The following is a 230,686-nucleotide window of genomic DNA, read 5'->3' on the forward strand; positions in this document are numbered from 1 at the left end:
ACCGCACGGGGCAACCGCGACTTCATGCACCGCGCTGTGCGCACCGTCGTGGCCGAGCACGGCATCCGGCAGATCATCGACATCGGCACCGGCATCCCCGCCTCGCCCAACACCCACGAGGTCGCCCGCGACGTCCGTTCCGACGTACGGGTGGTCTACGCGGACAACGACCCGATCGTCGCGACCTACGCCGACGCGAAGCTGACGCACTCCGGCGACGCCGGTTTCGTCCTGGCGGACATCCGCGACCCCAAGGGCATCCTGGACCATCCCGTCACCCGGCAGCTCATCGACTTCGACCAACCGGTCGCGCTGATGCTCCTCGCCGTCCTGCACTTCCTCAGGGACGACGAGAACCCCGCCGGCATCGTCGCGTCGCTGACCGAGTCGCTGCCCGCCGGCAGCTGTCTGATCCTCAGCCATGGCTCCCCGGACTTCGGAGGCGGCTCGGCCGTCAACAAGGCCACCGGCGTGTACGACAGCGAGTCGACGGTCAGTGCCCGCATCCGCAGCTACGAGGAAGTGCTCCCCTTCTTCGCGGGCTTCGACCTGCTCGACCCGGGGCTGGTACAGGTACCGCTGTGGCGCCCGGACGGTGCCTTGCCGGGCGCCGACGCGCTGCCCCGGTACATGGCCTACGCGGGCGTCGGCCTCAAGTGACAGCCCGCACAGCGGCCACGGTCAGCTCTCTCCCGTCGCGCTCACCTCACGGAAGGTGAAGGAGAACCTCGCGGGCGCCACCGTCAGCTGATGCTGGGCGAGCACCCCGGGCCCGCACGACTGGGACCCGATGCCGTGCATCGCGTGGTCGAGGTTGACCCACACGGTCTGCCCGGGGACGAGGTCCGTGGTGTGCTGTGCGGCGTCCAGGTGCTCGCTCGTCCAGCGGCGCGCCGTGAACCAGCACGTGCCGCCGTCCGCCTCGACGCGCAGTCCGCCTCCGGTCGGGCCGCGCCGGAGTTCGGCCCAGCGGACGTACGGACGCGCGCCGTTCTCCTGCGGGCGTACGTAGGGCGTCTGCAGTCCGTCCACGGTGCTGCTCCACCGGCCGACACGGGCGGCAGCCGACGTGTCCGGATACCCCTCTCCAGGGCCGCCACCGAACCAGGTAGCGCAGCCGTAGGTCGCCGGAAGCCCCAGGCGTAGGCCCAGCCGGGGCAGCGGGCAGTCCCACGGGCCCTCCGGCGTGACCGTCACGGTGAGTTGCAGCCGGTCGAGCGTGCCCGTCCAGCGGTAGACGGTGCGCAGGCCGAGCGAGGAGGCGGCGGGGGCGACCCGTGAACGGACGACGAGAGCCTCGTGAGTGAGCTCCACGGCCTCCGTGCGGTGCCGCATGCGGTGCAAGCCGTGGCGGCGCCACACGGGCGCCACACGGGCGTCCGTGAGGAAGTCGGCCCCGTCGTCGTTGTCCGTGGTCGCCCGCCACACGTCCAGCCGCGGGCCGGTCAGCGGGATGCCGCCCAAGCGCAGCAGGGCGCCGTTGTCGGAAGCGAAGATTCCAGGCCCTTGCCGGACGCGTCCGGCAGGGGGCTGCGTGGGCGGGTCCGCGGACTCCTCCAGCCTGCGGGGGACCGCGGGAACGGAGGGAACGTCCCCGGCCGTGGCCCTGCGCGCCGCGGCGGCGGGCACCTGTCCCCAGGCGACGGGGTGGCCGCGTGGCGCCCAGGTGGTCCCCTGGGCCAGGACGGCGCGTACGGTCCACCAGGCCTCGCCGGCCCGCCCGGTCTCCGGGGCGGCGGGCAGGGGGAGCTCCGCCGAGCCCCCGGGAGGAACCGGCCTTCCTGGCTGCGGCAGCATACCTCCGCTGATCTGCTCCCCCTCGATCTCGTAGCTCCACGCGAAGGCGAGGTGGGCGAGGTCCGCGAAGTCGTGGAGGTTCGTGATCAGCACGCTTCCGGGTGCCGACCCGGCGCGGATCCGCACGGGCTCGATGACCTTCTTGTACTCGGCCAGCCCCGGTGACGGCATTCGGTCGGGGAAGACCAGGCCGTCGCAGACGAAGTTGCCGTCGTGCACTTCCTCGCCGAAGTCACCTCCGTAGGCGAAGCATGGGCGGCCGTCTGCCGTGCGGTGGGCGAGTCCGTGGTCGATCCACTCCCACACGAAACCGCCCTGACAGCGTTCGTAGGTCTCGAAGAGACGCTGGTACTCGCTCAGCCCGCCCGGCCCGTTCCCCATGGCGTGCGCGTACTCGCACAGGAGGAACGGAAGGGTGCGACGACGCGCGTCCTGCCGCGCCGAGCCGGTGGACGGCGTCTCGCCCCGTCCGGCGAGTTCGACCTCCGCGTGGGAGGCGTACATCCGGGAGTGGAAGTCGCTGTCGGGGTAGGTGTGGTCGCCCTCGTAGTGCAGTGGACGCGAGGGGTCCCGCTGCCGGATCCAACGGGCCATCGCCGCCAGCCCGGCGCCGCTCCCGCACTCGTTGCCCAGGGACCAGACGACCACACAGGGGTGGTTCTTGTCCCGTTCCACCATTCTGGCCGCCCTGTCGAGCAGTGCGGGCGTCCAGCGTTCGTCGTCCACCGGGTTGCGTACATCCGGGAGGGCGAGAAAGCCGTGCGTCTCCAGGTCGCACTCGTCCACCACCCACATGCCCAGTTCGTCGCACAGGTCGAGGAAGGCGGGGTGCGGAGGGTAGTGACTGGTGCGGACGGCGTTGATGTTGTGCTGTTTCATCAGCTCCAGGTCGTGCCGCGCCGTCTCCAGATCGAGCGCGCGGCCTGTTGTGGGGTGGAACTCGTGCCGATTGACGCCGCGCAGCAAAACCCTGCGTCCGTTGACCTTGAAGAGCCCGTCCTCGACGGCGACGGTGCGAAAACCGATCCGCAGGGCGATCCGTTCCTCGCCGACGGCGAGCTCTGCGTCGTAGAGGCGCGGTGTCTCGGCCGTCCACGGCTCGACCCGCGCGCTTCCGCTCCGGTCCGAGGGCAGGTCCAGGCCGAGTTCCGGCACGGTGACCCTGCCGGGCGGATCGGAGAGCACGCGCAGAGTGCCGCGCCCCGTGGTGTGGTCGTAGTCCGCGTGCACGGTGTGGTCCACCAGACCGCCGGCCGGACGGTGTACCAGGCTCACGTCGCGGAAGATGCCGGGCAGCCACCACATGTCCTGGTCCTCCAGGTAGCTTCCAGCGGACCACTGGTGCACCCGCACGGCCAGCAGGTTGTTCCGCGGCCGCAGCACGTGTCCCACGGCGAACTCGTGCGGCAGCCGTGAGCCCTGGAAGCTGCCGAGTTCGTGCCCGTTCAGCCACACCCGCGCACAGGATTCGACGCCCTCGAAACGCAACAGGGTCTCACCGGCGGAGTGTGCGGCTGGTTCCGCCGTGTCATCCGTGCCGTCGCCCTGGCGGGAGGGCAGCGGCCATGTGTCCGGCAGGTCGAAGAGGTGCCGGTGGTCTCCTGTGGGGTTCTCGTCGGGCACGTGCGGCGGGTCGACGGGGAAGGGGTAGCGGACGTTCGTGTACGCAGGTGAGCCGTGTCCGTGCAGCACCCAATGGGAGGGCACGGGCAGCTCGCTCCAAGCGGTGTCGTCGAAGCCGGGGGCGGCGAAGGCTTCGGTGTGTTGCGCAGCGGTGGGGGACAGGCGGAACTTCCATTCCCCTCCCGTCAGCGTCATCTGGCGCGCCGTGGAATCCGGCACCCACGCGCGCGGTGGCAGACACCCGGTCGAAGGGGAGACATCTTCGTAGTAGGGCACGGGCGCAGGGACGGACGGATCGCGTGGACCGGACGACCAGGAAGTGCTCATGCGTCTCCTCGGTTTCGGATAAACCCTGTCCTTCTCTCTCCCACCCGGCACGGTCGTGGCATGCCTGTCGGCTCATCAGATCGCCCACGGTGAGCACCGCATGACAGAGTGCGTGTCATGACGATGCCGCCGCCACCGAGCCAGCCGCCGTCGGGCGGCCCGCCGCATCCCGTGCAGCCGCCGTCCGGCTTCGGTCCGCCCGGCTCCGGTGGTTTCGGCCCGCCCGCCCCGGGCGGCTGGCCGCCTCCGCCTCCTCCTCCGGGGCACAACAGGGGACGAGCCGTCGCCGCGATCGTCGCGGTGGCCGTCGTGGCGCTCGCGCTCATCACGGCTTCCGTCATCTACCTGACGGGCGGCGACTCGGACAAGAGCGAGGCGGTCGACGGCAAGCCCTCCGCTTCGCAGCCGCCCTCGCCCTCGGAGCCAGAGACGCAGGATCCGACCGAGATCCCGAACGACGGCGACGCCACCGACTTCCCGGAACCGGGCGAAGGGGACGAGCCGTCCGAGGAGCCGGACGAAGGGGCCGACGACGTGCCGCTGCCGTCCTTCCTGCTTCAGGAAGGTGACTGCTACGACCGCTCCGAGGAGCGTGAGGGAGCGGTCGAGACCAAGGACTGCGACAGCCCTCACGACGCGGAGGTCGTCAGTCGCAAAAAGATCACCGGTGACTACGGCACCGACAGTGCGGTGCGGCAGAAAGCCGACTCGCTCTGCCGTTCCTCCCTGCGGGACAAGGCGGCCGAGCAGCCGAGCGGCACCGTGGGCGGCACGCTCATCTCGTACCCGAAGGCGGAGAACGTGGGCAACGGATTCGACTACGTGACGTGCAGTCTGACGGCGGGTAAGGATCAAAAGCTCGACAAGCCACTGGTGTGAAAGGGGTGCGGTGCGCCGCCTCGCGCACCAACGCGACTGCTGCGCAGAGCAGTTGGAGTTCCATATGTGGCATGGACGCGTCTGACGCGGGGTAAAACCGCTGCGTCTGATGTGACAGCTGTTCCTTCCGTGCCATCCATGAGAGGTCCCATGAAGCTGCGCAGATGGGCGTCCACGGCCACCGCCGTCGCCGTCTTCCTAGGATTGTCGTCCCTTACCGGTGCGGCCTCCGCATCGGCCGAAGAGAGCGCCGCCACCGGTTATGTGGCCCTCGGTGACTCCTACTCCGCGGGAGTGGGCGCCGGGGACTACGACGGGAGCGACTGCAAGCGGAGCGCCAACGCCTACCCCGAACTCTGGCGCTCCGCCAACTCCCCCTCCTCCTTCGACTTCACGGCCTGTTCGGGTGCGGTCACCGACGACGTGCTCGCCGGTCAGCTCGCGCCCCTCAACGCCTCCACCGGCCTGGTGAGCATCAGCGTCGGCGGCAACGACGCGGGCTTCGCCGACGCCATGACCACCTGCGTCACCCAGGGCGAGAGCGCCTGTCTGACCCGCGTGCAGCAGGCCCGCGACTACATCGCCGGCACGCTCCCCGGCAAGCTTGACGCCGTCTACGACGCCATCAGCGACAAGGCGCCGTCGGCCAAGGTCGTGGTACTGGGGTACCCGCACATGTACAAGCTCGACGGCGAGTGCAGCGTGGGGATCAGCGAGAAGTCCCGTGCTGCCGTCAACGCGGCGTCCGACGACCTGAACGACGTCACAGCCAAGCGCGCCGCCGACCACGGCTACAGCTTCGGTGACGTGCGGCCGGCCTTCACGGGCCACGAGATCTGCTCGGGCGACGAGTGGCTGCACAGCGTCACGCTGCCCGTGGACGAGTCCTACCACCCCACCGCGGCCGGGCAGTCCGGCGGATACCTCCCGGTGCTGGAAGGGCTGGCCTGAGACACTCCCCAACGTATGTGCCGCCGTCTCGCGACGACGAGGCGGCGGCACATGCGTGTTCAGATCCCGTTCGCGGCCGCTTCTCCCTCCTGCGCCAGCGCCGTTGTCAGCGCTTCGGCCGGGTTCCTTTCCGGCCCTCCTGCGGGCCACCACCGTCCCCGCCGCCTGCGGTAGGGCCACCACCGGCCGTCCGGCCCGAAACGCAGCTGCGCGTCCGCCCCCTCGGCGCTCCAGTGTGCTCCCGTGGACCGCAGCGCGCAGGGCAGCTCTCCCTCGGCCCGCACGGCGTCCAGTTGCTGCTGCGCACGCATGAGCACCGCCGCCGCCGGAGACCACTCCTCGTCCAGGACGGTCAGGGCATCCGCGCCCCCGAACGACCAGGCTGCCGCGGCCCTCGCCAGCTCCTCCTCACGGCGTCCGCACCCCGCGGCGAGGCGAGCGGTGACCTCCTGGCCCGGGCGGGAGGCAGCCAGCCGTGCCGCGTCCTCCCACTGCGTGAGCGGACGCGGGAGCGGGCTGTCGGCGTACCCCTGGGACCGTGCCTTGGCGAGCATCCGGCGGGCTCTCGCCCCCGCGTCCGAGACGAGGAAACCGAGCGCGTCGAGATCCAGTCCAGGAGCCTCGGAAGAGCCGTCCGTCAAGGGGGCGACATGCACGGCATCGAAGACCGGCGCAGCCCCCGTCGGCAGCGGCGGCAGTACGGCTCCGAGGGCGAACGCCTCGGCCGCGTCGACCCCTTCGAGGTCGGCTGCACGGCCGCTCGCTTCCGCCTTGCTGGACTCCGCCGCGGCCCGGGTGGAACTGCGGGTCTGCAGCGCGTCCAACAGCTCCCGCTCTCCCCGTCCGCGCAGCAGCAACAGGGCGAAGGGATCCTCGTCCAGAAGACGCGCCACCTGGTAACTGAGCGCCGCGGTGTGCGGACAGTGGTCCCAGGCGTCGCATGAGCACTCCGGGTCCAGGTCGCCGATACCGGGCAGCAGTTCGAGGCCGGCGTCGGCGGCGTCCTCCACCAGCCGAGGAGGCATGTCCCGGTCCAGCAGAGCAGCGATGTGCCCCGCCTGTTCGACGATCACGTCCAACAGGCGATCCCATTCGGACTCGTCCAGCTCGCGCAACAGGACATCCGCCCGGCACGGCGTCCGGTCGGCGCCGCGCACGACCGCAGTGATGCGGCCAGGGCGTACGGAGACGGCGCCCACTGCGCCCTGGCGGGCGAGCCGGCGTCCCTTTTTGAGCTGCTGACCGTCGAGGGCGGTGTCCTCCAGCGCCTTCAGCCAGGTCTGTCCCCACCAGGTGCGGGCGAAGCCACGGCCCTGTGCGGGGGGCAGCGGAGAGAAAACGCGCTCCCTCCCCGCGGCCCGGCCGTCCTCCTGGCCGGGGCCGTGCCCGCGTGCGGACGCGTCTTGCCCGTACCCGGACCCGTCGGACAGGTTTTCCCCCCACATGTGCTTCTCCTCGGACTCGCGGTCGTCGTTGTTCAACGCGCCCCCTTCCGCAGTTCAACCAGGTCGGCGAGCTCGGCATCCGTCAGCTCGGTCAGCGCGGCCTCTGAGGAACCGAGCACCGCGTCGGCCAGAGCCTGTTTGCGGCGCAGCATCTCGGCGATGCGGTCCTCGATGGTGCCTTCGGTGACGAGCCGGTGTACCTGAACGGGCTGGGTCTGCCCGATGCGGTACGCGCGGTCGGTCGCCTGCGCCTCGACCGCCGGGTTCCACCAGCGGTCGTAATGGATCACATGGCTGGCCCTGGTCAGATTGAGTCCCGTTCCCGCGGCCTTCAGTGAGAGCAGAAAAACCGGTGCGGCGCCGTCCTGGAAGCGGCGCACCATTTCCTCGCGCCGCGCCACGGGCGTGCCACCGTGCAGACACTGGGTGGCCACTCCGCGGGAGGCCAGGTGTCGCTCCAACAGACGGGCCATGCGCACGTACTGCGTGAAGACCAGCACGCTCGCCCCCTCCGCGAGCAGCGTATCGAGCAGTTCGTCCAGCAGCTCCAGCTTCCCCGAGCGCCCCGGCAGTCCGCCGTCCGGCTCCTTGAGGTACTGCACGGGGTGGTTGCAGATCTGTTTGAGCGAGGTCAGCAGTTTGACCACGAGCCCGCGGCGCTCGAAGCCGTCGGTGCCGCGCAGCGACTCGAGGCTCTCTCGGACCACGGCTTCGTAGAGCCCGGCCTGCTCGGTGGTCAGCGCGACCGCCCGGTCGGTCTCCGTCTTGGCGGGCAGTTCCGGAGCGATGCCCGGATCGGTCTTGTGCCGCCGCAGCAGAAACGGCCGCACGAGGCGTGCCAGACGTTCGGCCGCCACCGGATCACCCCCTTCGGCGGCGTCCGCGTAGCGTTTGCGGAAGGTCCCCAGGCGGCCCAGGAGTCCCGGAGTGGTCCAGTCGAGCACCGACCACAGCTCCGAGAGGTTGTTCTCGACCGGGGTGCCCGTCAGTGCCACCCTGGCTCGTGCGGGCAGCGTCCGCAGCGCCTTGGCCGTGGCGGCGAACGGATTCTTCACGTGCTGGGCCTCGTCCACCGCGACCATCCCCCACGCCTGGCCCTCGCCGGGAGTCAGCGCAGCGGCGTCCAGACGCATGGTGCCGTACGTGGTGAGCACGAACTCGTCCCCGGCCAGGCCCTCCAGACAGCGCCCCTGCCCGTGGTAGCGGCGCACCGGGGTGGCCGGAGCGAACCGTTCGATCTCCCGCTGCCAGTTACCCAGCAGAGAGGCCGGGCAGACCACGAGTGTCGGTCCCGCCGTCTGCTCGCACTCCTGGCGGCGCAAGTGGAGCGCGATCAGGGTGAGTGTTTTGCCCAGTCCCATGTCGTCGGCCAGACACCCGCCGAGGCCGTAAGAGGTCATCCTGTGCAGCCAGTCCAGCCCGCGCAGTTGGTAGTCCCGCAGGGTCGCGTGCAACCGTGCGGGAGGTGGCAGGGGCGGTTCCTCGCGCCGTTCGGGGTCGGACAGCCGCTCCCGCAGTGTCTCCAGCCACCCCGTGGCCTCCACCTCGAGCTGCTGCCCGTCGTGTTCCGTCGCGCCCGTGAGGACGGCGTCGAGCGCCTCCAAGGTGCCGACCTTGCGATCCTCATGTTGCCGCGCCGCGCGTACCTGCTCCGGATCGATGAGGACCCACTGGTCGCGCAACCGGACCAAGGGACGGCCGCTTTCGGCGAGCTGGTCGAGCTCGTCCCGGGTGACTTCCTGGTCGCCGACGGCGAAACGCCAGTCGAAGCGGAGCAGCGCGTCGGGAGACAGCGTGGAGGGAAGCTGGGAACTCTCGCGCCGCTGTCCGCCTGCGGCTCGCCCGCCCGGCTCGTCACCGGGACCGATCACCGCGCGGGACGTCAAGGAGCGGGCGATGTCGCGCGGCCAGTGCACCCGCATGCCGGCTGCCGCCAGGGCCCCTGGTACCCGGGCGCCCAGTAGCTCGGCGACATCGTCCTCGGCCAGCTCGATCGTGTCCGGCACCGCCGCCGACAGCAGGGGAGAGAGCGCTTCCCAGGCCGCCGCCGCGCGGCGCAGCGTGAGGAGCACCTGGGCAGGCGCCTCGGGTCCGAATCGCCGTGCTGTCCGCGAGGTGCCCGCCCACAGCTCGGCCGCGTCCGCGACGACGGCGCTGTCGGCCGGGGAACGCACCTGGAGCACTCCGCGGAAGGAGGGCCGTTCGCTGGATGCGGTCGTCCCTGAGGAGGTGGGAAGACCGTTGACCTCGATCCGCAGGGAGAGCCTGACGACGGCATCGATGCCCGCGGTCATCTCCGCGGCCCACGCGCGCAGCTCGGGAACGGTGGACGGTACGTCCCCGGTGAAGACGAGCGTCCCCGCGGCCAGCGGTGCCGCCGGGGTACGGAGAAGACCGTCGGCCACGGCGTCGAGGAACGCCCGCACCAGGGGCTCGGGGGCGGGCATCCGGGCAGGTCCGTCTCCGGGCAGCGGAACGGCATGGGCGGACGGTGGCATGGCGGCCACGAGCTCCGGGACGGCGGACGCGTCGTCGGAGCCGAGGGGGCAGAGCCGCCAGGCGTCGTACCCCGCGGGACTCAGCCCCGGCAGTACGCGCCCTCGGGCGACCAGCGCAAGAGCGTGCAGCGCGGCGGCGCCCCAGAATGCCGCGGCGCCGTCGACGCCGTCCTCCTGACGTGCGGCGTAGGCACGCGTGAGGACGGGGAGGGCCTCGTGCGCAGGCAGGAAGAGCGCGGGCACGGTCTGTGTGGTGACATCGGGACCCTCCGCGACCAGCACGGTCAGGCTCGCGGGCTCCCGGGGGTTCGAAGCGCCGTCTTGCCCAGCGGCCGGACCGCGCGGCGGGACGCCGTCCGGATGCCAGAAGGCCACACGGGAGTGGCGGGGTGGGTCGGCCGGCAAGAACACGGCCACGCAGTGGGTGAGCCGAGGAGGTGAGGACGGGCTTGCCAGGGTCTCTGCCACAGCGCTGATGCACTCCTCAAGTTTGACTAGCGAAGGGGGCGGCTGAGGGTACCCCACTCGGAGCCGGACCGTGAAGCGGCTGCTCCGAGGGCGGCTGTGGCGGCGAGCCCCGAGGCGGCTGTGGCGAGGAGAGGGAACCTGTTCGGCCCGAATGGCGTTCAATGGGGTGAGAGGCGGCATCGTGCGCACGACCGAGCTGTAGCGCCGCCGGTGCGGAGGAGGGATCGCAATGACCAACCGAGCCAAGATCGCCGTGGGCGGAGTGGCCGTAGGGCTGTTCCTGTGGTGGCTCACGTCGTTCTGGATCGCGCTGTTGGTGATCGTCGGCGTACCTGCCGTCGCCTACCTGGCGCTGGACCCCTCCCAGCGACGCAGGCTGCGCAGAGTCAGCCGTAAGGAACTGGGACGGTAGTCCGCGCGGCCGAGGGGCGGCCCACCGCGCGGCGTCCGCCTCTCAGCGACGGCGCGCTCGCGTCCTCAGCACCAGCGCGTCCGCGTCTGCCGCGACGCACGGGGCCCACGCCTGGCGGTCGGCGTCTGTCTGGCTAGGCGGCGGGCCGCACGGCGATACCGTCGAGGGCGGACAGCAGGTTCGGCAGTTCCTCACCGCGGCCGACCGGACGCACTTCCCCGGGCGCCTCGTCCAGCAGCACGAAAGCGATGTCGTCCGTGCGTGCTACGACGCTCCACCCCGGCCCGTCGGCGCGGAGTGTGCGCGCCTCGCCCGAGGCGAACGCCGACCGGATTCGACCGGGCGGCGGTGGCGTGACCACGTAGGCGCGCACCTCCTCCAGAACGCGCCGCACCTGGGGATCCGGACCCGCTCCCGTCTCCACGAATTCGACGTCCTCTTCCACCTGAGCGCGCCACTGCGCCCACTGGAGCGCGATCTCGTCCGCCCCGAGCCGGCGCTGAGCGGGGCCCCACTCGGAGGTGTCGGGCGGACAGAGAACCGCTCGGTTCTCCTCCACCGCCGGCCCTTGGCTCGGGTCGTGGGGTTCCGGCACGCCAGGCGCTGAGACGGACAGTGCCAGCGGCCACCCCGGCAGTACGCCCACGACGTACCGCTCGTCGGGGGAGAGGTCGAACTCCATACCGCAGTCCCACGCGGCTACGGCGCAGGCCACCTGCGTGACGTCCTCGGACACCACCGTCCAGCGTGCGCCCGCCCCGTCCTGGCCCAGGACGAGCCCGTACCCCTCGGCGAACGGCTTCAGCCCCAGCCTTTCGCAGGCGGCGGGGTAGTCGTCACCCAGCACGCTCGGAAACTGGGCCGGCGTCAACAGCACGGCAGTCAGTACGTAGAGTGAATCCTCGTCTTCAGCCACCGACGGCCTCCCCTTCCTACCGCGTCCCGGTGACCATAGCTTTCGGAGGGCGTCCGCAACAGACTCGGCCTTGCCCGGACGGACGCCACGATCGCCAGAGAGGGGCACGCCGTGCGGCGTTACGACCGACTCAGGTACATTCTCCGGCTCGACCCGGAGCACGACGCACACGAGATCTACCGGCTGATCGCAGCCTACGAGTTCCCCTGGGACATGACGCGCGCTCTCGAACTCGCGCTGTACCGTACCTACGCGGTGCCCAGCATCGGCAGCCTGCTGGCCAGGACGGGGGAGCTGGCCGGCCGGCCCCAGAAGCGCTACGACGACACGGCGCTGCTGCTGGACGCGGTGGTCGAGCACGGTTTCGACAGCGTCCGCGGGCGCGGCGCCATCCGGCGGATCAACCAGATGCACCGTGCCTACGACATCTCCAACGACGACATGCGCTACGTGCTGTGCACCTTCGTGGTGATGCCCAAACGCTGGCTCGACCGCTTCGGCTGGCGGCACCTGACCGCACATGAACTGCGGGCGATCGCCCAGCACTACCGGACGCTGGGACGCCACATGGGCATCAAGGACGTGCCGCGCACCTACGCGCAGTTCGAGCGATGCCTGGACGAGTACGAGAACGCCCACTTCGGCTGGAGCGAGGGAGGGCGCAAGGTCTCCGACGCCACGCTCGGCCTGATGGCCTCCTGGTACCCGCGGCCACTCGGTCCCCTGGTGCGAAACGCGAGCCGGGCCCTGCTGGACGACTCCCTGCTCCGGGTCTTCCGTTACTCGCGACCGGGCCCGGCCACCCGCGGCCTGGTGCGCGGCGCCCTACGCCTGCGCGCGCGCAGCGTGCGACTGCTGCCGCCACGCCGCCGTCCTCACTACGCGCGGCAGAATCCGAAGATCAAGAGTTACCCCGGCTATCCCGAGGGCTACCGGACAGCCGACCTCGGTACCTTCCCGGTGAAAGCCGGAGCGGGCCCGGTCGTGTGCCCTGTCCCGCACGTTCACGGTGAACCCCCGGGCTGAGGCCCTGGCCTTGTCAGCGCCGGAGGAGCCCCCGGCGTCCTGTGCGCCGTTGCGCCGAAGAGCCGTCGCGCCGTTGCGCCGAAGCGGTGCGGGAGTGCGGGGCCGCCACGGATCACACCGGCTCTCTTTCCGCCAGCGCGAGATACCGTTCGTCCTCGTCCACGTACGAGAGAAGCCGCCAGCCGGTGGCCGCCAGCAGGGGACGCAGGCGCGGTTCGGCCCGGATGTCCTGTGGGGTGATCTGCCGTCCCTGCCGGGCTGCCAGCGCCGCGCGCCCCAAGGGATGGAAGAGTGCCAGGCGCCCCTGCGGACGTACGACGCGGGCCAGTTCGCTGAGTCCGCTGTCGGGGCCCGGGAGATGCGAGATGAGGCCGGCGCCGAACACCGCGTCGAGGCAACCGTCTCGCAGGGGCAACCGGGCCACGTCCGCGAGCAGCAGGGTGGTGGCCGCCGACTGCCGACCTGCGTGCACCACTTCGTCCAGCATCGCCGGGGTGAGGTCGGCACCGACTACCGTTCCCGACGCCCCTACCCGGGAACGGAGTTCCGGAAGTGCCCTTCCGGTGCCGCATCCCGCGTCGAGGACGGCATCGCCCGGTCGCAGCCCCATCTCGGCGACGGCCGCGGCGTAGGCGGGGCCGTCGTCCGGGAACCGGGTGTCCCAGCGTGCGGCGCGTTCGGTGAAGAACTCCCGAACCGCGGCACGGTCGTCAGCCGAGTCGTGTCTCATCCCCACATCTTCGCGTCTCGTCCTCGACTCCAGGCCGCGCGGGCCCTGCGCGCCGTGCTGAAGGGAAAAGACAGCGAAGCGCGCCCTGATCGGTGATACCTGTGTGGCAGGAGCGACAGGGGTGTAACTGTGCGCGACGAAACAGAACCTCATGGTTGCTGACGGTGCTCTCATGGGTAAGGGTGGCACGGCGGATGCCGAGGAAAAGGGGGCGACGGGGTGGCACTGAACACGGGACTTGACTGGTTGCTGGACGACCTGACGAAGCGGATCTCCTCGGTCCGGCACGCGCTGGTTCTCTCCACGGACGGGCTCGTGACGGGCAGCAGCCAGGAACTCGACCGGGAGGATGCCGAGCATCTGGCCGCGGTCTCCTCCGGGTTGCACAGCCTGGCCAAGGGAAGCGGCCAGCACTTCAAGGCGGGGCGGGTGCGCCAGACGATGATCGAGTTCGACGAGGGCGTGCTGTTCGTGACGGCCGCGGGCGACGGCAGTTGTCTGTGTGTCCTCGCCGGCGCCGAGGCGGACGTCGGCCAGGTCGCCTACGAGATGACGCTGTTGGTCAACCGCGTCGGCGAACATCTCGGGCTCGCGATCCGTAATAGCCATTGACCTGCGGTTTCACAAAGTTATCCACAGGCCGGGCGGCCAGGGCGCGGACGGGCTATCGTCGTTTTCACGCAGGAAACGTGAGCAACGACGGGGGATGACGCATGCGAGACAAGTCCGACGTACGCCGTTCGGCGACGCCGTTTCCACCCACGGCCGGCGCGGCGCGGAAAAGGGACGGGGGGAGGCCACCCGCGGGTGAGGTGGCGGCACGCACGGCCGCCCAGGAGCTGGGTCTGCGGTTGAGGGAGTTCGAACTCGCTGTGCAGATCGAGGAAGTCCGCACCGTGCCGGGTCCGCCCGGCCGGGCACGCAGGGTGCCGCGGGAGGAGCTGGAACGCGTCAAAGGAGCTCCGGACTTCCCCAGCGGGCTGCGGGAGAGGCTACGTGTCATGGGGGCGCACGAGGCCTCGGAGCTGTTGGACATCAGTGCCTCGCGCTTCGCTCGCCTCGCCAGGGCAGGCCGTTTCAGGCCGGTCGACCTCTACGTGAATCGCTACCGAGCAGTGGTCTGGCTCTATCGAGCGGACGAGTTGCGGGATTTCGCGGAGAACAACCCGTCACTGCTGGCGGGGCGTCTGCCGGCGGGCATGCGGGCGGCGCTGGCCGCCGGGACCGACCACCGTGCTCCCGGCTGGCGAGCGCGGCGGGTGGCGCAGCTGTCCAGGCAGGCGGACACCCCGTGGGAGCGTGCCGCCGCCAAGTCGAGCGTGCTCGGTGAGGACGCCCTCGCCGAAGCCGTGCCCGACCCCCGCGAGCGGGAAGAACTCGCGCGATTGCGGCCCGGCCTGCTGAAGGTGCGTAGTGAGTCAGTGGCCACGCAGGCCTTGCTGGAGAAGCTCTGCCTGGCCGAAGAGGAGTCAGAGGTGCGCTGGCACCGACTGATGCTGGAGGCGGAACTGGAGAGTGCCAGGGCGATCGCACCTTTCCCCGCAGGTATCCCGGAGTTTCACGAAACCCCTGCCGGTCTGTCCGGGCGGGCGGAGCCTACTGCCTTCCTCCCGGCCCCGGGCGGGGACCGACGGGCCGATCCGGTCACGCCGCGGCCACTGACGCCGACGCCCGAGGCGTCCGCGCCTCCGCCCCGAAAGCGCTGGTCTCTGCTGAGGCGGCGTAAACCGAAGCCCTCCGTCCGTCCGGCTCACTGACCCACGACAGGCCGGGAGCGGACATGCCAGGCCAGAGACGCGCGAGCCGGGGCGTCAGAAGCGGTAACGCGCCGGAAGAGGGCTACGAGCTGCCCCGGCCAGGGGCGGCTTCGTCCGAGTCGGTGCGGTGCGGGCGGAACAGCCCCTCCTGCATGACGGAGACGATCAACTTGCCCTGGCGATCGTAGATCTGGCCTCGGGCAAGCCCTCGTGCTCCCGTCGCGATGGGGGACTCCTGCTCATAGAGGAACCACTCGTCGGCGCGGAACGGCCGGTGGAACCACATGGCGTGGTCGAGAGACGCCGTGTCGAAGTTCCGGGCGCCCCACAGCGGCTCGACGGGCAGCCGCACGGCGTCCAGAAGTGTCATGTCGCTGGCGTAGGTCAGCGCGCACGTGTGCACGAGAGGGTCGTCCCCCAGCGACCCGATCGCCCGCATCCATACGGCACTACGCGGCTCGACGTCCTGCAACTCGGACGGCGTCCAGCGCAGCCGTTCCACATAGCGCAGGTCGAACGCCTGACGGCGCGCCATGCGCTCCAGCGGCACGGGAAGTGAGCCGAGGTGCGCCTGGATCTCGTCCGCGAGCCTCGGCAGGCTCTCAGGATCCGGCACGTCGGGCATCGGCAGTTGATGCTCGAATCCGGGCTCCCGCACATGAAAGGAGGCGGTGAGATTGAAGATCGTGCGTCCCCGCTGCACGGCGACCACTCGACGGGTGGTGAACGAGCGCCCGTCCCGCACCCGCTCCACCTGGTACACGATGGGCACGCCCGGAATGCCGGGCCGCAGGAAGTACGCGTGGAGCGAGTGCACGGGCCGCTCGTCGCCCACCGTGCGCCCGGCTGCCACCAACGCCTGCCCGGCCACCTGCCCGCCGAAAACCCGCTGGAGGGACTCGTGGGGGCTCTGTCCCCGGAAGATGTTGAGGTCGATCTCCTCCAGGTTGAGCAGGTCGACAAGGCGTTCCGCTGGGCTCGGCCCGGTCATCTCGTGCGTTCCCTTCTCGCGTCCAAGGATGCCGTCTCGATCGGCTCAGTGCGCGCCGTGCTCACATCGGGCCGACATCGGTCACCTTGACCACCGCACGCCCCTCCTCGTCGGAGGCGACGAGGTCGACCTCGGCCGAGACACCCCAGTCGTGATCCCCGCGGGGGTCGGCGAACGTCTGCCGCACGCGCCACAACCGGTCCTCGGGCACTTCCTCGATCCGCAGCAGCCGCGGTCCCCGGGCGTCGGGCCCCGTGCCCAGCTCGTCGTACTCGGCCCAGTAGGCGTCCATCGCCTCCGCCCAGGCGTCCTCGTCCCAGCCGGCGTCCGCGTCCATCTCGCCCAGTTCGGCGCACTTGTCGAGCGCCGCCAGCTCCACCCTGCGGAACATCGCGTTGCGCACCAGGACGCGGAAGGCCCGGGGGTTCGCCGTGACGGGCTTGACCTGGTCGGCCCGTTCCTGCGCCTCCTCCGCCGTTTCGTCCTCCGGGTTGGCCAGCTGCTCCCACTCGTCCAGCAGGCTGGAGTCGACCTGTCGCACCATCTCCCCGAGCCATTCGATGATGTCCTGGAAATCCTCCGACTTGAGGTCGTCAGGGACGGTGTGCTCAAGGGCCTTGTAAGCGCTCGCCAGGTAGCGCAGCACAATCCCCTCGGTGCGGGCGAGTTCGTAGAAGGAGACGAACTCGCTGAAGGTCATCGCGCGCTCGTACATGTCGCGGATGACCGACTTGGGGGAGAGCGGATGGTCGCCGACCCAGGGGTGGGACTTGCGGTAGAGGCCGTAGGCGTGGAAGAGCAGTTCTTCCAGCGGCTGCGGGTAGCCGATCTCCATCAGCCGCTCCATCCGCTCCTCGTACTCGATCCCGTCGGCCTTCATCTGCGCCACCGCCTCGCCCTTCGCCTTGTTCATCTGGGCGGCGAGGATCTGGCGGGGATCATCCAGCGTCGACTCCACGACGGAGACCATGTCCAGCGCGTAGGAGGGCGACTCGGGGTCGAGCAGCTCGAAGGCCGCGAGTGCGAAGGTGGACAGTGGCTGGTTGAGGGCGAAGTCCTGCTGGAGGTCGACGGTCAGCCGGATGGTCCTGCCTTCCGCGTCCGGCTCGTCCAGCCGTTCGACGATCCCGCCGTCCAGCAGCGAACGGTAGATGGCGATGGCCCGCCGGATGTGCCGCAGCTGGGAGCGGCGGTCCTCGTGGTTGTCCTCCAGAAGCCGGCGCATCTGCGTGAAGGCGTCGCCGGGACGCGCGATCACCGACAGCAACATCGCATGCGTCACTCGGAAGCGGGAGTTGAGAGGCTCGGGATCGGACGCGATCAGCTTCTCGAAGGTCTGCTGACTCCAGTTGACGAAGCCCTCCGGGGCCTTCTTGCGGACGACCTTGCGACGCTTCTTCGGATCGTCGCCTGCCTTCGCCAGCGCCTTCTCGTTCTCGATCACGTACTCAGGGGCCTGCGCGACGACATAGCCCGAGGTGTCGAAACCGGCGCGCCCGGCCCGGCCGGCGATCTGGTGGAACTCACGGGCGCGCAGCGTGCGCACCCGGCTGCCGTCGTACTTGCTGAGCGCGGTGAACAGCACCGTCCTGATCGGCACGTTGACGCCGACCCCGAGGGTGTCCGTTCCGCAGATCACCTTCAGCAGCCCGGCCTGCGCCAGCCGCTCCACCAGCCTGCGGTACTTGGGCAGCATTCCGGCGTGGTGCACGCCGATGCCGTGCCGCACGTAGCGGGACAGGTTGCGGCCGAACTTCGTGGTGAAGCGGAAATTGCCGATGACCTTGGCGATCTCGTCCTTCTCCGCCCGGGTCGACATGTTGATACTCATCAGCGCCTGCGCCCGCTCCACCGCCTGCGCCTGAGTGAAGTGCACGATGTAGACGGGCGCCTGACGCGTCTCGAGCAGCTCGGTGAGCGTCTCCGTCAGGGACGTGGTGCGGTAGTCGTAGCTCAGCGGTACCGGCCGGGTGGCGGACCGCACCACAGCGGTCGGGCGGCCTGTGCGGCGGGTGAGATCCTTCTCGAACCGTGTGACATCCCCCAGCGTGGCCGACATCAGGACGAACTGGGCCTGTGGCAGCTCCAGCAACGGAATCTGCCAGGCCCACCCCCGGTCGGGCTCCGCGTAGAAGTGGAACTCGTCCATCACGACCTGGCCGATGTCGGCGTCCGCGCCGTCGCGCAGGGCGATGGAGGCGAGCACCTCGGCCGTGCAGCAGATCACCGGGGCGTCGGCGTTGACCGAGGCGTCGCCGGTGAGCATGCCGACGTTCTCGGTACCGAAGAGCTTGCACAGGTCGAAGAACTTCTCCGAGACCAGCGCCTTGATCGGTGCGGTGTAGAACGTCACCTTGTCGTGCGCGAGCGCCGCGAAGTGAGCCCCCGCCGCGACCAGGCTCTTGCCGGACCCGGTCGGCGTCGACAGGATCACGTTCGCCCCGGAGACCACCTCGATCAGCGCTTCTTCCTGGGCGGGATAGAGCGAGATGCCCCGCTCTTCCGCCCACCCGGAGAAGGACTCGAAGAGGGCATCGGGGTCGGCGTCGCTCGGCATCTGGTCGATAAGGGTGGCTGTCACGCCCCCCATACTGCCCCCTGCCCCGGCCGATCAGGGAACCGGTGGGTTCCAGGTGATCATCGAGCGCTACGCTGTGTGGCCGACCGGACGTCAGACCGGCAGACCGGCCGGGCACCAGGCCCGGAGGAGAACAGCGCGGGGGCGCGGGGCCCAGTCCCGGCCGCGGGGCCGCGAGGGACGCGACGCACAGAACAGGGCGGGGATACGCATGATGGGACCGGCGCACTCGCTGTCGGGAGCAACTGCCTGGCTGGGGGTGGGAGCCGCTGCTGCCGCACTCGACCACCCGATGCCCTGGCTGGTGGTGGTCGTCGGCACCCTGTTGTGCGCTGGGGCTGCGCTGGCGCCGGACCTCGACCAGAAGTCCGCGACCATCTCCCGGGCCTTCGGACCCATCTCCCATCTTCTGTGCGGAGTGATCGACAAGCTGTCCACGGCCGTCTACAACGGCACCCGCTCCCGTGGGGAGCGTCACCGTGCAGGAGGACATCGCACCCTCACTCACACGTGGCCGTGGGCGCTGTTCATAGGCGCCGGCTTCTCAGCGGCAGCTGCCCTGTGGGGCCGCTGGGCCGTCCTGGTCATCCTTTTCATCCACGTGGTGCTCGCCGTCGAAGGCCTGCTGTGGCGGATGGCGCGGGTCTCCAGCGACGTGCTGGTGTGGCTCCTGGGAGCCGCCTGCGCCTGGATACTGGCGGGCCTGCTGGAGGAGCCGGGGAACGGAGCCGACTGGCTGTTCACCGGCGACGGCCAGGAATACCTGTGGATGGGCGTGCCGATCGCGCTCGGTGCGCTGGTGCACAACATCGGCGATGCTCTGACGGTCTCCGGCTGCCCGGTCCTGTGGCCGATCCCGATAGCGGGCAAGAGGTGGTACCCGCTGGGCACCCCCCGGTTCATGCGTTTCCGCGCCGGAGCCTGGATCGAGAACGCCGTACTCATGCCGGCGTTCATGGTGCTCGGGGGAGCGGGCAGTCTGGTAGCCCTCGGTTTCGTAGGTACCTGAACCGACCCGCCGCGGGGTGGCGCCGGACCAGCCCGTCCGCGCCGCGAGCGTCCCGGTCGGCCTCCGACCCGCGCCTGGCCCTGCCTGCCGGGCCGCGAGCGCCCCGGCCCGCTGTGGTTCCGCGCCCGGTGAGGTCGCCCGTGCCGCGGGCTTCCCGATCTTTCACGGGCCCGCCCCCGGCGAGGTCGGCTGTGCCGCGTGCACCCCGATCCACCACGGCCCCGAGTGTGACGAGGTCATGCGCCCCACGAGCGGCCCGGCCGGTCACGGGGTCGCGCCAGACAGCGGCCCGCCTGGCGCGAGTGCCCGCATCATCCGTACCGAACCCGTGCCGGGCCACGTCACCCGTGCCACGAGCGCCAGAGCGCCGCGTAGGGGCCGTCGGCCGCCACGAGGGCGTCGTGGCTGCCCAGTTCGCTGACGCGGCCGTCCTCGACCACCGCGATGACGTCGGCGTCGTGGGCGGTGTGCAGGCGGTGGGCGATCGCCACCACCGTGCGTCCCTCGAGGACCTGCCCCAACGAACGTTCCAGGTGTCGTGCGGCACGGGGATCGAGCAGGGAGGTCGCCTCGTCGAGCACCAGGGTGTGCGGGTCGGCCAGTACCAGGCGGGCCAGCGCGATCTGCTGGGCCTGCGCCGGAGTGATCGTCATGCCCCCGGACCCCACCTCACTGTCGAGCCCGTCCGCCAACGCGGTGGCCCAGCCGTCCGCCCCCACGGCGGCCAGCGCGGACCACAACTCGGGATCAGCGGCCTTTGGGGAGGCCAACAGCAGATTGTCGCGCAGCGTGCCGACGAAGACATGGTGCTCCTGGTTGACGAGCGCCACATGGCGACGCACGTCCTCCGCGCGCATGTCGCTCAGCCGCTCGCCGCCCAGCGTGACCTCTCCGAGACGTGGCCCGTAGATGCCCGCGAGCAGCCTTCCGAGTGTGGACTTGCCCGCTCCGGAAGGCCCGACGAGCGCCACCCGGCTGCCGGGGGTCACCTCGAGCGTGATGCCGTGCAGCACGTCCACGTCGGCCAGATAGCCGAACCGCACCTGACGCGCACACACGTCCTTCCCCCGGGGCGCGAGGCCGCCCACGCCGCTGTCCGGCTCGATCTCCCGGACTCCGACGAGCCGTGCCAGCGAGACCTGGGCGACCTGGAGCTCGTCGTACCAGCGCAGGATCATGTTCACCGGCTCGATCAGTATCTGTGCCAGCAGCGCGCCGGTCGTCAGCTCGCCCACGCTGATCCAGCCCTCCATCACGAAGGCCCCGCCGAGCAACAGCACGCCGCCGAGGATCAGCATGTTGCTGAGATTGACGACGGGGAAGAGGACGGTGCGCAGCCACATGGTCCGGCGTTCCCAGGCCGTCCACTGACCGACCCGCCGCTCGGAGAGGGCCACCCGACGCGCCCCCAGCCTGTGCGCCTCCACGGTGCGTCCCGCGTCCACGGTCTCGGCCAGCGCCGCCGCGACGGCCGCGTAACCCGCGGCCTCGGCCCGGTAGGCGTGTGGCGCCCTGCGGAAGTACCACCGGCAGCCGACCACCAGCACGGGCAGCGCGATGAGTACTGCCAGAGCCAGCGGTGGCGCCGTCAGGCACAGGGCGCCGACCAGCAGGACCGTCCATACCAGCCCCACGGCAAGTTGCGGTACGGCCTTGCGCATGGCGTCGGCCAGCCGGTCGATGTCGGTGGTGATCCGGGACAGGAGGTCGCCCGTCCCGGCCCGCTCCAGGACGCTGGGCGGCAGCGCCACCGAGCGTACGAGGAAGTCCTCTCGCAGGTCCGCCAGCATCTCCTCGCCCAGCATTGCCCCTCGCAGCCGTACCTGCTGGGTGAAGACGGTCTGTACCACGAGCGCGAGGGCGAACAGGAGGGTGACGCGCACCAGGTGCATTTCGCGCTCATCGGCGGCCACGTCATCGACCACTCCGCCGAGCAGCTGCGGCCCGGCCATCGAGGCGATGACGGCGATGCTGTTCACCGTGACGAGCAGGACGAAGGCGCGGCGGTGACGCCGCAGCAGTGCGCGCACATAGGACCGCACTGTCGAGGGAGACCCGACAGGCAGGATGGTGACGTCCTCGGGCGCCGACGGGTCGTACGCGGGTGCGGGCACACCGAACCGTCGACTGTGCGGCGAGGCGGAGGCCGGCTCGGCTGCCCCTTCCGTCGCGGTGCTCCGGACGCTCACGCGGACTCGACCTCCTCGGTGTGGGCGCGCCCCGCTGATGCGCTACTTCTCGTTGACGCGCTGTTCCCCGCCGATGCGGTGCTTGGGGGTGGTGTGCCGTCCTCGGTCGTTTCGCTGCTGCGCGGCGAAACGCCGTTCGCCGCCGGAGTGCCCGCCCCGAGGAGCTCGGGGCCCTCGCCGCCGGGAGCATCAGGTTCGCGGCTGACGACGGCTCGGTAAGCGGCGTGGGTGCGCAGAAGGTCGCGGTGCGTTCCGCTCGCGGCGGATTTGTCTTCGTGCAGGAAGACGACGCGGTCGGCGCGGTCGAGCAGCAGCGGGCTGGAGGAGAGGACCACGGTCGTCCGGCCGGACCTCAGCCGCCCGAGCTCCCGGGCGATCCGCGCCTCGGTGTGCGAGTCGACAGCCGACGTGGGTTCGTCGAGAACCAGCACGCGAGGGTCGGTCAGCAGCGAACGGGCGAGGGCGAGCCGCTGCCGCTGTCCGCCCGACAGCGAACGCCCTCGCTCGGTGATCCGGGCCCGCATCGCGTCGCCCTCCGCGTCCGGGCTGCCCTGGATCAGGGCATCCAGCACGTCCCCGCACTGGGCGGCTGCCAGGGCCCTGGCGGAAGTCACCGCACCCGAGGAAGGGACGTCGAAGAGGTCGGTGAGAGTCCCCGAGAGCAGGACCGGGTCCTTGTCCTGGACGAGTACGGCGGTGCGCGCCTGCTCCAGCGTCATGCGGTCCAGCGGAGCACCGTCGAGCAGGACGGAGTCGAGAGGGACTGAGCCGAGCGGAACGGAGGTGCCGGCGGGCTGCTGTTTCCCCTCGTTCCCGTCGCTGCCGCTGCCGCTGCCGCTGCCGCTGCCGCTGCCGCTGCCGCTGTCGCTGCCGGCCGCGGACGCCGGGTGCCCGCCCAGCCGCTCCGCGAGGTGTCCGGCCGCGTCCGGGTCGCCGCAGACCACGGCGGTGAGCATCCCGAGCGGCGCGTGCAGCCCGGTGACCGGGTCGTACAACCCCTCCGAGCCGTCCGTGCCGTCCGTTCCGTCGACCCGGAGTGCAGAGCTTGCGTACTCGCCGCTCGGGTGGCGGCGGCGCTCGTCCCGGTGGCTCTCGGAGCTGTCCTCGTGGCCCTCGTGGTCCTCGTGCTCCCGGTGGTCCGAGCGCCGCAGTGCCAGGACGCGTGCCGCGCGGGCGGCCGAGGGGCGTGAGAAGGAGTACGACATCGCGAACTCGCCGAAGAGCTGGAGCGGCATGAGCAGGAAGCTGATGGCTCCGTACACCATGACCAGCTCGCCTACCGCGATACGACCGTCCACCGCCAGCCCGGCGCCGTACCACACCACCGCGATCAGCAGCAGTCCCGGCAGGGCGACTTGGAGCGCTTCGATGAACGACCACATGCGTGCTGTTCGCACGGCGGCCTGCCGCACCTCTTGGGAGGCTCGGCGGTAGCGCGCGAGGAAGAGTTCCTCACCGCCGATGCCGCGCAGGACGCGCAGGCCGGCGACGGTGTCGGCGGCGAGTTCGGTCGCGCGTCCGGCCTTCTCGCGCTGCGCGTCGGCCCGCCGGGTCGCCCGCGGGAGGAGCGGCAGCACCGTCAGCGCCAGGGCGACCATGCCGGCGCAGGCGAGGAGGCCCAGTTGTGGCTGGTAGGCCACCAGGGCGGCGCAGACTCCCAGCGTGGTCAGCAGGGCGGCGCTGAAGCGGGAGACCGCCTCGACGCACCAGCCGATGCGCTCGATGTCCCCGGTCGAGACCGCGACCACTTCGCCGGCCGCGACGCGGCGGGTGAGCGTGGCGCCGAGAGCGGCGGTGCGGCGGGCGAGCAGCTGCTGGATGCGGGCGGCGGCGGTGATCCAGTTGGTGACGGCGACCCGGTGCAGCATCGTGTCGCCGACTGTCACGGCCAGCGTGAGGGCCAGCATCGCCGCGCCGGCCCGGGTGAGCCCGGAGCCTGAGCGGTCCACGACGGCGTTCACGGCCAGGCCGGCGACGGCGGGGAAGGACGCGATCGAGGCGAGGTGCAGCACGCCCCAGCCCAACGCCTTGAGCTGGCCGCCGAGCTGGCGGCGGCCCAGCCACAGGAGCAGCCGGAAGCCCGACCTGACGTCCGGGTCGCCGGGGTCGGAGTAAGGGAGGTCGCGAATCTGCATGACGTTCCAAACGGTTGCGCAAGCGTGGTCGACCGGGTGGGGGAGACGAGGCGCGCTGCGACGTGTCGGGGTCCGGGGAGCCGGGTCAGGAGGGGCCGTGGTCGGCCCGCGTTCAGACGTGCGGAGCGAATGCGGCGAGCGGGCATGCGGGAGGCACCCGTGCGGGCCGGGCGACGGGAGCCCGGTGGGTGTTCGCTGATCTCATCCGGTCACTCGCGCGATGGCAACGGGTTTTCCCGGGCGGCGGCACGGTTCAGGCCAATGCGAGGATGGAGAACATGCGCATACGTGGGGCAGGACGGACAAGCGGCGGGGCAGCGGCGCGCGGGGCCACCACGGGCCGCGCCCGGGACGTGTCGGCTGCCAGGGCGAGGGTACGAGCCAAGGCCAGGGCCGCCGCGGTGGCGGCAGCGGGTGGCACGGTACTGGCGGTGCTTCTCGCGGGCTGCGCTTCCGACGACGGCGGGCAGCAGGGTTCGGGCAGCACGAAGGCCGAGAAGGACTCCGGGGCGTCGCCGAAGGCCGAGCTGGCGAAGAACCCCACGGAAATCCCTCGTGTGGGTGACCGCCTCCAGGCGAAGATCCCTGACAACAGCACCCAGGTCGTGGCTGTCGAGGGCAGGGGCAAGGACTCGGCGGACGCGACGGTCCGTCTCTACACCCGGCACGGCAAAGCGTGGCACGAGGAGCACAGCTGGCAGGCGCACAACGGCAAGAAGGGCTGGACGAGCGACCACCATCAGGGGGACAAGCGCAGCCCGGTCGGTGTCTTCTCGCTCTCGGACGCGGGCGGGGTGCTGCCCGAACCCGACGCCAGGCTGCCGTATGCCCACACGTCAGCGTTCACTCCGCCCTCGTACTGGCCGAAGAAGACCCGGCACGACTTCGATCACGTGATCGCCATCGACTACAACCGCGTCAAGGGCGCCTCCCCCCTCGACCCGACCCGGCCGCAGGGCCAGGCCAAGGGGGGCAGCATCTGGTTGCACATGGACCACGGCAGCGGCACATCGGGTTGCGTGAGCCTGTCGAAGGCCGGCATGGAGACGCTGTTGCGGACGTTGGATCCGAAGAAGCACCCCGTGGTCGTGATGGGGGACAAGGCCTCGCTCAACAGCTGAGCGGGGGAGCGAGCCGGGTCTGGGTGAGCGAGCGGGTGCCGGGCTCACGGACCGGGGCCCGGACGCCCGTCACTTCTCCCTGGCGAGGCCCGTCACTCCGTGAGAGGCGAGGTTCGTCCCCCTCACGTCTCGTTTCACTCTTCGGGCTTCTCGGAGTCGACGCCCGGCCGTTCCTTCCTCCAGAGGCCGCGGGTGAAGTCCGGGATCTCCTGCGGCAGGCCGTTGGCCTTGATGGAGGCGTGGCTGAGCGGTACGGGTGCGGTCCAGGTGGCCGCGTCGTACACGTCGAAGTCGGGTACCAGCCCCAGCCTCATGCACTGCGTCAGGCGGAACAGCATGATGTAGTCCATGCCGCCGTGCCCGCCGGGGGGATTGGCGTGTTCCTTCCACAGCCAGTGGTCGTGTTCCTTGTAGCCGTCGAAGTCTCCCCACTCGTCACCGGACATGTCCGGCTCGAGGTAGATGCGGGGCGGGTAGTCCTCGAAGACGCCCTTGGTGCCGCCGAGGATGTTGAGCCGGGAGTAGGGGTGGGGGTTGGAGACGTCCTGCTCCAGACGGATGACCCGGCCCTTGGCGGTCTGGATGAGGCTGATCGCCATGTCGCTCTTGACGTAGGTCTCCTTCCAGCTCTCGTCGCCCTTCGGTGCGTGTTCCTTGCGGTAGGCGGCCAGTCCGAGGGAGGGGGATCCGAAGGTGCTGATGCGGACCGCGCGGTCGCCGCGGTTGACGTCCATGTAGTTGGCGACGGGTCCGAAGCCGTGGTTCGGATAGAGGTCGCCCTTGAGCCGGGTGTGCCACTTGCGGCGCCAGGGGCCCTCGTAATAGTCGGGGTCGAACATCAGGCCGCGCAGGTCGTGGAGGTAGGCGCCCGCGCCGTGCAGCAGGTCACCGAAGAGCCCTTCGTGGGCCATGCGCAGGACCCGCATCTCGTTCTGCCCGTAGGCGCAGTTCTCCAGCTGCATGCAGTGCTTGCGGGTCTTCTCCGAGAGGTCGACCAGCTCCCACAGTTGCTTGAGCTCCAGTGCGATCGGACACTCGACGCCGACGTGCTTGCCGCCCTTCATAGCGGCCTTCGCCATCTCGAAGTGCCACTCCCAGGGGGTGGCGACGTAGACGAAGTCGAGATCCCCGCGTCTGCACAGCTTCTCGAAGTCGTGGTCGCCCTTGGCGTAGAGGGCGGGCGCCGGCTGCCCGGCGTCGGTGACCTTCTTGGCGGCGCGTTCGGTCTTCTCCCGCACCGGGTCGCACAGCGCGACCACGCGCACGCCCTCCAGGGCCAGGAACAGGTCGATCATGCTGCCGCCGCGCTGCCCCAGGCCGATGATGCCGACCCGGACGGTGCGGCGCTCGTCGAACGGTACGCCGATCATGGTGCGGCCCCGCCGGGGCGGTGTCGCGGCCTCGCTCTGTGTGGCCGCGGCGGCCGCAGCGGTGCCGGGCGCCGCAGCCGCGGCCGCCGGGGTGCCCACTGCCCCGATGCCCAGCCCTGCTCCGGCGGCTGAGGCGGTCCGCAGTACGGAGCGGCGGCTGAATCCTTGGTCGTCACTCATCGGGTCTCCCGCAGTCTTCGCATGTCGTCCAGGTGGGTGAACTCGGCTATGGACCCTGCTGGTTGAGACCAGTGGTGCGCAAGAGTGCGGACTTGGACTCTCGTTGTTCGTGGATGGACTTCCGCGCGCGGGGACGGGACTCCGGGCTTGCAATTTCTTGCTGCAACGAGACGGAAAATGTTGCACACCCTCTTGACGTGCTCACGACCTGGCGGCAGGCTCCCGGTCAACCTCGTGGACACGCGGGCTCGCTCGAACCCGCGTATCCACGTCCCCCACGGCGGCCCAGGCGCCTGGCTGCCTTCAGGGCACCTGCGTGCCCGCACACAGAAGGAGCCGCATCATGAGAAAACGTCTGCTCAGCGCTAGCACGGCAGGAGTACTGGCGGCCGGCGGTCTGCTCGCGACGGCGCCCTGGCACGCGCAGGCGGACCCCTCCGCAACTGCGACGCAGGCCTCCCCTCCCGGCGAGAAAACCGTCACCGCCACGCTGTTCGAGCGCCCCTTCGCGTCCGTCGCCCAGGAGTGCACCGACACGCTCGGCCCCGCCGGCTACGGCTATGTCGAGGTCTCGCCCGCCAGCGAACACATTCAGGGGGACGCCTGGTGGACGTCGTACCAGCCGGTCAGCTACAAGATCGCGGGCAGGCTCGGCAGCCGTGCCGACTTCGCGAACATGGTGCAGGCGTGTGAGTCGGCGGGCGTCAAGGTGATCGCCGACGCCGTCGTCAACCACATGACCTCGGGGTCGGGCACGGGAACAGGTGGCACCCCGTACTCCAAGTACGGCTACGAGGGCACCTACGAGGACGCCGACTTCCACACCTGCCGTCGCGACATCGCGGACTACACCAGCCGTGACGACGTGCAGAACTGCGAACTGGTGGGCCTGGCCGACCTCGACACCGGCAGCGACAAGGTGCGCGGCGCCATCGCCGGCTACCTCGACGACCTGCGGTCCCTGGGAGTGGCCGGGTTCCGGATCGACGCGGCCAAGCACATGGCGGCGGCCGACGTGGCCGCCATCAAGGCGAAGATGACCGAGGACCCCGGCTTCTGGGTCAGCGAGGTGATACACGGCGACGGCGAGGCGGTGCAGCCGGAGGAGTACACGGAAGTGGGGGACGTCGACGAGTTCCGCTACGGCCGTGCGCTCAAGGGGGCGTTCCAGGGCGGAGACCTCGGCGCGCTCCAGAACCTGGGCGACGGCATGCTGGATGGCGGCTTCGCACGCACGTTCGTCGACAACTGGGACACCGAGCGCAACGGCTCGACGCTGACGTACCAGGACGGCGCGGCTTACACGCTCGCCAACGTCTTCCTGCTCGCCCACCCCTACGGTTCGCCGAACGTCTACTCGGGCTACGAGTTCAGCGACGCCGACGCCGGGCCGCCCAGCGGCGGAACCGGCTGGACCGGCAACCACGCCAAGCCGGAGATCACCGGGATGGTCGGCTTCCGCAACGCGGTCGGAGGGGCGGAGCTCACCGACTGGTGGTCCGAGGGGCAGGCCCTCGCCTTCAACCGCGGCGACAAGGGCTTCGTCGCGCTCAACAACGGCGACAGCGAGCTCAGCAGGGCCTTTACGACCTCGCTGCCCGCCGGCACCTACTGCAACGTGGCCTCCGAGCAGGGCGGCTGCGGACAGAAGGTGGAGGTCGGCTCCGACGGCACCGCGCAGGTGACGCTGCCGGCCCGCAGCGCCGTCGCCCTGCACGTCGACGCGGCGGAGTGACGCACGGGGCGGGCCGCACAGTGGCCCGCCCCACCCCTGCCCCGGTCGCCGTCACCGAGGGCGGGTGGCGCGCTCCAGTTCCTGGATCACCGAATGGTATCCGCGGTCGCCTGTGGCGTGGTCCATACCGATCTCGCAGGTCCGGTTCGCCGACAGATACGCGTCGTACGAGCGCCGGCCCACCTCCGCCGCCTCGCGGGCCGTAGCGGAGGCCGTCAGCTCCTCGTGCAGCAGCCCGCGGTCGCCCGCGAAGGCGCAGCACCCGGCGTCCAGTGGCACCACGACCTCGTGGGCGCACGCCTGCGCCACCTGGCGCAGTTCCGCCTCGTCGCCCAGGTGCCGCATGGAGCAGGTGGGGTGGAGGACGGCCGAGGCGACGCGGCTCTCGACGGTGAGCCGGGGAAGCAGCTCCTGGGCGGCCCAGACCAGGGAATCGACGATCGTCAGCCCTTCGTGGAGTTTGCGGTTGGCCGGGGTGAGGTAGGGCACGACCTCCTCGGCCATCCCCAGGGTGCAGGAGGAGGCGTCCACGACGAGCGGGAGTTCACCGCCGTCCGTCCACCGCCAGGCGGCCTCCACCATGCGGTTGGCCATCAGGGTGTTGCCCGCCTCGTAGCCCTTGGAGTGCCAGATGGTGGCGCAGCAGGTACCCGTCACGTCCTCCGGTATCCAGACCGGACGTCCCGCGCGCGCTGAGACGGTCACCATGGCCTCGGGGAGCGACGCTCCCTGGTACCCGTCCGGGTCACCGAAGATGCGGTTGACACAGGCCGGGTAGTACACCGCGGAGGCGAGCTGCCTGCTGGTCGCCGGAAGGCGGCCGGCGGCCGGAGCCGGGATCTCGGGCAGCCACTCGGGCACCAGATCCGGGCGCACCGCCTTGCGCGCCGCGCCGGTCACCGCCTTGAGCATCCGGTCACCCAGCGCGCCGTCCCGTCCGCGCAGCCGCCTGCGCAGCTGGTCGGCGGCCGCGACGGCCAGCCGGGCCGAGCGTTCCACGCGGGCGAAGTGCTGCGCCGTGCGTGCGGCGGTGCGCTCCTCACGAGGGGAGTGCCGCGCGTGTCGGAAGGACTTCATCATCGCGCCCGTGTCGATGCCGACCGGGCAGTCGAGTGCGCAGGTGGAGTCGCCCGCGCAGGTGTCCACGGCGTCGTACCCGTAGCTGGCGAGCAGGTTCTCGCCCACCAGGGAACCGGGGCGCTGCCGCAGCATCTCGCGGCGGAGCACGATGCGCTGACGTGGTGTGGTGGTCAAATCCTCGCTCGGGCAGGTCGGTTCACAGAAGCCGCACTCGATGCACGGGTCGGCGATGGCTTCCACGCTGGGGATGGACTTCAGGCCCCGCAGGTGCGCTCGCGGGTCGCGGTCCAGCAGGACGCCGGGCGCCAGCACCCCTGCCGGGTCCAGGAGCCGCTTCGTGCGCCACATCAGCTCGGTGGCCTCGGGCCCCCACTCCAGCTCCAGGAACGGGGCGATGTTGCGGCCGGTGGCGTGCTCGGCCTTGAGGGAGCCGTCGAAGCGCTCGACGGTCATGTGGCAGAAGTCGTCCATGAACGCGGCGTAGCGGGCCACATCCTCGGGGTTCGCCGCATCGAAGGCCAGCAGGAAGTGCAGGTTGCCGTGCGCCGCGTGCCCGGCCACAGCGGCGTCGAAACCGTGGCGTTCCTGGAGCTCGAGCAGCGCCTCGCACGCCTCGGCCAGCCGGGAGGGCGGCACCGCGAAGTCCTCGGTGATCAACGTGGTGCCAGAGGGGCGCGAGCCTCCCACGGCCGTGACGAACGCCTTGCGCGCCTTCCAGTACGAGGCGATCGTCCCCGGATCGCGTGTCAGCTCGTTGGTGACCGAGGGGACAGGGGCCACCAGGTCCAGGTCGGCCAGCACCGCGCGTGCCGCTTGCTCGCGCTCCTCGCGTACGGCGTCGTCGGGGGAGCGGAACTCCACCAGCAGGGCCGTGGTCTCCTTGGGCAGGTCCGCCCAGTCCTGCGGCACTCCCGAGACGCTCACCGAGGCCCGGAGGGTGTTGCCGTCCATCAGCTCCACCGACATGGCCCCGGCCTCGTTGAAGCGGGGCACCGCGGCGGCCGCGGCCGACAGCGAGGGGAAGAAGAACAGCCCCGTCGAGGTGCGGCGGTGCAGCGGCAGGGTGTCGAAGACGAACTCGGCGAGGAAGCCGAGAGTGCCCTGGGAGCCGACCATCAGCCCGCGCAGGATCTCGACCGGCGTGGTGCCGTCCAGAAAGGCGTCGAGACGGTAGCCGTTGGTGTTCTTCAGCTCGTACTTGGCACGGATGCGGGCGACGAGTCGCGTGTCGGCCTCGATCTCCGCCTTGAGTGCCATCAGGCCCTCGCACAGCCCAGGCTCGCTCCGCGCCAGCTTCTCGTCCGCCGCCGGATCGGCCGTGTCCACGACCGTGCCGCTCGCCAGGACGCAGGTGAGCGAGGCGACGGTGCGGTAGGAGTTGCGGGTGGTGCCCGCCGTCATCCCCGAGGCGTTGTTGGCGACCACTCCGCCGACGGTGCAGGCGATGGCGCTGGCCGGGTCGGGGCCCAGCGTCCGTCCGTGCGGCGCCAGCGCGGCGTTCGTCCGGAAGACGGTGGTGCCGGGCCTGATCCGTGCCTGCCTGCCCTCTTCCAGCACCTCGACGCCCGCCCAGTGGCGGCGCACGTCGATGAGGATGTCCTCACCCTGGGCCTGGCCGTTCAGTGATGTGCCGGCGGCCCGGAAGACGACATCGCGGCCGTGTTCGTGTGCGTAGGAGAGCACCGCGGCGACGTCCGTCGCGTCCTCCGCGAGCACCACCACCTGGGGGATGAAGCGGTACGGGCTCGCGTCGGAGGCGTAGCGCACCAGGTCGGAGACCTTCGCCAGCACCTTCTCCGCTCCCAGCAGCTGCTCCAGGTCGCCCCGGAGCGGCTGCGGGGTACCGTGCGCCCGCTCCTGCGGCACCCGGTCGGCGGCGGGGGTGTGATCGGCGCCGGTGCGCGGGCGCAGTGCTCCAGGCTTCGGTTCGAGCAGCGGCATGGCATCTCCTGGGCACGCGAGGGGACGAGGTGGCTCGGGTGAGGGCAGGGCTGGAATGTGCGTCTCATGCTAGAGCGACCCTCCGACACCGGCCGTGGGGGTCGTACCGGCCGGACAACGCTCGTGCTGCCCCGGCTACGCCGAACTGTGGCCCTGCCCGTCCAGCAACGCCAGCAGGCTGCTGAGCTCGTCGCGCTGCGCGGAGGTCAGCGGGGCCAGCAGCTCCTGCGCCGCCGCCCGGCGGGCCTGCCTGAGCTCCTCCAGCGCGCGGGAGCCGCCCTGTGTCAGCTCGATCCGGGTCACCCGGCGGTTCGCGGCGTCGGGGGAGCGGCGCACCAGGCCGCGCTCCTCCAGGGCGTCGATGAGGCTCGTCACCTGCCGGGGCACGACGCCCAGCCGCTCGGCGAGGTCCGCCATCCGGGGTGGCCGGGGACTGTGCGAGACGGTCCGCAGCATCCGGGCCTGCGCGGGTGTGACTCCCACCGGGGCGAAGTTCTGCCGGTGGGCGTGGTTGATCCGCTTGGTCAGGCGCAGGAGCTGGTCAGCCAGGTCGGAAGCGTGTTCGTCGGCGGAGTGCTGGGGCATGAGCGCAAGCTATCAGGACGATGCTCATTGTGAGTATAGGTAACAATGAACTATGCTCCGGAATTCCGGCGGCGACCGGCACACGGATGTGCCGGGTGGACGGCACACGGATGTGCCGCACTCGTCGCACTCTGGCCCCGCACCACCGGCACCACCGACACCACCGACTTCGAGGAGCCCCTTGCGCCATGCAGAGCCCGGCTGGACGCCGGAACCGAAGGACCCTTCGACGCCCGAGCAGCCCGCGCAGGTGCGCCGTATCCTGCGCCTCTTCCGCCCCTACCGGGGCCGACTGACCCTGGTCGGTCTCCTGGTGGCCGCCTCCTCGCTGGTCTCCGTGGCGTCCCCGTTCCTGCTGCGCGAGATCCTGGACGTCGCCATTCCCGAGCAGCGCACCGGCCTGCTGTCGCTGCTGGCCCTCGGCATGATTCTCACCGCCGTCATGACCAGCGTCTTCGGCGTGCTCCAGACGCTGATCAGCACCACCGTGGGCCAGCGCGTCATGCACGATCTGCGCACGGGTGTCTACGCCAAGCTCCAGCGGATGCCGCTCGCCTTCTTCACGCGCACACGGACGGGTGAGGTCCAGTCCCGCATCGCCAACGACATCGGTGGTATGCAGGCGACGGTCACCTCGACCGCCACCTCGCTCGTCTCCAACCTGACCAGCGTGGTCGCCACCATCGTCGCCATGCTCGCCCTCGACTGGCGGCTCACCCTCGCCTCCCTCGCGCTGCTGCCCTTCTTCGTGTGGGTGAGCCGGCGCGTGGGGCGGGAACGCAAGCGCATCGCCACCGACAGGCAAAAGCAGATGGCCGTGCTCTCCGCGCTGGTCACCGAGTCACTGTCGGTCAGCGGCATTCTGCTCGGACGCACCATGGGCAGGTCCGACTCGCTCACCCGCGGCTTCGCGGACGAGTCCGAGCGCCTCGTCGGCCTGGAGGTGCGCTCCAACATGGCGGGGCGCTGGCGCATGGCCACCATCGGCATCGTCATGGCCGCCATCCCCGCCCTGCTCTACTGGACGGCCGGCATGCTCACCCACTTCGGCGGCCCGGCGTTCTCCATCGGCACCCTCGTCGCTTTCGTCACCCTCCAGCAGGGGCTGCTGCGGCCGACCGTCTCGCTGCTGACCACGGGCGTGGAGATGCAGACCTCGCTGGCCCTCTTCCAGCGCATCTTCGAATACCTCGACCTGCCCGTCACCATCACCGAGCCCGAGCACCCTGTCGTCCTCCCCTCGGTGCGGGGTGAAGTGCGCTTCGAGAGTGTCGACTTCTCCTACGACGATGACGCTTCCCCTGGCACCGACATGCCCGCGCGCACCGGCACTGCCGACAGCACCGTCGACGCGCAGGCCCGCACCCTGAACGGCGTCGATCTGACCGTCCCTCCGGGCAGCAGCCTCGCCATCGTGGGAGCCACCGGGTCGGGCAAGAGCACCCTGAGCTACCTGGTGCCACGGCTCTACGACGTGAGCGCGGGCCGCGTCACTCTCGACGGCGTAGACGTCCGCGACCTCGGTTTCGCCACGCTCTCCGAGGCGGTGGGTGTCGTGTCCCAGGAGACGTACCTCTTCCACGCCACCGTCGCGGAGAACCTGCGGTTCGCCAAACCGGCGGCCTCCGATGAGGAACTGCGCGCCGCCGCCAGGGCCGCACAGATCCACGACCAGATCGCCGCCCTGCCGGACGGCTACGACACCCTCGTCGGAGAGCGCGGCTACCGCTTCTCCGGCGGCGAGAAACAGCGACTCGCGCTCGCGCGCACCATTCTCAGGGACCCGCCCGTGCTGATCCTCGACGAGGCCACCAGCGCGCTCGACACCCGTACCGAACGCGCCGTGCAGGAGGCCATCGACGCGCTGTCGGCGGGGCGTACCACCCTCACCATCGCGCACCGTCTGTCGACCATCCGCGGCGCCGACCAGATCGTCGTCCTGGACGGCGGCCGCATCGCGGAGCGGGGCTCCCATGAGGAGCTTCTCGCGGCGAACGGCAAGTACGCGGCCCTGGTGCGCCGTGACGGGGAGACGACCGGTGCGGACGGGGCGCCGGACGACCGCGAGCCGGCCGACGTGGTAGCCGGCTGACAGCGTCCCGGACGGTCGGCCGGCGGCCCACTGGCAGGAGCGGGCCGCCGGTCGCGGGGCGCCTCACCGGTAGAGCAGGTAACGCCGCCTGGTCCGCTCGAAGTCGCGGACCTCACGGCGCCAGGCTCCGGTGACCTCGTCCTGGGACGCGCCCGCGTCGAGCATCTCCCGCAGCCGCGGAGAGCCCGACAGCTTGTCGATCCAGTACGGCCGCTCCGTGTCGGGATCCTTGCGCCAGGCGAAGTCGTCGTACCGCATGGCCTCCCGCAGCATGGCGACAGCGGTCGGCACCGCCTCGTACCGTTGCGGGTCGGTCACCAGGAGCTGGACACCCGCGCAGGTCGTGCCCTCGTGCTTGCTGAAGGTGGGCACGAAATAGCCCTCGCGGAAACGCACACCCGGCAGGCGCAGGGCATTGAGGCGGTCGCTGTAGTGGTAGTCCAGATAGGGTGCTCCGACGAACTGGAACGGCTGGGTGGTGCCGCGCCCCTCGGACAGGTTCGTTCCCTCGAAGTAGCCGGTGCCCGCGTAGGCGGTGGCTGTGTCGGGCGTCGGCATGTTCGGGGACGGCGGCACCCAGGGCAGCCCCGTGTGCTGCGCCGTCGTACGGGGAGACCAGCCGCGCACCTCGACGACCTCCAGCTCGACCGCGCCGCCGTCGCCCTCAACGGGCAGCAGTTCGCCGTTGAAGTAGCGAGCCAGCTCGCCCACGGACATGCCGTGCTGCTGGATGATCGGCTTGAGCCCGACACCGGAGGAGAACTCCGGTGTCAGCAGCGGGCCGTCGGCTCTGCGCCCGATCGGGTTCGGCCGGTCCAGGACGACGAAGGCCGCTCCGATGTCCCGGGCAGCGACCATCGCGTGGTACATCGTCCAGATGTAGGTGTAGAAGCGCACTCCCACGTCCTGGATGTCGAAGACGACCGTGTCGACTCCGGCCTTGCGGAAGAGAGCGGCCATCTTCGCCGCGTCCGCGCCGTACGCGTCGTACACCGTCAGACCGGTGCGGGGGTCTTCGAACTCCGGTTCGGAATCGCCCGCCTGCGCGCTGCCCCGGAAGCCGTGTTCGGGGCCGAAGACACCGACGATGTGCAGCTCGTCCCTTTCGGCCATCGAGTCGACCACGTGCCGGGCGTCCCTCAGCACTCCCGTCGGATTGCTGACGACACCGACCTTCCGTCCCCGCAGTACGCGCCACCCTTCGGCCGCCGCCACGTCGGCGCCCGGCGTCACCCGCCGCCCAGCGTGTGCGTCCCCCGACCGGTCCGGCGGTGCCGCGATAGCCGCGTGCCCCAGCAGCGGGGTGGCGAGGGCGGCGGCCGTGCCGCCGGCCATCAGGGAACGACGAGAGGGAGTACGGGTCATGAGGAACCGTCCTTCCAGGGGAGAAGGGTGCAGCGAAGCGGTGAGCGGGCCAAGAAGCGGTGGGGCAAGCTAATACGAACGCGCGCACGCCCACCAGGGGGCGCGCAGCGGACAACCCGTGTGCGTCCCGCCGCCCGCCGCGCCAGGATGGTGCACATGCCGACGAACATCACCCTCGTGCGGGGCGACATCACCGAGCAGGACGCCGACGCCGTCGTCAACGCCGCCAACTCCTCGCTGCTGGGCGGGGGAGGCGTGGACGGGGCGATCCACCGCAAGGGCGGTCCCGCCATTCTCGCCGAGTGCCGCAGGCTGCGCGCGGGACACTACGGGCGCGGCCTTCCCACGGGCCAGGCCGTCGCTACGACTGCGGGACGGCTCGCGGCCCGCTGGGTCATTCACACGGTCGGCCCGGTGTACCGGGACTCCGGCAGCGATCCCGCGCTGCTCTCCTCCTGCTTTGTGGAGTGTCTGCGCGTCGCGGACGGACTCGGTGCGCGGACGGTCGCGTTTCCCGCCATCTCCACCGGGGCTTATGGCTGGCCGGTGGCGGACGCCGCGCGGCTCGCGGTGGAGGCGGTGCGCGGGACGGACACGGCGGTCGAGGAGGTCAGGTTCGTGCTCTTCGACGAGGGGGCATACGCGGCCTTCGCGGCCCAGATCGGCTGACACGGACGGTACCGGTCCTCCGCCGTCTCCCCAGTGGGGGCGCTGTCGGGGCTCCCTGGTGGGAGTGAGGGACGTCTCGGGTAGCGCGCTGCCCGAAGGACGTACGAAAGCGCCGCGCGGCTCCTGTCGGTAGCAGGCGCGGGCCGCGGAGGGAAGCGGTACGACGTATGTCGATCTTGCAGTGGGTTCGCACGGTTTCCTGTGAGAGCACTTGATTGTCCGTCAAGGCGGCCGGCTCCACGCTGGGAGTGCGGCGCTCAAGCGCGTCCCCTCTCCGTCTCGACGGACGGGTCCGGCGCGTGGGGCTCGCTTGGGCGCACGCACCGACCCGACCGGCTCCGCAACCGGTGCGGCGCCGGTCGGCCCTGTCATCCCGTCACCGCCGTGGCGTGGTGGCGCGGCGGTCACGACGGCGCCGGAGACGGGGCAACGTCCTCCGGGTCCCGGACGGTTCACGAGGAGTGCCATGCGAACACGAACCACGGATCCTCTGCTCCAGCCCTTCACGCTCAAGAACCTCACCCTGCGCAACAGGGTGGTCAGCACCTCGCACGAACCGGCATTCGGTCAGGACGGGCTGCCACGGGACCGTTACCGCAGATACCACGTGGAAAAGGCCCGGGGCGGGGTCGGTCTGACGATGATCGGCGGCTCGGCCGTCGTGTCGCCCGACAGCCCGCCCTCCTTCGGCAATCTGCTGCTCTATCGCGACGAAGTGGTCCCCTGGCTGCGCCGGCTGGCCGACGACGTCCACGCCGAGGGCGCCGCTGTGATGTGCCAGGTCACTCACCTGGGGCGGCGTACCAGCAATTACGCGGGCGACTGGTTGCCCGTCCTTTCCGCCTCGCCCCTGCGTGAACCCGCGCACCGTGCCTTTCCCAAGGAGGCCGAGCCGTGGGACCTGGACCGCGTCGTGCGGGACTACGCCGACGCGGCCGCGCGCTGCCGGGAGGGCGGCCTGGACGGCATAGAGATCCAGTCGTACGGCCATTTCCTGGACGGTTTCCTGTCGCCTACGACGAATCAGCGCAGCGACGAACTCGGCGGCAGTCTGACCCGGCGCATGGCATTCCCCCGTCGGGTGATCCGCGCGATCCGGTCCGCGGTCGGCCCCGATTTCGTCGTCGGTATCCGCATGATGATGGAGGAGGACAGGCCGGACGGGCTCATGCTGGAGGAGGCGCTGGAGGCGGCCGGGGCGTACATCGCGGACGGTATCGACTTCCTCAGCACCATCAGGGGCTCGATCGAGAGCGACGCCACCCTGGCGCGGGCGATCCCGTCCATGGGCACGCCCTCGGCGCCGTTCCTGGAGTTCACCGCTCAGGTCAGGCACCGGCTCGACGTCCCGGTGATGCACGCGGGACGTATCGCCGATGTCGCCACCGCGCGGCACGCCGTGCGGGAGGGCATGCTCGACCTGGTCGGCATGACCAGGGCCCAGATCGCGGACCCGCACCTGGTGGCCAAGGTGGCCGCCGGGGCCGAGGACCGTATCCGGCCCTGTGTGGGCGCGAGTTACTGTCTGGACGCGATCTACGACTCCGGCGACACCAAGTGCGTCCACAACCCCGCCACAGGACGGGAGCTCCAACTGCCGCACACGGTGACGCGTGCGGCCGAGCGGAAGAAGGCCGTGATCGTCGGCGGCGGGCCCGCCGGGCTCGAAGCGGCCCGTGTGCTGGGCGAACGCGGACACGACGTCGTGCTCTTCGAGGCGGGCGCGCTGCCCGGCGGGCAGGTCCGCATCGCCGCCGCCAACCCGCGCAGGCGAGAGCTCCTCGGCATCGTCGACTGGCGCGTCGGCGAGTGCGCCCTGCTGGGCGTCGACCTCAGGCTCGGAGTTCTGGCGGAAGCGGAGGACGTGCTCACCGAGCGCCCCGACATCGTCCTCATCGCCACGGGCGGCCTGCCCAACACGACGTTCCTGACGCAGGGCGCCGACACCGTGGCCGACACCTGGGACGTGCTCGGCGGCTCCCTCCGCCCCCGGGGCCGCGTGCTGGTCTACGACGACAACGGGGCCTACCCGGCGCTGGACGCCGTGGAGGTGCTGGCCCGGCAGGGTGTGCCGCTCGAATACGTGACACCCGAGCGTACGCTCGCCCCCGACGTCGGCAGCATGAACGCACCCGCGTATCTGCAAGCGTTCGCCGAGCACGCGGTGACCACCACGCTGGCGCACCGGCTGCTGTCGGTACGGCGAGCGGAGGACGGGTGCCTCGTCGCGACCCTGCGCAGCGAGTACGCGGCACGGCAGGTCGAGCGGACGGTGGAGCACGTGGTGGTCGAGCACGGCACGCTGCCCCACACGGACCTCTACCGCGAACTGCTGCCCGCGTCGAGCAACCTCGGCCGGATCGGCCACCGCGAACTGCTGGCAGGCGAACCGCAGCACGACGTCGCGAACCCCGAGGGCCGCTACCAGCTGTTCCGGATCGGCGACGCCGTCACCAGCCGCAACATCCACGCCGCGGTCCTGGACGCGCTGCGGCTGTGTCTGCCGATGTGAAGCCCGGATCCGCCCTCCGCCTCCCTCTCCGTGAACAGACGGCGCTCAAAGACCCGACGTGCGCCCCCTGACACCGCACCAAGGCCCGGCATGTGCGGACCGGCAGCCCGGAGGGCGCTACCACTCGAACAGCACCGAGAGGAGCACAGCGTGACACCACTGGCAGGCACCATGGAACCCGAGAAAAACCGACTCTTGGACGCGGTGGCGCGGCGGGTCGCCGGCCACAGCCTGGAAGGGCCGTACTACACCGACCGCGCCTTCTTCGACCTCGACATCGCGGCGATCTTCACCCGCCAGTGGCTCTTCGTCGCCGTGGACGCCGAGGTGCCCGAGCCCGGCGACTGCACCACGGTGGAGATCGGCCCCTACTCGGTCATCGTCCTGCGCGACGACGAGGGCGGCCTCCGGGCGTTCCACAACGTCTGTAGGCACCGCGGCGCCCGCCTGCTGGACGAGGGGCGCGGATCGGTCGGCAACCTCGTGTGCGGCTACCACAAGTGGACCTATGGAACCGACGGCGCGCTCCGGCACGCCCCCGCCCAGCCACCGGACTTCGACCGCGACTGCTTCGCCTTGAAAACCGTGCACGTGCGCAGCGTCGGCGGACTCGTGTTCGTCTGCCTCGCCGACGAGCCACCCGCCGACTTCCCCGAGGTCGCGGCCCGCGTCGAGCCCTACCTCGCGCCCCACGAGCTACGCCGCGCGAAGGTGGCGGCGCGCTGCGACCTCGTCGAGAACGGCAACTGGAAACTCGTGATGGAGAATAACCGGGAGTGCTACCACTGCGACGGCCACCCCGAACTGCTGCGCACCTTCTTCCCCACGTACGGCTACACGCGCGACAGCGTCCCCGCGAACCTGCGCCAGGCGCACGAACGCTACCTGCGAGCCGACACCGAGATGCGTGCCACGTACGAGAGGCTCGGCCTGCCGTACGCGCTCATCGAGGAACTTCACGAGCGCACCACCGGGTTCCGGATCCAGCGCGACGCGCTCGACCTCGCCGGCGAGTCCTTCACCCCGGACGGGACAGCGGCGTGCCGCCGCCTGCTGGGCGACCTGCCCACGCCGCGCCTCGGACACCTGGCCCTGCACCTGCAACCCAACTCCTGGTTCCACGTCCTGGGCGACCACGCGGTCACCTTCAGCGTCCTTCCGCTCGCCCCGGACAAGACCCTGCTGCGCACCACCTGGCTCGTCCACCCGGAAGCCGTGGAGGGTGAGGACTACGACCCGGGCACGCTGACGAAGGTGTGGACTGCGACGAACGAGCAGGACGCACGCCTCGTCGCCCGCGCCCAGCAGGGGGTCGCGAACCCGGCCTACGAGCCCGGCCCCTACGCACCGACGGAGTACCAGGTCGAGGCGTTCTGTACCTGGTACCTCGCCCGCCTGCGAGAGGAACTGCGGCCATGAACGACCTGCTGGCTCCGCCCGGCGCGGAGCGCTCCGGGACAAGGGTCCCGTACCGCGAGGGTTACGGTACTCAGGACCACCGGCTGGTGTGCACGCACATCCAGACCGTCACCGCCGAGATGAAGACGTTCGTCTTCGAGCCGGCCGCGCCGGGACTCTTCCGGTACGAGCCGGGACAGTACCTCGCGTTCACCTTCGGGATCGACGGCCGGGAGGTCGATCGGTGCTACACGCTCTCCTCCGCGCCGACTCGCCCGCACGCCGTCGCGATCACCGTGAAGAGGGTTCCCGGAGGGCTGGTGTCGAACTGGCTGCACGATCGGCTCGCCCCGGGCGACCTCGTGCGGGCCCGCGGGCCCCTCGGGCACTTCTCGACGGCCCGGTACCCGGCTCCCTCCTACCTCTTCCTCTCCGGCGGCAGCGGGATCACGCCCCTGATGTCCATGACCAGGACCCTCTACGACCTCGCCTCCCCTGCCGACGTGGTTTTCGTGCACAGCGCCCGCACCCCCAAGGACGTTCCCTTCCGGCAGGAACTGGAGCTGATCGCCCGGACCGCACCGCAGGTGCGCGTCGTCCACGTGTGCGAGGACGACGGGCCGGCACCACCACCGTGGCACGGCCACCGCGGTCGCCTCACGCCCGACATGTTGCGGCGGATCGCGCCCGACTTCCCCGAACGCGAGGTGTTCACCTGCGGACCCCCCGGCTACATGCGTGCTGTGCGTCGGATGCTCTCGGAAGCGGGCCTCCCGAAGGAGCACTACCACCAGGAGAGCTTCGATGCCGCACAGGAGGGCTCCGGGCGGGCACAGGAGGGCTTTTGGACCGCACAGGAGCGCTTCGAGGCCACCAGGGAGCGGACGAGCGGGGCCGACTCGGCGGCGGCGCCCGCGGACGCCGCGACGTTCACCGTGAAGCTCGCCCGCAGCGGGACGACCCTGGAATGCGGCGCGGGAACCCCCGTACTGGAAGCCACGGCACGGGCGGGCATCACACTTCCGTCCTCGTGCGGAGAGGGCGTCTGCGGCTCCTGTATGACCACGCTGGAGAAGGGATCCGTCGACATGCGCCACAACGGCGGCATCCGCCCTCGCGACACAGCGCGCAACAAGATACTGCTGTGCTGCTCGACACCCCTGGAGGACCTCGTGATAGACGCCTGACCGGAGGGAAGCCGCTGCACGGGACGGGCGGGAACGCTGCCCGGGCGCCCGCCCAGCACGACCGCGACGTCGGGCACCGTCGCGCGTCCCGGCAGTGGCCTCAGAAAGGGGCGAACGGAGGCGAACGATCGCCTGGCCGATCGTGCAACCTGTTCACATGATTGACCCCCGGCTCCGCATCCTGCAGATGGTCGCCGAGCACGGTACGGTGACCGCCGCCGCACAGGCACTGCACTACACACCCTCTGCCGTCTCCTACCAACTGCGGCAGCTCGCCGGCGAGGTCGGGGTGGAACTGGTGGTCCAGCAGGGCCGCGGTATCCGCCTGACGAACGCGGCCCGCGTCCTGCTGCGCCACACGGAACGCCTCAAGGAGCAGTGGGAACTCGCCCGCGCCGAACTGGCCTCCGTCGGGACGGAGCCCACGGGACAGGTCACGCTGTGCGGCTTCTCCACCGCCGCCAGCCGTCTGCTGCCCCCGGCCGCCGCCGGCCTGCGCGACGCTTACCCCCACCTGACCGTCCGCATCATCGAGGCCGAACCCGACCGCTGCTTCGACCTTCTGCTCTCCGAAGAGGCCGACCTCGCGCTGCTGGTCGTCACCGCGGACTCGCCACCCATGACGGACCACCGCTTCGACCAGCGGCCGCTTCTGGACGACCCGCTGGACCTGGTCGTCCCGCAGGGCCATCCGCTGGCCCAGCGGCAACGGGTCACGCTCGCCGACGCGGCGAGGGAGGCGTGGATCGTGGGCAACCCGGGAACGACCTACCAGCGGTTGGTACTCGCCGCCTGCATGAGCGCCGGATTCACACCCCACATCGCCCACTACGCGGACGAGTGGGACACCGGTACCGCGCTGGTCGCCCACGGTTTCGGAGTGATCCTCGTACCGCGTCTGGCACGGCTGCGCGAGGACTCGCCGGTGGAACGCATCTCGCTGCACGGAGAACCGGCACCGGCCCGCCGCATCGTGGCCGTCACCCGCCTCGGTGCCCGGGAGATCCCCACACTCACCCACGCCGTGGCCACCATCACCGCGACAGCGGCCCAACTGCTCCCGCAGCCTTGAGGGGGAGCCTGTGACCGCGCCGTGCGGACGTGGAATCACCGTGGTCGGCGGGCGGGTTCGATCAGCTCGGTCGTCCGCAGCACGGCGGCCACCGCGAGCGGGTCGTCGCCGTTCCGCCGCGCGGCGACGTCGAGTGCGGTGTCCGCGAACTTGATGGCGTGCTCGTCCCCGTGTGCGGCCGCCTCGGCGAACGCCTCCCGCGGGGTGAGTCCGCCGCCCGCGGAAACGGGCATGCCCTGCGAGGGCCCGTAGACGGCGGTGACGGCCGCGCTCGCCGCCCAGGCGGCGTCGACACTCACGGACCACAGCGCGCGGGGCAGCGCGGGCAGGACGCGCAGTACGGCGTTGGGGGCTGTCGCCGCGTGCACCAGCATGACGGGTGAGCCGTGCGCGTGGGTGGCGTACCGGTGGGTCGCGGCGCGCACGATCTCCTCCAGGTCGGCGCGGGCGCCCTCCGGATCGGTGCTCCCTCCGTGCGGACCGGCCTTCCCTCCTTCTCGCTCCGCCTGGTGTGCGGCTTCTCTCGTACGCGGCCGCTGGGGGAGTGCGGCGATCCGGGCGAGCCGTTCACGGATGCCGCCGCTCTGGTCGGCGAGCAGCGGTACGGCCTCGTAGCCCTCGTCCGCGGACCTCGCGCCGGGAAGCGGTTCGGTCTCTGCCAGAGTGCTGTGCCGTGCCGCCCAGTAACCGAGCGCGTGAGCGAGCTCCGTACGGCGCGGTGCGGTGTCGCCGTCCCCGGCGAGCAGCGTGCGCACCGCGTGGCCCGTCCTGATCACCGGGTGGGTGGCGCCTCCGGCGATACCGGGCAGCAGCAGCGGCCACCAGTGGGCGAGGACGTCGCGCCAGGGCCGCTCTTCCATCGTGTGGGTGAAGAAACGTGTCCAGTCCGTGAGGCGTGTCGAGTCGCCCAGCGCCGCACGCCAGTTGGCGTCCGTGACGGGCGCCCGACTCTCCGGCGGGTCCTCCAGCTTCTCCGCGTAACCGTCGAGCCAGCGGTGCACCGTGCGGGTCTCTCCGTGCCGCACCAGTGCCTCGACCGCCATGGGAGCGTGATTGCTGAGCCAGCCCTCGAACTCGGGGCCGGTGGAGTGGAGGCGTTCGAGGGCTTCGTCCAGCGTTCCTGTGGGGTCGCCGTGTCCGCCGCGTGTCGTCGTGGAGTCCATGCGGGGACGCTACGGCGGGCCACGCCGCGCCGGAACGGGCCCGGGACCGAACGCGGTCTGCCTCGGGTCCTAGGACCGACTCGGGGCCTGGGACCGACTCCCGGACCAGGAACCGACCGGCGGAGCCGACTCGGGGGCCGGGACGGCCTGTTCGCACCCGCCGCAGCTGTCGGGGACGGAGCCCGAGCGGCCCCGGAGCGGCCCTCTCAGCCGCGGTGTCCCGAGCGTGCCAGCCACCGGCCGTCCTGGTGAGTGACGTCGATGGGGCGGCCGAAGCACCGGGTCATCAGCTCTCCGGTCAGCACGTCGCCGACAGGGCCGCACGCGCCGACCCGGCCCTCGCGCAGCAGCAGCGCGTGGCTGGTCGTGGGCGGCAGCTCCTCCAGGTGGTGGGTGACGGTGACCGTCGCCAGAGCCGGACGGTCCGCGGCCAGCCGGCGCAGCGCGTCGATCAGGTCCTCGCGAGAGGGCAGGTCCAAGGCGTTGAACGGTTCGTCCAGCAGCAGCAGGGACGGCGCGGGCATCAGCGCCCTGGCGATCAGGATGCGGGCCCGCTGCCCGCCGGAGCACACCCCGAAGGGCCGGTCCGCGAGTTCCTTGCACTCCAGCTCGGACAGCAGGTCGTGGGCCAGCTGGCGGGTCTCGTCGTCGTACTTGCGCCACAGCGGCTGCACGGTGCCCGTCGCGCCGGTGAGCACGACGGTGTGCGCCGTCGCGTCCTGGGGGACGCGCTGGGAGGTGGACACGTGCCCGATGTGGGCGCGCAGCTCCCGCACGTCCACCCGGCCGAGGCGATTGCCCAGCACCTCGACGGTGCCGGAGGTGGGGTGCATGACGGCGCCGATCAGCTTGAGCAGCGTCGTCTTGCCCGCCCCGTTGGCTCCCAGGAGTGCCCAGTGCTCACCGGCTCGCACCGACCAGTCGATCCCGTCGAGGATGACCTGGTCCGAGGTCACACGGCGGACACCGACCCCCTCGATCGAGGCGACCTGGCGGGACGCGGGCTGGTTCATGGCGGGCCTCCGGTGAGTTCGGGCGGTCGCGGCACCCGGAAGGCTCGGTTCCGGCTGCCGTGCGGACGACCAGACTAGCTGTACGCTGCAGCAGCCTGCTCGACTGTCTCACCGCCGGTACGCGTCGGCGGAGCGCCGTGTCCGAAACAGGCGTCCCCATCGCCCGGGCACCCAGGCCGCCCCTCGTCCGCGGCGCCGGGCGAGCCTGTGGCGGAAGCAGGAGCTGCCGGAGAGGTCAGGACCGGCTGCGGGCCTTGGCGTACCGTCCCACCGGCGGCAACCAGCACAGCACTACGGTGACCACGGCCAGCACTGGGGCGGCGAGGCCGGCCACGTAGAGCCCCGTCGGCGGGGCGTCCCGCAACACCAGAACGTGCGGGAAGGCGCCTCCCAGCAGCACCGCGACGCTGAGGGTCGCACGGGACCACAGAGAGGCGTTGCGGGCCAGCAGCGCACACACCAGGACCAGCACGGCCAGTGCGACGGCGAACGCCGCGCGTGCGGACATGGTGTCCTGCCAGTGGGTGACGACGTCGTCCCAGGCCGTCGGAGACATCCGCTGCAGATCGGCGGACCGGGTGTCCGCCGGGAGGCCGACGGCGGCAGGGTCGGCGTCGACCGCGTTGCGGACGTTCTGGTCGGCAAGGTCCTTGCCTCCCAGGTACACCATCGACGCGCTCAGCATGCCGGAGAGGGCTGACAGCGCGGCGGCGGAGAGCATGGCGACCATCAGCAGCGGTCTGTTGACCGGCGCGTCGGGTCTGAGGCCGGGTTCCGTGGGCCCGGCCGGCGTCACGAAGTGGGGAGCGGAGATGGGGGAGTGGCTCACGTGCGCGTGTCTCCTTGTGGGAAGCGCTGGGGGAAGGTGATCGCGTCGAACTTTTGCACGCACACGCGCCCCGAACCACCGGTTCCGGTAAGTAACTTGAAGAACATCTTCCACTGGCGCCCCCGTGAGCCACACAAGTCGGGGTGCCGAGCGGTCAGAACATCGCGGAATCCTCAGCGACGAGTACGACATCGAGGGTGCGCGGCCCGTGTACGCCCTCCACCCGGTTCAGCTCGATGTCGCTGGTGGCCGAGGGCCCGGAGATCCACGTCTGGGGACGGACGGGATCCAACCGCTCCAGCGCCTGCGGAACCGAGCCGACGACCTGATCGGGTACCCGTACCACGCAGACGTGGTGGTCGGGTACGAGCGTGATGCTCCGCCGTCCCTGGTCCCGCGAGGCGTCCAGCACCAGCGTGCCCGTCTCGGCCACGGCGACGGCGCAGCCGGTCACCACACTGCCCACCGCGTCCAGATCGTGCGCAGTCAACGTCGGGGAGTCCGCGACGTGCTCGACGTCCCGCGGCAGCCATGCCTCCGGGACCCCCGCGGGAGTCACCACACTGTGCGACCCCTGTCGTGACAGCAGCTCGGCTACCACCTCCGGCAGCCCGGCGGGGGAGCAGTGGTGCACCCGGGCCCGGTAGTCGGTCAGGTGCTCCGACAGCAGCCGGACGGTCTCCCGCGGGCTGCGCTCCCCATGTACCCGCAGATAGTCGCGGCCGACCGGCGCCTCGTCGGGCCGCTCTCCGCGCGGCACGTCGGCCAGGGCGCGCCGCACCCGGCCCAGCACGGTCTCACGGCTGCTCATCGGACCCCTCCTGTCGGTCCTTCCCTCCGGGCGCTTCCGGCCGTCCCTCCTGGCGGACGTTCTCCCGCCCGTCTCCCCGCGCGGGTGTGCGTGTGCGTCGCCACCAGTCGCGGAAGGACTCGGGCGGTACCCGGGGCGTGTCCCTGGTGTCCGTCCAGGCGCTGCCCGGTCCCGGCAGCCTGTTCGGCACCAGCCGGCGGGCTCGCGCGGCGAGGCGCTCCCCCGCGCGCAGAGCGCGCGGGTGAGCGAAGGTCCAGGAGGCCGTCCGCATGGCGGCTCGTTCGGCCGCGTGCCCCTTGGCGGGCCGCACAGTCGTACGCTGCCCGCGGACCGTGACCGTCCCGCCCTGCACGACGCGCTCCCTCAGGTGCACCAGCACCTCGGGGATGTCGATGGCCACGGGGCACACCTCGTAGCAGGCACCGCAGAGCGACGAGGCGTAGGGCAAAGAGGCGTCCAGACCGGTCTCCACGCTGTCGAGCTGCGGGGTGAGGATCGCGCCGATGGGCCCCGGGTAGGGAGATCCGTAGGCGTGCCCGCCCGCACGTTCGTAGACCGGACAGACGTTGAGACATGCCGAGCAGCGGATGCACCGCAGCGTCTGCCGGCCCACCTGGTCGGCCAGTGTGTCCGTACGGCCGTTGTCCAGCAGCACGAGATGGAAGCCACGGGGGCCGTCGCCGTCGGTGCTGCCCGTCCAGGTCGAGGTGTAGGGGTTCATCCGCTCGGCCGTCGAGGAACGCGGCAGCAGTTGGAGGAAGACCTCCAGGTCCTGCCACGTGGGGACGACCTTCTCGATACCGACCACCGAGATCAGCGTCTCGGGAAGAGTAAGACACATCCGGCCGTTGCCCTCGGACTCGACGACGACGAGCGTCCCGCTCTCCGCGACCATGAAGTTCGCCCCTGAGATGCCCACCTTGGCGTTCAGGAACTTCTCCCGCAGATGCAGCCGTGCGGCCTCAGCCAACTGAGCGGGGCTGTCGCCGAGCCCGTCCGGCGCTGGCCGCCCCCAGCGGCCCATCTTCTCGGCGAAGATGTCGCGGATCTCGCCGCGGTTGCGGTGGATGGCGGGCACCAGAATGTGCGAGGGCCGGTCGTCCCCGAGCTGCACGATCAGCTCCGCCAGGTCGGTCTCGTAGGCCGCGATCCCGGCGTCCTCCAGCGCCTCGTTGAGGCCGATCTCCTGGGTCGCCATCGACTTGACCTTGACGACCTCGCGCTCGCCGGTCTCCCGTACGAGCCGGGTGACGATCTCGTTCGCCTCCGCCGCGTCCACCGCCCAGTGCACGGTGCCGCCGGCCGCGGTGACGGCGGCCTCCAGCTGCTCCAGGTAGGTGTCCAGATGGCGCAGCGTGCGGTCCTTGATCTGCGCACCGGCCGTGCGAAGCGCCGCCCAGTCAGGCAGCTCGGCCACCGCGCCCGCCCGCTTGTCGCGGATCGTGTGGGTGGCGTGCCGCAGGTTGCCGCGCAGCCGGGTGTCCCGGGTGGAGTCCTGCGCCGCCTGCGGGAAGGGCGGCATGCCCAGATAGGTGACGCTCACCGTGCCTCCCTGCTCGTCACGCTCGCCTCGGGGTTTCCTGTCCCCCGCTGAGGCCTCACAGCGGTGCCTCCCTGGTGCTCGCCAGGATCTCCGCCAGGTGCAGGGGGCGTACCCGCGAACCCGAGCGGGAGAGGACGCCGCCGATGTGCATCAGACAGGAGTTGTCCACCGCGCAGACCGACCCCGCGCCGCTCGCCTCGATGTGGCGCGCCTTGTCCGCGCCCATCGCGGAGGAGACGGCCGCGTTCTTCACGGCGAACGTTCCTCCGAAACCACAGCACTCCTCCGCGCCCTCCAGCTCCCTCAGCCGGAGTCCCTCCACCTGCTCCAGCAGCTGCCTGGGACGCTCGCCGAGAGTGAGCATGCGCAGTCCGTGGCAGGTCGGGTGATAGGTGACGGTGTGCGGGTAGTACGCCCCCACGTCCGTGACGCCCAGCACGTCGACCAGAAACTCCGTGAGCTCGTAGGTGCGGGGCACCACGCGCTCCGCCGCCGCGGACAGCACCCGTCCCCGTCCCTCGGCAGCCGCTTTCGCTCCGATGCGCGGGTAGTTGTCCCGCACCATCGCCGCGCACGACCCGGACGGCACCACGATGTGGTCGTACCCCTCGAAGGCGTCGGCATAGCGCTCCACCAACGGCTCGGTCGCGTGCCGGTAGCCGGTGTTGAACTGCGGCTGCCCACAGCACGACTGCGCTTCGGGGAAGTCCACCTCCACACCGAGCCGCTCCAGCAGCGTCACCACGGCCTGCCCCGTGCGCGGATAGAGCGCGTCGTTGATGCAGGTGACGAAGAGCGCTACGCGCACGACGCCTCCTTCCGTCCTCACCTGTCAGCCTTCGTGCCGACTCGCACCGGTTTCACGCCTGCCCGAGCCTGCGACCCACCGGCTACCGCCCTGCGGCGGCAGACCGTACGGATGATCACCGTCGGGGCCTACTGTCGCAGCAGTACCCCACCACGCACCAGATCCGGACCACGGACGGCGCGCACGACCCGGCCGTTCACCTGCATGAGTCGACAGGGAGCCCAAAGGCGTCCCTCAGGGCACCACCGTCCGCGTCACTGGGACGACGGCTCAGGCGGCCGCCGGAGCCGCCGACGCGTCGCTGTCCGAGGTGCCGGCAGCCGTCGTCAGCAAGTCCCGTACGTCCCGTACGGCGGCTCTCCCCGCACGGTTGGCGCCGATGGTGCTGGCCGACGGTCCGTAACCGACCAGGTGGACGCGCGGGTCGCGGGCAGCCCGCGTGCCGTCCAGCCGGATGCCGCCGCCGGACTCGCGCAGCCGCAGCGGTGCCAGATGGTCGATGGCGGGGCGGAACCCCGTCGCCCACAGGATCGTGTCGGCGGCTGCCCGGCTCCCGTCAGCCCACTGGACCCCCTCGGCGGTCACCGAGGAGAACATCGGCCGCCGCTCCAGAATCCCTCGCTCCCGGGCGTGCCGCAGCTCCTCCGTCATGGGCAGTCCTGTCACCGATACCACGCTCTGCGGAGGCAGCCCCCGGCGCACCCGCTCCTCCACCAGCGCCACGGCCGCACGGCCCTCCTGCGGCCCGAACCCGCCCGTGCGGAAGAGCGGCAGCCGCCGCGTCACCCACACGGTCTCCCGCGCGACCTCGGCGATCTCCATCAGGTGCTGCACTGCTGAGGTGCCGCCACCGACGACCACCACCCGCCTGTCCACGAAGGCGTCCGCGGAGGGACCCGGGTACTGCGCGGTGTGCAGTTGCCGGCCCCGGAAGAGCTCCTGCCCCGGTACGCGCGGCCAGAACGGACGGTCCCACGTCCCCGTCGCGTTGATCACTGTCCGTGTCGCCCAGTCACCTTCCGAGGTCCGCACCAGAAGGCGACCACCGTGGCCGGCCTCCCGGACCTCCCGTACGTCAACGGGCCGCCGGACCCGCAGGTCGAAGGCGTGCTCGTACGTGCTGAAGTACTCGCCGATCACCTCCGCCGAGGGGCGTCCGGGATCGGCTCCGGTCAGCTCCATGCCGGGCAGCGCGTGCATACCGTGGACCCGGCCGTAGGTCAGGGTCGGCCACCGGAACTGCCACGCACCGCCGGGTGCGGGGGAGTGATCCAGGACGACGAAGTCCGTACCGGGCACAAGACCCGTACGCCGCAGGTGGTAGGCGCTGGACAGCCCCGCCTGCCCGGCACCGATGACCACGACCTCCACAGTCTCCATGCCTGCGCCAACCACACACGGCCCCGGAACCTTCCCGCGACCCCGGCAGCACCCGGCCCCAGAATGGGAGCATGACCGACGCACTCCGCACCCACGTCCTGCGAGTCTCCACCGGCTCGTCCGAGACCGTCCACGACCTCACCCGCGACTGCGAGGCCTTCCTCGCCGAGGCCGCACGTGGCCGCGACGGTCTGCTCAACGTGTTCGTGCCGCACGCCACCGCGGGCATCGCCATCCTGGAGACCGGCGCAGGCAGCGACGACGACCTGCTCGCCGCGCTGCGGGATCTGCTGCCGCCGGACGACCGCTGGCGCCACCGGCACGGCAGCCCCGGCCACGGCCGTGACCACGTCCTCCCCGCCCTCGTCCCTCCCCACGCCACCCTCCCCGTCCTCGGCGGCTCCCTGGAACTGGGCACGTGGCAGTCGATCTGCCTGGTCGACACGAACGGGGATAATCCAGAGCGGAAGGTACGGCTCAGCTTCCTGGGAGGCTAGGCACGCGACCAAGGAGGGCTCCGGGCCCTGTGTTGTTCCAGCGGAGGCCGGCGGGTACGAACGCCGGCGACCCGGTGCTTTTGATGCGGCCCCGTGGGGCGCGGACACGGGGCGCTTAGCAGCGTGAAGGGCTGGGCAGCGAGCATGCAGACGTTTCTCCCTTATCCGGATTTCGCCGCCAGCGCCGCCGTGCTGGACATGCGCAGGCTGGGCAAGCAGCGGGTGGAGACGCTCCAGGTGCTGCGCGGTCTGACCGTGCCGGGCTACGGCTGGCGGAACCACCCCGCCGTACGGATGTGGGCCGGTTACGAGGAGGCCCTGGTCCGGTACGGCCTTGAGATGTGCCACGTGTGGACCGACAGCGGCAGGGCGGACACCTGTGCGGGAACCATGATGCAGGACTTCGCGGCGCTTGAGGACTTCGCTGACCCGCCCCGTGCTTACCGGGAACTTGCGGCCGCCGACGAACTGCCCAACTGGCTGGGCGATCCCGCCTTCCACCGCAGCCATCAGTCAGCCCTGGTCACCAAGGATCCTGCTTTCTACCGTACGCACTTCCCCGACGTCCCCGAGAAGCTTCCCTACGTCTGGCCGGCATCGGACCGCACGCGCGACGGGTGACGGACGCGTCCGTCCATGACGGGTCGCCGGACGGGAATCGGGGCGAGGCAGGGCGGGGCGTGGGCGACCATGCGTCCCTTCGACCACGGCGTGCCCTCGCACACGTTGCCGAGCACGTCCTCCGGGCGTTGCTCGTCGCCTGGATAAACCCGGCGCGGCACGAGATCACTGCATCGGAGTAACTCCACCCGGCTCGTGGGACGAGCCGGGCAGGCCGGACGTTAACTGGTTCTCGGGGAGCTGAGCGGATTTCCCGATGTTCACCGCTCTTCCGTCCTTGCCCGGTTGCCGCCGCGTACGCCGATCACCACCGTCGCGAAGGAGTTACGGATGCCCGATCCTGGGTCTTCCCCTCAGCAGTCGAGCACGCCTGCGGCTGCGGCCCGGGCCCCCGCCGCCCCCGCTGAGGAGGCCGGAACCGGGCAAGACGCTCTGCTCACTCTGCCGGGACCACCTGCGTTCCCCTTCCCTTTTCCTGCCGTAGGGGAGGCCCTCCCCGAGGTGCGCGAGTCCGCACCCGTGGCCGAGTCCGCGCCTGTGCATGTGCCCGAGCCCGAGCCCGTTTCGGAGGCCGATTCGGAGGCCGTGTCCGAGCCCACGCCCGGGTGCGACGACGGCACGGTTGGTGAGCCGAACTCCCGGTGCGCGGAGGAGAGCGCTGCCGCCGCGGGGCAGGCGGGGCAGGCGAGTTCGGCCCTGGAACGGATCCTGTGCGGTCCCAGCGGGCCGGGCACGTCGAGCCTGCGCCCTGGCGGGCGCGGCCTCGTCTCTCCGGCACCCCCGGCCTCCCAGGCGTCCCCATCATCCGAGACGTCCCAGCCGCCGGCGCAGGGGGAGCCGATCCCCGGGCTCTACCACCACCCGGTGCCCGAGCCCGACCCGGCGCGGGTCGGGGAGGTCAGCCGCAGGATCAAGAGGTGGGCGGTGGACGAGGTCCAGGCCTACCCGCCGGAGTGGGAGGAGGAGTTCGACGGCTTCTCCGTCGGCCGCTACATGGTCGCCTGTCATCCGGACGCTCCCACCATCGAACATCTGATGGTGGCCACGCGGCTGATGGTCGCGGAGAACGCGGTCGACGACTGCTACTGCGAGGACCACGGCGGCTCGCCCGTCGGCCTCGGCAGCCGCCTCCTGCTCGCGCACACGGCTCTCGACCCGCTGCACACGACGGGGGAGTACGAGCCGGCGTGGGTGGAGTCGCTCCAGTCTGATGCTCCTCGGCGCGCCTACCGCTCCGCGATGGAGTACTTCCTGCGGAAGGCGTCTGACTCCCAGGCCGACAGGTACCGGCACGACATGTCCCGTCTGCACCTGGGGTATCTCGCGGAGGCCGCATGGGCGCAGACGGAACACATGCCCGAGGTGTGGGAATACCTGGCAATGCGCCAGTTCAACAACTTCCGCCCGTGCCCCACGATCACCGACACCGTCGGCGGCTACGAGCTCCCTGCCGATCTGCACGCCAGGCCCGCCATGCAGCGGGTCATCGCGCTCGCCGGCAACGCCACCACTCTCGTCAACGACCTTTACTCGTACACCAAAGAACTCAAGAGCCCGGGCACGCATCTCAATCTGCCTGTCGTGATCGCCGAACGTGAGGGCCTCTCCGAAAGGGACGCCTATCTGAAGGCGGTCGAGGTCCACAACGACCTCATGCACACCTTCGAAACCGAGGCCGCCGCCCTGGCCGCCGCCTGCCCCGTCCCGAGCGTGCTGCGCTTCCTGCGGGGCGTGGCCGCCTGGGTGGACGGCAACCACTACTGGCATCAGACCAACACCTACCGGTACAGCCTGCCCGATTTTTGGTAAGGACGGACTTTTCTGTGACCAGCACCGAGCTCACCACCGCACAGGGTGCCCGCGCTTTCGTGCCCGCCCCGGCGTCGCCCTACCAGGGGGACATCGCCCGCTACTGGGACCAGGAGGCCAGGCCCGTGAACCTGCGCCTCGGCGAGGTCGACGGGCTCTACCACCACCATTACGGCATCGGCGACGTCGACCACGCCGCCCTCGGCGACACCGGCGACAGCGAGTACGAGAAGCGGTTGATCGCCGAACTCCACCGTCTGGAGTCGGCCCAGGCCGAGGTCCTCCTGGACCACCTCGGCCGCGTCGGGCGTGACGACATGCTCGTGGACGCCGGCTGCGGCCGGGGCGGTTCGATGGTCCTGGCCCATCAGCGCTTCGGATGCGAGGTCCGTGGCGTCACGCTGTCGGCCAAGCAGGCCGACTTCGCCAACCAGCGCGCCCGTGAACTCGGCATCGAGGAGCACGTGCGCGCCCGCGTGTGCAACATGCTGGAGACGCCCTTCGACACGGGGCAGGCCGCGGCCTCGTGGAACAACGAGTCGAGCATGTACGTCGACCTGCACGACCTCTTCGCCGAGCACGCCCGCATCCTCGCGGTCGGCGGCCGCTACGTGACCATCACCGGCTGCTGGAACCCGCGTTACGGCCAGCCCTCGAAGTGGGTCTCGCAGATCAACGCGCATTTCGAGTGCAACATCCATTCCCGCCGCGAGTATCTGCGTGCCATGGCCGACAACCGTCTCGTGCCGCACGCCGTCATCGACCTGACGGCCGCGACCTTGCCGTACTGGGAGCTGCGGGCCACGTCCTCCCTCGTCACCGGCATCGAGGAGGCGTTCATCAACTCTTACAAGGACGGTTCCTTTCAGTATCTTCTGATCGCTGCCGACCGCGTCTGAGCCACAGTCGGCCGGAAGTCCCGGGCCCGTCGCCCACCCGACCGGCCCGGGGCTTCCGGAAGGCCGCGATGTCGGGAGCGTTCCGGAACGCCGGGGCTTCCGGAACTCGGCGCTTCCGGAACCCGGGGGTTCCGGAACGCCGGGGGTCCGGGCTCCTGGCAGCGTCGGTCGCCCGTGTGGCCGTGGCGTGGCGGGTCGTCCGCCACTCACTCACACCGCCGGGGGAGGCGGCCCGATGTCCACCACTCGCGCCCACGCCGGTGGCGTGTCGGGGACGTAGTCGGGATCGTCCTCGTTCCAGGACCGGCTCTCATACCGGCGGGGGAAGAGGCCCACCACGGTCCGGCAGGGCGGCCGCGTGTCGGGCCAGGGCGTCTGCCCGTCGGTCAGGATGACGAGGACGTCCGGCTGAGGTCGCGAGCGGAGTGCCATGGCGAACCCCGTGCGCAGGTCGGTACCTCCACCGCCGAGCAGCGGTATGCCCTCGGCCTGACAGAGCGGATGCACGACCCGGGCGGCCGTATCGCACGGCAGGACGGAGACCAGATCCCGACGCCCGCCGAGGGCCCGGGAGATCGCGGCGACCTCGAGCAGCGCGCTGCCCAGTTCGGCGTCGCTGACGGAGCCGGAGGTGTCGATGACCACGGAAACCCGGGGCGGCCTGCGCCGGAGGCTCGGGAGGACGGCGCCGGGCACGCCGGCCGAGCGCCGCGACGGTCGGCCGTAGGCGTAGTCCTCGCTCGCGCCGGAGCCGGGAGCAGCAGAGCGGACCGCCGCTCCCAGCAACTCCCGCCACGGCTGCGGCGGGTGGACCACCTCTTCCGCCCACCGCCGCCAGCCCCGGGAGGTCCTGCCCGGACGGGCGGTGATGCCCTGCGCCACGCGGAACCTGACCGCTTCGCGTTCCTGTGCGGTGAGACCGTGCGCACCGTCGGGCCCCAGGTCCCACTCCCGTTCCAGCCCGTCGGCACCGCTGCCACAGTCCAGCCAGGCCATGCTCTGGGTACGCGGCCCCAGCCGGAACTGGCGCAGGTAGTCCTCCATGAGCTCCCCGTCCGGCAGCCCCAGCGTCCCTGGTCCGACGGCGCCTTGCGGCCGGGCCAACCCGTCGCCGAAGGCGTCGTCGTTGATCTCGCAGTCGGCGGCGATGTTCATACGCAGGCGTTCCGCGGGACCGGTCGACCCGTGCTCCCGTGCGTAGCGGTCACTGCGCCCGTGGTGATCGCGCAACAAGTGGGACACCTCGTGCACCCACACGCCGCCCAGTTCCTCCACCGGCGTCCGGTCCACGAACGCCGGTGACGCGTAGCAGCGCCAGTGCCGGTCGACGGCCATCGTCGGAACCTGCCGGGACTCAACGGTGTGCAGTGCGAACAGCGCTGTCGCCAGGTAAGGCCGGCTCCGTGCGGCGTGCAGTCGGGCGGCGAAGAGCTTGTCGAGGTCGAGCGCCCCCGGAGCGTCGGCGGTCATCGTCCCGGCCTCGCGGCGACGCCGGCGCACCGTTCGGCCGCTCGCTTCGCGGCGCGGTCCGCGCGCTGGGAGAGGGTGACCGCTCCCGCGAGCCTGTCGATGGATTCCGGCACGTCCCAGTCGTCGCGGCGCAGTGCGGCCAGGGTGTTGGCGGGCACGACCACCAGATCCGGTGCGCCCGTCTCCACCGCCCGGACGAGCAGGGTCCACGCGGCGTCCCAGCGCGACTTCTCGGGGCGGTTGCGCACGGCCTGCACCACGCCGTCGAGCACGGCCTGGCGCAGATCTCCCCGCTCCGGCAGGACAGCTCCCGACGGGTCGGCGAGCAGTGTTTCGGGGTCAGGGAGGTCCATGCGGTCCAGGCTCGCCATCAGCTCCAGTCCCGGGCCGTCGCCCACCGCGCCTCTGACCAGCAAGGAGAGCACCTCCCTTGAGGAGCCGGCAGCGGTGGCGAAGGCGACCATGCACACGGCCGTCTCCCAGCTGCGGGGCGAGGGCCAGGCGCCGCCGCGGCGGGTCTCGTTGCCGGGAAGCCGGTGCACGAGGCCAGGGCGGGCGGACAGGAGCCCGCACACCGCGCGGCGAGCGAAGTCCACGGCCTGGGGCAGCTTTTTCCCGTCGAGCCGCGGCAGCGTCGCTCGGGGCCACGTTCCCCCGAGTCCTCGCACCACGGTCTCGGGATCGTGGGTCCAGTTGAGATGGACGAACCGGTTGGCCAGGGGCGCGCTCAGCTCCCAGCCGTCGGCCGCCGAGGAGCGCGGATTCGCGGCAGCGACGATCCGGACCCCGGGTGGCAATCGCAGGGCACCGATTCTCCGTTCGAGTACGAGGCGCAGCAGGGCGGCCTGGACGGCGGGCGGCGCGGTGGACAGTTCGTCCAGGAACAGCAGTCCGCGGCCGGCCCGTACCAGCCGCACGGCCCAGTCCGGCGGTGCCATCGGAATGCCCTCTTCCGCCGGGTCCGCTCCGACGACGGGCAGTCCGGAGAAGTCGGACGGTTCGTGCACGCTGGCGATCACTGTGGTCAGGGGAAGATCGAGGGACCTGGCGAGCTGGGTCAGGGCCGCGGTCTTGCCGATCCCCGGCTCGCCCCACAGGAGGACGGGCAGGTCGGCGGCCACGGCCAGTGTCAGGGCCTCCAGCTGCGTGTCGCTGCGCGGTTCGCTCGTGCGGTCGCGCAGCAGAGTCAGCAGCTCGCCGGCGACGTCGAGTTGGGAGGCGCCGGCCGGGTCGGAGGGGGCCGGGGCCGCGTGGGACGGGGCGCATGGGGGCAAAGAGATCACCTTCGGTTGCGTCGTGAGGTTGGTGGCAGATGCCGGGCGGAGGCAGCGCGGCAACGGGACCGGCGAGAGGCGCCGCGCTTGCGGGTGTGCGGGTGTGCGGGTGAGGGAGGCGAGCGGGCGAGGCTCGGATCAGTGAGGGGCCGCGTCGCGCGGGTGTGAGCGGTGGTCGGGCGAGCGGCGACGCTTCGGGTGGTCGCGGCCGGGACCGGCTCCGACCAGGCCCTCCCGGAACAAGTGGTAGGTGACGCGTCGCTGCGCGGCCGCCTCCAACTCGTTTCGCAGGGCGCCGCTCCGCAACACCGCCTTCGTGCCCAGCAGGCTCTCGACAGCGGCCAGCGCACCGGCGTTGTCGCCATGGGCGAGCCGCTCGCGGACTCCCGCGAAACACTCCGGCCTGCGCTGGGCCCGGTCGACGGCCTGGAGGCAGGGGAGGGGAGTCCCGCTCAGCGCGGCCAGCAACTCCTCCCGCCGGATCTCGGACGGGTCGTGGTCCAGTGGAGTCAGCACCCCGTCGGCGAGGCCGATCCGGTGCCGGGCGCCCCGGCACTCGACGATCTGGGGCCCTCCGGGATGCTCTGTGACCACGGGCGAGTCCGTCGGTGAGCGCTCGGGCGCCAGCGCCGAGGCGACCAGTGGGTGCAGCTGGCCGGCTTCGAGGAGACCGGCACGGAGCAGCGCGAGGTCGGGCAGTGTCCAGGTGGCGGCCTCAGGCAGGACCGGCAGACGCGAGACGCTGCCGTCTGTGGCCGCCGCGCCGCGCAACCTGGCGGGTCGTCCGCTTCCGTCGTCGTCCGAGAGGAGGTCCAGGAACAGCCGGTGCCGCACTCCAAGCCGTACGATGACGGCGCCTGCGGACCGCCCTTCGCTGCGCAGGAGGATGTCCGCCTCGGCCGCCCAGCGGTCGATCGGGCAGTGCTGCCCCCACGGCCGCGCCCCGGGCAGCTCCGGGCTGTTGTCGCCATCGTGTTCGGTCGGTGGCCGGTCGGCGCCTGACCGGGTCAGCAGCTCGTCGGCGCTTCGCACGTCCCACAGGTGGCGGTGCAGATCGAGCCGGAAGCGCCGGTGGGGCCGGGGGTGCGGATGGTGGCGGATGCCGACCGGCGCGTCTGGGCCGGACCGGGACGCGTCCCACAGCGCGAGGCTGAAGCGCTGGCCGGCGTCCGCCCAGGCCGGTGGGGTCCGCGCCACCAGGTGCACGGGGCCCGCACCGCCGGGCCCCACGGTGTCGTAACGGGCCAGCGAGAGCGTCAGTCCTGGCCGTAGCAGTCCGTCGGGAGCGATCCTCGGCATGTGCCAGCGCAACAGGTCCGGCGCCAGGTGGCGCAGGTCGTTCCTGATGCGGGCGGCGAGCTCCCGGCCCCGGGTACGGGCCACGGAACGCAGGTCGAGGTCGACGTCGAGGTGCGCGGCGGCGCATGCCCCCGCCCAGTCCCCGGACAGGCGGCGGGCGGTGGCAGTAGCGATCATGGAGGGCGGCACGGCGAACTCGCGCACGCGCAGCCAGAAGGAAAGCCGGGGGTCTCGTTCCGCGGTAGGAGTGCCCATCAGCACTCACCTTGCGCGGAGCGGACCTCCCATCCGTCAGACAGTCCGTTGAAAGAATGCGAAGTCATCGCCGTGACCGTACTGCTCCGCTCGGCGCCGCGCCACGCATTTTCTCCCTTCCCGCGGCACGGCCTCTCGGCCGGTGACGGGACCGACGCGCCCCGTGTGGTCAGGGTGAGGGCCGGCCGGTGATCCAGTCGTAGGCCTCCTGCGCGTCGAACGCGCGCTGTCCGCCCGCGAACAGCAGACCCGCCTTCGCGAAGGCGGGATCGTCCGCCGTCGCGGGCACGTAGGGAATGGCGATGCACCGCATGCCGGCACGGTGCGCCGCCTCGGCCCCTGGCGTGGCATCCTCCAGGACGACGCAGTCGGCAGGCTGGACGCCCAGCCTGCGCGCGGCCTCCAGGAACACGTCCGGCTCCGGCTTGCCGTGCGCCACCTCCTCGGCCGAGACGCGCAGCGGCAGCAGCGCGTCGAGGCTCGTCGCACCGAGGACGGCGTCGATGGCGGCGCGCGACGACCCGGAGGCGACAACCAGCGGGACGCCGGCGGAGTGCAGCCGCTCGACCAGTTTCCGCATCTCAGGGAACACCTGCGTGCCCGAGCGCGCCAGTTGCAGATAGAGGCGGTTCTTCTCCGCCAGCAACGCGTCGACCGGAGTCGTCAGCCCGTGTCGGCGGCGCAGGGTCTCCAGGGTCTCCCGGGTGCCGATCCCGATGAACTGTGAGTGCTCTTCCCAGGTGAAGTGGGGGACACCGTGCGCGGCCAGGAGTTGCCTGCCCGCCTCGTAGTAGTGCGGCTCGCTGTCGACGAGTGTGCCGTCGAGGTCGAAGACGACCGCCGGGCGGGCAGAGGGGCTGCTCATGTGTTCCAGCATGCCAAATGCGAGGTCAGGTGCTCAGGGCCGGTCTCATCCGAGGCGGGCGGATCAGGAGGCTGTTCGGGCACACGCGGCTGGGAAGCGGGAGGGTCCTCCATGTGGTGCCCTGCCGCGGCCAGTCCCTCCGACACGGCCTCGGTGAAGGCGGCGATGGTCTCGTTGTGGCGGCTCGGGACCCAGACGACCGAGGTGAGCCAGGCCAGCGGCGTCCCCTCCAGCCGCCGCCAGACCAACCCGTGGGGCAGGGGCGTGCCGGGGGCCTCGTTCAGATGGACGCCCCGCCCGGCCAGCACGAGCCCCTGCACGAAGTTCGGGTTGCGGGCGTGCCGGATGGAGCCGGGGAGGAAGCCCTCGTCCCGGCAGATGGTGAGCATGTGGTCGTAGAGCCGGGGCGCCATGGCGCGGGGGAAGATGACCAGCGGCGCGCCGTTGAGATCCCGCATGCGCACCGTACGGGATGCGGTGCCCGTGCCGGCCGCCAGCGGGTGGTCCGCCGGCAGGACGACGCCCAGCTCACGCCGCGCCACCGGACCGGACTCCAGACCGATCGTGTCCGAGGGATGGCGGACGACGCCCGCGTCCAGCTCGCCCTCCCGCAGCCGGGAGAGCTGCTCGTCCGTGGTCAGCTCGTGCAGGTCGATCAGGACGTCCGGCACCCGGCGGGCGAGGCTCGCGGTCAGCGTCGGCAACACCACCGGGGTGGTGTCGGGCGGTACGCCCACCCGCAGGACCCCCGCCTCGCCGGGCCGGATCCGGCGCATCGCCTCGCGGGCGCTGTCCACCCCGACGAGTACCGGCCTGACGTACTCCAGCAGCAGCGCACCCGCCTCGGTGAGCTGGACGCGGTGCCGGGTGCGGTCGAACAGCCGCACCCCCATCTCGCGCTCCAGGTCGCGGATGCGCTGTGACAGCGGCGGCTGAGCCATGTGCAACCGCTCCGCGGCTCTGCCGAAGTGGAGTTCCTCGGCCAGCACGGCGAAATAGCGCAGGTGACGGAGTTCCATGGCTTGACCATATCGCTGCGATATCACCGAGGGTCCGGATTGGTGTTGGCCGGGGCCCGAGCCGCGCTGCTTGCATGACTGCTCACGGGACGCCCGTCCACGGGCGATGCGCCCCCACCCCGATCCACCGTGCGCTGTGGCGCCTTTGTCGCCGCGTGCGCACACCCGGAGAAAGGCACCCTCTTCCATGACCGAGACGAGCAGCATCGTCATCGTCGACGAGCACCCGGTACAGGGCGCGTCCGCACCAGCCTTCGTCGCGGAGGTGACGCTCAACCGCCCGGAGAAACTCAACGCCTGGACCGGCCGGATGCGCGAGGAGCTGGTCGCCGCACTCGAAGCGCTGGGCGCCGACGAGAAGTGCCGCGCGGTGGTCCTCACCGGCGCGGGCCGGGCCTTCTGCGCCGGTCAGGACCTCGCGGAGACGGCCGCCATCGACCCGGACGACCATGCCGCGGCCGAAGCGTGGATCGACGACTTCGGCCGCCTCTTCCGCGTGCTGCGGGGGCTGGAGAAGCCGACCGTCGCCGCCGTCAACGGGGTGGCCGCGGGATCGGGGTTCCAGTTCGCACTCCTGGCCGATCTGCGCATCGGGCACGCCGAGGTGAAGATGGGCCAGCCGGAAGTGCTCTCCGGAATTCCCAGCATCACCGGCATCTGGGCCATGTGGGGCATTCTCGGGCGGGCGAAGACCACGGAGTTCGCGCTCACGGGACGGCTCGTGGACGGCACCGAGGCCCAGCGGCTCGGACTGCTCAGCCGGCTCGTCGCCGCGGACGAGGTCAGGGCGGATGCACTGGCCGAGGCCGCCCGGCTCGCGGAGCTGCCGCCCGGTGCGGTCGCTCTCACCAAGGGCCGGATCCGCGAGCTGGACGACGCGGGGCTCGACGAGGCGATCGCCGCGGCCAAGAAGGTGCACACGGCCGCCTACGCGACCGGCGAGCCGCAGCGCGAGATGGCCCGCTTCCTGGCAGGCCGCCGCCGCTGACCGTGCTCGCCGCACCGGTTGCCGTACCGGTCGCAGCCATCGACGCGACCGGTCGCACCCATCCGTACGAGAGGAACCCCCGCCCCATGAGTACCAGCCTCACCCCCTCCACCGGGGAGGCCGCCTACTGCAGGCTCGTCGAGGAACACCGGTGGAGCGTGCCCGAGCGCTACAACATGGCGGCCGACGTCGCCGACAGGCATCCGGGAGACAAGCTCGCGCTGATCTTCGAGGACCACACCGGCTACCGCGAGGAGGTGACCTGGCAGCGAGTCCAGGACCGCTCGCGGCAGATCGCCGCCGCACTGCACAGGATCGGCGTCCGCAAGGGCGACCGGGTGGCGGTGCTGCTGCCGCAGCGCACCGACACCCCCGCCACCTACCTCGGCGTGCTGCGCACGGGAGCCGTCCTGGTGACGATGTCCCTGCTGTGGGCCGACGAACCCATCCGGTACAGGCTGGCCGACTCGGGCGCCACCGTCCTGGTGACCGAGACCGCCGCACTGGAGCGGGCCGGCGCCTTCTCCGGCCCTGTCGTCAACGTCGACGATCCCGCCATCGGCGCGCTGCCGCCTGAGTTCGACACCGTGGACACCGCGCCCGACGACCCGGCGCTGATCTTCTACACCTCCGGTACCACCGGCGCCGCCAAGGGCATCGTGCACGCCCACCGCACCCTGCTCGGGCACAACGAGTTCCGCTGCTGCCACGACCTGCGGCCCGGCGACGTGTTCTACGGCGCCGGTGACTGGGCCTGGTCCATGGCCAAGTTGATGGGGCCGTTGCGTGCCGGCGCCGTCCACCTCGTCCACCGGCCGGCGGGTGGCTTCGACCCGGAGGGGCTGCTGGCGGCGATGTCCCGTAACCGGGTCACGACAGCCCTGGTCAACCCGACCTTCCTGCGTAAGATGATGCAGGCCGTCCCGGACGCCGGCAGTCGCTACCCGCAGGTGCTGCGCGTGGTGTGCTGCTCCAACGAGCCGCTCACCCCGGAGCTCATCGAGTGGTTCCGTGCCCAGTTCGGCGTGACCCCGCTGGACTACTACGGCTCCACCGAGTCCTACCCACTGCTCGGAAACTTCCCCGGCGTTCCGGTCAAACCGGGCTCGATGGGCCGGCCTCTGCCCGGCTGGGACGTCGCGCTGCTGGACGCGGACGACCGCGAGGTGCCCGTCGGGGAACCCGGTGAGATCTGCCTGCGCGCCGGGTCGAACCCGCAGTACCCGCTGGGCTACTGGAACCGGCCCGAGGCCGCCGCCGAGACCTTCGGCGGCACCTGGTACCGGACCAAGGACCAGGCCGTCATGGACGAGGACGGCTACTTCTGGTTCCTCGGCCGCACCGACGACGTCATCAAGACGTCCGGATACCGCGTCGGTCCCTACGAGGTGGAGGCCGTACTGCGCGGCCATCCCGCGGTCGCCGAGGCGGGCGTCGTCGGCGTGCCGGACCCGGTGCGCGGCCAGGCCGTCAAGGCGTGGATCGAGCTGAGCCCCGGATACGAGCCGAGCGAGGCGCTCGCCCGGGAGATCTCGGACTTCGCACGCGCCGCGCACTCCCGGTTCGCCTACCCGCGGCAGGTCGAGTTCGCCGACGCACTGCCGCGTTCGGCAACCGGAAAGATCCAGCGGAGCGCGCTGCGCGCACGCGACACCAGCCCTGCCAACCCCGACGCCGCGTAGCCGACCAGGAGGACGACGGACATGACGACGGACCGCTGGATTCCGGCACCGCAGGAAGCGCCCGCCCAACAGACGGCCGGCCCCGCCGAGGAGAGCGGGGTGCGGCGCAAGGTCACCGCGGCCACCGCCGTCGGCAACTTCGTCGAGTGGTTCGACTCCGGCGCGTACGCGATCATGTCCGCCACCCTCGCCGGGCTCTTCTTCCCGCAGTACGACGCGACGGCCGCCCTCCTGGCCACCTGGGCGGTCTTCGCCGGCGGCTTCATCGCCCGCCCGCTGGGTGCCGCCTTCTTCGGCCGCTACGGCGACCGGATCGGCCGCAACCGCATGCTCGCGCTGAGCGTGCTGTGCATGAGCGGCTCGACGTTCCTGATCGGGCTGCTGCCCGGCTACGCCACACTCGGCATCACCGCGCCTGTGCTGCTGTTCGTGCTCCGCACGGTGCAGGGCTTCTCCACCGGAGGCGAGTACACCGGTGCGGCGGCCTTCATCATGGAGTACGCCCCCGAGGGCCGCCGCGCCCGCTACGCCAGCGTCGTCCCGCTCACGGTCGGCCTGGCCTCGGTGGCGGGCGCCATGACGGGCCTGGCCCTCACCTCCTCCCTCGACGAGGCGGCGCTGAACAGCTGGGGCTGGCGCATTCCGTTCCTGCTGGCGGGACCGCTCGGCCTGATCGGCCTCTACCTGCGCAGCCGGATCCAGGACACCCCGGTCTTCCGGGCGATGGAGAAGCGCGACGCGGTGCACAAGGCGCCGCTGCGGGACGCGTGGCGGGTGTGCCGCAGGCAGGTGCTGACGCTGTTCGGCTACAGCATCACCAACGCGATCGGCTACTACCTGATGAGCAGCTACATGATCGCCTACATGTCGGAGGAGGTCGGCTACAGCAAGGCGGAGGCGATGCTCACCAGCGTGGTCGCGATGCTCGCCTACAGCGCGGCGTGCCCGCTGATGGCGGCGGCCAGCGACCGTTTCGGACGCAAACCCATGCTGCTGGTGGCCTGCGGAGGCTTCGCGGTGGCGACTCTTCCGGCCTTCTGGCTGATCGGCACCGGGCTGCCCGGAGCCGTCGTGGGCGCCACGGTGCTGGCCGTCCTCGTCGCGGTCATCGGCACCTCCAACGTACCGGCGATGGTCGAGATGTTCCCCGGGCAGCTGCGGGCGAGCGGTTCGGCCATCGGATACACCGCCGCCTACGTGCTCTTCGGCGGCACCGCGCCGTTCGTGGCCACGGGCGTCGTCTCGCTCGCCGGGAGCCCCCTCGCACCCGGGTTCTATCTGATGATCGTGGCGGCCGTCTCGGCGCTCGTGGTGCTCTTCTCCTTCCGGGAGACCGTGCACCTGCCGCTCACCCGCACAACCGTGCTGGAGAAGTAAGCGGTTCAGCACCGGAGGGACGAGGAACGGAACGCGCCCCTCGTCCCTCCCGGATGCGTTCCCCACCGCGTGGTGGTGTCGCCGCCACGCCGGGCGGCCGTGCGACGGCAGGGTGCGTGCGGTTCGCCGTGGGCGGGCCCGGGCCCTCGGCGTCGTGGTGCGGCTGACAGGCACGCCGGCGGCTCCGTGAGGTGTCTTGGACGGGTCTGGACGGGAAGCGACGGGTCCGGCCGGGCCTGGCAGGCTGAGACGATCACGATCCCGGTCCTGGTCCCACCCGGGCCGCGGGCGCGGACGGTGGCTGACCGTATGGCGAGGAGGACGACCGTGACGACCGAGGAACCGACTGAGGGACCGGACGGTGAGCGGGCCGAGGGACCGGCTGGTGAGGGGGCCGACGGGCCGGTCGGTGAGGGGGCCGACGGGCCGGTCGGTGAGCGGGCCGACGGGCCGGCCGAGCTGACCGCCGCCGAGCTGTCTCATCTGCGCAGAGCCGTGGAGCTGGCCGCCGAGGCCCTCGCGGCCGGGGACGAGCCCTTCGGCTCGGTGCTGGTCGGCGCCGACGGCCGGTCGCTGACGGAGGACCGGAACCGTGTGCACAGCCTCGACGACCGCACTCGCCACCCGGAGTTCGCGCTGGCGCGATGGGCCGTCGACCACCTGAGCGAACGCGAGCGGGCGGCCGCCACGGTGTTCACCTCAGGCGAGCACTGCCCGATGTGCTCCGCCGCGCACGGCTGGGCCGGGCTCGGCCGTATCGTCTACGCGCACTCCACCGCTCAGCTCACCGAGTGGCTCACCGCTTGGGACGTTCCCGCCTCTCCCGTCCGCCCGCTGGCGATCGAAGAGGTGCTGTTCGACGTGCCGGTGCACGGTCCGGTGCCCGACCTGACGGACGAACTCCGCGAGCTGCACCGCCGCTTCCACCAGCGCCGGCCCCGGAGTTGAGGTGGCGTAGGGGGTACGCGGGCCCGAGCGCTGACGTGACGTACGGGGGTACGCGGACGCGTGGCCTCAGCCGGTGTCGAGGCCGTCGATCAGGCGGTTGAGGAACCGGGTGAAGGTGGCGTCGGGTGCGAGAGGGCGCCGGGGGGCGGAAAGGGCCTCGGCGAGTTCCGGGTGGCTGCCGTCGCCAGCGACAGCGGCGAGATAGCGGCCCTCGGCCGCGGTCCGCTCCGGCGAGCGCGAGACCGCGGCCTGCGCGATCTCGTGAGAAACGTGGCCCGTCACGAATGCGGTGAGCTGGGCGAAGACCTCCAGCTTCGCCGCACCGTCCAGCCGGGTGGGCCGCAGGACGGCGAGCACGTGTTCCAGAAAGGCCAGCGTGTTGGGGCCCGGAACGCGGTGGGTGAGCAAGGCGGCGGGCAGCCAGGGGTGGCGCAGCATGTGGGCGCGCTGCAGGCGGGCCACGGCCTTCAGATCGGCCCGCCAGTCGCCGCTGGGTGGGTCCGTGACCGCGAGCTCGCCGGTGACGTGGTCGACCATCAGCTCCAGCAGTGTGTCCTTGTCGGGGGCGTAGCTGTAGAGCGACATGACGCCCGCGCCGACCTCGGCGGCCACCCGTCGCATGGTGACCACCTCGAGCCCGTGGGCGTCCGCGAGGGCGACAGCGGCCGCGGTGATCGCCTCCCGGCTGAAGGAAGGCCTGCGGCCCCTGCGCGGCTCGCCGGGACGCAACCAGAGCTCTTGGGGGTCCACGCCCTCTGCACCTGACCGCCCGTCACGGGACACGGTTTCGCTCTCCTCTCCCTGCTGCCGCGGATTCCGGCTGCTGCGCGGTACCGGCTGTCGAACGCTTCCGACTGTCGATTCTGCTGGGCTGCCGAGCGACGGCTCTTGCGAGGACCATCCAAGCATCCTCTATTCTCGTACTTAGTACGGGAATGAAGGAGGGGACGATGTCATCACGCACGCATGAAGCCGTCGCGGAGCAGGCCTGGGCGCCACCCGCCGGGAAGCCCCCACTGTCCTCACGGCTGATGAGGGCGACCTGGCGCGGACTGCCGGCGAAACAGCACGAGGCGGGATGGGAACCGGGGCTGGTGGTGCCGGGGGGCGACGGCAGCCCGTTGCTCACTGACCACTACTTTCCGCGCGCCCACGGCGACTTCCCCACCCTCCTCGTCCGTTCGCCGTACGGCCGAGGTCTGCCGTGGTCACCGCAGTACGGCCTGCTCTTCGCCGAACAGGGCTTCCACGTTCTCCTGCAGAGCTGCCGCGGTACCGGCGGTTCGGGCGGCGTGTTCGACCTGTGGCGCAACGAGGCCGCCGATGGCCGGGCCACCGTGTCCTGGCTGCGCGCACAACCGTGGTTCAACGGAACGCTGGGAACCGTCGGGCCCAGTTACCTGGGCTACGTGCAAGGGGCGCTGGCCTCGGACCCACCGCCGGAACTGAAGGCGATGGTGGTGCAGGTAGGGCTGCACGATCCCTATGCCCTGTTCTACGCGGACGGTGCGCTCCGTCTGGAGAACACCCTCGCCGTGGCCGTCGGCATGCACTACCAGCACCAGGGCGTGGCGCCGTTCCTCAGGGCGACACTGCGTCTCCGGCGCCGCCTGCGCCACGTCACCACCGCGCAGCCGCTGCGTGCGGCGTACGTGTCCGCCCTCGGGGGCGAACTGCCGTGGCTGGAGGAGGTGCTGAGCCATCCGGATGCCGAGGACGCCTACTGGCGCGGCGCGTCGTTGCTGGAGTCCGGGGAGTCGGGGAAGTCGCGGAAGCCTGGGAAGTCGAGGGAGCCGAGGGAGCCGGGGGAGTCGACGGAACGGCTTCGCGTGCCCACAGCTTTGATCACCGGGTGGTACGACGCGCTGGCCGACCAGACGCTCGAGCAGTACGACCGACTGCGCAGGGCCGGATGTGAGACCACCCTGCTCGTCGGCCCCTGGACGCACACGTCCGCTCTACAGCGCGGATGGCCGCAGGTTTTCGCCGAGAGCCTCGCCTGGCTGCGTGCCCACCTGTGCGCCGATCCCTCCGGCCTGCGGCCCACAGCGGTGCGCGTGCACCTCGGCGGCGACACCTCCTGGCGGGACCTCGACCACTGGCCGCCGGTCACCGCTGCCACCCCCTGGTATCCCCTCGCCGGCGGGCTTCTGACCCGGCGGGCCCCGACGGGCTCCGCACCGGTGACAGCGCTGCGCTACGACCCCGCCGACCCCACCCCCTCCCTCGGTGGCCCGACTCTGTCCGGCACCGCAGGGCCCCGGGACAACCGCGCCCTGGAGGCCCGGGACGACGTCCTGACCTTCACCGGCCCACCGCTGACCGAGCCCCTCGACATCCTCGGCCCCGTCTCCGCACGGCTGGCCATCTCCACGGACACCGGATACGCCGATGTCTTCACCCGCCTGTGCGACGTGGACCCACGGGGCCGCTCCGTCAACATCTGCGACGGATTCCGCCGACTACCGACGGCTGAAGGGGCGTCGTCCTCGCAGGTCACCGTCCCGATGAGCTCCACCGCCCACCGCTTCCCTGCCGGCCACCGCATACGCTGGCAGATCAGCGCAGGAGCCCACCCGCGCTACACCCGCAATCCCGGCACCGGCGATTCGCCGCTGGACGCCACCACCTCCATGCCGGTGCACCTCATGCTCCACACGGACTCGGCACTGGTACTCCCGACCAGTTCCGAGCCGACGTAACGCGTCAGCCCTCCAGGAAGGCGCAGTCGACGGCCGACGATTGGCCCAGACCACAGCACGTGTACCTGTTACCGTCGTTGCCCCCAGACGGAGCGGCGAAGGGCAGCGCGATGGCCGAGGGCACACAGCGCCGGACACGGGCCTACATCGGATCGTTCACCTCCGCGGGAGGCCGCGGTATCACCACGGCGGCCCTCGACACCGCCACGGGGGCCCTCACCCCGCTGCATCACACGGAAGGCGCCGTCACGGATCCCTCGTTCCTGGCGCTGGCCCCCGCCGGAGGAACCCTCTACGCGGTCAGCGAGAGCGATCAGGGCGGCGCTGCGGCGTTCTCCCTGCGCCACGCGGAGCCCCCCGAGCTCCTGGGGAGCACCGTTTCCGTGGACGCCGCGGGCCCCACGCATCTGAGCGTCGCGGATGGCCGTCTGTTCACGGCGAACTACACCTCGGGCAGCGTCACCGCCCTGCCCCTGGGCGCCGACGGAGGCCTGGAACCCGCTCCCGTCACTCATCAGCACCACGGGAGCGGGCCCGTCGCGGACAGGCAGGAGGGGCCGCACGCCCACGCCGTCGTACCTGGCCCTTCGGGGCAGTGGCTGCTCGTCACCGATCTGGGCACCGACTCGGTGTGGATCTACGACCTGCGGGGCACGTCCTTCGGCCTCCGCCTTCACCGCGAGGTGCCGCTCCGCGCCGGGACCGGCCCGCGGCATCTGGCGTTCGCCGCTGAGGCGCGCGGCCGGACAGCGGAATCGCCGGAAGCCGAGCGGGTGTACGTCGTCAACGAACTGGACTCGACGGTGACGACATGCCGTTGGCACAGCAGGACAGGCGAGCTGGAGCCCCTGGGGGAGACCCGGGTCGTGCCGTCCGGACGCACGGGTCCGGCCAACTATCCCTCCGCGCTGGTCCTCTCGCCCGACGGACGCTTCGCCTGGGTCGCGAACAGGGGAGACGACAGCATCGCCGTTCTCGACCTGACGGCGGATGAGCTGCCCGTCCTCACCGCCACCGTTCCGTGCGGCGGCCACTGGCCGCGCGATCTCGCCGCGCCCCCGGCGGGCGGGCGGCTGTACGCGGCCAACGAACGGTCCGGTGATGTCACCTGGTTCGACGTGGACCCTGAGACCGGCATGCCGCACCGAGAAGGCTCCCTGCCGGCTCCTGCCGCATCCTGCGTCGTTTTCGACGTCCCTCTCGACTGACCGGTTCGTCTCTCTTTGCTGACCGGTTCGACGGTCCCTTCGGGCGGACCCGCCGTACCTGCGCCGAGGGAAGCTCATGTCCGGGCGGACGGAATCGCCGTACCCGCGCGGAGGGGTCTCCGCGCGGATACGGCGATTCCGCGACACACGGCACACGGCACACGGTGCACGGCGCGCGTCCGCCGCGTCGCTTGGACTCGGTCCGCCCGCCTCCGACCGCCCGCTCCGCCGCGCGCGACCGGGCCGACGGCTCAGTGCACCGGCATGCCCTGCTGCTGGGCCGCCTCAGGCTGGGCGATCCCGGCCTTGGCCGCGAACGTGGACGCCACGAGCTTGCCCAGCGCGGGGTAGGCACCCAGTGGTTCCGCCGTCGAGCAGCCCGCTTCCTGGGCGGCGGCCTCCAGCAGCCCGTCAGCGATCTCCGGGCCGATCAGGCACGGCGCGACGGCCAGGTTCTGCGAACCGGAGCCGCGCAGCTGTTCGGCCGTGTGCTGGATGGCGCCCTCGTCGTCGAGTGCCGCGGCGAGCACCGGCACCGCCAGCCGGGCCGCCAGCAGCATGCCGGTGATACCGGCCGCCTGCACAGCTTCCTCCCCGCCGACGGTGGCCAGGATGATGCCGTCCGCCGCCGTCGCCACGGTGAAGAGCCGGGCCCGGTCGGCACGTGCCAGGCCCGCCTCGGAGAGCCGCACGTGAACGGCCTCGGCGAGCAGCGGGTGCGGCCCCAGAACGTCGGTCAGCTCGGCTCCGGAGGCGCTGCCCAGCACCTCCTGACGGATACGCCGCAGCTGGGCGGCGTCCGGTCCGGCCAGCAGCGGGACGACGACGGCGGGCAGGCCGGCGTCCTCCTCGGGGGCCGGGGCGGCGACGGGGGCCTCGGGCTCCTCCGAGGCCGCTCCGTCCGCAGTCGCGGCCGACGTCTCGCGGGCCTCCCGCGCGTACCGTATCCGGGTCGCACGGTCGCTCACCGCCGAGGTGAGGGCGGCGCGGATGGTGGGGAACTCCTCGTCGTCACCGTCGGTGAAACCGATCCGCGCGTCCAGACCGGGCAGCTCCGAGCGCGCGATGCTCAGCGTCTCCTCCGCGAGGCTGCGCGTGGCGCTGGAAGGGGTGCCGGGGACGGCCAAAACCAGGGCCGGCGCGCCCTCGGGGGCGACGACGGGCTCCGGGCGGCGGTGCCGTCCGGGCCGGCGGGGACGTGGCATTCGTACGGGCAGGCCATTGTCCGGTCCTGTGGGGGAGCTCATGCGCCCGCATGCTAATGCCTTGCTGAGGTCGGCTGTTCGGCCGGGGGAGGCAGGTGGGCGTATGTCCCGATTCGTCCAGGTCGAAGAGCGCTGTTTTCTGACTGTTCCTGCCTCCGCGTGCTCCCTCTCCGACCGGATGTGTCCGTCGGGCCACGCGAGAGGTGGCAGGCGAGCTGGGCAGGACAGGCCTGCGCGCACAGGAGGCGCGGGCGGGGGCGGGCGGGGCTCTGCCTCAGGCGGTCCCAGGGGCGTCCGTAAGGCGCAGCAGAGCCGGGTCGGGCGGCAGTGCGACGCCGCCCGTGGTCAGACGCCCCGCGAGCAGCAGCGCGCCGTCCAGCGGGCCTCCCGTGGCCTCGACCACCCGCGCCTGCGGCAGCTGCTCGGCCAACTCGGTGCGCAGCGGTCCGAGGAGGGGCTCACCCATGGCGAACAGGCCACCGGTGAAGGCGACGCGCACGGGCGCTCTCCCGTGCGCTTCCCGCGGTCCCTCGCCCGGCACCTCGCCGCCGCTGGAAGGGCACACGGTCCCCTCGCTGGTGGAAGGGCGCGCCGCAGCGCCGGAAGGGCACACGGCCACGGCGCTGGCCGCGATCTCGCGGGCGGCCGCTCGCAGGATGCCCGCCGCCACATGGTCCCGCTCCGCGCACCGTGCCACCTCGGGCGCGAACGAGGCGAGCACGGCGGGACGGTCGGTGCGCGGATACAGCCGTCCCGGCAGCCCGCTGAGGGGCGTCCCGAAGACGGTCTCCGCCCTGTCCCGCAGCGCTGTCGAGCCACCCGCTCGCCCATCGTGTGCGCGCATGGCCGCCTCCAGGCCTGCCCGGCCGATCCACGCGCCGCTGCCGCAGTCGCCCAGCAGGTGGCCCCAGCCGTCGGCGCGTCGCCAGGTGGCCAGATCGGTGCCCAAGGCGATCATCCCGGTGCCCGCCGCCACCACCGCGCCCGGCTGCTCGCCGAGCGCCCCCGCGTACGCCGTCACGGCGTCGGCGGCGAGCGCCAGCCGGCGCACCCGGAACTCCCGTGCCAGCAGACCGGGCAGCTCGGCACGCAGCCCGTCGCCGAGCGTGGCCATCCCCGCTGCGCCGACGCAGGCCGCCGCGATCCGCGGCCCTGGGCCTCGCCTGGCGCCCGCCGCGGACGGCATCCCGGAACCGGACTCGGGCCCGGCCCCCGCCTCGGCCAGCAACGTCCGCACGGCTGGCACCAACTGCTCCGCCATGTGCGCCGGATCGATGCCGGAGGCGTTCGTGCGGACCGGCTCCGCACAGGTGACGCTCCCCGCCGGCCGGGGGCTCGCCCCCACGTCCGCTTGCTGCCACCCCAGGGCGATCCGGAGCCCCGATCCTCCCGAGTCCACTCCGAGCACCCATGTGCCCTCGCCGGCCGCCCCGGTGCTCACGGCAGGCGCCAGTCCACGGGCTCGGCCCCCTGCTGGGCCAGCAGTTGGTTGACGCGGCTGAACGGGCGCGAACCGAAGAAACCCCGGTCCGCGGACATGGGCGAGGGGTGCGAGGACTCCACCGAGGGCAGGCCGCCCAGCAGGGGGCGCAGGTTGCGTGCGTCCCTGCCCCACAGCACCGACACCAGTGGACGCTCCCGTGCGACCAGCGCTCGGATGGCCTGTTCGGTGACCTCCTCCCACCCCTTGCCGCGGTGGGCGGCGGGCTTGCGCGGGGCCGTGGTCAGCGCCCTGTTGAGCAGCAGCACCCCCTGTCGCGTCCAGGGCGTCAGATCGCCGTTCGAAGGGCGGGGGAGGCCCAGGTCACTGTTCATCTCCCGGAAGATGTTCTCCAGGCTGCCCGGCAACGGCCGCACGTCGGGGGCGACGGAGAAGGAGAGACCGACCGCGTGCCCCGGCGTGGGGTAAGGGTCCTGGCCGACGATGAGGACGCGCACCTCGTCGAACGGCTGTTGGAAGGCTCTGAGCACGTCGGCTCCCGAGGGGAGGTAGGTTCTCCCCTCCGCGATCTCCGCGCGCAGGAAGTCGCCCATGGAGGCGACTCGTTCGGCGACCGGCTCCAGGGCCTTGGCCCAGCCCGGTTCGACAATCTCGTTCAACGGTCGTGCAGCCACGAGCCGTCACTCTACTGGCACATTCGGACTGGCTCATCCGGCCCGGTCGGGCCGCCACCCGGACGGGACCGCTCCGCCCACGTGCCTCCGCGCTTCAGTCGATCACCGCCGCCCGTACGCACAGCACGTCCGGCAGGTGCCGGGCCAGCTGCCGCCAGCTCTCGCCTTCGTCCGCGCTGGCGTACACCTCACCGTTGCGGTTGCCGAAGTAGAGGCCGGCCGGGTCGGCGTCGTCCGTGCACAGCGCGTCCCGCAGCACCGGGCCGTAGTGCGCCGCCCGTGGCAGACCGGCGCTCAGCGCCTCCCAGCTGCCGCCGGCGTCCTGCGTACGGTGAACCCGGCAGCGGTGCTCGGCGGGGACCCGGTCGGTGTCCGCGTTGAGCGGGAAGAGGTAGGCCACGCCGCCCCGGCGCGGATGGGCGGCCACGGGGAAGCCGAAGTCCGAGGGGAGGCCCTCGCCGATCGACTGCCAGGTGTCGGCGCCGTCGTCGCTGCGGAAGACCCCCCAGTGATTCTGCAGATAGAACCTGTCGGGGGCCTCCGCGTCGCGTGCGACCTTGTGCACACACTGCCCGTACTCCGGGTAGCGCTGCCCCTCGGGGAGGAAGACGGCCGACACGCCGCGGTTGCACGGCTCCCAACTCGCTCCGCCGTCCGCTGTCCGGTAGGCGCCCCCCGTCGAGACGGCCACCGTCACCCGCCGGGAGTCGCGCGGGTCCACCAGGATGGTGTGCAGCCCCAGCCCGCCGCCGCCCGGCACCCAGTCGCGCCGCGTCGGATGCTCCCACAGCGGGCGGACCAGCTCGAAGGACTCGCCGCCGTCCTGCGAGCGGAACAGGCCGCCCGGCTCCGTCCCGGCGTAGACCACACCCGGCTCGTCCGCGCCGCCCGGCTGCAGCTGCCACACCCGCTCCAGGGACGCTTCGGTGTCCTTCGGGTACGTGAGGGCCGGACGGGCGGGCTCCTTCCACGTCGTGCCCAGGTCGTCGGAGTGGAAGACCGAGGGGCCCCAGTGGGCGCTGTCCCCTCCCGCCAGCAGCCGAGGCCCTCCCGGGCCACGCCGGTCGATGCTGAGGGAGTACACGGCCTGCGCGTTGAAGTGCGGGCCGGCGAACTCCCAGCTGCCCGTACCGCGCTGCCCCGTTTTCTGCCGGGCGAGGAACAGACCCTTTCTCGTACCTACCGCGAGCAGCACGTCCGTCATGCCGGCACCACCTTGGAGACGTCGTTGTCCTGAGGTACCGCACAGTCTGCACCGGCTCACTGACACTCCGGTCCTGCGGCGGAGGAACGCGCGGTCGGGCGGGCGCCGGGGCCCCCATACGGCGGCACGGGTGCGCCGTTCGGGCTGCCGGCGGCTCCGTCGATCGGGGTGCCGGCGGAGCACCCGTGCGTGCCGGGACACCCCGCCGGGCTTCCGTGACTACGGTGCCGCGACGTGTCGGACAGACCCCCATACTCCCGCTGCTCACCGGACCACTCCTCCTGTGACCACTCCTTGCGTGACCACCCGTGCGAACCGTCCGGCTGCCCGCCGGACACCGGGCCATCGGGCAGTGAGCCGGCCGGGCCGCCCCGTCCGGCGTGGCAGCTGCTGGGCCACGGCACCGGCGCGTGCCCCGCACCGTACGACGCGAGCGGGCAGGCGCCCTGGTACGCCGTCGGTCTCACCCTGTCCGACGGCGTTCAGGTGGAGGTACTCGCCGCTGTGGTGGACGACGCGATCCGCGTCGAGGAGGTGCGGGCCGATCCGCCGCTCACACCACGTGCGCTGACGGAACTCACGCCGTGGCTGGAGGGGCCGTTGGCGGACGCGTGCCCGGACGCGCTCCGGCCCCCGCAGAAAGCTCCCACCGTGTGGGTGACGGGAGCGTGCGTGCTGCCCGCGGCGCCGCCGCCCGCGCCGGTGAGAGGCCGGGGACGTCCTCCCGGGCCTCGCGGGCAGGCGGCGCGGCGCGCGGTGGCCGAGGCGTACACCGCTGCCCGGCAGCAGGGCGCCGACCCGGTCCTGGCCGTCATGCGGCTCACCGGGCACAGTCGCCGCAAGTCCCTCCGCGTCATCGCGGACGCCCGGGACGACGGCCTGCTGCCGCCCCGCCACGCACGCCGCTGAACGCGAGCGCCGTACCCGGCGTCGGCCCGCCGTCCGGCCCGGCGCGGCTTCCGCGCGGGCGGGTGCGGCCGCCAGGGCCCGGCCGCGGCCCCCGCCGGGCTGCAACGGGGCTTCCGCACGAGCTCAGCCCGGCCCCGAACGAGACCGAGCGTGAGCACAAACGCGAGCGCGGTCCCTGCCGGCTCTCGTGCCGTGCCGTCCGAACCAGCGCCTACCCCTGATCCGCGGTTCCCCGCGGCCGGGAGACCGGCTCCTCGCCGCATGGTGTGACACGGCCCAACTGACGGATGAGAGCCGCGGAGGAGGCGCTGTCCGTCCGCTCACCGGGGCTCTCGGGCGGCGTGCCGCGGTCCCAGGCCAGTCCGTACCGGGTGAACAGCTCTCCCCGCAGTCTCTCCAGCGGCATCGGGGCGCCCGGCAGAAGCGCCGCGACGACGGACCCCATGAGATTCGCGCGCAGCAGTGGGTAGTCCCTGTCCGGGTCGGGGGATCCGTAGCGGGCCACCGCCGTGCGCAGCAGGGCCGCGAGGCGGCGCTGTTCGTCGCACTGGACGAACCCCTCCTGCTGGAGGATGCCCGCCATGTGGGCGCGCATGAGCACCGGGTGGTCACGTGCCAGCCCCATGATGGCGTCGATGGCGCGGGCCAGCGCCTCCTCGCCGCTGCCCGGCTCCTCGGGCAGCGGCGCGCGCTCCAGGGCCTCGGCCAGCGTCAGGTGCATCAGCCGGTGCACGGCGGACTGGAACAACTGGCGCTTGCCCGGGAAATAGTACGAAATCAGGCCGCGTGCCGAACCCGCGCGGTCGGCGATCGCCCCCAGTGTCGTCGCCTCGTAACCGTGTTCGGCGACGAGCTCGACGGTCGCCTGCAGCAGGCGTTCGCGCGAACGTCGGCGCAACTCCTCATTGACCGATGCGCTCCGAGGGGACATCCTGTAACTCCTGCGTTGGCTGGCTGGCAGCCAATATACTCAGTGAGTCTTCGGATGTCCGCGCCCCTCGTGCGGGGAGGTCCGGTGCAGCAGTCGATATCGGGGCGACGCGGGGGATCGCCCCGATATCGACGTCAACCAGCCGAAACAGGACGCCGCTTCTCCGCGCGGCACTCGAACTCCCGGGCAGGGGTACGTTAGTGCGCACACAGCGTCAGCGCATGCGCGGAGAGCAGGGGAGAGCGATGGCGGACCGCCTGGGGCCCGACTCGGAAGAGATCGACGACACGCTGCCGCATTCGGCGCGGATCTGGAACTACTGGCTCGGCGGCAAGGACCACTACGACATCGACCGCCAGGTCGGTGACGAGATCGCCCGCAGCAACCCCGGGATCGTGACCACCGCACGGGCGCAGCGCGCCTTCCTGTGCCGCGCGGTCAGGCATCTGGCGGGCGACGTCGGCATCCGGCAGTTCCTCGACGTCGGCACCGGGCTGCCCACGGTCGACAACACCCACGAGGTCGCCCAGCGTGTCGCGCCCGAGGCGCGGATCGTCTACGTCGACCACGACCCTCTGGTCCTCACCCACGCCCGTGCCCTGCTGACCAGCACGCCCGAGGGCGTCACCCACTACATCGACGCGGACCTGCGCGAGCCCGACGCGATTCTGAGCGGAGCCGCCGCCACCCTCGACTTCGAGCGGCCCGTCGCCCTGATACTGCTCGGTGTCGCCGCCCACATCACCGACGAGAGTGCCTACGAGGTGGTCGCCCGCCTGCTGGACGCCCTGCCGTCCGGAAGTCACCTGGTCTTCAGCGACTCGGCCGAGGTCGTCAACCCCGAAGCGGTCCGGGCGATGGTGCGCGAGTGGAACCGCACCAGCGACAACCCCCGCGTCAACCGCAGCCGGGACCAGATCCGCCGCTTCTTCGACGGGCTCGACATCCTCGAACCCGGACTCGTCTCCGTCACCCGGTGGCGTCCCGAGGCCCTCCCGTTCGGCGAACCCGACGAGGTCGACAACGTCGGAGGCGTCGCCAGGAAGCCCTGACGTCCCGTTCCACCGCTCCCGCGGTGCGCGCCGTGTGCCATCCGCTCCCGTGGTGCGCTACCGGCGGAGGGGGCGGCGGGCGGCCTCTGGCCGGCTTCCTCCGGCGCGCAGGGCCGCCCACGCGGCCGCGGAGCCCAGCCCCAGCGCCGTACCGAGCAGGACGCCCACGAGAGTGTCCGTCAGCCAGTGCACGCCCAGCCACACACGGGTGAACGCCACCCCGACGACGGACACGCACCCGATCACCGCCGCGGAACGCCACCACACTCCGCCGCCGGGCAGCCCCCGTTCGCGCCAGAGCCACAGCAGCACCACGCACACCAGCGCGGCGGTCATCGCGTGCCCTGACGGCATGGCGGCGTAGTGCGCGGAGTCGACCGGCTCGCGCCACTGGGGCCTCTCCCTCGCCAGCGCCGCCTTCAGGCCCTGCTGGAGCCCGGAACCGACCAGCACGGTGCCGGCCAGCCACCAGCCCAACGCGCGCTCTCCGCGCCACAGCAGCCACACCACCACGACGGCCACCAGCAGCCGGAAGGCCCACGGATCCCACACCCAGTCGGTCAGCACCCGGTTGGCACGGGTGAGCCCCGGGTTGCCGAGCGCCGCCGTGTGCAGCGTGGAGGCCACATCCGTGTCGAGGGCGGCAAGCGGCTGCCACGGCAGCAGAGCCAGGACGGTCAGCAGGACGGCGGCGGCTCCCAGCGCGGCCGCCACTGCGGCCTGCCAGGCGCCGGGAGGGCTTCGTCGGATCGGACCACGCATGCGCCGATCATCGCCCCTGTCACCGGCCGCGTAGCAAGTCCCCGGCGCGTCCCTCGTCTTGCAGCCGCGGACCGGCCCGCCAGCGGCCCCAGCCAGGGGGCGAGCCACGGAGGACCCGGAGGGAGACGGGGATCAGCGCAGCGCCGAGAGGCCGGGGACGAAGGCGACGAGCAGCGGGACGACAGGCACGAGGGAGGCCACGGCGGTCATCCGCACCCTGCGGCTGACCGGCAGCCGGGGAGCGGGCGTCAGCAGCCGGTGAACCCGCTGCGGCACCATGGCGACCGGTGTCGGACAGGGACCGAAGACTCCCCGGCCCTCGTTGAGCTCCACGAGCGCCAGCGCGATGGTCAGTCGGCCGTACCGGCGAGAGGCGGCGTCGTCGGCGGCCAGTTCCACCAGGCGGTGCACCTGATCGCGGAAAGAGGCGAAGACCGGTACCCGGGAGAACCCGGTGGCCAGCGCGGACGAGCAGTGCAGAAGCCAGTCGTGGCGGGCCCGCGCGTGCCCCTGCTCGTGTTCGAGCACGGCGTCCAACTGCCGCCCCTTGAGCCGCCGCAGCGCCGCGGTGGTGATGACCAGCTGCGGTGTGGCACCCGGCAGCCACCACGCGTCCGGCCTCTCCTCCTCCAGCACGACCAGCCGTTCGCTGGAGGTCGCGGACTCACCCGGCAGCCGCGGCACGCGCTCGCGCAGCTCCGCGCGGCGCTTGCGGCGCCTCGTCCGCGCGTCCCTGATCTCCCGCAGCAGCATGGCACCGGTCCACGCGCCCCCGCAGGCGAGCAACAGGCACAGCGCTCCCGCCCACGGCGCGTACGCACTGGACGTGTACACCCGCACCACCCCGTCGGGGGCCCCGGCGAAGACGTGGCTGCGCACCACCGCGAAGGCGGCGGCACCCGAGAGCGCCATCGCCAGCCCGCAGCACAACAGCACCGCACCCACCAGGCACTGCCACGCCCACAGGGCGAGCACGGGCTCACGGTCGGGCCAGGAGGAGCGGGTCAGTACGCGCGGCGCCAGGCCCGCGGCGAGCAGGGCGAGCACCATCAACGCGAGCGGGACCGTCATGCCGCTCAGCCTAAGAGGCCGTTACGAGACAGTGATACGCCCGACGGTGCAGAAGTGACGCGGCTCACTGTGCGGCCGCGTTTCACTCGTCACAGCGTGATCAGCATGGCGAACATCCCCGTCGCCATCGCCAGCCTGCACCCCGCGGCGATCCCCGCCTGCCGCATCAGAGGAGCGGCGGTCGCGCCCACGGCGGCGCCCGTGCTTGCGCCGGCCACCCCCGCGGCCATCCGGTCCGCCGCGACAGGCATCAGCCGCGCGGCCGTCCAGAGCGCGTACACCGCGAAGTAGCCCAGCAGCAGCCCCGTGACGACGGGCACACCTCCGGGCGCGGAGTGGGTGGAGTGAGCGGCCGCATGGGCGGTGCCCGACGCGCCCGCCGTGCCGAGGGCCATGGCCAGCGACATGTACAACATCGCCGCTCCGCCGACCAGATGGTGCACGTGCCGGCGCGGACCGTCGTGCGGGAACCAGGCCCCGCCCCGGTCCGCCGCTCCCTCTCGCCGCCGGGGCTTCTTCCCGTGGCGGGCCCTGTCCCCGCGCCCGCCGGACGTCGCCAGCCACGCGCCGTGCGCCAGCAGCGCGCCGAAGACCGCGGTGAACCCCCACGCCAGAAGGGCGCTCACCGTGGGTGTCGCGCTCCACAGCAGGGGAACAGCCATGACCGCCATGCCGAAGCCCATCGCTGCCTCGCCGCCCGCGTCGGCACGTTGCCGATGGCCGGCTCCGCGTGCGCGCAGCACGCAGGAGACAGCCGTCACCGCGCAGAGAGCCGCCAGTAACCAAGCGACCGTGGCCGAACCGTGCATCGCTCACCCCCTCGCTCGCGGGGATGCCGCCCTTCGCCCGCGGGGGCGCTCCCCGTTCCTCGCTCGTCGCGGAGAAACTTCCCGCCGACGTCCCCGCACACGGGAGCACACGGGAGCGCACGGGCGCAGTGGGGCGCAGGGGTGGAGGAGAGCGTCCCGAAGGAGCGGGCAGCCGGGGCGCCGCGGCTCAGCGCGGTCGCGGGGAGGCGTGTCCCATCATCTCGGTGGCCTCCACGAACGGAATGCCCAGGTCCTGGTGGAGGATGCGGGTCTCGTTGGTGTGGTCGGGCAGGAGCGAGCGGCCGGCCCCGTGTGCCGTCGGGCGCGCTGCTTCCCCTCCCGCCTCGTCGGCTGTCTCCTCGAGGGCGCTGATGTGCCGGTTGAGCAGACGCCAGGCATAGGCGTTGGTGTGCGGGCTGCGCAGCGCCTGGTCCCACTGCTCCGCCAGCTGGGCGAACGCCGCACGCACCGCGATGTCCGCTGTTGGCTGGTCCGCCAGGCGGCTGTGCGCGTACTGCAGATACCGGGTCCGGTACAGCGCGCAGAAAGCGGCGAACTCGACCGGCACGCCGCAACCGTCCTCCGGCCGGGTCTCCGGGCCGTTCCACTGCCGGGCGGATTGCGTGTTCGCGCACTTACCGGCAGCGGATTCCGCTGAGCCGCGTTGTTCGCACGGCGAGGGCATCCGAACGCTCAACGTTCTCTTCCCCTCCCATCCCCTCCGTCGCGGTCCCCCTTCCGCCGGAAGCTACAGGTCCGGGTCGGTCGTCCGCCATGAGTGGATGCCGTGTGCAAATTCATCGGCAATTGCACGGGGCGTCTGCGCGTCCCGGCCACAGTGGGGCAACGCGTCAGTGCGGTGAAATGGTTCCCCCTTCTTTTCGGATGTGAGCGTAGGAGGTGAACAAGGGAGAGAATCTGATCGTACCGAGTAGCCTTCCTTTCGTTGCTCGTGATTCTTCGTCGCCGTAGCCCGGAGAGCTGTCCGGGCGGGCTTCCCGGCGGAATTCACCCGATGGGGTGGCGAACCGGTGCGGCGTCCGAATCCACTCCGGCGGTCGTGCCCGGCCCTGTCCGCGGCGGCCCCCGGTCGGTCCGCGGGGACGTCCGGATCGCCCACGCGCAGCGCGTCGTGTTGAATTGGAGTCCGTTGCCGAAGGTTTGGAGGTTGCTGTCGGCAAGGTCCGGGGCCCCGCCGTCCGTCGGTGTCGTCGGCTGCTAACTGTCCGTGTTCTATAGGTTTTTGGTGTGTGGGGGGTTTTGGTGTCGGTACCGGGTGTGGGCTCCGAGGCCGCGGGTGACGGCGTGCTGGTGGTGGCGGGCGTCGGCGGAGGGCTGATGGACGTCGGCGTGGTGGTGGCCGGCCTGGGCGGTGTCTCGTGGGGCGGAGTCCTGGCGGGTGCGGCCGGACACGGCGGCGGCGCCGCACGGGGCGGCGTGGACGTCGTCGAGCTGGTCGGCCCGGTGGACCCGCAGATGGTGCTGGCCCGTGTCCGCCTGGTCGCGGGGGTTTCGGGCCGGCTGCTGGTGCTGATCGTGGGCGAGCTGCGCAAGGACCCCCGCAAGGGCGGACTGCATATCGGTCTGGGAGCCCCCGGCCAAGGGTCGGCGGCTGTGCGCTACAGCGGGCTGCCGTGGGAGTGGCTGATAGGGGAGTTGGCGATACGCCCCGCTGGATCGACGACGGTGCTGCTGGACGTGGCGGCAGAAGCCGACGCGTGGGAGACCGTCAGGGCCGGCGGGCTGCCGGACGCTCCCGGCGTCGGTGTGTTCGGGCGCGTCGTGCGGCAGGGCCGCGAGTCGAAGTGGCGGCGGCTGAGGGGCGGCACCGTTCCGACGGAGCCCACCTACCTCCAGGAGTGCGTACGCATGTGGCGGGCGGGTGGCCGCATGCCCTTCGCCGAGCTGCACGAACGGGCCGCTTCCGCCTCCCATGCGACGGAGGAACTCCAGGCCGTCTTCGTGGCCTCGGCGACCACCGAGCCGGCCGCCCCCACGGGGAGCCCGGCCGCCCCCGCGGGGAGTGTGGAGAACGGGCATCAGTCCTGGCAGCCCTCCGCGCAGAACGGCTGGGCTCCGCACGCGCACGAGGGCCTTCCGCCGTGGACGCCCGGCGCCGCGCCCGTGCCGACCGGGGCCACCCCACCGCAGCAGGCGAACGGTGCGCAGCCGCCGCCGCGTGCGGCACAGGTCGCACAACAGCTCACTGACGTATCGCGACCGACGGACGCACAACAGCCCGCGGACGCCCCGCTGCCCACGGACGCACAGCAGTCCCCGGGCTCTCAGCCGTTTGCGCCGTCTGCAGTGGATTCGCCTGCCTTCGCGTCGAACGCCGAGACTCCGCCCTTCCTCCCGGAAGAGAGGGAAGAAGCCTCTCCGCCCACCGCGCCGGAGGCGGGCACCGCCTCCGGCGCACCACCCGAGGCGGTGCACCCGCACGCACCGGTCGCGGTACCTCTCCCCGTGGAGGCTGCCGCCGCACCCCCGGCCCAGGGCAGGGAGGACCCGCACGAAGCGATCATGACCGCCGCGCGGGCAGGCCGCCACGAGGAGGCCGAAGGGATCGCCGTGGCCTGGCAGCGGAGCGCCGAGCAGACCGAAGGCCCCGGCTCCGAGGGTGTCTTGCACTGGGTCGAGGTCCGCGCCGACCTGGCACGCTTGGCCGGGGCTCCGGCGCGCAGCTGCGAGTTGTGGATGTGGGTGGCTCGCGGGCGGCTGGAGCAGGGGGAGTCGGACGACTCGACCGAGGTGGAGGGCGCTGTCGACAGGGCGCACCACCAGTGGGAGCGCCTGCGCGGGGAGGACGTGGAGGCCGCTCGTGAGCTGGTGCCGGAGCTCGTCGTCCTCCGGCGCCGGGTCCCGGGCCGCCAGCCCGGTGCGGTGCGGCTCCTGGAGGAGCGGATGGAACACCTGCTGGGAGGCGTCGACCACTGAGTGTCGTCCCCTCGGGTCCCCGTCGGGGCGGCCGCAAGGGTGGCGTGGGTGGTCCGTTCGCAGGAGCCCGGGCCAGCCGTCCCCGCGCACGTGGCTGCCGCACCAAGGGTGGGAAGCGCACCCGTTCGTCACGTACCGCAGGAGTGTGCATGTTCCGTCGCCCGGCCCTCACCCTGGCCATCCTGTTCACGGCGACCGTCCTCGCCGCCGGGTCCGCAGCGGCCGCTGACGCGCCGCGGGACCAGCCCGATGAGCTGACCCCGCGCGAGCAGGCGACATTGCAGGTCGCCGGTACGGTGCTGGACAAGCTGCTGGGTGGCGTCGTCGGCTCAGGCGGCGGACGCTGACGCCTGGGGCCGCGGGGGCGGGGCCGCGAAGTGCCCCACCCCGCGCGGCCCCGTGAGCCGCTACCGTCCGCCGCTCACGGTGACTCACCGCCGACCGTCTCCGGCGGTCGGCGAGGACCGCCGTTGTTCTCGGCGGCGTGCTGCCGCCGGGCGCGGGCCAAGGCGGCGTCGAAGTCCCGTTGCGTGTCGTCGCACCAGTGCAGCAGGTCGGCCAGGACGCGGCCCAGCGTCTGGCCGGGGCTGTTCCGCCACCCCTCGGTCAGGGTGTGCGTCTGCAGGGCGGCGTTCGCACGGTCCACGGCGGCCTGGTGCGGGTCGGGGCTCCGTGGTGTCTCGTGCGGTGTCATGGTGCCCCCCTTCGGGTCCCCGGCCGGCGGTGTGCGCGGGCGCCTCGGCCAGTTCACCCTCCCCGAAAAGTGAACTGGACGCCAGTTTTGCATCAGTGCACTTTCTCGTCCCCTGAGTGACCGCCTCCGTCCCGGCCGTGTTCGAAGTGGCGACGCGCCCTTGCGTGCGCCTCCAGCGGTGCTCCCAGGGCGTCGAGGCCGAGGAGCGCCGCGCCCAGGACGGGGCGGGCGTGCACGACGCGGGGGACGGCGCGCGGGGCGTGCCTGGCGAGCAGCTCGCCGATCCGGTCGTTGAGGAGGGGGTGAGCGGCGGCCAGCACCCCTCCACCCAGCAGCACGGGCACGTCCGCGTCCAGCAGGTCCAGTCGGCGCAGTGCCACCGTCGCCATCGTGACGACCTCCTCCGCCATACGTGCCACCAGGGAAGAGGCCACGGCGTCTCCGCCGTCGGCCGCCTCGAACAGCACCGGCGTGAGCTCGAGTCGCCGTGCGTACGGGATGTGTCCCAGGTGCAGGGCCTCGATCAGTGCGTACATGGAGGCCAGCTGGAAGTGCGCGGGCAGGGCGGTCGCCAGCACGGTGGCCGCGCCGCGGCCGTCCTCGGCGCGGGCGGCGTGCCACAGCGCCTCGTCGGCGAGTCCGCCCCCGCCGCCCCAGTCGCCCGAGAGCCGGCCGAGCGCGGGGAAGCGCGCGGTGCGGCCGTCCGGCAGCATCCCGGCACAGTTGATCCCCGCGCCGCACACGACGGCCACACCGCACGGTGCGGCGTCACCGTGCTGCGCGTCGAGCCCGGCGCGCAGCACGGCGAAGGTGTCGTTGTGCACGGTGACGTCCTTGCCCCAGCCGCGTTCGGCGAGCGCGGCCGCCAACTGCTCCTCCTCGACGGGCAGGTCCGCGTTGGCCAGGCAGGCCATCACCTGCTCCACGGCGGGCAGCGGGTGGGGGCCGGCGGCCTGCCGTGCCCGCGACACCGCGTCGGCCAGCACGTCGACGGCGGTGCGCACGCCGACGGCCGAGGGGCGGAAGCCGCCGCCGCGTGCCGTGCCCAGGACGCTGCCGTCGGCGCCGAGGAGAGCCGCGTCGGTCTTGCTGTTGCCCGCGTCGATGGCCAGGACGGCCGGGGCCGGCCCCTCGGCCCGCGGGCGCGACGAGGTGGCCTCGGGCCCGAGTGCGGTCTGCGGTTGGCTCAGGCCCACGCCAGGTGCTCCTTGTTGTGCGCGAGGAGCTGGTCGGTCAGCTGCTCGGCGTACTCGATCTGGCCGATGAGGGGGTGGGCGAGCAGCGCCTTGAAGACGCGGTCGCGGCCGCCGTGCAGCGCCGCGCCGAGGGCGAGGTCCTCGTACGCGGTGACGTGCGCGATCAGGCCGGTGAACTGCGGGTCGAGGGCGGGTACCGGCAGCGGGTGTGCGCCGTCCCGGTCGATGCGGGCCTGGGTCTCGATGACCGCGTCGTCGGGGAGGAAGGGCAGGGTGCCGTTGTTGAGGGTGTTGACCGCCTGGTGGGCGCTGCCGCCCTCGCGCAGCAGCGAGGCGGCCAGGTCGACGGCGGCCTCGGAGTAGTAGGCGCCGCCGCGGCGGGAGAGCAGTTCGGGTTTGGTGTCGAGCGCCGGATCTGCGTACATCTCGAGCAGCTGCTTCTCCAGCGCCGCGACCTCGGCCGCCCGGGTGGGCTTCTGGCGCTGGGCGCGCACCACCTCGTCGTGCGCGTAGTAGTAGCGCAGGTAGTAGGACGGGACGACGCCGAGGCGGTCGACGAGGGTGCGGGGCATGTGCAGGTCGTCGGCGACGGCGTCGCCGTGCTCGGACAGCAGCTTCGGCAGCGCGTCCGTGCCGTCGGGGCCTCCGAGCCGCACGCCCAGCTCCCAGGTGAGGTGGTTGAGGCCGACGTGGTCGAGGTGGACCTCGCCGGGGGAGACCTCGAGCAGCTTGGCGAACTTGCGCTGGAAGCCGATCGCCACGTTGCACAGGCCGACGGCCTTGTGTCCGGCGGTGAGCAACGCGCGGGTGACGATGCCGACGGGGTTGGTGAAGTCGATGATCCAGGCGTCCGGGTTGCTGCGGCGGACCCGCTCGGCGATGTCGAGGACGACGGGCACGGTGCGCAGCGCCTTGGCGAGGCCGCCTGCGCCGGTGGTCTCCTGGCCGACGCAGCCGCACTCCAGCGGCCAGGTCTCGTCCCGGTCGCGGGCCGCCTGTCCGCCGACGCGCAGCTGGAGCAGCACGGCGTCCGCGCCGTCCACGCCGGCGTCCAGGTCGGCCGTGGTGGTGACGGTGCCGGGGTGGCCCTGCTTGGCGAAGATGCGCCGGGCCAGGCCGCCGACCAGCTCCAGCCGGTCGGCGGCCGGGTCGATCAGGACGAGCTCGTCGATGGGGAGCACGTCGCGCAACCGCGCGAAGCCGTCGATGAGTTCGGGGGTGTAGGTCGAGCCTCCGCCGACCACTGCGAGCTTCATGTGTGTCTCAGCCCTTTACTCCGGTGAGGGTGACGCCTTCGACGAAGGCCTTCTGTGCGAAGAAGAAGACGATGATGACCGGCGCCATGACCAGCAAGGTGGCCGCCATCGTCAGGTTCCAGTCCACACTGTGCGCGGACTTGAACGATTCGAGCCCGTAACTGAGCGTCCAGGCGCCCGGGTTCTGGGCCGCGTAGATCTGGGGGCCGAAGTAGTCGTTCCAGCAGTAGAAGAACTGGAACAGCGCGACGGCGGCGATGCCGGGCTTCGCCATCGGGACGACGACGCGCAGGAGGGTGCGCACCTCGCCGCAGCCGTCGATCCGGGCCGACTCCATGTACTCCTTGGGGATCGTCAGCAGGAACTGCCGCAGCAGGAAGATCGAGTACGCGTCGCCGAACGCCATGGGGATGATCAACGGCCACAGCGATCCCGACAGGTGGAACTGCTGCGCCCACACCAGGTACATCGGTACGACGATCACCTGCGGCGGCAGCATCATCGTGGAGATCACCAGCAGCATGGCCGTCCGCCGGCCGCGGAAGCGGAACTTCGCCAGCGCGTAGGCCACGGGGAGGGACGAGCACACGGTGAACAGCGTCCCCAGCAGCGCGTACATCAGCGAGTTGCGCCACCAGTCGAGGAAGCCGGGGGTGCGGAAGACCTTCGCGTAGTTCTCCCAGTGCCACGAGGTGGGCCACAGCTCGCCGCTCATGGCCTGCCCGTCGCCCATCACCGAGGTCAGCAGGACGAAGACGAACGGCAGCACGAAGGCCAGCGCGAGCGCGACGGCGACACAGTGCACGGCGATCCAGTGCAGTACGCGCTTGCGGCGTGCCCTGCGGCTCGCCGCTGTGGGGCCGGGGGAGGGGGTGCGGGCCGCCCGCGAGGGCTGGGCCGCAGCGGACGGCAGCGTGGCCGCCGGAGTGGTCGGGGTCGTCATCTGATCAGTCCTCCGCCGACAGCAGGCCGCTCTTGCGGCGCATGAGCAGCATGGTCACGGCCATCGCGATGGCGAACAGCACCAGGGAGAGCACGCAGGCGGCCCCGGTGTTGAAGTTCTGGAAGCCCAGCTGGTACACGAGCTGCGGCACGGTGATCGTCGAGTGGTCGGGGTAGCCGGGCTGGATGACCGTGCCGGGGCCGATGGTGACGCCGGAGGCCAGTTTTCCCGCCACGAGCGCCTGCGTGTAGTACTGCATCGTCTGCACGACACCGGTCACGACCGCGAACATCACGATCGGCGTGATGTTCGGCCAGGTGACGAAGCGGAACTTCGTCAGTGCTCCCGCGCCGTCCAGCTCGGCCGCCTCGTACTGTTCCTTGGGCACGTCCAGCAGCGCGGCCATGAAGATCACCATGAGGTCGCCGATGCCCCACAGCGAGAGCATCACCAGCGACGGTTTGGCCCAGTTCGGATCGTTGAACCAGTTCGGCCCGTCGATGCCGACCGCCGCCAGGATCTCGTTGACGGGTCCGGTCGCCGGGTTGAGCAGGAAGACGAAGGCCACGGTCGCGGCCACGGGCGGAGCCAGGTAGGGCACGTAGAAGGCGGTACGGAAGAAGCCCACACCGCTCTTGAGCTTGGTCACCAGCAGCCCGATGCCGACGCCGAAGACCACCCGCAGCGCGACCATCACCACGACCAGCCACAGCGTGTTCCACAGCGCCGGGCCGAACAGCGGCATCTGCGTGAAGACGTACGACCAGTTGCGCAGACCCACGAACTCGGGCTGCTTGATCTGGTTGTAGTGCATGAAGGAGAAGTAGACGGTGGCGGCCAGCGGATAGCCGAAGAAGACCGAGAACCCCACGAGCCAGGGTGACAGGAAGCCGATCGTGCGGAGCCTGTCGCGCCTCTTCTTGCGGCGCAGCCACGCGTCGGGGGCCGGGGCGGCGGTGCCGGGCGTGTCCGGCCTGGTGCCGGAGGAGAGGGAGAGTGCCATGGCCGCGCTCCTAGTTCTTGGCCTGGAGGGTGTCGGCGTCGATCTGCCGGTCGAGTTCGCGCAGCCCCGCGTCCACGTCGTCGACCTTTCCCGCCTCCACCGAGTAGGAGAAGTCCTTGAAGGCCGTCACGTACATGCCGCCGGTCGTCGAGGGCGGCAGCGCCTGGCTGTGCGGGTTCTTCGCGATCCGCAGGAACGTGCGGAAGGCCGGGTCGGCGTCGAGCTTCGGGGAGGCGAGGGCCGCCTTGGTGGAGGGCACGTTGTGGATCGCGTTGGCGAAGGACACCACCTGTTCGGTGTCGGTGGTCAGGAACTTCAGCAGTTCCCACGCCGCGTTCTGGTGCGTGCTGCTGTGGGCGATCCCGGCGACCGTGCCGGTCAGGTAGCCGCGTCCGTAGGTGTCGGCCTGGTCGTCGGGCACCGGCAGCGGCGCCACGCCCCAGTCGAAGTCGGGCTTGTCCTCCTTGAGCATCAGGCCGCGCCACTCGCCGTCCAGGTGCATCGCCAGCTTGCCGGTCATGAACCCGCTCTGCCGGGACATCTCGTCGCCGAAGCTCTGTCGCAGCCGCTCCAGTGCCGGGTAACCGCCCTGCGCGTCGGAGAGCTTCTTCATCGTGCGGTAGAACTGCCGCGTGAGCGGTTCCTTCGCGAGGCGGGCTTTGCCGTCCGCGTCGAAGTAGCGAGGGCCCCACTGGGCGAACATCCGGTCCGGGCTGTTCTGGTACAGGCGGAAGTTGGGCATGAAGCCGGCCCGCTCGACCCGGTCGCCGTCGCGCTCGGTGAGCTTGGCCGCGGTTTCGGCGAACTCCGACATGGTCCGCGGCGGACGGTCGATACCGGCCTTCGCGAAGGCGTCCTTGTTGTAGTAGAGCCCGAAGGCGTCGGCCAGCAGCGGCAGCGCGCACTGGGTGCCCTCGTACTGCGTGTAGTCCAGCAGCGTGGAGGGGAAGACCTTCTTCTTGTCGACACCGCTCTTCTTCAAGAAGGGGTCGAGGTCGACCCACATCCCCGAGTCGCAGTACTGGCCGACGTTGTTGGTGGTGAAGGAGGACACCACGTCCGGTGCCTTGTCGCCGCCGGCCCGCAGCGCCTGGTTGACGGTGGCGTCGCTGACGTTGCCCGTGGTCTCGACGTGGATGTTGGGGTGCAGCTTCTCGAAGCGCCGGATGCTCTTGTCGATCGCCTTGACCTCGCCGGGTTCGGACCAGCCGTGCCAGAACTTGAGCGTGACGGGCGCGTGCGGATCGTCGTCGGCGCTGCCGACGCTGGGGTTGGCGCAGCCGGACAGCAGCAGCCCGGTGGCGAGCAGCACGGCCGGCCAGGCGCGCGGACGCGGAGGCGGCATGAGAACTCCTTCAGGGCAGGGTGGGGTGGGGCCTGGGTGGGGAAGCGGGAACGCACCGGCGGGAGGGCGTGCGTGGTGGGTGGCCGCAGGGCGTGAGCGGAGGGGCGCGGTGACCGCCGTCAGGCGGTGTCGAACACCTGCTCGCGCGCCTGTGCCAGGGCGGACAGCAGCGCGCCGGTGAGAATCGGGTCGCCGTCCAGATCGCTCATCCGCAGCAGCGGGCGGGGCAGCGCGAGCCCGGTCAGCTCCTGCTCGACCAGCGCGCGCAGTTCTTCGCCGCCCGTCTGCGGTACCGCTCCCGACAAGACGACGAGTTCGGGATCGACGACGGCGACCACGGCGGCGATCCCGGCCGCCAGCCGACGTGCGGTCTCCTCGCGCACGGACGGGTCGGCCAGCGCGTCGGCGAGCGGCCTGTCCCCCGCGAGTTCGCGGACGGCCGAGACGGAGACGAGGCTCTGGAAGCCGCCGCCCGCCCGCGCTGTCGCGTACTCGCCGGGGCCGCCCCGGGCCAGCGGCGCCCCGGGCAGCGGCATGTAGCCGATCTCGCCCGCGCCGCCCGTCGCACCGCGCAACAGCGTCCCGTCCACGACGATGGCCGCGCCCGTACCGTTGTCCACCCAGACCAGCGCGAAGTTGTCGTGGTCCTGGGCGGCACCCTCGTGCTGTTCGGCCATGGCAGCGAGGTTGACGTCGTTCTCGATCGTGACGGGGGCGCCGAGCACCTCGGCCAGTTCGGACCGCAGGGTCCTGGAGTGCCAGCCGGGCAGGTGCGGCGCGTAGCGCAGCTCACCGGAGTGCGGGTCGATGGCGCCGGGTGTGCCGATGACCGTGGTGTGCGGCTCCCGGGTTCCGGGGCCCGCGTCCGCCAGCGCGCCGTCGACGGCCTCCTTGACCAACTGCGCCGTGCGGTGGCGTACGTGGTCGGCCACCGAGTCGGCCTCGACGCGCGCGCGGCCGACGACCGTGCCCGTGATGTCGGCGACCACGGCCGAGATGCCCCAGGGGTCGGCCGACAGCGCGGCGACGTGTGCGGCGGCGGGATCGATCTCGTACAGCAGCGCGTTGGGACCGGGTTTGCCGCGCTCCTTGTTCCTGGTCCGCACGAGCCCCGTCTCCGTGAGCCGGCTCAGGAGCTGGGAGGCGGTCGGTTTCGACAGGCCGGTCAGTTCGCTGATCCGGGTGCGGGTCAGTGCCCCGTGGGCGACGAGCAGGTCGAGTGCGGCCCGGTCGTTCATCGCCCGCAGCACGCGTGGCGTTCCCGGGGTCCCGGGCGCTGCCGGGGTGCCGGGTATGCCGCTGGAGTCGGCGTGTGTGGTGGCCAAGGTGGAGCCCCGTCCGTCCGGGCCGCCCGGGCGGCGGTGCACGGGCGGCGGATTCGTTAGGAAAGTTTCCTATCGATGGCGGGAACCTAGAACTTCACCGGTGGCCAGGTCAATGGGCGAGGACCGAAGCAATCGATCCGTGATCTGCGCCGGACGGGCGCTCAGCTGTCATCGGCCGCCCCGGGTGCCCCGCCGGCCCCTTCGGGTGCGAGGTACTGCGCCACGCCGTTCCCCAACGACCAGTCGGCGCAGGCGTTCTCGGTCACGGTGACGAAGACGTTGTGCGGCTCGGTACCGGCGTATGCGTGCGCCAACTCGGCGATGCGCCGGTACAGCGCCTGTTTGCTCTCCGGTGTGCGCCCGGCGCGCATGGTGACGGCGACGTAGACGATGCCGTCGTCCCGCTGGATCCCCCCGTAGGTGCCGTGGCGCAGGGTGCCGGTGGAGCCGTCGTGGCTGACGAGCACCTGGAATCTGTCGTCGGGCGGGATGCCGAGCGTCTCCACCAGGGCCTCGTGGACGGCGCGGCCGAGTGCGTCGAGCCGGTCGGCGTCGGCCCGCAGGGCATCGATCCGGACGAAGGGCACGGCGTGTCCTCTCTGCTGACTGTACATACCAGTAGGTACAGTAACAGTGCGTGTCGCCCACCGCACCGGTGCCCGAGAAGGCGCACCCACGCGAGGTGCGTCGCCCGCTGCCCGGGAGGCGCGTCCGCGAAAACGCGTGCAAAGGGCGGTAGACCATGCTCTATGGCGCGGGAGTGGCGAAGACGGCTGAAGCGGTGGCGCGGGTGGCGACGGGCCCCCGAGTCAGGGGAGCGCGGAGCACGGTTCGCGGGACGCAGCGTCGCGGCGCAGGTGTTCGCGCTGCAACTGGCGATCGTCCTGCTGCTGGTGCTGGCGGGCGCCGCCCTCCTCGCCTGGCAGGCCCGCGCCGCCGACGTGCGCAGCGCCCGCGACCGGTCACTGGCGTGCGCCGGCACCTTGGCGGCCGCACCCTCCACCGCCGCGGCCCTGCGTTCCGCCCGGCCGACGGCCGCACTGCAACCCGTGAGCCTGCGGGCCCGCGACGCGTGCGGTATCGACTTCGTGGCGGTGCTCGACGACGACGGCGTGCGCCTCTCCGATCCCCTCACCGAGCTGATCGGCAGGCGCGCGGCGGGAGACTTCGGCCGGGCACTGGCCGGGGAGACCTACCTCGAACACTTCCGCGGCGAGCCCACGGACTCCGTGCGGGCGGTCGCGCCCGTACGGAACGCGGACCGCAAGGTGGTCGGCCTCGTCACCGCGGGCGTCGACCTGGCCACCGTCTCCGACCGGCTCGATGCGGAACTGCCCTGGGTCGGCGTCGGCGCCGTCGGCGCGCTCCTGCCGGCCGCCGCGGGCGCGGGCCTGATCAGCAGGCGGCTCAAACGGCAGACACGCGGCCTCGGCCCTACCGAGGTGACCCGGATGTACGAGCACCACGACGCGGTCCTGCACGCGGTCCGCGAGGGCGTCCTCGTGCTCGACGCCGACCGGCGGCTGCTCCTGGCCAACGACGAGGCACACCGGCTCCTGGGACTGCCCGCAGGCGCGCAGGGGCAGCGCATCGGCGCGCTGCGCCTGCCGTCCGGTGTCGGAGCGCTGCTGGTCTCGGGCCGTACGGCCACCGACGAGGTGCACCCCGTCGGCGAACGGCTGCTGGCCGTCAACCAGCGCCCCACCGGCGGGGACGGCGACCCGAGCGGCACCGTCACCACCCTGCGGGACACCACCGAGCTGCGGGACGTGGCAGGGCAGGCCGAAGTCGCCGCCCAGCGTCTCGAACTGCTCTACACGGCGGGGCTGCACGTCGGCACGACCCTCGACGTGGAGCGCACCGCCGAGGAACTGGCCGAGGTCGCCGTGGACCGGTTCGCCGACGTGGTGAGCGTCGACCTGCTCGACCCGGTCATCGAGGGAGAGGAGCCGTTGCCCGACCCCACCACCGCCACCGTGCGGCGCGTCGCACTGCGCTCGGCCGTCGGCGACCACCCGTTGCAGCCTCTGGGCAGCAGGCCGCGCATCCCGCCGGTGGCCTTCCGCACGAGGGGAGGCACGGTCGAGGTCGCACCCGTCTTCGAGCCCGACCTGGCCGCCGCCACCGAGTGGCGCGGGGTCGACCCCGAAGGCGCCGCGGACATCCTCTCCGCGGGCTTCCACTCGCGGATCACCGTGCCGCTGCGAGCCAGGGGCACCGTTCTCGGACTGGCCAGCTTCTGGCGCCGCGACCAGCAGCCCTACCAGCCCGAGGATCTCGCCTCCGCACAGGAACTGGTCGCCCGCACGGCGGTCTGCGTCGACAACGCACGGCGCTACGCCCGCGAACACGGCATGGCCGTCACCCTGCAGCGCAGCCTGCTGCCGGGCGGGCTGCCTGACCAGAACGCGGTCGACGCCGCCTACCGCTACGTGCCCGCGCAGGCCGGGGTCGGCGGCGACTGGTTCGACGTCCTCCCGCTGCCCGGCGCCCGCGTGGCACTGGTCGTCGGCGACGTCGTCGGACACGGGCTGCACGCGGCCGCCACCATGGGACGGCTGCGCACGGCCGTGCACAACTTCTCCTCGCTCGACCTGCCGCCCGACGAACTCCTCGCCCACCTGGACGAGCTGGTGGTCCGCATCGACCAGGACCCCACCCGCCACCCGGAGACCGAGACGGTCACCGGCGCCACCGTCCTCTACGTGCTGTACGAGCCGGCCACCGGCCAGTGCCACCTCGCCGGAGCCGGCCACCCGCCGCCCGCGCTGGCCCGGCCCGACGGGACGACGGCGCTCCTGGACGTGCCGGCCAACCTCCCTCTCGGGCTGGGCACCTCACCGTTCGAGACGCGCACCCTGACGGTCCCCGAAGGCAGCCGGCTGGTCCTCTACACCGACGGCCTGATCCGCTCGCGCGGCCGCGACCTCGACGAGCGGCTGGAGACGCTGCTGGAGGCGGTCACCCGCGCGGGCCGCGACCCGGACGAGACCTGCGGTGCCCTCCTGGAGGCGCTGCTGCCCGGCAGGTCGCACACCGACAGGGACGACATCGCGCTGCTCGTCGCCGCCACCCGCAGGCTGCCGCCCGACCGGGTCGCCGAGTGGGAGGTGCCCAGCGACCCCGAGGCGGTCGGCCGGGTGCGGGCGGCCTGCATGGACCAGATGACCGCATGGGGGCTTCAGGAGACCGCCTTCACCGCGGAACTCGTCCTCAGTGAGCTGATCACCAACGCCGTCCGCTACGGAGCGCCTCCCGTCACCGTGCGACTGCTCTGCGACCGTTACCTGACCTGCGAAGTGTCCGACAGCAGCAGTACCGCACCCCATCTGCGCCGTGCCGCCACGGTGGACGAGGGCGGCCGCGGCCTGTTCCTGATCGCCCAGCTCGCCCAGCACTGGGGGACCCGCTACGGGCCGCACGGCAAGACGATCTGGGCCGAGATGCCGCTGACGGACAGCGCCGAGCACGAGGCCGACTGGACGTGACGAGCGGGCCCGCCCGGGGCGCTCGCCTCGGGCGGGCCCGCTTCACGGCGCCGGGAACGCGAGACTCAGCGCGAAACGGCTCCGGGTGTCGGTCCACATCCGCTCCAGGCGCCAGCCGCTGCCCGCGAGTTCGGCCCGCAGCCCCTCGGGACGGAACTTGGCCGACACCTCGGTGCGCAGCTCCTCACCCGCACGGAAGTCGAAGCTCGCGTCGAGCGCCGGCACCTTCACGCTCAGCGCCGCACGGGCACGCAACCGCATCTCGATCCACTCGCGCTCCGCGTCCCACACCGCGACATGGTCGAAATCGGCCGGATCGCAGTCCGCGTCCAGCTCGCGGGCCAGCACCCGCAGGACGTTCCTGTTGAACTCGGCGGTCACGCCCCGCGCGTCGTCGTAGGCGGCCACCAGCACCGCGGGTTCCTTGACCAGATCGGTGCCCAGCAACAGCGCGTCGCCAGGGGCGAGCGAGGTGCGCAGCCAGGTGAGGAAACGGGCGCGTTCGGCCGGCAGGAGGTTGCCGACGGTGCCGCCCAGGAAGGCCACCAGACGGGGGGAGGGCGAGGCCGGCAGCGGGAGCCCGGCCAGGAAATCGGCGACCATGGCGTGCACCCTCAGCGCCGGGCGCTCGGCCAGCAGCGCGCGCCCGGCCGCTTCAAGCGCCGAGGAGCTGACGTCCACCGGCACGTACACCAGCCGCTCGGGCAGCGCGTCCAGCAGCAGCCGCGTCTTGGCCGACGAGCCCGATCCCAGTTCCACCAGGGCGCCCGCCCCGGACAGGCCGGCGATGTCCCCGGCGTGCCGCGTGAGGATCTCCTGTTCGGCCCGGGTCGGGTAGTACTCGGGCAGGCCGGTGATCTCCTCGAACAGTTCGCTGCCCCGCGCGTCGTAGAACCACCGCGGCGGCAGCTCCTTGGGCACGCGCGACAGGCCCCGGGCCACATCGGCCGCCAGCGCCGCCGAGGTGGCTCCGGGCGGCAGACTGCGGGTGAGGGAGAAACGGGGGGTGTTCACGAATCCTCCAAGCCAAGAAATTCGACGTGTGCGGCGTCCCCTGCGGCGACGCACCCCTCGGGCACCTGCTGCCAGTCCTGATCCGTGTCGTGCGGCTCCGAGGCCACTGTCAGGGACTCTCCCGGCCGCGCCAGCACCCACAGCGACTCGCCCACCGCCGTCCCTGCCACGGCGCGCCCGTCGGTGAGCAGGAAGTTCAGCCGCGATCCGGGTGCTGCCCGTGCGAGCGCGGCCGCCACCTGTGCCACGGCCGCGACGAGCGAGGCGCCGGAGCGCAACCGGTGCAGTACCAGCGCCCAGGCCAGTGCGGCGTCGGTGCGCGCCTCCACGTCGAGCAGCTCCCGCGTGCTCAGCGTGCGGGCGGCCACGTCGGCGACCGAGGCGGGCCAGCCGGTGACCGCGCCGTTGTGGCTGAACAGCCAGCTGCCCGCGCCGAACGGGGCGACGGCCGCCTCCCCGCCGGCGCAGCCGTCCGTGGCGTCCCGCACCGCTGCCAGCACGCCGTCGGAGCGCACCACGCGGCACAGATCGCTGAACGAGCCGTCGGCCCACACGGGGCCGGTGCGGCGGTACCGCGCCGGGACGGGGTCGCCCTCGGCGTACCAGCCGACTCCGAAGCCGTCCGCGTTCACCGTTCCGTGGCCCTGGCGGCGCGGCTCCCACGACTGGCGCACCAGGGAGAACTCGGGCCGCACCAGGAGATCGCCCAGGGCGCGCACGGGCCCCACGTAGGCGAGGTGGCGGCACATCAGCCGCCCTCCCGGCAGGGCGATGAGCAGGCGGTGCGGAACCCGGAGAAGATCTGCCGGCGCACCGGGTGGTCCCAGTTGCGGAACGTCGCCCGCGCCACCACGGCGCCCACCCCGAAACCGCCGCCCCGCAGCACCTTGTACGCGGGCCCGAAGAACACCTCGGAGTACTCCCGGTAGGGGTACGCGGCGAAGCCCGGGTAGGGGCCGAAGTCGCTCGACGTCCACTCCCACACGTCGCCCAGCAGCTGCCGCGCCCCCGTCGCGGAGGCCCCCTCGGGGTAGCTGCCGACCGGGGCCGGCCGAAGGTGGCGCTGGCCCAGATTGGCGTGGTGCGGGCCCGGCGGTTGTGCGCCCCACGGGAAGCGGCGGCTGCCCGAGGTGGCCGGGTCGAAACGGGCCGCCTTCTCCCACTCGGCCTCCGTCGGCAGCCGCCGCCCCGCCCACCTGGCGTACGCGTCGGCCTCGTACCAGCTGACGTGGAGTACCGGTTCGTCCGGCGGCACCGGCTCCGACACCCCGAAGCGGCGCCGCCACCATCCGCCGGCACCGTCCCTGCGCCAGAACAGCGGAGCCTGCCATCCGTGGCGGCACACCTGCTCCCAGCCCGCCGGATGCCACCAGCGCTCCTGTTGGTAGCCGCCGTCCTCGACGAAACGCAGGTAGGCGCCGTTGCTCACCGGCAGCGTGTCGAGGTGGAAGGCCCCCACCTCGCGGCGGTGGGCCGGGCGCTCGTTGTCCAGCGCCCACGGCTCGTCGTCGGTGCCCATGGTGAACGGGCCGCCGGGTATCGCCACCTGCGACGGCAGCGACGCCACGTCGGACGGCGCGGGCCCGGGAGAGGGAGCGCTCAGGGCGGCGGGGCCGCGCCGCAGTTGGTGGGTGATCAGCATCGTCTCGGCGTGCTGCTGCTCGTGCTGGGCGATCATCCCGAAGGCGAAACCACCGTGCAGCAGCCGGCCCGCCCCGCTGAAGCGCGCCTGGTCCAGCACGTCGAGGGCGCGACCGCGCACCTGGGTCAGATAGCCGCGCGCCTCGCCGGGCGGCAGCAGCGGAAGCGCCGGACGGTCGGCGCGTGGGTGCTCGAAGGCGTCGTAGAGGGAGTCGATCTCGGGGCGGAGCGCGTCCAGGCCGCCGGCGGCACGCAGCAGCCACTGCTCCTCCTGGTTGGCGATGTGCGCCATGTCCCACACCAGTGGCGACATCAGCGGCGAGTGCTGTGCCGTCAGCTCTCCGTCCTCGACGCAGTCGGCGAGGCCGAGGGTGCGCCGGCGCGCCGCGTCCAGGGCGTCGAGCGCCCGCGCGCGCAGCCCGGCTCCGTCTTGCGTGATGCCGGCGGTCATCGGGACCTCTCCTTTCCCGCGTCGCCCCCGGGACGGGACGGCGCGGCGGGCGGGGGAGCGGCGGCGGGGGTCACGCTGCCGCACGCGTCGAGGGTGTCGTCGGCGGGGCAGCGGCCCCGGGTCACGTAGCGGGCGGTGAAGTCGCCGACGGCCGCGACGACGCTCCGGTCCGCGCCCATCCGCGGCAGCGCTTCCAGGGCGGCGGCGAAGCAGGCGGCCGCGGCACGGTGCAGCCCTGGGTCGCTCAGCCCGTCCCTGGCCGCACGCTCCCACAGGGCGTTGCGCGGCGCCGGCGCGCCGGCGCACAGGTGGGTCAGCGGCCGCACGGCCCGGAAGGCGGCCTGCGCGGCGACGGCGTCGTCGAACAGGGCGGTCGTCACGGCCAGCGGAACGATCCAGCCGTCGTCACCCGACTGGGCGTCGATCATGCGCAGTTCCAGGTGGCCGCAGGGCCGCACCGGAGGGAAGAGCGTGGTCAGGTGGTAGTCGAGGTCGGATCGACCCGGCGGCCGGAGAGCGGCACCGTCAGGGCCCGGGGACGAGCCGTGCCGCCGGCCGCGGCCCGACCAGTGGCCGATCCACTGGCGGAAGGTCATGCCGTCCCCGGGCACGGTCCACGGGCCCTCACGCGACCGCACGCACAGCACCGGCGCGTCCAGCGCGTGCCGGGCCCACAGCGAACGCGGGTTCTCCCGGCTCACCGGAGCAGGGGAGAGGTTGCGGTAGCCGTCCAGGGCCGCCCACACGGCCTGGCGCCCCGACCGCCAGCCCGCCCAGTCGCCCTCCAGCACCGGAGAGTTCGCGAACGCGGCCGTCAGCACGGCCCCCAGCACGTGAGCGAGGAACCAGCGCCGCCGGAGCCCGAAGGGTCCGCGCCCCGCGACGCCCGCGTCCACACACACCTGCACGGACGCCGAGGAGCGCATCATGGTCCGCCCGGCCGGTCCTGTGCGGTCGAAGAAGGCCTCCATCGCGCGATAGCGCGGGGCGTCCAGCAGCCGGAGGCCGCGCCGCTCGTCCAGCCCCCTGCCCACCAGCCGCATGCCGTGGCGGGCCAGCCGCTCCCGGGCAGCGGCCAGGTCGGCGCCGACCGCCTCGATGCACGCGGGGAGGGAATCCGACGGGCGAGAGCTGAACTCGATCTGTCCGCCGGGCTCCAGGGACACCACCGACGACAGCGACAGGTCCCGCAACTCGGACACCGCCGCTTCCAGCGCGGCCGCGCCGACGTGCTCACGTCCGGGGGCCGCCTGCCGCACACTGCCCGTCCGCGGTGCCGGTGGGAAACCGTCGACGGGGTGGACCAGCCATTCGAGTTCGACGCCGACCCGGCGCGGCGGGCCGGTCTTGAAGCAGATGCCGTGCACCCGCGCGAGCGCCGCCTCCTCCGTGAGCAGTTCCCGCACTTCCCCTGACGCGATGACGGTCATGCCCGCCCCCTCGGTCCACGTGGTGGTGGCGTACCGGACGTGAGCTGCTCACCACACTGAAACCGCTACCGGGCGCACCCCACAAGACCGCGCAGGACGACCGGGCCCCGTGGCGGCGCTTCTCGGCCAACGGGCCGATTGCCGGGGGCATGCGCCCGCCGCCGGTTGCCCGGCGGGGGGTTTTGCCGGGGAGGCGGGGAAGCCTCAGTCGGCGGGCCCTTCGGGGCCCGGTCCCGCGTCGCCGTGGAACTCGGGATCGATGGCGTTGGCCGCGCCGAGCGCGGTCAGCAGCCAGGCGTCGTCGCGGGTGCGCAGACGGGCCGCTTCGCGGTGGGCGAGCGCCGCTTCCAGCTCGTCCAGCGCGTCGGCCAGCCGGTCGCTGTCGGGCCCGTCGGCGGAGGCGTCGAGCACGTGCCGCCGCGCCTCGGCGACGCCCGCTTTCGCGTCCTCGTAGAGAAGGTCGAATTCAGCCTTGTCCGGGTCAGCAGTCATGGGGGATTTCGCGGAGCTCCTCGGGAATCGTGGGCGTGAGACCGACGCAACCGTACCCCTGGCGGCACGGTGTACGCCTTCGAGTGTCCAGACTACGAAACGCTCACATCGATCGATGCGGGACACCCGAGTGCGCTGCCGGGGAAGCGTACACAACGCCCCCGTCCGCGCCGTTGTTCCCCGGACGTGTCCCACCGCGCCCCAGGCCCGTCCCGAGCGCGGCCCTGACGCGGTCGCCGACGCCTACGCGGGCGGTGCGGCGGGGGCCGGGCCGAGGGTGGTGACGCCCCGGGTCATGCGCGGTCCGAGGCCGGTGCGGTAGGCGTCCATGGCCGCCTCCGTCCTGCCCGCGCGGCGCAGGAGGTCACCCAGCAGGCGGCACACGTCGGCCAGGTCGCCGGCGGCTCCGGCCCGCTCCAGCAGCGACAGCGCCGACACGTAGTGCTCCTCCGCCTCCTCCAGCTCCCCGGCCCCCTGGGCGATCAGCCCCAGCAGCCGGTGCGCCGCCCCGGCGTGCACGGCCGCTCGCTCCTGGCCCGCCGTGGCCAGTACGCCGCGCAGAAGCTCTTTCGCCTCGTCCGTCCTGCCCCGGCGCCGTACGACGTCGGCCAGCTCCACCTCGACCTGTTCCGCGTAGAGCGTCGCCCGCTTGGCGGCGAGCATCTCGCGCGCGGTCCGCATCTCCCGTTCGGCCGCTTCCAGACCGCCGCTCTGCGCGTGCACGTAACCACGCATCCAGTGGCAGTGGGCCAGCTCCGTGCGCAGACGCAGCCCGCGGTACAGCTCGGCGGCCTTGGCGAGGGAGGCGTCGGCCTCGGCGATCCGGTTCTCCGCCAGGAGCGTGCGGGCCACCGAACGGTGCATGGCGGCGACACGCGCGCTGTCGGTGGCCGACGGCGCCAGGGACAGCGCCTGCTCCGCCGCGTGCGCCGCCCGCGCGTGCGCGCCCATGTCGAGGTACGGGGCGATGGCCGCCGTGTAGAGCAGGAGCAGCGCGTCCGGATCGTGGTGTCCCGAGTTGTTCAGCTCGTCCAGGGCGTTCTCCAGCAGGTAGCAGGAGTAGCGCAGTTCGCCGGCCAGCAGGTGGGCGACGGCCCGTCCGCGCACCGCGGGGGCGCGCCGGGCCGGTGCCGCGTCGGAGAGGAGCCGTTCGGCCGCCTCGAAGCACGTGTGCGCCTGCGCGAGGTCACCGGACTCCAGGGCGCACTCGCCGAGCCCGAGCTGGGCGGCGGCGCTCTCCTCTGTCAGCTCGTACTCCTCGGCCTCGGCCAGCAGCCCGGCGAACGCGCGGGCCGCCTCGGCGGTGTCTCCGGTGGCGAGGGTGTGCTGGGCGCCGGTGAGCCCGAGCCGCAGGCCGGTGGCCAGGTGAGCGGGCTGTCCTGTGAGCAGTTCCCGGCTGTCCACGCCCAGCCGGTCGGCCAGATGGTGCAGCGCCTTCTGAGAGGGGCGGACCTTGCCCGCCTCCACGGTGGAGACGTAGGCGGCGGTGTAGGCCGGGGCCGCCACCTGGCGCTGCGTCATGCCCCGCTGGGTGCGCAGCCGGTACACGCGCTCGCCCACCGTCTCGGACCGTTCGGCCACGGTATGTCCCCACTCCTCGCCGGGCCCCGCCCGTTCCGGGACGCGGTCCGGGCACGGAGTCTTGTCGGGCACTGCCCAACGTCCTATGTTGAGCGGCCAGTTAAGCACGTTTACCAAGCGGCTTATCAACTCTGCCGCGCAGCCCCCCACTTCCTGGAGCAGCCATGCCCAGACGCGTACGACCCGCCGCGCGCACCCGCATACGCCGGTTCGCCGCCCTGGCCGCCGCAACCGCCGTGCTGTCCGCCGCGGCGGTGACCACGAGCGCCCACGCCGAGCCGTCTTCCCCGCAGACCCGGGGAACGGCGCGGCCCGCCCACGTCGCCGACAGCCAGACGGTGGAGTCCTTCCGGCCCTCAGGACCCACAGGACACCGGACCGGCGTGCCCACCGCCACGCCCAAGGACGCCGTCGCCCCGCACACCGCCCTCGGCGCCGAGGAGAGCGCGGCCGACGGACGCGTCTCCGCGCTGCGGCGGACCGGGCCCAGCGCGGAACGGCTCGACCTGGTTCTCGTCGGTGACGGCTACACCGCCGACCAGCTCGCCGACTTCCACGCGGACGCCGAGGCCCAGTGGGCCGAGGTCACCGCCGTGGAGCCGTACGGCAGCAACACCGACAAGATGAACGTGTGGACCGTGGACGCCGTCTCGAACGAGTCCGGCGTCTCCGGCGACCCCTCCCAGGACGTGCGGCGGGACACCGCCCTCAGCTCGTACTTCTGGTGCGACGGGTTGGAGCGGCTGCTGTGCGCGGACCTGGACAAGGTCAACGCGTACGCCGCCCAGGCACCCGCGGCCGACATCGTCGTGGTCGTCGCCAACTCCACGAAGTACGGCGGCGCCGGGTACAACAGGCTGACCGGCTATCCCTTCGACGGGGTCTCCACCCTCTCCTCGGACAACTCCGCCTCCGGCCTCATCGCCGTCCACGAGATGGCGCACTCCATCGGCAGGCTCGCCGACGAGTACGGCTACGGCGAGTCCGGCACCTACCAGGGGCCCGAGCCGGAGGACGTCAACATCAGCACCTACAGCGCGCAGGAGATGGCGCAGCGGCAGACCAAGTGGCACACCTGGCTCGGAAAAGACGACCCGGCGGGCGGGCAGACCGGCACGTTCGAAGGCGCCGGCTACTACGAGAAGGGCCTCTACCGGCCCACCGAGACGTCGCTGATGCGGGACTTCTCCGTACGCGAGTTCAACAACCCCAGCCGTCAGGGACTCATCGACGGCTTCGCGCGCTACACGAACGGCGGCTGACCGGCGTTCCCGCGCTCCGTCCCGGCGCCTTCCCCGCCGGGATGGAGCGCGCCGGGACGGAGCGCGTCGGGGAACGCGCACCTTGTGCAGCAGAGGCTGTGCCGACACGCCGGGGCGGACGTATCAGCCCGTCCCAGGGCGCACGTGGCGGGATGCTGGACCACCCGCGCCCCGCACCGGGGCGGCCGCACCTCGGGCCGCCCCCCCCGGCGCCGTCACCGATGCTGGAGCAGCCCCATGACCGCCGCCGTCGCGCTCTTCACCCGTGACCTACGGCTCCGCGACAACCCACCGCTCCGCGCCGCCGCCAAGGCGGCCGACAGCGTCGTTCCGCTCTTCGTCCGCGACACCGGCATCGACGCCGCGGGCTACGCCGCACCCAACAGGATGGCGTTCCTCGCCGACTGCCTCACCGACCTCGACCACGGGCTGCGGGAGCGCGGGGCGCGGCTGATCGTGCGTACCGGGGAGGTCGTCGAACAGGTCTGCCGGGTCGCCCACGAGGCCGACGCCGCCGAGGTCCACGTCGCCGCGGACGTCAGCGGCTTCGCCGCACGCCGCGAGGAGCGGCTCCGTGCGGCGCTGGAGTCCGCCGGGCGGCGGCTGTGCGTGCACGACCGGGTCGTCACGGCCGTCGCCCCCGGCGAGATCACCCCGGCGGGCAAGGACCACATGGCCGTCTTCACCCCCTACTTCCGCCGCTGGGAGGACACCCATCGGCGCGACCCGCTGGCAGCGCCCCGGCGAATCCGCGCCGTCGAGGGCATCACGTCCGAGAAGGTGCCCTCGCGCACGCGGACGAAGGGGGTTTCGCCCGGGGTGCCGGAGGGCGGGGAGAGCGCGGGCCGCAAGCACTTCGCGCACTGGCTCCGCTCCGGCATCGACGCCTACGAGGACCGCCACGACGACCTGGCCGCCGACGCCACCTCGCGCCTCTCGCCCTACCTGCACTTCGGCACCCTCTCACCGGCCGAACTGGTGGCCCGCGCCCGCCGGCAGGGCGGGCCCGGTGCCGAGGCCTTCGTACGGCAGCTTGCCTGGCGGGACTTCCACCACCAAGTCCTCGCGGCACGGCCGCGCACCTCGCGGGCCGACTACCGTACGCACCACGACCGCTGGCGCACCGGCGAGCAGGCACGCGCCGAGACCGAGGCGTGGCGCCAGGGGCGCACCGGCTACCCCGTGGTCGACGCCGCCATGAGGCAGCTGCGGCACGAGGGCTGGATGCACAACCGGGGGCGTCTCCTCGTCGGCAGCTTCCTGGCCAAGACCCTGTACGTGGACTGGCGCGTGGGAGCCCGCCACTTCCTCGACCACCTGGTGGACGGTGACATCGCCAACAACCAGATGAACTGGCAGTGGATGGCCGGCACCGGTACCGACACCCGCCCCAACCGGGTGCTCAACCCGACCACCCAGGGGAAGAAGTACGACCCCGAGGGCGGCTACGTACGGCGGTGGGTGCCCGAACTGGCCGACGTGCCCAAGCGGTACGTGCACGAGCCGTGGAAGCTCGGCGAGGAGGAGTTCGCCGCCCTGGGCTACCCCGACCGCCTCGTCGACCTCGGTGACGGCCTGGACCGCTTCCGCCACGCACGCGGCAAGTGACGCCCGCCCGGCGGGGCACACGCACCGGGCCAGGACAGCCAGACCGCTTCACTCCCCGTGCTGTCCGCTCTGTCCGTACAGTTCGCGCTCGCGCAGCAGTTCCGCGGCCTTCGTCAGCGCGGTCGACAACCGGCGCCTGTAGGTGCTGAACGAGAGGGCCGCACGGCTGGCGGCGGCCTGCTGACTGCGGGGACCGCTGAGGTAGGTGAGGTCGAGAACGGTGCCCAACTGCTGCTGGCCCGGGCTGGAGCGCAGCCGCGCGACCGTCTCGGTCAGCACCTCGCGAAGTGCCGAGGCGCCGCTCCCGGGCGGGACCAGCCGGGTGTCCAGCAGTGCGTTCTCGGCCAGCCGCCGGGTGTCCCGCATGCTGCGGTACGCCTGCTTGACGGCGTCCGCGAAGTCCGGCCACGGCATCAGCGGTCCGGCCGCGGCGGCGGGAGCCCGAGCGGCCGGCGGCTCGTCCGTCAGCAGCCTCGTCGGCAGGGTGTGGCTCCACCGGCCCGAACGGAACGAGACGCCAGTCGTGCACGAACGGGGTCACCCGCCGTCCGTCGACGTCGAGGACGGCGTCGGCCGGCTGGTGTCCGTACAGCGCGAGGACGGACGGCAGGGGCGCCGGTTCTCCGACGGTGGCGGTCCAGCTGACCGCGAGACCCGGCGTGGTCGCCCACAGTGCCGTCAGACCGAAGGCGACGGCGGGCGAGGCGCCGTGCGCACCGGTGCTCCAGCGGGTCAGGAGCAGCCGTTCGCAGCGGCGCAGCGGCGCCCAGGCGGTGACCTGCTCCAGGGCCGCCAGTGCGACCGGATCGTCGGGCATCGCGGCGGTACCGGTCTCCAGGCAGGGGGCGATCAGCCAGTCCACGACCTCCCGCCGGGCGTCTTCGAAGACGGCGAAGGCGGACGGCTGATGGGTCCACCACTGCTCGGCGAGGAGCGCCGCCTGATTGCCGTGCTCCTCCGCGACGCCGGCCAGGACGGTCTTCAGGTCGTCCTGGCGTGCGGGGCGCGGCACCAGACGGTGCGCGTCCCGCCAGTCGAAGGCGTCGCGCAGGACGCGGTTGTGCCGTCCCACGTACGCCAGGTCGGCACCGTTCGCCCAGCGGTCGCCCGTCCGCTGGGACAGCCGGTGTGCGAGGCGCCGGTGCAACTGTCCCAGCAGCCGCTCGTACTTCTCGGTGCCCCGCCAGCGCAGGTCGGCCAGCAGCGCGTCGCGCGCCAACTCGTGGGGGACGAGCCCTTCCGCGGTGCTCCGCACGAAGGAGAGCCCCCGCAGCCAGGCGCACAGCTGCCGCGCCTCCTGGGCCGACGTCTCCAGCCCGTGCCGCACCAGTTCCTCCGTGGTGATCCTGGCCAGCGCGAGGACGTAGAGCGCGTCCGTCTGCGCCAGCGAGGGCGTCTCGCGCAGGAGCAGGCGCAGCAGTTCGCGGACCAGGTCGGGGGAGTGGCGCAGCTCCCAGTGCGGGTGCGGTTCCTCGGTCGCGGTGCCGCGGGCCCTCGCGTCGGCGATCAGCGTCAGGGCGAGCGGCAGCCCGTGCGCGGCACGCACGGCGACGGGTATGTCCGCCTCCGCCACCTGCCTCTTGCGCAGCATCACGGCGGCCTCACGGTCGTCCAGGCCCGGCAGGTGCAGACTGCGCAGCGCGTGCCACCACTGTGCGTCGGTACGCCACTCGGCGGCGGGCGGAGTACGGCCGGCGAGGACGAGCAGCGCGTCCGCGGGCATGCTCGGCAAGAAGACCTGGCGCAGCCACTGTTCGAGCGGACCCAGCAGTTCGGCAGAGTCCACCAACAGCACCCCCGTGCCGCCTGGCGGGCCCTGCGCCTCGAGCGCCGCCGAGAACGCCTCGGGGGTGGGCTCGGTGGAGCGCATGTCGACCGTGCGGCAGGTGCGGCCGTGCCCTCGGGCCTCGTCCGCGAAGCGCTGGAGCAGCGCGGTCTTTCCGACGCCCGCCGTGCCGTGCAGCCACACCACGAAGCAGCCGCGCCGGTCGTCGAGCATGAGAGCGCGCAAGACGCGCAGCTCGGCCTCCCGGCCGGTGAAGAGAGTTCTCCGCAACGCCGCCAGTTGCTCCCCGCGCGAGTCGACCGGCCTGGACGTGGGAGACAGCTGCATCTTCGTTCCGCGGTCCTTTACTTGACGACTGACGCCCCGGATGCCCGGCGAGGCCGGTCCGCCCCCTGCGCGAACCGTGGGCAGCACTGCCGGGTCGGGGCGCGCACTGCGGCTTCACGGTGTGTACGAAAGGGACGCACCGTGCGGAGGACACCGATCGTACGGAACATCGATCGCTGTGTGATCGGACAGGTGGGGGAACGGTCGCGGGCCAACACGGTGCGGGCGGGAACGGGCACCGGCACGCCACCGAAACCTCAGCAGCCGCCCTCGCGCCCCGCTTCGGACATCGATTCGGTCATCACCACGGCCCGATCGGGCACACGGGGGGCGCACCCGTGGCTGCCGCCGCCCGGCCCGTGCGACCCGCACAGTGCGCCACCGTCAGGCGCTGGGCGAGGGCCGGGTCTGTGGGCTGTCGGGGCCGACGAGGGCGGCGATACGGTCGCTCACGGCCCGCCGACCGGCCTCGAAGGCCGCTTCGAGCAGGGCGCCGTCCGTCGCCAGGCGGCTGACGGCGGGGGCCGCCGCGTCCGGCCTGACGGAGAGGACGGCGGGCCCCCCGCCCGGGTCGGCGGCGCCTTTGTCGTAGGCGGCGAGTGCCCGGTCGTCGTCGGCCAGGCGCGCGGTCCTTCCCAGGTAGGCGGCCCTGAGTTGCGGCGTCTGCCGGCGGAACGCGAGCCCCGCGACGAGCCTGGACCCCAGCGACGGGCCCACCCGTGCCGCGGCGCCACCAGGCAGCGGCCGGGAGCGCAGGACCAGCACGTGGGTCGCCCCGTCCCGCAGGGCCTGGCGGTAGGGGACCGACTCGGCCAGCCCGGCGTCGTAGAAGTGCCGCGCCCCCACGGACACCGGACCGCCGGCCAGCAGCGGGAGGGCGGCGCTGGCCCGCAGGGCGAGCCGCAGGGCGGTCACGTCCGTCAGTTCGCCGTGCAGGTCCACCGGCTCACCGGTGCGCAGGTCCGTCGCCAGCGGGTGCAGCTCGACGGGGGCGTCCAGCACCGAGGGGTAGTCGAGCGGGAACTCGTGGATGTAGACCTCTTCGATCAGCCGTTCCACGTCGACCATGGGGCGTCCGAGCAGCAGGTTCCGCTTGCGGATCAGGGCTCTGGCGAAGCGCGGGTCCGCCCAGCCGCGCAGCCCGTCAGGGCGCGAACTGACCAGCCACGCCGCCGAGATCGCCCCGGCCGAGGCACCGTAGACGGCGTCGAGGCCCGTCAGCAGACCCCGTTCCTGCACCCAGTGCGCCATGCCGGCGGAGACGGTCCCGCGCATTCCGCCGCCCTCGATGGCCAGCGCCACCCGGTACCCGTCCCGCCGGGCCCCCGGGCGGCTGTTCGCCGCCGCTCGCTCGGCCAGTACGGCCGCGACGGGGTGGGGGTGGGGAAGGGGTGGCAGGGGCGGCAGGGCCTGCTGGGACACCTCGGGTTCTCCTTTCAGGCGGGCTGGCGGGGCGCTGCGCCGGGTGGGGCGCCGTCAGGGCTCAGGGGCCGTCGGTCCCGGGGCGGGGCCAGGGGCGGCCCTCGATGCGTTCGATGTCGCTGTTGAAACGCCTGAGGTAGGAGGCGAAGTGGGCGATGTCGTCGTCCGACCAGTCGGCCATCACCTTGTCGAGGGCCTGCACGAAGTAGTCCCGCTTCTCGTCGAGCATGCGGGCGCCCTTGTCGGTGATCTGGAACTTGCGTGCCATGCCGCCCGCCGGGTCGGGGATCCGCTCGACCAGTCCTGAGCGCATCGCCGCTGCCGTCTGGCGGTTGAGCGTGGAGGTGTCGAGACCGAAGGCGTCGCTGAGTTCGCCGATGGACATCGGGCCCTGGACGCGGATCCGGCTGAGCAGGATGTAGGCGCTCCGCTCCATGGGCCCGTCCTTGCCGCGGCCGCCCTTGTGCTGCCACAGCCCGTGGCGGCTCAGCAGCATCTGTTCGTACTCGACTTCGTGGCTGCGGTTGCTCATGTGCCGTGCTGCCTCCTGCTTTCCCTGCGAGCCATGGGCGCCCGGCGGCGTCGGCTGCCCGACGGCATTCTCTCACAGCTGTGTATGGGGCACAGGGGATGCATGGGCCACATTGCATGTACGATGCATACCAATGTTCGGTCAGACATCGAGGAGTTCCGGCATGGAGGCCACCAAGCCCTCAGCCCGCGCGGGCGGCGTGGTTGCCACGCTCGCGTTCGCGGGCATCACGGCAGCGATCATGCAGACGCTGGTCACCCCGCTGATCGCGGAGCTGCCGAAGATTCTCGACACCAGCGCGTCGAACGCCGCCTGGGTGATCACGGCCACGCTGGTGGTGGGTGCCGTCTGCGTGCCCGTCTTCGGCCGCCTCGGTGACATGGTCGGCAAGCGCCGCATGCTGCTGGTGTGTGCCGTGCCGCTGATGGCCGGCTCCGTGGTGTGCGCCCTGTCGTCGACGGTGGTGCCGATGATCGTCGGCCGGTGCCTCCAGGGGATGGGCATGGGCATGGTGCCGCTGGGTATCGCCCTGCTGCGCGACGTGGTTCCCCAGGAGAAGCTCAGCTCCTCCATCGCCCTGGTCAGCGCCTCCATGGGGATCGGCGGCGGTCTGGGCCTGCCGATCGCCGCCGCGATCGCGCAGTACGCCGACTGGCGCGTCCTGTTCTGGGGCGCCGCTGGCATGGCGGCGCTCGTCGGCGTCCTGCTCTGGTTCTTCATCCCCGAGGTGCCCGCCGCCGCCAGGGGGCAGCGGTTCGACGGCCCCGGGGCGCTGGGGCTCGCCGTCGGCCTCGTCTGCCTGCTGCTGGCCGTCTCCAAGGGCGGCGACTGGGGCTGGACCTCCGGCACCACGCTGGGGCTGTTCGCCGCCGCGGCCGTGGTCCTCGTCGGCTGGGGCGTCTGGGAGGTGCGCACGCACGACCCGCTGATCGACCTGCGCACCACCGCCCGCCCGCGCGTGCTGTTCACCAACGTCGCCTCGATCTTCGTCGGCTTCGGCATGTACGCGAGCATGCTGGTCATCCCCCAGCTGCTGCAGTTCCCCGAGGCCACCGGGTACGGGCTGGGTCAGTCGATGCTCGCCGCCGGTCTGTGGATGGCGCCAGGCGGCATCATGATGATGCTCGTCTCGCCGCTCGGCGGCATGCTCACCAACGCCCGCGGCCCCAAGACGACGCTGATCAGCGGCGTCCTGGTCATCGCCCTCGGCTACGGACTCTCGCTCCCGCTGATGGGCACGGCCTGGGGGCTGATGGTCGTCATGATCGTGGTCAACAGCGGGGTCGGGCTGGCGTACGGATCGATGCCGGCCCTGATCATGGGCTCGGTCCCGCAGTCCGAGACGGCGGCCGCCAACGGGTTCAACACCCTCATGCGCTCTCTCGGTACGTCGATCGGCGCCGCCGTGGTCGGCGTCGTCCTCGCCCAGATGACCCTCACCAAGGGCGGCTACACCTTCACCTCGGAGAGCGGGTTCCGCACCGGGCTGCTGATCGGGTGCGGTGTCGCGCTGGTCGCCGCGGCCGTCGCCGCCGCGATCCCGGCCGCCCGTCGCAGCGGGTCCGGCGTCTCGCCGACCCCCGCCACCGCCGAACCCGCGGCTGTCGACGCCTGAGCGCACCGGGCGGTGGAGCCGGGACGCGCCGACCGCGCCCCGTGCGACCACCGCCCCGAAGCGGCCGTTCCGGGCCCCGCACGGTGGGGGCCCGGAACGGCCGCTTCGGGCCCCACCACGGGTCGGCGCCCGTAGCGGCGGGCGGTGCCGGAAGGTCAGTTGGTGACGCCGCCGGAGTTCAGGGCGGTGGCGACCTTCACGACGCGCTCGGCCTGGATGCGGGCGGCGGTGCGGGTGGTGTCGTCGACCGGGTTGTTGCCCTGCGCGTCGACGTGGGAGGTGCCGTAGGGGTTGCCGTCACCGAACTTGGCCGGGTCCGTGTAACCGGGGGCGACGAGGATGCCGCCGAAGTGGTGCACCGTGTTGTAGAGGGCCAGCAGGGTGGACTCCTGGCCGCCGTGGCTGGTGGCGGACGAGGTGAAGCCGCTGTAGACCTTGTCGGCCAGCTTGCCCTCGGCCCACAGGCCGCCGAGCGTGTCGATGAACTGCTTCAGCTGCGAGGCGACGTTGCCGTAGCGGGTCGGCGTGCCGAAGATCACGGCGTCGGCCCACACCATGTCGTCCGGGGTGGCGAGAGGTGTGCCGGCGGTGGCGGCGGCGTTCGCGGCCCACGCCGGGTTGGAGTCGATGGCCTCCTGCGGGGCGAGCTCGGCGGCTCGGCGCAGCCGGACCTCGGCGCCGGCCTGCTCTGCCGTGCGCGCGATCTCCTTGGCGATCTCGGCGATGGTGCCGGTGGCCGAGTAGTAGATGACGGCGAGCTTCGTCGGGGTGCTCACGGTGGTGTCTCCCATTCCCTCGGTGTCGTCCGTACGGCCGCCGCGGAGCCGGCGCCCGGGGCGTCGGGTGGGCTGCGGCGACACTGGTTGAAGGTTAAACCATAACGGTGAACGGGGGGTATGCCGTGACGGGCACCGGGCACGGGGCGCCGGGCACCGGGCGCCCGTGAGCGGCGCCGGGCCCGGGCGCCGCACTGTGCCCGGGCCCCGCGGCCGTCACCCGGCCGGTTGTGCCGTCTCCTGCCGGTCGGCCGACTCCGGTGCGGGAACGGCCAGAATGGTGCGCTCCGGTATGTGGCCGGTGTCCTTGCGGGTCACCAGCCAGTAGAGGACGGCGGGGACGGCCAGGCCGACGAGCCAGGAGATGTCGGCGCCGCCGAGCGGTTCCACCAGCGGCCCGGTGTAGAAGTGGGTGGCGAGGAAGGGGAACTGCGCGACGAGCCCGACGGCGTAGACGGTCAGGGCCTTCCACCGCCAGGCGCCGTAGCGGCCGTGCGGATCGCTGAGCGCGGGCAGGTCGTAGCGCTCCTTGGCGATCACGTAGTAGTCGACGAGGTTGATGGCCGACCAGGGCGTGAACGCGGTGAGCAGGAAGAGCAGGAAGTCCTTGAACGACGTCAGGAAGCTGTCCTTCCCGATCAGCGCCACCGCCGTGCCCGCGATCATGATTCCGGCGATGTAGCAGGCCCGGGCGCGCGGCCCCAGCCGCTGTTGGCCGCGGAAACCGCTGACGCCCGTCACCACGGACATGAAGCCGCCGTAGGTGTTGAGGACGTTGATGGTCAGCTTGCCCAGCGCGATGACGAAGTACAGGAACGAGACGATCAGGCCGGTCCCGCCCAGCCCCACCACGTAGCCCACCTCGTTGCCGACGAAGCCGGACCCGGCCGCCGCCGCGGCCAGCGCCCCGAACGTCATGGACCACTGCGACCCCAGCGCCGAACCGCCGAGCGTCCACCAGAACGTGGCCCGCGCCGAGGTGGAACGCGGCAGGTAGCGCGAGTAGTCGGCGACGTACGGGCCGAAGGCCAGCTGCCAGGAGGCCGCCAGGGAGACGGCCAGCAGGAAGAGCGGGAACGAGAAGGTGCGATCGGCCAGCAGGTCGGTCAGCTCGGCGCGCTGGAGCAGCCGTATGCCCAGGTAGACGAAGGTGATCGCGCACACCAGGCCCGCGATCCTGCCGAGCGCGTGGATCACCCGGTACCCGACGGCGGCGGCCACGGCGGTGATGACCGCGAACAGGACGATGCCGGGGGTCTCCCCGAGGTGCGTCAGCTCGCCGACCGCCTGGCCTGCCAGGACGCTGCCGCTGGCGAAGAAGCCGATGTACATCACGATGACGAGCGCGAGGGGCACCGCCGCGCCCCGGACTCCGAACTGGGCGCGGCTGGAGATCATCTGCGGCAGTCCCAGACGCGGCCCCTGCGCGGAGTGCAGAGCCATCACCGCGCCGCCCAGCAGGTTGCCGATCAGCAGGCCGAGTATCGCCCAGAACGCCTGTGCGCCGAAGACGACGGCGAGGGCGCCCGTCACGACCGCGGTGATCTGGAGGTTGGCGCCCAGCCAGAGCGTGAACTGACTGAAGGCCGTGCCGTACCGCTCCGCATCCGGGACGACATCGATCGAGCGCCGCTCCACCACACCGGCCATTGCGTCGCACCTTCCCTTCGCCGGACTGCATGAATGTATTCATGCTGAGGGCCCAGTGAATGGACGTCAATACATTGGTGTGACTTCTGTGTGAGGAGTGATGCCTGTGGCCCCCGTGGCTGCTGTGGTCTCTGTGGCTTCTGGGGTGCCGTGGGGGTGACATGCCCGCGCAGTGTCCTCCTGTGTCCAGGGCATGGCCGGGTTGTGTCCAAGGGATGCTCACCGCCACGGAGGACCCGTAGGGTGTGAAGAGCCGTCCCGGCAGCTTCCCCCGTGGCTGCCGGGACGGCTTTTTCACGCCCCGGACACGTCATCCGGGAACGCCGAAGAGGGCGCACCCGCCCGGGTGCGCCCTCTCCGTCTGCTGGCAGGCCTCGCCGGGCCCGCCCCGCGTCAGCCGTTGAGTTCGGCGTGCGGCGAGAACGCCGTCACCTGGAGGCGGCCGTTGTCCACCCACGCCGGGAGCTGAAGCGTCTTGTGGGCGGTGTTGGCGGGCGGTGTGACCTGGAGGTAGGAGGCGTGACGGGCCTCGGAGGTGCCGGTGTTGGCGTGCGTCCACGACACGACGGCCTCCGCGCTCTCGCCGTCGTCGAGCGTGAGCGTCTCCTTACCGGGGTCCTGCGCGTACCAGGTGTTGCCCCACTCCGCGGTGGAACTCAGCGTCCGGTGCTCGGAGTCCTCCAGGCCCAGCCCGGCGTATCCGCGCAGCGCGCAGTCGTGACCGCTGGTGTTCGTCAGCTTGAGAACCACCCCCTCGTGGTTCATCCCGCCACCCAGCTTCTGCCCGAACGAGGCGGTCAGCCCCGAGGTGGTGCAGGTCGGTGTGGTGCTCCGCGCCTCCGCCGCCTGTGCCGATCCGGCCCCGGCGATCCCGACACCCGCGGTCGCGAGGAGTGCCAGGCCCGCCCCCGCGACGCGCCTGGCCACGCGCCCCCGTGCGGTGCTGGTGCTGTGCTCAGTCATGCGGTCCGTCCCATCTCTGTTCTGTGCAGGGCGCTTCTTGCGTCGTTCACAGAGTTGGATGTGCGCACGGAGTGAAAAGTTCACCGCAAAGGTCCCTCATTTCCCTCGCCTGCATCTGATCCTTCGCCCCTGTCCGGCCGGGACCGGTGCGGCGACTTCGGCGCCACAGCGCGGACGGAGCCGCCGGCGCCGGCGCCGCCGGTGCGGGGGCCGCCGGTGCCGGATCCGCCGCTGCCGGATCCGCCGCTGCCGGATCCGGCGGTGTCGGATGCGCCGGTGTCGGGCTGCGGCTGGAGGGGAGGCACCGGATCGGGAGCCGGGCCGGGTTCGGGCCCGGGAGTGGGCGGTTGCGGATGCGGCGGTACCGGGTCGGGGCCCGGCGGCGGTGGCTTCGGCGGTACCGGGTCCGGCCCCGGCGGAGGCGCGGGCCCCGGGGCGGGGCCCGGTTCCGGGGCGGGCGGGCCAGGACCTGGACCCGGGTTGGGCGGCGTGGGGTCCGGATGCGACGGCCGTACGGGGTCGTGCGGTTCGCGCGGCCCGTAGGGTTCCTGCGGTTCCTGCGGGGGTTCGTGTGGCTCAGGCATGACGCGAGGACCATCCGTCGGGAGTGGGTCACGCCGCGGTCCTGGCCGGGTCCGCGGCGTTGTGGCCTGGCCGAAGCTGATGCTTACGGCTCGGCACTCACACGGCATGTACGGGTCCTCGGGTATCCGGGGGCTTGAGCCGCGAAACGCCTGGTCCCGAGGCGTTGGGGGGGCGGCCCGGGGCCCTGTGCGGAGGCCGGCGACGCGCCGGGTGTCCCGCCTGTCGGACGCCGCCCCGAGGGGCGGCCAACGCTCCGGGCGGCGGCTAACGCTCCGCGTAGGCGGCGAGGTTCGACAGGGATGAGGCGAGCCCAGCGGCGTGGTCCTCGGCGGAGACGCCGTCGGGAACGTCCTGTGCCACGACATCCACGCGCGTCCCGGCATCGACCGCGGTGACCTCCCAGGTCATCGTCATGGTGCCGGCGTGGGCGGGGTCGTCCGAGACGAAGTCCACCGCCTGCACGACCCGCCGTCCGGGAACGATGTCGACGAAGCGAGCCTCGACGACATCGGAGTCCGCGGTGGCCTTGCCGGGCGCGCCGGACGCGTCGGTATAGGTCAGCACCATCCGGTAGGACCCGCCAGGCCGGGCGTCGAAGCGCTCGAATCTGCCGACCATTCCGGCTGGAGGGAGCCAGGCCGTCAGCGCGTCGGGGTCCACCAGAGCGGCCCAGACGTGTCCAACTGGCGCCCGCATCACCCGTGATGCCCTGTCCGTCCGTGGCATCTGGCGACACTAGCACCGTCGTCACCGGCCCGGGATCGTCGATCGCGCGCCAGCTGCGGCGCTACAGGTCAGGGCATGCTGCCTGTCACCTTCGATACCGCCGGGCCACCGCCGCGAAGGCCTCCTTGGGTTCCCACTCCATGTCGGGGTAGGTGTGGCCCCGGCGTCCTTCGAGGGGTTTGACGATGCCCAGACTTGCCCGGTCCAGATCGTCCCTGGGGTCGCCGTCGGGGCGGTGCGGGTAGTCGGCGAGGGCGAACAGGAACACGAAGGAGCTGTCCACGCCCTCGGTGTCGAAGATCTCCAGCAGCTCGCTCAGGTAGGCGGCCTGGCCGGCCTCGTCGCGCTCGTACACGTCGTTGAGCCGTACCGGGACCCTGGTGTCCGGGTCGTACTCGACCACCTCCAGCACCCGCCCGCCCCTGTCTCCCGCGCCGCGGTAGGCCGCTGTGCCGAAGCCGGTGAGGGCGAGCGGTTTCGGGCCGCCGGCCAGGGTGCGCACCGCGTCGCGGAAGCCGTCGGCGATCTCGGCGGAGCGGATCAGCTCGTACGTCGTGAAATCGAAGGGAGTCCAGTCGACCTGCTCGAACTGGATGGCGGCGTAGGTCAGTCCGCCACCGAAACGCTCGCGCACCGTGGCGGCGGCGTCGCGGAGGAAGGCGTTCATGCGCACGCCCAGTTCGCGCAGGGCTTCGGGCCGCCGCTCGGGTCGTCGCATGAGCTGCCCGACCCGGTCCTCCGGGCTCTCGCCGGGCAGGAACCCGCGGTTCATCACGCTCAGCTCCACCCCCGCGACGAACACGACCGTGGCGCCCTTGAGCCGGAGCCGTTCCGCCCGCTCGGCGCAGTCGCTGAAGAGCGTGAGGATGCGGTCGGGATCCAGCTCCAGTGGGTAGGGCGAGAACCAGACCTCCAGGCCGAGCTCGGCGGCGGCGTCGGCAGCCAGCTCGAGCCGGTCCGGATCGCCGCCGATGATCTGGACCGCGTCGCAATGCAGATCGTCGCGGATGACGGCGAGTTCACGCCGGACGACCTCCGGCTCGAAGCGCTCGCGGGACAGCTGGCCGTGCACGACGAGTCCGGTGTCGTACGTCATTCCTCTTGCTCGCATCTGCTGTTCTCTCCTGTCGCTTCCGGGCGGGGCGAGGTCGCCGCCGCCCGGGGGTGGTCGAGGCTGCCGCCGTCGCTCCCCGGGCGAGGCTGCCGCTCCTGAGTGCGTCGAGCCTGACAAGAAAATTGCGGGCACGCAAGTTTGCGCCTACGCAGGTTCGCGTGTGCGCAAGTTTGCGGGCACGCATCTGCATGTGGAACGCTGACGCCTGTGACGACACCACCCCCAGGCCTGCGGGAGAGGAAGAAGCGAGCCACGCGGGAAGCGCTGCGGGAGGCGGCTCTGCGCCTGGCCGTGGAGCACGGGCCCGACCGAGTGCGGGTCGAGGACATCGCGGAAGCGGCCGGGGTCTCACCCCGCACCTACAACAACTACTTCGCCAGCCGCGAGCAGGCGATCGTCGCCGCCGTCACCGCGGACCGGGAGACGCGGATCGCGGCGGCGGTCGCGGCGCGGCCCGCCGGGACGCGTCTGGCCGACGCCGTCAGCGAGGCGGTGATCGAGCAGTACACGAACCCAGGTGAGCGCGAGCGCGAGGCGCTGTTGCCGATCGCCACCGGGACCGCGCTGCGCGACGCGTTCCTCGACGCCGCCGCAGAGATCGAGCCCCCTCTCACGGTGGTGGTCGCCGAACGTCTCACTGACGCCGGAGCACAGACGGCTCGCGTCCTCGCGGCGAGCGTCGCCGCGGCGGTGCGCATCGCGCTGGAGGGCTGGCTCAGGTCGTCGGCGGGGGCCCCGGGGGCGAGTGGAGCCGACGGGGCCGCTGGGGCTGCCGGGGCCGGCGGGCCCGCGGAGAGCCTCGGGGCCAAAGGTCTGGTCGTACCCTCCGGCTCGCTGCCCGATCTGCTGCGCGCGGCGATGGCTCCCCTGGCACCCGCGTTCGACGCGGCGGAAGGCCGCGGCCGGCCGTGAAGCCGACCCGGCCCCGGCACCTCGCGGACTGCGCGAGGACGCTCCCACGGGACGGCCCCACGGGCTGGTCCCCGCGTTCTACTCCCAGGTCGCGGTGTCCGGGTCGATGCCGTGGGCACGCGCGTCGGCGTCGATGAGCCGACGGAACCACCCGGCGAGGCCGCTGCGGATGCCGTCGTAGTGGGCGGCGAACCCCGGATCGGACTCGTACATGCGGCCGAGACAGACCTGCATCTGCCTGGTCAGCGGAAAGTAGGAGGCGAAAACCTCCCGGTGCCGCTCGACGAGGTGATGCGCCTCCGGGCTGCCGGGTGTGACGCTGGCGTCCATCGCTTCCCCGAGGGCGCGGTCGAGGCCGGCGACGTCGTCGGCGACGGCCTGCCATTCCGCCGGGCCACGGGACGCCGAGCGTTCGGCGTACTGCCGCCACTGGGCCGTGTCTCCGTAGCGCTCACGGGCTTGGGCAGGCCAGTCCGGGTCCCACCGCGGGCCGAAGATCGCGGCCTGCTCCTCGGCGGTGAGCAGCAGGCCGCGCTCGTGGGCGTCGATCATCCGCTCCAGTCCGGCGCTGAGCCGCTGGAGGCGTTCGATCCGTTCGGCGACCTGGGCGCGCTGCGCGCGCAGCGCACCGGGCACGTCCGCCGAGTCCTCCAGCACGGCCCGGATCCGGTCCAGGCCGAGACCGATCTCGCGGTAGACGACGATGCGGTGGAGGCGTTCCAGGTCGGCGGTCGTGTAGAGCCGGTACCCGGCGGCCGTGCGCAGCGAGGGCCGTGCCAGGCCGATCTCGTCCCAGTGGTGCAGCGCGCGGACCGTCACGCCCAGGCGCGCCGAGACCTGACCGACGGTCAGGCCGTCGACGTCAGTGGTATCAGGCATGCCTGTCATTGTCGCCGCGACCGGTGCCCGGTGGCTTGATCCCGACGGTTGCGAGATTGCGGGCCTCCTGGCTGGACGGGTCGAAGGGCTTCGCCGCGGTGAAGACGATCCGTGCGTTCTCCGGTGTGGTCACCACGATGTCGCGGGTGTTCCAGGGGGTGTCCCGCGGGCCTTCCACCGAGCCCTGGCGCAACGCACGGCAGGCCTCGACGACGGAATCGACCTGGTCGAGCACGCACGCGAAACTCAGGCTCAATCCCGCCGGCTGTTCCGGGACGCCCGTCGCCGGGACGAGGAGGACATCCTGGAACGCCCACCGGCGCAGATGCACGACCTCCCCGGGGATGCTGAACAGATCGACGAAGCCGAGCCCACGGGTCCAGAAGTCCGTCGACGCCGCCAAGTCGTCCGTGGGGATGGTCGCGAAGGCGGGCATGCCGTAGATGCCGCGGAACGGCTCCGGAGGAACGGCCTCCGGTCCTGGAGTGGGTACGGGGCTCATCTCGAACGCGTCGTAGTGGTCGCTCATGGACCTCACTCTTCGGCCTCACGCGGCGTGAGGGTCAAGCCGAATCCGACTCCGAGCCCGAACCCCTGTCCGTGACCCCGTCCGAGAAGCCGCGGCCGCGCCGGGGCGAGACGGCCTGGCCCTTCGGTGCCGCGGTGCTCTCCCGTACCAGCAGTTCGGGCAGCGGCACCCCGACGGTGCGGGAGGGCGAGCCGTCCAGGAGACGGGTCAGTTCCTGCGCGGCGCCGCGCCCGAAGGCGACCGGGTCGCGGGCCAGCGCGGTCAGCCACGGGTGCACCATGCGGCAGAGCACCGAGTCCTCCCAGGAGACGATGGACAGGTCACCCGGGACCGACAGACCCCGCTCGGCCGCGGCGGCCACGCCCGCGGCGGCCATCACGTCGTTGTCGTAGATGACGGCGGTCGGCGGCGCGTCCTCGTCGAGCAGCCGCCGGGTCATCGCCGCGCCCTCGGCATCCGAGTAGTCGGTCGTCAGGGACCTGGCACGCGGCAGGCCACGCCGTCCGGCCTCGGCCCGCAACGAGGCGATCCGGCGTTCGGTGTGCGCCAGGGCGGCAAGCCCCGCGACGTGGACGATGTCGCGGTGTCCCAACTCGTACAGGTGGGAGACGACCGACGTCATGGCTCCCGCGTCGTCTGCGGAGACGGCGGAGAGCCGGGGCCTGGTCTCGGTGCCTCCGATGGCGACGGCGGGCAGCCCCAGCGACTCCAGGATCCCGGGCCGCGGATCCGCCGAGCGCGGGTCGACCAACAGCACACCGTCGACGCGGTGCTCGGCCCACCAGTGGCGGTACATCGCGCACTCGGCCGTCACGTCCTCCACGACCTGGAAGAGCAGGCCGAGCCTGCGCTGTGCGAGTACCTGCTGGACGCCGGAGATGAGCTGGAGGAAGAACGACTCGACCCCGAGCATGCGCGCGGGGCGTGCCAGCACCAGGCCGATGGTGGCCGCGCCCTCTCCGGACAGCGCCCGGGCGGCGGTGCTGGGCCGCCAACCGACCTGCTCGGCCACCCGGCGCACCCGTGCACGCGTGGTTTCCGACACACCCGGGCGGCCGTTGAGGGCGAACGAGACGGCGCTCTCGGACACGCCGGACCGCCGGGCGATGTCCTTGATGGTCGGACGACGCCGCTGCGCCGGCACCTCCAAGGCGCCGCCCGCTCCCGTCGTTCCCGCGGCTCCCGTAGCTTCCGTGTCTCCCGTCACTTCCGGCGCTTCGCCCGTGCTACTCGGCCCGGCCCCGCTCGGGCCGCTCTCGCTCGGCCCGCTCTCGCTCGGCCCGCTTTCGGGTTCGGCCTCCCGCGTACGGTTCGCCGCTGCCGCCGTCTCGTCCGCGCTCTCCGCCTCGACGGCTCCTTCCGAGTGCACCGCGTCCACGGAATCCACGTCAGCCCGCCCCTCGTCTCGCCTCGTCCCGGTTCTCCGGCCGCCCCGGTCGTCCCGGCAGCCTTCCTGCGACGGCGTCCGCGGTCCCGGCGGCTTGCGGTGGCAATCCTGGCAGCAATCGCCCACTGCCCGCAGCTCGCCGCCGACGCCCTGCTGTTCGCGGCCCGACCGCCACCGGGGTCCGGCCGCTGCGCAACACGGGCTGGAGCCCTGGGCCGACCGCTGCCCTGCGCGGGCCGCCGGCCGGGCCCACCGCACGCCCGGTCCCGCCACGCACCCGGGGGCCGGCCCCCTTCCCGGCGGACGGCACCCGAGGTCACAGCTAAACCGCTTGAGCCGTCACAAACTAAAGCGCATTAGCTCTCGGGCGCAAGAGCCGCCCAGAGCCCTGGTACGGACCGCGGTAAGACGAAGGACGCCTTTACGGGGAGCTATTGACTTTCCCGTCGCGGCAATGCAGCTTATTCCCCGGCGCCGACGCCTGACATCGATGTCAGCGCCGTCTCGCCGGGAGTCCCCTGTCCGCTCGTCTGCCGGACGGCGGCCGCTCCGCGGCGTGTTCCCGTCCTGCTCGAAGGAGAGCTGTTCGTCGTGCGCAAGTCCCGCGAAGCCGTGCGCAGTTCCCGCGCAGCCGCCCTCGCCCTCGTGGGGGCCCTCGCCCTCTCCGCGTGCACCGTGGGGACACAGAACGTGGACACCACGAGCGCCGAGGGCGAGGTGCGCGGGACGATCACTTTCCAGACCTGGAGCCTGCGGGCCGCCTACCGGGGCTACTTCGAGAAACTGATCGACAAGTTCGAGCAGAAGTATCCGGGCACGCACGTGAAGTGGGTCGACCAGCCCGCGGAGGGCTACGCGGACAAGATCAGCGCGGATGCCGCCGGCGGCACCCTGCCCGACGTCGTAAACGTCTCACCCGATCTCGCCGCCCCGCTGGCGAAGGCCCACCTGGCGCTCGACCTCGACAGCGCGGCCCCGCGGTACCGGGACGAGTACCTGCCGGCCGCGTGGAAGAGCACGAAGATACCGGGTATGAAGGGCACCTACGCCTTCCCCTGGTACCTCAACACCGGGCCGCTCTTCTACAACAAGCGCCTCTTCGCCAAGGCAGGCCTCGACCCGGACGATCCGCCGCGGACCTACGACGAACTCTTCGACGCCGCGCTGACCATGGCCGAGCGCAGCGGCGGGAAGATCGCGACGTTGGCCAACGTACCCACCATCGAGGACTTCGGACGCTACGGCGTGCGGGTGATGAACTCCTCGGGCACCGCCTTCACCTTCGACGAGCCCAAGGGCGTCGAACTGCTGAAGCGCTACAGAAAGCTCTACCGGGCCGGTGCCCTGGACTCGCAGGCGTTCACCTCCACGCCCGAGCAGGCCGGGCGGAAGTTCATGCAGCAGTCCGTGGCGATGAACCCCGGCAGCGCCCTGGACCTGGACAAGTTCAAGAAGGACGCACCGAGTCTCTACAAGCACATCGGTATCACCGACGCGCCGAACAACACCGGGCACCCCAACATGTACGTGCAGGGCCTGATGGTCAACGCGGCGGGTGACAACAAGGCCACGTCCGTCGCCTTCGCGCACTTCGTGACCAACGCCGAGAACCAGATGGCGTTCGCCCACGAGACCACCGTCTTCCCCAGCACCAAGGGCGCGCTGGACGAGGAGTTCTTCACCGAGCAGGACGGCACGGACAAGACGCGGGTGCGTGTCGCCTCCGCCAAGTCGCTGGAGAAGGCCGTCAACTACACCCCGGTGCTGTTGAGCGACGACATGAAGACGGTCCTGCAGAACGCCGTCACCCGGGCGCTGCGCGGTGACGAGTCGCCCGAGAAGGCGCTGCGCCGCGCCGCCGAGGAATGCAACCGCCTGCTGCAACTCGGCTGAGGCGCGGGGCCCGGCCGCACGGCGGCCGGGCGTGGAACCGCGCCGCCGCCGCGGCGCACAGGCGTGGACCGGGGCGCGACGCGTTGAGCCGAGCCGATCGAAGGACCAGGAAAAGGACCAGGAACCGGAATGACGTCAGCCACCACCGCACCCCCGGGGACAGCGCCCAAGGCGGCGCCCCGGCGCGTGCGCAGACACCTGCCCGCCAGCCCGTGGCTGTTCCTCGCGCCCGGTCTGCTGGCCGTCACCGCCTTCAGCCTCGCCCCCTTCCTCCTGACCGTGGGCAACTCCTTCACGGACAACCGGACGCTGGTGCCGGGCTCCTTCGTCGGGCTCGCCAACTTCCGCCGGCTCCTGCACGACGAGATGTTCTGGACGGGGCTCGGCAACAGCTGCCTGTACGTGCTGGTGACCGTGCCGCTGCTGGTGCTGCTGCCGCTGCTGCTCGCGATGCTCGTGAGGCGGCACATCCCCGGTATCGCCTTCTTCCGCGCGGCTTTCTACACACCCGTCGTCGCCTCCGTGGTGGTCGTGGGCCTGATCTGGTCCTGGATGCTGGACGACCGCGGGCTGGTCAACGGCATCCTCGAAGCGCTGGGCGCGAGCCCGGTGGGCTTCCTCAGCGATTCGACGCTGATCCTGCTGAGCGCGATGCTGCTGACGGTCTGGAAGGGCCTCGGCTACTACATGATCATTTACCTGGCGGTGCTGAACAACGTGCCCAGGGAGCTCCACGAGGCCGCCGCCGTCGACGGCGCGGGGCCCGTACGCCGCTTCCTCAGCGTCACCGTCCCCGCCCTGCGCAGCACCATGGTGCTGGTCGGCGCGCTCTCCTCGGTCAGCGCCTTCAAGGTCTTCTCCGAGGTCTACCTCCTCGCGGGGGAGAACGGCGGCCCCGCGGGCGAGGACACCACGCTGGTGCAGCTCGTCCAGCAGGTCGGTACCGGACTCAACGGACGCGTGGGGTACGCCTCGGCGCTCTCCGTCGTCGTCTTCGTCATCACGCTCGGCCTGATGCTGCTGGTGCTGCGGGCCAACCGGAAGGAGGACGCGTAATGGGAGCCGTCACCGCGCATCCGGCGCCGCGCACCGGAGTGGACACCGAGCAGGCGGGCCGCGAAGGAGGGCGCCGCTCAGGCAGCCCCGGCCCCCGCCGGCTCCGCGGGCCGGCGGGGGAGGACGGCAGACGGCCCCCCGGGTGGCAGACCGCGCTGCGCTACCTGCTGCTGCTGGTCGTGTTCGCCGTCATGGTCGGCCCCTTCCTGTGGCAGCTGTCCACCTCGCTCAAGGGGCCGGGCGAGGACATCTACAGCTACCCGCCCAAGCTGCTGCCCTCCGACGCCACCCTCGACAACTACGCGGGCGTCGCCGAGATCATCCCGGTGTGGGACTACGCGCTCAACTCGCTCGCGGTGGCCGTCGGCAGCGTGGCGACCAACCTCGTCGGCGCGTCCCTGGCGGGCTACGCGCTCGCCCGGCTCCGCTTCCGCGGACGCGGGGTCGCCGTGGTCGTCTTCGTGATGGCGATGCTCGTCCCGCTCGAGAGCATCATCATCGCCCAGTTCACCATGGCGCGGGCGCTCCACCTCAACAACACCCTGCTCGGGGTGCTGCTGCCCGGCGCCGTAGGTGCCATGAACGTGCTGCTGATGCGCAACGCGTTCTCCCACCTGCCGTTCGAGGTGGAGGAAGCCGCCCTCGTGGACGGCGCCAACGTCTGGCAGCGGTTCGTGCGGATCGCGCTGCCCTCCGTCAAGGGCACGCTGGCCGTCGTGGCGATCTTCGCCTTCATGGCCGCGTGGGACGACTTCCTGTGGCCCCTGATCGTGCTCAGCGACCCCGCCAACTTCACCCTCACCGTGGGCCTCAACTATCTGCACGGCACCTTCGCCGACGACCAGCGGCTCGTGGCGGCCGGCACCATCATCGCCGTACTGCCGCTGATCGTCATGTTCGCCTGTCTCCAGCGCTACTTCTTCCGCGGCGTCGGTGAGGGCGCCGTCAAGGGCTGAGACACCCGCACCGCGACAATGCCGCCCCCTACCTCCGGGAACACCACCACACGATGACGCACACGTCCGCCCCCACGCCCTCGGCCGCTCCGCGCTTCGGAGTCAACTACACCCCCTCCCGCGACTGGTTCCACCACTGGCTCGACTTCGACCTGGACGCGGTGCGCACCGACCTCGACTCCATCGCCTCCCTCGGCCTCGACCACATCCGCGTCTTCCCCCTGTGGCCGCTCTTCCAGCCCAACCGCACCCTCGTGCGGCCCCGCGCCGTCGAGCAGTTGGTGCGGCTCGTCGACGCCGCCGGCGAGCGCGGCCTCGACGTCAACGTGGACGGGCTGCAGGGCCACCTGTCCAGCTTCGACTTCCTGCCCGCGTGGACCGGGACCTGGCACCGCCGCAACCTCTTCACCGACCCGGACGTCGTCGAGGGCGAGGCCACCTACCTGCGCACCCTCGCCGCCGCCCTCGCCGACCGGCCCCACTTCCTCGGCATGACGGTGGGCAACGAGATCAACCAGTTCTCCGGAGACCCGCACCCCGACCCCGACCGCATCAGCCAGGACCAGGCCGAACACTGGCTGCGGCGCATGCTGGAGGCCTGCCGCGAGGGCGCACCCGACAAGTGGCACCTGCACGCCGAGTACGACGCGGCCTGGTACCTGGACGGGCACCCCTTCACCCCGGCGCACGCGGCCCGCCTCGGCGCCGCGACCGCCGTCCACTCCTGGGTCTTCAACGGCACCGCGCAGCGGCACGGCCACGCGGGGACCGCCACCGAACACCACGCCGCCTACCTGATCGAGCTGTCCAAGGCGTGGGCCGAAGAGCCGCGCAGGGCCGTCTGGCTCCAGGAGGTGGGCGCACCCGCACCGCACGTCCCCGCCGAGCACGCCGCCGCCTTCACCCGCGCCACCGTCGACGCGGCACTCGACTGCCAAGACGTGTGGGGGGTCACCTGGTGGTGCTCCCACGACGTCCCCCGCGGCCTCGCCGACTTCCCCGAACTCGAGTACTCCCTCGGCCTGTTCACCGAGGACCAGCAGCCCAAGCCCGCGGCGCGCGCGCTGGCCGACGCCGTACGGGAGTACCGGGCGGCCCCGCGTCCGCCCGCACCGCGCACCACAGCCCTCGTGCTCGACGCGCATCCCGAAGGTCTAGAGGGGAAGCATCCCGAAGGGCCGCAAGGGAGCGGCGACGGGGACGGTGCCCGGCCCGGCAGGTCCGTGTGCGCACCCGGCGGCCCCTTCTTCGAGGCGTTCGCCCGGCTGACCGCCGCGGGGGTGCGCCCCGCCGTGGTGCTGGCCGAACGGTCCCGCGACACCGCACACCTGACCGCCCGGGGCATCACCGACCTGGTCACCGTCGAGCAGGCCGCCGCACAAACCATCGAGGAGCAGACATGAGGCGCCGCACCGTCCTCGGCTCGGCCACCACGGCCGCCGCCGCCCTCCTCGGCCCGCTCACCGTGCCCGCCTCAGGACGCGCCCCCTCCGCCCGTGCCTCCGGCGCGGGCAGCGGAGCCGGACAGGCAGGACAGCCCCACGCCTCCTACTGGTTCCCCGACGCGCTCCCCTCGGGCTCACCCGGCGAGGGCGTCGTGTGGCGGAGCCTGAAGGACTGGCGCCCCGAGGAGGACGCGGACCTGCCCTTCAACAGGGCTTCCGTCCCCCTGGCCCGGCGCTTCACGCCCGTCGCCGCCAACACCTCGGCGAGGTCGGGGCAGGCCCGCATCAGCGCGCTGGTCGCCTTCGACCACACAGCGGGCAACCCGGCGCAGGGCGGCGGCAGCGCCGACTACTACGCCCTCACCCAGTGGGCGTACCTGGACGAGCTGGTCTTCTGGGGAGGCTCGGCGGGGGAGGGGCTGATCCTCGCGCCCAACGCCCCGGTCGTGGACGCCGCGCACCGCAACGGAGTGCCCGTCCTCGGCACCGTCTTCCTGCCGCCCGTCGGACACGGCGGAACGCTGCGCTGGACCCGCGACCTCGTGCAGCGGGACGCCTCGGGCGGCTACCCGCTGGCGGACCGGCTGGCCCAGGTGGCCGTGGCCCACGGTTTCGACGGCTGGTTCGTCAACGCCGAGACCGAGGGGGGCGACGCCGCACTCGCCGGACACATGCACGGCTTCCTGCGCCGGATGCGAGCCCTCTGCGACCGCCACGGCCTGCGTCTCACCTGGTACGACGCGCTCACCCGCGAGGGCGAGGTGGGCTGGCAGGGCGCGCTGAACGAGGCCAACCGCGACTTCTTCCACGACGCGCGGGGCAAGGTCAGCGACGCGATGTTCCTCGACTTCAGGTGGACCCCGGACAGCCTCGCCTCCTCCGGCCGGTTCGCCGAAGACCTCGGCCGCGACCGCTACGCGCTCCAGGCGGGCGTCGACGTCGAGCAGGACGGCTGGAACACCGACGTCGACTGGGACGCCCTCGTCCCCACCGGCAAGCCCCACACCGTCAGCTACGGCTTCTACCGGCCCGAGTGGACCCTCACCCACCTCGGGGAGAAGGAACGTACCCCCGAGCGCTTCCACGCCGCCGACGACAGGTTCTGGACCGGCACGTCACTCGACCCCGCACTGCCGGGTCGCCCGGGCGGTGGCTGGCGGGCACCGGCGGCCGTGGTCGCCGACCGCTCCACCATCGACGCCGTTCCCTTCGCCACCACCTTCAACACCGGTCACGGACTGCGGTGGTACGAGGAGGGCCGGGCGACCTCCGACGCGCAGTGGAACCACCTCGGGCTCCAGGACCGGCTGCCCGCCCGGCGCTGGGCGCTGACCACCACAGGCACCCGGCCGGAGGTCTCCTTCGACTTCGCCGACGCCTGGCACGGCGGCAGCAGCCTGCTGGCCGCGGGCCGGCTCGACGCACCGGTGACGATCGAGCTGTACTCCACCCGGCTGCCCGTCGGCCCGCACACCACCGTCTCGCTCACCCACCGCGCCGCGGAAGGTTCGGCGGACGTCAGCGTCGAACTGGCCGTCGCCCTCGCGGAACCCGACCGCCCGGGCGCTCCGGTGCCCTTCACCTACCTGCCCGCGGGCACCGCCAGGCCCGATGGCGCAGGCTGGGTCACCGCGACCGTACGCCTCGGCCCCCACCTGCCCGCACCCGGCAAACACACCGTCAGGACGCTGGGCGTACGCATCACCCCCGTCGACGGACCAACCGGCGCTCCCGCTCCCGCGACCAGCTGGCGGCTGGGCGCCCTCGCCGTGCGCGACGGGCACCAGGCGCCTGACGCACCGCCCCGCGCGCTGCGCGTCACCGACGCGGCACCGGACGGCGACGGCACCAGCGCGCTGCGCCTGGCCTGGCAGCCCGCCCCGGGCCGGGTACGCCACTACGCGCTGCACCGCGTGCTGCCCGACGGCACCCGGCGCTTCCTCGGCGCCACCTGCCAGCACGCCTTCTTCGTACCAGGGCTGAGCCCCGAACAGGGTGAGAAGGCCGCCCGCTTCACCCTGCACACCGTCGGGGAGCTGTACACCCACTCGTCCTCCTCCGCCTCCACCAGCCACCTTTGGTAAGCCCGACCGGAAACCCCTACGGAGAGCAGCACTCATGCACGACGACCGCGCACTGACCGAAGGCCGCCTCAAGCGGGTCCTCGACGAACGCATCCGCCCCGCCGTCCACTCCTCCTGTGTCCCGCTCCAGGTGACGGTCTGGCACGCGCCGGGCGAGCCGGTCCCGGTCGCCGAGGGGCTGGCGGCGCCGCACTCCCCGGTCGCCGTGGGGGACAGGTGGGGCGCGCCCTGGGGCACCAGCTGGTTCCGGGTGACCGGCAGCGTGCCGGCCGACTGGGCGGGCCGCACCGTCGAGGCCGTCCTCGACCTGGGCTTCGACGAGAACATGCCGGGCTTCCAGTGCGAGGGACTGGTCTACCGCCCCGACGGCTCGCCGGTGAAGGGGCTCAACCCGCGCAACCAGTGGGTGCGCGTCGCCGAGAGCGCGGCGGGCGGCGAGCCGGTCGACCTGCACATCGAGGCCGCCTCCAACCCGGTGATCCTCGACTACCACCCCTTCCTGCCCACCGACCTGGGTGACAAGGACACCGCGGGCAGCGAGCCCCAGTACCGGCTGGCCCGCATGGACCTGGCCGTCTTCGAGGAAGACGTCTGGAACCTGGTGATGGACCTGGAGGTGCTGGACGAGCTGATGCGGGAGCTGCCCGCCGACGGCGCCCGGCGCTGGGAGATCCTGCGCGCGCTCGACCGCGCGCTGGACGCCCTCGACCTGCAGGACGTCCCGGGCTCCGCCGCCGCGGCACGCGCCTGCCTCACCGACGTCCTCAGCGCCCCCGCCCGCGCCTCGGCGCACCGCATCACCGCCGTCGGCCACGCGCACATCGACTCGGCCTGGCTGTGGCCGCTGCGCGAGACGGTGCGCAAGGTGGCGCGTACCACCTCCAACATGACGGCACTGCTGGAGGACGAGCCGGACTTCGTCTACGCCATGTCGCAGGCTCAGCAGTACGCCTGGATCAAGGAACACAGGCCCGAGGTCTACGCGAAGGTCAAGGAGGCCGTCGCCGAGGGCCGCTTCGTCCCGGCCGGCGGCATGTGGGTCGAGTCCGACACCAACATGCCCGGCTCCGAGGCGATGGCCCGCCAGTTCGTGCACGGGAAGCGGTTCTTCCTGGACGAGTTCGGCGTCGAGAACAACGAGGCGTGGCTGCCCGACACCTTCGGATTCGCCGCGGGTCTTCCGCAGATCATCAAGGCGGCGGGCGCCAAGTGGCTGCTCACCCAGAAGATCTCCTGGAGCCAGATCAACTCCTTCCCGCACCACACGTTCAACTGGGAGGGTATCGACGGCACCCGGATCTTCACCCACTTCCCGCCCGTGGACACCTACAACTGCTCCATGAAGGGCTCGGAGATCGCTCACGCGGCCCGCAACTTCAAGGACAAGGGGCGCGCCACCCGCTCGCTGGCACCCACGGGCTGGGGCGACGGCGGTGGCGGTACCACCCGCGAGATGGTCGCCAAGGCCGCGCGGATGCGGAACCTGGAGGGCTCGGCCACCGTCGAGTGGGAGAGCCCCGCCGCCTTCTTCGCCAAGGCCGAGGCCGAGTACCCCGACCCGCCGGTGTGGGCGGGCGAGCTGTACCTGGAGCTGCACCGGGCCACCCTCACCAGCCAGGCCGGTACCAAGCAGGGCAACCGCCGCAGCGAACACCTGCTGCGCGAGGCCGAGCTGTGGGCGGCCACCGCCGCCGTGCGCGCGGGACACCCCTACCCGTACGACCAGCTCGACCGGCTGTGGAAGACGGTGCTGCTGCACCAGTTCCACGACATCCTGCCGGGCTCCTCCATCGCCTGGGTGCACCGCGAGGCGGAGGAGACCTACGCGCGGGTCGCCGCGGAACTGACCGACCTCATCGACGCCGCACAGCGTGCCCTCACGCAAGGCGGCGCGGGCCAGGGCACCCGTGTCGCCTTCAACGCCTCCCCGCACGCCCGCGGCGGCGTGCCCGCAGGCGGCGCGGCCCCGCTCACCGTCCCCGAGGGCACCGTGGCCGCCACCGCCCGCGAGGGCGGCGGCTTCACCCTCGACAACGGGCTGCTGCGGGTGGAGATCGACGAGCGCGGACTCGTCGTCTCCGCCTACGACCTGGCCGCCCGCAGGGAAGCCGTCGCCCCCGGGCAGGCAGCCAACCTCCTCCAGCTCCACCCCGACTTCCCGAACATGTGGGACGCCTGGGACGTGGACGCGTTCTACCGCAACACCGTCACCGACCTCACCGACGCCGACGAGGTCGCGCTGACCGAGGAGCCGGCGCGCGCCGGGCGGCCCGCCACGGCCTCGGTCCGGGTCACCCGCTCCTTCGGTGCCTCGTCCGCCACGCAGGTACTCACCCTGGCCGCCGGGGCCAAGCGGCTCGACGTGGACACCGAGGTCGACTGGCACGAGACGGAGAAGTTCCTCAAGGCGGCCTTCCCCCTCGACCTGCACACCGACCGGTACGCCTCCGAGACCCAGTTCGGCCACTTCTACCGGCCCACCCACACCAACACCAGCTGGGACGCCGCCAAGTTCGAGGCCTGCAACCACCGATTCCTCCACCTGGAGGAGCCGGGCTGGGGCGCCGCGCTGGTGACCGACTCCACCTACGGGCACGACGTCACCCGCGGCGCGCGCGCCACCCGCGAGGACACCTCGGCGGCGGGCGGCACGACCACGACCGTGCGCCTTTCGCTGCTGCGCGCGCCCCGGTTCCCCGACCCGCACACCGACCAGGGGGTGCACCGCTTCCGCTACGCCCTGCTTCCCGGCGCCGGGATCGGGGACGCGGTACGCGAGGGCTGGCACATCAACCTGCCCGTGCGGGAGACCGAGGGCACGGCGGGGGTGGCCCCGCTGGTGGCCGTGGACAACGAGGCCGTGGTCCTCAGCGCGGTCAAGCTCGCCGACGACGCGAGCGGCGACGTGGTGGTGCGCTTCCACGAGGCGCACGGCGGGCGCGCACCGCTGAGCCTGACGCCCGGATTCGCCTTCGCGCGGGTGACGGCCTGCGATCTGCTGGAGCGGCCCCTGTCCGCCGGGCGCACGGGGGTGACCACCACCGAGGACGGCTCGGTGGAACTGGCGCTCGGCCCCTTCGAGCTGGTGACCCTGCGCTTCTCCCAGGCGTAGTGGCAGCACCTCGCCCGGCATAAGGAAATCCCCAGTCGCAGAATTGCGACTGGGGATTTCCTGCGCTATGTTGGTTGTTTCTGTGTGCCCACAGAAAAGGCCCCGGATCAGGGCCATCAGTAGAGTAAGCATAACGGGCAGGGAGCCGATTTGTCAAACCGGGAAAGCGTCGCATTGCGGAGCGAGCAGGAATACGTCGACCACCTTTACGCGCGTGTCGACACACTGCGCCGGTGGGCGGAGTCCGCCCTCGCCCAGGCACAGGTGCCGGACGGCAACACCAAGCAGGGGCGCGTCGAACGCGACGTGCGCCTGGCGGAGCGCACGAGGTCGCTGACGGCGCTGAACTCCGTCGACGGCTCGCTGTGCTTCGGCCGTATCGACCTGGCGGACGGCACCACGCACCACATCGGCCGCATCGGCCTGCGCGAGGACGCGGAGGAGGATCCCGAGCGCACCCCGATCCTCATCGACTGGCGCGCGCCCGCGGCCCGCCCCTTCTACCTGGCCACCGGGCACACCCCCATGGGCCTGCGCCGCAGGCGCCACCTCACCACGCGGGGCCGCACCGTCACCGAGCTGCACGACGAGATCCTCGACCTGGGCGACACCGCACGCACCGGGCACGAGGACCCCAGCGGCGACACCGTCCTCCTCGCGTCCCTGAACGCCGCCCGCACAGGCCGCATGAGCGACATCGTGCGCACCATCCAGGCCGAGCAGGACCGCATCATCCGCGCACCGCACCGCGGCGTCCTCGTGGTGGAGGGCGGTCCCGGCACCGGAAAGACGGCCGTGGCGCTGCACCGGGCCGCCTTCCTGCTCTACGAGCACCGCGAACTCCTCGCCAGGCGTGCTGTGCTGGTCGTCGGCCCGAACCCGGCGTTCCTCGCCTACATCGGCGAGGTGCTGCCGTCGCTCGGCGAGACGGGCGTGCTGCTGGCGACGCTCGGTGAGCTCTTCCCCGGCATCGAGGCACGGGGCACGGACAGTGTGCACGCCGCCGAGGTCAAGGGCCGCGCCGAGATGGCGGAGATCCTGCGGCTGGCCGTCCGCGACCGGCAGCAGGTGCCCGAGCCGGGCGAGCCGATGATCATTCCGAACGACGACGGCGACCTCGTCCTCGACTGGCACATCGCAGACGAGGCCCGCGAGGCCGCGCGCGCCACCTCGCTCCCGCACAACCTGGCCCGGCCGCACTTCGCCTTCCGCGTCGTCGACGCGCTCACGGCACAGCTCGTCGAGCGCATCGGGACCGACCCCTACGGCGGCCCGAACCTGCTGGGCCCCGACGACATCGCCCAACTGGGCAAGACCATCGCCGCCAACCCCGACGTGCACGCGGCGATCGCCCAGCTGTGGCCCGACATCAGCCCCGAAGAGTTCGTCGCCGACTACCTGTCGGAACCCACCCGCCTGTCCGAGGAGGACGCCGCCGCCGTCCGCAGGCCCCACACCTCGCCCGCCGACTGGACACCGGCGGACACACCGCTGCTGGACGAGGCCGCCGAACTCCTCGGCGAGGACGACAGCGCCAGGCAGGCCGCCGCGGAGGCCGAACGCCAGGAGCGCGTCGCGTACGCGCAGGGCGTCCTGGAGGTCGCCCGCGGCTCCGAGTCGTTCGAGTTCGAGGACACCGAATCGGAGGTCCTCGCCGCGCACGACATCATCGACGCCGAGCGCATGGCCGAGCGCCACGAGGAGGCCGACCACCGCACGGCGGCCGAACGCGCCGCCGCCGACCGCACCTGGGCCTTCGGACACGTCATCGTCGACGAGGCGCAGGAGCTCTCCCCGATGGCGTGGCGGCTGCTGATGCGGCGCTGCCCCTCGCGCTCCATGACCCTCGTCGGCGACCCCGCGCAGACCTCCGAGGAGGCCGGTGTCGGCTCCTGGGAGGACATCCTCGACCCCTACGTCGGTGACCGCTGGGAGCACACCCGGCTCGACGTCAACTACCGCACACCCACCGAGGTGATGGAGCTCGCCGCCGCCGTCGTGGCCGCCGAGCGGCCCGGCTTCGCGCCGCCCTCCTCGGTCCGCTCCGAAGGCGCCCTGCCGTGGATCAGGCAGGTGTCCGGCGACCTGGCGGCGGCCGCTGCCGAGGCAGCGGCCGCCGAGACCCCGCAGGAGGGACGCCTCGCGGTCATCGCGCCCCGGCGACTGCACGATGATCTGGCCGCCCTCCTTCCGGGGGTTGTCGCGGGCGCCGATCCGGACCTGACCCGGCACCTCGTCCTGCTCGCTCCGCGCCAGGCCAAGGGCCTCGAGTTCGACCGGGTCCTGGTCGTCGAGCCCGCCGAGTTCGCCACGAGCGACCTCTACGTCGCTCTGACCCGCGCCACCAGGACACTCGGCATTCTGCACCGGTCCCCGCTGCCGGTGGGGTTGTCGGACGCAGTCGCGGCGGGCAGCGCGGAACGCCCCGACTGACGTGCTCAGGCCGGCGGCGCGGGTACGCCGCCGGCCCCGTCCGAAATCCCGGACGGGTCGGCCTCATTACGGCTGCCGGCCGCGTTCGGTTCAATCCGGGGCGAGATCACAGCGAATGTGGGTCTGCCTCTTGACGATGGTCCATACCTTCGGACACGGTGCTTTTCCGTGACGTGAGAGCGCTCATCACCCCCCACCGAAGAGGAGCGCATGTCATGACGACGGCCACACGTGTGCCCACCGACGGGGCACCGGCTCCGGGGCGCCCGGGAGCGGCGGCACGGTCCGCGAACCCGCGGTCCGCGAGCGCGCGACGTCACGCCGACCTGCCTGGCCGCGACGTGGACGGCACCCGCCGGTGCGGCCCGGCCCGGCAGGCAACCCGCACCCACACCATGTCCGCCGGGTTACCGCCCGCCGGCCGGGTGACCGTCGCGAACACCGGAGGTTCGATCCCGTGTCCCCCTTCAGCCGACGCGTGCTGCTGCGCAGCGCCGCAGCGACCGCACTCGCCGTCCCCGCAGGAGCGCTCATAGCCCAGCAGGCGAGCGCCGGCAGCCCCTCACAGCCCAAGGCGGCCGGCCTGCCGCTGAAAATCGTCAACAACAGCGGTGCCTACGACAACGCGTCGATTTACCTCTACATCGTGGGCAACGACGGCACCAACCAGTGCTACGTCACGCCCGAGGGCGAGCTGCGGCAGGTTCAGCTCTCCGACAACGGCCCTGACGGCTACACCGACTACGCCATCTCGCTGTCCGGCACCGAGACGACCGTGCAGCTGCCCGAGATGTCCGGCCGGATCTACGTCTCCTGCGGCGAGAAGCTGAAGTTCAAGGCCGTCGGCTCGGAGCAGGGCGCGGCCCTGGCCTACCCCGCGGCCTGGGTCGAGTCCGACCCGAACTACCCGATCGTGCACGACTGCGCCGAGTTCACCTACAAGGGCGGCGCCATGTACTGCAACACCACCATGGTCGACATGTTCAGCGTTCCGCTGGCCATCGGGCTCAAGGGGGCCTCGGACCAGACGACCGGCACGCTCAAGCCCGGCGCGCGGGCCGGCATCTTCGACCAGGTCAAGGGCGTGGAGGCGTTCTCCCAGCTCGTCATCGACGACAAGCGCGTCATCGCGCCAGGACACGGCCTGGGCTCCGGCCTGTTCGCCGAGGACTACTTCGCGTCCTACATCGACGAGGTCTGGTCCGCCTACCAGGGCAAGGACCTGAAGGTGACCACCAACGCAGGCGACTTCACCGGCCGCGTGACGGGCGAGACGCTGTCCTTCACGGGCCCGGCCTCCGTCTCGTTCTCCAAGCCGTCCACCAAGGACGTCCTCTTCTGCGACGGCGCCCTGGCCGCGCCCAACGACGGCACCACCGGGCCGGTGGCCGCCATCCTCGGCGCCGCCTTCAACCGCACCACCCTGCTGTCGACGGCCGAGCAGCCCACCACCGACCCGGCCGCCTTCTACCAGGGTGACCTCACCCACCACTACGCCAAGGCCATGCACGCCGCCACCGAGGACGGCAAGGCGTACGGCTTCGCCTTCGACGACGTGGGCGGCTTCGCCTCCTACATCGAGGACGGCGGGGCGACGGAGATGACGCTCACTCTGACGCCCTTCGGGTGACCCGTCCCCTCTTCGGGCCGGCCGTCCTCCGGGGCACGGGCACGGGCACGGGTGCGCACCGCACAGGCGCATGCCCGTGCCCCGGAGCGGTCGTTCAGAGGACGCCGCGTGCCATGGCCATCAGGCGGTCCAGGACGGCCGGGTCGGTGCGGACGCCGTCGTGGGCATGCGTGTTGGTGATCCACGGCCGCAGCCCGCGCACCAGCGACGCCGTCTCGAGTGCCTGCTCCCGGTCGACGAACATGTCGTCGTAGTAGACGGCCGCCGCGACCGGCACCTCGTTGGCCGCCAGCCGGTCCAGGTCGTACAGGGCTGGCCAGTCGGTGCGCTGGGCCAGCACCTCGGCGGTCTCGCGCAGCGGTGCGAGAGCGGGGTCCTCCTCGAACTGCCAGGGGTAGATCATCTCGCCGGTGAAGCGGAGCGGCCCTGCGCCGCCGTCCGCGATCCCCGTGGCGTCGAAGGCGGGGAACTCCTCGCGGATCCGGTGTGCCGACCATGCCGTCGGCCCGCCGCCCTGGCCGTAGATCGGCTCGTGCAGCAGCGCGTAGAGGGGCCGTTCGGCGAAGGAGAGCACCGCGTCCGCGCCGCGCAGGAAGACATCCGACAGCTCGGGCCCCCGCGGGCCCGGTACGAACGCGGTCTCCAGCAGGTAGTGCAGGCTGTCGAACTTCGCGGCGGTGCCGAAGGTGATGCCCAGCGTCTGGAAGCGGCGCACGCTCAGCCGTTCGCCCGAGGGCAGCGGGACGTCGTTGCGCTCCAGGTGAGCTGCGACGGCGTCGGCCAGGGCCTGGTCGCCCGGGTAGCGGGCGAAGTACCGCTCGTTGTGCGCGAGGGTGCGGGCGTAGGCGGCGCGGTAGACGTCGTCGGCGTGCCCGGTGAGGGTGGGCAGGCCTCCGGTGACGAACACCTGGGCCAGGCCCTCAGGAGCGAGGCTGAGGTAGCTCAGGGCGCAGAAGCCGCCGAAGCTCTGCCCGAGCACTGTCCAGGGCGGCGCGCCCAGCGGGTCAGCGCTGCCGTGGAGGTGGGCGCGCAGCGCTTCGGCGTCGCGGACGAGGGAGTCCGCGCGGAAGTGCGCCAGGTAGGCGGCGGTCGCCTCGGCGTCGGGGAAGGCGGCGAGGGTGCGCCGGTCCGCGGGGGTGCTGCGTCCTGTGCCCCGCTGGTCCATGAGTACGACCCGGTAGTCCTGGAGCGCGCGCCGCAGCCACGCCCCGGCGGCGTTGGGGCGCTCGGCGCGTCCGCCGGGCCCGCCCTGGAGCCACAGCAGCCGCGGCAGGTCGTCGTGTTCGCGGCCGGCCGCGGTGACCTCGCGGGCGAAGAGCGCCAGCGTCGGGCCGCCGGGGTCGGTGTGGTCCAGGGGAACGTCGAGGGTGTGGTCGGTGCACACGAGGCCGTCGTGGCGGTAGGTGACCGGCGCGTGAGCGCGCGGGCCGGCAGGAGAGTTCATCGGGCGACTCCTGGGGAGGTGGGACGCACGGGGAGGGAACAGTGCCCCTCCCCGTGCGGAACGAGGGCGGTTCGCGGTGGTCAGTACCCCGCGACGCCGAGTTCGGCGCAGATACGGACCAGCTCCGGGTGCACGTAGCGGCCGTCCTTCTCGATGGCTTCGCCGTCCAGGTAGATGGAGGGGCCCAGCACGCTGCCGTCGGTGTGCGCGGCCGCGACCCACGGCTCGCCGCCGATCCAGGCGCCCTTGGTGCCGATGCCCAGCTCCACGCAGCCGAAGACCCGCTCGTCCTCGACGATACGGCCGGTGGGCGCCGGCACCCCGGGGTTGAAGCCCAGCGACCAGTGCGCGACGCGGAACATGTTCGGGTCGTCCCACGACTCCATCCAGCGGCGGAACGTCTCGGCGTCCTGTCCGCCCTCGATGGCCGTGACGACGCCGTTCTCGACGGTGCAGCGGACCGGGGAGCGCAGCAGCCCCAGCTCGTCCGGCGGCCACAGCGCGCCGTCGAAGACCAGGGTGCCGTTCTGCGTCTCCTCCAGGGGGTTCCAGGAGATCTGCCCGGAGAGCATGACGGTTTCGCCCGGCTTCTCGGCGGGCTTCCCGCGCAGGTTGATCGGCCGCGTCCCGTTGCGTCCTGTGATGTCGGTGCCGTTCGCGGAGGTGATGCGCACCTCGTCGGCCTCCTCCAGCAGCTTCACCAGCGCCTTGCCGAGCCGTATCACGCCGTCGAAGTCCGGACGGCCCACGGTGGCGACGAGCATCTGCACGTCCATGGCGGTCAGGTTGGTGTAGCGGCAGCCGTTCTTCATGGCGGCGCGGAAGGCGTCGGAGTGCATGAGGTAGGAGACGGCGAACTCGATCCACACGTCCGCGTCCGCGATGGCTCCGGCGACCGGCCGCGGCGGCTCCATGGAAGAGCCCGGCAGCGTCTCGTACCAGACGATGACGGGGTGCGCCCCGGCGGCGGCGACCGCGTGGGCTGTGGCGTCGACGACCCGCCGGTCGCTGCTGGTGTCGCCGGTCAGCACCACGTGCTCGCCCGGCTTGACCAGCATGACCTGCTCGACCAGCTTGCGGGCGGCGAGGGCGAGTTCGAAGCCGAGGTACTCGGCGCGGGGTTCGAGACGGCTGTGCATTTCCATGGGTTCTCCTCGTACTGCGTGCGTCGTGCGTCGGACCGCGGTGCGCGGCTTGTCCACGGCAAAGGGGGCGGCCGGGCGCGCGGGGCGCACCGCGGCGTGCGGGAGGGCGTCACGCCAGGAGTCACCCGGCCTTGATGATCTGCGCCGAGTCCCCGAGGGAACTGCCGGCGATGAGCCCGGCGCCGACGAGGTTGAGCTCCGAGTCGGCCTGGTCACCGCGCAGCCGCCGGTAGACCACGCGCACCGCCAGTCCGGCCAGAACCAGCACACAGGCGTGCGGGGTGAGGATGAGCAGACCCGTCGCCAGCATGACGCCCATCTGCCGTCGCGTACCGCCCAGCAGTTGGATCAGCGCGCCGGGAATCGCCCACAGCAGCATGGTGCGCAGCGCGTCGCCGTCGCTGAGACCCTGCCGGACGGTGTCGGCGTAGACCTTCGCGACGGGCGGGATCAGCCCCTGCCGGAAGTACGACTGCCACAGCACCGCCACCACGGCCAGGGCCACGGCGAAGCCGACCAGTGCGGCACGGAACTGCTCGCGCCTGCCCGCCCGCTCCCACGGGTCCCAGGGGCGGTGGTCGCGGCGCAGCAGCCACCCCGCCTTCAGGTCGTACCCCATGTCGGCGAAGGCGGGCCCGGTGGCCGAGACGTAGCCGACCAGCAGCGCGAGCGGTACGGAGGGAATGCCGATGACCAGCCCCAGGATGAGGAAGATCAGGGTGACGGCGAAGGATGGGAACCAGCCCGACTGCATCGCGGCCAGCCCCACGATCAGCTCGTGCACCAGCGCGGCCAGCGCCGCGAACAGCACCCAGCCGACCAGCCCGGGCACGCTCATCTCGCCCAGGAGCCCACCGGCCAGCGCGAGCAGCACCGCGCCCGCCGTGAACAGCCCGTACCCGCGCAGCAGAGCGCGCCGCAGCGCCGCCTCGTCCACCACGGGCGAGGTGGGCCCCGGGCCCTGTCCTGATACGGACGGCCGTGTGACCGCCGCGCCGGGCGCCGGGGCGCTCGCCCGCTTGTTTCTGCGCCGCGTCAGGACAGCCACCGCCTGGCCCAGCGCGACGAGTCCGGCGCCGACCATCACCCCGTGCGGTACGTAACCCGCTCCCAGGTCGGTGCCGAACAGCTGGGGCCCGAACTCGCGCAGCCCCAGTCCGACGCCGAACATCAGCAACGCCCAGATGTTCCCGAGGAAGGCGACGCCGGCGGCCGAGAGCGGCAGCTGGAAGAGGGTGCCGACCAGCCCGACGACCGTTCCGCCCGCGAGCACCGCGGCGCGCTTGCCTCCCTTGTCACCCGCCTCGATGGTCTCGGCGGCGGCGACCCCCGGAGGCCAGGGGCCCTCGGCGGGCAGCAGCCGGGAGCCGAAGGAGCGGTAGAGGACCCAGGCGTCGATGAGCAGTCCGACGAACGAGCCCGCCAGCATCGGCCAGACCAGGTCCTTGCGCCCGAACACGTACGGCACGGCCGCCGACGTCAGCAACGCGTTCGCGGCGGCGAACGTGGCGGCCGAGATGGCGCTCTGGGCCAGGTTCTGGCGGTGCACGGAACGCATCCGGCGCAGCATCGTCAGCGGGATACGCCCGATCAGCATGGCGATGAGGGCGCCGACGACCGCCGTGTTCGCGGAGATGCCGAGCTTGGCGACGAGGTCGATCCCGACGACGGCGCCGACCGCCGACAACACGACCAGCACGAGGAGCAGGAACGGTTCGGTCGCTCTCGGATGAGAGGGGGGCGCCCCGCCCGGCGGCGGGGCGGTGGTGTCCGTGTCCGGTGAGACGGAAGAAGGCATGGCGGACCTCGCGAGGGCAGGGCAGGGCGGAGCCGGCCGCGGCGCGCGGCGCGCCGCCCGGCGGGCTGTGACGGGGAAGAGCCGTTACCGGGGGTGGAGAGGGGAGGGGAGGAGTGCGGCGGAGGACGGCTGTGACGGATGAGGAGTCGGATGTACGGGGGCGCCAGGAGCGGCAGGCGACGGGTGAGCGGCGGCGAGCCGGACCGTACGGAGGCGGTCGGCCCCCGAAGGCAACGGCCGGATGAAATCGGATGAAAGCTGACGAAAGGGGTGGTCAGTCGCCGAAGGCGTCGGTCGCCTCGGCCGCTCCGGCGAGCAGCGCTTCGACGATGCCGTCGGCCGCGTGACGGACCCGGTGGCTCGGGCCGATGACGGTGAGGGACGCCGCGATGGTTCCCGCCTGGAAGACAGGGGCCGAGACGGCCGTGACCGCCTCGTCGTACTCGCCGTGGCTGATGCCCCAGCCCTGGTCGCGGAGCACCGCGTACCTCTCCAGCAGGGCGTCGACCGTGGTGAGCGTGGTGTCGGTGAACCGCTGGAGCGCGGTGGCCCCGAAGATCTGCCGGATCTCGGCCTCTGGGTAGTAGGCGAAGAGGGCGTGCCCTGACGCCCCGGCGTGCCCGGGCATCAGGGCGCCGACCAGGGCGGTATAGCGGATCGGCCCGGTACCGTCCACGGCGGCGGCGCACCGGTAGCCGCCTCCGTTCGGCACGTTGAGCACCACGCTCTCCCCGGTCTCGCGCAGCAGCCTGGCCAGCACAGGTCTGACCAGTGACGGGAGGACCCCGCTGTGTTCGCCGGCCCGGGCCAGTCGTGAGACGGCGGGACCGAGCCGGTAGCGGCGGGTGGTGCTGTCGCACAACAGGAAGCCACGGGCGGTGAGCGTGGTCAGCAGCCGCTGGGCCACGGCCTTGTCCCAGCCGTGATGCCGGGCGATCTCGCTGACCCCCCACTCCGGCCGCTGCTCGGTGAAGGACAGCAGCGCCACCAGGGCGCGATCCGCGGACTGCAGGGTGCCCGCGGCGCGCTCCCGGGGAGCGGTGGCCCGCCTGGCGGAGTCCGCGGCTTGTGAGCCCGGCGTCCCTTCGACCGTGTCGGAACGCTTCGCCGCCCGCGGCGAACGGTCGGTCACCCCGGCCATACGCCCACCTCCTGTCGTGCCGTACTACCCAGCTCGGTGCGCTCAGCGCAACGCTGTTGCGCTGTGAGGGGAGCACTATGGAGGGGCCGTGCGGAGGTGTCAAGGGTTCGGCCACCGGTCCGCCGGTGCCCGACGGTCGGCATCGCCGCGGACGGCGTGGGCTGCCGATGGGGCCGCGGTCACTCGTTCCGGTAACGGCGGCCCGTCCGCGCGGCCGCGCGTCGTAGAGTTCCGCGCGAAGGGCGCCCAGGCCTGAAGTCGTACACGAGCCGCCGGGCGCCCTTCACCGAGCCGTGCCGCGCCCTGCCGCCGGGGCGCGCCCCGGCGGCAGGGCGCGGCACGGGGACGGCCACGCTCATCGTTCCGGGTCGGCGTCCTGCGTGCGGAGCCACGCCACCCGCTCCGCGGGCCAGGTCGGCCGGAACCGGAGGATCTCGGCGGTGGCGGCACCACTGGTGACGAACGGATCGGAGGCGACGGCCGCTTCGATCGCGGCACGCTCGCCGTCCGCGATCACCACGCCTCCGGTGCGGGGCTCCAGTGGGCCGGCGAGCTGTGCCAGCCCCTGGGCGAACACTCCGTCGGGGTGGGTGTAATGGGCGTTTTTGAGCGCGTCGATGGTCTCCAGCGGCGCGCGGTACCGCAGCACGATGACGAACATGGCTCCAGCCAAGCCCCCGAGCCGGTGCCCGCGCCAAGACCCGTTTCCCCCGCCGCTATAGGCTGACACCTATGGGGGCTGCTCAGAGGGTGGAGGACATGGACCCGCTGTCCGGCGTGGAACTGCGCCACCTGCGGTACTTCGCCGCCGTGGCCGAGTCCGGCACCGTCACCGCCGCAGCCGAGCGACTGCACATCGCGCAGCCGAGCCTCAGCCAGCAGATACGGCTGCTGGAGCGACGCGTGGGGACCCCACTGTTTCTGCGCGGCTCCGCAGGGATGGAGCTGACCGAGGGGGGAGAGCTGCTGCTGCGAGGGGTCAGCAAGTGCCTCGCGGAACTGCGCGCCTCGGTCGCCGCCGCGCGTGGCGCGCAGCCCACGGTGACGCTGGGCGTGTGCAGGGGGGTGCCGCAGCCCGTCCTCAGCCGCGCGGAAGAGCTCGTCGCCCGTGCCCGCGGGGCGCGGGTGGTCTGCCGGCAGGTCGACTCCGAGCGGCAGATCGCGGCCCTGCGTGCGGGCACGCTGGCGTTCGGTCTTCTGCGCACCCCCACGGACACCACGGGGCTGTCGCTGCGCGTCCTCAGCGACGAGCCGCTGGGCGCCGTCATGCACAGCGGACACCCGCTCGCGGACAGGTCGCGGCTGACCTGGCCCGAGCTGTCCGGGCAGCGTCTGCTGTGGTTTCCCGCCGAGCGTGCGCCCGGCTACGCGGCTGCCGTGCTGGCGTCCCTGCGCGCCCACGGCTGGCGTCCCGAGACCCTGGCGGAGGACGACGGAGGCCATACCCTCTTCCGCCACCGCCTTCTCGGTCGCGACGACCTGATCGCCCTGCGGCCGCACAGCGGTGTCTTTCCTGACCCCGATCTGCTGTGGCGCCCGCTCGGCCCCGAGCCGCCTCACGAACGGCTCGTCCTCGCCGTGCCTGCCGCCCCGGGGAAGTGACGACGACGCGCGTCGCCCTCACCCCGCACGGGGTGCCGGAGCGCGGCCGTCGGACGGGCGTACCGCTGCTGTGCCGGAGATCCCGTGAGCACGGTCACGGTGTCGGACGGCGGCAGGGGCATACCCGTACTCTTCGGACTCTGGACAGATCACCGACAGAAGGGTGCGACCGCATGCCTCACGGCGACTTCGACGGCGAGACGATGCAGGCGATGACGTACGACAGGTTCGGCGGTACGGAGGTGCTGTCGGCGACGCGGCAGCCGCGGCCCAAGGTGGGCCCCGGCGAGGTTCTCGTCCGGGTGCGCGGCGCGGCGGTCAACCCCGTCGACTGGAAGATCATGGCGGGTGGGCTGAAGGACCTCATGGACACGGTCTTTCCCGTCGTCCCTGGCTGGGACGTCGCGGGAGTCGTCGAGACGACCGGGATCGACGTGCCCGAGTTCTCCCCCGGGGACGAGGTGATCGCCTACGCCCGCAAGGACTACGTGCACGGAGGGACGTTCGCCGAGTTCGTCACCGTGCCCGTACGGCTCCTGGCGCGGCGGCCTTCCGCCTTCTCCTGGGAGCAGGCCGCCGGGCTGCCCCTGGCCGGCCTGACGGCGTACCAGACGCTCGCCCGCCTGGGCACGCGCGAGGGCGAGACGGTGCTGATCCACAACGCGGCGGGCGGAGTGGGGTCGCTCGGCGTGCAGATCGCCCGCTCGCTCGGCGCCCGCGTCATCGGCACCGCCTCCCCGGCCAACCACGACCGGCTGCGCGAGCTGGGCGCCGAACCCGTCGCCTACGGCGAGGGGCTGGCCGAACGGGTGCGTGAAATGGCCCCGCACGGCGTCGAGGTCGTCGCGGACTTCGTCGGCGGAGTCCTCGACACCACCTCGGCCGTCCTGGCGGAGGGGGGCCGGCACGCCTCCATCGCGGACGACACGGTGACACGGGCGGGCGGTCAGTGGATGTGGGTGCGTCCCGACGGGAACGACCTGGGCGCACTGGCCGATCTCGCCGACGCGGGCAAGCTGACGGTGCGGGTGGCGGAGACCTTCCCCCTCACCCGGCTGGCCGACGCCTTTGAGCTGAGCCAGGCGGGCCACGTCCACGGAAAGATCGTCGTCACACCGTGAACCCGCACCGGGGCTGAGCCGGTGGCCCGGTATGTCAGCTCCTTGGGCGCCCTGACCCCGAGGGCCGGCCGGGCCGTGCCCCGGGCGGCTCTCGGCGGCCGGAGCGGCGGCGCAGCCACAGCGGCAGCCCGTACCAGCACACCGCGAACCAGAGCATGACGGAGCCGACCAGGACCTCGGCCAGCAGCCCCGGCACCACCACGCGGAGTATCAGCAGCAGCGTCCCGCTGATGGTGAGGGCGAGCAGCACCATGCCGCACACCATGAGCCGGCTCGCGGTGTTGACCAGGTCGTCCTTCATGCGCTGCCCGGACAGGAAGCGGTGGATGGAGACGGGGGCGATCAGAGCGGCCGTGGCCGAGGCACCGAGCACCACCGTGACCGTGTACACGACGCGGTCGAAGGCGTCCAGATCACGGAAGAGCGGCGTGAACGCGACGCTGAGCAGGAAGCCGAACAGGATCTGCACCCCGGTCTGGGCGACGCGGGTCTCCTGCAGGGTCTCGATCCATCTTCGGTTGACGCGTTCACGGGCCGACTCCGGCGGCTCCTCCTCGCCGTGCGCGGCCCCGGCGACGCCGCCATGCCCCACGGGCTCCCGTGTGGAATCCGTCCGGCCGGTCGACTCGTGCATGAGGGCCATGGCGTCCTCCCAGCTCGTAGGAGTCCCAAGTGCCCCTCTCGTGCGCATGTATGCGGTGGCGTGCGGAGGAGGTGTGCCGCCGGCGGCCGGGCCAACACCCCTGTGACGTGCTTCCGTTCGAGTGAAGCCGGATAACCGCACGCCCTCCACGGGTGTTCGCCATGGTGATCGACGGTGATCAACGCGACCGGATGAGAAGGAGTACGCGATGAAGAGGATGTGGGCGACGGTCACGGCCACGGCGTCACTGGTGGGCGTGTCGGCCGCCGCGGCACCCCAGGCCATGGCCATCGGAGACGACCGGGGGACCACCACGGTCAACGGGAACGGTTCCGAGCAGACCTACGGGAACGCCGCCACCCACGGGAACGGGAGCCCCCAGTTCGACCTCGTCCAGGGGACGTTGAACAAGCTGTGCGTGGGCCTGCCCGCCGACGTCAACGCGGGGTCGATCGTCGGCATCATCGCCAACGTGGCCGTCCAGGACGTCAACGTCCTCTCGAACCCGCAGAACCAGCAGTGCGCGGACAACTCGTCCCAGGACAAGGGCGACGAGCCGCTCTCCCACCTGGTCTCCGACGTGCCCGTACTGGCGGGCAACGGCGCGGACAACGGCTGACCGGGCCCCCAACCGGGCGAGTGCGGCGCACGGTTGGGGGTGCGGTCCCATCGCGACCGGCTCCGCGGCCACCACGGCAGCGGCCACGGAGCCGGTCACGGCCGGCCGGCCGTGCGTACACCGCCGGTCTGCCGTGCGTACACCGCCGGATTCCGGCGAGGGGCCGGTGGCCTCAGGCCCGGGGGTCGAAGGGGATGCCGTCGGGTTTCGCGCCGGCGAGATGGTCGGCGAACGTGTCGTCCCTGATGCCCAGTGTGGCGCTGCCGAAGTCGGCCCCGGTCAACTTGTCGCGCAGCCCGGCGGCGTAGCCGTCCCAGCCGACGAGCGCGGGGTACTGCCAGGCGCCCTGGTGGTTCTCGGGCGGCTCGTCACCGCCGTCGCTCTTGGCGGCGCGGAAGCAGTGCGTGCTCACGCCGTCCTTGTGGTAGACGACTTCCGGATGCGTGCCCTCGAAGGGCAGCGCGTCCTTGGCGTGGACGGTGAACCCTCCGTGGTTCGAGGTCGAGACGTACTCCACCTGGTCGTCGTGGACCCAGACCACGACGTGCTCCCAGTCGTGCCGGTGGCCCGCGCTGCCGCCGCCCAGCGCCGCCTGGTCCTTCTCGAAGTAGGAGGCATAGACGAGGGCGCACCAGCCGTTGTCGCACTTGCTGCGGGAGTAGGTGTTCGTGTTCGCCAGGTCGGTCGCGTCGCGGCAGTTGCCGTTCATGTCGCCGCCGATCTTCAGCCCCGGTGCGAGCGTGCCGTCGGGACCGATGGCGGGCGTGGCGTAACAGCCGTCCGTGTCGTAGTCGTACGCGGGCTGGAACCTCTTTTCCATCTCGCCCGCGTTCGCGGGCAGCGCCTGCGGCGGATCGGCCAGTGCCGTGCCCGGCAGGGCGATGACCAGTGCGAAGGCCCCGGCCACCACGGCCGGGGCCTTCGTGCGCCATCTCGCGGACCGGGCGGGCCGCGCGGCGGGGGTTTCCCCGGCCGCCTGTGAGGGGTGCGTCATCCGCATGCGTTCACTCCGAAGTGGGGGGACTGAGTGCGCCGTTCACAGTGCCGGGCGCCCGCGCACCTGCCAAGAGGGCGTCGGACCGCAGCCCTGTCAGGGAGGCCGCCCGTCGTGGAGGACACACCGGCGCCGGGGCGCGATCCCAGGCGCGGTCCCCGGCGTTGTCAGTGGTCGCGGATATGTTCTTCGTATCCCCGCCGCAGTGGCGAGGAAGCCCAACTGGCGCGAAGGAGAGCGTGCGTTGACAGACTGGGAGAAGGCGAGCGCGGCGCGGGTGATACCGCCCGCTCGGCCGCGCAAGCTGGCCAAGGTCCCGTTCGTCGAGCTGGCCGACGGGCGGATGCAGGGCGTGGTCTCCAGCGGCTCGGACATCGAGCGCGTCTACGTCTCGTCGGTCGCGGCCGGCACCTACGCGTTCGCCTGCAGCACCAACAACAACCGCCCGTGCGGTGGCGCCCGCGGCTCGTTCTGCAACCACATCAACGCGCTCATCAGTGAGGCCGTGCTCCAGTACGGTGCCGAGCGCGTCGCCCGCTACCTGAGGGTCGAGGCCGCGGACGAGGAGCCGAGCGCGCACTCGATCACCGCCGGCATGAGCGCCGCCCGCCCGCTCCAGGGGGAGACCACGGCGGCCGCCTCCGTCTTCAGCCGCTTCCTGCGCCACCTCGCCTACCTCGAACTGGCTCCGAGCACCGGCCCGCTGCCGGAGATGCAGTGGTTCCCGCCGACCCGGGCGGTGGCCTGATGCGTGCCGATCCGCTCACCGAGCCCGTCGAGGGTCTCGACGAGGCGCTGGCCGCCGTCGACGCGTTCGACGAAGTGCTCGTCGCCGGGCTCCTGCGGCCCCGCCCGTCGCAGGCGGCAGGGCTGACGCGGCTCGCCGACGCCGTCGCGGGTACGCCCCTGGCCGCCAGGGCCGCCGAAGCGGCGGAGAAGGCAGCCGCGGGGAGCGCGGGCGAGGAACACCTGGTCGCCCTCGCCGCCGCGCGCGCCGCGCTGCTGGGTTCCGTCCACGACGCCCTCGCAGCGCGCGTCCAGGAGGCCACAGGCCGCTCCCTCGCCGAGGAGGCCTCCCCGCAGCGCAGCGGGCGGCAGGGAGCCAACCTGCTCGCCGCCGCCCGCACCTGGCTGTCCGACCTGGCGCGCTGCGGCTGGCAGGGCCTCGACCACGAGGTGGTCTCCTCCGCGGCGCAGGTCGTCTCCGCGATGCTTCCCGATCCCGCGCTGCGCCGCCTCGCGATGCTCCTGGACGGGTTCTCGGCCGAGCTCGCCGCCTCCTGCCCCGGAGCGTTGCTGGAGCGGGTTCCGGCGCGCCGCTGGGCCGACCTGTGGTCCCGCGCGATGCTGCTGACGGTGCCGGGAGCGATCGAGGCACCGAGCGCCGGCACGGTCGGCGGCCGTCTGCTGGCCCTCGGCGTGGACGTGCAAGAGCACGCGACGGCCGTCCAGGCGCAGGTGCACGCGGTGCTGGAGCCCGGCGACGGAGCGCCGCCGAGGCTGGTACGTGCCGCGGTGTCGGCGCCGAAGCCCGACACGGTGGTCGGAGCCGGTCTGTGGCAGCTGCTCCGTCCGCACATGGCGCTGCTGACGGCACTCGGCGAGGGCCGGGCCATGCAGCTGACCGACATGCCGATCACCGCGGAGGGCGATCTGCTCTGGAGCGACGAGCACGCCGGGATGGACGATGCCGCTGACGCCTTCGCCACGGCGCGAGTCGTCCTGCCCACCGCCGTCGACGCGCCGTCGGCACCGCTGGAGCGCCATCCGGCGGCGATCGCGGTGCCCGTCTTCTGGGAGGGCTACGCAGCGGAGAAGGACGGTGAAGGACTGACGTTCGATGTCGCGGGGCATGTGCTCGCCGTCGACACCGACCGCGTTCCGGCCGCCGGGCCGCTCACGCCCGAGGCCGTCGCGGCGTCGAGCGCCTGCATCGGGTTGCTCCGTTGGGACGCCGGAGCGTTCGCCCTCCAGCCGCTGGCCGTCGAGACGACCGTGCGGAAGAAGACCGTCGCCCTTCACGCCGGGGGATGGGCCGGTGGCACGACGGACAAGGCCGGTGTGAAGGCGGAGAAGGCCGCCACCGCCGCCGTGGCCGTGCTGCGGGAGCGTGCCGGGAGGTTGCTGCGGAAATGAGCGAACACACGAGTGAGCGGCCGGCGCAGCACGGCCACGCGGCAGCCACGGACGAGCCGCGTCCTCCGCGTGCGCCGTGCGAGCCTCAGGAGAACCGTCGCCAGGTGCTGTACTGGCGGCTCCTGGCGCGCCTCTTCGACCACGAGGAACAGGCCGCGCTGGAGTCGGCGAGCCTCGCCGTCGTCGAGGACATCGGCCTGCCCACCGGGCTGCTGGACCCGCAGACCTCCGTGGACTCGATCGTGCAGCGCCATCCCGAACTGGCCGCCGAGTTCAACAAGCTGATGGTGCCCGAGCCGGAGGAGGACGGGTCGCGGGACCGGGCAGCCGAGGTACGGCGGGCGGCGCTCGCCTCGAAGGTGCTGCTCAACGTCTTCGCCTCCGGCTCCGGCACGGTCACCGCCGAGCAGCTGACACGCTGGCAGTCCGACGCGGGCTGGCTCGAACGCGCGCTCGGCTGCCGACCCGGTGAGCTGCGCGGCGGCCGCGCGGGCGCAGGAAACGCGCACGCCGCGGGCGGCGGAGCCGCGCAGCTCGCGGGTGGGGGAGCCGGGCGGGGAGCCGGCCGCGGCGCGGGCGCCGGTGGAGTCAGCCCCACCGGCACCGGCGCCCCAGGCGGTGGCACGATGCCCGATCTCAGCCGCCTGATCCCCGTGATCGGCCCCGAACTGGGCGCCATCGAGGGCGACCTCGTCAAGCGGATGCACCTGCGCGAGGTGCTGGCCGACCAGGGGCTCGCCCGGCAGCTGACGCCCAGTATGTCGCTGATCGAACAACTTCTGCGGGACAAGGACAACCTCTCGGGCGTGGCGCTGGCCAACGCCAAGGCGCTCATCCGCCGCTTCGTCGACGAGGTCGCAGAGGTGCTGCGCACCCAGGTCGAGAAGGCCTCGGCAGGCGCACTGGACCGCTCCGTGCCGCCGAAGCGCGTCTTCCGCAACCTCGACCTCGACCGGACGATCTGGAAGAACCTCACCAACTGGAGTCCCGAGGAGGAGCGGTTGTACGTCGACCGCCTCTACTACCGGCACACCGCGCGCAAGACGACGCCCCAGCGGCTGATCGTCGTCGTGGACCAGTCGGGCTCGATGGTCGACTCCATGGTGAACTGCACCATCCTGGCCTCGATCTTCGCCGGGCTGCCGAAGGTGGACGTCCACCTGATCGCGTACGACACGCAGGCGCTCGACCTCACACCGTGGGTGCACGACCCCTTCGAGACGCTGCTGCGTACCCAGTTGGGCGGCGGCACCGACGGCACCGCCGCCATGGCGCTGGCACAGCCGAAGGTCGCCGAGCCCCGCAACTCCGCCGTCGTGTGGATCTCCGACTTCTACGAGTCGCGGAGCGAGCCGCTGTTCGAGAGCATGACGGCCCTGCACCGTTCGGGTGCGAAGTTCATCCCGGTCGGCTCCGTCAACAGCTCCGGGCGCGGCAGCGTGAACCCGTGGTTCCGTGAGCGGTTCAAGAGCCTGGGCACCCCGGTCATCTCCGGGCACATACGCAAGCTCGTCCACGAACTCAAGACGTTCCTCACCTAGCCACCTGGCCACGTAGACGGCTGGAACGCACACTCTCTCTTCTTCAACGCCTCCCGCACGAGGCGTTCTCCACCGCGAAAGGCCCTGCTGTGTCCGACCTGTTGCGCGCCCCTGCCGAGATCAAGTACGCCGAAGAGCTCGACTGGCTGGAGTCCGTCGACGACAGCCCCAAGCCCTTCTCGTGGCGGCTGTCGCCGAAGATGGTCCGCTTGTTCGTCCTGGGCTCGGAACCCTCCGACGGCCTGGAGCGGGAGATCTCGCAGAAGTGGTTCGGCGACCGCAGCTTCGTCGAACGCTCCATCGTCACCCTCGCCTCCGACCGCGGGCTGCTGCTCATCGGCGACCCCGGCACGGGCAAGAGCTGGCTGGCCGAGCTGCTGTCCGCCGCGATCTGCCGCAACTCCACGCTCGTCGTGCAGGGCACGGCAGGCACCACCGAGGACCACATCAAGTACTCCTGGAACGTGTCGATGGTCATCGCCAAGGGCCAGTCGCGGGAGTCGATGATCCCCTCACCGGTCATGACGGCGATGGAGAGCGGGGCAATCGGCCGCTTCGAGGAGCTCACCCGCTCCACCAGCGACGTCCAGGACGCGCTGATCTCCATCCTGTCGGAGAAGTACATCTCGGTGCCCGAGCTGGAGCGCGACAGCATCGTCTTCGCCAAGCCCGGCTTCTCCGTCATCGCTACGGCCAACAGCCGCGACCGCGGGGTCAACGACCTGTCCTCGGCGCTCAAACGCCGCTTCAACTTCGTGCGGATACCGGTCGTGACGAACAAGAAGAGCGAGGCGGAGATCGTCCGCTTCCGTACCGAGGAGCTGTTGCGCCGCCACCGGATCGAGCTGGACGTGCCCCCGACGCTGCTCGATGTGCTGCTGCGCAGCTTCGCCGACCTGCGCGCCTCGGCGGCCGCGGCCGGCAGCGACGACGAGAAGCTGGAGTCGGCACTGTCCACGGCGGAACAGATCGGGGTGCTCGAAGACGCGATCCTGCACAGCAACTTCTTCGGCGAGCGGGCCTTGACCGCGCACACACTGGCCTCCTCGCTCGTGGGGTCCCTCGCCCGGCGCGCACCCGAGGACCTGGCGATCCTCAACAAGTACCTGCACGGCGTCGTCGAGCCGCGCGGCAAGGAGGAGGGCGGCTCCTGGAACGAGTTCCTCGAGGGCGGCCGCGACGCGATCGCCACCCTGTCATGAGCGCCCCCGACGAGCGGACCTTCACCGCGCTGCGCACCCAGCTGCACGAGGCCGCCGAAGCGTTCGCCGAAGGCCCGGACGGGCTGCAGGGCATCCTTCTCGGCCTCGTCGACGACGTGGAGCGCGCGGTGCGCGAGCCGCTGGAGATCTTCCCCGTCTGCCACCACTCGCCCGCCTCGGCGCTGGCGATGGCGCGCCGCCTGCGGGACAAGCAGCCCAAGGTCGTCTACCTGGAGCTGTGCGAGGACATGGCACCGCTCCTGCCCGAGCTGCGCAACTGCAAGCTCCCGGTGGCCCTCCAGGCGTTCGCGAGCGAGGCCGACGGCTTCCCTTCGCGGTGGTCGCCGCTGTCCGTGGTCGCGCCGGTCACCGAGGCCTCGGCCGAGTACCAGGCTCTCGCCTACGCGCTGGACACCCCCGGGGTGGAGCTGGTCCTCGTCGACCGCTCCTCGGACCACGTCTTCCAGTGGGACGCGCGCGGCGAGACGTCGGCCGAGCCCGCCACCGCCCAGGCGGGCCCGGACGCCCCGCCCCCTGAGGAGGAGGCGGCGCTCCACGGTGACGCGGTCGGTGTGGAGATCGGCGACCTGCGGCCCCGCTTCGCCGACCTGGAGGAGCACCTGCTGCGCCACGGCAGGGTGCGGCACTGGTCGGAGTGGTGGCACCAGTACGTCGAGCTGCCGCTGGGCGACAGCGACCACGACACCTACCGCCAGGTCATGTTCCTCATCGGCAGCCTCTTCCGGCGGCTGGCCCCCGGAGACGCGCACCGGGTGCGCGTCGACGAGGACCGCGAGCGCTACATGTGGACGCGCATGCGGGAACATCTGGCGGCGAGCGGCACCGACCCGGCCGACTGCCTCTACGTCTGCGGTGCTTTCCACGCGGCCAGCCGCGTCGCGGAGTTCGGCGTCCGCGGCAGCGACACCTTCGAGATCAGCCCCGTGAGCGCCACCAGGTGGCAGCACGGTCTGATCCCGTCCAGCCACGCGGCGATCGAGGCGCAGTTCGGTCTCGCCGCGGGGTCGGTGTCGATCGCCTCGACCGTCTGGGCGAAGAACCTCCGGCGCACGCGTGTGAAGCCGTACCGGCTGGCCGGCCAGGCCGGCACGAGGAAGCCGAAGGCCAAGAAGGCGGCCGCCGCCTCGGCTGCCCCGCCGGACCGGGCGACGGCGGGCGACCCCGCCGTGCCGCCGCCGGACAAGCTGACCGGTTTCCTGCGGCAAGAGCCCGCCCTGGACCGGCTCGACGAGGCCGAACTGCTCGGCTGGTCGGTGGAGATCGTGCGCGCGGCCCGCCGTAACGGCTACCTCGCCTCCACCGCCGACGCCATCGCGGTGTTCGAGACGTCGATCCTGCTGGCAGGGGTGCGCGAGAGGGCCAAGCCGACGCCGTACGACTTCCAGGACGCGGCCGTCACCTGCATCGAGAAGGACACCGTGCCAGGGCGCCGGGACGTGCGCCGTCTCGTGGAGATCATGATGGGCGGCGACCGCGTCGGCCGGGTCGGCTACGACGCGCTGCCCCCGCTGGCCCGCGACGTGCACGACCGGCTCGCACCGCTGGATCTGGGGCTCCAGCAGCGCGGCGTACGCCGGGCGCTGCTGGACATCGCGGGCCGGCCCGAGCTCGCACACTGCTCCGACGTGCTGTGGATGCTGCGGTACCTGCTGCCGCAGGGCGCGGCCCGGCCCATCATGGGCGAGCGGAAGCTGGGGGAGCGACCGATCCAGGAGTCCTGGGACCTCGCGCTGGGCACCCACCAGCGTGCCCTCATCGAACTGGGCTACGAGGGCGTCAGCATCGAGCAGGTACTCGAACAGCGGCTGCGCCGCAGGGCGTACGGTCCGCAGGCCACCGCGGCGGTGGTGCTGGAGGCTGTCGAGGCGGCGACGCTGCATCTGCCGGGCCGCCGGTTCGCCGACGAACTCGGTGCCCGCGCCCTGGAGGTGCTCTCGGGCGAACGCACGGTCGACGGCGCCCCCGAGGTGCTGCGGCGCGTACGGCGGCTGCTGGCGTACTACCGCACCGCCGAGCCGGCGCTCCCGCCGTGGATCGAGTCCTTCGCCAAGGCGGGCTACGCGCACTACTGCACCCTGCTGCCCACGGCGTTCACCGACGAGGACGCCACCGTGCCGCAGGTCGCGGCGATGCTGGGCTTCCTCTTCAGCATGGAATCCCTCGCGCTGTCACTGGGCTGCGACCGGACGCAGCTCCAACTCGCTCTCGCCCAGTCGCACCCGCGGGACGCCTCGAAGACGGCACTGCTGTGGGCGGCGCAGACCCAGCTGGGCCACCTGACCCGCGCCGATGTGCGGGCCAGATGCGCCGAGCTGCTCGGCAACCCGCTGACGCTGGAGGCCTATCCGCGCTACCTCAGCGGCTTCGTGAACGCGCTGGAACCGGTCCCGGAACTGACCGACTTCGTCGTGGAAGCCGTCTCCGAGGCGTTCGGACGTCTGCCCGACCCGGTGCTCCTGCCGTGGCTGCCGTCCCTGATCACCACCTTGCGCGCCGGCGGGGCCGAGCTCGCCCCGCTCCTGATCCGGGAGGCCGGCCGCACCTTCCCCGGCCGTCTCGACGCGCTGGACGCGTGGACACCGCCCTGGCGGGCACAGCCCGCGGCCGAGGACGTACGTCCCGCCCGTGGGACCGCCGGCGGCCGCCCCGCGCACCTGCTCGCCGCCCACCCGGCGACGTGTGACGCGATGGCGGACCTGCTGGGCTGCGAGGGCACGTGGCACAGGTCAGGTTCGCAGAGCCCGGGCCTGGCACTGGCGACCCGCCACCCCGAGACGTCCAAGGCCCTGGAGGCGCTGCTGGCCTCCGCGTGACGGGCCGGGGCCTCGCTCGCCACGACAGCGTGACCCCACGTACCGCACGTGGCCCCACGAACCGCACGTGGCCCCACGTACCGCACGTGGCCCCACGACCCCCCCCGTGGCCCCACGCCCCCCCCGTGGCCGCGCGGTCTCACGCAGGCCGCGCGGCCTCACGCGTGGCACGTGGGGGCCGATCACCGCAGGAGAGGTCCCGTCGTGAGGGGGAGGAGCGTTCCGCCGGCGAGGCCGAGGAGGAGGGAGGCGGTGGCAGCGGCGCAGGCGGTGGCGACGGTTCCGCGGCCCGCGGTCCGGTGGGTGGCGGCCTGCTGCTCGTGGGGTGCGGGGCGGAAGAGCGGGGCGAGCCAGCGCAGGTAGTAGAAGAGCGAGGCGACGGTGTTGGCGACGGCGAGCGCGGCCAGCCAGGTGTAGCCGCCCTCGACGGCGGCGCTGAAGATCTCCAGCTTGCCGAGGAACACGCCGGTCGGTGGTGTGCCGACCAGGCCGAGCAGGCAGACGACGAGGACGGCGGCGAGAGCCGGCCGGTGTCGGGCCAGACCGCGGTAGTCCTCCAGCGTGCGGGCGTGGGGGAGTGCGGTGACGGCGGCGAAGGCGCCGAGGTTGGTCACCGTGTAGGCGAGCAGGTAGAAGAGCAGGCTCTGTTGTGCCAGGCCGGTCCGCGCGGCGACAGGGAAGGCGACAAGGAGGTAGCCGACCTGCCCGATCGTCGAGTAGGCGAGCAGTCGTTGGACGGAGGTCTGGAAGAACGCGGCCAGGTTCCCCAGTGACATGGAGAGGGCGGCGAGGAGGGCGAAGAGCCAGGGCCAGTGGAGTGCGGTGCCCCACAGAACCTGGTGGGCGAGGCGGTAGGCGCCGATGAGCCCGCCGACCTTGGTCAGGGTGGTGACGTGGGCGGCGACGGGGGCGAGGGCGCCGTCGGTGACGTCGGGCACCCAGAAGTGCGCGGGGACGGCCCCGGCCTTGAACAGCACGCCTGCCAGCACGGCCAGGGAGCCGACGGCGACCAGAGCGGGGGAAGCGTGGGGGAGGGTGGTGCGCAGGTCGCTGTAGAGCGTGCTGCCCCCGGCGCCGTAGAGCACGGCAGTGCCGGCGAGCATGAGGGTGCCGAGCAGCGCTCCGAGGAGGTAGTACTTCAGGGCGGCCTCGGTGCCCCGCCCGTCCTTGGCGAACGCCGCCAGGGCGTAAGCGGGCACGCCGGCGAGCAGGAAACCCGCGAAGAGCAGCAGCAGATCGTTGGCACCGGCCAGGACGAGCGTCCCGGCGCCGCTCATCAGCAGCAGGACGTAGAACTCGCTCTCACGCGCGTGCGAGCGCACGGTCGGCGCGGCCATCGCCACGATCAGCAGCAGTCCGCCGAGTACGGCCAGGCGGCCGAGGCCGGTGGCGGCGTCGACGGCGAAGGTGTGGGCGAAGACGGTCTGTTCGCGCCCGGTGGCCATGGTCCACGCGGTGGCCGCCACGCCCGCCAGGCAGGCTGCCGCCGCGAGCACGGCCACGGCCCACTGGCGTCGGCGGGGCAGCAGGCTTCCGGCGAGCAGGCCCACCACCGCGGCGCCGAGCAGGATCGTCTCGGGCAGGAGCGCGGCGAGGTTCTCGTTCACCTGGCCACCAGTTGGGTCACGGTGCGGCTGGCCGGTTCGACGACGTCCAGCAGGAAGCGCGGGGCGACGCCGATGACGAGCGCCGCGCCCAGGAGCGGCACGGTCGCTGCCGCCTCGCTGGGCACCAGATCGTGGACGCCCGTGGCGGGGGCGGCGGCGGGCAGACGTGAGGGGCCGAGGAACATGTGGCGGAGCGCGCGCAGGAAGAGCGCGGCGGTGATCAGCAGGCCGGTGAGCGCGCACGTCGTCGCGACCGCCTGTGAGGCGAGGCTGCCGGTGAGGATCTGGAACTCGGCGATGAAACCGGAGAAGCCCGGGATGCCGAGGCCGGCGAAGGCGGCGACGCCGGTGGCGGCGGCGAACCGCGGGGCGCGCGAGGACAGCCCCGAGTAGGCGTCCATGGCGTAGGTGCCGCCGCGGTCGTGCAGGACGCCCGTGAGCAGGAACAGTGCGCCGGTGAGCAGACCGTGGCTGACCATCTGCACCACAGCGCCGGTCACCGCAAGGGAGCGGGCCTGTGCGTCGGTTCCGGCGAGGACGCCCGCGGCGCCGATGGCGAGGAGGATGTACCCCATGTGCGTGACCGACGTGTAGGCGATCATGCGTTTGAAGTCGGTCTGCGCCAGCGCGACCAGCGCGCCGTAGACGACCGAGACGGTGCCGACGATGACGAAGACCAGCGCGTACCGGCGCCAGCTGCCCGGCAGCAGGGGCATGGCGATGCGCACGAAACCGTAGGCGCCCATCTTCAACAGGACGCCCGCCAGGATGGCCGAACCCGCGGCGGGCGCTTCGGTGTGGGCGGGCGGCAGCCAGGTGTGGAAGGGCACCGTGGGCGTCTTGACGGCCAGCCCGACACCGAGCGCCAGCAGGACGAGACCCGCGTACAGGCCCTGGCCGGCGAGCGGGTTGCCGCGGACCAGCTCCAGCAGGTCGAAGGTGTGCGGGGTGGCGGCGAGGGAGAGCCCGATGAAGCCGAGCAGCAGGGCGAGCGATCCGGTGAACGTGTAGAGGAAGAAGGTGAGGGCCGCCGCGCGGGCGCGCCCGCCGTGGCCCCAGCCCGCGATGACGAAGAACATCCCGACGAGGGACAGGTCGAAGAAGACGAAGAAGAGGATCAGGTCGAGGGCGACGAACAGCCCGACGCTCACCGTCTGCAGGAAGAGGAACAGACACACGTAGGAGCGCACCCGGCGCGTCTCACGCAGCGAGTAGAGGGCGGTGGCCAAGAACAGCAGGCACGTCATGGCGACGAGCGGCAGGGAGAGGCCGTCGACGCCGACGTGGTAGCCCACCCCGGCCGCGGGGAGCCACGGGTGGTGTTGCTGGTACTGCATGCCGCCGTGCGGGTCGAAGCCCACCCACAGGCCGACGACCAGCGCCAGATCGGCCGCGGCGGTGCCGGCCCACACCCGCGCGCACACCCTGTCGGGCACCGAGCGCGGAGCCAGGGCGAGGCCGACGCAGGCGAGCAGGGGCAGGAAGGTGACGAGGGTCAGCACGAACGATTACCTCACCAACAGCACGATCGAGAGCAGCAGGGCGAAACCGACGACGGCCTGGGCGTAGTACTGGTGCAGCAGCCCGGTCTGTGGTCTGCGCGCCCACGCGCCGAGCCGGCGGCATCCCGCGGCCACCGCCCGCACGGCGCCGTCGAGGCCGCGGTCGTCAGCCCGTGCGGCGCCCCGTGCCAACGTCAGGCCGCCGCGCGCGAGGTGGCGGACGGCCCCGTCGACGGCCCGGTCGTCGAACGCGGCCAGTGCCCGGGCCAGCGCGAGCGCGGGCCGCACCAGCACGGCACGAGCCGCCCGCTCCATGGAGAGCCAGTCGGCCGCCCACCGCTTCCCGGCGGACGCCGTACGCGCGGCGTGGGCGGAGCGCGGCAGCCACCACCAGGCCGCGCCCGCCGCTGCCAGGGCGACGGCGGCCGAGAGCGCCATCTCCCACGGGGCGGGGGCGTGTTGCCCGTCGCCCCCGAGCAGGTCGCGCAGCGGGCCGGAGAGCGCAGGCAGCGCCGCCACTCCCAGGAACACGGCGGCCGCCGCGAGCACCACCACAGGCGTGGACACCGAGCGGGCCGGCTCCCGGACGCCGCGCCGCCCGCCGTCCTGGTCCTGGCCGTGGTCGTGGTCGTGGTCGTGCGGCAGCGGACGGGTGACGTACCACAGCGCCTTGACGCTGTAGCCGGCGGCGACCGCGGCAGCGGCGAGGCCGAGGGCGTACAGCCCCGGGCTCTGCGCGCGGGCGGCGGCCAGCACCTCGTCCTTGGCCACCCACAGCGACAGCGGCGGCAGCCCCGCCAGCGCCAGCGCGCCGGCCACGAACCCGGCTCCCATCAGCGGGTGGCGGCGCACGGCCCCGCGCAGCGGGGGCAGTTGTTCGGTGCCCAGCGACGTCAGCCAGGCTCCGGCGGCCAGGAACAGCGCCGACTTCGCGGCGGCGTGCGCGAGCAGTTGCAGCGTGCCCCCGGCCGGATCGCCCACGCCTGCGGCCAGCACCATGAAGCCGACCTGGGAAGATGTCGACGCCGCCAGCAGTTGCTTGAGAGCGCGCTGCGCCACGGCGACCACGCCGAGAGCCAGCGCGGTCACGCCGCCCGTCCAGGCGACCAGAGGAGCGGCCCACCCGGTCGCCACCAGCAGGGGGTGCAGGCGCAGCAGCAGGTAGGCGCCCGCGGCGACCATGGTGGCCGAGTGCAGCAGCGCGGAGACCGGACCGGGGCCGCGCATCGCGTGCGAGAGCCAGAACGAGAACGGCAGCTGCGCCGACTTGCCCAGCGCCGCGACGACGAGCCCCGCGCACGCCACGTGCCGCCACCCTCCCTGAGTGCCGGACAGCGCGGTGAGGTCGAGGGAGCCCACCCCGCCGGCCACGGCGGCGCCCGCGGCGAGGTAGAGGCCCAGGTCGGCGGCGCGCGTGGTCACGAACGCGGTGTCGGCCGCCCGCACCCGGTCGGGCTGGTGCCACCAGAAGCCGATCAGCGCCCAACTGGCCGCCCCCATCACCTCCCAGGCCATGAGCAGCAAAGGGAGGGTGGTCGCGGTGACGGTGACCGTCATCGCACCGGCGAACAGCAGCATCAGCCCGAAGAACCGCCCCCGGTTCTCCCGCGGCCCCAGCTCACCGGGCGAGGCCACGAGCACCGCCGTGGTGACCGCCGCGACCGCGACCACGAGGACGGCGGAGAGGCCGTCGACCCGCAGCCCGGCGCGTACCCCGGCGAACAGCGGGGCGCTCGCCTCGGGCCGGAACACCGCGCAGGCGACGGCGAGCCCGAAGGTGCCCGCCGCGGCGGCGAGTCCGAGCCCGGGGGCGAGGGCGTTCCAGCGGCGACCGCTCAGGAGCAGCACGGCTCCCGCGCCCAGCGGGAGAGCGATCAGCGCCCACAGCAGCGCGCTCACCCTTTCAACTCCCCGGCCATGTCGGTCGTGTCCACCTGGCGGGCGCGGTAGAGGGCGGTGGTGACGGCGAACCCCATGGCCATCTCCACCGCCATCGCCACCACCGCGACCACGATGACGACCTGGCCGTCCGCGGCGGCCGGAGCCAGGAAGTGCCAGAAGTCGGCCGCGGCCACGATCACCCCGCCGATCATCAGCTCGATCCCCATCATGATCATGACGATGGACTGCTGGGACAGCGCGCCGAACAGGCCGACGGAGAACAGTCCGGCCGCCAGGACGAGCACCAACTCGAAGGTCATCGGCCCACCCCTCCGCCGGCCGGGTCACGGGCAGGGCGCCGGTCGAGGTCGTCACCGAGCCGGTCGTAGCGGCCACGGTGCAGGGCCAGGACGGTGGCCGCGACCATGGTGGCCAGCAGCACGAAACCGAGCACGACCATCGTCAGCATCTGCCCGCCCATCAGCGCCTTCCCCACCTGGAACGTCGTGTCGCGCGGCGGGGACCCCCTCCGGTGCGGCCAGTCCACCAGGAAGACGGCGGCGGTCAGCGACGCGAACACCGCGGCGCTGATCGAGAGCGCGCCGCGCTTGTTGTGCAGCATCGACATCGGCATCAGACCGGCCGGATTCATCATGTAGGCGACCATGAAGACGGCCATCACGACCATCTCCATGACCATCATCAACACGGTCACCACGCCCAGGTACGGAAGTCCGAGCACGAACACCACGCCGCCGACGCACACCAGCGAACCCAGCAGCGCGAAGGTGGCCCGGGCCATCGAGTCGCAGACGAACACCGCGACCGCGCAGGCGAGCGCCACCACGCCCAGACCCCACAGCAACACCGCCTCCACTCTCAACCTCCTTGACGGACCAGGACGACCAACGACACGGCCAGCACCTGCACGAGCGTCAACGGCAGCAACACCACCCAGGCGAGCTCCACATAGCGGTCGGCGCGCACCACCGGCACCCGGCGCAGCCCGTACACCAGCAGGCCCAGCACCGCCAGCGTCTTGAGCAGCGACCACGCCCAGGCGGGCAGCACCGGCCCGTTGCCACCGCCGAGGAACAGCGGCACCGCCATCGCGGCCCCGGCCGTCAGCCACAGCCACCGGCCCGCCTGGAGCAGCAGCCTGTCCACCCCGGACGCCTCAGCCAGTACGCCGCCGGCCAGATCGCGTCCCGCCGGGTAGGCGAACGGCCCCAGAAAGGCGAAGGCCAGCACCCCCGCGAGATGGACGAGGAAGCCGACGGGCATCCACACCACGAACCACAGCCCCTGCTGGGCCGCGACGATGTCCGCGAGCCGCAGCGACTGCGCCCCGGTCGCGGCGGAGATCAGCGCGAACATCAGCGGCAGCTCGTACGCCAGTCCCTGGGCGACGAACCGGTAGCCGCCGACCAGGGAGAACACGGAGTTCGGCCCCCAGCCCGCCAGCCAGAGCCCGGCCCAGGTGAGCACCTCCATCGCGTTGAACCAGACCAGGCCCACCGACAGATCGGCGACACCGTGGTGCCCGAACGGAACGACCAGCACGGACAGTACGGCGGCCGCGGGGACGACGAGCACGCCCAGCCGCCACAGCAGCCGGTCGGCTGCCGGCAGGGTGCGGGGCTGCGCCGTCAGCAGCCGCGGCACCTCCAGCAGCCGCCGCCCGACCGCTGCGAGGGAACGGCGACGGCCCGCGTGTTGTGCGGCCGCACACGTGTCGGCGGCCAGCGCCAGCAGCGCCCCCGTCAGGAGCAGAGCCGGCGCGAGCAGCACCGACCACCACCGTCCCGCCTCAACCATGGACCCGAGCCCTCGGCGCCGCGGTCGCCAGCTCGTCGGGGTCGGGATCGAGGCTCGCGACGATCAGCCGGGCCGCTGCCAGCTCGGCGCCCCGCAGCAGCTGAGGCAGGACGCCTACCAAGGCGGCCGAAGGCCTCAGACCGTCCCGCACCCACCCACGCGGACCCACGCCGTCGGTGCCCAGCGGGGTGGCGTCCTCCAGCAGGCTCGTGGCGTGCACGGTGGAGGCGAGCCAGGCCCGGTACCGGGCGGGGACGTCACCGCGGACCTGGCCCACCGCAGGGCCGAGCCCGGTCTCCGCTGTGCCGGTTGCGGCGCGCTCGGCGGCGCGCTGCGCCTCTGCCTCGGTCAGCTCACCGATCCCGCGGGTCAGCCAGTACAGCACCCGGGACCGGCCGACGCGGCGGGCGAACCGCTCCACGCGGGGCCGGACGGCGGCGGCGTCCACGCCGGTCAGCAGCTCGTCCCGCAGCCGACGGGCGGTCGTCGCGGCGGCCTGCCACCCGGCGACCGAGAGCAGCCGGGCCAGGCTGTCGAGATGCGCGGCCGCCCGGCGCCGGGCGGCCGCGCCCACCGTCACCCGCTCCCCGGCCTCCGCACGCAGCCAGGGCTCCGCCCAGAACGGGGGAGAGGGCGCGGCCGCAGGCGGGGGCAGCCCCTCGACGCGGGCCTGTTCGACGACATCGCCCTGCAGGGTGAGGCGGAGCGTCAGCCCCGTCGGCCAGTCGGACAGCAGGGGCCCCAGCGGCACGTGCAGCCGATCCAGCGTCAGTCCGTCACGGTCGGAACCCACCTGCGCCATCGGCAACTCGGCCGAGGGGCGCCCGGCCTGGACGGGCCCGGCCGTACCGCGCTGACCGGCCGCGGACGCCAGCATGGCGCGGCAGTCGTCGACAACCTCGGGGACCGCCTCCGCGCCACGCACGCGGGCCCGGCAGCGCGGCTCGGGCATGTCCTGCCACAGCCGGTCGAACGCCGGTTCAAGACACGGGCAGTCGGGGCCCGCGACGAGCAGCACGTCGGCGTCCGCGGGGGCGTCGGCGCTCGGCACGTCGAGGCGGCGCAGGTGCCGCTCGACCGCCAGGCGCACCGCGGTTCCGCCCGGTGTGGTCACCAAGAGCACGTGCGGCCGGGCGGCCGTCGCCCGCAGCAGGGCGCCCCTCAGGTCCATCGCAGGGCACCTTCCCGCCAGGCGTACGTCACCCCGGCGAAGAGGATCCCCAAGAAGACGAACATCTCGATCACGGCGCCGGGACCCACCGCGGAGATCACCAGCGTCCACGGGTACATGAAGACCATCTCCATGTCGAAGGCGAGGAAGAGCATGGTGACCGTGTACCAGCGGACGTGGAACCGGCTGACCGCGTGTTCGGCCGGCTCAAGACCCGAGCCGAACGGAACGGCGGACAACGGCTGTGCCGAGACCCGCAGCAGCCGGGAGAGACCGTGGAGTCCGCCCACCGCGAGCAGGACCACGGCCAACAGCGACAGCGCGGCGGTGGGGCCACCGACCGGGCCGTTCAGCACCTTCCGCTCCCTTCCACGGTGACCGTCCGGCGCGCGTGTACCCCTGGGGGGCATGCTCAATCGTGTGTGTCCGTGCCGGATCTAGAGGGTCGCCGCTGCCCGCCTGCTCCCGTGGAAGGCGCGCCAGAGGACCGGCCCCCGCCCGGCCGTTCGAGTCGCCGCGCGGCGCAGCGACCGGCTCGTCCCCCCCCCTCGTGGTGGGACAGCGGTGGCACGGGCCGGTAACGAAGCCGTGTCAGCGTCCTTCCGGAACGCGGCGAGCGCGGGCGGGGTCCGTAAAATGGTCCACGGCAGCACCCACTGCCGACGGCGGACTGCACCGGGGGGCAGCATGGCCGACTGGAAGCGCTCGATCAGGCGCGCACACGTGCTGCGGTCCGTACTGACGACACTGTGGGCACTGCTGCCCGTGTTCACACTCGGCTTCGCGGCGGCGCCGCTGATGATCCACGCCGCGGCGCGCATGCAGCGCTGGTGGCAGACCCTGGCGACGGCGCCCTACCTCGCGGCGACCGCGCTCGTCTTCACCTTCGACCCGGACGTGTCCGCGACCAGCGAGACGCTTTTCGGGGCGGGGATGTTCGTCAACTTCGTCGTCGGGACCGGGCACGCGTTCGCGATCCGCGGTGCCGTGTGGAAGCCCGACGGCACGGATCACCACACGTTCAGGCCCCTGCTGGAGAAGCAGCGCGAGGTACTGGCCGCCCAACGGGACGCGCACGCCGCGCGCGAGGCCGCTCGCGCCCTCGCCGCGTCCGACCCGTGGCAGGCGCTGGACTTGCAGATCGGCCGCGTGGACCTCGGCGACCGCGCGTTTCCCGACGGCGGCCTCGTGGACGTCAACAACGTGCCTCAGGCCGCACTGGCCAAGGCGCTGCGCATCCCGGCGCCCCGCGCAGCCGAGGTCGCGCGGGCGCGCGCCCAGATCGGAGGCTTCTCCTCCGTCGCCGAGCTGTCCGTCACGACGGACCTGCCGCCGCGGCACCTGGACGCGGTCGCGGACCGGTTGATCTTCCTGCCGCCGAGCCCGTGAGGGCGGCCCGCCACGTCCGCGCCGGGAACCTGCCGCAGTGGAGCAGAGCCGGGTGGGGCGGCAGGCGGGCAGGCGGCCGTCCGGAGGCGGGCGGCCCGCCCCCTCACACTTCTCAGGCCGACGAAGCGGTGGCGGGCTCCCCGGGGTCAGGCACGGGATCGGGCGCGGGCGCGAGCCCGGTGGCGGGTGCGGGCAGGGCCTCACGGGCACCGGCGCGGGTCGCGCCGATCCCCGCGGCCACCACGAAGGCGACGCCGACCGCGGGCCCGAGGCCGGGCACCTGCCCGAGGACCAGCAGGCCGACCAGCACGGCGAAGGCCGGCTCCAGACTCATCAGCGTGCCGAACGCGGACGCGGTCAGACGGCGCAGCGCGAGGAACTCGAGAGCGAAGGGCAGTACGGGGCTGAGCGCGGCCAGCCCCAGCATGATCAGCACCGGCTGCCAGGCGAGGCGGTCGGTCAGCGAAGGGGCTGCCACAGCGAGCCCGGTGATGCCGGCCACCGGCATGGAGACGGCCAGCCCGCTCAGGCCGGTGACGCGGTCCCCGACACGCTGGGTGAGCAGGATGTAGGCGGCCCAGCACGCGGCAGCGGCCAGCGCGCAAGCCACTCCGGCCGCGTCGACACCGCCGTGCCAGGGCTCGGTCAGCGCGACGACGCCGAGTGCGGCGGCGGCAGTCCAGCACAGGCGTCCGCCTCCGGGGCCGAGCAGCGAGACCGTGAGGGGACCCAGGAACTCCAGCGCGCTCGCGGTACCCAGCGGCAGGTGGTCGATGGCGAGCATGAAGAAGAGCATCATCCCCGCTGTCACGGCACCGAGCACGGCGCAGGCCGCGAGGTCCCGGCCGGTGAAGGAGCGGCGGCGCGGCCGTATCAGCACCAGCAGGAGCACACCCGCCCACGCCAGCCGCAGTCCGGCGGCGCCCGGCGCTCCGAGCCGGTCGAACAGCGGCACCGTCAGAGCGGAACCGAGCTGGACGGTGGACATCGAGGCGACGCCCATGAGGGCCCCGGCCTGGGCCCCACCCAGGCGTCCCAGGCGGGACGAGGCGAAACGGAGACGGGGCCGGGACGGATGCGGACTCATGGCCTCCAGTAGAAGACCTCGGGATCCCGCGCGTCCACGCGGGGTCCACCGAGACCCCTCCGCGCCGCGCGCGTGCCCGTACAGTCAGGGGAAGCCCGTGGGGGAGGGGAGCCGGTGCGTCAGGACAGGACGGTCAGTTCGCGGTCGGTGGTGTTCAGCCGTTCCCCGCCGTCCTCGGTACACACCACGATGTCCTCGATGCGTGCGCCGTACCGGTCCGGCAGGTAGATGCCGGGCTCGATGGAGAAGGCCATGCCGGGTGCCAGCGGCTGCCGGCTGCCGGCGACGATGTAGGGCTCCTCGTGGCTCTCCAGGCCGATCCCGTGTCCTGTGCGGTGGATGAAGTACGCACCGAAGCCCGCCTGGGTGATCAGGTCCCGTCCGACGGCGTCCAGCTGCTCGGCGGTGATGCCCGGGCGCACGGCTTCGGTCTGTGCGCGCTGCGCGTGCAGGAGGACGTCGTGGAGCCTGCGGAACTCCTCGGTCGGCTCGCCCACGACGTACACGCGGGTCGAGTCGGAGCAGTAACCCTCCGCGGTGGTGCCGCCGATGTCGACCACCACGGGGTCGCCGGGCTGGATCACCCGGTCGGACAGCTCGTGGTGCGGGCTGGCGCTGTGCGGTCCCGAGCCGACGATGACGAAGTCGACCCGGGCATGGCCCTCGGCGGCGATCGCGGTCGCGATGTCCCGGCCGACCTCGCGTTCGGTGCGTCCGGCTCGCAGCCATTCCCCCATGCGGGCGTGCACACGGTCGATGGCCGCCCCGGCGCGCCGCAGGGCCGAGACCTCCCGCGGTGTCTTCCGCGTCCTCAGCACGCTCAGTACGGTGCCGGCCAGTTTCTGTTCCGCTCGGGGCAGGGCGGTCCGGAAGGCGAGCGTCTTCTCCGCCCACATGTGGTTGTCGACGCCGACGCGCGTGGCCGAGGCGGGCAGCCGGGAGGCGACCACGGCGTAGGGGTCCTCGGTCTCCTGCCAGGCGAGGATCTCCACGCCCAGCGCTCCGGCGGGTGAGGCCTGCGCGGCCGGCTCCTCCAGGGCGGGTACCAGCAGGAAGGGCCGGCCCTCGGCCGGGACGACCAGGCAGGTCAGCCGCTCCAGTTGCATGGCGTCGTAACCGGTCAGGTACCGCAGGTCGGCTCCGGGGGAGATCAGCAGGGCGTCCAGCCCCGCCTTGGCTGCGGCGGTACGGGCGTGGTCGAGGCGGTCGGCCGGATAGAGGTCCTGGTCGGACTCGGTGGTGGTGTCGGTCCGGTGGTGCATCGCTTCTCCCGAGGTGAGGGCGGGTCGCGGCGGCCGGGGAGGGATGCCGCCGTCCCGGAACGCGGCGCCCCGAGGCGGAGAGGGTGGGATCGAGGCCGCACGTGTTGTCGGGGTGCCCGCACGTGTCTTCGACACCTCTACCGGGCGCCGGTCGGACCCCTGCACACCCGTCGTGGCGCCTCGTGACACGCGTGGCACGAGGGCACGCGAGAGACGGAGGTCATGCCGCGCATGCTCGCAGGGCGCGGTGGCCCGTACAACCGAATTCCCCGTGTGGGCCGGTCCGGGGCCGGGCCCGGGGGCCCGGCCCCGGACCCGGTCTCGGTCTCGGTCTCGGTCTCGGTCACATGAAGCGTGCGGGGTCGCCCGCCCCCTGCCGTACGATCTCGGGGGCCTCGCCGGAGAAGTCCACCACCGTGGTGGGTTCGGTGCCGCAGTCACCGGAGTCGACCACGGCGTCCACCACGTGGTCGAGCCGCTCCTTGATCTCCCAGCCCTGGGTCAGCGGCTCTTCCTCGTCGGGCAGCAGGAGGGTGCTGGAGAGCAGCGGCTCGCCGAGTTCGGCCAGCAGCGTCTGGGTGACCACGTGGTCCGGGATGCGGACTCCGACCGTCTTCTTCTTCGGGTGGAGCAGCTTGCGCGGCACCTCCTTCGTGGCGGGGAGGATGAAGGTGTAGCGGCCGGGGGTCGCCGCCTTGACCGCGCGGAACACGTCGTTGTCGACGTGGACGAACTGGCCCAGCTGCGCGAAGTTCTGGCACATGAGCGTGAAGTGATGGCGTTCGTCGAGGTTGCGGATGGACCGGATGCGGGTCATGCCGTCGCGGCTGCCCAGCTGGCATCCCAGAGCGAAACAGGAGTCCGTCGGGTACGCGATGAGCGCGCCCGCCCGGATGCTGTCGGTCACTGTGCGGATGGTGCGTGGCTGTGGGTTGTCGGGATGCACGTCGAAGTACTTCGCCATCCGCCGAGCCTATGCGCACCGGCGCCCCGTCCCCCACGGCAGGTGCCGTGTGTGCCGGTGCGGGCGGGTGAGCCGGGGCGCCGGTCAACCGGAGTGGGGCGGCCGGCCGGGACGCCGGTGGAGGGGGAGTGCGGTGGGGAGCGGGGTCAGTGCTTGACGGCCACTCCCGCCCAGACGCCCGCCTCGGCGGCCGAGACGGTTCCGGGCAGCTGCCGTACCGGGCCGAGCTCCAGGTCCATCCGCCATTCGCAGGTCGGAGCGATGTCCGGAGCGACCAGGTCGAGCCCCTCGAAGAAGCGGGCGGTCTCTTCCCTGGTCCGGAACTGGGTGGGCGTGACCGCCTGACGGTAGTGCTCGGCGAGGGCCGCCATCCGCCCGTCGTCGAGGTCGAGGGCACCGTGCGAGAGGATCAGCGCGCTGCCCGGCACCAGCGGGGCCACGAGCCGGCGTACGAGCCCGTACGGATCGTCCTCGTCGGGGAGGAAGTGGAGCAGCGCGACGACCGACAGGGCGATGGGCGCTTCGAAGTCCAACGTCTTGCGTGCGTGCTCGAGGATGGTCCGCGGGTCCCGCACGTCGGCTTCGACGTAGTCGGTGGCTCCCTCGGGAGTGCTGCTCATCAGGGCGCGTGCGTGGGCCAGGACGATGGGGTCGTTGTCTGAGTAGACGATCCGGGACTCGGGAGCCACATCCTGGACCACCTGGTGCAGGTTGGGCGCGGTGGGGATGCCGGTGCCGATGTCGAGGAACTGGCGGATGCCGAGTTCCTTCACCGCGTACAGCGCGGCGCGGTGCATGAACTCCCGGTTCTGCCGCGCGGCGACCATCGAGTGGGGGTTCGCGTTCAGCGCCGGGACGGCTGCCTCCCGGTCGACGGCGTAGTGCGTCTTTCCGCCGAGGAAGTAGTCGTACAGCCGCGCCGTGTGCGGCTTCGTGCCCGGCTTCGGTGCCGTGTGACCCGCCCCGCTCACCTGGAACCCCTCTCTGAGACAGCAACCTGGCCCCATCATCGACCAGTTCGCCGCCGCGTAGGGCCGATACCGCGAGGTTCGTTGCCCGTTCACGGGTCGGCTGGGCGACAGAACCGGAAAAAGGAGGGCGAGCCGACGAGTCGGGGCCGCCGCGTCGTCGGACGGGTGTCACTCCGCGGCCAGCGCCGGGATGATGCCGCCGGCGAGGACGAGGGAGCGCTGGCGCGGGGAGAGACGGTGGCGTACCGCGTACTCCTCGTCGCGGGTCTCGTTGCGCAGCCGCAGCACGGGTTCGGCCTCGGGAGCGAGCGCGGCGTGCAGGTCGGCCAGGTGGAGCGTGTCACCCTCGCGGACGCGCTCGTGGTCGCCGCCGTCCTCGAACTCCAGTGGCAGCACACCGAAGTTGACGAGGTTCTGCCAGTGGATGCGGGCGAAGGAGCGCGCCACCACGGCCCGCATGCCCAGGTACCGGGGTGTGATGGCGGCGTGCTCGCGCGAGGAGCCCTGTCCGTAGTTCTCGCCGCCGACGACGAGGTAGCAGCCGTCGTGCTCCCTGGCCCGGCGCGGATGCTCGGGGTCGAGCCGGGTGAAGGTGAACTCGGCGAGCTGGGGGATGTTCGACCTGTAGGGCAGCGCTTTCGCCCCGGCGGGGGAGATCTCGTCGGTGGAGACGTTGTCCCCCGCCTTGAGCAGGACGGGCGCCGTCAGAGTGTCGGGGAGGGGGTCGAGGTCGGGCAGTGCCGAGATGTTCGGGCCCCGTTGCAGCTCGACCGTCCGGGCCTCCTCCTCGGGCAGCGGGGGCTCCAGCATGCCGGTGTTGACGGACGCGTGTTCGGGCAGGTGGAGCGCGGGCTGGGCGGTTCCGGTTTCCGCAGCCCAGTCGCGGGGATCGGTGAGGGTGCCGGTGAGCGCGGAGGCCGCCGCCGTCTCCGGTGAGCACAGCCACACGGAGTCCTCCTCCGTGCCGGAGCGGCCGGGGAAGTTGCGGGGCATGGTCCGCAGCGAGTTGCGGCCCGCGGCCGGGGCCTGGCCCATGCCGATGCAGCCCAGACAGCCGCTCTGGTGCAGCCGAGCGCCCGCCGCGATCAGGTCGAACGTGCCGCCGGAACGGGTGAGGTCCTGGAGGATCTCGCGGGAGGTGGGGTTGATGTCGAGGCTGACGCCGTCCGCGGTGCGCCGGTCCTTGACCATGGCCGCCGCGACCGCGAAGTCCCGCAGCCCTGGGTTGGCGGAGGAGCCGATGACGCACTGGGAGACCGGCTCGCCCGCCACCTGGCGCACGGGCACCACGTCGCCGGGCGACGAGGGCCGGGCGACCAGCGGCTCCAGCGCCGACAGGTCGATCTCCTCGTCGAGGTCGTATGCGGCGTCGGGGGCGGCGCTGATCTCGGTGAAGTCCGCCTCCCGGTCCTCGGCGCGCAGGAAGTCGCGGACGGCCTCGTCGGACGGGAAGACCGTGGCGGTCGCGCCCAGCTCCGCGCCCATGTTGGCGATGACGTGGCGGTCCATGGCCGTCAGCGAGGCCAGGCCAGGGCCGTGGTACTCGATGATCCGGTTCACGCCGCCCTTGACGCCGTGCCGCCGCAGCATCTCCAGGATCACGTCCTTGGCGCTCACCCAGGGCGGCAGCTCGCCGGTCAGCCGTACGCCCCAGATCCGCGGCATGCGGACGTAGAGGGGCCGCCCGGCGATCGCCAGCGCCACTTCGAGACCGCCCACGCCGACCGCGAGCATACCCAGGGAGCCGGCCGCACACGTGTGCGAATCCGAGCCGGCGAGAGTCTTCCCCGGCACGCCGAAGCGCTGCATGTGAGTGGGGTGCGAGACGCCGTTGCCGGGCTTGGAGTACCACAGGCCGAAGCGGTTGGCGGCGGAGCGCAGAAAGGCGTGGTCCTCGGCGTTGCGCTCGTCGGCCTGGAGAATGTTGTGGTCCACGTACTGGACGCTGACCTCGGTCCGCGCCCGGTCGAGGCCCAGCGCCTCCAGCTCCTGCATCACCAGCGTGCCCGTGGCGTCCTGGGTCAGCGTCTGGTCGACCCGCAACCCGATCTCCTCGCCGGCCTCGGCCTTCCCCTCGACGAGGTGGGCGTCGACGAGACGCTGCGCGACGGTGCCGTGTGCCGGCATGGCGTCCCCTCCTTTGCTCTCGGGTGCGCGCGGCCCGGCGGTGGCCGGCCGGTGCCGAGTACCCCGCACGCGCCGTGGGCACGCGCCCGATCACCCCTGGGGGCACGGCGTACGTCACCTCTCCGCCCGACGCCGCGCCGCGGCAACGCCGCCGGCCGGAAAATCATGGTCGGGACCCTGTCGCGCAGCGCTGCCCTTTCCTAAGCTCTGTCGGCAGTCATCCGATGTATCGGACCTCTACGGTGCGTCAGCACTGACCGACGGAAGGCGAAAGCGCCCGTGATCCCCCCACATGCCTCCTCAGGCCACTCGCCCGGTCACTCCGACCCCTCCGATCCCTCGCAGCCCTCCGCTCCCTCGCCTTCCTCCGATCTCTCGCCCGGAACGGGTACCTCCCGGCGCGCGCTGCTGCGCACGGCCGCCGCGCTGGGAGCGGCCTTCGCACTCTCCTCCCTGCCACAGTTCTCCCGCCCCGCGTACGCCGCCGACCGGCCCTCGTCGCCCGCTCTGGTTCCCGACGAGGAGGCCGTGGCCCTCTGGTACGGGACGCCTGGCGACGAGTCCTCGATCATGGAAGAGGGGCTGCCGGTCGGCAACGGACGCCTGGGCGCCCTGACGACCCAGCACGCCTCGCACGACGCGCTGTACCTCGCCGACGTGACCCTGTGGAGCGGAGGCGCCAACGACACGCTCGGCCCGGACGGCCAGTTCCCCTACGAGCCCGCCACCTTCGGCAGCTTCGGACAGCTGGCGCGGCTGTACCTCGACATCCCCGGGCACACCGCGTCAGCCGTCTCCGACTACCGGCGGACGCTCGATCTGAGCAACGGCCTCGCCGTCACCACGTACACGGTGGGCACCGCGTCGTACCGGCGCGAGGTGTACGCCAGCCACCCCGACGACGTGCTCGTCATACGGCTGACCCAGACCGGCGGCAGCTGCACGGGCGAGCTGTCCCTCGCCGGTACGCGTGGCGAGGAGACGTCGGCGGACGGGGGTGCGGCCGAGGCCTGGTTCACGGCCGCACTGGACAACGGGCTCAGATACGCGGCGCTGCTCAAGGCGGCCGGCGTGGGGGGAACGGTCTCCGCCTCCGGGGACCGGGTCACCTTCGAGGACTGCTCCGAGGTGAACCTGGTCGTCTCCGCGGGCACCAACTACGCGCCGGACGCCTCGGCCGGCTTCCAGGACGCGTCCCTCGACCCGTTGCGGGTGGCGCGCGCGAAGGCCGCCTCGGCGGCCGCCACGCCCGCCCGCCGGCTGCTGGCCACACACGTCGCCGATCACCAGCGCCTCCAGCAGACGATGAGCGTCGACCTGGGCCCCTCCACCGACGAGCAGCGCGGCATGGACACGGCCGCCCGGCTCGCGGCAGCCGCCGGGACGGACGCCGCGCCCGACCCCGAACTTGAGTCCGCTTATTTGCAGTTCGGCCGCTACCTGATGATCTGCGGCTCCCGCGACAGCCTGCCCGTCAACCTCCAGGGCCCGTGGATCGACCGCAACGATCCGGCGTGGATGTCCGACTACCACTCCGACATCAACCTCCAGATGAACTACTGGCTGCCCGACCGCGCGGGCCTGAGCGCGTGCTTCGACGCCTTCACCGACTACTGCCTCGCCCAGCAGCCCGTGTGGGAGAAGACGACGCGAAAGCACTTCAACGACCCGCGCAACACCTTCCGCAACACCTCGGAGAAGCTCGCGGGCTGGACCCTGGCCTTCTCCACCAACATCTTCGGCGGCAACGGCTGGAGGTGGCACCCGGCCGGCAACGCCTGGCTGTGCAACTCCCTGTACGAGCACTACCAGTACACCGGGGACACCCGGCACCTCGAGAAGATCTACCCGCTGCTCAAGGGGGCGTGCGAGTTCTGGGAGGCGCGGCTCGTCGAGGTGACGGTGGCCGACCCCGGCACGGGGCGGGAGCGCCGGGTCCTCGTCGACGACCACGACTGGTCACCCGAGCACGGCCCCCAGGACGCACGCGGCATCACCTACGCGCAGGAACTGCTGTGGCAGCTGTTCGGCAACTACGGCGCCGCGGCGGACGAACTCGGCAAGGACGCCGCGTTCGCCCGCACCGTCGCCGGGTTGCGCTCCCGGCTCCACCTGCCGGGCGTCAGCTCCACCACCGGGTGGCTGAAGGAGTGGATGTCCGAGGAGAACCTGGGGGAGAAGGAGCACCGCCATCTCTCCCCGCTGGTGGGCCTCTTCCCCGGGGACCGGATCACCGTCGAGGACTCACCCCCCGAGGTGCTCGACGGGGTGAGGAAGCTGCTCACCGCGCGCGGGATGGAGAGCTACGGCTGGGCGTGCGCCTGGCGGGCCATGTGCTGGGCCCGCCTCAAGGACGCGGAGAAGGCGTACCGGTTGGTGCGGACGGTCATGAGGCCTTCGGTGGAGCACGGCAACGGCTCCGGCATCAACATGTTCGACATGTACCAGCTCTCCGGCTCCGCGTCGGTGTTCCAGATCGACGCCAACTTCGGCACGCCGGTGGCGATGCTCGAGATGCTCGCCCAGTCACGCCCAGGGCATGTCGAACTGCTGCCTGCGCTGCCGGACGCGTGGGCAAAGGCGGGACGCGTCACCGGCATCGGGCTGCGTGGCGGGCTGCGGCTGGACCTGGCATGGGCGCAGGGCGCTTTCACCGAGGCGACTCTCCACGGTGCGGCGGGAACCCGGGTGACGGTGGTGGCGGAGGGCCGGCGAAGGGAGGTGACCCTTCCGGACGGCGGAGCCGTCACCCTGCGGCCCTGAACGCGGTGCGGGAGGATACGGGACGCCGGGGACGCCGGGTGCGCGCCGCCGCTCCACGGAGCGGACTCAGCGCACGCGCAGCGAACGCAGCGCACACGCAGGGGAATCAGCGCAGGAGCGCTGCAAAATCCCATAAGCCGCGCAAGCCCCGCGCGCCCCGGTACCGAGTGGCGCGAAAAGAGATCCGATGTTTCCTTGCGCGGCTCGGTCGCCCGGGAATAGTGTCGACTCGTCGTTCAGTCATCCGATCTCTGAGGCGTTGGATGCTCCCTCGACGCAACGGTGGCGCCGCCGCGGGGCAGGCTGCGAAAGGAACCCAGTTGTCCGCAGACGTTGCACGGATCATCGCGATGGACACCTATGACGTCCGCTTCCCGACCTCCAGACAGCTGGACGGCTCCGACGCGATGAACCCGGACCCCGACTACTCCGCCGCGTACGTCGTCCTGCGCACCGACGCAGGTGAGGGGCTCGACGGGCACGGGTTCACCTTCACGATCGGACGGGGCAACGACGTGCAGGTCGCGGCCATCGAGGCGCTGCGCGGGCATGTGGTCGGACGGCCGGTCGCCGAGCTGTGCGCGGACCCGGGATCGCTGAGCAGAGCCCTGACCGGGGACAGCCAACTGCGCTGGCTCGGCCCCGAGAAAGGGGTGATGCACATGGCTGTCGGCGCGGTCGTCAACGCCGCCTGGGACCTGGCGGCCAGGCAGGCGCGCAAGCCGCTGTGGAAGCTGCTGGCCGACGCCGAACCCGCGTGGCTGGTCTCCCAGATCGACTTCCGCTACCTGACCGACGCGCTGACCGAGCAGGAGGCGCTCGACCTGCTGTGCCGCGCCCGTACGGGCCGCGAGGCCAGAGAGGAGGAGCTGCACCGCGGCGGCTACCCGGCGTACACCACCTCGCCGGGCTGGCTCGGATACCCGGACGAGAAGCTCGCCCGGCTCGCCGAGGAGGCCATGGCGGCGGGCTTCCGGCAGATCAAGCTGAAAGTGGGCGCCGACCTCCAGGACGACATCCGGCGCTGCCGCACCGCCCGCGAGGTGGTAGGACCCGGGTTCCGCATGGCCATCGACGCCAACCAGCGCTGGGACGTGCCCGAAGCCATCGCGTGGACCGCTCGGCTGGCCGAGTTCGGCCCGTACTGGATCGAGGAGCCGACCAGCCCCGACGACGTGCTCGGGCACGCCGCGATCCGGCGCGCGGTGGCACCCGTCAAGGTCGCCACGGGCGAGCACGTGCACAACCGGGTGGTCTTCAAGCAGCTGCTCCAGGCCGACGCGCTCGACGTGCTGCAACTCGACGCGGCCCGGGTCGGCGGTGTCAACGAGAACCTGGCGATCCTGCTGCTGGCCGCGAAGTTCGGTGTGCCGGTGTGCCCGCACGCGGGCGGTGTCGGCCTGTGCGAACTGGTGCAGCACCTGTCGATGTTCGACTTCGTGGCGGTGTCGGGCACGACCGAGGACCGGGTCATCGAGTACGTCGACCACCTGCACGAGCACTTCCGCGACCCGGTCGTGATCCGGGACGGGCACTACGCCGCGCCGCTCGCGCCGGGCTTCTCCGCCGCCATGGACCCGGAGTCGATCGCCAACTACACCTATCCACACGGCCGCTTCTGGGCCGCCGATCTCGCCCGGCGCGGCGACGGCCAGGGCGCCACCGACCCCGCGGAGGCCCAGGCATGATCACGCACGAACTCACCGGACTGCGCGCCCTCGTCACCGGCGGAGCCTCGGGAATCGGCCGGGCCACCGCCCGGCGACTGGCCGACGGCGGCGCCGAGGTCGCCGTGCTCGACCTGGAGCCCTCGGGAGTGGAGGCACCGCTGCACGGCATCAGGGCCGACGTCGCGGACGACGCCTCCGTCCGCTCGGCCGTCCAGCGCGCTGCCGACCTGCTCGGGGGCATCGACATCCTGGTCAACAACGCGGGCATCGGCGCCGCCGGCACGGTCGCCGACAACACCGACACCGAGTGGCAGCGGGTGCTCGACGTCAACGTCGTCGGCATCGCGCGCACCACCCGCGCCGCCCTGCCCCACCTGCGGCGCTCGCCGCGTGCCGCGATCGTCAACACCTGCTCCATCGCGGCCACCGCGGGGCTGCCGCAGCGCGCCCTGTATTCGGCCAGCAAGGGCGCGGTGTACGCGCTGACGCTGGCCATGGCGGCCGACCACGTCCGCGAGGGCATCCGCGTCAACTGCGTCAACCCCGGGACGGTCGACACGCCCTGGGTGGGCCGGCTGCTGGCGGCGGCCGACGACCCCGAGGCCGAGCGGCGGGCGCTCGAGGCCCGCCAGCCGCACGGCCGCCTGGTCGCCGCCGAGGAGGTCGCCGCCGCCATCGTCCACCTGGCCTCACCCGGCGCCGGATCGGTGACCGGTACGGCACTCGCGGTCGACGGCGGCATGTCGGGGCTGCGCCTGCGGCCGGCCGGCACATGAGCGGCGTACTGCCGCATGCCGCGCTCGGTGGGAGCACGGCACGGGTGACGCGGCTCGCCTTCGGCGCCGCCTGCCTCGGCAACCTGTACGAGGCGGTGAGCGAGGAGCAGGCGCTGGCCACGGTGGACACCGCGTGGGAGGAGGGGGTGCGCACCTTCGATGTGGCGCCGCACTACGGGCTCGGTCTGGCCGAGCGGCGGCTGGGCGCGGCGCTGCGCGGGCGGCCGCGGGACGACTTCACCGTCTCCACAAAGGTCGGACGACTCCTCGAACCGGTCAGCGGCGCACGGGGTGACGACCTGGACCACGGGTTCGCCGTCCCGGCCGACCTGCGCAGGGTGTGGGACTTCAGCGCGGACGGAGTCCGCCGCAGCCTGGAGGCCAGCCTCGAACGGCTCGGACTCGACCGGGTGGACATCGTCTACCTCCACGACCCGGACGACCACGAGCGTGCGGCCCTCGACCAGGCCTACCCCGCGCTGGAACGCCTCAGGGGCGAGGGCGTCGTCAAGGCGATCGGCGTCGGCATGAACACCACCGTGATGCCCGCCAGGTTCGTGCGCGACACCGACATCGACGCCGTCCTGCTCGCCGGCCGCTACACCCTGCTCGACCGCAGCGGCCTCGCGGACCTGCTGCCCGCCGCCCACGCGCGGGGCACCTCGGTGGTGGCCGGGGGCGTCTTCAACTCCGGAGTGCTCGCCGACCCGCGGCCCGAGGCGACCTACGACTACCGACCCGCCCCCCGGCACCTGCTGGAGCGGGCGCAGGGCCTGGGGCGGATCTGTGCGGAGTACGGGGTGCCCCTGCGCGCCGCCGCAGCTCGCTTTCCGCTGGGCCACCCCGCCGTCGCCGCGGTGCTGCTGGGCCTGCGGACCCCGGCCGAAGTACGGGACGCGGCCGCCCAGTTCCGGCGCCCGTTCCCCGACGGCCTGTGGGACGCGCTCGCCTCCTCCGGACTGCTCGGCCACACCGGACACCGAAAGGTGACGTTATGAGGGTTGCTCTGCACACGCGCGTGCGCCAGGAGCGCATCGCCGAGTACGAGGCGGCGCACCGGGAGGTGCCCGCCGAACTGACCGCCGCCATCCGGGCGGCCGGCTGCACGTCCTGGACGATCTGGCGCGGTGGCACGGACCTGTTCCACCTCATCGAGTGCGAGGACTACGCGCGGCTGCTCGCCGAGCTGGAGCGCCTTCCGGTCAACGTCGGCTGGCAGGCGCGGATGGCCGAACTCCTCGACGTGGTGCACGACTACTCCGCCCGAGGGGCGGACGCCGGGCTGCCGGTGGTGTGGCAACTGCCCGATCGTCGCGAAGAACCCCGCGAAGAACCCCGCGAAGAACCCCGCGAAGAGTCCCGAGACGATTCCCGCGCCGATTGCCGCGAAGGGACGAGTGAAGAAGCGGACCAGCGGCCGTGAGGTCACCGCGTCCGTGGCCTGCCGGGGCAGCGAGGACCGATCCGACCTGGAGGGACGACAACCCGTGACACACATACGGACGGGCGCGGCCGCCCGCACGCAGGACGGCGGAGCGGTACCCAAAAGAGTGCACTGGGTCGCCGTGCTCGGCGGTCTCTCGGGCGTCCTGTACGGCTACGACTCGGGCGCCATATCCGGAGCGCTCGAACCGCTGACCGACGACTTCGGCCTCAGCTCCACAGGACAGGGCCTGGTCACCAGCCTGCTGCTGCTCGGCGCGCTGCCGGCCATCGTCGCCGGATCGCTCGCCGCACGGCGCTGGGACCGGCGGCATCTGCTCGTCCTGGCGGGCGTCATCTTCGTCGTCGGCTCGATCGGCTGTGGCCTGGCCCCGAACGCCGCCACGCTCATGGTCTCCCGGTTCGTCCTCGGTTTCGCGGTCGGCCTGGCCAACATGTTCGGCCTCATCTACCTGAGCGAGCTCGCCCCCAAGCATCTGCGCGGCCGCATCACCGCGCTCTACCAGCTCTCCGTCAACGTGGGCATCCTCGTCGCGTTCACCGTCGGCGACGCGCTCTCCTCCTCAGGCGCCTGGGAGTGGATGCTGGGGCTGGGCGCCCTGCCGGCCGCGGTGTTCCTGGCCGGCATGGTCCTCAGCCCGGCAGGCCCCCGCTGGCTGATGATGCACGGCAGGGTGAAGGAGGCCGAGTCGGTGCTGCGCACGCTGCGCTCCACCGACGGGGCGGCCCGCGCCGAGGTCGAGGAGATCCGCACCAGCCTCGTGGAGCAGCACGCGGGCCTGCGCGAACTGTTCACCGGGCACTACCGCAGACCCCTGCGCATCACCCTGATCCTGACGTTCTTCCAGGTCTTCACGGGCATCAACGCCGTCGTCTACTACGCCCCGATCATCTTCGAGCACCTCACCCCCGAAGGGTCCGGCAGCGCCGGAACCCTCGCCAACTACTGCGTGGGCGCGGCCCTGGTGCTCTCGACGGCGGCCTCGCTGCCCTTCATCGAACGCCTGGGCAGGGTGAGGCTCCTGACCCTCTCGCTGGCCGTGCAGGTGCCACCGATGATCGTCCTTGCCCTCTTCCCCGACGTCACCGCTGTCGCCGTCACCTGCGTGTTCGTCTACACCTTCGCCTTCGGCTTCGGCCTGGGCCCGGTGTTCTGGCTCTACTGCCCCGAGGTGCTGCCGCTCCGCGCCCGCGCCCTCGGCATGGGCGTGATCACCTTCACCCAGTATCTGCTCAACTTCCTCTTCTCCCTGGTCTTTCCCGACGTCCTGCACGCCATCGGCAGCACGGTCTTCGCGCTCTTCGCCTTCCTGTCCGCCGTCGCCGCCTGGTACGTGGCCCGCCGCGTGCCCGAGACCTGTGGCAAGTCGCTCGAGGAGATCGAGCACCTCTGGCTCACCGAGCCGCCCCCGGCCACCCGCGCCTGAGGCCGGGCCACGAACCTGACACCCTCGGTACCTCGGGAGAGGCCCGAGCCCTGTGACGAGGAGAGAGGCGCACAGCATGCACGTCGTCGACGCGCACCACCATGTGTGGGACCTGAGCGTGCGCGACCAGCCCTGGATCAGCGGCCCCGCCATGGCACCGCTGCGCCGCTCGTTTTCCGCCGCCGAGTTCGCGGGCGAGGCCCGTGCCGCCTCGGTGACGGCGAGCGTCCTGGTGCAGACCGTCACCGAGGCGCGGGAGACCCCCGAACTCCTCGCCCTGGCGGCCGGCAGTGACCTGATCGCGGCCGTGGTCGGCTGGACGGACCTGACCGCTGTGGGCGTGGCGGAGGAGCTGTCCAGGCTGCGTGCGCTGCCCGGCGGCCGGTTCCTGCGCGGCATCCGCCATCAGGTGCAGGGCGAGCCCGACCCCGAGTGGCTGGTGCGTCCCGACGTCCTGCGCGGGCTGCGCGCCGTGGCGGCGGGGGGACTCAGCTACGACCTCGTCGTCCTGCCGCACCAACTGCCGGCGGCGGAGCGGGCGGCGGCCGCCGTTCCCGAACTGACCTTCGCGCTCGACCATCTGGGCAAGCCGCCGCTGGCCACGGGGGAGACCCGGGCCTGGGAGGCCGGGCTGCGGCGCCTGGCCGCGCTGCCCAACACCGTCGCCAAACTCTCGGGGCTGGTCACCGAAGCCGACTGGGACACCTGGACGGTCGAGGAGCTGCGCGGCTGCGTGGACGCGGCCCTCGACGCCTTCGGCCCACAGCGCGTGATGTTCGGTTCCGACTGGCCCGTGTGCACACTGGCCGCCCGCTACGCGGACGTCATGGCGACGACCCGCACGCTCACCGCCGCGCTGGGACCGAGCGAACAGGCGCAGGTGTGGTCGGGGACGGCAGCGCGCACCTACGGCCTGAGCACCCCTCCCGCGGCGGGGTGACGCGCGGCTGCGGTCAGCCGTCCCTGACGTCCTCCACCGCTTGCCTGACATCCGGGTGCGGGTCGTCGGCCAGACCGTCGAGCAGCGCGGCGACCCCCGGGGTCGACCAGCGGGCCAGCGCCCACACCAGGTCCTCCCTCACCCCGGGGTCGGGGTGGCGGGCGAGAGGGCGCAACCGGTCGAGGGGGCCCCGACGGCGCATGCCGAACCAGTGCAGTGCCTCGCGCAGCACGGCCGGGTCGCCGGGGTCGCCGGCTGCCGCGACCCTCTCAAGCAGCACCCGGACGGGTGGCGGGGGGCCGTCCAGCGGGTGCGGGAGACGCTCGCGCAGCCGCCGCGCTCCGTACCCGCCGCGCTCCCGGCACCCCACGCAGGTGCACGGCCGCCTCCCGTGCGCGTCCGGCAGGTAGCGCCAGCCCGCCACGCGGGGCGCGCAGCGGACCCGGTGGACCTCGCGCGCCGTGACCGCCCTGGGGACGAACACCTCCCACCCGCGCGGGTCGGGCAGCGCCGCGATCCGGCGTACGGCCTCGGCGGCGCGCAGGGTCTCCTGGGCGTTCCGCGCCCGGTCCGTGTACCGGCCGACCACCACGGGCTCGGTGTCCGCAAGGCGCAGATGGACGGCCACGAGCCCGCCCCGGCTGCCGAACCGGGCCAGCTCGCGCACCCACTGGTGGGTGAGCGTGTACGAGGGCAGCACCGGGAAGCAGTGGACCCCGCGCGCCCCGCCCTGGCCGTGACCGGCCGCGCGGATGCCGGACCGCCGGATGCGCGGCGCGTTCGCCGCGGACGTCACGTGCACGAACATCGCCATGGCCCGGCATGCTAGGGGACGCGGCGCCTCCGCGGCCTGTGTGGTCTCCTCAGGCGGCCCGGTGCCGTGCGCGGCGGATGCGGACCTCCTCGCCGCCGTGGAGCACGGCGGTCAGCGCGGTGTGGTCGCGGATCTCCAGGTGGATGCCCGCGTTTCCCAACGCCGTGGTGACGCGCTCGGGCAGGGTGCGGCGTTCCTCGTCCTCCAGTTCCGCGGGGTCGCGGGTCGCGGCGAGCAGCGCGGCGCGCGGTCCGCCTCCCGCTCCGGTCGACCGCACGCCCACGCAGCGGTGGAGTCCGGCGCGGCGGAGGGCGGCCCGCGCGTCGTCGCGCAGTGCGACGCAGGAGAGGTACTCCACGATGACGGGCGGGCTGTAGGCGCCGGCCGCCGTGCGCGCGATCTCCTGGGCGGCGACGCCGTTGTGGTGGTCGGTGCACATGGCCCAGAACAGATCCGCACGCACCCGCAGATACTCCTCGACCGCGTCGCGGGTGTGCAGGTGGATCATGGCCTCGTCCTCCGGTTCGACTCTCCGAGCGGGCGTCCCCTCGCGGACTCCCGCGTGCTGATGACGTGTGTGGGGCGGGCGAGCGCGCGGATGCGGCGCCCGCGCTCCGGCCTGCCGGCCCGCGTCAGCGCGCCACCGGTGGCCAGTTGAGGACCGCCTTGGGCCGCGGCGGGGCGTACGTCCGCACCTTGGACGTCGACAGGCCGAGGCCGACGAGGGACTCGGCGATCTTCACGGCCGCGGTCACCCCGTCCACGACGGGCACCCCGGTTCGGTCGACGACGCGTTCGGTCAGTCCCGACATGCCGCCGCAGCCCAGGCAGATCACCTCCGCGCGGTCGTCCTCCACCGCACGGGCGGCCTGCTCGGCGATGGCGTCGACGGCGGCTTTCTCGTCCTGCTCCAGCGCGAGTACGGGCAGACCGCTGGCGCGCACGGAGGCGCACCGTGCGCTGAGCCCGGCCGCGTGGAGGCGCTCTTCGATCAGGGGCACCGTACGGTCCAGGCTGGTGACGACGGAGTAGGTGCGGCCCAGGAACTGGGCGGTGCTCGCGGCGGCCTCGGTGATGTCGACGACGGGGACGTCGAGCAGTTCCTGTAGCCCTTCGCGTCCGTGCTCCCCGTAACCGGCCTGGATCACCGCGTCGAACGGCTTCTGGTAGGCGCGGACGGTCTCCATCACGGCGAGCGCGGCGAGGTAGCTCTCGTAGTTACCCTCGACCGACTCGGCGCCGAACGAGGGGGTGAGCGGCACGATCTCGGTCCCGGGCGACGCGGCACTCTTCGCCTGCCGTCCGATCGCGTCGGTGATGGACCGCGTGGTGTTGACGTTCACGACGAGGATGCGCATGCTCCGGCTTTCTGCTGCTGGTTGGTGTCTTCGACTGGCGGTGCGGTCATTCGGCGGCGACGGCGATGGCCTCGCCGTCCACGTCGCGGAGCGCGACGCCGCGGTCCGCGATGAGCGCGTACACGGCGGCGGCGAGGAGGGCGCCGATGAACCAGGAGAAGCCGGCCACGGCGTGGAAGGCGGGAACGAGGGCCAGCACGACAGCCGCCGCGGCGCTGGGCGCGAAGGCGGCGACGGCGCGCGGGTTGTAGCCGCGGCGGTAGTGGTACTCGCCCTGGGCGTCCTCGGTGTAGAGGTCGGGCACGTTCACGCGGGCCTTCCGCAGCAGCCAGTAGTCCGCCATGATCACGCCGAATAGCGGTCCGAGCAGGGCGCCGAGCCCGCCGAGGAAGTAGTTGACGACGACGGGGCTGTTGTAGAGGTTCCAGGGCAGGATCACCAGCCCCAGGACGCCGCTGACCAGCCCGGCCTTGCGGAAGTTCAGCCGCCGGGGGAAGAAGTTGACCAGCGCGTAGATGGGCGCGACGAAGTTGGCCAGCAGGTTCACCGCGACGGTCAGGGCGATCAGGGCGAGCGAGGCGACGGCCAGCAGGAACATGTTCGGGATGGTCCGCACGATGTCCGTGGGGCTGGTGATGACATGTCCGTCGAGCTTGAACTGGGCCCCGCTGAGAACCGCGACGATGACGGCGAAGAAGAGCATGTTCACGGGTATGCCGATCACGTTGCCGCGGACGATGGAGCTGCGGCTCCTGGCGGACCGGGTGAAGTCGCAGAAGTTGAGCACGAAGGTGCCGTAGACCACCACCCACAGCGCGGCGCCCTGCAGGATCTGCAGCCACATCGCTCCGCCGGTGAGCGGCGCGTCGATGGACAGGGAGACGGAGCCGTCCGCGCGGAAGAACATCCAGGCCGCGAGCGCGCACATGGTGATCAACGTCGTGGGCGCGGCGAAGGCCATGTACCGGCGGATCATCTGCATGCCGTAGCTGACGATGAGGATCTGCAGGGCCCACAGCGCCAGGAACGTGATCCAGCCGAGCGTCGACTGGCCCAGGATCGCGTTGTCGTCCAGGTGGCCCATGCCGGGGAACATCGCCACCAGCAGGGCGCTGAGTACGGATGAGGCCAGGTAGGTCTGGATGCCGAACCAGGCGATGGCGACGGCTCCGCGCACGCCGGCGGGTATCTTCGCGCCCTTGATGCCGAACGCGATGCGGCTCATCACGGGGAAGGGGACGCCCGTCTTGTGTCCCATGAAGCCGGAGAGCGTCAGCAGGAGGAAGAGCAGGACGGAGGCGAGCGCGAAGGCTGCCAGGATGCCCCACACGTTGAGGCCGAGCGCGAAGAGCCCGATGGCGAACGCGTAGTTCCCGAGGCTGTGCACATCGTTGGCCCAGAGGGTGAAGACGTTGTAGGCGCCCCAGCGGCGCCCTTCTTTCTTCGTCGGGGCGAGGTCGTAGGTGTAGAGGCCAGAACTGGCGGCGTTGCTGGTCTCCACGGACGACCGCTCATCCACGGCAGTCATACGGAGCTCCGGGGGGAGGGGGAGGGAGGGGAGGAGGGAGAGGGGAGGAGAGGGCGAGGAGTGGAGGGGAGGCGGGGAACGTTGGGAGGTTTCCACGAAATGGAAGCGCGTTTCCGGTAGCCAGAACGTAGTTTTCGCCAAGCGACACCGTCAAGAGGTCAGAGGGAAAGACTTGGTCAGCCGGCGCACCGCTCCTGACCGGCGGGAAGACGGTGTGGCGGTGGTGCGGCCCGGCAGCGGTACGCGCCCGGCGCATGGAACCCGGGGACTACGGCGGCGGTTTACCCGCTGTGTCCGATTCAACCCGGCGCCGGATGCGGCCCGGGTCTCCGCCTCCGTAGCGTCGCCCCCGTCGCACACCAGGCGAGGGGGCGATCATCGGCGTGGGTAACCAAGGGGCGGCCGTCAAGGAGGCCCAGTGGCTGGTGGACGAGGTGTGGAGTTACCCGGGCAGCCTCGCCAAGGACGGTATCTACGGGCCCGACACCAGGAAGGCGATCGTCTGGTTCCAGAAGAAGAAGGGGCTCGCGGCGGACGGCATCGTCGGCCCCAAGACCTGGCACGCCCTGCGGACCGGCGTCGTCTGAGGTCCGCCCGTGCGGTCCGCCCCGTGCGATGACGCGCGATGACGGGCCCCGCATGGCACTGTAGGACGGTCGGCCCACCCGCTGCCGCACCGGCAGCCCGTGGGCCGGCGCCGCCGCGGGGGGCGGAACCCTCGACGAGGCGGCGGCGACCTTCGACGAGCGTGCAGGAGAGCGGAATGGCTGCGAACGGCGCCGACGATCAGAGCGGTTCCCGCTACGACGTGCTGGTGCTCGGCGCCGGCCCCGGCGGCGAGAACGTCGCCGACAGGGCCAGGGCGGCGGGACTCAGCGCGGCCGTGGTGGAGAGCGAACTGGCCGGGGGCGAGTGCTCCTACTGGGCCTGCATGCCCAGCAAGGCGCTGCTGCGGCCGGTGGCCGCACGGGCCGACGCCGGCCACACGTGGGGCCTGCGGGGCGGCCCTTCCCTGCCGCTGGACGTCGAGGACGTCTTCGCCCACCGCGACGAGGAGGCGTCCCACTGGCAGGACGAGGGCCAGGCCGAGTGGCTGGCGAGCGCGGGGATCGACCTCGTACGCGGCCACGGCCGGCTGTCCGGGCCCCGCCAGGTGACGGTGACACAGGAGGACGGAACGGTGCGCCGGCTCTCGGCCCGTCAGGCCGTCGTGGTGGTGACCGGCAGCCGCGCCGTGCTCCCCGACCTGCCGGGGGTCGCGGACGCCAGGCCCTGGACCAGCAGGGAGGCGACCAGCGCCTCCCGGGTGCCGGACCGCCTCGTGGTGGTGGGCGGCGGAGTCGTGGGCGTGGAGATGGCCACGGCGTGGGCGGGGCTCGGCTCCCGGGTGACGCTCCTGGCCCGGGGGAGCGGCCTGTTGCCGCGCATGGAGCCCTTCGCCGGGGAACTCGTCGCCGACGCCCTCCGCGCGGCGGGCGCGGACGTGCGCGTGGGCGAGTCCGTCACCGAGGTCGCACGCGCGCGCCCTGACGGTCCTGTGACCGTCCGCACCGACGCGGGGCAGGAGGTGGAGGCGGACGAGGTGCTGTTCGCGACCGGCCGTGCGCCGCGCACCGAGGACCTGGGTCTGGAGACCGTGGGCCTGGAGCCGGGGTCCTGGCTGACGGTGGACGACACCCTGCGCGTCACCGACGTGGCGGACGGGTGGCTGTACGCCGTCGGGGACGTCAACCACAGGGCCCTGCTCACGCACCAGAGCAAGTACCAGGCGCGCATCGCGGGAGCGGCCATCGCCGCTCGCGCGCAGGGGGCGGTGACGGCCGACGCGTGGGGCGCGCACAGCGCCACCGCCGACCACCACGCCGTCCCCCAGGTGGTGTTCACCGACCCCGAGGTCACCGCTGTGGGGCTCACGGCCGGTCAGGCCGAGCGTGCGGGGCGGCGTGTCCGTGCGGTCGACTATGACATGGCCGACGTCGCGGCCGCGGGCCTGACCCGCGACGACTACGCGGGGCGTGCGCGTCTCGTCGTCGACGTCGAGCGTGAAGTCGTCGTCGGCGCCACGTTCGTCGGCGCCGGACTCGCGGAGCTGCTGCACTCGGCGACGATCGCCGTCGTCGGTGAGGTCCCGCTGAGCAGGCTCTGGCACGCGGTGCCCTCGTACCCGACCCTCAGCGAGGTATGGCTGCGGCTGCTGGAGACCTACCGGGACAGCTGAGGCGGGCCCGCCAGTTCCTCGCGCAGCCCCTCCAACGCCACCACGTCGTCCTCGGTGCCGGTGTGCGGGGCGGCGAACCAGTCGGCGTACTCGGCGATTTCGGACAGGCACCAGTCGAGCGCGAACAGGTCGGCCATCGCGGGACGCGCCCGCACCCTGTCTCCCGCGCCGGCGGCGAGCAGGTCGGCGAAGTCGCGCTCGGGCGGAGCCAGGGCAAGCGACTCCCAGTCGACGAGCCGCAGGCCCTGGCCGGTCACGACCTGGTTGGCGTGGTGCGGCTCGCCATGGGTCGGTACCCAGGCGCCGCGCTGAGCACGGGCGCGCGCCGCCAGCCGGTGGTAGCGCTCGGTCCAGTCCGCGATCCGGCCGAGCCGTGCGGCGATCGCCGCACGCGCCTCTTCGGCCTGTGGCCCGACGTCCCAGGAGCCGGCCGTGCGGGCCCGCAGACGGTGGGCGAAGTCACGGGGGACGCGCGGCGCCCACTCGGGCAGCCCCGGGGGAGGCGCGGCGCGGTGCAGGTCCCGCACCGCCGCGACCACCCGCTCCACGTGCCTGGGCGCCTGTGCCTCCGCCTCGGTAGGTGACCGGCCCGCCAGCCACGGGGTGGCGCTCAGTGCGCCGTCGGCCAGCTCCACGGTGTAGCGCCCTGAGCGCGAGGGCAGCGGCGCGCACACCGGGGCGAGACCGGCCGCGGCCAGCGCGGCCGCGCCGGCGTAGGCGGCTTCCAGCGAAGCGCGCGTGTGCCGGGGCGCCAGGGCGTCGAGCGTGACGAACAGCTCCCGGCCGTCGTCCAGGGCCGCACGCCAGTGGTGGGCGCCGAATCCCCAGGGGAGGTGGCCCAGGTGGCGTACCGGCGAGGACCAGGACGCGGTGACCGTCCGGCGGATCGTCTCCTCGGTCACCGAGGCGGGTGGACTGAGCACGCTGGGGACCCTAGGACGGCCGCAGGGGCCGGGCAACGCGTTTACTGCCGGCGCACGAAGCACCCGAATGGCGCATTCCGGTGCGGGCGGGGACGATGGACGAGGGGGGTCGGAGCGAACGGCTGAACCGCGTCGACAGGAGGGACGCCATGACCACCGCAGCCGACATCATGCACCCTGGCGCCCAGTGGGTGCCCGCCACCGAGACCCTCGACCGCGCCGCGCAGCTCATGCGCGAGCTCGACGTGGGAGCCCTGCCCGTGAGTGACCCGGGCGACGCCGACGAACGGATGTGCGGCATCCTGACCGACCGCGACATCGTGGTCGGCTGCGTCGCGGCGGGACACGACCCCGCTCGGGTCACGGCGGGAGACCTGTGCCGGGGCACCCCGCGCTGGGTCAGCACGGAAGCGGACCTTCAGGAGGTCCTCCGCGAGATGGAGGGCAACCAGATCCGGCGCCTGCCGGTCATCGACCAGAACAAGCGGCTGGTCGGCGTGATCAGCGAAGCCGACCTGGCCCACCACCTGAGCGACGACCAGCTCGCCGAGTTCGTGGAGCGCGTGTACGCCTGACACGCCCGCCGCACGTGCACGGCACCGGTGACCCGGCGGAACGGCGCCGCTGGGTCACCGCCGTGCACCGCGGCGCCCCCGAGGCGTACGCTCACGCGCGTGCGGCTGACCAAGTACACCCATGCCTGTGTCCGGTTGGAGAGCGCCCGAGGCGCGGCGCTGGTCATCGACCCCGGTATCTGGAGCGAGCCGCGGGCCCTCGCCGGCGCGGACGCGGTCCTGGTGACCCACGAGCACGCCGATCACGTCGACGGGCTGCGGCTGAAGGCCCTTGGCGTGCCCGTCCACGCCCCCGCGGGGGCGCGGCTGCCCGGTCTCGACTTCACCGGCGTCGAGCCGGGCGAGGAGTTCACCGCGGCCGGTTTCCGGGTGCGCGCCCACGGCGGACGGCACGCCCGGGTCCACGGCGACCTGCCGGACTGCCCGAACCTCGGCTATCTCGTGGAGGACAGCCTCTACCACCCGGGCGACGCCCTGGACCTGCCCGGCTCCCCGGTCGAGACCCTGCTGGTTCCCCTGCAGGCGTCCTGGCTGCGCACGGACCAGGCGATCGACTTCGTGCGCGCCGTCGGGCCCCGACGCGCGTACGGCATCCACGAGGGGCAGTTGAACGAGCGGGGCCTCAGCAGCGTGAACGGCTGGCTGAACGAGCGGGGCGGCGGCTGCTACCGCTGGCTCCCGCCCGGCTCCTCGGTGTGAGGCCCGGCGCCTCCTGCCGTCGCACGCCGGCCCGGCGCAGCCGGGGTGCCCTCCGGTCGATACCGGGGGCACCCCGTGCCGCGCCATGGCTGACGGCGGGGCGCGCCGTCACGCGCCCTGACCGGCCTCCTCAGCGCGCAGTACGCGGTCCGGGCGCAGCGGCAGGTCCCGGTGGCGCACGCCGGTCGCATGCCAGACGGCGTTGGCGATCGCGGCGGCGGCACCGACGATGCCCAGCTCGCCGACGCCCTTGATGCCGAGGGGGTCGTCGGGAATCGGATCGTCGATCCAGTCCGCCTCGACCACGGGGACGTCCGCGTTGGCGGCGACGTGGTAGCCCGCCAGGTCCGCGCCGAGCTGCCTGCCCGAGGCGGGGTCGCGGACGGCCTCCTCGTGCAGGGCCATGGAGATGCCCCACGTCATACCGCCGACCAGCTGGCTGCGGGCGGTGAGCGGGTTGACGATGCGTCCCGCCGCGAAGATGCCCAGCATGCGGCGTACCCGGACCTCGCCGGTGGCCACGTCGACGGCCACCTCGGCGAACTGGGCCCCGAAGGAGTGCCGTTCCTTCTTCGCGAGTTCCGCCAGCAGCCGGGCCGTGTCCACGCGGGCCGTGAGACCCTCCGGCGGGACGTCCTGCCCCCTGAGCGCCAACTGGTCGCGCAGCTCCTCCGCCGCCGAGGTGACGGCCCAGGACCAGGAGCGGGTGCCCATGGAGCCGCCCGCCACCCAGGCGGGGCCGAAGTCGCTGTCACCGATGCGCACGGTGACGCGTGCGGGGTCGACGCCGAGGACCTCGGAGGCGACGAGAGTCAGCGCCGTGCGGGCGCCCGTGCCCACGTCCGCGGCCGAGATCCGTACGGTGAAACCACCGTCGGGCTCCGCCGTCACCGAAGCGGTGGACGGCGCGACCCCCGAGGGGTAGGTTGCGGCCGCCGTGCCGGTGCCGAGCAGCCAGCGGCCCTCGCGGCGTGTACGGGGCCGCGGATCGCGGTCGGCCCAGCCGAACCGGCGTGCTCCCTCGGTGAAGCAGCCCAGCAGGTCGCGGCTGCTGAAGGGCAGCCCGGACAGCGGCCCGACGGCAGGTTCGTTGCGGGCCCGCAGCGCGATCGGGTCCATGCCGAGGTGTTCGGCGAGCTCGTCCAACGCGGTCTCCACCGCGAAGGAGCCCGGCGCCTCCCCGGGGGCACGCATCCAGGTCGGCGTCGGCACGTCCAGCTCGACGATCCGGTGTGCCGTGTGGTGTGCCTCGGCGTCGTACAGGACGCGGCCGAGGACGGCGCTGGTCTCGACGAAGGGACGCAGCGTGGAGGTGAGGTTGAGCACCTCGTGTCCGAAGGCGCGCAGCCGCCCGTCCGGGTCGGCCCCGAGCCGCACGCGCTGTGTGGTCGGGCTGCGGTACCCGGTGATCGCGAACGTCTGCCGCCGGGTCAGCGCGACGCGTACCGGGCGGTGCAGGGCGGTCGCCGCCATCACCGCGGCGGTCTGGTGCGGCCGCATGCCCTTGGAGCCGAAGGCGCCACCGATGTGCTCGGAGCGCACCCGCACGGAGGCCGGATCGAGGGAGAACATCTTGGCGAGCTCGTCCGCCACCCACATGCTGCCCTGGTTGGAGTCGAAGACCTCCAGCCGTCCGCCGTCCCACCTGGCTGTGGCGGCGTGCGGTTCCATGGCGCTGTGGTGCTGCTCGGGTGTGCTGAAGGTGGCGTCGAGCACCACGGCGGAGGCGGCCAGTTCGGCGTCCAGGTCGCCCTTGGTCGCCACGTGCTGGCCGTCCTCGGGAACGTAGGCGTCGGCCCTGTCGGCGCGGAAGCCGGTGTCGTGCGCTTCCTCGTCGTACTCGACCACGAGCGCCTCGGCGGCCTCTCTGGCCTGCTCGGGGGTCTCGGCGACCACGAGCGCCACCGGCCATCCCGCGTGCGGCACCCGGTCGTGCTGGAAGATCGCGCAGGTGGGGTCGGGCGGGCCGAGGAAGGAGACGTAGTCGGTGGCCACGTGCGGCGCGTTGCCGTGGTGGAGCACGGCCACCACCCCCGGCATGGCACGTACCGCCTCGTCGTCGACGGCGCGGACGCGTCCGCGTGCGACGGTGGAGAGCACGAACCAGCCGTGCGCCAGCTGTTCGAAGTGGTGTTCGCTCGCGTACCTGGCGGCGCCCGTGACCTTGTCGCGGCCCTCGACACGGGAGTGGGCGACCCCGACGGCCGGGGGTTTCGCCGTGGTGGTCATCGGGCGGCCTCCTCGGCCAGTTCGGTGAGCAGGGCGAGCACGAGATTGCGCATCAGGGGCACCTTGTAGGCGTTGAGCGGAAGGGTCTCGGCGGCGGCCAGTTCGGCGTCGAGGGCCTCGGCGAACGCCTCGCCCGAGGCCGGCTGCCCGGTCAGTACGCGTTCGGCGGTACGGGCCCGCCAAGGGCGCGAGGCGACGGCGCCGAAGGCCAGCCGCACCTCGCGCACCACGCCGTCCGAGACGTCGAGCGCGGCGGCCGCCGAGCCGATGGCGAAGGCGTACGAGGCGCGCTCGCGGACCTTGCGGTAGCGGGAGAGCGCCGCCACCGGGGCGGGCGGCAGCGTGACCGAGGTGATCAACGCGCCCGGAGGCAGCGCCGTTTCCACGTGCGGGGTCTCGCCCACCGGCAGGTAGAAGTCGGCGAGCGGCAGCTCCCCGGCCCCCTCGGCCGTCTCGTAGGTGACGGTGGCGTCGAACGCGGCCAGCGCCACCCCCATGTCCGAGGGGTGGACGGCCACGCAGTGCTCCGAGGCGCCGAGGATCGCGTGGTTGTGGTGCTCGCCGGTACGGGCCGGGCAGCCGGATCCGGGCGTGCGCTTGTTGCAGGGGAACGCGGTGTCGGTGAAGTAGGCGCAGCGGGTGCGCTGCAGAAGGTTGCCCCCCACGGTCGCCATGTTGCGCAGCTGTCCTGAGGCCCCCTCCAGGATCGCCTGGGCCAGGGCGGGGTAGTCGCGCCGGATGTGGGGATGGGCGGCGAGGTCGCTGTTGGTGACCGTGGCGCCGATGCGCAGCCCGCCGTCGTCGGTGGACTCGATACGGTCCAGCGGCAGCGCGCGCACGTCGACGAGCCGGCCAGGACGCTCCACCCCGGCCTTCATCAGGTCGACGAGGTTGGTGCCGCCGGCCAGGTAGCGTGCCTGCGGGTCGGCGTCGAGCAGGGCGACGACGCCGCCGACGTCCTGGGCCCGCTCGTAGGTGAACTCCTTCACGCGGCGGGCTCCTTCGTCTCCTTCTGGGCCTCTTCGGCGGTCCGTCCGCCCGTCTGTTCGGCGGCCTGCGCGACCGCCTGGACGATCGACACATAGGCGCCGCAGCGGCACAGGTTGCCGCTCATCCGCTCCCGTATCTCCTGCGGGGTCAGGGCGGGCGGTCCCGCCTCGGGCCTTACGTCCTCGGTCGCGGCGCTCGGCCAGCCCGCCGCGTGCTCCTCCAGCACGGCGAGCGCGGAACAGATCTGGCCCGGCGTGCAGTAGCCGCACTGGAACCCGTCGAGGTCGAGGAAGGCCTGCTGCACGGGGTGCAGGTGCTCGCCGTCGGCCACGCCTTCGATCGTGGTGACGTCCTCGTCTCCCACCGCGACCGCGAGTTGCAGGCAGGAGACGACGCGGCGGCCGCCGACCAGCACCGTGCAGGCGCCGCACTGGCCCTGGTCGCAGCCCTTCTTGGTGCCGGTCAGCTGAAGGCGCTCGCGCAGCGCGTCGAGCAGGGTGGTGCGGTGATCGACGGTCAGGGTGTGTTTCTCTCCGTTGACGGTCAACGTGATCGCGCTGGCAGTGGCAGGCGCCATGGGCGGCTTCTTTCGGGAGTGCGGTGCGGGACGAGTCGGTCGGGCGCGTGCGGTGTGCGCGGCGGGTGCGGCAGGCGGCCCGGGCCACTGTGCCGCCGTCCGCCGCTATGGTGAGAAGACGGGAAGCGGACAACTGTCCATGTGCGGTCGTCCCGAACGTAGAGGACAGTTGTCCGCTTTCGCAAGAGCCACCCGCGGCGACGGCCGTGCCGCGCGGGGTGCTGGGCGGCGGGACGACGGAGAGGAGCACGAGTGCCGGACCCCAAGCCGAAGGCCCCGCTGCGCTCGGACGCGCAGCGCAACCGCGAGCGCATCCTTCAAGTGGCCCTGGCGGAGCTGACCCGCGCGGCGGACGCGCCGCTGAGCGCCATCGCGAAGAAGGCAGGTGTCGGACAGGGCACCTTCTACCGCAACTTCCCCAGCAGAGAGGCGCTGGTCCTGGAGGTCTACCGCTACGAGGTCCAGCAGGTGGCCGACACGGCCGACCAACTGCTCGGGACCCGGCCGCCGGACCGCGCGCTGCGCGAGTGGATGGACCGGCTCGCCCAGTACGCGATGGCCAAGGCGGGGCTGGCCGACGCGCTGCGCAAGGCCACCAGTGCGCGCGGCACGCTGGCGGGCCTCGGCCACGGTCCGCTGACCAGGGCGATCGGCGCGCTCATCGAGGCCAATGAGCGGGCCGGGACGATCCGCCCCGGCGTGACCCCCGAGGACTTCCTCCTCGCCATCGCCGGCCTGTGGCAGATCGACCCGCGCACCGACTGGCAGTCCCGCGCGAGGCGCCTGATGGACCTGGTGATGGACGGCCTGCGCGCGGGCGCCCCCGGCCCGGCCACCGGGGACGCTGACCGCTACCGGCCCCGCCACTGAGGGGAGCGCTTGTCCGCGAAGGCGCGTGGGCCCTCCTGGGCGTCCTCGGAGTCGAGCATAGCGCGGTAGCGGGGCAGTTCACCGCCGCGCATGTGCGCGTAGGCCGCCTCGACGCCGAGCGCCTCCGTCTCGCGCAGCACCTCCTTGACAGCACAGAGCGCCAGCGGCGCACCCTGCGCGACCCGCCTGCCGAGCGCCAGCGCGGCGTCGACCGCCGTCCCCGGGCCGCCTGAGACCTGGTTCACGAGTCCCCAGCGGGCGGCCTCGGCGGCGCCCATCCGCCGCCCGGTGAGCAGCATCTCGCTCGCGACGGCGCGCGGCAGCCGCCTGGGCAGGCGCAGCACGCCGCCCGAGTCGGGGATCATGCCGATGCCGACCTCAGGAAGGCCGAACTCGGCGTGCTCCTCGGCGACGACCAGGTCGGCGGCCAGCACGAGTTCGAAACCGCCACCCACCGCGAGCCCGTTGACCGCCGCGATCACCGGCTTGTCCAGAGCGAAGAACTCCGTCAGACCGGCGAAGCCCCCGGGTCCGTGGTCGGCCTCGATGCCCTCTCCGCCGGCTGCCGCCGCCTTGAGGTCCCATCCGGCGGAGAAGAACCGCCGGCCGCCGCCGGTGAGCACCGTGGCGCGCAGCCCCTCGTCCCGCCGCAGCCGGTCGAAGGCCGCGTACAGCTTGCGGCTGGTGGGCACATCGATCGCGTTGGCCTTCGGCCGGTCGAGCGTGACCACCAGGACGCCGTCGCACACCCGCGTCGTCACCGATTCCGCCTGCTCGCCTCCGTGCTCGTCCACGTTGCTGTCCTCTCCCGCACTCACGTGTTTCGTCCTCCTTCTGCGCGCCTCGCGTCCGGCTTCTTCGCGTCTGATGTCCCACTTCCGCACGCCTGGTGCCTGATGAGCGCGTCGACGGCCACCGCGCCCCGCCCCGCGGGCAGCACGAGCAGCGGGTTGACGTCGATCTCGGCGACCGCGGCGTGGCGCGCGTACCGGGCGACGGCGTGCACCGCGTCGACGGCCGCCGCCAGGTCGCCCTCCGGGCCTCCCCTGAACCCCCGCAGCACGGGCCAGATCCGCAGCGACGCCAGGGCTTCCTCGATCTGCTCGCGCCCTGCGGGCAGCAGCAGCGTCGCCGTGTCCCGGACGAGTTCGACCAGCACGCCGCCGGCACCGACGGTGAGAGCGTGGCCGAACTGGGGATCGCGGTGGACGCCGACGAGCAGCTCGGCCACCGGCTCGGGCACCCTCTCCTCGACGAGGAAGCACTCGGCGAGTGAGGCCATCGCGCGGACCGCCTCGCGCACCGCCTCGCGGTCGGTGAGCCCGACCCGTACCCCGCCGGCCTCGCTCTTGTGCGCGAGAGCCGGCGAGAGCGCCTTGACCACCACGGGAAAGCCCAGCTCCGCGGCCAGGTCCGCGGCCTCGTCCGGCGCCCGGACGGCCGACTGCCGTGTGACGCGTCCTCGGGGCACGCGCACACCGTGTGCGGACAGCTCCTGCTTGGCGGCGTACTCATCCAGCGGCGCCGTCGGCTCCGCAGGCGCAGGGCCGGGCGCGGCTGCCCCCGCCGGTCGCACGGTGCCCTCCCGCAGGTGCCGCTGGCGCGCCCGGCCGATCTCCCCGGCCGCGGCGATCGCCCGCACGCAGTCGGCCATGCCGTGCATCGGCGCGACGCCGCGTGCCAGCAGCCGGTCGCTGACGTCCTCCGGCAGCCCCTCGGGCAGCGAGCTGACCACACAGGCCGGTGCGCCGGTCTGCTGTGCCGCCGCCGTGTAGGCGTCCATCGTGGTCGTCCACAGCCCCGGTGCGCAGCGGTCGTCGCGCGGGAGGTCGAGCAGCAGCAGGTTGACGTCGAACCCCGAGCCCTGCAACGCGGTGAAACAGGCGCGCTGCGCCTCGGCGTCGCCCCAGATGTAGGTGTGGTAATCGAGCGGGTTGGCCACGTGGACGTGGTCGCCCAGCACCTGGCGCAGCCGGGCGGCCACGGCGGCGGGCAGCTCGGGCAGGTGTGCGCCGTGCTGCTGCGCGGCGTCGGCGATCAGCGCGGCCTCACCGCCCGAGCAGCTCGCCGAGGTGACGCGAGTCCCGGCGAGCGGCCCGTGCACATGCAGGAGTTTCAGCGTCTCCAGGAAGGTGCCGACCTCGTGCACGCGCGCGACGCCGAGCCGGCGGAAGAGCGCGTCGCACAGCACGTCCGAACCCGCGAGGGAACTGGTGTGGCTCAGGTTGGCGCGTGCGCCCAGTGCGGAGCTGCCCGTCTTGAGAGCCACCACGGGTATGCCCACGTCGAGGGCCGCGAGGGCGGCCCGCGAAAAGCCCGCCACATCGTCGATGCCCTCCAGGTGCAGCCCGATCGCGCTCACCCGCGGGTCGTCGAGCATGCTCTCGATCAGCTCCGGTACGCCCGTCACCGCGCCGTTGCCTGCCGTGACGACGTAGGCGAGTGGCACCGAACGGCGCTGCATGGTGAGGTTCTGGGCGATGTTGCCGCTCTGGGTGATGACCGCCACCCCGCTGGCGACCCTCGCCCCACCGTGCTGGTCGGCCCACAGGGCGCTGCCGTCGAGGTAGTTGAGCACGCCGATGCAGTTGGGGCCGATGACCGGCATGCCGGCTGCCGCCTCGCGCAGCTCCTCCTGGAGCCGGGCGCCGTCCGCGCCGTCCTCGGCGAAGCCCGCCGCGTAGCACACCGCGCCGCCCGCGCCGCGCGCGGAGAGTGCGGCGAGCACGGGGACGGCCGCCGTGTTCGGTACGGCGACCAGCGCCGCGTCGGGTGCCTCGGGCAGATCGGCCACGGTGCGGTGGCAGGGCAGCCCCTCGATGTGCTCCCTGCGGGGGTGGACGGGCCAGATCCGGCCCGTGAAACCGATGGCGCGGCACTGCCGCACCGCCTCGGCCGCGCTCGCCCCGCCGACCACGGCGATGTGCCGGGGAGCGAGCAACCGCCGCAGCCGCTGCGAACGGCCGCCCCGTGCCTCGGTGTTGAGGGAGGAGTCCGCGGCCTCCGTGCGGGGGGAGGGCTCCGCGTCCCGCTGCGGCTCCACTGCCGGGCCGCGCCCCGTGCGTGTCTCGTCGCTGCGCCCGCTCATCAGGAGCCCAGCGGACGCAGCATGGAGCGGGAGATGATGTGGCGCTGTATCTCGCTGGTGCCGTCCCAGATCCGTTCGACACGCGCGTCGCGCCAGTACCGTTCGATGGGGAGTTCCTCCATGAGCCCCATGCCGCCGAAGATCTGCACCGCACGGTCGGTGATCCTGGCCAGTGACTCGGTGGCGTAGAGCTTGGCCATGGCCACGTCCTGGTCGGTCATGAGCCCCTGGTCCTGCTTCCACGCGGCACGCAGGGTCAGCAGTTCTGCGGCCTCCAGCTCGGTCGCCATGTCGGCGAGCGGGAAGCCGACTCCCTGGAAGCGTCCGATGGGCCGGCCGAACTGCTCCCTCTCGGCCGCCCACTGCGTCGTCATCTCCAGCACCCGGCGCGCGCGGCCCACACTGGTCGCGGCCACGGACAGCCGGCTGGCGCCCAGCCACTCGCCCATCAGCTCGAAGCCCTTGCCCTCTTCGCCGAGCCGCTGCGCTGTGGCGACGCGCACGTCGGTGAAGGAGAGCTCACACTGGTGGTAGCCGCGGTGCGAGACGCACGGCGAACCGCGCCGCACCTCGACGCCTGGGGTGTCGAGGTCCACGAGGAACGCGGTGATCAGGCTCTTGGTGCCGCGTGCCGTCTCCTCGGTGCCGGTGGCGGCGAACAGGACGGCGAAGTCGGCGGCGTCGGCATGGCTGATGAAGTGCTTGGTGCCGTTGAGGACGTAGCTGTTGCCGTCCCGCTCGGCGCGCGTCTTCATACTCCGTACGTCCGACCCGGCGCCCGGCTCCGTCATGGCCAGACAGTCGTGCCGCTCCCCCCTGATCGTCGGCAGCAGGTACCGTTCCCGCTGCTCGCCCCGGCAGGCCTCCAGAATGTTGCTGGGGCGCGCGACGAGCATCTGCAACGCGTATCCGGTACGCCCCAGTTCCCGTTCGACCAGGGTCATGCTCACGGCGTCGAGCCCGGCGCCGCCCAGCTCCGCCGGCATGTTCGCCGCGTAGAGCCCGGCGTCGAGCGCCTTCTTCCTGATCCGCCGGGCCAGTTGCGGCGGCACCTCGTCCGTCCGCTCCACCTCGTCGGCGTGCGGGTCGAGTTCCGTGGTGACGAACTTCCGCACCGTCTCCACGATCATCCGCTGTTCGTCCGTCAGCGCGAACTGCATGTGCTGTGCTCCCTCACGTGTTCCGGTCTCGTCGGATGCCCATCGGTTTGCCGACCACCTCGGGCAGCGGGGCCGCGGAGTGGGCGCGGTGGATGGCGCCCAGACGCTGTTGCAGCTCGGTGGGCAGCGGGCAGGAACGCCCCTGGCCGGCGTCCACGTGCACGAGCATCTGCTCGGCCGTGGCGAGCAGCGTCCCGTCGGCGCCGTGCCGCATCTCGTGGAAGAGGTGGACGCGCTTGGCGTCGAAGTCGAGGAGCCGCAGGCTGAGCCGGAGCGGTTCGCCCTCGGTCACTTCGCGCTTGTTGTGCAGGTGTGACTCGACCGTGTAGAGGGAGCGTCCCGCCGCGCGGTACTCCTCGCCGATCCCGATGTAGCGGAAGAAGGCGTCGGAGTTGTCCCCGAAGACGAGCAAGTAGCACGACTCGCTCATGTGTCCGTTGTAGTCGACCCACCGGGGGCTGACGGGGGTGTCGTGCAGCCGCAGCGGAGTGGGGATCTCCCTGGCGTCGTCCCAGTCCCTGTGCCCTGTCCCCTCGTACGGGGTCACCACCCTGTCGGGGCGGCCGGGCTCTCCCGTGGCGCTGCTCATCCAACCTCCTCGCGGTGCGCGGTACGCGGGCGCCGCACAGATGTCGTCGTTCGCATTATGCGGCGGTCGCTCGTAATGTGAACGTACGGAGCGTGCGGCCGCCTCGTCAAGCGCGGAGCGTGGACAGGCCGCCCGTCGGCTCCCCGGGAGGCGGCGCGGAGCGGGACGCGTCGCTCGCCCCGCTCAGGGGAGGGGCGGGCCACGCGGGCCCATTACGCTGCCGGGAGGAGAGAAGACGTGGCAGGAGGCACCGGATGGCGGCGGCACACGCCCCCGACGAACAGGAACAGGCACCCCAGGCCGGCGGGCCCCCGGCAGGCGGCCGGGTGCAGTCGTTGGAGCGCGCCATCGCGCTGCTCAACGCCGTGGCGGCGAGCGCGCCGAAAGGGAGGCCCGTGGCGGAGCTGGCGGTGGAGTGCGGGCTCAACCGCGCGACCGCCTGGCGGCTGCTGGCGACCCTCGAACACCACGCGATGGTCGAACGGGACCCGCTGACCAACCGCTACACCATCGGTTCGGCCGTGACGACGATGGCGGCGACCGCGGGCATCGAGGGACTGATCCGGCGCGCGCACCCCGTGCTGGAGCGGCTGTGCCACCAGTCGGGCGAGACCGCGAACCTGGCCGTCGCCCAGCGCCTCGGACTGACCTATGTCGACGAGGTGACCCCGCCCGTCGTGCTGACGGCACGCTGGCTGGGGCGCCAGGTGCCGATCCACGCCTCCTCGGCGGGCAAGGCGCTGCTGGCCTGGCTGCCGGCCGAGGAGGTGGAGGCGATGCTCTCAGGGCCCCTCGCCGAGTTCACCGAAACCACCCGCACCGACAGGGGGGCCCTGCACGACGAGCTCGCCGGCATCCGCACGCAGGGATACAGCGTCAGCCTCGGCGAGCTGGAGCCGCAGCTGAACGGTGTCGCCGCTCCCGTGCTCGACGCCTGGCAGCGGCCGGTGGCCGTCGTGAGCGTGTGGGGCCCGAAGGACAGGGTTCCCGAGTCGCGGTTCGCCGAACTGGGCACGCGGGCGCGGCGGGCGGCCGAGGACATCCGGGACCTGATCGCCCCCGCGGCCGCGACGGCCCCCGCGCCCGGAGCCGCCGGAGTCAGGGGCGGCGGCAGGACGGCATGAGAGTCCGGGCCCGAAGGGTCACAGGGAGGAGGAGCCCACCGAGCGGTTCGCCGTCAGCGCCCAGATCACCCAGGCGCCGAGGCCGATCGAGACGACGGCCCACAGCGGCTGGTAGGGCAGCCACAGGAAGTTCGCGAGCAGGCTGAGCGAGGCCATCGTGACGCCCACGATCCGGGCCCACAGCGCGTCGGCGAGCAGGCCGAGACCGGCGGCCAGGGCGATCACGCCGACCGCCAGCAGGGCCCAGCCCCACGCGGTGAGGTTGAACCGGAAGACGTAGTCGTCGATCCCGGTGTAGATCTGGTCGGAGGCGACCGCGGTGATGCCCTTGAGGATGTCCAGCAGACCGTTCACGACGAGCACGACCCCGGCGAACACGGTGCCTCCGACCGCCCAGGCGCGGGTGTGTGGGCTGTTGCCGGAAGACCCCTGAGGGGCGGGCCCCGGTGCTGTCGGCTGAGCCATCGGATGCTCCCTGGGTCGGGTGCCTCCACGCTGCTGCTCACGCGCCGCCGTGGCCATCCGGACACGGCCGAAGGGGTGAGCGAGCGGCGCCGCCGCAAGGCGTCATTGCCGCGCGGTGCCGCCCGCCGCGGACAGACCCGGCCGGGGCGCAGCCAGGCCCAGTTCGGCCAGGAGCCGTTGCCGGTGCCAGGCGGGTGGGCCGAAGAGCTGCGCCGCCCCGTGGGCGCGCTTGAAGTAGCGGTGGGCGTCGGCTTCCCAGGTGATGCCGATGCCGCCGTGCAGCTGGATCATCTCGCCCGCGACCGCCGTGAGCGCCTCGGAGCAGGCCGACTTGGCGGCGGCCGCGTGGAGCGTGAGGTCCGGTGCGTCGGCGTCCGCCGCGACGGCCGCGCCCAGTGCGGCCGAGCGGGCCGACTCGACCAGCACGTAGGCGTCCGCCAGCCGGTGCTTGACGGCCTGGAAGGAGCCGATCGGGCGGCCGAACTGGACGCGCTGACCGGCGTAGGCGACCGTGCGCTGGAGGCAGTGCTCGGCCGCGCCCACCTGCTCGGCGGCCAGGGCGGTGCACGCATGGTCCAGGACGTGGGCGAGGACCCGGGCCCCGTCGCCGTCCGCCCCGATGAGCCGGCCCTCGGCCCCGTCGAACGCGAGGCGCGCCAGCGAGCGGGTCTGGTCCATGGTGACCAGTGCCTCGCGGCGCAGCCCGCCGTCCCGCGCCGCCACCTCGAAGAGCGAGACGCCCGAGCGGGTGCGGGCGGCGACGAGCACCACGTCGGCGTCCGAGCCGTCGAGGACGTGCTCCTTGGCCGCGGTGATCCGCCAGTTCCCCTCGGCGTGCTGCGTGGCCTCGCCGCGCAGGGCCGCAGGGTCCCAGGAGCCGTCCTCGGCCCAGGCGAGCGAGGCCACCGTCGTGCCGTCGGCGATGCCGGGCAGCAGGCGGGCGCACGCGGCGGCGTCGCCGGAGGCGAGCAGCGCGCGCACGGCCACCACGGCGGAACCGAGACAGGGAGCGGGGCTCAGCGCCCTTCCCAGCTCCTCCAGCACCACGGCGGACTCCCGCGCCCCGCAGCCCGCCCCTCCGTACTCCTCGGGGACGAGGAGGCCTGCGACGCCGATCTGTTCGGTCAGCGGGCGCCAGGCGGCCGCGCCTTCGTGCCGCGCGAGCAGTGCCCGTACGGCGGATCGCAGCGCTTCCTGTTCTGGTGTCAGCCTCACTCGCCTGGCTCCCTTCCGCGCGGGCCGAGCGGAGCGGGCGGGCCCGACCCGCTTCCCTAACAAGTGTTTGGTAGATTAGCGTACGTCCATGAGCAGCGTCGAGGAGTTCCGAGCGGAGATACGCGGCTGGTTGCGGGCGAACCTCACCGGCGCGTTCGCCGGTCTGCGCGGCCGTGGCGGACCAGGGCGGGAACACGAGGCCTTCGCCGAACGCCTCGCCTGGGAGCGGCACATGGCCACGGCGGGCTGGACCTGCGTGGGGTGGCCGGCGGAGTACGGCGGCCGGGGAGCCACCCTGGAACAACAGGTCGCCTTCCACGAGGAGTACGCCCTCGCCGACGCGCCCGCCCGGGTGGGACACATCGGGGAACAGCTGCTCGGCCCCACCCTGATCGCCTTCGGCACCCCGGAACAGCGCGCCCGCTTCCTGCCCCGGATCGTCGCCGTCGACGAGCTGTGGTGCCAGGGGTACAGCGAGCCGGACGCCGGCTCCGACCTGGCCAACATCCGCACCCGGGCCGAGTGGGACGGGGCGCCAGGCTCCGGTGCGGGCGAGCCCGGCGGTGGTGCGGGTCAGTGGGTCGTCACCGGGCAGAAGATCTGGACCTCGCTCGCCCACGAGTCCGACTGGTGCTTCGTCCTCGCCCGCACACAAGCCGGCTCGGCGCGCCACCGCGGCCTGTCGTACCTTCTGGTACCGCTCGACCAGCCGGGGGTGGAGATCCGCCCCATCACCCAGCTGACCGGCACCTCCGAGTTCAACGAGGTCTTCTTCGACGGTGCGCGCGCCGACGCGGCACACCTCGTCGGAGCCCTCGGCGACGGCTGGAAGGTGGCCATGGCCACGCTCGGCTTCGAGCGAGGGGTCTCCACGCTGGGGCAGCAGGTCGGGTTCCGCCGGGAGCTGGAGGCCCTCATCGACCTGGCCCGCCGCAACGGAGCGGCCGACGACCCGCTGATCCGCGACCGGATCGCCCAGGCCTGGATCGGTCTGGAGACCATACGGTTCAACGCCCTGCGGATGCTCGACGCGGTGGCGGCCGGCGCACCGGGCCCCGAGGCGTCGATCGGCAAGATATTCTGGGCGACCTGGCACCGGCAGCTCGGCGAACTCGCGATGGATGTCCTCGGCGCCGGCGGGATGCTCGCCGACGCGCCGTACGACCTCGACGACTGGCAGCGGCTCTTCCTCTTCTCGCGGGCCGACACCCTCTACGCGGGATCGAACGAGATCCAGCGCAACATCATCGCCGAACGGGTGCTCGGCCTGCCCAGGGAGGACCGCCCTGCCGCCTCGGGCAACCGAGCGGGCGACTGAGCGACGCCGCGGCGAGAAAGGGCTGGTCACGCTGGTGCCCTCTGTTTCGCCAGGCGTGCCGGGCCGCCCGGTCGTAGCCTGGCACCGACGGCTGCGGAAGGGGCGCAGGTGGAGCCGCGGGCGGCGCTGGAGCGGATCGCCTTTCTGCTGGAGCGCGCACAGGCACCGACGTACCGGGTGCGGGCCTTCCGCACGGCTGCCCAGGTACTGGCCGCGCTGCCCGCGGGGGAGACCGAGCAGCGGGCCGCCGGCGGCACGCTGGAGTCGCTGAGGGGCGTGGGGCCCAAGACCGCGCAGGTCGTACGGGAGGCGCTGGCCGGTGGCGTGCCGGGATACCTGGCGAAGCTGGAGGCCGAGGTGGCCGACGAGGCGCCTTTGCCCACGGCGGCGCGCGCTCTGCGGGCTGCGCTGCGCGGCGACTGCCATCTCCACTCCGACTGGTCGGACGGCGGCAGCTCCCTGGAGGAGATGGCGGCGATGGCCAAAGCGCTCGGCCACGAGTGGGCGGTCCTGACCGACCACTCGCCGCGGCTGACGATCGCGGGCGGTCTGTCGGCGGAGCGGCTGCGCCGGCAACTGGACGTGATCGCGGAGGTGAACGAGCGGCTGGCGCCGTTCCGGCTGCTCACCGGTATCGAGTGCGACATCCTGGAGGACGGGACGCTCGACCAGGAGGACGAGCTGCTGGCCCGGCTCGACGTCGTGGTCGCGTCGGTGCACTCCAAGCTGCGGATGTCCGGGGACCTGATGACGCCGCGCCTGCTGCGGGCGGTCCGCGATCCGCTGGTGGACGTGCTGGGCCACTGCACGGGCCGGCTGTTGTCGGGCAGGGGGCGGCCCGAATCGCAGTTCGACGCGGAGGAGGTCTTCGCCGCGTGCGCGGAGTCACGGACCGCCGTGGAGATCAACTGCCGTCCGGAGCGCAGCGACCCACCGCGCCGCCTGCTGCGTCAGGCGCTCGACGCGGGAGCGTGGTTCGCCCTCGACACCGACGCGCACGCACCAGGTCAGCTCGACTGGCAGGCGGGCGGCTGCCTGCGCGCCGCCGAGTGCGGGGTGCCGCCGGAACGGGTCGTCAACACGCTGCCGGCCGGGGAACTGCTGCGCTGGACGGCCGGGAGCTGACCAGCCCCCGTGAAGCCGCCTCACGTGGCCTTGACGTGCGCATGGTGGTGGTGGGCCGGTGCTCCGGGATCGGTGGGCGTGTGGCGGCCCGCCGCGTGGTCACCGGCCAGACGTCTGATCCAGGCGCACAGCTCGTCGACCGTCTCCTGGCGGTGCCGGGACAGCGCGAGGACGGGGGCGCCGCCCCGCGCGGCAGCCCCTTCCGCGACCATGCGGTCCACGTCGACGTCCGCGTACGGAGCCAGGTCGACCTTGTTGACGGCCAGCAGGTCGGCGCGGGCGATGCCGGGCCCTCCCTTGCGCACCACGTCCCCGCCCCCGGCCACGTCGAGGACGAACACCTGGGCGTCGACGAGGCCGGGGGAGAACGTCGCGGTGAGGTTGTCGCCTCCGCTCTCCACCAGCACCAGGTCGAGCGGTCCGACGTCGCGTTCCATGTCCTCGACCGCGATGAGGTTCATCGTGATGTCGTCCCTGATGGCCGTGTGCGGGCAGGCGCCGGTCTCCACCGCGCGGATCCTGGCCGCCGACAGGACCCCGCTGGCGCGCAGGAAGCGGGCGTCCTCGTCGGTGTAGATGTCGTTCGTCACGACACCGATCTCCAGTTCCGCGGCCATGTTCCGGCACACGGTCGCGATGAGGGAGCTCTTGCCGGTGCCCACGGGCCCGGCTACTCCGAGGCGCAGGGCTCTGCGCGGCATGTGGTCTCCAACGGGGGCTGCCATCACTGTCTCCTTACGGGGGAGGGGGTACGGGGCGGGGACTCCAGGGCGCGCCGATCGCCGCCAGGCCCGAGCGGAGCGTGTCGCGGAGGGCCGCGTTGTCCTGGCCCAGCGCACTGATCAGGGCCGCGCCCTGGGGGAGAGGGGTCACCACGGCGTCGCCGGACAGCAACTGCGCACGTGGGCGCCGCCGTGCCTCCTGAGCGCACCACAGCGGGTCGGCGACGAGGACGGAACCCACTGCCCTGTGACCGTCCGCGACCACGGGCGTGCGGCCCGCCCCGGCGCCCAGTTCGAGGTCCTGGCACAGCAGCGCGCGACCGGAGCGCCGCACCCGGGTGCTCAGCCGCACGCGCCCGCCCGTCTCGCCGTGCCGGCCCAGCACCACTTCCTCCCGCATCAGCAGCGCGGCGTCGTCGGCCAGGTCAATCCGCACCTCGTTGAGGTGGTCGCAGCCACGGGCGGCGACCAGCGGCTCGGGAAGCCAGACCAGCGTCCCGCCCGCGGCGACGCTGATCCGCACCCGGGTCGTGGACAACCGGCCTTCCCTGCCGGGAAGGAGCAGCGAGGGCGAGACCTCGCTGAGCACGAGGACGCTGCCGGCACCGACCTCGACCTCCAGCCGCAGTTCGTCTCCGCCGATCGGTCCCGCGGCGCCGGCCGCCACGCTCACCCGCGCGGGGACGCCCCGGTGAGCGGCAGACGGTTCCCCTTCCTTGGCCCTGGTCGAAAACAGCTTGAGCGGCGCCTGGGAGCGCAGCCCGCTGACCCACGTGCGCGGCCGGCCCTCGGGCCCGGGGGCCGACTCGGTGGCGACACGCGCGCACGCGCGCATCCTGGCCCCGGCTGCCACGGCGGTGCTCACGAGGCGAACAGCCGTTCGCTGCGGGTGGCGTGCGCTTCCGTGACGACGTCCAGCAGCGGGGCTGCGGCGGCCGGCATGTCGTGCGGAGAGCCGTCGCAGTGCTCGAGGGCGCGCTCGGCGAGCCGGTCCAGCGACGGGGCGATGCGGGCGAGCGCGGCGTGGGTGCGGAACGGGTCGATGCTCATGAGCCGGACGGCGGCGACCGCCGGGCCGGTCACCGACTCGTGGAGGGCCGCGAGGGCCGCGTCCCGTGGCCGCAGGCCGTACAGACCGCAGGCCGCACCGAGAACGAGCGGCTGATGCAGGGCGCGCGGAAGACGTTCCAGAAGAGGGTGGTGTGCCATCCCCGTCAGCAGGCGGTGCAGCTGGCGGCCGAGCTGCCGAGAGGTCTCCCGCTGTGCGGGAGAGGGCGTCCTGGCATCCAGCTCGCCATCCAGGACCTCCAGTTCCGGCAGTGGATCGGGGTCGTGCGCGGCGCGGCAGGACCTGGCGGCGAAGGCGGCCGAGACCAGACCGACGGTGCGGGCCCGCCCTTCCAAGAAGGACTCCAGGCTCTCGGCGTCGCGGACCCGCCCCGTCCTGACGGATTCCTCGAGGCCGCCCGAGTGGGCGTAGCCGCCGGCGGGGAGGCGGCCGTCGGCGAGCAGCAGGAGGGCGGCTCGGGCAGACATCGGTGACGGCCGCTCAGTAGAGGAAGTAACGCTGGGTCATGGGGAGTTCGGTGAGCGGTTCGTGCTCGACGAGGTCGCCGTCGATGTGGACGGAGAAGGTGTCGGGGTCCACGTCGATCCGCGGCAGCGCGTCGTTGCGGGGCAGGTCCGCCTTGGTGCGGCCCCTGACGTCCCGGACCGCGACGAGCGGCCTGTGCACCGCGAGCCGGTCCGCCAGGCCGTCCTCGACGGCGGCGGGTGAGACGAAGGCGACGCTGGTGGCCTGGGCCGCTCTCGTGTGGGAGTTGTAGCCCAGGCGGGGCAGGACGGGCTGCGGGGTGGGCACCGAGGCGTTCGGGTCGCCCAGCAGGGCGACGGCGGCCATTCCGCCTTTGAAGACCGACGTCGGTTTGACCCCGAACAGCGGCGGTTCCCACAGCACGAAGTCGGCCAGCTTGCCCGGCGCGATCGAGCCCACCTCGTGGTCGAGACCGTGGGTGACGGCAGGGCAGATGGTGTACTTCGCGACATACCGCTTGGCCCGCTCGTTGTCGGCCCGGCCGTCGCCGGGCAGCGGGCCGCGCAGGTTCTTCATCGCGTGGGCCGTCTGCCAGGTACGCAGCACCGTCTCGCCCAGCCGGCCCATGGCCTGCGCGTCCGAGGACATCGTGGAGATGGCTCCGATGTCCTGCAGGATGTCCTCGGCGGCGATCGTCGACGCGCGTACCCGGGACTCGGCGAAACCGAGCTCAGCGGGGATCCGCGGGTTGAGGTGGTGTGCGACGAGCACCATGTCGAGCTGCTCGTCGGCGGTGTTGACCGTGAAGGGGCGGGTCGGGGTCGTCGAGGAGGGCAGCACGTTGCGTTCCCCGGCGATCCGGATGATGTCCGGGGCGTGGCCCCCGCCCGCGCCCTCGGTGTGGAAGCTGTGGAAGGTGCGGCCTGCCACGGTGCGCAGCAGGTCGTCCACGAAGCCGGCCTCGTTGAGCGTGTCGCTGTGGATGGCGACCTGGACGCCGGAGGCGTCGGCCACCGTCAGGGCGGCGTCCACCACGGCCGGGGTGGCGCCCCAGTCCTCGTGGACCTTGAGGCCTGACGCGCCCGCGCGCAGCTGTTCCCACAGCGCTTCCTCGCTCACGGTGGTGCCCCGGCCGAGGAAGGCCACGTTGACGGGCCAGGGGTCGAAGGCCTCGAACATGCGCTCAAGCCACCAGGCGCCGGGCGTGGCCAAAGTGGCCTTCGAGCCGTCCGTCGGCCCGCTGCCGCCCCCGACCAGGGTGGTCACCCCGGCCTCCAGGGCGACAGGGCACATCGCGGGCGACACGAAGTGGACATGGGTGTCGATGGCCCCGGCCGTCATGATCAGGCCGACGCCGTTCATCAGCTCCGTCGAGGGGCCGACGACCAGATCCGGGTGCACGCCGTCCATGGTGTCGGGGTTTCCCGACTTGCCGACGGCGACGAAGCGGCCGTCCCGGATGCCGACATCGGCCTTGACGACGCCCTGGTGGTCGAGCACCACCACGCCGACGATGACGAGGTCCGGCGTCCCCTGGGAGCGCGGAGTGTGCGACTGGCCCTGCGACTCACGGCCGGACTTGCCGCCGCCCGAAGACGACTTCGTCGCCGCCGACACACCTGTCCTCCTCGATCTCGATGAACAGGTCCGTGTCCGCGAGCCGCAGGCGGTCGCCCGTGGTCGGGCCGAGCGAGGCGACGTACTCCTCGCGCGCGATCTCAGTCATCCAGGTTCCCCTCGCACTCGCCTCGGAAGCCCGCCGCGATCCGCCGCCCGGCGAACGGGACGAGGGCGACGTCCGTCTGAGTGCCGGGGTCGAAGCGCGTCATCCCCCCGGCCAGGAGGTTCAGGTGCTTGCCCCAGGCCGCTTGGCGGTCGAACTCCAGCGCCGGGTTGGCCTCGGCGAAGTGGTAGTGGGATCCCACGGTGATCGGCCGGTCGGCGGTGTTGACCACGCGCACCGTGGTCACCTCCCGGCCGGCGTTGAGTACCACAGGCCCCTCCCCGTAGCGGATCTCCCCCGGGACTCCGGGAGTGGCCGCGGTGTTGGCGCCCGGCTGGGTGGCACCGACCGGGGCTCCCTTTCCCGAGCCCAACGGGACCTGTTCGCCGGATCCCGGACGTTTGCGCGAGTCGGGGCTCACTGGATCGGCTCCGGGACCGTCAGCAGCTTGGTGCCGTCGGGAAAGGTCGCCTCGACGTGCACCTGGTGCAGCATCTCGGGAACGCCCTCCATGACGTCGTCCCGGCTCAGCACCCCGCGGGCGGCGCTTTGCAGATCGGCCTTCATCCGGCCGTCCCGCGCGCCCTCCAGGAGGAACTGCGAGATCACCGCCGTGGCCTCCGGCAGGTTGAGCCGCAGCCCGCGGGCCCTGCGCTGCCGTGCCACCTCGGCAGCGGTGTGGATCAGAAGGCGCTCCTGCTCCTTGACCGTCAGCAACATCGTCGAAAGACCCTCCGAACCGGCCGTCACTACCGGCCCTCACTCCGCCATGGACGACGAAAACCCGCTTAGCGGGACAAACCGTACAGGCGGCCGGAGCGGTCGCCGGCCAGACACAGGGCACCTTGCGCGGAGATTCCCTCCGTGAGCCCCGTCCGGACGCGCACGGCGACGCGCGCGGCGCCGGTCCTCAGCCGCCGGCGGTGGAGGAGTTGGCGGTGGCGTGCTGCAGGCTGTCGCAGGAGTGCTGAGCCTCCTCCGTCAGCCGCGTCGCCTCGGCGAGGAGGATGCCGTAGGGCCGCGAGGGGTCGCCCAGCGGCAGCGAGGTGTCCTCGGCGCGCTCGACGAGCCGGGCGCGCTTGTCCTGGGCGGTCGTGGCGGCCTCGCACAGCTCCTCGGCCTGGTCGCTCAGGTGCTCCTCGTCGATCACGCTGAACCGGTCGGTGATGTCGGCGAGGGCCTCCAGCAGGTCGGCGTAGTCGCGCAGGAAGCCGTCGCGGTCGGTGCCCGTCTCGTTCCGCGGCCACTGGTAGAGCGTGCGGGTGAGCGAGGCGGTCTGGTGGGCGACCCGTTCCAGCGCGTCGATCACCTCCCGGTACCCGTCGAAGGCCTTGTGGCGACGGTTGTGCGGGAGAAACCTGCGCGGATTGTAGTAGCGCCCCTCTACGGCGGCGCGCAGAGCCGCCCGGGTCTGGCTGACCAGCGAGGTGGCGTCGGCGGCACGCCGACGCCACCGCTGGGCCTCGTCCTCGTCGAAGCCGTGCTCGCGCAGGGCGGGGTGTATGTCCGCCAGGAGAGCGGACAGATCGCCCGCGAGGGTGTGGATACCGGCCTCGGCGCTGCGGTAGCGCATCGGCGGCCACAGCAGGAGATTGACCACGACGCCGATCGTGCAGCCGATGGCGACCAGGAGCACGATCTGGCCGAGCTGTTCGGCGCGCTGCTGGTTGCCGGTGGAGGCCGAATACGTGGAGAAGGCGAAGAACGCCGCCGTCGCCACCTGCGTCCCCTGGGAGCCGAGGCGCCGCCAGCGGCCGATGGCCAGCGCGATGAGCGCCACGAGCACGAACGTGAGCAGGTCGGGCCCGGCCAGGAAGCCCAGCGCCGCCTGCACGATGACTCCGGCACAGACGGCCGCCATGTAGCGCAGGGCCTGCAACAGCGACTGATACAGCGTCACCTGCATGATCAGCACGGCGGAGAACGGGCCGAAGGCCGGGGTCTGTGCCACCAGCAGGTCGTGCGCCACGTACCAGGAGGCCGCGGCCGCCAGCGTGCTCTTGCCGATCAGGGCCAGGGTCTGCCGCCCTGACCTGCTCGGCCGCCCGACCCGGCCCAGCCCCTCCCGCACCCGCGCCCACCTGCGCTGAAACACCCTGCTCTCCTTCCGCTCTTACGCTCGCCAACGGGGATAGGCGACCGCTCGCCAACGGGGATAGGCGACTTGGGGCCACTCCCGGCTGCGTGTCCCGGTTCCCCTTTTTCCTGGCCCTGCACGGACGGGCTCTCCTGGCGGCCTTGCACGGACGGGTTCTGCGGGCTTTGGCGGACGCGTTCTCGCGGCCCCTTCCACCGCGCGGGCGATTGGGCTTCTCCCGCGGGGTTACCCGCCCCTCCGCACAGCCGAGTGCGGACTCGTCGAACGGAGGCTTGTCGTGAGTAACGCGCAACAGGAGCGCGCCGAGGCGGAGAAACTGCCGTCCGAGGACGTGGTGGGCGTGCTGCTCGAGCAGCACGCCAGGATCCGGGACTTGTTCGCCGCGGTGCGCAGCGGGCCGGAAGACCGGCGCAGGGAATCCTTCAGTCAGCTGCGGGCGCTGCTCGCGGTGCACGAGACGGCCGAGGAGATGATCGTGCGTCCGGCGGCGAAGAAGGCCGCGGGCGAGCGGGAGGCCGAGGCCCGCAACGAGGAGGAAGAGGAGGCGAACAAGGTACTGGCCGAACTGGAGAAGCTGGAGTTCGGCGGCGACAGGTTCAACACGGTGATCGCCGACTTCGAACAGTCCGTCAGCGACCACGCCGACCACGAGGAGCGGGAGGAGTTCCCCGCCTTGCTCGGCAACCTCAGCCAGGACGAGCGCACCACGATGGGCAAGCGCCTGCTGGCCGTGGAGAAGACCGCTCCCACCCACCCGCACCCGGCCGCGGCCGGTTCCACCGCGATGCAGTGGGCCGCGGGGCCGTTCGCCTCCGTCCTGGACCGCGCCCGCGATGCCGTCACCTCCACGTCCCGCAGCTGACACTCCGGACCTGAGAGGCCCACGTCGGCACGGAAGGCGGAAGGAGCGACACGGATTCGGCACCTCCGCCGCCCCCGAGCGCACCCCCGGTCGCCTCGGCGCGCCCGGGGGTGGCGGCGGCAGCGCGTGGTCACAGCTGGGAAGCGCCTCGCCAGCCGTGCGGGTCCACCCCGCCGGGCACCGGTGCCTGCGGGTCGTAGGGGGCGCGGGTGAAGACGAAGGAGCCCAGGTCCAGATGGCTGACCGAGCCGTCGGGACGCCGTACCGCCTCCAAGCGCTCTCCGGCGTAGTACCCCTCAAGGCCCGTCCAGGTGCCGTCGTCCTCCGGCCTGAACAAGGAGCGCCGCCCGGCGCCCGACAGCGGCCCCAGTTCGAGTGCGCCACCCGCCCGCAGGCGCACCCCGATCACCTGGGTCCCCCAGTACCACGGCCCTGCCACCGCCAGCAGCGCCGGATCGACCTCGGGCAGGGGGCGCCAGGGCTCGGGAAAGAGGGGCTCCGCGTCCGCCACCGTCCGGACCAGATCGGCGGCCACCGTCTCGACGGCAGGCCCCGACGTGCAGTTGGCGAGAACCACCGCCGACAGGTCCTCCTCCTCACACGACCACAGCGCCGCGAGATAGCCCGGTAGCGAACCCGAGTGTCCGTACAGGGAGCGGCCGTGCTGCCGCGTGAGGGCCAGGCCCAACCCGTAGGTACGGCCCCAGTCCCCGGCCGCGGCCGGCGCGTACGGCACCCGCATCTCCCGGACCGAGGCGGCGCACAGGACGCGCTCGTCGCCCCGCAGCAGGAAGCCCGCGAACCGGGCGAGATCGGCGGTGGTGGACCACAGCTGGCCCGCGGCCGCCATCAGGCCCAGGTCCTGGGCGGGCTCCGCCTGGAGCGCGTCCGCCCAAGGGTGCACGGCCCAGCCCCTGGCGTACGGTTCCTCGGGCCGCGGCCCGGTCCTGTGCAGCCCCAGTGGGGTGAGTACCTCCTGTCGCAGCACCTCGTGCCAGGGCGCGCGGCGGACGGCTTCGACGAGCGAGCCGAGCAGGGTGTACCCGGGGTTGGAGTAGTGATGCCGGTGCCCCGTCGGGTGCTTGAGCGGCTGGTCGCCGAGCACGTCGGACAGCTCGGGGCGCAGCGTCGCCGGACTCCGCTCCCACCAGGGCCCCGGCGTCTCGGCGGCGAGCCCGCCGGTGTGCGAGAGCAACTGGGCGAGCGTCACGTGGCCGACGCCGGTGCCCGGCAGATGCCGCTCCAGTGGGTCGGAGAGAGCGAGCACGCCTTCGTCGCGCAGCCGCATGACCAGGACAGCGGTGAACGTCTTGGTGATCGACCCGACGCGGTACTGGGTGTTCTCGTCGGGCCCGTCCTCCCCGGCACCGCTCCTGGCTCCGGCCCACACGAGCTCACCGCCCCGGGTCACGGCCGCTGCCAGCGAGGGCGCCCGCCCCTGTGCCTGCGCCGTGGCCAGGCGGTGCGACAGCGCCCGCCGGGTGGCGGGGAGCAGCTCTTCGCACGGGTGGTGGGAGGGAAGGCTAGTGGTCTCACGCGGTTCGGTCATCTCCCCAGTTCATCCCATGCGCCTCCCGCGCCCGCACCCGCCCCGGGGATGCGGGGAGCGGCGGCGGGGAGCGGCGTGACACCGAGGTCCGTTCCACTCGCGGACTTGGGAAAATGGGGACTCGAGAACATCCGGACGACGCGCCCGCGGGCGGCGCGCAGGGAAACGGCGCGGGGGCCGCCCCGCACATCGGAGGTCATGGTGGACAACGGCGCGGCACACACCCCGGCGTCGGGTGTACTGGCACAGCTGACGGAGCTGCTGCGTCAGCTGCCCGCTGACGGGGGAGGGGCGCTGTGGCGACTCGACCGCACGGGCCGCCAGCTGGACGCCAACCTGGTGCGCCTGGCGCCGGGCGCCGAGGTCGGTGCCTCCGTCGAACCCGACCTGGACGTGCTGCTGTACGTCACGGAAGGAAGCGGCCGGCTGGAGACCGACAGCGGCCCGGAAACCCTGCGGGCCGGGTCGGTCGTGTGGCTGAGCCACGGCAGCCGCCGCGCCCTGTCGGCCGGCGAGCGGGGGCTGATGTACCTCAGCGTCCACCGCCGCCGCCCGGGCCTCGCCATCGGGCGGCCCGGCGGCGGGACAGGAGAGGCCGGCGAGGCCGCCTGCCTGCTCAACCGGGTCTGCGACGCGTGCGGGCGGCTCGCCACGGAGCGCGACGCGCGGTTCTGCTACCGGTGCGGCGAGCCCCTGCCCGAGGACTGAGGGCCGCCACCGGAAGCGGAGCCTGAGCGGGCGGGGTGCGTCCCGCCGGGCGGTGCGGTTCAGCGGCGGATGAGGCCGAGGTTGGCAGCGGCGGCCACGGCGGCGGTGCGGGAGTCGACGTCCAGCTTGGCGTAGATGCGCGCCAGATGGGACTTGACGGTCCCCTCGGTGAGGTGGAGCCGCCTGCCGATGCGCTGGTTGGACAGCCCTTCGGCGACCAGGCTGAGGACCTCGGTCTCGCGCTGGGTGAGAGAGCTGCCGGGGGTGCGCATCCGTTGCATGATCCGTTCGGCGACGGCCGGGGCGAGCGCGGTGCGGCCCGCGGCAGCCGTCCGTACCGCGTCGGCGAGATCCTCGGGCGGGGCGTCCTTGAGGAGGTAGCCGGTGGCGCCCGCCTCGATGGCGGGCAGGGTGTCGGCGTCGGTGCCGTACGTGGTGACGACGAGGACCCTGGGGGCGCTGGGTCGGGCCGTGATCGCCGCGGTGGCCGCCGCGCCCGTCATCCCCGGACCGAACTGCAGATCCATCAGGACGACGTCGATCCCGCCCTCGGCGGCGCGGGCGACCGCGTCCTCGGCGGTGGCGGCCTCGGCGGCGACGACGAAGTCCGGTTCGGTCTCCAGGACGGCGCGCAGACCGGCCCGCACCACGGGGTGGTCGTCGGCGAGCAGCAGGCGGATGGGGCTGTCGGTCATCGGTGCGCCTCGTCCTCGCGGGGGGATGCGGTGTCGGTGGGGAGCTGGGCGGCCAGGGCGGTGCCGTGCCCGGGGGTGGACTCGACGATGAGGGTGCCGCCGAGCGCGTGCAGGCGTGCGCGCATGGCAGGCAGCCCGAAGCCGCCCGCGCCGGCGCCGGAGGCGGGTGTCTCCAGCGGGTCGAAGCCGATCCCGTCGTCCACGATGTCCACGGCGACGCGGTCTCCGAGGTAGCTGAGGGTGACCTCGGCGCGGCCGGCCCGGGCGTGGCGGGTCGTGTTCGACAGTGCCGACTGGGCGATCCGCAGCAGCGCGACCTCGTGCGGGGTGGGCAGCGGCACGGGCCGGCCCGTGAGGTGGAAGCGCACCGTCAGCGGGTGGCGGGTCGAGGTGGTGGCACACAGCCGTTCGAGCGCCCCGGCCAGCGTGCCACCCTCCAGCGCGGGCGGGGCCAGCGCGGCGACGAAGCGGCGGGCCTCGGCGAGATTGTCCACGGCGGCCTGGCGGGCCTGACCGACATAGCCGACGGCGGCCTCCGCCTGACCCGGCAGCGCCCGCTCGGCCGCGCGCAGGAGCAGCTGGATGCTGGAGAGCCCCTGGGCGAGGGTGTCGTGGATCTCCCGGGCGAGACGTTCGCGCTCTTCCAGCACGCCCGCCGTGTGCTGGGCGGCGGCCAGGTCGGCCCGGGTGGCGGTCAGCTCCTCGATCAACTGCCGGCGCCGTTCGCTCTCGCGGTACAGGGCCTGGTAGCCCCACACCACGGCCACCGCCACCGCGGCTCCCAGCGCGGGGCCGATCGCGACCGCCGCTGTGAGACCCCCCTGGTGCCCCGCGAAGGCGCCGACCGCGGCCGCGGTGGTGGCGGCGACCGCGAGCAGCCCGGCGCGCCGGGACAGCAGATGGAGCTGGAGGAAGAACAGCGGGAAGGCCAGATAGACCGCGTCGGCGGCCAGCACCAGCAGCACCAGCCACACGGCGCCCACGACGGCCAGCCACCCGGCGGCCGCCCAGCGGGACCGGCTGAACACCGGCAGGAGCGGTCCCGCCGCGTACACCAGACCGAGCACGGCCGCCACGGCGATGACGGCCACCGCGTCCGCGCCGTCGGCCACGGCGCGGACGGCGGTCAGCGCGAGAAGGCCGAGGACGAGCAGGTGCAGGCACCAGGTCAGGGCCCGGGTGGTGGGGGTCAGCTCATTCACGATCACTCCAGCCTACGAACATCGCCCGCCCGCGGCCTCTGTCGAAAGAGGGAACCGGGCCGCCACCTTTCGCCTCGCGAAGTGGGGTCCTGCGCGCGATGCCCCACGGGTGGGGGAGCGGCGAGCGTGGAGACCTCCTCGATTCCACCGTACGAAGGGCAGCTGAAGACGTGTTTGTCGCCTGGAGGGACCTCCGGTTCGCCAAGGGGCGGTTCGCCCTGATGGGTACCGTGATCGTGCTCATCACCCTGCTGGTCGGACTGCTGTCGGGACTGACCGCCGGGCTGGGACAGCAGAACATCTCCGCGATCACCGGCCTGTCCGCCGACAGGATCGCCTTCGACGCGCCCGGCGACGGCAAGGACCTGTCCTACTCCGACTCCACCGTCACCCGCGACCAGTGGCGCGCGTGGGCCGACGCGCCCGGTGTCACCAGCGCGGAGCCGCTGGGCATCACCACCACCAAGGCCACGGCGGGCAAGGCGAGCGCCGGTGTCTCCGCCTTCGGCGTCCAGCCCGGCTCCTCGCTGGCCCCCGACAGCACCAGGATCGACGACCACTCGGCCGTGCTGTCCACCACGGCGGCCGAGGAACTCGGCACGAAGAAGGGCGAGACCTTCTCCCTCGCCGGGCACGAGCTGACCGTCTCCGCCGTGCGGGGTGAGGCCTCCTTCAGCCACACCCCGGTCGTCTACACCAGCCTGCGGACCTGGCAGCGGATCGCTCCGCCCACCGCGGAGCAGACCGACACCCCCACGGCCACCGTCGTCGCCCTGCACACCGACTCCGGTGCGGATGTCCAGGCCGTCGACCAGCAGGCCGGCACCAAGACGGTCTCGCGGGACGACTCGCTGTCCGCGATCGGCTCCTACACCTCGGAGAACGGCTCGCTGCAACTGATGCGCGGCTTCCTCTTCGCCATCTCGGCGCTGGTCATCGGTGCCTTCTTCACCGTGTGGACCATCCAGCGCAGCGGCGACGTCGCCGTCTTGAAGGCCCTCGGCGCCTCCACGGGCAACCTCCTGCGCGACGCGCTCGGCCAAGCCCTCGTCCTGCTGACCGGCGGCACGCTGATCGGCACCACCCTCGCGGCCGCTGTCGGCGCCGCGGCCTCCGGCTCCGCCGTGCCGTTCTCCCTCACACCCGCCACCGTGCTCGTCCCCGCGGCCGTGATGATCGCGCTCGGCGCGCTCGGTGCCGCCCTGTCCATCCGCCGCATCACCTCCGTCGACCCGCTGACCGCCCTGGGGAGCGCCCGATGAGCCTGCACCTGAACGACGTCACCCTCACCTACCCCGACGGGGACGGCCGCCTGACCGCACTCGACCGCGTCAGCATGCACGTGCCGGAGGGCAGCCTCACCGCGGTCGTCGGCCCCTCGGGCTCCGGCAAGTCCAGCCTGCTGGCCGTCGCCGCCACCCTCATCACACCCGACTCGGGAACGGTCACCGTCGACGGCACCACCACCGCGGGGATGAGCCGCGGCGCACTGACCGAGCTGCGTCGGCACAAGATCGGCATCGTCTTCCAGCAGCCCAACCTGCTGCCGTCCCTCACCGCCGCCGAACAGCTCCAGGTGATGGCGCAGCTCGACGGCCGCTCCCCTGGCAAGGCCCGCTCCAGGGCCAGGGAACTGCTCGACGCCGTCGGCCTGGCCGACCAGGCAAACCGCCGCCCCCACCAGCTGTCCGGCGGCCAGCGCCAGCGCGTCAACATCGCGCGCGCCCTGGTCAACGAGCCGACCGTGCTCCTTGTCGACGAGCCGACCAGCGCCCTCGACCACGAGCGCGGCGCCGCGGTCATCGACCTGATCACCCGGCTCACCCACCGGCAGGCGACCGCCACCGTGCTGGTCACGCACGACCGGGCCCACCTGGGCGCCGTGGACCGGATCGCCGAGGTGCACGACGGGCGACTCGGCACGCCCGCCCCGGCCGACTGACCGCCGCACGGCGTCCCCTCCGGGCAGGCTGACCGCCACGCGAGGCGCCCCTGCCGACCGACCGCCGCACGGTGCGTCCCCGCCGGCCGCCGCTTCGGCCAGGCACGGCGGGAGCCCCGCGGCCCACGCCCGGAGGCGCTCTGAGAGCATCTACGCGAAGACGGACACCGTCGGCTCGCCCCTGCGCCGGCCGGCGGTCGCCCACCGCCCCAGGCACGCACGGAGGGAACAGTGAGGGATACGCCTTCGCCCTCCGCCGTCCCGGCGCTGACGACGATGCGGGCGACCCGGTGGTTCACCGGCGCGCCTGTCACCGACGACGAGCTGCGCCAGGTACTGGAGGCGGGCCGGTGGACCGGGTCCGCGCGCAATCGGCAGCCGTGGCGGTTCGTCGTCGTGCGCAGCCGCCTCGTGCGGCGAAGGCTCGCCGAACTCGGCTCCTACGCGGGCCACCTGGCGGCAGCCCCCCTGGTGATCGCGCTGGCCGTCGACGAGGTGGCGGGAGGCGAGGACGCCCAGTTCGACGCGGGCCGCGCCGCGCAGAACATGATGCTCGCCGCCCACCTCCAGGGCCTGGGGAGCTGCCCCGCGTCCTTCTTCCCCGCCGCGCACGCCGACGAGGCCGGCACCGCGTGCGGGGTCGCGCACCCCTGGCGGGTCCGCACCGCCCTCTCCCTCGGGCACCCCGCGCCCAAGCCCCCCGGCACCTCAGCGATCCCCACCGGACGGCTGCCGCTGAGCGAGCTCGTCAGGTGGGTCACCTGAGCCGCCCCGCGGCCGTGTCGCGGCGCCGGGGGCCGGGGTGCGCCCGCCTGCCGCGTCGCATGCGGCCCGCAGAGCACCGAAGCGGGCGGGGCCGGCCAGCCCGAGGTGGTAGAGGTGCAGTTCGGCGGCGCCGGCCTCGGCCAGTGCCGAGACGTAGGAGCCGGTGTCCGGCACGGGATCTGCCGCCACCGCGGTGACGTAGCTGCCGACGGCCACCCGCTCGGGGAGTGCGGCGCGGGCCGCGGCGACGGCTCGCGTACTCGCGCGGGTGGGCGCCCAGTTCTGGAGGACGACGGCGTCGGTCTCGGCGGGCGCCGCCGGTGTGAGACCGGGCAGGGCGCCGGTGGCCCACGGGTCCATGGATCCGTGCAGGACGGTACGGACACCCCGCGGGACACGCTCCAGCACCGCCCGGCGCAGCGCGTCACTCGAAGCCTGCCGGGTGGCCAGGAGCGCCTCCCGCATGCCGGTGGGCAGCCCGTCGTCGGTGAGGGCGAGGTCTCCCGCACCGATCAGCTCACGCACGCCTGTGCGGATGCGGGCGCGGACGGCGGCGGGCTCGAAGCCGCGCTCCGTCCAGCCCGCCGCGCAGTCCGCGCAGCAGCAGACCGACAGCAGCCGTGCGACGGCCGGAGCCCACACGCCGTCGGTCTTCTCGTGCTGGTGCTGGTGGACTGCGCCGAGCGGCCCGCACGCCTCCAGGATCACCGAGGACAGGTCGAGGTCGCGGACCGCTTCGGCGGTCACCGTGGCGGCGTAGGTCCGCACAGCGGGCCTCGAAGGACACAGCGCCCACGGATAGACCTCGCCGAAGCAGTTGTGCACGGCGGCGGAGGGGTGGGCCTCGCCGAGCCGGGAGTTGTGGGTGAGCACGACCCATCCGGCCGCCGCGATCCCGGCCTCGCCCAGCGCGCGGACGGCCTCACCGCCGCCGTCCGCGTCGCTCCCGGTTCGCGCCCACCGCGGCCACGCCGGGGCCGCCGGCGTCAGCGCGGCCCCCTGCCAGACGTGCGGGCGCAGCGGACGGTACAGGGCCGCGTGCCGGGCCACGACCGAGGTGCCGTGCGGCGACCACGGCGTCGCCGCACGCGTGCTGTGGTACGCCAGCGCCACCGCGACCTCGTCCAGCCCCAGCGCGCTCGCCCGGGCGGTGAAGTCCGGATCGCCGAGGACGTCCCAGGGGTAGGCGTATCCCGTCACCTTCATCACGAGGCGGCCCTTTCTGCACGGCCGGGCGGGACGCCCGGCACCCATACGGTCACGGTGGGCGGGGTCCCGTTCACCACCGGGCGACGTTCGGTGCGAAGCCGGGGACGTACCGCCGCATGTAGGCGGTGTCGTCGCGCTTGGTGAGCCCGCACCGCACGTAGTTCTCGTGGGCCCTCGCCAGCGCGTCCGGGTCGATCTCGACGCCGAGCCCCGGGGTCTGCGGCACCCGCACGGCGCCGTCGCGGAACTCCAGCGCGCCCGGCGCGATGACGTCCGCCGTCTTCCACGGCCAGTGGGTGTCACAGGCGTAGGTCAGGTGCGGGGTGGCGGCGGCGACGTGCACCATCGCGGCGAGGCTGATGCCCAGGTGGCTGTTGGAGTGCATGGACAGGCCGACGCCGAAGCTCTCACACGTCGTGGACAGTGCCTGTGCGGCGCGCAGCCCGCCCCAGAAGTGGTGGTCGGTCAGCAGGACACCGACCGCCCGGGCCCGGAAGGCCGGTTCGATGTCGTCGACGCCGACCAGGCACATGTTGGTGGCAAGGGGCATGGGTGCCGCGTCGGCGACCCGCGCCATGCCCTCGATTCCCGGCGTGGGGTCCTCCAGGTACTCCAGGACGCCGTCGAGTTCCCTCGCCACCTCGACGGCTGTCGCGGGTGTCCACGCGGCGTTGGGGTCGAGGCGCACGGGCGCGCCGGGGAAGGCGTCGGCCAGCGCCTGGACCGCCTCGCTCTCCTGCTCGGGCGCGAAGACGCCGCCCTTGAGCTTGAGCGAACGGAAGCCGTACTCCGCGACCATGTGGCGCGCCGAGGCGAGTAGGTGCTCAGGTGTACGGATCTCACCCCAGTGATCGGCCTCCGTTCCCCGGCCGGCGTCGCGGTGTGCGCCGTACTTGTAGAAGAGGTAGGCGGAGAACTCGACGCTCGTGCGGGCCGCCCCGCCGAGCAGGTCGGTGACCGGGCGGCCCAGACAGTGACCCTGTGCGTCCAGGCAGGCCACCTCGAAGAGGGAGAAGACGCTGGAGAGGGTCTTGCGCAGGGAGAACCCGCCGATCAGGCCGTGCTCGTCGGTGAGCACGGTACCGGCGAGGGCGCGGGCCACTGTCCTGCGCAGCCCCGGCAGGTCGAACACGTCGTGTCCGGCGAGCAGCGGGAGCACTTTGCGCACCTCGCCGAGGAACGCGGCGTCGCCGTAGGACTCGCCCAGCCCGACCACGCCGTCCTCGCAGCGCAGTTGGACCACGCTGCGCAGGGCGAACGGCTCGTGCACCCCCATCACGTTCAGCAGCGGGGGGTCGGCGAACGCGACCGGTGTCAGTACCGCTTCGAGGATCCTCACGGCGGTCACAGTCCCTTCAGGACGCGGTATCCGTTCTCGACGAGCTGCCGCAGTCGCTCGATCTGCTCCTCGGTCGGGTCGGCCAGGGGCGGCCGTACCGGGCCCGTCACGTCACCCCGCAGCCGCGCCGCCGCCTTGACCAGGGAGACCGCGAAACCGGGCGCTTCGTCCCGCAGGGCCACGAAAGGAAGGTAGAACCCCCGCAGCAGAGCCTGGGTGACGGCGCTGTCGCCCTCGGCCAGCGCGCGGTGGAAGCGGTGGGCGATCTCCGGGGCGAAGCAGTGCACCGCCGAGGAGTAGCGAGTGACGCCGATGGCGCTGTACGCGTGTGCGGACACCTCGGCGGTCGGCAGCCCGTTGAAGAACCAGAAGCGCTCGGCCCGCCGGGTGCCGACCGACCGTACGGCCGTGACGATGCGGTGCATGAGCTCGACGTCGCCGAAGCCGTCCTTGAGGCCGACCACCGAGGGGACGTCGAGCAGGGACACCGCGGCCGCCTCGGTGAACACCCCGGTGGAGCGGTGGTAGACGATCACGGGGATCGACGTGTCCGCCACGGCGTACCTGACGAAGTCCACCAGGCCCTCAGGCGGCCCCGAGACCAGGTAAGGCGGCAGGAGCAGCACGCCGTCGGCCCCGCCGTCGGCCGCGGCGGCGACCGCCGCGCGGGCGGCGGCCGCTCCGCCTCCCGCCCCCACCCACACGGGCACGCGCCCGCGCACCACCTCGCGCGCCCGCGTCAGTACCGCGGCGTGCTCGGCGGGCGCGAGCGAGCTGAACTCGCCCGTCCCGCAGGCCACGAACAACGCGCCGGCTCCCGCCTCGACGTGTCGTTCCACGTTCTGGGCGAAGGCGTCCAGGTCGAGGGAGAGGGTGTCGGAGAAGGGAGTGAGAGGGAATGCCAGGAGCCCTTCGAGCGGGGCCGGGGGCTGTGCCATCGGTTCCTGCTCCTTTCGTGGACGAGGAGGGGCCGCGAGCCGGGGCGCCGTACGGGGCCTGCCGGGCAGCGCGGGACGTGTCGGGCCGCATCGGGGGCCGCGTCGCCGCGGGGGCGGGTCAGGCCGGAAGGCGGGTCTCCTCCGGGCCCGGCTCCGCTGTGCCGGGTGTGTCGTCGTCTCCCAGGACCTCCATGAGCTCTTCGGCGGTGTCGCTGCGCTCGGGAGCGAGGGCACCGAGGCCCGCGTACAGCACGAGGGACACCAGCACCGGCGTGGCCACCAGCCAGGTCTGTGAGGTGTCGATGACGTAGTAGACGAGCCCGTAGCCGAGGAGTCCGCCCGCCCAGGAGGTGAGGGCGGCGCGCGGGCCGCAGCGCCGGAACCAGGGGAGCATGCCGAGCAGCAGCGGGATGGAGATCGGACCCATCAGTGCCGCCACCCAGTTGACGACGAGTTGGAGCACGCCGCCGAGGTTCTGGGCCTGCGTGGCGACGGCCATGGTCAGCACGACGAAGGAGACCGTCGTCACGCGCGCCGCGAGGAGACCTTGCGGCGGGGTCCACTCCCGTGCCTTGCGGTACATCACCGGGATCATGTCGCGGGTGATGACGGCGGAGATCGCGTTGGCGTCTGAGGAGACCATCGCCATGGTGTGCGAGAAGATGCCGGCCAGTACGAGGCCGATGAGCCCGGGCGGCAGGAACGTGGTCGTCATGATCGCGTAGGAGTTGTCGGGGTGGTCGACGCCGGGGACGAGCAGCGGAGCGGCGAACATCGGGAACATCAGCACCAGGGGCCACAGCAGGTAGAGCGCGGCCGAGAGCCGGGCGCTCCGCCGGGCCGCGTGGGTGTCGGGCGCGGCCATGTAGCGCTGCGCCAGGTTCCACATGCCCCCGTTGTACTCCAGGGTCTTCACCAGGACGTAGACCATCAGGAAGAGGCCCGTGTACTTCGGCGTCGTCGGGTCGACGTGTCCCGCGGGGAGCTTGTCCCACATCGTCCACAGCGCCGAGACACCGCCGAGCTTGCCGAGCACGACGACGAGCATCACGATCGCGGCGACCGCCTGGATGATGAACTGGCCCAGTTCCGTCAGGGCGTCGGCCCACAGCCCGCCGACCGTGCAGTAGAAGAGCGTGATCACGCCGGTGACGAGGATGCCGACGTTGTAGTCGATCCCGGCGAAGACGTGCAGCAGGGTGGCGACCGCGAACCACTTCGCGGCGATGTCGAAGATCTTCAGCAGGCTGCCGCTCCAGGCCAGTGCCTGCTGGGTGGTCACGTTGTACCGCATGGCCAGGTACTCGAGCGGGGAGGCGACGCCCAGTTTCGAGCGCAGCCGGTTCCAGCGCGCCGCGAACAGCCAGCTGCCGATGCCGACGCCCACCCCGATGCTGGCGAAGCCCCAGAAGTAGACCGTGACACCTGTGGTGTAGGCGACCGAGGCGTAGGCGACGAACAGCACCGCGCTGTAGCCGGACATGTGGTGCGAGATGCCGGCCAGCCACCACGGCATGCGTCCGCCCGCGGTGAAGAAGTCCTTCACGTTCCCGACTCTTTTGTGCGACCACCAGCCGATGAGGACCATCAGCCCGAAGTACGCACACATCACTGTCCAGTCAAACGAGTGCACCTCTCTGGCTCCCCTCCGTGTCCATCATCACGATGTGTTTCACGTACATGAATGCCATCTCACGTGCCGACTTGGTTCACTGGTATGAATTTGTTCGGGGAACGTAATATGGTCGCTCCAGCGCGTCAACGGTCCCGACGCACCACCGCGGAGTCGGCCGTACGGGCGCCAACGGGACGAGGAGGGGCACGAATGCTGCGGCATGACGACGCGTCAGCAGCGGACGGCGCGGCACAGGCGGGCGCGACGTCCACCGAACCGCCCGGAGTCAAGTCCGCCTGGCGGACGGTGGAACTCCTGGAGGCGTTCGCCGCGGGAGACGTCTGGCTCTCCCTGTCGGACCTGCACGCCAGCACCGGCTTCCCCCGCTCCAGCCTGCACGGACTGCTGCGCACGCTGCTCGACGCCGGCTGGCTCGAACAGGACGGCAGCACCACCCGCTACCGGCTCGGCATCCGCGCCCTGAAGTGCGGAACCGCCTACCTGGACCGGGACGCCGTCGTCCCGTTCGCCACCGAGGTACTGGAACAGGTCCGCGAACAGACCGGCTACACCGCCCACTTCGCCCGGCGCAACGGCGACGAGGTCGTCTACCTGGAGACCCGCGAGGCCCAGCGCTCCACCCACCTGGTCTCCCGCGTGGGTCGCTCCCTGCCCGTCCACGCCACCGCGCTGGGCAAAGCCCTCCTCGCCGAGCTGACCCACGACGAGGTCGAAGCCCTCCTGCCCGCGACGCTGCCCGCCCTCACGCCCCGGACCCTCACCTCGCGAGAGGCGCTGCACTCCGCGTGCGCCAGCTCCAGGGAGCTCGGATACGCCTCGGAGAACGAGGAGGGCACGCCCGGCATCCGCTGCGTCGCCGCCGTGATCCCGTACCGCATCCCGGGCACCGACGCGATCAGCTGCTCCATGCCCGTGGACCAGACCGACGACGCGGAGACCAGGCGGGTCGGCGAGCTGCTGGCCGAAGCCACCGCACAGCTCGCCCACCGCCTGCGTCGCGAAGGCATCCGCTGACACGCCCGGTCCCCTCCCGCACCGCTCCGCCGCACAGAACGAGATACCTCGCAGACCGAGACGCCTGACCGAACGAGGCACCTCGCGGACCGAGACGCCTGACCGAACGAGGCACCTCGCAGACCGAGACGCCTCACCGTCCGAGACGCGCCAGAGGAGACCGAGATGAACGACCAGCGCGTGCTGATCACCGGAGCGGCCGGCACGGTCGGCACCCTGATGCGCCCCCGACTGCGCCGCCCGGGGCGCGTGCTGCGCCTCCTGGACCTCGCCCCGCAGACCCCGGCCGAACCGGACGAGGCGGTGGAACTGCTGACCGGCTCGGTCACCGACGCCGAGGCGATGAAGAGCGCCTGCCAGGAGGTCGACGCCCTGATCCACCTGGGCGGCCTCAGCAGGGAAAACACCTGGGAGGCGACGTGCGACGTCAACATCGGCGGCACACACACCGTGCTCGACGCCGCGCGTGAGGCCCAGGTGCCCCGGGTCGTCCTGGCCTCCAGCAACCACGCCGTCGGCTTCCGCACCACGGACGAGGGCGGTGCCGCCGGGCTGCCGGCGGACTCCTCACCGCGCCCTGACACCTACTACGGCGTCAGCAAGGCCGCGATCGAGGCCCTGGGCAGCCTCTACCACTCGCGCTTCGGGATGGACGTCACCGCCATCCGGATCGGCTCGTGTTTCGAGACGCCGCTTCCGCTGGGCGAACGCGGCCTGTCCACCTGGCTGTCCCCCGACGACTGCGCGCGTCTCCTCGAAGCGTGCCTGGCCACGACCACCCCGGGATACCGCCTGATCTGGGGCGTCTCGGACAACGCGCGCCGCACCTTCTCGATGGCCGAGGCCGAGGCTCTCGGCTACACCTCGCAGGACGACGCCGAGGTCTACGCGCCGCGCCTGGGGGCACCGCCCGCGCCCGACGGCACCCTCGCGGAACTGGTCGGCGGCTCGTTCTGCACGGCGCCACTGGGGCACCACAACCCGCTGTGACGGCGGGGCCGTTCACTCAGCCCGGCACCCGGGACCGGCTCCGCCGGAGCGACGGCGCACCCGCGAACCGGCCGGCGTGGTCGGCGGGTGAGGGCGTCACCCGGATCAGCGCGTTGACGAGGTGGTCCATCGCATCGGTGCCCGGCCTGTCGGTGAGGTTGGAGAGCAGCCGCACCATGAAACGCATGGCGGCGGGGGACCGCACGGCGTTCTGCGTGACCAGTGACGTGAAGGCGGGCCGCGCCATCAGCGCCGAGAAGCCGCGCCCGAGGCGGTAGTACCGGCCCAGCCGGTGCGCCATCTGGGCCGGATAGTGCTCCAGCGCCCGCTCCCGGGCGGGGCCCGCCGGGCGGGCCAGCGCCTGGCCTGCCACGTCGGCGGCCAGTTCGGCCGACTCCATGGCGTAGGTGATGCCCTCGCCGTTGCACGGATTGACCATGCCGCCCGCGTCGCCGATCAGCACGAGCCCGTCGCGGTAGTGAGGGAGGCGGTTGAACCCCATGGGCAGGGCCGCGCCGCGCAGGGGGCCATCCGCGTTACCGTCCTCGCGCAGCCCCCACGCGGCCGGGGTGCGGGCCAGCCACGTCTCCAGCAGCCGCCGCGTCTGCATGGAGCCGGTGCGGGAGTCGTTGAGGACGCCGAGGCCGACGTTGACCCTCCCGTCGCCCAGGGGGAAGATCCAGCTGTATCCGGGGAGGATCCGGCCGTCCTCGCGGCGCAGGTCGAGCCAGGACTCCAGGTACGGGTCCAGGTGCTTGGCCTGGCTGCGGAAGTAGCGTCGCACCGCCGTGCCCACAGGGCGCTTCTTGAGCCGCTCGATACCCAGGGAAACGGCGAGACGCCCGGCGACACCGTCCGCCGCGATCACCAGCGGAGCGGTGAAGTCGCGCTCCCGCCCTTCGGGTCCGGTCGTCGTCACGCCCACGACGCGCCCGGCGCGGTCCAGCAGCGGCGCGGTCACCTTCGTGCGGGTGTGCAGGCGGGCCCCCGCGGCTTCGGCGTGCCGGGCGAGAAGCTGGTCGAAGTCCTCGCGCGTGCGGGTGAGCCCGTACGCGGGAAAGGCGCTGCTCTCGGGCCAGTCGAGCTCCAGGGTCCGGCCCCGGGAGACGAACCGCAGCCCGCGGTTGCGCATCCAGCCGGGCGCCGAGGTGTCGATGCCCATCCGCACCAGTTGGCGTACGGCCCGGGGTGTCAGGCCGTCGCCGCAGACCTTCTCGCGGGGGAACTCGGACTTCTCCACGAGGGCCACGGACAGACCCTGGCGGGCCAGGTGCCAGGCGGCGGTGGAGCCGCCCGGGCCCGCGCCCACGACGATCACCTGCGCCTGCTCCGCCGCCGGCCGGCTCACGCGCCGGCCACCTGGGACAGCGGCGCTGTGCCGGGTGCGGCGCGGGCCGGGCGGACCGCGCGGTGCAGGGCGGCGATGCCGCCGGTGAGGTTGCGCCACGAGACGCGGGACCAGCCGCTGCCGGCGATCACCGCGGCGAGAGCGGGCTGGTCGTACCAGGCGCGGATGGTGTCGGCGAGGTAGGTGTAGGCGTCCGGGTTGCTGGAGACCCGGCGGGCGATCCGCGGCAGACCCCCCATCAGGTACCGCAGGTACACGGTGCGGAACGGCTCCCAGGTCGGATGGCTGAACTCGCAGACCACGAGCCGCCCGCCGGGCCGCACCACCCGGGCCATCTCGCGGAGCGCGGCGGCGGGGTCCACGACGTTGCGCAGCCCGAACATGATGGTCGCCGCGTCGAACGAGGCGTCCTCGAAGGGCAGGGAGAGCGCGTCCCCCACGCGGAGTGTGACGGGCCGGTGCGCGCCCTGGCCGACCATCCCGGGCGAGCGGTCGATCCCGACGACGGCGGCGCCCGAGCGGGCGAGGGCTTCGGTGGAGACGCCGGTACCGCAGGCGACGTCCAGGCAGCGCTCTCCGGGCCGCAGGCCCAGCGCCTCGCGGGTACGGGCCCGCCACGTCCTGTCCGCGCCGGCGGACAGCAGGGTGTTGGTCAGGTCGTAGCGCCGCGCCGCCTGGTCGAACATCGCGGACACGGCGTCGGGTTGCTTGGCGAGAGTCGCCCTCGGCATCGCTGCTCCTGGAAAAACGGTGTGCGAAGTGGGGTGTCAGAGGTTTCCGCGGAGCTCCTGCTCGCGCTCGACGGCCTCGAAGAGCGCCTTGAAGTTGCCCTTGCCGAAGCCCTGGCTGCCGTGGCGTTCGATCAGTTCGATGAAGAAGGTCGGGCGGTCCACCAGGGGGCGGGTGAAGATCTGCAGCAGGTAGCCGTCCTCGTCCCGGTCCACCAGGATGCCGCGGGAGCGCAGCTCGTCGACGTCGACGCGTACGGAGCCGATCCGTGAGCGCAGCACGGGATCGTCGTAGTAGGCGCGGGGAGTGGGCAGGAAGTCGACGCCGGCGGCCCGCAGTGCGTCCGTCGCGGCGAGGATGTCCTCGGTCTCCAGGGCGATGTGCTGGGTGCCGGGCCCCCTGTGGTAGGTGAGGTACTCGTCGATCTGGGAGCGGCGCCGGCCGGGCGCCGGTTCGTTGAGCGGGAGCTTGACCTTCTGCGAACCGTCGGTGACGACCTTGCTCATCAGGGCCGAGTACGCGGTGGCGATGTCGTCCTCGACGAACTCGGCCATCGTGGAGAAGTCCATGGTGCGGCGGTAGAAGTCGACCCACTCCTCCAGCAGGCCGAGTTCGACACAGCCGACGAGGTGGTCGACGCGGTGGAAGAGGCGCGGGCCCGAGGGGCGGGGGCAGCCGGGGGAGGGGGCCTCGAAGCCGGGCAGGAAGGGGCCGCGGTAGGAGCGGCGCTCGACCAGGGTGTGCCGCAGCTCGCCGTAGGTGGCGATGGCCGCCGTGCGCACCGCACCGTACTCGTCCTGGGCCGTCGTCGGCTCCTGGAGCACCCGTGCGCCGGCGCGCGTGGCGTACGCGAGCCCCTCGTCCAGGTTGGCGACCTGGAGAGCGATGTCGCTGACCCCGTCGCCGTGCAGCGCCGCCCACCGGGTGGCGGGGCTGTCGGGTTCGCCGCCGCCCGTCACCACGAAGCGGACGCCGCCCGAGGTGAGCACGTACTCGGCGTGTCCCTGCGGTGAGTTCTCGGGGCGCCGGCACGCGGTGATCTCCATGCCGAAGGCCGAGACGTAGAAGTGGGCGGCCTGGCGGGCGTTTCCCACGCACAGCCTGATGTGGTCGATTCCGGCGACGTCCCACGGGCGGGCGTCGCCCTGGGCACCTGCGGCCGGGGCGTCCGCTGCGGCTTCCGTCGTGTCGAGTGCCGTCGGCTTCATGGTGGCGTCCCCTGCGTTGACTACGTGAGTTATCACTATATGTACCTAAGAGGTGCGTATAGTGCCTATTGACCTATTCACGCCGTTTCACCGCTCGCCCACGAACGCGCTTTCGGCACCGTTCGCTCCGGTCGACGAGCCACGCACGCCAAGAGGGGAACCATGACCACCGCGATGACCGTCCCGTCGGACACGCCGGATGCCCCCGCCCCCGCGCGCCCCGCCGAGCTGGACATGGACCGGCTGTCCCTCCTGCTCTTCGGGCACGCGGCGTTCCAGTACCTCAACGCCGCCTGTGAGCTGAAGCTGCTTGACCTGCTCATGGAGCGGGGGCCGCTGGAGGCCACCGCGATCAGGGCCGAGCTGGGCCTGGCCGAGCGGGCCGCCGACATCCTGCTGCTGGGCTGCACCTCGCTGGGGCTCACCCGCAAGGAGGACGGAAGGTACCGGGCGGCGGAGCTGATCGAGTCGCTGGCCGAGGAAGGCGACTGGAGCAAGCTGCGGGACACCGTCGCCTTCGAAGCGCACATCGTCTACCCGGGACAGGAGGACTTCGTCGCCTCCCTGCGCGAGAACTCCAACGTCGGGCTGCGGCGCATCCCCGGCGACCACCCCGACCTGTACCACCGCTTCAGTCTCCACCCCCGCCTGGAGACGGTCTTCTACCGGTACATGCGCTCCTGGTCCGAGCTGGCCAACGCACACCTCGTCGCAGCGCTCGACCTCCACGGCGCCACCCGGCTCCTCGACTGCGGCGGAGGCGACGCCGTCAACGCGCTCGCCCTGGCCGCACACCACCCCCACCTCGAGGTGACCATCCTGGAGATCCCCTCCTCGGCCCCGATGACGGAGAAGAAGATCTCCGAGGCGGGGCTGGGCGAGCGCGTCTCGGTAGTGCCGTGCGACATGTTCACCGACGCCTTTCCCGGCGGGATGGACTGCGTCCTCTTCGCCCACCAGCTGGTCATCTGGACGCCCGAGGAGAACACCGCGCTGCTGCGCAAGGCCCACGACGCCCTCGCCCCCGGCGGGCGCGTCGTCCTCTTCCACTCGATGTCGAACGACGAGGGCGACGGCCCCGTGGTAGCGGCCCTGGACAGCGTCTACTTCGCCTCCCTGCCGGCCGAGGGAGGCATGATCTACCCGTGGCGGCTGCACGAGGAGTGCCTGCGCGCGGCCGGCTTCACCGCGATCGAACGCGTCGAGGTACCAGGGTGGACGCCCCACGGCATCATCATCGCCACCAAGCCCGGGACCGAGCCCGCCGCCGAGGCCGCGTCCGTCGCCGAGCCCGGGACCGAGTCCGCCGCCGAGCAGGGCGCATGAGCGACGCGCCGGGCAGCGGCGGTCCGCTGCCGGCAACCGCCTCGCCGGCACCCCCCTCGCCGGCACCCGGTTCGCTCGCCGCCTTCCTCAGGCTCGCCAGGGTCAAGTTCCTCTTCCAGTCGATGATGGTGACCGGCTTCGGCGTGACCCTCGCCGTGCACGCGACCGGCGCCTTCTCGCCGGCCTGGTACCTGCTCACGCTGACGTTCGCCTGGTCGACGCACCTGATGACCCACTTCTGCAACGAGTACTTCGACCTGGAGGCCGACCGGGCCAACCCGCGGCCGACCGCCTGGACGGGCGGCAGCCGCGTCCTCGTCGACGGGCTGCTCACCCCCGCCACCAGCATCGGCGCCGCGTTCGTCCTGCTGTTCACCTCGCTGGCACTCGTCCTGGCGATGCCCACGCTGCCCGCCCGGCTGCTGGCGGGCGCGCTGATCGCGCTCGCCTGGTTCTACACGGCGCCGCCCCTGCGGCTGAACTACCACGCACTGGGCGAGGCGAGCTGCGCGGCCGTCCTGTACGGAATGGGCCCTCTCCTCGCCGCCGTCCTGCAACCCGGCGGATCCGGCGCGCTGCTCGGGTGGTGCACCGGGCTGGTGGCGGCGCTCCAGGTGCTGCGCTGCCTGGTGATGAACCTCGCGGACATCGAGGGTGACGCCCTCGTGGGCAAGGCCACCCTGGCCGGCGTGCTCGGTGCCCGCCGGGTCACCCACGTCTACACGGCGGGCCAGGCCGTCCTGTACGCGGGCGTGCTCGTCCTGGCCCTCACCCAGGTGCTGCCCGCGCTGGTGGCCGCCGCCCAGCTGCTGGTCGCTCCGGTCGCGGTCCTGGTGGTGCGCGGGCTGCGTACCGACGCGATGTCCGACACAGGCCGCTCGGGTGACGTCACCTTCTGGGCGTCCATGCAACTGCCGCTCACCACCTGCGCGACCATGCTCGCCCTCCTCGCCGACCTGCTGCTGGCGGGGAAGCCGGCTCCCGCGCTCTGGAACGCCATCGCGGGCGGAACCGCCCTGCTGTTCACCGTGTGGCTCTGCCGGGCCGTCGCCGCGGCCCGGCGGCCCGCCCACCACGAGGACACCGGCGGCACGGCGCCCGCGCCGCCGGAGACTCACGCGTCCACGAAACCGAGCCCCCTGCCGGTGGAGCCCGTACGGGAGGGGCGCGAGGCGCGATGAGCACAGCGGTGAGTCCCCCGGCGAGGGCTCACGAGATCGCCGTGTCGGTCTGCCGACGGGCGCACGCACGGCTGGAGCCCACGCTGCGTACGGCCGTGCGCACACTGCCGCGGCAGCTGTCCCGGATGAGCGGCTACCACTTCGGGTGGTGGGGGCCCGACGGGGAGGAGACCGACCGCGCCATGCCGGGCAAGGCCGTCCGCCCGGCGCTGGCCTACCTCGCGGCGGAGGCGCTGGGTGCGCCCGCCGAGCAGGCCACCCCGGGGGCCGCCGCCGTCGAACTCGTCCACAACTTCGCCCTCGTCCACGACGACATCATGGACGGCGACCCCACCCGCCGGGGCCGCCCCGCGCTGTGGCAGCAGTACGGCACGGGGGCGGCATTGCTGGCCGGCGACGGCCTGTTCGCGCTCGCCGCCGATACGCTGGCCGCGCCGCGTACCCAGCGGTCCTGCTGGGCCCTCACCCTGCTGACCCGTTCCATGCTCACCACGCTGCACGGACAGGCGTACGACCACGACTTCACCCGGGCTCCCTGGAGCGGTCCCGGCGCCGTGACCCTCGCGGACTACCGCCGTGCGGCATCCGCCAAGACGGGCGCGCTGCTGGCTGCGGCCACCGCCATCGGGGCGCTGCTGGCCGGTGGCGGGCCGCGGGAGGTGGCACGGTTCGCCCAGTTCGGCCGCGGGCTCGGCGTGGCCTTCCAATGCGCCGACGACATCCTCGGCCTGTGGGGCGAGCCGTCCACAACCGGCAAGCCGGTCGGCACCGATCTGCGCGAAGGCCGCAGAACCCTGCCCCTCGTCGCGGCGCTCAACTCCGGCACCACGGCCGGTGACCGGTTGCAGGCCCTCCTGCGGCGCCGCTCCGATGGACGGCTGTCCACCGAGGAACTGCACACCGCCCTGGAGCTGGTCGAGGCCGCGGGTGGCCGGGCCGCGGCCGAAGCGGAGGCACGCCGCCGGCAGCGGGCGGCCGTCGGCGCGGTCGCCGGCCTGCCGATGCCCGCGCGCGTCCGCACGGAGTTGCTCGCCACCGCGCACTACGTGACGGCACGGTGGACGTGAGGGCGCCCCGCCGCCGCTCCGCCCCGCACCGCGCGGCCGGGCTCCGCGCCCCGCTCGGCGCCCCCGGGCTCCACGCCCCGCGGCCCGACGCCCCGGGGGACGCGTCGCGGCCCCACCACGGCCTGGGGGCGGGCCTGCGCCGCCGCTGGCGGGCCACAGGCGCCGACCTGCCCCGTGGCGACCCCCTGCCCGCGCACCCGGCCCCCATGGAGGGCTACCTGTGGCGCTTCACGGACCCGGTCAACGGCCGCGTCCTGCTCCTCGCCTGCGGTGTCAACCACCACCCGCGGCGCCCCTGGACCACGGTCGTCGCCGCGGCGCACCCCGGCGGCCTGGTGCGCTCGACCAGCGTCGACGGAACCGGGGCGGACACCAGCGCCTACCGCATCGCCGCGCACCCCGCGCTCGAGCTGACCCGCGACCGGTTGCGGGCGCGCGTCGGTGACGAGGTGGACCTCCGGTGCGCGCTGCGCCCGTTCCACACCTGGCCACCGCGCCGCTTTCTGCACGGCAGCGGCGTCTTCTCCCTCGTTCCAGGGCTCGACCACTACTGGCACCCCCACCTGTTCGGCGCCGCGGTGGAGGGGACGGTACGGCTGCGCGACCACACCTGGGACCTGACCGGCTGCCAGGTCTACGCGGAGAAGTCCTGGGGGAGGGGCTTTCCCCGCGCCTGGTGGTGGGGCCAGGCCCACGGCTTCGACCGCCAGGACCTGTGTGTCGCCTTCGCGGGCGGCCTGTTGGGCCGCGGCAGGCTGACCGTGCCCGTGGGTGGCCTCGTCGTCGGCATCGGCGGCCGGACGGTGAGCCTGGTCCCGCCCGGGGCGTGGGTGCGCGCCACCGTCGGGGACGGCAGCTGGCACGTGCGCGGCCGCTCGCCGCGCTACCAGGTCGAGATGACCGGCACGGCCGAGGGCGAGCGGCCGCTCCGGCTGCCGGTGCCGCTGCTCGACCCGTACCGCTACGGCCACTCCCTCCAGCACCTCTCGGGGCGACTGCGCCTACGCGTTCGCCGCGACGGACGCCTGCTCTACGCCGGGACCTCCCGCCTCGCCGGGCTGGAGACGGGCGGCGTGTGACGCGGATCGGATGACAATCGCATAACGGCGACAGCGCCGCACGTTGCCGCGAGTCCGGCGCGTCGTTGGACGCGGCGTGAGAGAAGTCGAGTGGCACGAAGAAACGGTTCCTCGCTGGGTGGGGTGGGCCCGGTACCTCCTTCTGGGCATCGCGGTCTGCGCCCTCACGGCGGCGCTGCTGGCGAACTGGGACGCGGTCTGAACAACCGCGTCCGCGCCCCGCCACCGACCGGCGGCCGGCACCGGACGGGAGGCCCGCGGACGGCCTCCACGTCGCTCACACCAGGGACGGGCTGACTGCGGTGGTTGCCGGCCCCCGCGCCGATCAGCCGGAGGGGGTGAAAGCCCCGCATGGCCATGTACGCCGGCGCTGGGCGGCCGGGAGCGGGACCGGAACCGATCCGACCCCGCCACCACAGCCGCGAAGCCGCCCGCCCAAGGCGCGGCGGGCGGCTCGGTGGACAGCCCGCGGCTCAGGAGACGAAGCCGCGCGTCACATGCGTACCGGCGCCGTCGTTCTCGGCATGGTAGCCGGACTCGCCGACGCAGTCGCTGTACTCGTAGTTCGCCCTGGAGGTACCGCTCAGCCCACCGGCGTCCGTGGACGTCGGACCGCCGAAGACGACATCCGATCTGGGCATCTCGGCGCAGCTGGGGACCCCGAGGTAGTACTCCACGAAGCCTCCCTGGGAACCCTGGAGATTGCCGCTCCCGGCCGGCAGCGTGTACGTCCCCAGGTGGGTGGCCTTGCCGGTGACCGTGTCCGTCGCGGTGCCGCTCCAGGTGTCGGTGCCGGTCCGCTCGACCTTGATGTCGTAGCGGTGCCCGTACACGGCGTCGAAGTCCACGGCGCAGGTGACACCGGGACCGCCGTCGGCTCCTTCGTGGCAGAGCGGGTCGGAGGTGGTCGCCCCTTCCGTGAAGGTGGAGAAGCGGGCGGACAGCCGTTCGTTCGAGCCGCTGTTCTCGCGCGGTTGCAGACCGGTGTAGCCCATGCCGTCCGCGAAGCTGTACTGCTGGGCGAAGTAGATCCCTTCCTTGTGGGCCGTGGCCGGATTGACGGTGAGGGGGAAGGTGATGTTGGTCATCCCCGAGGACGGCGCGTTGTCGATCGACCAGCCGACCGACACGTTGCCGCCCCCGACGTCCGCTGACGCCGCGTGCGGCGTCGCCATCAGCAAAGCGGCAGCCGCCGCTGCGGGTAGCGCACAACGGCGGAGCGTCCCGACTACTGACATGTGCTTCCTCTTCTCTGTGGGGGGAGAGGGAGACCTCTGCGGGCGAGAGGGAAACCGTGCTTTCCGAAACCGGCGATCCCCTGGTCGGTGCGATCCCTCGGTGATTTCTGGGGACCCGGCGCGGACACCGGCTGTCCGCCCTCGTGGAATTCTCTACTCGGCTCTCTGCGGCGACTCCATGGACTAATGCGGCCGTCCCCTTGGACTCCCCTGCCGCCCCACGCCGACGAGCCGGTGAGAAAGCGCGGGGGAGCGGACGCCGCCGGAGGGCGCTGCGCGGATGAGACGGCGGCACGGACGGCATGGGCGGAACGGGCGGGACCGGCCGGACTGGTGGGGTGAACGAGGCGCCGGACGCGCCCGGTTCGAGCACGGTTAAGGTGTCGGGCGATGCCGAGTTCAGCGAGAGGTGGGGAAGCGCCCCGGCGCACCGGGTGGATGCTGGCGAACTGCGGATGGCTGCTCGGCGGTTTCGCCGGCGTCACGGCAGCACCCGAATCCCTTCCCCACTGGGCCGTGCCCCTTTGCTGGGCCGTCTACCTCGTGGTGCTGGCGGCATTGCTGAGTCGCCTGGCACAACGCATGGGGCTCATCATCGTGATACCGCTCGTCGCCTATCTCGCGGCCCTCTACTTCCTGTGCGTCGTCGAACTGCGCGCCGATATTCTGCTGCGCTCACGCGGACAACTCGTCCATGCGGTGGTGACCGGAGACCGGGTGACCTCCCCGCGCGGATACCTGATCCGTCACTACACACTTTCCCGGCCCGACGGCTCACCGGTGAGAGGGGGCGAGATCGACGACGGCACCGTGCTGGAACGCGGCCGGCATCTGACGGTCTACGAGGACCCCGAGGGCGAGATCCAGCCCAGTACCCCGGGGCACACCCATCCGACGGTCCGCGCCGTGGTCGCAGGGGGACTGCTGGCCCTCGCGACCGGGGCGCTCGTCTGGGCGGCCTACTCCCGCTCGCTGGAAAGCCTCGCCGACGACTCGGAGAACCAGCGCTCCGAGCCGCGTCCCGCGCGGGAGTCCGCGCCCTCCCGGGAGAGAGAGCCGGAGCCGGACTGACCGCCGGGCTGCCCGTACGGGCCGTCACGGGTCCGGTCGTACACCTGTCAGTAGTCGATGGTGATGGCCGCGACGAGCCGGCCGGAGTCGTCGGTCACGATGCCCGCACCCGCCTTGGTCGAGCTGCCGTAGGTGAGCGCCGTCTTGTGTCCTGGGCTGTTGAACCAGGCTTCGAGCATGGCCTCGGGCCGCGTGCCCGAACCGCCCATGAACAGCACTTCGTGACCGCAGTGCTCGAGAGCGCCCTTCGCGAGACTGGCGGAGGAGCACTGTTCGGCCTGGGAGGCCAACTCGCCGCTCTCCTCGACCCGGGGGAGACCCGCGGCCGAGCGGCGTTCGTTGAGAAGGGTTATGAGCTCACGTTCGTCCGCCGACATGCTCGCGGAGGCGCCGGCAGAGGCCGGTTCTGAGGCTTCGCGCTTCTTCGCGGCCGCGGCCTTCTTGTGCGCCTGGGCAGCCGCTGCCTTCCGCTTGCGCTCCGCTGCCTCCCGCTTCTCCTCCTGCCGCGCCGTGCTGGCGGCGCGTTCGCGTCCCTTGCGCCGCTCCTCGGCGGCGACCTTTGCCAGTTCCCGCTCTTCGGCGTGGTCGGCCTTCTCCTCTTGTGCGCGGGCCGCCTCGGTGCGGGCCTCGTTCCCGTTCCCGTCCCGATTGCCGGCGGCCCGTGCGTCTGTGCGCTTCGCTGCCCTCGTGCCGTCGCCGTCATCCGGGCCGCCCTGCGAGGTCAGCGTCACCGTGAACGCCGTGCCCAGCGCCAGCAGGACACCTGATCCGGCCGCCAGCCGTGCGCGCCCGGCCCTTCCGGTGCGCGTCCTGCCGTGGGTTCTGCGGTGCTGAGACATGGGGGGTGCTCCGGTTCTTCTCGTAGGGGTGTCGCACAGGGAAGGAGCGGGTGAGGGGCCACGCGTCCCGCGGTGTTACCGGTTCGTTATGCGCAGTCCTCGTGGTGGTGCGCCGGAGAGGCCGGGCGTCCGTCGGGACGGGCTCCGCCCGGCCGATGCGTGTTGTCCAGCCCGGCGGCGGCGCGCCGCCCGCACCCGCATGACATACACACAAGTAAAGCCACGGTAAAGTTTTTTGACGGATTTGCCCGTATTTATCGGGGGCAAGCAGTAAAAACAGACATGACGCCGCGCTCCGCGGTTTGCCGCCGCACTCCGCGAGGACTTATAAGAGGGGCAATGCTTTCGCGGTCTCGGAATTCTTCCGGACCCTGCCGTGGAGTAAACCCATGCTTCTTGTCCCCTCCGACACGGAGAAATTGCTGTTGTGTGTGGCCGGGATGGTCGCACGCGACCGCCGGTCCCGTGGAATCAGACTCAACTATCCGGAAGCCGTTTCGCTGCTCTCCTGCTGGGTGCTCGAGCGAGCCCGTGAGGGAGTCCGGGTCGTCGATCTTATGAGCCGGGGGAGGGAAGTGCTGACCCGCGAAGACGTCATGGAAGGCGTCCCGGAGATGCTCCACGACGTGCAGGTCGAGGCGACTTTCCCCGATGGGCGCAAGCTCGTCACGATCACCGAACCGATCCCGTGATCCCCGGCGAGGTGCGTCCGGGCGACGGGATGCTGAGTATCAACACCTGCCGTGAAAAAATACTT

190 protein-coding genes and 4 pseudogenes (2 of these 194 cut by a window edge) are annotated in these 230,686 nt (G+C 72.3%); 81 read left to right on the forward strand and 113 right to left on the reverse strand.

Translation table 11 applies throughout. The features are described from left to right. A protein-coding gene (locus MMF93_RS30635; RefSeq protein ID WP_274709523.1) for an SAM-dependent methyltransferase crosses the window boundary here: on the forward strand, positions 1-660 show its 3' portion. 198 nt of this gene lie to the left of the window's left edge; the window shows 660 of its 858 coding nt (coding positions 199-858); its start codon lies beyond the left edge, outside the window; it ends in the stop codon at positions 658-660. Positions 661-681: 21 nt separating this feature from the next. On the opposite strand, the gene MMF93_RS30640 is transcribed toward MMF93_RS30635, so the two are convergent. Next, the gene (locus tag MMF93_RS30640) at positions 682-3,747 is read right to left on the reverse strand and encodes a glycoside hydrolase family 2 TIM barrel-domain containing protein (RefSeq protein ID WP_242756411.1); all 3,066 of its coding nucleotides are present in this window, start codon (positions 3,745-3,747) and stop codon (positions 682-684) included. A 117-nt stretch (positions 3,748-3,864) separates the two neighbouring features. Between MMF93_RS30640 and MMF93_RS30645 the strand changes: the two genes are divergently transcribed. Together MMF93_RS30645 and MMF93_RS30650 are read left to right on the forward strand one after the other, a co-directional pair. After that, positions 3,865-4,626 (forward strand): hypothetical protein, encoded by a 762-nt coding sequence (locus tag MMF93_RS30645; RefSeq protein ID WP_242756412.1) that lies wholly within the window; start codon positions 3,865-3,867, stop codon positions 4,624-4,626. Positions 4,627-4,776: 150 nt separating this feature from the next. Further along, the gene (locus MMF93_RS30650) at positions 4,777-5,577 is read left to right on the forward strand and encodes an SGNH/GDSL hydrolase family protein (protein WP_242756413.1); all 801 of its coding nucleotides are present in this window, start codon (positions 4,777-4,779) and stop codon (positions 5,575-5,577) included. Positions 5,578-5,636: 59 nt separating this feature from the next. Here MMF93_RS30650 and MMF93_RS30655 read toward each other — a convergent pair whose 3' ends face one another. Together MMF93_RS30655 and MMF93_RS30660 are read right to left on the reverse strand one after the other, a co-directional pair. Continuing rightward, positions 5,637-7,022, reverse strand: coding sequence for an SWIM zinc finger family protein (locus tag MMF93_RS30655; RefSeq protein ID WP_423835643.1), 1,386 nt, complete (start codon positions 7,020-7,022; stop codon positions 5,637-5,639). Positions 7,023-7,054: 32 nt separating this feature from the next. Continuing rightward, positions 7,055-9,988: a DEAD/DEAH box helicase gene (locus MMF93_RS30660; protein WP_242756415.1), complete on the reverse strand. Its 2,934-nt coding sequence runs from the start codon at positions 9,986-9,988 to the stop codon at positions 7,055-7,057. A 229-nt stretch (positions 9,989-10,217) separates the two neighbouring features. On the opposite strand from MMF93_RS30660, the gene MMF93_RS30665 reads away from it, so the two are divergent. Beyond that, positions 10,218-10,400, forward strand: coding sequence for a hypothetical protein (locus MMF93_RS30665; RefSeq protein ID WP_242756416.1), 183 nt, complete (start codon positions 10,218-10,220; stop codon positions 10,398-10,400). A gap of 133 nt (positions 10,401-10,533) precedes the next feature. Here MMF93_RS30665 and MMF93_RS30670 read toward each other — a convergent pair whose 3' ends face one another. Continuing rightward, positions 10,534-11,316 (reverse strand): RTFC family protein, encoded by a 783-nt coding sequence (locus tag MMF93_RS30670; protein ID WP_242756417.1) that lies wholly within the window; start codon positions 11,314-11,316, stop codon positions 10,534-10,536. Positions 11,317-11,427: 111 nt separating this feature from the next. Here MMF93_RS30670 and MMF93_RS30675 point away from each other — a divergent pair, with 111 nt between their 5' ends. Further along, positions 11,428-12,342 carry an oxygenase MpaB family protein gene (locus MMF93_RS30675; protein ID WP_242756418.1) on the forward strand — a complete coding sequence of 305 codons (915 nt, stop codon included), beginning with the start codon at positions 11,428-11,430 and terminating at the stop codon, positions 12,340-12,342. Positions 12,343-12,454: 112 nt separating this feature from the next. On the opposite strand, the gene MMF93_RS30680 is transcribed toward MMF93_RS30675, so the two are convergent. Further along, a complete protein-coding gene (locus tag MMF93_RS30680) occupies positions 12,455-13,072 on the reverse strand; it encodes a class I SAM-dependent methyltransferase (protein ID WP_242756419.1) in 618 nt (205 codons plus the stop codon). Positions 13,073-13,291: 219 nt separating this feature from the next. Here MMF93_RS30680 and MMF93_RS30685 point away from each other — a divergent pair, with 219 nt between their 5' ends. Together MMF93_RS30685 and MMF93_RS30690 are read left to right on the forward strand one after the other, a co-directional pair. After that, a complete protein-coding gene (locus MMF93_RS30685) occupies positions 13,292-13,684 on the forward strand; it encodes a roadblock/LC7 domain-containing protein (RefSeq protein WP_114014870.1) in 393 nt (130 codons plus the stop codon). Between the two features lie 200 nt (positions 13,685-13,884). After that, a complete protein-coding gene (locus MMF93_RS30690; protein WP_242756420.1) occupies positions 13,885-14,829 on the forward strand; it encodes a DUF6397 family protein in 945 nt (314 codons plus the stop codon). 82 nt (positions 14,830-14,911) lie between these two features. Here MMF93_RS30690 and tesB read toward each other — a convergent pair whose 3' ends face one another. Together tesB and MMF93_RS30700 are read right to left on the reverse strand one after the other, a co-directional pair. Then, positions 14,912-15,820, reverse strand: a complete 909-nt coding sequence (tesB, locus tag MMF93_RS30695) for an acyl-CoA thioesterase II (RefSeq protein ID WP_242756421.1) — start codon at positions 15,818-15,820, stop codon at positions 14,912-14,914. 61 nt (positions 15,821-15,881) lie between these two features. Continuing rightward, positions 15,882-18,410 (reverse strand): DEAD/DEAH box helicase, encoded by a 2,529-nt coding sequence (locus MMF93_RS30700; protein WP_242756422.1) that lies wholly within the window; start codon positions 18,408-18,410, stop codon positions 15,882-15,884. Between the two features lie 199 nt (positions 18,411-18,609). Between MMF93_RS30700 and MMF93_RS30705 the strand changes: the two genes are divergently transcribed. Next, positions 18,610-19,407, forward strand: a complete 798-nt coding sequence (locus MMF93_RS30705) for a metal-dependent hydrolase (protein ID WP_242756423.1) — start codon at positions 18,610-18,612, stop codon at positions 19,405-19,407. A 341-nt stretch (positions 19,408-19,748) separates the two neighbouring features. On the opposite strand, the gene MMF93_RS30710 is transcribed toward MMF93_RS30705, so the two are convergent. Next, positions 19,749-21,521, reverse strand: a complete 1,773-nt coding sequence (locus tag MMF93_RS30710) for an ABC transporter ATP-binding protein (RefSeq protein WP_242757861.1) — start codon at positions 21,519-21,521, stop codon at positions 19,749-19,751. Positions 21,522-21,592: 71 nt separating this feature from the next. Beyond that, a complete protein-coding gene (locus MMF93_RS30715) occupies positions 21,593-23,731 on the reverse strand; it encodes an ABC transporter transmembrane domain-containing protein (RefSeq protein ID WP_242756424.1) in 2,139 nt (712 codons plus the stop codon). Between the two features lie 278 nt (positions 23,732-24,009). Here MMF93_RS30715 and MMF93_RS30720 point away from each other — a divergent pair, with 278 nt between their 5' ends. Then, positions 24,010-24,852 carry a L,D-transpeptidase family protein gene (locus MMF93_RS30720; RefSeq protein WP_242756425.1) on the forward strand — a complete coding sequence of 281 codons (843 nt, stop codon included), beginning with the start codon at positions 24,010-24,012 and terminating at the stop codon, positions 24,850-24,852. A 134-nt stretch (positions 24,853-24,986) separates the two neighbouring features. Here MMF93_RS30720 and MMF93_RS30725 read toward each other — a convergent pair whose 3' ends face one another. Continuing rightward, complete coding sequence (locus MMF93_RS30725) at positions 24,987-26,402, reverse strand: Gfo/Idh/MocA family protein (protein ID WP_242756426.1); 1,416 nt, start codon at positions 26,400-26,402, stop codon at positions 24,987-24,989. Between the two features lie 343 nt (positions 26,403-26,745). On the opposite strand from MMF93_RS30725, the gene MMF93_RS30730 reads away from it, so the two are divergent. Then, the gene (locus MMF93_RS30730; protein ID WP_242756427.1) at positions 26,746-28,137 is read left to right on the forward strand and encodes an alpha-amylase; all 1,392 of its coding nucleotides are present in this window, start codon (positions 26,746-26,748) and stop codon (positions 28,135-28,137) included. A gap of 51 nt (positions 28,138-28,188) precedes the next feature. Here the strand turns inward: MMF93_RS30730 and MMF93_RS30735 are convergent, their stop codons facing one another. Together MMF93_RS30735 and MMF93_RS30740 are read right to left on the reverse strand one after the other, a co-directional pair. Next, entirely contained in the window at positions 28,189-31,158 is a 2,970-nt protein-coding gene (locus MMF93_RS30735) for an FAD-binding and (Fe-S)-binding domain-containing protein (RefSeq protein ID WP_242756428.1), read from the reverse strand. A gap of 135 nt (positions 31,159-31,293) precedes the next feature. Further along, positions 31,294-31,743: a MarR family winged helix-turn-helix transcriptional regulator gene (locus tag MMF93_RS30740; protein ID WP_242756429.1), complete on the reverse strand. Its 450-nt coding sequence runs from the start codon at positions 31,741-31,743 to the stop codon at positions 31,294-31,296. Positions 31,744-31,924: 181 nt separating this feature from the next. Here MMF93_RS30740 and MMF93_RS30745 point away from each other — a divergent pair, with 181 nt between their 5' ends. After that, positions 31,925-33,835 (forward strand): ABC transporter ATP-binding protein, encoded by a 1,911-nt coding sequence (locus MMF93_RS30745; RefSeq protein ID WP_242756430.1) that lies wholly within the window; start codon positions 31,925-31,927, stop codon positions 33,833-33,835. A gap of 63 nt (positions 33,836-33,898) precedes the next feature. Here the strand turns inward: MMF93_RS30745 and MMF93_RS30750 are convergent, their stop codons facing one another. Then, complete coding sequence (locus MMF93_RS30750; protein WP_242756431.1) at positions 33,899-35,200, reverse strand: exo-beta-N-acetylmuramidase NamZ family protein; 1,302 nt, start codon at positions 35,198-35,200, stop codon at positions 33,899-33,901. 156 nt (positions 35,201-35,356) lie between these two features. Here MMF93_RS30750 and MMF93_RS30755 point away from each other — a divergent pair, with 156 nt between their 5' ends. The 5 genes from MMF93_RS30755 (at position 35,357) to MMF93_RS30775 (ending at position 42,038) form a co-directional block, all read left to right on the forward strand. Next, entirely contained in the window at positions 35,357-35,869 is a 513-nt protein-coding gene (locus MMF93_RS30755; RefSeq protein ID WP_242756432.1) for an O-acetyl-ADP-ribose deacetylase, read from the forward strand. 466 nt (positions 35,870-36,335) lie between these two features. Next, on the forward strand, positions 36,336-38,381 hold the full coding sequence (locus MMF93_RS30760; protein ID WP_242756433.1) for an NADH:flavin oxidoreductase: 2,046 nt from the start codon (positions 36,336-36,338) through the stop codon (positions 38,379-38,381). A gap of 150 nt (positions 38,382-38,531) precedes the next feature. Beyond that, positions 38,532-39,800, forward strand: coding sequence for an aromatic ring-hydroxylating oxygenase subunit alpha (locus tag MMF93_RS30765; protein WP_242756434.1), 1,269 nt, complete (start codon positions 38,532-38,534; stop codon positions 39,798-39,800). After that, positions 39,797-40,966: an FAD-binding oxidoreductase gene (locus MMF93_RS30770; protein WP_242756435.1), complete on the forward strand. Its 1,170-nt coding sequence runs from the start codon at positions 39,797-39,799 to the stop codon at positions 40,964-40,966. Before MMF93_RS30765 ends, MMF93_RS30770 begins: the two co-directional genes overlap by 4 nt. A gap of 157 nt (positions 40,967-41,123) precedes the next feature. Then, positions 41,124-42,038: a LysR family transcriptional regulator gene (locus tag MMF93_RS30775; RefSeq protein ID WP_242756436.1), complete on the forward strand. Its 915-nt coding sequence runs from the start codon at positions 41,124-41,126 to the stop codon at positions 42,036-42,038. A gap of 35 nt (positions 42,039-42,073) precedes the next feature. Here the strand turns inward: MMF93_RS30775 and MMF93_RS30780 are convergent, their stop codons facing one another. The 7 genes from MMF93_RS30780 to MMF93_RS30810 all read right to left on the reverse strand — a co-directional run bounded on the left by MMF93_RS30780 (position 42,074) and on the right by MMF93_RS30810 (position 49,585). Next, positions 42,074-43,201, reverse strand: a complete 1,128-nt coding sequence (locus MMF93_RS30780) for a questin oxidase family protein (RefSeq protein ID WP_242756437.1) — start codon at positions 43,199-43,201, stop codon at positions 42,074-42,076. Between the two features lie 206 nt (positions 43,202-43,407). Next, the gene (locus MMF93_RS30785) at positions 43,408-44,214 is read right to left on the reverse strand and encodes an ABC transporter ATP-binding protein (protein ID WP_242756438.1); all 807 of its coding nucleotides are present in this window, start codon (positions 44,212-44,214) and stop codon (positions 43,408-43,410) included. A 235-nt stretch (positions 44,215-44,449) separates the two neighbouring features. Next, complete coding sequence (locus MMF93_RS30790) at positions 44,450-45,043, reverse strand: hypothetical protein (protein ID WP_242756439.1); 594 nt, start codon at positions 45,041-45,043, stop codon at positions 44,450-44,452. Positions 45,044-45,197: 154 nt separating this feature from the next. Then, a complete protein-coding gene (locus MMF93_RS30795) occupies positions 45,198-45,854 on the reverse strand; it encodes a LutC/YkgG family protein (protein ID WP_242756440.1) in 657 nt (218 codons plus the stop codon). Continuing rightward, positions 45,841-47,397: a lactate utilization protein B gene (locus MMF93_RS30800; RefSeq protein WP_242756441.1), complete on the reverse strand. Its 1,557-nt coding sequence runs from the start codon at positions 47,395-47,397 to the stop codon at positions 45,841-45,843. The genes MMF93_RS30795 and MMF93_RS30800 overlap by 14 nt, the downstream gene beginning before the upstream one ends. A 55-nt stretch (positions 47,398-47,452) precedes the next feature. After that, entirely contained in the window at positions 47,453-48,205 is a 753-nt protein-coding gene (locus MMF93_RS30805; RefSeq protein WP_242756442.1) for a (Fe-S)-binding protein, read from the reverse strand. Positions 48,206-48,475: 270 nt separating this feature from the next. Continuing rightward, positions 48,476-49,585 carry an NAD(P)-binding domain-containing protein gene (locus MMF93_RS30810; protein ID WP_242756443.1) on the reverse strand — a complete coding sequence of 370 codons (1,110 nt, stop codon included), beginning with the start codon at positions 49,583-49,585 and terminating at the stop codon, positions 48,476-48,478. 71 nt (positions 49,586-49,656) lie between these two features. On the opposite strand from MMF93_RS30810, the gene MMF93_RS30815 reads away from it, so the two are divergent. The 4 genes from MMF93_RS30815 (at position 49,657) to MMF93_RS30830 (ending at position 53,411) form a co-directional block, all read left to right on the forward strand. Next, positions 49,657-50,082: a secondary thiamine-phosphate synthase enzyme YjbQ gene (locus tag MMF93_RS30815; RefSeq protein WP_114022359.1), complete on the forward strand. Its 426-nt coding sequence runs from the start codon at positions 49,657-49,659 to the stop codon at positions 50,080-50,082. A gap of 144 nt (positions 50,083-50,226) precedes the next feature. Beyond that, the gene (locus MMF93_RS30820) at positions 50,227-50,703 is read left to right on the forward strand and encodes an MSMEG_6728 family protein (RefSeq protein WP_242756444.1); all 477 of its coding nucleotides are present in this window, start codon (positions 50,227-50,229) and stop codon (positions 50,701-50,703) included. A gap of 330 nt (positions 50,704-51,033) precedes the next feature. Then, complete coding sequence (locus MMF93_RS30825) at positions 51,034-52,512, forward strand: family 2 encapsulin nanocompartment cargo protein terpene cyclase (RefSeq protein WP_242756445.1); 1,479 nt, start codon at positions 51,034-51,036, stop codon at positions 52,510-52,512. Positions 52,513-52,526: 14 nt separating this feature from the next. Next, positions 52,527-53,411 (forward strand): geranyl diphosphate 2-C-methyltransferase, encoded by an 885-nt coding sequence (locus tag MMF93_RS30830; protein WP_242756446.1) that lies wholly within the window; start codon positions 52,527-52,529, stop codon positions 53,409-53,411. Between the two features lie 210 nt (positions 53,412-53,621). Here MMF93_RS30830 and MMF93_RS30835 read toward each other — a convergent pair whose 3' ends face one another. The 5 genes from MMF93_RS30835 to MMF93_RS30855 form a co-directional block, all read right to left on the reverse strand. Next, positions 53,622-54,881, reverse strand: coding sequence for a vWA domain-containing protein (locus tag MMF93_RS30835; RefSeq protein ID WP_242756447.1), 1,260 nt, complete (start codon positions 54,879-54,881; stop codon positions 53,622-53,624). After that, positions 54,878-56,155, reverse strand: coding sequence for an AAA family ATPase (locus MMF93_RS30840; protein ID WP_242756448.1), 1,278 nt, complete (start codon positions 56,153-56,155; stop codon positions 54,878-54,880). Before MMF93_RS30840 ends, MMF93_RS30835 begins: the two co-directional genes overlap by 4 nt. A gap of 138 nt (positions 56,156-56,293) precedes the next feature. Further along, positions 56,294-57,709 (reverse strand): hypothetical protein, encoded by a 1,416-nt coding sequence (locus MMF93_RS30845; protein WP_242756449.1) that lies wholly within the window; start codon positions 57,707-57,709, stop codon positions 56,294-56,296. Positions 57,710-57,878: 169 nt separating this feature from the next. Continuing rightward, positions 57,879-58,574, reverse strand: coding sequence for an HAD family hydrolase (locus MMF93_RS30850; RefSeq protein WP_242756450.1), 696 nt, complete (start codon positions 58,572-58,574; stop codon positions 57,879-57,881). Further along, positions 58,571-59,593 (reverse strand): LysR family transcriptional regulator, encoded by a 1,023-nt coding sequence (locus tag MMF93_RS30855; protein WP_242756451.1) that lies wholly within the window; start codon positions 59,591-59,593, stop codon positions 58,571-58,573. The genes MMF93_RS30850 and MMF93_RS30855 overlap by 4 nt, the downstream gene beginning before the upstream one ends. A 187-nt stretch (positions 59,594-59,780) precedes the next feature. Between MMF93_RS30855 and MMF93_RS30860 the strand changes: the two genes are divergently transcribed. The 4 genes from MMF93_RS30860 (at position 59,781) to MMF93_RS30875 (ending at position 64,588) form a co-directional block, all read left to right on the forward strand. Next, the gene (locus tag MMF93_RS30860; RefSeq protein ID WP_242756452.1) at positions 59,781-60,581 is read left to right on the forward strand and encodes an enoyl-CoA hydratase/isomerase family protein; all 801 of its coding nucleotides are present in this window, start codon (positions 59,781-59,783) and stop codon (positions 60,579-60,581) included. 86 nt (positions 60,582-60,667) lie between these two features. Further along, a complete protein-coding gene (locus MMF93_RS30865; protein WP_242756453.1) occupies positions 60,668-62,263 on the forward strand; it encodes an acetate--CoA ligase in 1,596 nt (531 codons plus the stop codon). A 21-nt stretch (positions 62,264-62,284) separates the two neighbouring features. Then, positions 62,285-63,640: an MFS transporter gene (locus MMF93_RS30870; protein ID WP_242756454.1), complete on the forward strand. Its 1,356-nt coding sequence runs from the start codon at positions 62,285-62,287 to the stop codon at positions 63,638-63,640. Positions 63,641-64,099: 459 nt separating this feature from the next. Next, positions 64,100-64,588, forward strand: coding sequence for a nucleoside deaminase (locus MMF93_RS30875; RefSeq protein WP_242757862.1), 489 nt, complete (start codon positions 64,100-64,102; stop codon positions 64,586-64,588). A gap of 66 nt (positions 64,589-64,654) precedes the next feature. Here the strand turns inward: MMF93_RS30875 and MMF93_RS30880 are convergent, their stop codons facing one another. Beyond that, on the reverse strand, positions 64,655-65,371 hold the full coding sequence (locus tag MMF93_RS30880) for a TetR/AcrR family transcriptional regulator C-terminal domain-containing protein (RefSeq protein WP_242756455.1): 717 nt from the start codon (positions 65,369-65,371) through the stop codon (positions 64,655-64,657). Between the two features lie 167 nt (positions 65,372-65,538). Here MMF93_RS30880 and MMF93_RS30885 point away from each other — a divergent pair, with 167 nt between their 5' ends. Together MMF93_RS30885 and MMF93_RS30890 are read left to right on the forward strand one after the other, a co-directional pair. Beyond that, positions 65,539-67,290, forward strand: a complete 1,752-nt coding sequence (locus MMF93_RS30885) for a CocE/NonD family hydrolase (RefSeq protein ID WP_242756456.1) — start codon at positions 65,539-65,541, stop codon at positions 67,288-67,290. Between the two features lie 110 nt (positions 67,291-67,400). Further along, positions 67,401-68,498 (forward strand): lactonase family protein, encoded by a 1,098-nt coding sequence (locus tag MMF93_RS30890; RefSeq protein WP_242756457.1) that lies wholly within the window; start codon positions 67,401-67,403, stop codon positions 68,496-68,498. Positions 68,499-68,749: 251 nt separating this feature from the next. On the opposite strand, the gene MMF93_RS30895 is transcribed toward MMF93_RS30890, so the two are convergent. From MMF93_RS30895 to MMF93_RS30910, 4 genes are all read right to left on the reverse strand, one after another. Continuing rightward, positions 68,750-69,745, reverse strand: a complete 996-nt coding sequence (locus MMF93_RS30895; RefSeq protein ID WP_242756458.1) for a sirohydrochlorin chelatase family protein — start codon at positions 69,743-69,745, stop codon at positions 68,750-68,752. A 232-nt stretch (positions 69,746-69,977) separates the two neighbouring features. After that, positions 69,978-71,144 (reverse strand): N-acetylglucosamine kinase, encoded by a 1,167-nt coding sequence (locus MMF93_RS30900; RefSeq protein WP_242756459.1) that lies wholly within the window; start codon positions 71,142-71,144, stop codon positions 69,978-69,980. After that, complete coding sequence (locus MMF93_RS30905; RefSeq protein ID WP_242756460.1) at positions 71,141-71,818, reverse strand: uracil-DNA glycosylase; 678 nt, start codon at positions 71,816-71,818, stop codon at positions 71,141-71,143. Before MMF93_RS30905 ends, MMF93_RS30900 begins: the two co-directional genes overlap by 4 nt. Positions 71,819-71,912: 94 nt before the next feature. Further along, complete coding sequence (locus MMF93_RS30910) at positions 71,913-73,022, reverse strand: WD40/YVTN/BNR-like repeat-containing protein (protein ID WP_242756461.1); 1,110 nt, start codon at positions 73,020-73,022, stop codon at positions 71,913-71,915. 294 nt (positions 73,023-73,316) lie between these two features. Here MMF93_RS30910 and MMF93_RS30915 point away from each other — a divergent pair, with 294 nt between their 5' ends. Then, positions 73,317-73,931, forward strand: coding sequence for a DUF6214 family protein (locus MMF93_RS30915; protein WP_242756462.1), 615 nt, complete (start codon positions 73,317-73,319; stop codon positions 73,929-73,931). Positions 73,932-74,142: 211 nt separating this feature from the next. Here the strand turns inward: MMF93_RS30915 and MMF93_RS30920 are convergent, their stop codons facing one another. Next, positions 74,143-74,862: a TetR/AcrR family transcriptional regulator gene (locus MMF93_RS30920; RefSeq protein WP_242756463.1), complete on the reverse strand. Its 720-nt coding sequence runs from the start codon at positions 74,860-74,862 to the stop codon at positions 74,143-74,145. Positions 74,863-75,107: 245 nt separating this feature from the next. Here MMF93_RS30920 and MMF93_RS30925 point away from each other — a divergent pair, with 245 nt between their 5' ends. Then, positions 75,108-75,914: an SAM-dependent methyltransferase gene (locus tag MMF93_RS30925; protein WP_423835644.1), complete on the forward strand. Its 807-nt coding sequence runs from the start codon at positions 75,108-75,110 to the stop codon at positions 75,912-75,914. 57 nt (positions 75,915-75,971) lie between these two features. Here the strand turns inward: MMF93_RS30925 and MMF93_RS30930 are convergent, their stop codons facing one another. From MMF93_RS30930 to MMF93_RS30945, 4 genes are all read right to left on the reverse strand, one after another. After that, the gene (locus tag MMF93_RS30930; RefSeq protein ID WP_242756465.1) at positions 75,972-76,676 is read right to left on the reverse strand and encodes a phosphatase PAP2 family protein; all 705 of its coding nucleotides are present in this window, start codon (positions 76,674-76,676) and stop codon (positions 75,972-75,974) included. A gap of 132 nt (positions 76,677-76,808) precedes the next feature. Beyond that, positions 76,809-77,747, reverse strand: coding sequence for a M56 family metallopeptidase (locus tag MMF93_RS30935; protein WP_242756466.1), 939 nt, complete (start codon positions 77,745-77,747; stop codon positions 76,809-76,811). Between the two features lie 89 nt (positions 77,748-77,836). Next, on the reverse strand, positions 77,837-78,508 hold the full coding sequence (locus MMF93_RS30940) for a DUF5134 domain-containing protein (RefSeq protein WP_341483317.1): 672 nt from the start codon (positions 78,506-78,508) through the stop codon (positions 77,837-77,839). A gap of 235 nt (positions 78,509-78,743) precedes the next feature. Beyond that, a complete protein-coding gene (locus MMF93_RS30945) occupies positions 78,744-79,124 on the reverse strand; it encodes a hypothetical protein (protein WP_242756468.1) in 381 nt (126 codons plus the stop codon). A 695-nt stretch (positions 79,125-79,819) separates the two neighbouring features. Here MMF93_RS30945 and MMF93_RS30950 point away from each other — a divergent pair. Beyond that, positions 79,820-81,493 carry a hypothetical protein gene (locus tag MMF93_RS30950; protein ID WP_242756469.1) on the forward strand — a complete coding sequence of 558 codons (1,674 nt, stop codon included), beginning with the start codon at positions 79,820-79,822 and terminating at the stop codon, positions 81,491-81,493. A gap of 149 nt (positions 81,494-81,642) precedes the next feature. Then, complete coding sequence (locus MMF93_RS30955; RefSeq protein WP_242756470.1) at positions 81,643-81,840, forward strand: hypothetical protein; 198 nt, start codon at positions 81,643-81,645, stop codon at positions 81,838-81,840. A gap of 74 nt (positions 81,841-81,914) precedes the next feature. Here MMF93_RS30955 and MMF93_RS30960 read toward each other — a convergent pair whose 3' ends face one another. From MMF93_RS30960 to MMF93_RS30995, 8 genes are all read right to left on the reverse strand, one after another. Beyond that, positions 81,915-82,187 (reverse strand): hypothetical protein, encoded by a 273-nt coding sequence (locus tag MMF93_RS30960; protein WP_242756471.1) that lies wholly within the window; start codon positions 82,185-82,187, stop codon positions 81,915-81,917. Between the two features lie 92 nt (positions 82,188-82,279). Next, entirely contained in the window at positions 82,280-83,377 is a 1,098-nt protein-coding gene (locus MMF93_RS30965) for an N-acetylglucosamine kinase (RefSeq protein WP_423835645.1), read from the reverse strand. After that, positions 83,374-84,639, reverse strand: a complete 1,266-nt coding sequence (locus tag MMF93_RS30970; protein WP_242756472.1) for a 6-phospho-beta-glucosidase — start codon at positions 84,637-84,639, stop codon at positions 83,374-83,376. The genes MMF93_RS30965 and MMF93_RS30970 overlap by 4 nt, the downstream gene beginning before the upstream one ends. A 7-nt stretch (positions 84,640-84,646) precedes the next feature. Next, positions 84,647-85,582 carry a carbohydrate ABC transporter permease gene (locus tag MMF93_RS30975; protein ID WP_242756473.1) on the reverse strand — a complete coding sequence of 312 codons (936 nt, stop codon included), beginning with the start codon at positions 85,580-85,582 and terminating at the stop codon, positions 84,647-84,649. A 4-nt stretch (positions 85,583-85,586) separates the two neighbouring features. Next, a complete protein-coding gene (locus MMF93_RS30980; protein ID WP_181860930.1) occupies positions 85,587-86,585 on the reverse strand; it encodes a carbohydrate ABC transporter permease in 999 nt (332 codons plus the stop codon). 10 nt (positions 86,586-86,595) lie between these two features. Then, on the reverse strand, positions 86,596-87,930 hold the full coding sequence (locus MMF93_RS30985) for an ABC transporter substrate-binding protein (RefSeq protein WP_242756474.1): 1,335 nt from the start codon (positions 87,928-87,930) through the stop codon (positions 86,596-86,598). Positions 87,931-88,049: 119 nt separating this feature from the next. Beyond that, a complete protein-coding gene (locus MMF93_RS30990) occupies positions 88,050-89,168 on the reverse strand; it encodes an ROK family transcriptional regulator (protein WP_242757864.1) in 1,119 nt (372 codons plus the stop codon). A gap of 248 nt (positions 89,169-89,416) precedes the next feature. After that, on the reverse strand, positions 89,417-89,842 hold the full coding sequence (locus MMF93_RS30995) for a tautomerase family protein (protein ID WP_242757865.1): 426 nt from the start codon (positions 89,840-89,842) through the stop codon (positions 89,417-89,419). A 162-nt stretch (positions 89,843-90,004) separates the two neighbouring features. Between MMF93_RS30995 and MMF93_RS31000 the strand changes: the two genes are divergently transcribed. Then, complete coding sequence (locus MMF93_RS31000) at positions 90,005-92,743, forward strand: SpoIIE family protein phosphatase (RefSeq protein WP_242756475.1); 2,739 nt, start codon at positions 90,005-90,007, stop codon at positions 92,741-92,743. A 42-nt stretch (positions 92,744-92,785) separates the two neighbouring features. On the opposite strand, the gene egtD is transcribed toward MMF93_RS31000, so the two are convergent. The 6 genes from egtD to MMF93_RS31030 all read right to left on the reverse strand — a co-directional run bounded on the left by egtD (position 92,786) and on the right by MMF93_RS31030 (position 99,352). Continuing rightward, positions 92,786-93,757 carry an L-histidine N(alpha)-methyltransferase gene (egtD, locus tag MMF93_RS31005; RefSeq protein ID WP_242756476.1) on the reverse strand — a complete coding sequence of 324 codons (972 nt, stop codon included), beginning with the start codon at positions 93,755-93,757 and terminating at the stop codon, positions 92,786-92,788. Then, complete coding sequence (egtC, locus tag MMF93_RS31010; RefSeq protein ID WP_242756477.1) at positions 93,754-94,506, reverse strand: ergothioneine biosynthesis protein EgtC; 753 nt, start codon at positions 94,504-94,506, stop codon at positions 93,754-93,756. The genes egtD and egtC overlap by 4 nt, the downstream gene beginning before the upstream one ends. Then, positions 94,506-95,849: an ergothioneine biosynthesis protein EgtB gene (egtB, locus tag MMF93_RS31015; protein ID WP_242756478.1), complete on the reverse strand. Its 1,344-nt coding sequence runs from the start codon at positions 95,847-95,849 to the stop codon at positions 94,506-94,508. Before egtB ends, egtC begins: the two co-directional genes overlap by 1 nt. Then, positions 95,846-97,279 (reverse strand): ergothioneine biosynthesis glutamate--cysteine ligase EgtA, encoded by a 1,434-nt coding sequence (egtA, locus tag MMF93_RS31020; protein WP_242756479.1) that lies wholly within the window; start codon positions 97,277-97,279, stop codon positions 95,846-95,848. The genes egtB and egtA overlap by 4 nt, the downstream gene beginning before the upstream one ends. 204 nt (positions 97,280-97,483) lie before the next feature. Next, on the reverse strand, positions 97,484-97,771 hold the full coding sequence (locus MMF93_RS31025) for a hypothetical protein (RefSeq protein WP_242756480.1): 288 nt from the start codon (positions 97,769-97,771) through the stop codon (positions 97,484-97,486). Between the two features lie 243 nt (positions 97,772-98,014). Then, the gene (locus MMF93_RS31030; RefSeq protein WP_242756481.1) at positions 98,015-99,352 is read right to left on the reverse strand and encodes a helix-turn-helix domain-containing protein; all 1,338 of its coding nucleotides are present in this window, start codon (positions 99,350-99,352) and stop codon (positions 98,015-98,017) included. A 164-nt stretch (positions 99,353-99,516) separates the two neighbouring features. Between MMF93_RS31030 and MMF93_RS31035 the strand changes: the two genes are divergently transcribed. Then, complete coding sequence (locus MMF93_RS31035; protein WP_242756482.1) at positions 99,517-100,614, forward strand: M64 family metallopeptidase; 1,098 nt, start codon at positions 99,517-99,519, stop codon at positions 100,612-100,614. 237 nt (positions 100,615-100,851) lie between these two features. Then, positions 100,852-102,222: a cryptochrome/photolyase family protein gene (locus MMF93_RS31040; protein ID WP_242756483.1), complete on the forward strand. Its 1,371-nt coding sequence runs from the start codon at positions 100,852-100,854 to the stop codon at positions 102,220-102,222. Between the two features lie 1,903 nt (positions 102,223-104,125). Here the strand turns inward: MMF93_RS31040 and MMF93_RS33555 are convergent. The 3 genes and pseudogenes from MMF93_RS33555 to MMF93_RS31050 all read right to left on the reverse strand — a co-directional run. Then, positions 104,126-104,335 (reverse strand): annotated as a pseudogene (locus MMF93_RS33555) (ATP-binding protein); the annotation flags it as partial. 384 nt (positions 104,336-104,719) lie between these two features. After that, entirely contained in the window at positions 104,720-105,757 is a 1,038-nt protein-coding gene (locus MMF93_RS31045; RefSeq protein ID WP_242756484.1) for a patatin-like phospholipase family protein, read from the reverse strand. Between the two features lie 61 nt (positions 105,758-105,818). Further along, positions 105,819-106,289 carry a MarR family winged helix-turn-helix transcriptional regulator gene (locus tag MMF93_RS31050; RefSeq protein ID WP_242756485.1) on the reverse strand — a complete coding sequence of 157 codons (471 nt, stop codon included), beginning with the start codon at positions 106,287-106,289 and terminating at the stop codon, positions 105,819-105,821. A 163-nt stretch (positions 106,290-106,452) separates the two neighbouring features. Between MMF93_RS31050 and MMF93_RS31055 the strand changes: the two genes are divergently transcribed. After that, the gene (locus MMF93_RS31055) at positions 106,453-107,904 is read left to right on the forward strand and encodes an MFS transporter (protein WP_242756486.1); all 1,452 of its coding nucleotides are present in this window, start codon (positions 106,453-106,455) and stop codon (positions 107,902-107,904) included. A 155-nt stretch (positions 107,905-108,059) separates the two neighbouring features. Here MMF93_RS31055 and wrbA read toward each other — a convergent pair whose 3' ends face one another. The 5 genes from wrbA to MMF93_RS31080 form a co-directional block, all read right to left on the reverse strand. Next, positions 108,060-108,680: an NAD(P)H:quinone oxidoreductase gene (wrbA, locus tag MMF93_RS31060; RefSeq protein ID WP_242756487.1), complete on the reverse strand. Its 621-nt coding sequence runs from the start codon at positions 108,678-108,680 to the stop codon at positions 108,060-108,062. 216 nt (positions 108,681-108,896) lie between these two features. Next, positions 108,897-110,330: a purine-cytosine permease family protein gene (locus tag MMF93_RS31065; protein ID WP_242756488.1), complete on the reverse strand. Its 1,434-nt coding sequence runs from the start codon at positions 110,328-110,330 to the stop codon at positions 108,897-108,899. Positions 110,331-110,723: 393 nt separating this feature from the next. After that, complete coding sequence (locus tag MMF93_RS31070; RefSeq protein WP_242756489.1) at positions 110,724-111,293, reverse strand: DUF4232 domain-containing protein; 570 nt, start codon at positions 111,291-111,293, stop codon at positions 110,724-110,726. An 849-nt stretch (positions 111,294-112,142) separates the two neighbouring features. Then, the gene (locus MMF93_RS31075) at positions 112,143-112,604 is read right to left on the reverse strand and encodes an SRPBCC family protein (RefSeq protein WP_242756490.1); all 462 of its coding nucleotides are present in this window, start codon (positions 112,602-112,604) and stop codon (positions 112,143-112,145) included. 85 nt (positions 112,605-112,689) lie between these two features. Next, positions 112,690-113,715 (reverse strand): hypothetical protein, encoded by a 1,026-nt coding sequence (locus MMF93_RS31080; RefSeq protein WP_242756491.1) that lies wholly within the window; start codon positions 113,713-113,715, stop codon positions 112,690-112,692. A 210-nt stretch (positions 113,716-113,925) separates the two neighbouring features. Between MMF93_RS31080 and MMF93_RS31085 the strand changes: the two genes are divergently transcribed. Continuing rightward, positions 113,926-114,630 (forward strand): TetR/AcrR family transcriptional regulator, encoded by a 705-nt coding sequence (locus MMF93_RS31085; protein ID WP_242756492.1) that lies wholly within the window; start codon positions 113,926-113,928, stop codon positions 114,628-114,630. 78 nt (positions 114,631-114,708) lie between these two features. On the opposite strand, the gene MMF93_RS31090 is transcribed toward MMF93_RS31085, so the two are convergent. The 3 genes and pseudogenes from MMF93_RS31090 to MMF93_RS31100 form a co-directional block, all read right to left on the reverse strand. Beyond that, positions 114,709-115,509, reverse strand: a complete 801-nt coding sequence (locus MMF93_RS31090; RefSeq protein ID WP_242756493.1) for a MerR family transcriptional regulator — start codon at positions 115,507-115,509, stop codon at positions 114,709-114,711. Next, complete coding sequence (locus MMF93_RS31095; protein WP_242756494.1) at positions 115,502-116,038, reverse strand: VOC family protein; 537 nt, start codon at positions 116,036-116,038, stop codon at positions 115,502-115,504. The genes MMF93_RS31090 and MMF93_RS31095 overlap by 8 nt, the downstream gene beginning before the upstream one ends. Before the next feature lie 118 nt (positions 116,039-116,156). Next, positions 116,157-117,182, reverse strand: a pseudogene (locus tag MMF93_RS31100) (LacI family DNA-binding transcriptional regulator); the annotation flags it as partial. Between the two features lie 855 nt (positions 117,183-118,037). Here MMF93_RS31100 and MMF93_RS31105 point away from each other — a divergent pair. From MMF93_RS31105 to MMF93_RS31140, 8 genes are all read left to right on the forward strand, one after another. After that, complete coding sequence (locus MMF93_RS31105; protein WP_423835646.1) at positions 118,038-119,318, forward strand: ABC transporter substrate-binding protein; 1,281 nt, start codon at positions 118,038-118,040, stop codon at positions 119,316-119,318. 129 nt (positions 119,319-119,447) lie between these two features. After that, positions 119,448-120,374: a carbohydrate ABC transporter permease gene (locus MMF93_RS31110; protein ID WP_242756496.1), complete on the forward strand. Its 927-nt coding sequence runs from the start codon at positions 119,448-119,450 to the stop codon at positions 120,372-120,374. Next, entirely contained in the window at positions 120,374-121,330 is a 957-nt protein-coding gene (locus MMF93_RS31115) for a carbohydrate ABC transporter permease (RefSeq protein WP_242756497.1), read from the forward strand. Before MMF93_RS31110 ends, MMF93_RS31115 begins: the two co-directional genes overlap by 1 nt. Positions 121,331-121,383: 53 nt before the next feature. Beyond that, on the forward strand, positions 121,384-122,733 hold the full coding sequence (locus tag MMF93_RS31120) for a glycoside hydrolase 5 family protein (protein WP_242756498.1): 1,350 nt from the start codon (positions 121,384-121,386) through the stop codon (positions 122,731-122,733). After that, positions 122,730-124,859, forward strand: a complete 2,130-nt coding sequence (locus MMF93_RS31125; protein ID WP_242756499.1) for an endo-beta-N-acetylglucosaminidase — start codon at positions 122,730-122,732, stop codon at positions 124,857-124,859. Before MMF93_RS31120 ends, MMF93_RS31125 begins: the two co-directional genes overlap by 4 nt. A 34-nt stretch (positions 124,860-124,893) precedes the next feature. Then, positions 124,894-127,971, forward strand: a complete 3,078-nt coding sequence (locus tag MMF93_RS31130; protein WP_242756500.1) for an alpha-mannosidase — start codon at positions 124,894-124,896, stop codon at positions 127,969-127,971. 174 nt (positions 127,972-128,145) lie between these two features. After that, a complete protein-coding gene (locus tag MMF93_RS31135; protein ID WP_242757866.1) occupies positions 128,146-130,404 on the forward strand; it encodes a HelD family protein in 2,259 nt (752 codons plus the stop codon). A gap of 457 nt (positions 130,405-130,861) precedes the next feature. Beyond that, positions 130,862-132,034, forward strand: a complete 1,173-nt coding sequence (locus MMF93_RS31140) for a beta-1,3-glucanase family protein (RefSeq protein ID WP_242756501.1) — start codon at positions 130,862-130,864, stop codon at positions 132,032-132,034. Positions 132,035-132,128: 94 nt separating this feature from the next. Here the strand turns inward: MMF93_RS31140 and MMF93_RS31145 are convergent, their stop codons facing one another. From MMF93_RS31145 to MMF93_RS31165, 5 genes are all read right to left on the reverse strand, one after another. After that, positions 132,129-133,478 (reverse strand): alpha/beta fold hydrolase, encoded by a 1,350-nt coding sequence (locus MMF93_RS31145; RefSeq protein WP_242756502.1) that lies wholly within the window; start codon positions 133,476-133,478, stop codon positions 132,129-132,131. An 80-nt stretch (positions 133,479-133,558) separates the two neighbouring features. Next, on the reverse strand, positions 133,559-134,623 hold the full coding sequence (locus MMF93_RS31150; protein ID WP_242756503.1) for a 2,5-dihydroxypyridine 5,6-dioxygenase NicX family protein: 1,065 nt from the start codon (positions 134,621-134,623) through the stop codon (positions 133,559-133,561). A 121-nt stretch (positions 134,624-134,744) separates the two neighbouring features. Further along, positions 134,745-136,421, reverse strand: a complete 1,677-nt coding sequence (locus MMF93_RS31155; RefSeq protein ID WP_242756504.1) for an OPT/YSL family transporter — start codon at positions 136,419-136,421, stop codon at positions 134,745-134,747. Positions 136,422-136,695: 274 nt separating this feature from the next. Then, the gene (locus MMF93_RS31160) at positions 136,696-137,562 is read right to left on the reverse strand and encodes an IclR family transcriptional regulator (RefSeq protein ID WP_242756505.1); all 867 of its coding nucleotides are present in this window, start codon (positions 137,560-137,562) and stop codon (positions 136,696-136,698) included. 355 nt (positions 137,563-137,917) lie between these two features. Then, the gene (locus MMF93_RS31165; protein WP_242756506.1) at positions 137,918-138,223 is read right to left on the reverse strand and encodes a YciI family protein; all 306 of its coding nucleotides are present in this window, start codon (positions 138,221-138,223) and stop codon (positions 137,918-137,920) included. Between the two features lie 71 nt (positions 138,224-138,294). Here MMF93_RS31165 and MMF93_RS31170 point away from each other — a divergent pair, with 71 nt between their 5' ends. Further along, positions 138,295-139,164, forward strand: a complete 870-nt coding sequence (locus tag MMF93_RS31170; RefSeq protein ID WP_242756507.1) for a LysR family transcriptional regulator — start codon at positions 138,295-138,297, stop codon at positions 139,162-139,164. 203 nt (positions 139,165-139,367) lie between these two features. Further along, positions 139,368-140,285: an NADP-dependent oxidoreductase gene (locus MMF93_RS31175; protein ID WP_242757867.1), complete on the forward strand. Its 918-nt coding sequence runs from the start codon at positions 139,368-139,370 to the stop codon at positions 140,283-140,285. Between the two features lie 34 nt (positions 140,286-140,319). On the opposite strand, the gene MMF93_RS31180 is transcribed toward MMF93_RS31175, so the two are convergent. Then, positions 140,320-140,928 (reverse strand): DUF6328 family protein, encoded by a 609-nt coding sequence (locus MMF93_RS31180; RefSeq protein WP_242756508.1) that lies wholly within the window; start codon positions 140,926-140,928, stop codon positions 140,320-140,322. Positions 140,929-141,136: 208 nt separating this feature from the next. Here MMF93_RS31180 and MMF93_RS31185 point away from each other — a divergent pair, with 208 nt between their 5' ends. Continuing rightward, complete coding sequence (locus MMF93_RS31185; protein ID WP_242756509.1) at positions 141,137-141,547, forward strand: rodlin; 411 nt, start codon at positions 141,137-141,139, stop codon at positions 141,545-141,547. A gap of 172 nt (positions 141,548-141,719) precedes the next feature. On the opposite strand, the gene MMF93_RS31190 is transcribed toward MMF93_RS31185, so the two are convergent. Continuing rightward, complete coding sequence (locus MMF93_RS31190; RefSeq protein ID WP_423835647.1) at positions 141,720-142,541, reverse strand: NPP1 family protein; 822 nt, start codon at positions 142,539-142,541, stop codon at positions 141,720-141,722. Between the two features lie 244 nt (positions 142,542-142,785). On the opposite strand from MMF93_RS31190, the gene MMF93_RS31195 reads away from it, so the two are divergent. From MMF93_RS31195 to MMF93_RS31215, 5 genes are all read left to right on the forward strand, one after another. Continuing rightward, positions 142,786-143,289 carry a hypothetical protein gene (locus tag MMF93_RS31195; RefSeq protein WP_242756511.1) on the forward strand — a complete coding sequence of 168 codons (504 nt, stop codon included), beginning with the start codon at positions 142,786-142,788 and terminating at the stop codon, positions 143,287-143,289. Next, positions 143,259-144,677: a hypothetical protein gene (locus MMF93_RS31200; RefSeq protein WP_242756512.1), complete on the forward strand. Its 1,419-nt coding sequence runs from the start codon at positions 143,259-143,261 to the stop codon at positions 144,675-144,677. The genes MMF93_RS31195 and MMF93_RS31200 overlap by 31 nt, the downstream gene beginning before the upstream one ends. After that, on the forward strand, positions 144,674-146,218 hold the full coding sequence (locus tag MMF93_RS31205) for a VWA domain-containing protein (protein WP_242756513.1): 1,545 nt from the start codon (positions 144,674-144,676) through the stop codon (positions 146,216-146,218). The genes MMF93_RS31200 and MMF93_RS31205 overlap by 4 nt, the downstream gene beginning before the upstream one ends. Before the next feature lie 89 nt (positions 146,219-146,307). After that, on the forward strand, positions 146,308-147,420 hold the full coding sequence (locus MMF93_RS31210; protein ID WP_242756514.1) for an ATP-binding protein: 1,113 nt from the start codon (positions 146,308-146,310) through the stop codon (positions 147,418-147,420). Then, complete coding sequence (locus MMF93_RS31215) at positions 147,417-150,254, forward strand: DUF5682 family protein (protein ID WP_242756515.1); 2,838 nt, start codon at positions 147,417-147,419, stop codon at positions 150,252-150,254. The genes MMF93_RS31210 and MMF93_RS31215 overlap by 4 nt, the downstream gene beginning before the upstream one ends. A gap of 182 nt (positions 150,255-150,436) precedes the next feature. On the opposite strand, the gene MMF93_RS31220 is transcribed toward MMF93_RS31215, so the two are convergent. From MMF93_RS31220 to MMF93_RS31255, 8 genes are read right to left on the reverse strand one after another with little or no spacing between them, the layout of a single operon-like run. Next, the gene (locus tag MMF93_RS31220; RefSeq protein WP_242756516.1) at positions 150,437-151,861 is read right to left on the reverse strand and encodes an NADH-quinone oxidoreductase subunit N; all 1,425 of its coding nucleotides are present in this window, start codon (positions 151,859-151,861) and stop codon (positions 150,437-150,439) included. Continuing rightward, on the reverse strand, positions 151,858-153,363 hold the full coding sequence (locus MMF93_RS31225; RefSeq protein WP_423835556.1) for a complex I subunit 4 family protein: 1,506 nt from the start codon (positions 153,361-153,363) through the stop codon (positions 151,858-151,860). The genes MMF93_RS31220 and MMF93_RS31225 overlap by 4 nt, the downstream gene beginning before the upstream one ends. A gap of 6 nt (positions 153,364-153,369) precedes the next feature. Then, on the reverse strand, positions 153,370-155,262 hold the full coding sequence (locus MMF93_RS31230) for a proton-conducting transporter transmembrane domain-containing protein (RefSeq protein ID WP_242756517.1): 1,893 nt from the start codon (positions 155,260-155,262) through the stop codon (positions 153,370-153,372). Next, on the reverse strand, positions 155,259-155,564 hold the full coding sequence (locus MMF93_RS31235) for an NADH-quinone oxidoreductase subunit NuoK (protein ID WP_242756518.1): 306 nt from the start codon (positions 155,562-155,564) through the stop codon (positions 155,259-155,261). The genes MMF93_RS31230 and MMF93_RS31235 overlap by 4 nt, the downstream gene beginning before the upstream one ends. Continuing rightward, positions 155,561-156,121 (reverse strand): NADH-quinone oxidoreductase subunit J, encoded by a 561-nt coding sequence (locus tag MMF93_RS31240; protein WP_242756519.1) that lies wholly within the window; start codon positions 156,119-156,121, stop codon positions 155,561-155,563. The genes MMF93_RS31235 and MMF93_RS31240 overlap by 4 nt, the downstream gene beginning before the upstream one ends. Positions 156,122-156,123: 2 nt before the next feature. Next, on the reverse strand, positions 156,124-157,062 hold the full coding sequence (locus MMF93_RS31245; protein ID WP_242756520.1) for a complex I subunit 1 family protein: 939 nt from the start codon (positions 157,060-157,062) through the stop codon (positions 156,124-156,126). Then, positions 157,055-158,233 (reverse strand): hypothetical protein, encoded by a 1,179-nt coding sequence (locus MMF93_RS31250; protein ID WP_242756521.1) that lies wholly within the window; start codon positions 158,231-158,233, stop codon positions 157,055-157,057. Before MMF93_RS31250 ends, MMF93_RS31245 begins: the two co-directional genes overlap by 8 nt. Beyond that, positions 158,224-158,586, reverse strand: coding sequence for an NADH-quinone oxidoreductase subunit A (locus tag MMF93_RS31255; protein WP_242757869.1), 363 nt, complete (start codon positions 158,584-158,586; stop codon positions 158,224-158,226). The genes MMF93_RS31250 and MMF93_RS31255 overlap by 10 nt, the downstream gene beginning before the upstream one ends. Positions 158,587-158,920: 334 nt before the next feature. On the opposite strand from MMF93_RS31255, the gene MMF93_RS31260 reads away from it, so the two are divergent. Next, positions 158,921-159,622, forward strand: a complete 702-nt coding sequence (locus tag MMF93_RS31260; RefSeq protein ID WP_242756522.1) for a hypothetical protein — start codon at positions 158,921-158,923, stop codon at positions 159,620-159,622. Positions 159,623-159,734: 112 nt separating this feature from the next. Here MMF93_RS31260 and MMF93_RS31265 read toward each other — a convergent pair whose 3' ends face one another. The 5 genes from MMF93_RS31265 to MMF93_RS31285 form a co-directional block, all read right to left on the reverse strand. Next, on the reverse strand, positions 159,735-160,709 hold the full coding sequence (locus tag MMF93_RS31265; protein WP_242756523.1) for an EamA family transporter: 975 nt from the start codon (positions 160,707-160,709) through the stop codon (positions 159,735-159,737). A gap of 119 nt (positions 160,710-160,828) precedes the next feature. Beyond that, positions 160,829-161,971, reverse strand: a complete 1,143-nt coding sequence (locus tag MMF93_RS31270; RefSeq protein WP_242756524.1) for a M24 family metallopeptidase — start codon at positions 161,969-161,971, stop codon at positions 160,829-160,831. A gap of 343 nt (positions 161,972-162,314) precedes the next feature. Continuing rightward, a complete protein-coding gene (locus MMF93_RS31275) occupies positions 162,315-162,935 on the reverse strand; it encodes an L-threonylcarbamoyladenylate synthase (protein ID WP_242756525.1) in 621 nt (206 codons plus the stop codon). A gap of 146 nt (positions 162,936-163,081) precedes the next feature. Then, a complete protein-coding gene (locus MMF93_RS31280; protein ID WP_242756526.1) occupies positions 163,082-163,906 on the reverse strand; it encodes an SAM-dependent methyltransferase in 825 nt (274 codons plus the stop codon). 168 nt (positions 163,907-164,074) lie between these two features. Next, positions 164,075-166,033, reverse strand: a complete 1,959-nt coding sequence (locus MMF93_RS31285) for an aconitate hydratase (RefSeq protein WP_242756527.1) — start codon at positions 166,031-166,033, stop codon at positions 164,075-164,077. 282 nt (positions 166,034-166,315) lie between these two features. Here MMF93_RS31285 and MMF93_RS31290 point away from each other — a divergent pair, with 282 nt between their 5' ends. The 7 genes and pseudogenes from MMF93_RS31290 (at position 166,316) to MMF93_RS31320 (ending at position 175,052) form a co-directional block, all read left to right on the forward strand. Further along, complete coding sequence (locus tag MMF93_RS31290; RefSeq protein ID WP_423835648.1) at positions 166,316-168,796, forward strand: glycoside hydrolase family 95 protein; 2,481 nt, start codon at positions 166,316-166,318, stop codon at positions 168,794-168,796. A 320-nt stretch (positions 168,797-169,116) separates the two neighbouring features. After that, complete coding sequence (locus tag MMF93_RS31295; protein ID WP_242756528.1) at positions 169,117-170,484, forward strand: L-fuconate dehydratase; 1,368 nt, start codon at positions 169,117-169,119, stop codon at positions 170,482-170,484. Next, positions 170,481-171,242: an SDR family NAD(P)-dependent oxidoreductase gene (locus MMF93_RS31300; protein ID WP_242756529.1), complete on the forward strand. Its 762-nt coding sequence runs from the start codon at positions 170,481-170,483 to the stop codon at positions 171,240-171,242. Before MMF93_RS31295 ends, MMF93_RS31300 begins: the two co-directional genes overlap by 4 nt. Next, positions 171,239-172,240, forward strand: a complete 1,002-nt coding sequence (locus MMF93_RS31305; RefSeq protein ID WP_242756530.1) for an aldo/keto reductase — start codon at positions 171,239-171,241, stop codon at positions 172,238-172,240. The genes MMF93_RS31300 and MMF93_RS31305 overlap by 4 nt, the downstream gene beginning before the upstream one ends. Beyond that, positions 172,237-172,548: pseudogene (locus MMF93_RS31310) on the forward strand (L-rhamnose mutarotase); the annotation flags it as partial. The gene MMF93_RS31305 and the pseudogene MMF93_RS31310, both read left to right, overlap by 4 nt. 181 nt (positions 172,549-172,729) lie before the next feature. Then, positions 172,730-174,112, forward strand: a complete 1,383-nt coding sequence (locus MMF93_RS31315; RefSeq protein ID WP_242756531.1) for a sugar porter family MFS transporter — start codon at positions 172,730-172,732, stop codon at positions 174,110-174,112. Positions 174,113-174,188: 76 nt separating this feature from the next. Continuing rightward, entirely contained in the window at positions 174,189-175,052 is an 864-nt protein-coding gene (locus MMF93_RS31320; protein WP_242756532.1) for an amidohydrolase family protein, read from the forward strand. A gap of 13 nt (positions 175,053-175,065) precedes the next feature. On the opposite strand, the gene MMF93_RS31325 is transcribed toward MMF93_RS31320, so the two are convergent. The 4 genes from MMF93_RS31325 to MMF93_RS31340 all read right to left on the reverse strand — a co-directional run bounded on the left by MMF93_RS31325 (position 175,066) and on the right by MMF93_RS31340 (position 178,752). Then, entirely contained in the window at positions 175,066-175,866 is an 801-nt protein-coding gene (locus tag MMF93_RS31325) for a HEAT repeat domain-containing protein (protein ID WP_242756533.1), read from the reverse strand. A gap of 49 nt (positions 175,867-175,915) precedes the next feature. Then, positions 175,916-176,374 (reverse strand): hypothetical protein, encoded by a 459-nt coding sequence (locus tag MMF93_RS31330; RefSeq protein ID WP_242756534.1) that lies wholly within the window; start codon positions 176,372-176,374, stop codon positions 175,916-175,918. A 124-nt stretch (positions 176,375-176,498) separates the two neighbouring features. After that, positions 176,499-177,224 carry an aspartate/glutamate racemase family protein gene (locus MMF93_RS31335; RefSeq protein ID WP_242756535.1) on the reverse strand — a complete coding sequence of 242 codons (726 nt, stop codon included), beginning with the start codon at positions 177,222-177,224 and terminating at the stop codon, positions 176,499-176,501. 46 nt (positions 177,225-177,270) lie between these two features. Further along, positions 177,271-178,752 carry an NCS1 family nucleobase:cation symporter-1 gene (locus MMF93_RS31340; protein WP_242756536.1) on the reverse strand — a complete coding sequence of 494 codons (1,482 nt, stop codon included), beginning with the start codon at positions 178,750-178,752 and terminating at the stop codon, positions 177,271-177,273. Positions 178,753-179,135: 383 nt separating this feature from the next. On the opposite strand from MMF93_RS31340, the gene MMF93_RS31345 reads away from it, so the two are divergent. Then, positions 179,136-179,339 (forward strand): peptidoglycan-binding domain-containing protein, encoded by a 204-nt coding sequence (locus tag MMF93_RS31345; RefSeq protein WP_242756537.1) that lies wholly within the window; start codon positions 179,136-179,138, stop codon positions 179,337-179,339. 176 nt (positions 179,340-179,515) lie between these two features. Continuing rightward, on the forward strand, positions 179,516-180,970 hold the full coding sequence (locus MMF93_RS31350; RefSeq protein WP_242756538.1) for a dihydrolipoyl dehydrogenase family protein: 1,455 nt from the start codon (positions 179,516-179,518) through the stop codon (positions 180,968-180,970). On the opposite strand, the gene MMF93_RS31355 is transcribed toward MMF93_RS31350, so the two are convergent. After that, positions 180,955-181,893, reverse strand: coding sequence for a phosphotransferase (locus MMF93_RS31355; RefSeq protein WP_242756539.1), 939 nt, complete (start codon positions 181,891-181,893; stop codon positions 180,955-180,957). The two genes, MMF93_RS31350 and MMF93_RS31355, sit on opposite strands and share 16 nt — an antisense overlap. Positions 181,894-182,042: 149 nt before the next feature. Between MMF93_RS31355 and MMF93_RS31360 the strand changes: the two genes are divergently transcribed. Continuing rightward, positions 182,043-182,468 carry a CBS domain-containing protein gene (locus tag MMF93_RS31360; protein WP_242756540.1) on the forward strand — a complete coding sequence of 142 codons (426 nt, stop codon included), beginning with the start codon at positions 182,043-182,045 and terminating at the stop codon, positions 182,466-182,468. 99 nt (positions 182,469-182,567) lie between these two features. Further along, positions 182,568-183,167 (forward strand): MBL fold metallo-hydrolase, encoded by a 600-nt coding sequence (locus MMF93_RS31365; RefSeq protein WP_242756541.1) that lies wholly within the window; start codon positions 182,568-182,570, stop codon positions 183,165-183,167. A gap of 108 nt (positions 183,168-183,275) precedes the next feature. On the opposite strand, the gene MMF93_RS31370 is transcribed toward MMF93_RS31365, so the two are convergent. Genes MMF93_RS31370 through MMF93_RS31380 form a run of 3 tightly spaced genes read right to left on the reverse strand, consistent with a single transcriptional unit; the run spans position 183,276 to position 186,963 of the window. Then, positions 183,276-185,396, reverse strand: coding sequence for a xanthine dehydrogenase family protein molybdopterin-binding subunit (locus tag MMF93_RS31370; RefSeq protein ID WP_242756542.1), 2,121 nt, complete (start codon positions 185,394-185,396; stop codon positions 183,276-183,278). Then, positions 185,393-186,385 (reverse strand): FAD binding domain-containing protein, encoded by a 993-nt coding sequence (locus MMF93_RS31375; protein WP_242756543.1) that lies wholly within the window; start codon positions 186,383-186,385, stop codon positions 185,393-185,395. Before MMF93_RS31375 ends, MMF93_RS31370 begins: the two co-directional genes overlap by 4 nt. Continuing rightward, positions 186,382-186,963, reverse strand: a complete 582-nt coding sequence (locus MMF93_RS31380; RefSeq protein WP_242756544.1) for a (2Fe-2S)-binding protein — start codon at positions 186,961-186,963, stop codon at positions 186,382-186,384. Before MMF93_RS31380 ends, MMF93_RS31375 begins: the two co-directional genes overlap by 4 nt. A 252-nt stretch (positions 186,964-187,215) precedes the next feature. On the opposite strand from MMF93_RS31380, the gene MMF93_RS31385 reads away from it, so the two are divergent. After that, complete coding sequence (locus MMF93_RS31385; protein ID WP_242756545.1) at positions 187,216-187,833, forward strand: TetR/AcrR family transcriptional regulator; 618 nt, start codon at positions 187,216-187,218, stop codon at positions 187,831-187,833. Here MMF93_RS31385 and MMF93_RS31390 read toward each other — a convergent pair. The 4 genes from MMF93_RS31390 to MMF93_RS31405 are packed head-to-tail and all read right to left on the reverse strand — an operon-like array spanning position 187,815 to position 192,670. Next, the gene (locus MMF93_RS31390; RefSeq protein WP_242756546.1) at positions 187,815-188,651 is read right to left on the reverse strand and encodes an enoyl-CoA hydratase-related protein; all 837 of its coding nucleotides are present in this window, start codon (positions 188,649-188,651) and stop codon (positions 187,815-187,817) included. The genes MMF93_RS31385 and MMF93_RS31390 overlap by 19 nt on opposite strands. Next, a complete protein-coding gene (locus tag MMF93_RS31395; RefSeq protein ID WP_242756547.1) occupies positions 188,648-190,921 on the reverse strand; it encodes an acetate--CoA ligase family protein in 2,274 nt (757 codons plus the stop codon). The genes MMF93_RS31390 and MMF93_RS31395 overlap by 4 nt, the downstream gene beginning before the upstream one ends. Further along, complete coding sequence (locus tag MMF93_RS31400) at positions 190,921-192,081, reverse strand: acyl-CoA dehydrogenase family protein (RefSeq protein WP_242756548.1); 1,161 nt, start codon at positions 192,079-192,081, stop codon at positions 190,921-190,923. Before MMF93_RS31400 ends, MMF93_RS31395 begins: the two co-directional genes overlap by 1 nt. A gap of 13 nt (positions 192,082-192,094) precedes the next feature. Beyond that, positions 192,095-192,670 carry a thioesterase family protein gene (locus MMF93_RS31405; RefSeq protein WP_242756549.1) on the reverse strand — a complete coding sequence of 192 codons (576 nt, stop codon included), beginning with the start codon at positions 192,668-192,670 and terminating at the stop codon, positions 192,095-192,097. Positions 192,671-192,924: 254 nt separating this feature from the next. Here MMF93_RS31405 and MMF93_RS31410 point away from each other — a divergent pair, with 254 nt between their 5' ends. Then, entirely contained in the window at positions 192,925-193,794 is an 870-nt protein-coding gene (locus MMF93_RS31410) for an IclR family transcriptional regulator (protein WP_242756550.1), read from the forward strand. Positions 193,795-193,812: 18 nt separating this feature from the next. Here MMF93_RS31410 and MMF93_RS31415 read toward each other — a convergent pair whose 3' ends face one another. Both MMF93_RS31415 and MMF93_RS31420 read right to left on the reverse strand, forming a co-directional pair. After that, positions 193,813-194,259, reverse strand: coding sequence for a DUF7144 family membrane protein (locus MMF93_RS31415; protein ID WP_242756551.1), 447 nt, complete (start codon positions 194,257-194,259; stop codon positions 193,813-193,815). Between the two features lie 102 nt (positions 194,260-194,361). Beyond that, positions 194,362-195,474: an acyl-CoA dehydrogenase family protein gene (locus tag MMF93_RS31420; RefSeq protein ID WP_242756552.1), complete on the reverse strand. Its 1,113-nt coding sequence runs from the start codon at positions 195,472-195,474 to the stop codon at positions 194,362-194,364. Positions 195,475-195,562: 88 nt separating this feature from the next. Here MMF93_RS31420 and MMF93_RS31425 point away from each other — a divergent pair, with 88 nt between their 5' ends. After that, positions 195,563-196,792 (forward strand): acyl-CoA dehydrogenase family protein, encoded by a 1,230-nt coding sequence (locus MMF93_RS31425; protein WP_242756553.1) that lies wholly within the window; start codon positions 195,563-195,565, stop codon positions 196,790-196,792. A gap of 108 nt (positions 196,793-196,900) precedes the next feature. Further along, on the forward strand, positions 196,901-197,917 hold the full coding sequence (locus MMF93_RS31430; RefSeq protein WP_242756554.1) for a PHP domain-containing protein: 1,017 nt from the start codon (positions 196,901-196,903) through the stop codon (positions 197,915-197,917). A gap of 20 nt (positions 197,918-197,937) precedes the next feature. On the opposite strand, the gene ureG is transcribed toward MMF93_RS31430, so the two are convergent. The 7 genes and pseudogenes from ureG to MMF93_RS31465 form a co-directional block, all read right to left on the reverse strand. Beyond that, complete coding sequence (gene ureG / locus MMF93_RS31435; protein ID WP_242756555.1) at positions 197,938-198,642, reverse strand: urease accessory protein UreG; 705 nt, start codon at positions 198,640-198,642, stop codon at positions 197,938-197,940. A gap of 10 nt (positions 198,643-198,652) precedes the next feature. Continuing rightward, entirely contained in the window at positions 198,653-199,504 is an 852-nt protein-coding gene (locus MMF93_RS31440) for an urease accessory protein UreD (protein WP_242756556.1), read from the reverse strand. After that, positions 199,501-200,175, reverse strand: a complete 675-nt coding sequence (locus MMF93_RS31445; protein WP_242756557.1) for an urease accessory protein UreF — start codon at positions 200,173-200,175, stop codon at positions 199,501-199,503. The genes MMF93_RS31440 and MMF93_RS31445 overlap by 4 nt, the downstream gene beginning before the upstream one ends. Positions 200,176-200,188: 13 nt before the next feature. Further along, a pseudogene (locus MMF93_RS31450) lies at positions 200,189-201,899 on the reverse strand (urease subunit alpha). After that, on the reverse strand, positions 201,892-202,188 hold the full coding sequence (gene ureB / locus MMF93_RS31455) for an urease subunit beta (protein WP_242757871.1): 297 nt from the start codon (positions 202,186-202,188) through the stop codon (positions 201,892-201,894). Before ureB (MMF93_RS31455) ends, MMF93_RS31450 begins: the two are co-directional and overlap by 8 nt. A gap of 125 nt (positions 202,189-202,313) precedes the next feature. Further along, positions 202,314-202,616 (reverse strand): urease subunit gamma, encoded by a 303-nt coding sequence (locus tag MMF93_RS31460; RefSeq protein WP_242757872.1) that lies wholly within the window; start codon positions 202,614-202,616, stop codon positions 202,314-202,316. 190 nt (positions 202,617-202,806) lie between these two features. After that, positions 202,807-203,991 carry an FUSC family protein gene (locus tag MMF93_RS31465; RefSeq protein WP_242756558.1) on the reverse strand — a complete coding sequence of 395 codons (1,185 nt, stop codon included), beginning with the start codon at positions 203,989-203,991 and terminating at the stop codon, positions 202,807-202,809. A 280-nt stretch (positions 203,992-204,271) separates the two neighbouring features. Between MMF93_RS31465 and MMF93_RS31470 the strand changes: the two genes are divergently transcribed. Then, positions 204,272-204,856: a hemerythrin domain-containing protein gene (locus MMF93_RS31470; RefSeq protein ID WP_242756559.1), complete on the forward strand. Its 585-nt coding sequence runs from the start codon at positions 204,272-204,274 to the stop codon at positions 204,854-204,856. A gap of 130 nt (positions 204,857-204,986) precedes the next feature. Here MMF93_RS31470 and MMF93_RS31475 read toward each other — a convergent pair whose 3' ends face one another. Then, positions 204,987-206,405, reverse strand: coding sequence for a serine hydrolase domain-containing protein (locus MMF93_RS31475; protein WP_242756560.1), 1,419 nt, complete (start codon positions 206,403-206,405; stop codon positions 204,987-204,989). Between the two features lie 198 nt (positions 206,406-206,603). On the opposite strand from MMF93_RS31475, the gene MMF93_RS31480 reads away from it, so the two are divergent. Further along, complete coding sequence (locus MMF93_RS31480; protein WP_242756561.1) at positions 206,604-207,113, forward strand: hypothetical protein; 510 nt, start codon at positions 206,604-206,606, stop codon at positions 207,111-207,113. A 59-nt stretch (positions 207,114-207,172) separates the two neighbouring features. On the opposite strand, the gene MMF93_RS31485 is transcribed toward MMF93_RS31480, so the two are convergent. After that, positions 207,173-207,808, reverse strand: coding sequence for a response regulator (locus tag MMF93_RS31485; RefSeq protein ID WP_242756562.1), 636 nt, complete (start codon positions 207,806-207,808; stop codon positions 207,173-207,175). Beyond that, positions 207,805-209,010 (reverse strand): sensor histidine kinase, encoded by a 1,206-nt coding sequence (locus MMF93_RS31490; protein ID WP_242756563.1) that lies wholly within the window; start codon positions 209,008-209,010, stop codon positions 207,805-207,807. Before MMF93_RS31490 ends, MMF93_RS31485 begins: the two co-directional genes overlap by 4 nt. Before the next feature lie 170 nt (positions 209,011-209,180). Between MMF93_RS31490 and MMF93_RS31495 the strand changes: the two genes are divergently transcribed. From MMF93_RS31495 to MMF93_RS31505, 3 genes are all read left to right on the forward strand, one after another. After that, positions 209,181-210,272, forward strand: coding sequence for an ABC transporter permease (locus MMF93_RS31495; protein WP_242756564.1), 1,092 nt, complete (start codon positions 209,181-209,183; stop codon positions 210,270-210,272). After that, complete coding sequence (locus MMF93_RS31500) at positions 210,269-210,952, forward strand: ABC transporter ATP-binding protein (RefSeq protein WP_242756565.1); 684 nt, start codon at positions 210,269-210,271, stop codon at positions 210,950-210,952. Before MMF93_RS31495 ends, MMF93_RS31500 begins: the two co-directional genes overlap by 4 nt. A 231-nt stretch (positions 210,953-211,183) precedes the next feature. Next, entirely contained in the window at positions 211,184-211,717 is a 534-nt protein-coding gene (locus tag MMF93_RS31505) for a nitroreductase family protein (RefSeq protein ID WP_242756566.1), read from the forward strand. Here MMF93_RS31505 and MMF93_RS31510 read toward each other — a convergent pair. The 4 genes from MMF93_RS31510 to MMF93_RS31525 all read right to left on the reverse strand — a co-directional run bounded on the left by MMF93_RS31510 (position 211,661) and on the right by MMF93_RS31525 (position 216,836). Further along, positions 211,661-212,923: a hypothetical protein gene (locus MMF93_RS31510; RefSeq protein WP_242756567.1), complete on the reverse strand. Its 1,263-nt coding sequence runs from the start codon at positions 212,921-212,923 to the stop codon at positions 211,661-211,663. The two genes, MMF93_RS31505 and MMF93_RS31510, sit on opposite strands and share 57 nt — an antisense overlap. A 73-nt stretch (positions 212,924-212,996) precedes the next feature. Continuing rightward, the gene (locus tag MMF93_RS31515) at positions 212,997-214,265 is read right to left on the reverse strand and encodes an enolase C-terminal domain-like protein (protein ID WP_242756568.1); all 1,269 of its coding nucleotides are present in this window, start codon (positions 214,263-214,265) and stop codon (positions 212,997-212,999) included. A 5-nt stretch (positions 214,266-214,270) separates the two neighbouring features. After that, positions 214,271-215,203 (reverse strand): 5-dehydro-4-deoxyglucarate dehydratase, encoded by a 933-nt coding sequence (locus MMF93_RS31520; RefSeq protein WP_242756569.1) that lies wholly within the window; start codon positions 215,201-215,203, stop codon positions 214,271-214,273. A 118-nt stretch (positions 215,204-215,321) separates the two neighbouring features. Then, a complete protein-coding gene (locus MMF93_RS31525) occupies positions 215,322-216,836 on the reverse strand; it encodes a sodium:solute symporter family protein (protein ID WP_242756570.1) in 1,515 nt (504 codons plus the stop codon). Positions 216,837-217,028: 192 nt separating this feature from the next. On the opposite strand from MMF93_RS31525, the gene MMF93_RS31530 reads away from it, so the two are divergent. Together MMF93_RS31530 and MMF93_RS31535 are read left to right on the forward strand one after the other, a co-directional pair. Then, entirely contained in the window at positions 217,029-217,853 is an 825-nt protein-coding gene (locus tag MMF93_RS31530) for an IclR family transcriptional regulator (RefSeq protein ID WP_242756571.1), read from the forward strand. A gap of 165 nt (positions 217,854-218,018) precedes the next feature. Further along, complete coding sequence (locus tag MMF93_RS31535; RefSeq protein ID WP_242756572.1) at positions 218,019-218,843, forward strand: NAD-dependent epimerase/dehydratase family protein; 825 nt, start codon at positions 218,019-218,021, stop codon at positions 218,841-218,843. A 16-nt stretch (positions 218,844-218,859) separates the two neighbouring features. On the opposite strand, the gene MMF93_RS31540 is transcribed toward MMF93_RS31535, so the two are convergent. The 3 genes from MMF93_RS31540 to hppD are packed head-to-tail and all read right to left on the reverse strand — an operon-like array spanning position 218,860 to position 222,128. After that, entirely contained in the window at positions 218,860-220,191 is a 1,332-nt protein-coding gene (locus tag MMF93_RS31540) for a geranylgeranyl reductase family protein (RefSeq protein WP_242756573.1), read from the reverse strand. Continuing rightward, entirely contained in the window at positions 220,188-220,922 is a 735-nt protein-coding gene (locus MMF93_RS31545) for a demethylmenaquinone methyltransferase (protein ID WP_242756574.1), read from the reverse strand. Before MMF93_RS31545 ends, MMF93_RS31540 begins: the two co-directional genes overlap by 4 nt. 36 nt (positions 220,923-220,958) lie before the next feature. Next, on the reverse strand, positions 220,959-222,128 hold the full coding sequence (gene hppD, locus MMF93_RS31550) for a 4-hydroxyphenylpyruvate dioxygenase (protein ID WP_242756575.1): 1,170 nt from the start codon (positions 222,126-222,128) through the stop codon (positions 220,959-220,961). 162 nt (positions 222,129-222,290) lie between these two features. Here hppD and MMF93_RS31555 point away from each other — a divergent pair, with 162 nt between their 5' ends. The 4 genes from MMF93_RS31555 to MMF93_RS31570 are packed head-to-tail and all read left to right on the forward strand — an operon-like array spanning position 222,291 to position 226,781. Then, complete coding sequence (locus MMF93_RS31555) at positions 222,291-223,454, forward strand: methyltransferase (protein ID WP_274709524.1); 1,164 nt, start codon at positions 222,291-222,293, stop codon at positions 223,452-223,454. Further along, complete coding sequence (locus tag MMF93_RS31560) at positions 223,451-224,635, forward strand: prenyltransferase (protein ID WP_242756576.1); 1,185 nt, start codon at positions 223,451-223,453, stop codon at positions 224,633-224,635. Before MMF93_RS31555 ends, MMF93_RS31560 begins: the two co-directional genes overlap by 4 nt. Further along, a complete protein-coding gene (locus MMF93_RS31565) occupies positions 224,632-225,702 on the forward strand; it encodes a polyprenyl synthetase family protein (protein ID WP_242756577.1) in 1,071 nt (356 codons plus the stop codon). The genes MMF93_RS31560 and MMF93_RS31565 overlap by 4 nt, the downstream gene beginning before the upstream one ends. After that, the gene (locus tag MMF93_RS31570; protein ID WP_242756578.1) at positions 225,699-226,781 is read left to right on the forward strand and encodes a tocopherol cyclase family protein; all 1,083 of its coding nucleotides are present in this window, start codon (positions 225,699-225,701) and stop codon (positions 226,779-226,781) included. Before MMF93_RS31565 ends, MMF93_RS31570 begins: the two co-directional genes overlap by 4 nt. A 473-nt stretch (positions 226,782-227,254) precedes the next feature. Here MMF93_RS31570 and MMF93_RS31575 read toward each other — a convergent pair whose 3' ends face one another. Continuing rightward, positions 227,255-227,956 carry a hypothetical protein gene (locus tag MMF93_RS31575; RefSeq protein WP_242756579.1) on the reverse strand — a complete coding sequence of 234 codons (702 nt, stop codon included), beginning with the start codon at positions 227,954-227,956 and terminating at the stop codon, positions 227,255-227,257. A 453-nt stretch (positions 227,957-228,409) separates the two neighbouring features. Between MMF93_RS31575 and MMF93_RS31580 the strand changes: the two genes are divergently transcribed. After that, positions 228,410-229,090, forward strand: a complete 681-nt coding sequence (locus tag MMF93_RS31580) for a DUF3592 domain-containing protein (protein WP_242756580.1) — start codon at positions 228,410-228,412, stop codon at positions 229,088-229,090. 47 nt (positions 229,091-229,137) lie between these two features. Here MMF93_RS31580 and MMF93_RS31585 read toward each other — a convergent pair whose 3' ends face one another. Next, positions 229,138-229,929 (reverse strand): CAP domain-containing protein, encoded by a 792-nt coding sequence (locus MMF93_RS31585; RefSeq protein ID WP_242756581.1) that lies wholly within the window; start codon positions 229,927-229,929, stop codon positions 229,138-229,140. A 389-nt stretch (positions 229,930-230,318) separates the two neighbouring features. On the opposite strand from MMF93_RS31585, the gene MMF93_RS31590 reads away from it, so the two are divergent. Together MMF93_RS31590 and ureB (MMF93_RS31595) are read left to right on the forward strand one after the other, a co-directional pair. Beyond that, entirely contained in the window at positions 230,319-230,621 is a 303-nt protein-coding gene (locus MMF93_RS31590) for an urease subunit gamma (RefSeq protein ID WP_242756582.1), read from the forward strand. Beyond that, positions 230,618-230,686 carry the beginning of an urease subunit beta gene (gene ureB / locus MMF93_RS31595; RefSeq protein ID WP_242756583.1) on the forward strand. It continues 303 nt past the right edge of the window, so the window shows 69 of its 372 coding nt (coding positions 1-69); it begins with the start codon at positions 230,618-230,620; its stop codon lies off the right edge, out of view. The genes MMF93_RS31590 and ureB (MMF93_RS31595) overlap by 4 nt, the downstream gene beginning before the upstream one ends.

Origin of the sequence: Streptomyces tubbatahanensis, from assembly GCF_022699385.1 — a bacterium.
GTDB lineage: Bacteria > Actinomycetota > Actinomycetes > Streptomycetales > Streptomycetaceae > Streptomyces > Streptomyces diacarni.

Bases quoted from the DNA above. Each gene is read 5' to 3' on its own strand.
- MMF93_RS30640 (WP_242756411.1), bottom strand. From the start codon at position 3,747: ATGAGCACTTCCTGGTCGTCCGGTCCACGCGATCCGTCCGTCCCTGCG.
- MMF93_RS30645 (WP_242756412.1), top strand. From the start codon at position 3,865: ATGACGATGCCGCCGCCACCGAGCCAGCCGCCGTCGGGCGGCCCGCCG.
- MMF93_RS30650 (WP_242756413.1), top strand. From the start codon at position 4,777: ATGAAGCTGCGCAGATGGGCGTCCACGGCCACCGCCGTCGCCGTCTTC.
- MMF93_RS30655 (WP_423835643.1), bottom strand. From the start codon at position 7,022: ATGTGGGGGGAAAACCTGTCCGACGGGTCCGGGTACGGGCAAGACGCG.
- MMF93_RS30665 (WP_242756416.1), top strand. From the start codon at position 10,218: ATGACCAACCGAGCCAAGATCGCCGTGGGCGGAGTGGCCGTAGGGCTG.
- MMF93_RS30680 (WP_242756419.1), bottom strand. From the start codon at position 13,072: ATGAGACACGACTCGGCTGACGACCGTGCCGCGGTTCGGGAGTTCTTC.
- tesB (WP_242756421.1), bottom strand. From the start codon at position 15,820: ATGACCGGGCCGAGCCCAGCGGAACGCCTTGTCGACCTGCTCAACCTG.
- MMF93_RS30700 (WP_242756422.1), bottom strand. From the start codon at position 18,410: ATGGGGGGCGTGACAGCCACCCTTATCGACCAGATGCCGAGCGACGCC.
- MMF93_RS30705 (WP_242756423.1), top strand. From the start codon at position 18,610: ATGATGGGACCGGCGCACTCGCTGTCGGGAGCAACTGCCTGGCTGGGG.
- MMF93_RS30715 (WP_242756424.1), bottom strand. From the start codon at position 23,731: ATGCAGATTCGCGACCTCCCTTACTCCGACCCCGGCGACCCGGACGTC.
- MMF93_RS30720 (WP_242756425.1), top strand. From the start codon at position 24,010: ATGCGCATACGTGGGGCAGGACGGACAAGCGGCGGGGCAGCGGCGCGC.
- MMF93_RS30725 (WP_242756426.1), bottom strand. From the start codon at position 26,402: ATGAGTGACGACCAAGGATTCAGCCGCCGCTCCGTACTGCGGACCGCC.
- MMF93_RS30730 (WP_242756427.1), top strand. From the start codon at position 26,746: ATGAGAAAACGTCTGCTCAGCGCTAGCACGGCAGGAGTACTGGCGGCC.
- MMF93_RS30735 (WP_242756428.1), bottom strand. From the start codon at position 31,158: ATGCCGCTGCTCGAACCGAAGCCTGGAGCACTGCGCCCGCGCACCGGC.
- MMF93_RS30740 (WP_242756429.1), bottom strand. From the start codon at position 31,743: ATGCCCCAGCACTCCGCCGACGAACACGCTTCCGACCTGGCTGACCAG.
- MMF93_RS30750 (WP_242756431.1), bottom strand. From the start codon at position 35,200: ATGACCCGTACTCCCTCTCGTCGTTCCCTGATGGCCGGCGGCACGGCC.
- MMF93_RS30755 (WP_242756432.1), top strand. From the start codon at position 35,357: ATGCCGACGAACATCACCCTCGTGCGGGGCGACATCACCGAGCAGGAC.
- MMF93_RS30760 (WP_242756433.1), top strand. From the start codon at position 36,336: ATGCGAACACGAACCACGGATCCTCTGCTCCAGCCCTTCACGCTCAAG.
- MMF93_RS30770 (WP_242756435.1), top strand. From the start codon at position 39,797: ATGAACGACCTGCTGGCTCCGCCCGGCGCGGAGCGCTCCGGGACAAGG.
- MMF93_RS30775 (WP_242756436.1), top strand. From the start codon at position 41,124: ATGATTGACCCCCGGCTCCGCATCCTGCAGATGGTCGCCGAGCACGGT.
- MMF93_RS30780 (WP_242756437.1), bottom strand. From the start codon at position 43,201: ATGGACTCCACGACGACACGCGGCGGACACGGCGACCCCACAGGAACG.
- MMF93_RS30785 (WP_242756438.1), bottom strand. From the start codon at position 44,214: ATGAACCAGCCCGCGTCCCGCCAGGTCGCCTCGATCGAGGGGGTCGGT.
- MMF93_RS30795 (WP_242756440.1), bottom strand. From the start codon at position 45,854: ATGAGCAGCCGTGAGACCGTGCTGGGCCGGGTGCGGCGCGCCCTGGCC.
- MMF93_RS30810 (WP_242756443.1), bottom strand. From the start codon at position 49,585: ATGGAGACTGTGGAGGTCGTGGTCATCGGTGCCGGGCAGGCGGGGCTG.
- MMF93_RS30815 (WP_114022359.1), top strand. From the start codon at position 49,657: ATGACCGACGCACTCCGCACCCACGTCCTGCGAGTCTCCACCGGCTCG.
- MMF93_RS30820 (WP_242756444.1), top strand. From the start codon at position 50,227: ATGCAGACGTTTCTCCCTTATCCGGATTTCGCCGCCAGCGCCGCCGTG.
- MMF93_RS30825 (WP_242756445.1), top strand. From the start codon at position 51,034: ATGCCCGATCCTGGGTCTTCCCCTCAGCAGTCGAGCACGCCTGCGGCT.
- MMF93_RS30835 (WP_242756447.1), bottom strand. From the start codon at position 54,881: ATGACCGCCGACGCTCCGGGGGCGCTCGACCTCGACAAGCTCTTCGCC.
- MMF93_RS30845 (WP_242756449.1), bottom strand. From the start codon at position 57,709: ATGGGCACTCCTACCGCGGAACGAGACCCCCGGCTTTCCTTCTGGCTG.
- MMF93_RS30850 (WP_242756450.1), bottom strand. From the start codon at position 58,574: ATGAGCAGCCCCTCTGCCCGCCCGGCGGTCGTCTTCGACCTCGACGGC.
- MMF93_RS30855 (WP_242756451.1), bottom strand. From the start codon at position 59,593: ATGGAACTCCGTCACCTGCGCTATTTCGCCGTGCTGGCCGAGGAACTC.
- MMF93_RS30860 (WP_242756452.1), top strand. From the start codon at position 59,781: ATGACCGAGACGAGCAGCATCGTCATCGTCGACGAGCACCCGGTACAG.
- MMF93_RS30865 (WP_242756453.1), top strand. From the start codon at position 60,668: ATGAGTACCAGCCTCACCCCCTCCACCGGGGAGGCCGCCTACTGCAGG.
- MMF93_RS30870 (WP_242756454.1), top strand. From the start codon at position 62,285: ATGACGACGGACCGCTGGATTCCGGCACCGCAGGAAGCGCCCGCCCAA.
- MMF93_RS30885 (WP_242756456.1), top strand. From the start codon at position 65,539: ATGTCATCACGCACGCATGAAGCCGTCGCGGAGCAGGCCTGGGCGCCA.
- MMF93_RS30890 (WP_242756457.1), top strand. From the start codon at position 67,401: ATGGCCGAGGGCACACAGCGCCGGACACGGGCCTACATCGGATCGTTC.
- MMF93_RS30895 (WP_242756458.1), bottom strand. From the start codon at position 69,745: ATGAGCTCCCCCACAGGACCGGACAATGGCCTGCCCGTACGAATGCCA.
- MMF93_RS30910 (WP_242756461.1), bottom strand. From the start codon at position 73,022: ATGACGGACGTGCTGCTCGCGGTAGGTACGAGAAAGGGTCTGTTCCTC.
- MMF93_RS30920 (WP_242756463.1), bottom strand. From the start codon at position 74,862: ATGTCCCCTCGGAGCGCATCGGTCAATGAGGAGTTGCGCCGACGTTCG.
- MMF93_RS30925 (WP_423835644.1), top strand. From the start codon at position 75,108: ATGGCGGACCGCCTGGGGCCCGACTCGGAAGAGATCGACGACACGCTG.
- MMF93_RS30930 (WP_242756465.1), bottom strand. From the start codon at position 76,676: ATGCGTGGTCCGATCCGACGAAGCCCTCCCGGCGCCTGGCAGGCCGCA.
- MMF93_RS30935 (WP_242756466.1), bottom strand. From the start codon at position 77,747: ATGACGGTCCCGCTCGCGTTGATGGTGCTCGCCCTGCTCGCCGCGGGC.
- MMF93_RS30955 (WP_242756470.1), top strand. From the start codon at position 81,643: ATGTTCCGTCGCCCGGCCCTCACCCTGGCCATCCTGTTCACGGCGACC.
- MMF93_RS30960 (WP_242756471.1), bottom strand. From the start codon at position 82,187: ATGACACCGCACGAGACACCACGGAGCCCCGACCCGCACCAGGCCGCC.
- MMF93_RS30970 (WP_242756472.1), bottom strand. From the start codon at position 84,639: ATGAAGCTCGCAGTGGTCGGCGGAGGCTCGACCTACACCCCCGAACTC.
- MMF93_RS30975 (WP_242756473.1), bottom strand. From the start codon at position 85,582: ATGACGACCCCGACCACTCCGGCGGCCACGCTGCCGTCCGCTGCGGCC.
- MMF93_RS30980 (WP_181860930.1), bottom strand. From the start codon at position 86,585: ATGGCACTCTCCCTCTCCTCCGGCACCAGGCCGGACACGCCCGGCACC.
- MMF93_RS30985 (WP_242756474.1), bottom strand. From the start codon at position 87,930: ATGCCGCCTCCGCGTCCGCGCGCCTGGCCGGCCGTGCTGCTCGCCACC.
- MMF93_RS30990 (WP_242757864.1), bottom strand. From the start codon at position 89,168: ATGAACGACCGGGCCGCACTCGACCTGCTCGTCGCCCACGGGGCACTG.
- MMF93_RS31000 (WP_242756475.1), top strand. From the start codon at position 90,005: ATGGCGCGGGAGTGGCGAAGACGGCTGAAGCGGTGGCGCGGGTGGCGA.
- egtC (WP_242756477.1), bottom strand. From the start codon at position 94,506: ATGTGCCGCCACCTCGCCTACGTGGGGCCCGTGCGCGCCCTGGGCGAT.
- egtB (WP_242756478.1), bottom strand. From the start codon at position 95,849: ATGACCGCCGGCATCACGCAAGACGGAGCCGGGCTGCGCGCGCGGGCG.
- egtA (WP_242756479.1), bottom strand. From the start codon at position 97,279: ATGACCGTCATCGCGTCAGGGGAAGTGCGGGAACTGCTCACGGAGGAG.
- MMF93_RS31025 (WP_242756480.1), bottom strand. From the start codon at position 97,771: ATGACTGCTGACCCGGACAAGGCTGAATTCGACCTTCTCTACGAGGAC.
- MMF93_RS31035 (WP_242756482.1), top strand. From the start codon at position 99,517: ATGCCCAGACGCGTACGACCCGCCGCGCGCACCCGCATACGCCGGTTC.
- MMF93_RS31040 (WP_242756483.1), top strand. From the start codon at position 100,852: ATGACCGCCGCCGTCGCGCTCTTCACCCGTGACCTACGGCTCCGCGAC.
- MMF93_RS31050 (WP_242756485.1), bottom strand. From the start codon at position 106,289: ATGAGCAACCGCAGCCACGAAGTCGAGTACGAACAGATGCTGCTGAGC.
- MMF93_RS31055 (WP_242756486.1), top strand. From the start codon at position 106,453: ATGGAGGCCACCAAGCCCTCAGCCCGCGCGGGCGGCGTGGTTGCCACG.
- MMF93_RS31065 (WP_242756488.1), bottom strand. From the start codon at position 110,330: ATGGCCGGTGTGGTGGAGCGGCGCTCGATCGATGTCGTCCCGGATGCG.
- MMF93_RS31070 (WP_242756489.1), bottom strand. From the start codon at position 111,293: ATGACTGAGCACAGCACCAGCACCGCACGGGGGCGCGTGGCCAGGCGC.
- MMF93_RS31075 (WP_242756490.1), bottom strand. From the start codon at position 112,604: ATGCCACGGACGGACAGGGCATCACGGGTGATGCGGGCGCCAGTTGGA.
- MMF93_RS31080 (WP_242756491.1), bottom strand. From the start codon at position 113,715: ATGCGAGCAAGAGGAATGACGTACGACACCGGACTCGTCGTGCACGGC.
- MMF93_RS31090 (WP_242756493.1), bottom strand. From the start codon at position 115,509: ATGCCTGATACCACTGACGTCGACGGCCTGACCGTCGGTCAGGTCTCG.
- MMF93_RS31095 (WP_242756494.1), bottom strand. From the start codon at position 116,038: ATGAGCGACCACTACGACGCGTTCGAGATGAGCCCCGTACCCACTCCA.
- MMF93_RS31110 (WP_242756496.1), top strand. From the start codon at position 119,448: ATGACGTCAGCCACCACCGCACCCCCGGGGACAGCGCCCAAGGCGGCG.
- MMF93_RS31115 (WP_242756497.1), top strand. From the start codon at position 120,374: ATGGGAGCCGTCACCGCGCATCCGGCGCCGCGCACCGGAGTGGACACC.
- MMF93_RS31120 (WP_242756498.1), top strand. From the start codon at position 121,384: ATGACGCACACGTCCGCCCCCACGCCCTCGGCCGCTCCGCGCTTCGGA.
- MMF93_RS31125 (WP_242756499.1), top strand. From the start codon at position 122,730: ATGAGGCGCCGCACCGTCCTCGGCTCGGCCACCACGGCCGCCGCCGCC.
- MMF93_RS31130 (WP_242756500.1), top strand. From the start codon at position 124,894: ATGCACGACGACCGCGCACTGACCGAAGGCCGCCTCAAGCGGGTCCTC.
- MMF93_RS31145 (WP_242756502.1), bottom strand. From the start codon at position 133,478: ATGAACTCTCCTGCCGGCCCGCGCGCTCACGCGCCGGTCACCTACCGC.
- MMF93_RS31150 (WP_242756503.1), bottom strand. From the start codon at position 134,623: ATGGAAATGCACAGCCGTCTCGAACCCCGCGCCGAGTACCTCGGCTTC.
- MMF93_RS31155 (WP_242756504.1), bottom strand. From the start codon at position 136,421: ATGCCTTCTTCCGTCTCACCGGACACGGACACCACCGCCCCGCCGCCG.
- MMF93_RS31160 (WP_242756505.1), bottom strand. From the start codon at position 137,562: ATGGCCGGGGTGACCGACCGTTCGCCGCGGGCGGCGAAGCGTTCCGAC.
- MMF93_RS31165 (WP_242756506.1), bottom strand. From the start codon at position 138,223: ATGTTCGTCATCGTGCTGCGGTACCGCGCGCCGCTGGAGACCATCGAC.
- MMF93_RS31170 (WP_242756507.1), top strand. From the start codon at position 138,295: ATGGGGGCTGCTCAGAGGGTGGAGGACATGGACCCGCTGTCCGGCGTG.
- MMF93_RS31175 (WP_242757867.1), top strand. From the start codon at position 139,368: ATGCAGGCGATGACGTACGACAGGTTCGGCGGTACGGAGGTGCTGTCG.
- MMF93_RS31180 (WP_242756508.1), bottom strand. From the start codon at position 140,928: ATGGCCCTCATGCACGAGTCGACCGGCCGGACGGATTCCACACGGGAG.
- MMF93_RS31185 (WP_242756509.1), top strand. From the start codon at position 141,137: ATGAAGAGGATGTGGGCGACGGTCACGGCCACGGCGTCACTGGTGGGC.
- MMF93_RS31190 (WP_423835647.1), bottom strand. From the start codon at position 142,541: ATGACGCACCCCTCACAGGCGGCCGGGGAAACCCCCGCCGCGCGGCCC.
- MMF93_RS31205 (WP_242756513.1), top strand. From the start codon at position 144,674: ATGAGCGAACACACGAGTGAGCGGCCGGCGCAGCACGGCCACGCGGCA.
- MMF93_RS31215 (WP_242756515.1), top strand. From the start codon at position 147,417: ATGAGCGCCCCCGACGAGCGGACCTTCACCGCGCTGCGCACCCAGCTG.
- MMF93_RS31235 (WP_242756518.1), bottom strand. From the start codon at position 155,564: ATGACCTTCGAGTTGGTGCTCGTCCTGGCGGCCGGACTGTTCTCCGTC.
- MMF93_RS31245 (WP_242756520.1), bottom strand. From the start codon at position 157,062: ATGGTTGAGGCGGGACGGTGGTGGTCGGTGCTGCTCGCGCCGGCTCTG.
- MMF93_RS31250 (WP_242756521.1), bottom strand. From the start codon at position 158,233: ATGGACCTGAGGGGCGCCCTGCTGCGGGCGACGGCCGCCCGGCCGCAC.
- MMF93_RS31260 (WP_242756522.1), top strand. From the start codon at position 158,921: ATGGCCGACTGGAAGCGCTCGATCAGGCGCGCACACGTGCTGCGGTCC.
- MMF93_RS31265 (WP_242756523.1), bottom strand. From the start codon at position 160,709: ATGAGTCCGCATCCGTCCCGGCCCCGTCTCCGTTTCGCCTCGTCCCGC.
- MMF93_RS31270 (WP_242756524.1), bottom strand. From the start codon at position 161,971: ATGCACCACCGGACCGACACCACCACCGAGTCCGACCAGGACCTCTAT.
- MMF93_RS31275 (WP_242756525.1), bottom strand. From the start codon at position 162,935: ATGGCGAAGTACTTCGACGTGCATCCCGACAACCCACAGCCACGCACC.
- MMF93_RS31285 (WP_242756527.1), bottom strand. From the start codon at position 166,033: ATGCCGGCACACGGCACCGTCGCGCAGCGTCTCGTCGACGCCCACCTC.
- MMF93_RS31300 (WP_242756529.1), top strand. From the start codon at position 170,481: ATGATCACGCACGAACTCACCGGACTGCGCGCCCTCGTCACCGGCGGA.
- MMF93_RS31305 (WP_242756530.1), top strand. From the start codon at position 171,239: ATGAGCGGCGTACTGCCGCATGCCGCGCTCGGTGGGAGCACGGCACGG.
- MMF93_RS31320 (WP_242756532.1), top strand. From the start codon at position 174,189: ATGCACGTCGTCGACGCGCACCACCATGTGTGGGACCTGAGCGTGCGC.
- MMF93_RS31325 (WP_242756533.1), bottom strand. From the start codon at position 175,866: ATGGCGATGTTCGTGCACGTGACGTCCGCGGCGAACGCGCCGCGCATC.
- MMF93_RS31330 (WP_242756534.1), bottom strand. From the start codon at position 176,374: ATGATCCACCTGCACACCCGCGACGCGGTCGAGGAGTATCTGCGGGTG.
- MMF93_RS31335 (WP_242756535.1), bottom strand. From the start codon at position 177,224: ATGCGCATCCTCGTCGTGAACGTCAACACCACGCGGTCCATCACCGAC.
- MMF93_RS31340 (WP_242756536.1), bottom strand. From the start codon at position 178,752: ATGACTGCCGTGGATGAGCGGTCGTCCGTGGAGACCAGCAACGCCGCC.
- MMF93_RS31350 (WP_242756538.1), top strand. From the start codon at position 179,516: ATGGCTGCGAACGGCGCCGACGATCAGAGCGGTTCCCGCTACGACGTG.
- MMF93_RS31360 (WP_242756540.1), top strand. From the start codon at position 182,043: ATGACCACCGCAGCCGACATCATGCACCCTGGCGCCCAGTGGGTGCCC.
- MMF93_RS31370 (WP_242756542.1), bottom strand. From the start codon at position 185,396: ATGACCACCACGGCGAAACCCCCGGCCGTCGGGGTCGCCCACTCCCGT.
- MMF93_RS31380 (WP_242756544.1), bottom strand. From the start codon at position 186,963: ATGGCGCCTGCCACTGCCAGCGCGATCACGTTGACCGTCAACGGAGAG.
- MMF93_RS31395 (WP_242756547.1), bottom strand. From the start codon at position 190,921: ATGAGCGGGCGCAGCGACGAGACACGCACGGGGCGCGGCCCGGCAGTG.
- MMF93_RS31400 (WP_242756548.1), bottom strand. From the start codon at position 192,081: ATGCAGTTCGCGCTGACGGACGAACAGCGGATGATCGTGGAGACGGTG.
- MMF93_RS31405 (WP_242756549.1), bottom strand. From the start codon at position 192,670: ATGAGCAGCGCCACGGGAGAGCCCGGCCGCCCCGACAGGGTGGTGACC.
- MMF93_RS31410 (WP_242756550.1), top strand. From the start codon at position 192,925: ATGGCGGCGGCACACGCCCCCGACGAACAGGAACAGGCACCCCAGGCC.
- MMF93_RS31415 (WP_242756551.1), bottom strand. From the start codon at position 194,259: ATGGCTCAGCCGACAGCACCGGGGCCCGCCCCTCAGGGGTCTTCCGGC.
- MMF93_RS31425 (WP_242756553.1), top strand. From the start codon at position 195,563: ATGAGCAGCGTCGAGGAGTTCCGAGCGGAGATACGCGGCTGGTTGCGG.
- ureG (WP_242756555.1), bottom strand. From the start codon at position 198,642: ATGGCAGCCCCCGTTGGAGACCACATGCCGCGCAGAGCCCTGCGCCTC.
- MMF93_RS31445 (WP_242756557.1), bottom strand. From the start codon at position 200,175: ATGTCTGCCCGAGCCGCCCTCCTGCTGCTCGCCGACGGCCGCCTCCCC.
- MMF93_RS31460 (WP_242757872.1), bottom strand. From the start codon at position 202,616: ATGTTGCTGACGGTCAAGGAGCAGGAGCGCCTTCTGATCCACACCGCT.
- MMF93_RS31475 (WP_242756560.1), bottom strand. From the start codon at position 206,405: ATGACCGAACCGCGTGAGACCACTAGCCTTCCCTCCCACCACCCGTGC.
- MMF93_RS31480 (WP_242756561.1), top strand. From the start codon at position 206,604: ATGGTGGACAACGGCGCGGCACACACCCCGGCGTCGGGTGTACTGGCA.
- MMF93_RS31485 (WP_242756562.1), bottom strand. From the start codon at position 207,808: ATGACCGACAGCCCCATCCGCCTGCTGCTCGCCGACGACCACCCCGTG.
- MMF93_RS31500 (WP_242756565.1), top strand. From the start codon at position 210,269: ATGAGCCTGCACCTGAACGACGTCACCCTCACCTACCCCGACGGGGAC.
- MMF93_RS31510 (WP_242756567.1), bottom strand. From the start codon at position 212,923: ATGAAGGTGACGGGATACGCCTACCCCTGGGACGTCCTCGGCGATCCG.
- MMF93_RS31520 (WP_242756569.1), bottom strand. From the start codon at position 215,203: ATGGCACAGCCCCCGGCCCCGCTCGAAGGGCTCCTGGCATTCCCTCTC.
- MMF93_RS31530 (WP_242756571.1), top strand. From the start codon at position 217,029: ATGCTGCGGCATGACGACGCGTCAGCAGCGGACGGCGCGGCACAGGCG.
- MMF93_RS31535 (WP_242756572.1), top strand. From the start codon at position 218,019: ATGAACGACCAGCGCGTGCTGATCACCGGAGCGGCCGGCACGGTCGGC.
- MMF93_RS31545 (WP_242756574.1), bottom strand. From the start codon at position 220,922: ATGCCGAGGGCGACTCTCGCCAAGCAACCCGACGCCGTGTCCGCGATG.
- hppD (WP_242756575.1), bottom strand. From the start codon at position 222,128: ATGAAGCCGACGGCACTCGACACGACGGAAGCCGCAGCGGACGCCCCG.
- MMF93_RS31555 (WP_274709524.1), top strand. From the start codon at position 222,291: ATGACCACCGCGATGACCGTCCCGTCGGACACGCCGGATGCCCCCGCC.
- MMF93_RS31560 (WP_242756576.1), top strand. From the start codon at position 223,451: ATGAGCGACGCGCCGGGCAGCGGCGGTCCGCTGCCGGCAACCGCCTCG.
- MMF93_RS31565 (WP_242756577.1), top strand. From the start codon at position 224,632: ATGAGCACAGCGGTGAGTCCCCCGGCGAGGGCTCACGAGATCGCCGTG.
- MMF93_RS31575 (WP_242756579.1), bottom strand. From the start codon at position 227,956: ATGGCGACGCCGCACGCGGCGTCAGCGGACGTCGGGGGCGGCAACGTG.
- MMF93_RS31580 (WP_242756580.1), top strand. From the start codon at position 228,410: ATGCCGAGTTCAGCGAGAGGTGGGGAAGCGCCCCGGCGCACCGGGTGG.
- MMF93_RS31585 (WP_242756581.1), bottom strand. From the start codon at position 229,929: ATGTCTCAGCACCGCAGAACCCACGGCAGGACGCGCACCGGAAGGGCC.
- MMF93_RS31590 (WP_242756582.1), top strand. From the start codon at position 230,319: ATGCTTCTTGTCCCCTCCGACACGGAGAAATTGCTGTTGTGTGTGGCC.